This window comes from Lentzea miocenica, assembly GCF_033949945.1.
Taxonomy (GTDB): Bacteria; Actinomycetota; Actinomycetes; order Mycobacteriales; family Pseudonocardiaceae; genus Lentzea; species Lentzea miocenica.
In genome coordinates this window covers 1-184,741 of the sequence record NZ_JAXAVW010000021.1, presented here as the reverse complement: position 1 = coordinate 184,741, position 184,741 = coordinate 1, and the positions used below count along the sequence as shown (strand labels likewise).

192 protein-coding genes are annotated in these 184,741 nt (G+C 67.7%); 93 read left to right on the top strand and 99 right to left on the bottom strand.

The features are described from left to right. The 3 genes from SK803_RS25755 to SK803_RS25745 form a co-directional block, all read right to left on the bottom strand. Positions 1–795 (bottom strand): HAD-IA family hydrolase (locus tag SK803_RS25755; protein ID WP_319968660.1); only part of this gene is annotated, 795 nt, incomplete at its 3' end. After that, positions 774–1,160 carry a DUF1707 SHOCT-like domain-containing protein gene (locus SK803_RS25750; protein ID WP_319968659.1) on the bottom strand — a complete coding sequence of 129 codons (387 nt, stop codon included), beginning with the start codon at positions 1,158–1,160 and terminating at the stop codon, positions 774–776. The genes SK803_RS25750 and SK803_RS25755, both read right to left, overlap by 22 nt. A 154-nt stretch (positions 1,161–1,314) precedes the next feature. Continuing rightward, positions 1,315–3,087, bottom strand: coding sequence for an acetyl/propionyl/methylcrotonyl-CoA carboxylase subunit alpha (locus tag SK803_RS25745; protein WP_319968658.1), 1,773 nt, complete (start codon positions 3,085–3,087; stop codon positions 1,315–1,317). Positions 3,088–3,220: 133 nt separating this feature from the next. Here SK803_RS25745 and SK803_RS25740 point away from each other — a divergent pair, with 133 nt between their 5' ends. Continuing rightward, on the top strand, positions 3,221–3,877 hold the full coding sequence (locus SK803_RS25740) for a hypothetical protein (protein WP_319968657.1): 657 nt from the start codon (positions 3,221–3,223) through the stop codon (positions 3,875–3,877). 10 nt (positions 3,878–3,887) lie between these two features. Here the strand turns inward: SK803_RS25740 and SK803_RS25735 are convergent, their stop codons facing one another. The 3 genes from SK803_RS25735 to SK803_RS25725 all read right to left on the bottom strand — a co-directional run bounded on the left by SK803_RS25735 (position 3,888) and on the right by SK803_RS25725 (position 7,371). Then, positions 3,888–5,174: a dicarboxylate/amino acid:cation symporter gene (locus SK803_RS25735; protein WP_319968656.1), complete on the bottom strand. Its 1,287-nt coding sequence runs from the start codon at positions 5,172–5,174 to the stop codon at positions 3,888–3,890. 180 nt (positions 5,175–5,354) lie between these two features. Continuing rightward, on the bottom strand, positions 5,355–5,954 hold the full coding sequence (locus tag SK803_RS25730; protein WP_319968655.1) for a Maf family protein: 600 nt from the start codon (positions 5,952–5,954) through the stop codon (positions 5,355–5,357). Beyond that, positions 5,914–7,371 (bottom strand): MFS transporter, encoded by a 1,458-nt coding sequence (locus SK803_RS25725; RefSeq protein ID WP_319968654.1) that lies wholly within the window; start codon positions 7,369–7,371, stop codon positions 5,914–5,916. Before SK803_RS25725 ends, SK803_RS25730 begins: the two co-directional genes overlap by 41 nt. A gap of 29 nt (positions 7,372–7,400) precedes the next feature. On the opposite strand from SK803_RS25725, the gene SK803_RS25720 reads away from it, so the two are divergent. After that, a complete protein-coding gene (locus SK803_RS25720) occupies positions 7,401–7,787 on the top strand; it encodes a hypothetical protein (protein ID WP_319968653.1) in 387 nt (128 codons plus the stop codon). A gap of 56 nt (positions 7,788–7,843) precedes the next feature. On the opposite strand, the gene SK803_RS25715 is transcribed toward SK803_RS25720, so the two are convergent. Together SK803_RS25715 and SK803_RS25710 are read right to left on the bottom strand one after the other, a co-directional pair. Further along, entirely contained in the window at positions 7,844–8,041 is a 198-nt protein-coding gene (locus tag SK803_RS25715) for an acyl-CoA carboxylase subunit epsilon (protein ID WP_319968669.1), read from the bottom strand. Positions 8,042–8,073: 32 nt separating this feature from the next. Further along, the gene (locus SK803_RS25710; protein WP_319968652.1) at positions 8,074–9,720 is read right to left on the bottom strand and encodes an acyl-CoA carboxylase subunit beta; all 1,647 of its coding nucleotides are present in this window, start codon (positions 9,718–9,720) and stop codon (positions 8,074–8,076) included. Positions 9,721–9,837: 117 nt separating this feature from the next. Between SK803_RS25710 and SK803_RS25705 the strand changes: the two genes are divergently transcribed. The 3 genes from SK803_RS25705 to SK803_RS25695 are packed head-to-tail and all read left to right on the top strand — an operon-like array spanning position 9,838 to position 12,110. After that, positions 9,838–10,656, top strand: coding sequence for a biotin--[acetyl-CoA-carboxylase] ligase (locus tag SK803_RS25705; RefSeq protein ID WP_319968651.1), 819 nt, complete (start codon positions 9,838–9,840; stop codon positions 10,654–10,656). Positions 10,657–10,669: 13 nt separating this feature from the next. Next, the gene (locus SK803_RS25700) at positions 10,670–11,194 is read left to right on the top strand and encodes a PH domain-containing protein (RefSeq protein ID WP_319968650.1); all 525 of its coding nucleotides are present in this window, start codon (positions 10,670–10,672) and stop codon (positions 11,192–11,194) included. Next, positions 11,181–12,110 carry a hydroxymethylglutaryl-CoA lyase gene (locus SK803_RS25695; protein WP_319968649.1) on the top strand — a complete coding sequence of 310 codons (930 nt, stop codon included), beginning with the start codon at positions 11,181–11,183 and terminating at the stop codon, positions 12,108–12,110. The genes SK803_RS25700 and SK803_RS25695 overlap by 14 nt, the downstream gene beginning before the upstream one ends. Positions 12,111–12,408: 298 nt before the next feature. Here the strand turns inward: SK803_RS25695 and SK803_RS25690 are convergent, their stop codons facing one another. Next, the gene (locus SK803_RS25690) at positions 12,409–12,846 is read right to left on the bottom strand and encodes a MaoC family dehydratase (RefSeq protein WP_319968648.1); all 438 of its coding nucleotides are present in this window, start codon (positions 12,844–12,846) and stop codon (positions 12,409–12,411) included. A 95-nt stretch (positions 12,847–12,941) separates the two neighbouring features. On the opposite strand from SK803_RS25690, the gene SK803_RS25685 reads away from it, so the two are divergent. The 4 genes from SK803_RS25685 to SK803_RS25670 are packed head-to-tail and all read left to right on the top strand — an operon-like array spanning position 12,942 to position 16,570. Continuing rightward, entirely contained in the window at positions 12,942–13,406 is a 465-nt protein-coding gene (locus SK803_RS25685; protein ID WP_319968647.1) for a YbaB/EbfC family nucleoid-associated protein, read from the top strand. Then, on the top strand, positions 13,406–13,720 hold the full coding sequence (locus SK803_RS25680) for a hypothetical protein (protein WP_319968646.1): 315 nt from the start codon (positions 13,406–13,408) through the stop codon (positions 13,718–13,720). The genes SK803_RS25685 and SK803_RS25680 overlap by 1 nt, the downstream gene beginning before the upstream one ends. A gap of 1 nt (position 13,721) precedes the next feature. Next, entirely contained in the window at positions 13,722–16,304 is a 2,583-nt protein-coding gene (locus SK803_RS25675; protein ID WP_319968645.1) for a TNT domain-containing protein, read from the top strand. Continuing rightward, positions 16,301–16,570: an HAD family hydrolase gene (locus SK803_RS25670; RefSeq protein WP_319968644.1), complete on the top strand. Its 270-nt coding sequence runs from the start codon at positions 16,301–16,303 to the stop codon at positions 16,568–16,570. The genes SK803_RS25675 and SK803_RS25670 overlap by 4 nt, the downstream gene beginning before the upstream one ends. Here the strand turns inward: SK803_RS25670 and hisN are convergent. Further along, positions 16,551–17,330: a histidinol-phosphatase gene (gene hisN / locus SK803_RS25665; protein WP_319968643.1), complete on the bottom strand. Its 780-nt coding sequence runs from the start codon at positions 17,328–17,330 to the stop codon at positions 16,551–16,553. The two genes, SK803_RS25670 and hisN, sit on opposite strands and share 20 nt — an antisense overlap. Before the next feature lie 31 nt (positions 17,331–17,361). On the opposite strand from hisN, the gene SK803_RS25660 reads away from it, so the two are divergent. Then, a complete protein-coding gene (locus SK803_RS25660) occupies positions 17,362–18,036 on the top strand; it encodes a response regulator transcription factor (RefSeq protein WP_319968641.1) in 675 nt (224 codons plus the stop codon). Further along, the gene (locus SK803_RS25655; RefSeq protein ID WP_319968640.1) at positions 18,036–19,310 is read left to right on the top strand and encodes an ATP-binding protein; all 1,275 of its coding nucleotides are present in this window, start codon (positions 18,036–18,038) and stop codon (positions 19,308–19,310) included. The genes SK803_RS25660 and SK803_RS25655 overlap by 1 nt, the downstream gene beginning before the upstream one ends. Position 19,311: 1 nt before the next feature. Here the strand turns inward: SK803_RS25655 and SK803_RS25650 are convergent, their stop codons facing one another. The 3 genes from SK803_RS25650 to SK803_RS25640 all read right to left on the bottom strand — a co-directional run bounded on the left by SK803_RS25650 (position 19,312) and on the right by SK803_RS25640 (position 22,709). Then, positions 19,312–19,845: a GtrA family protein gene (locus SK803_RS25650; RefSeq protein WP_406601577.1), complete on the bottom strand. Its 534-nt coding sequence runs from the start codon at positions 19,843–19,845 to the stop codon at positions 19,312–19,314. Continuing rightward, positions 19,775–20,374, bottom strand: a complete 600-nt coding sequence (locus tag SK803_RS25645; RefSeq protein WP_406601580.1) for a GtrA family protein — start codon at positions 20,372–20,374, stop codon at positions 19,775–19,777. Before SK803_RS25645 ends, SK803_RS25650 begins: the two co-directional genes overlap by 71 nt. A gap of 112 nt (positions 20,375–20,486) precedes the next feature. Continuing rightward, complete coding sequence (locus SK803_RS25640) at positions 20,487–22,709, bottom strand: sigma-70 family RNA polymerase sigma factor (protein WP_319968639.1); 2,223 nt, start codon at positions 22,707–22,709, stop codon at positions 20,487–20,489. Positions 22,710–22,850: 141 nt separating this feature from the next. Between SK803_RS25640 and SK803_RS25635 the strand changes: the two genes are divergently transcribed. The 4 genes from SK803_RS25635 (at position 22,851) to SK803_RS25620 (ending at position 25,904) form a co-directional block, all read left to right on the top strand. Further along, positions 22,851–23,618, top strand: a complete 768-nt coding sequence (locus SK803_RS25635; RefSeq protein ID WP_319968638.1) for a GGDEF domain-containing protein — start codon at positions 22,851–22,853, stop codon at positions 23,616–23,618. Positions 23,619–23,773: 155 nt separating this feature from the next. Further along, the gene (locus SK803_RS25630; protein WP_319968637.1) at positions 23,774–24,154 is read left to right on the top strand and encodes a GntR family transcriptional regulator; all 381 of its coding nucleotides are present in this window, start codon (positions 23,774–23,776) and stop codon (positions 24,152–24,154) included. Further along, the gene (locus SK803_RS25625) at positions 24,151–24,945 is read left to right on the top strand and encodes an ABC transporter ATP-binding protein (protein ID WP_319968636.1); all 795 of its coding nucleotides are present in this window, start codon (positions 24,151–24,153) and stop codon (positions 24,943–24,945) included. Before SK803_RS25630 ends, SK803_RS25625 begins: the two co-directional genes overlap by 4 nt. Continuing rightward, on the top strand, positions 24,942–25,904 hold the full coding sequence (locus SK803_RS25620; RefSeq protein WP_319968635.1) for a hypothetical protein: 963 nt from the start codon (positions 24,942–24,944) through the stop codon (positions 25,902–25,904). The genes SK803_RS25625 and SK803_RS25620 overlap by 4 nt, the downstream gene beginning before the upstream one ends. Here SK803_RS25620 and SK803_RS25615 read toward each other — a convergent pair. Then, positions 25,862–26,623 carry an NAD-dependent epimerase/dehydratase family protein gene (locus SK803_RS25615; RefSeq protein ID WP_319968634.1) on the bottom strand — a complete coding sequence of 254 codons (762 nt, stop codon included), beginning with the start codon at positions 26,621–26,623 and terminating at the stop codon, positions 25,862–25,864. The genes SK803_RS25620 and SK803_RS25615 overlap by 43 nt on opposite strands. 67 nt (positions 26,624–26,690) lie before the next feature. Here SK803_RS25615 and SK803_RS25610 point away from each other — a divergent pair, with 67 nt between their 5' ends. The 4 genes from SK803_RS25610 to SK803_RS25595 all read left to right on the top strand — a co-directional run bounded on the left by SK803_RS25610 (position 26,691) and on the right by SK803_RS25595 (position 30,408). Continuing rightward, positions 26,691–27,518 (top strand): helix-turn-helix domain-containing protein, encoded by an 828-nt coding sequence (locus SK803_RS25610; protein ID WP_319968633.1) that lies wholly within the window; start codon positions 26,691–26,693, stop codon positions 27,516–27,518. Then, positions 27,482–28,669, top strand: coding sequence for a 5-(carboxyamino)imidazole ribonucleotide synthase (locus tag SK803_RS25605; protein WP_319968632.1), 1,188 nt, complete (start codon positions 27,482–27,484; stop codon positions 28,667–28,669). Before SK803_RS25610 ends, SK803_RS25605 begins: the two co-directional genes overlap by 37 nt. A gap of 8 nt (positions 28,670–28,677) precedes the next feature. Next, a complete protein-coding gene (gene purE, locus SK803_RS25600) occupies positions 28,678–29,166 on the top strand; it encodes a 5-(carboxyamino)imidazole ribonucleotide mutase (RefSeq protein WP_319968666.1) in 489 nt (162 codons plus the stop codon). Positions 29,167–29,244: 78 nt separating this feature from the next. Next, positions 29,245–30,408, top strand: a complete 1,164-nt coding sequence (locus tag SK803_RS25595; protein WP_319968631.1) for an acyl-CoA dehydrogenase — start codon at positions 29,245–29,247, stop codon at positions 30,406–30,408. Here the strand turns inward: SK803_RS25595 and SK803_RS25590 are convergent. The 8 genes from SK803_RS25590 to SK803_RS25555 form a co-directional block, all read right to left on the bottom strand. Continuing rightward, entirely contained in the window at positions 30,398–31,459 is a 1,062-nt protein-coding gene (locus tag SK803_RS25590; RefSeq protein WP_319968630.1) for a GTP pyrophosphokinase, read from the bottom strand. The genes SK803_RS25595 and SK803_RS25590 overlap by 11 nt on opposite strands. Positions 31,460–31,517: 58 nt before the next feature. Then, positions 31,518–32,123 carry a hypothetical protein gene (locus tag SK803_RS25585; protein ID WP_319968629.1) on the bottom strand — a complete coding sequence of 202 codons (606 nt, stop codon included), beginning with the start codon at positions 32,121–32,123 and terminating at the stop codon, positions 31,518–31,520. Between the two features lie 59 nt (positions 32,124–32,182). Continuing rightward, the gene (locus SK803_RS25580; protein ID WP_319968628.1) at positions 32,183–32,944 is read right to left on the bottom strand and encodes a GntR family transcriptional regulator; all 762 of its coding nucleotides are present in this window, start codon (positions 32,942–32,944) and stop codon (positions 32,183–32,185) included. An 82-nt stretch (positions 32,945–33,026) separates the two neighbouring features. Then, on the bottom strand, positions 33,027–33,383 hold the full coding sequence (locus tag SK803_RS25575; protein ID WP_319968627.1) for a hypothetical protein: 357 nt from the start codon (positions 33,381–33,383) through the stop codon (positions 33,027–33,029). A gap of 89 nt (positions 33,384–33,472) precedes the next feature. Next, positions 33,473–38,119 (bottom strand): WD40 domain-containing protein, encoded by a 4,647-nt coding sequence (locus tag SK803_RS25570; protein ID WP_319968626.1) that lies wholly within the window; start codon positions 38,117–38,119, stop codon positions 33,473–33,475. Next, the gene (locus tag SK803_RS25565) at positions 38,116–38,604 is read right to left on the bottom strand and encodes a toll/interleukin-1 receptor domain-containing protein (protein ID WP_319968625.1); all 489 of its coding nucleotides are present in this window, start codon (positions 38,602–38,604) and stop codon (positions 38,116–38,118) included. Before SK803_RS25565 ends, SK803_RS25570 begins: the two co-directional genes overlap by 4 nt. A gap of 128 nt (positions 38,605–38,732) precedes the next feature. Then, positions 38,733–39,215, bottom strand: a complete 483-nt coding sequence (locus tag SK803_RS25560) for an SRPBCC family protein (protein WP_319968624.1) — start codon at positions 39,213–39,215, stop codon at positions 38,733–38,735. Beyond that, positions 39,212–39,538, bottom strand: a complete 327-nt coding sequence (locus tag SK803_RS25555; protein WP_319968623.1) for an ArsR/SmtB family transcription factor — start codon at positions 39,536–39,538, stop codon at positions 39,212–39,214. The genes SK803_RS25560 and SK803_RS25555 overlap by 4 nt, the downstream gene beginning before the upstream one ends. A gap of 314 nt (positions 39,539–39,852) precedes the next feature. Between SK803_RS25555 and SK803_RS25550 the strand changes: the two genes are divergently transcribed. The 4 genes from SK803_RS25550 to SK803_RS25535 all read left to right on the top strand — a co-directional run bounded on the left by SK803_RS25550 (position 39,853) and on the right by SK803_RS25535 (position 42,977). Next, positions 39,853–40,785, top strand: coding sequence for a trypsin-like serine peptidase (locus tag SK803_RS25550; protein WP_319968622.1), 933 nt, complete (start codon positions 39,853–39,855; stop codon positions 40,783–40,785). An 83-nt stretch (positions 40,786–40,868) separates the two neighbouring features. Beyond that, the gene (locus tag SK803_RS25545; protein WP_319968621.1) at positions 40,869–41,639 is read left to right on the top strand and encodes an META domain-containing protein; all 771 of its coding nucleotides are present in this window, start codon (positions 40,869–40,871) and stop codon (positions 41,637–41,639) included. Positions 41,640–41,647: 8 nt separating this feature from the next. Beyond that, positions 41,648–42,409, top strand: coding sequence for an META domain-containing protein (locus tag SK803_RS25540; protein WP_319968620.1), 762 nt, complete (start codon positions 41,648–41,650; stop codon positions 42,407–42,409). A 151-nt stretch (positions 42,410–42,560) separates the two neighbouring features. Beyond that, positions 42,561–42,977, top strand: coding sequence for a DoxX family protein (locus tag SK803_RS25535; protein ID WP_319968619.1), 417 nt, complete (start codon positions 42,561–42,563; stop codon positions 42,975–42,977). Here the strand turns inward: SK803_RS25535 and SK803_RS25530 are convergent. The 3 genes from SK803_RS25530 to SK803_RS25520 all read right to left on the bottom strand — a co-directional run bounded on the left by SK803_RS25530 (position 42,958) and on the right by SK803_RS25520 (position 46,498). Then, positions 42,958–43,653 carry a TIGR03089 family protein gene (locus SK803_RS25530; RefSeq protein WP_319968618.1) on the bottom strand — a complete coding sequence of 232 codons (696 nt, stop codon included), beginning with the start codon at positions 43,651–43,653 and terminating at the stop codon, positions 42,958–42,960. The two genes, SK803_RS25535 and SK803_RS25530, sit on opposite strands and share 20 nt — an antisense overlap. A 9-nt stretch (positions 43,654–43,662) precedes the next feature. Continuing rightward, complete coding sequence (locus SK803_RS25525) at positions 43,663–44,865, bottom strand: LCP family protein (RefSeq protein WP_319968617.1); 1,203 nt, start codon at positions 44,863–44,865, stop codon at positions 43,663–43,665. A 67-nt stretch (positions 44,866–44,932) separates the two neighbouring features. After that, complete coding sequence (locus tag SK803_RS25520; RefSeq protein WP_319968616.1) at positions 44,933–46,498, bottom strand: LCP family protein; 1,566 nt, start codon at positions 46,496–46,498, stop codon at positions 44,933–44,935. Positions 46,499–46,606: 108 nt separating this feature from the next. On the opposite strand from SK803_RS25520, the gene rfbB reads away from it, so the two are divergent. Both rfbB and rfbD read left to right on the top strand, forming a co-directional pair. After that, the gene (gene rfbB / locus SK803_RS25515) at positions 46,607–47,593 is read left to right on the top strand and encodes a dTDP-glucose 4,6-dehydratase (protein ID WP_319968615.1); all 987 of its coding nucleotides are present in this window, start codon (positions 46,607–46,609) and stop codon (positions 47,591–47,593) included. Positions 47,594–47,596: 3 nt separating this feature from the next. Then, a complete protein-coding gene (gene rfbD / locus SK803_RS25510; RefSeq protein ID WP_319968614.1) occupies positions 47,597–48,445 on the top strand; it encodes a dTDP-4-dehydrorhamnose reductase in 849 nt (282 codons plus the stop codon). A 240-nt stretch (positions 48,446–48,685) separates the two neighbouring features. Here the strand turns inward: rfbD and SK803_RS25505 are convergent, their stop codons facing one another. From SK803_RS25505 to SK803_RS25480, 6 genes are all read right to left on the bottom strand, one after another. Continuing rightward, positions 48,686–49,795, bottom strand: coding sequence for a glycosyltransferase family 4 protein (locus SK803_RS25505; RefSeq protein WP_319968613.1), 1,110 nt, complete (start codon positions 49,793–49,795; stop codon positions 48,686–48,688). Continuing rightward, positions 49,788–52,289, bottom strand: a complete 2,502-nt coding sequence (locus SK803_RS25500; RefSeq protein WP_319968612.1) for a glycosyltransferase — start codon at positions 52,287–52,289, stop codon at positions 49,788–49,790. Before SK803_RS25500 ends, SK803_RS25505 begins: the two co-directional genes overlap by 8 nt. 3 nt (positions 52,290–52,292) lie before the next feature. After that, on the bottom strand, positions 52,293–52,820 hold the full coding sequence (locus tag SK803_RS25495) for a hypothetical protein (RefSeq protein ID WP_319968611.1): 528 nt from the start codon (positions 52,818–52,820) through the stop codon (positions 52,293–52,295). 66 nt (positions 52,821–52,886) lie between these two features. After that, on the bottom strand, positions 52,887–53,735 hold the full coding sequence (locus tag SK803_RS25490) for a glycosyltransferase family 2 protein (protein ID WP_406601576.1): 849 nt from the start codon (positions 53,733–53,735) through the stop codon (positions 52,887–52,889). Between the two features lie 14 nt (positions 53,736–53,749). Further along, complete coding sequence (locus SK803_RS25485; protein ID WP_319968664.1) at positions 53,750–54,877, bottom strand: glycosyltransferase family 4 protein; 1,128 nt, start codon at positions 54,875–54,877, stop codon at positions 53,750–53,752. An 80-nt stretch (positions 54,878–54,957) separates the two neighbouring features. Beyond that, entirely contained in the window at positions 54,958–55,929 is a 972-nt protein-coding gene (locus SK803_RS25480; protein WP_319968610.1) for a glycosyltransferase family 4 protein, read from the bottom strand. A gap of 20 nt (positions 55,930–55,949) precedes the next feature. On the opposite strand from SK803_RS25480, the gene SK803_RS25475 reads away from it, so the two are divergent. After that, positions 55,950–56,870 (top strand): glycosyltransferase family 2 protein, encoded by a 921-nt coding sequence (locus SK803_RS25475; RefSeq protein WP_319968609.1) that lies wholly within the window; start codon positions 55,950–55,952, stop codon positions 56,868–56,870. A 5-nt stretch (positions 56,871–56,875) separates the two neighbouring features. On the opposite strand, the gene SK803_RS25470 is transcribed toward SK803_RS25475, so the two are convergent. Then, positions 56,876–57,262, bottom strand: coding sequence for a hypothetical protein (locus SK803_RS25470; protein ID WP_319968608.1), 387 nt, complete (start codon positions 57,260–57,262; stop codon positions 56,876–56,878). A gap of 101 nt (positions 57,263–57,363) precedes the next feature. Between SK803_RS25470 and SK803_RS25465 the strand changes: the two genes are divergently transcribed. Further along, the gene (locus SK803_RS25465) at positions 57,364–58,431 is read left to right on the top strand and encodes a mannose-1-phosphate guanylyltransferase (protein ID WP_319968607.1); all 1,068 of its coding nucleotides are present in this window, start codon (positions 57,364–57,366) and stop codon (positions 58,429–58,431) included. Continuing rightward, on the top strand, positions 58,424–59,302 hold the full coding sequence (locus SK803_RS25460) for a DNA-3-methyladenine glycosylase family protein (protein ID WP_319968606.1): 879 nt from the start codon (positions 58,424–58,426) through the stop codon (positions 59,300–59,302). The genes SK803_RS25465 and SK803_RS25460 overlap by 8 nt, the downstream gene beginning before the upstream one ends. Before the next feature lie 155 nt (positions 59,303–59,457). Here the strand turns inward: SK803_RS25460 and SK803_RS25455 are convergent, their stop codons facing one another. From SK803_RS25455 to SK803_RS25440, 4 genes are read right to left on the bottom strand one after another with little or no spacing between them, the layout of a single operon-like run. Beyond that, entirely contained in the window at positions 59,458–59,985 is a 528-nt protein-coding gene (locus SK803_RS25455) for an NUDIX hydrolase (RefSeq protein ID WP_030473320.1), read from the bottom strand. Next, a complete protein-coding gene (locus SK803_RS25450; RefSeq protein ID WP_319968605.1) occupies positions 59,982–61,304 on the bottom strand; it encodes a coenzyme F420-0:L-glutamate ligase in 1,323 nt (440 codons plus the stop codon). Before SK803_RS25450 ends, SK803_RS25455 begins: the two co-directional genes overlap by 4 nt. Beyond that, the gene (cofD, locus tag SK803_RS25445; RefSeq protein ID WP_319968604.1) at positions 61,297–62,250 is read right to left on the bottom strand and encodes a 2-phospho-L-lactate transferase; all 954 of its coding nucleotides are present in this window, start codon (positions 62,248–62,250) and stop codon (positions 61,297–61,299) included. Before cofD ends, SK803_RS25450 begins: the two co-directional genes overlap by 8 nt. A gap of 33 nt (positions 62,251–62,283) precedes the next feature. After that, positions 62,284–63,039, bottom strand: coding sequence for a site-2 protease family protein (locus tag SK803_RS25440; protein WP_319968603.1), 756 nt, complete (start codon positions 63,037–63,039; stop codon positions 62,284–62,286). Positions 63,040–63,284: 245 nt separating this feature from the next. Between SK803_RS25440 and SK803_RS25435 the strand changes: the two genes are divergently transcribed. Beyond that, entirely contained in the window at positions 63,285–63,590 is a 306-nt protein-coding gene (locus tag SK803_RS25435) for a WhiB family transcriptional regulator (RefSeq protein WP_051784712.1), read from the top strand. Between the two features lie 39 nt (positions 63,591–63,629). Then, complete coding sequence (locus SK803_RS25430; protein WP_319968602.1) at positions 63,630–66,800, top strand: glycosyltransferase family 2 protein; 3,171 nt, start codon at positions 63,630–63,632, stop codon at positions 66,798–66,800. Positions 66,801–67,189: 389 nt separating this feature from the next. On the opposite strand, the gene SK803_RS25425 is transcribed toward SK803_RS25430, so the two are convergent. Beyond that, positions 67,190–67,633 carry a metallopeptidase family protein gene (locus SK803_RS25425; protein ID WP_319968663.1) on the bottom strand — a complete coding sequence of 148 codons (444 nt, stop codon included), beginning with the start codon at positions 67,631–67,633 and terminating at the stop codon, positions 67,190–67,192. Between the two features lie 93 nt (positions 67,634–67,726). On the opposite strand from SK803_RS25425, the gene SK803_RS25420 reads away from it, so the two are divergent. The 10 genes from SK803_RS25420 (at position 67,727) to SK803_RS25380 (ending at position 77,375) form a co-directional block, all read left to right on the top strand. Next, on the top strand, positions 67,727–68,086 hold the full coding sequence (locus SK803_RS25420; protein WP_319968601.1) for a DUF3499 domain-containing protein: 360 nt from the start codon (positions 67,727–67,729) through the stop codon (positions 68,084–68,086). A gap of 84 nt (positions 68,087–68,170) precedes the next feature. Next, entirely contained in the window at positions 68,171–69,523 is a 1,353-nt protein-coding gene (locus SK803_RS25415) for a phosphomannomutase/phosphoglucomutase (RefSeq protein ID WP_319968600.1), read from the top strand. A gap of 12 nt (positions 69,524–69,535) precedes the next feature. Next, positions 69,536–69,736, top strand: a complete 201-nt coding sequence (locus tag SK803_RS25410) for a Trm112 family protein (RefSeq protein WP_319968599.1) — start codon at positions 69,536–69,538, stop codon at positions 69,734–69,736. A 4-nt stretch (positions 69,737–69,740) separates the two neighbouring features. Continuing rightward, complete coding sequence (locus SK803_RS25405) at positions 69,741–70,805, top strand: SIS domain-containing protein (protein ID WP_319968598.1); 1,065 nt, start codon at positions 69,741–69,743, stop codon at positions 70,803–70,805. Between the two features lie 19 nt (positions 70,806–70,824). Further along, positions 70,825–72,039 carry a mannose-6-phosphate isomerase, class I gene (manA, locus tag SK803_RS25400; protein ID WP_319968597.1) on the top strand — a complete coding sequence of 405 codons (1,215 nt, stop codon included), beginning with the start codon at positions 70,825–70,827 and terminating at the stop codon, positions 72,037–72,039. Positions 72,040–72,084: 45 nt separating this feature from the next. Further along, a complete protein-coding gene (locus SK803_RS25395; RefSeq protein ID WP_319968596.1) occupies positions 72,085–73,008 on the top strand; it encodes a cation diffusion facilitator family transporter in 924 nt (307 codons plus the stop codon). 300 nt (positions 73,009–73,308) lie between these two features. Further along, positions 73,309–73,452, top strand: a complete 144-nt coding sequence (locus SK803_RS46575; RefSeq protein ID WP_406601579.1) for an Imm1 family immunity protein — start codon at positions 73,309–73,311, stop codon at positions 73,450–73,452. A 125-nt stretch (positions 73,453–73,577) separates the two neighbouring features. Then, positions 73,578–75,110 (top strand): amino acid permease, encoded by a 1,533-nt coding sequence (locus SK803_RS25390; RefSeq protein WP_319968595.1) that lies wholly within the window; start codon positions 73,578–73,580, stop codon positions 75,108–75,110. Positions 75,111–75,170: 60 nt separating this feature from the next. Then, entirely contained in the window at positions 75,171–76,910 is a 1,740-nt protein-coding gene (locus SK803_RS25385; protein ID WP_319968594.1) for an alpha-L-fucosidase, read from the top strand. A gap of 9 nt (positions 76,911–76,919) precedes the next feature. Further along, complete coding sequence (locus SK803_RS25380; RefSeq protein WP_319968593.1) at positions 76,920–77,375, top strand: MarR family winged helix-turn-helix transcriptional regulator; 456 nt, start codon at positions 76,920–76,922, stop codon at positions 77,373–77,375. Here SK803_RS25380 and SK803_RS25375 read toward each other — a convergent pair. After that, entirely contained in the window at positions 77,372–77,977 is a 606-nt protein-coding gene (locus SK803_RS25375) for a hypothetical protein (protein WP_319968592.1), read from the bottom strand. The two genes, SK803_RS25380 and SK803_RS25375, sit on opposite strands and share 4 nt — an antisense overlap. Before the next feature lie 18 nt (positions 77,978–77,995). Between SK803_RS25375 and SK803_RS25370 the strand changes: the two genes are divergently transcribed. Then, a complete protein-coding gene (locus SK803_RS25370; protein ID WP_319968591.1) occupies positions 77,996–79,231 on the top strand; it encodes a glutamate mutase L in 1,236 nt (411 codons plus the stop codon). Here the strand turns inward: SK803_RS25370 and SK803_RS25365 are convergent. Beyond that, entirely contained in the window at positions 79,228–79,446 is a 219-nt protein-coding gene (locus SK803_RS25365; protein WP_045318418.1) for a helix-turn-helix domain-containing protein, read from the bottom strand. The two genes, SK803_RS25370 and SK803_RS25365, sit on opposite strands and share 4 nt — an antisense overlap. After that, the gene (locus SK803_RS25360) at positions 79,446–79,925 is read right to left on the bottom strand and encodes a DUF2975 domain-containing protein (protein WP_319968590.1); all 480 of its coding nucleotides are present in this window, start codon (positions 79,923–79,925) and stop codon (positions 79,446–79,448) included. Before SK803_RS25360 ends, SK803_RS25365 begins: the two co-directional genes overlap by 1 nt. Before the next feature lie 77 nt (positions 79,926–80,002). On the opposite strand from SK803_RS25360, the gene SK803_RS25355 reads away from it, so the two are divergent. Beyond that, the gene (locus tag SK803_RS25355; protein ID WP_319968589.1) at positions 80,003–80,578 is read left to right on the top strand and encodes a TetR/AcrR family transcriptional regulator; all 576 of its coding nucleotides are present in this window, start codon (positions 80,003–80,005) and stop codon (positions 80,576–80,578) included. Here SK803_RS25355 and SK803_RS25350 read toward each other — a convergent pair. Genes SK803_RS25350 through SK803_RS25340 form a run of 3 tightly spaced genes read right to left on the bottom strand, consistent with a single transcriptional unit; the run spans position 80,571 to position 84,029 of the window. Next, positions 80,571–81,095: a GNAT family N-acetyltransferase gene (locus tag SK803_RS25350; RefSeq protein WP_319968588.1), complete on the bottom strand. Its 525-nt coding sequence runs from the start codon at positions 81,093–81,095 to the stop codon at positions 80,571–80,573. The genes SK803_RS25355 and SK803_RS25350 overlap by 8 nt on opposite strands. After that, complete coding sequence (locus SK803_RS25345) at positions 81,089–81,613, bottom strand: GNAT family N-acetyltransferase (protein ID WP_319968587.1); 525 nt, start codon at positions 81,611–81,613, stop codon at positions 81,089–81,091. The genes SK803_RS25350 and SK803_RS25345 overlap by 7 nt, the downstream gene beginning before the upstream one ends. Positions 81,614–81,623: 10 nt before the next feature. Further along, complete coding sequence (locus SK803_RS25340; protein WP_319968586.1) at positions 81,624–84,029, bottom strand: hypothetical protein; 2,406 nt, start codon at positions 84,027–84,029, stop codon at positions 81,624–81,626. A gap of 98 nt (positions 84,030–84,127) precedes the next feature. On the opposite strand from SK803_RS25340, the gene ahcY reads away from it, so the two are divergent. From ahcY to SK803_RS25325, 3 genes are read left to right on the top strand one after another with little or no spacing between them, the layout of a single operon-like run. After that, a complete protein-coding gene (gene ahcY, locus SK803_RS25335) occupies positions 84,128–85,591 on the top strand; it encodes an adenosylhomocysteinase (RefSeq protein WP_319968585.1) in 1,464 nt (487 codons plus the stop codon). 58 nt (positions 85,592–85,649) lie between these two features. Further along, positions 85,650–86,102, top strand: coding sequence for a hypothetical protein (locus tag SK803_RS25330; protein WP_319968584.1), 453 nt, complete (start codon positions 85,650–85,652; stop codon positions 86,100–86,102). A gap of 6 nt (positions 86,103–86,108) precedes the next feature. Then, positions 86,109–86,363, top strand: coding sequence for a hypothetical protein (locus SK803_RS25325; RefSeq protein WP_319968583.1), 255 nt, complete (start codon positions 86,109–86,111; stop codon positions 86,361–86,363). Here the strand turns inward: SK803_RS25325 and SK803_RS25320 are convergent. Together SK803_RS25320 and SK803_RS25315 are read right to left on the bottom strand one after the other, a co-directional pair. Further along, positions 86,353–86,523: a DUF397 domain-containing protein gene (locus SK803_RS25320; RefSeq protein WP_319968582.1), complete on the bottom strand. Its 171-nt coding sequence runs from the start codon at positions 86,521–86,523 to the stop codon at positions 86,353–86,355. The genes SK803_RS25325 and SK803_RS25320 overlap by 11 nt on opposite strands. Beyond that, positions 86,498–87,352, bottom strand: a complete 855-nt coding sequence (locus tag SK803_RS25315; protein ID WP_319968581.1) for a DUF5753 domain-containing protein — start codon at positions 87,350–87,352, stop codon at positions 86,498–86,500. The genes SK803_RS25320 and SK803_RS25315 overlap by 26 nt, the downstream gene beginning before the upstream one ends. A gap of 230 nt (positions 87,353–87,582) precedes the next feature. Between SK803_RS25315 and SK803_RS25310 the strand changes: the two genes are divergently transcribed. Continuing rightward, complete coding sequence (locus SK803_RS25310) at positions 87,583–89,643, top strand: TerD family protein (RefSeq protein ID WP_319968580.1); 2,061 nt, start codon at positions 87,583–87,585, stop codon at positions 89,641–89,643. Positions 89,644–89,838: 195 nt separating this feature from the next. Here the strand turns inward: SK803_RS25310 and SK803_RS25305 are convergent, their stop codons facing one another. Then, positions 89,839–90,807 carry a helix-turn-helix domain-containing protein gene (locus SK803_RS25305; protein ID WP_319968579.1) on the bottom strand — a complete coding sequence of 323 codons (969 nt, stop codon included), beginning with the start codon at positions 90,805–90,807 and terminating at the stop codon, positions 89,839–89,841. Positions 90,808–90,951: 144 nt separating this feature from the next. On the opposite strand from SK803_RS25305, the gene SK803_RS25300 reads away from it, so the two are divergent. From SK803_RS25300 to SK803_RS25280, 5 genes are all read left to right on the top strand, one after another. After that, a complete protein-coding gene (locus tag SK803_RS25300) occupies positions 90,952–91,596 on the top strand; it encodes a dTMP kinase (protein ID WP_319968578.1) in 645 nt (214 codons plus the stop codon). 76 nt (positions 91,597–91,672) lie between these two features. Then, positions 91,673–92,503 (top strand): SAM-dependent methyltransferase, encoded by an 831-nt coding sequence (locus SK803_RS25295; protein ID WP_319968577.1) that lies wholly within the window; start codon positions 91,673–91,675, stop codon positions 92,501–92,503. A gap of 216 nt (positions 92,504–92,719) precedes the next feature. After that, positions 92,720–93,397 (top strand): MtrAB system response regulator MtrA, encoded by a 678-nt coding sequence (gene mtrA / locus SK803_RS25290; protein ID WP_030471262.1) that lies wholly within the window; start codon positions 92,720–92,722, stop codon positions 93,395–93,397. A 10-nt stretch (positions 93,398–93,407) separates the two neighbouring features. Then, positions 93,408–95,159, top strand: a complete 1,752-nt coding sequence (mtrB, locus tag SK803_RS25285; protein WP_319968576.1) for an MtrAB system histidine kinase MtrB — start codon at positions 93,408–93,410, stop codon at positions 95,157–95,159. Beyond that, complete coding sequence (locus SK803_RS25280; protein ID WP_319968575.1) at positions 95,156–96,895, top strand: LpqB family beta-propeller domain-containing protein; 1,740 nt, start codon at positions 95,156–95,158, stop codon at positions 96,893–96,895. Before mtrB ends, SK803_RS25280 begins: the two co-directional genes overlap by 4 nt. 387 nt (positions 96,896–97,282) lie before the next feature. Here SK803_RS25280 and SK803_RS25275 read toward each other — a convergent pair whose 3' ends face one another. Further along, positions 97,283–97,900, bottom strand: coding sequence for a ComF family protein (locus tag SK803_RS25275; protein ID WP_319968574.1), 618 nt, complete (start codon positions 97,898–97,900; stop codon positions 97,283–97,285). A gap of 990 nt (positions 97,901–98,890) precedes the next feature. Between SK803_RS25275 and hpf the strand changes: the two genes are divergently transcribed. Together hpf and secA are read left to right on the top strand one after the other, a co-directional pair. Next, positions 98,891–99,559 (top strand): ribosome hibernation-promoting factor, HPF/YfiA family, encoded by a 669-nt coding sequence (gene hpf / locus SK803_RS25270; RefSeq protein WP_319968573.1) that lies wholly within the window; start codon positions 98,891–98,893, stop codon positions 99,557–99,559. Positions 99,560–99,909: 350 nt separating this feature from the next. Further along, a complete protein-coding gene (gene secA, locus SK803_RS25265; protein ID WP_319968572.1) occupies positions 99,910–102,861 on the top strand; it encodes a preprotein translocase subunit SecA in 2,952 nt (983 codons plus the stop codon). A gap of 77 nt (positions 102,862–102,938) precedes the next feature. On the opposite strand, the gene SK803_RS25260 is transcribed toward secA, so the two are convergent. Further along, positions 102,939–103,355, bottom strand: a complete 417-nt coding sequence (locus SK803_RS25260) for an Rv3235 family protein (RefSeq protein WP_319968571.1) — start codon at positions 103,353–103,355, stop codon at positions 102,939–102,941. A gap of 66 nt (positions 103,356–103,421) precedes the next feature. On the opposite strand from SK803_RS25260, the gene SK803_RS25255 reads away from it, so the two are divergent. Then, positions 103,422–103,832 carry an HAD-IA family hydrolase gene (locus SK803_RS25255; protein WP_319968570.1) on the top strand — a complete coding sequence of 137 codons (411 nt, stop codon included), beginning with the start codon at positions 103,422–103,424 and terminating at the stop codon, positions 103,830–103,832. Positions 103,833–103,916: 84 nt separating this feature from the next. Then, positions 103,917–104,222 (top strand): hypothetical protein, encoded by a 306-nt coding sequence (locus SK803_RS25250; RefSeq protein WP_319968569.1) that lies wholly within the window; start codon positions 103,917–103,919, stop codon positions 104,220–104,222. Here SK803_RS25250 and SK803_RS25245 read toward each other — a convergent pair. Further along, complete coding sequence (locus SK803_RS25245; protein WP_319968568.1) at positions 104,204–104,962, bottom strand: TrmH family RNA methyltransferase; 759 nt, start codon at positions 104,960–104,962, stop codon at positions 104,204–104,206. The genes SK803_RS25250 and SK803_RS25245 overlap by 19 nt on opposite strands. 105 nt (positions 104,963–105,067) lie before the next feature. Here SK803_RS25245 and SK803_RS25240 point away from each other — a divergent pair, with 105 nt between their 5' ends. The 3 genes from SK803_RS25240 to SK803_RS25230 are packed head-to-tail and all read left to right on the top strand — an operon-like array spanning position 105,068 to position 107,626. Then, a complete protein-coding gene (locus SK803_RS25240; protein WP_319968567.1) occupies positions 105,068–105,733 on the top strand; it encodes a phosphotransferase in 666 nt (221 codons plus the stop codon). A 10-nt stretch (positions 105,734–105,743) separates the two neighbouring features. Then, positions 105,744–107,135 carry a WS/DGAT/MGAT family O-acyltransferase gene (locus SK803_RS25235; RefSeq protein ID WP_319968566.1) on the top strand — a complete coding sequence of 464 codons (1,392 nt, stop codon included), beginning with the start codon at positions 105,744–105,746 and terminating at the stop codon, positions 107,133–107,135. Further along, positions 107,135–107,626, top strand: a complete 492-nt coding sequence (locus SK803_RS25230) for a DUF6912 family protein (protein WP_319968565.1) — start codon at positions 107,135–107,137, stop codon at positions 107,624–107,626. Before SK803_RS25235 ends, SK803_RS25230 begins: the two co-directional genes overlap by 1 nt. Before the next feature lie 404 nt (positions 107,627–108,030). On the opposite strand, the gene SK803_RS25225 is transcribed toward SK803_RS25230, so the two are convergent. Beyond that, the gene (locus SK803_RS25225) at positions 108,031–108,417 is read right to left on the bottom strand and encodes a VOC family protein (RefSeq protein ID WP_319968564.1); all 387 of its coding nucleotides are present in this window, start codon (positions 108,415–108,417) and stop codon (positions 108,031–108,033) included. A 36-nt stretch (positions 108,418–108,453) separates the two neighbouring features. On the opposite strand from SK803_RS25225, the gene pruA reads away from it, so the two are divergent. Next, positions 108,454–110,082, top strand: a complete 1,629-nt coding sequence (pruA, locus tag SK803_RS25220) for an L-glutamate gamma-semialdehyde dehydrogenase (protein ID WP_319968563.1) — start codon at positions 108,454–108,456, stop codon at positions 110,080–110,082. Here pruA and SK803_RS25215 read toward each other — a convergent pair. Genes SK803_RS25215 through aroA form a run of 7 tightly spaced genes read right to left on the bottom strand, consistent with a single transcriptional unit; the run spans position 110,079 to position 115,465 of the window. Further along, positions 110,079–110,795 carry a hypothetical protein gene (locus SK803_RS25215; protein ID WP_319968562.1) on the bottom strand — a complete coding sequence of 239 codons (717 nt, stop codon included), beginning with the start codon at positions 110,793–110,795 and terminating at the stop codon, positions 110,079–110,081. The genes pruA and SK803_RS25215 overlap by 4 nt on opposite strands. 20 nt (positions 110,796–110,815) lie before the next feature. Further along, complete coding sequence (locus SK803_RS25210; protein WP_319968561.1) at positions 110,816–111,541, bottom strand: NAD-dependent epimerase/dehydratase family protein; 726 nt, start codon at positions 111,539–111,541, stop codon at positions 110,816–110,818. Between the two features lie 34 nt (positions 111,542–111,575). Beyond that, positions 111,576–112,109 carry a hypothetical protein gene (locus tag SK803_RS25205; protein ID WP_319968560.1) on the bottom strand — a complete coding sequence of 178 codons (534 nt, stop codon included), beginning with the start codon at positions 112,107–112,109 and terminating at the stop codon, positions 111,576–111,578. Further along, a complete protein-coding gene (locus SK803_RS25200) occupies positions 112,106–112,576 on the bottom strand; it encodes a hypothetical protein (RefSeq protein WP_319968559.1) in 471 nt (156 codons plus the stop codon). The genes SK803_RS25205 and SK803_RS25200 overlap by 4 nt, the downstream gene beginning before the upstream one ends. Further along, a complete protein-coding gene (locus SK803_RS25195) occupies positions 112,573–113,169 on the bottom strand; it encodes a hypothetical protein (protein ID WP_319968558.1) in 597 nt (198 codons plus the stop codon). Before SK803_RS25195 ends, SK803_RS25200 begins: the two co-directional genes overlap by 4 nt. Positions 113,170–113,197: 28 nt before the next feature. Further along, the gene (gene rsgA, locus SK803_RS25190) at positions 113,198–114,196 is read right to left on the bottom strand and encodes a ribosome small subunit-dependent GTPase A (RefSeq protein WP_319968557.1); all 999 of its coding nucleotides are present in this window, start codon (positions 114,194–114,196) and stop codon (positions 113,198–113,200) included. A 3-nt stretch (positions 114,197–114,199) separates the two neighbouring features. Further along, positions 114,200–115,465 carry a 3-phosphoshikimate 1-carboxyvinyltransferase gene (gene aroA, locus SK803_RS25185; protein ID WP_319968556.1) on the bottom strand — a complete coding sequence of 422 codons (1,266 nt, stop codon included), beginning with the start codon at positions 115,463–115,465 and terminating at the stop codon, positions 114,200–114,202. Between the two features lie 182 nt (positions 115,466–115,647). Here aroA and SK803_RS25180 point away from each other — a divergent pair, with 182 nt between their 5' ends. The 4 genes from SK803_RS25180 to SK803_RS25165 all read left to right on the top strand — a co-directional run bounded on the left by SK803_RS25180 (position 115,648) and on the right by SK803_RS25165 (position 118,131). Next, entirely contained in the window at positions 115,648–116,376 is a 729-nt protein-coding gene (locus tag SK803_RS25180; protein WP_319968555.1) for an SOS response-associated peptidase, read from the top strand. Further along, positions 116,373–116,984: an alpha/beta hydrolase family protein gene (locus SK803_RS25175; protein ID WP_319968554.1), complete on the top strand. Its 612-nt coding sequence runs from the start codon at positions 116,373–116,375 to the stop codon at positions 116,982–116,984. The genes SK803_RS25180 and SK803_RS25175 overlap by 4 nt, the downstream gene beginning before the upstream one ends. A gap of 11 nt (positions 116,985–116,995) precedes the next feature. Next, positions 116,996–117,538 carry a DinB family protein gene (locus SK803_RS25170; protein ID WP_319968553.1) on the top strand — a complete coding sequence of 181 codons (543 nt, stop codon included), beginning with the start codon at positions 116,996–116,998 and terminating at the stop codon, positions 117,536–117,538. A gap of 98 nt (positions 117,539–117,636) precedes the next feature. After that, complete coding sequence (locus SK803_RS25165; RefSeq protein ID WP_319968552.1) at positions 117,637–118,131, top strand: hypothetical protein; 495 nt, start codon at positions 117,637–117,639, stop codon at positions 118,129–118,131. On the opposite strand, the gene ybaK is transcribed toward SK803_RS25165, so the two are convergent. Next, positions 118,128–118,604, bottom strand: coding sequence for a Cys-tRNA(Pro) deacylase (ybaK, locus tag SK803_RS25160; RefSeq protein WP_319968551.1), 477 nt, complete (start codon positions 118,602–118,604; stop codon positions 118,128–118,130). The genes SK803_RS25165 and ybaK overlap by 4 nt on opposite strands. A 50-nt stretch (positions 118,605–118,654) precedes the next feature. Here ybaK and SK803_RS25155 point away from each other — a divergent pair, with 50 nt between their 5' ends. Together SK803_RS25155 and rsrA are read left to right on the top strand one after the other, a co-directional pair. After that, complete coding sequence (locus SK803_RS25155) at positions 118,655–119,329, top strand: sigma-70 family RNA polymerase sigma factor (protein ID WP_319968550.1); 675 nt, start codon at positions 118,655–118,657, stop codon at positions 119,327–119,329. Further along, positions 119,326–119,586, top strand: coding sequence for a mycothiol system anti-sigma-R factor (rsrA, locus tag SK803_RS25150; protein ID WP_189154252.1), 261 nt, complete (start codon positions 119,326–119,328; stop codon positions 119,584–119,586). The genes SK803_RS25155 and rsrA overlap by 4 nt, the downstream gene beginning before the upstream one ends. A gap of 66 nt (positions 119,587–119,652) precedes the next feature. Here rsrA and SK803_RS46570 read toward each other — a convergent pair whose 3' ends face one another. Then, positions 119,653–119,727: a 50S ribosomal protein bL37 gene (locus SK803_RS46570; RefSeq protein WP_406601578.1), complete on the bottom strand. Its 75-nt coding sequence runs from the start codon at positions 119,725–119,727 to the stop codon at positions 119,653–119,655. 55 nt (positions 119,728–119,782) lie between these two features. Between SK803_RS46570 and SK803_RS25145 the strand changes: the two genes are divergently transcribed. Then, positions 119,783–121,261 (top strand): sensor histidine kinase, encoded by a 1,479-nt coding sequence (locus tag SK803_RS25145; RefSeq protein WP_319968662.1) that lies wholly within the window; start codon positions 119,783–119,785, stop codon positions 121,259–121,261. 139 nt (positions 121,262–121,400) lie between these two features. Here the strand turns inward: SK803_RS25145 and SK803_RS25140 are convergent, their stop codons facing one another. Next, positions 121,401–121,655 (bottom strand): WhiB family transcriptional regulator, encoded by a 255-nt coding sequence (locus tag SK803_RS25140; protein WP_015104912.1) that lies wholly within the window; start codon positions 121,653–121,655, stop codon positions 121,401–121,403. Between the two features lie 244 nt (positions 121,656–121,899). Then, positions 121,900–122,841, bottom strand: a complete 942-nt coding sequence (locus SK803_RS25135) for a diacylglycerol/lipid kinase family protein (protein ID WP_319968549.1) — start codon at positions 122,839–122,841, stop codon at positions 121,900–121,902. A gap of 250 nt (positions 122,842–123,091) precedes the next feature. On the opposite strand from SK803_RS25135, the gene SK803_RS25130 reads away from it, so the two are divergent. The 3 genes from SK803_RS25130 (at position 123,092) to SK803_RS25120 (ending at position 125,292) form a co-directional block, all read left to right on the top strand. Further along, entirely contained in the window at positions 123,092–123,526 is a 435-nt protein-coding gene (locus tag SK803_RS25130) for a hypothetical protein (RefSeq protein ID WP_319968548.1), read from the top strand. 82 nt (positions 123,527–123,608) lie between these two features. Continuing rightward, positions 123,609–124,319 (top strand): S1 family peptidase, encoded by a 711-nt coding sequence (locus SK803_RS25125; protein WP_319968547.1) that lies wholly within the window; start codon positions 123,609–123,611, stop codon positions 124,317–124,319. Positions 124,320–124,443: 124 nt separating this feature from the next. Next, the gene (locus tag SK803_RS25120) at positions 124,444–125,292 is read left to right on the top strand and encodes an SAM-dependent methyltransferase (protein ID WP_319968546.1); all 849 of its coding nucleotides are present in this window, start codon (positions 124,444–124,446) and stop codon (positions 125,290–125,292) included. On the opposite strand, the gene SK803_RS25115 is transcribed toward SK803_RS25120, so the two are convergent. Next, positions 125,289–126,761 (bottom strand): glycoside hydrolase family 28 protein, encoded by a 1,473-nt coding sequence (locus tag SK803_RS25115; RefSeq protein WP_319968545.1) that lies wholly within the window; start codon positions 126,759–126,761, stop codon positions 125,289–125,291. The genes SK803_RS25120 and SK803_RS25115 overlap by 4 nt on opposite strands. 161 nt (positions 126,762–126,922) lie before the next feature. On the opposite strand from SK803_RS25115, the gene SK803_RS25110 reads away from it, so the two are divergent. Continuing rightward, positions 126,923–127,471, top strand: a complete 549-nt coding sequence (locus SK803_RS25110; protein WP_319968544.1) for a hypothetical protein — start codon at positions 126,923–126,925, stop codon at positions 127,469–127,471. 66 nt (positions 127,472–127,537) lie between these two features. Here the strand turns inward: SK803_RS25110 and SK803_RS25105 are convergent, their stop codons facing one another. The 3 genes from SK803_RS25105 to SK803_RS25095 form a co-directional block, all read right to left on the bottom strand. Next, positions 127,538–127,954 carry a DUF5684 domain-containing protein gene (locus tag SK803_RS25105; protein ID WP_319968543.1) on the bottom strand — a complete coding sequence of 139 codons (417 nt, stop codon included), beginning with the start codon at positions 127,952–127,954 and terminating at the stop codon, positions 127,538–127,540. Between the two features lie 126 nt (positions 127,955–128,080). Further along, the gene (locus SK803_RS25100) at positions 128,081–128,554 is read right to left on the bottom strand and encodes a GNAT family N-acetyltransferase (RefSeq protein WP_319968542.1); all 474 of its coding nucleotides are present in this window, start codon (positions 128,552–128,554) and stop codon (positions 128,081–128,083) included. Next, positions 128,554–129,150 (bottom strand): histidine phosphatase family protein, encoded by a 597-nt coding sequence (locus tag SK803_RS25095; protein ID WP_319968541.1) that lies wholly within the window; start codon positions 129,148–129,150, stop codon positions 128,554–128,556. Before SK803_RS25095 ends, SK803_RS25100 begins: the two co-directional genes overlap by 1 nt. A gap of 68 nt (positions 129,151–129,218) precedes the next feature. Here SK803_RS25095 and SK803_RS25090 point away from each other — a divergent pair, with 68 nt between their 5' ends. Next, the gene (locus tag SK803_RS25090) at positions 129,219–129,380 is read left to right on the top strand and encodes a hypothetical protein (protein ID WP_319968540.1); all 162 of its coding nucleotides are present in this window, start codon (positions 129,219–129,221) and stop codon (positions 129,378–129,380) included. A gap of 1 nt (position 129,381) precedes the next feature. Here SK803_RS25090 and SK803_RS25085 read toward each other — a convergent pair whose 3' ends face one another. Next, positions 129,382–129,837, bottom strand: coding sequence for a hypothetical protein (locus SK803_RS25085; protein ID WP_319968539.1), 456 nt, complete (start codon positions 129,835–129,837; stop codon positions 129,382–129,384). A gap of 220 nt (positions 129,838–130,057) precedes the next feature. Between SK803_RS25085 and SK803_RS25080 the strand changes: the two genes are divergently transcribed. Beyond that, positions 130,058–132,706 carry an alpha/beta hydrolase family protein gene (locus tag SK803_RS25080; RefSeq protein WP_319968538.1) on the top strand — a complete coding sequence of 883 codons (2,649 nt, stop codon included), beginning with the start codon at positions 130,058–130,060 and terminating at the stop codon, positions 132,704–132,706. 37 nt (positions 132,707–132,743) lie between these two features. Here SK803_RS25080 and fxsT read toward each other — a convergent pair whose 3' ends face one another. From fxsT to SK803_RS25020, 12 genes are all read right to left on the bottom strand, one after another. After that, positions 132,744–135,080: an FxSxx-COOH system tetratricopeptide repeat protein gene (gene fxsT / locus SK803_RS25075; protein WP_319968537.1), complete on the bottom strand. Its 2,337-nt coding sequence runs from the start codon at positions 135,078–135,080 to the stop codon at positions 132,744–132,746. Between the two features lie 195 nt (positions 135,081–135,275). After that, a complete protein-coding gene (locus SK803_RS25070; protein ID WP_319968536.1) occupies positions 135,276–136,424 on the bottom strand; it encodes a tyrosine-type recombinase/integrase in 1,149 nt (382 codons plus the stop codon). Between the two features lie 113 nt (positions 136,425–136,537). Beyond that, entirely contained in the window at positions 136,538–136,720 is a 183-nt protein-coding gene (locus SK803_RS25065; RefSeq protein ID WP_319968535.1) for a helix-turn-helix transcriptional regulator, read from the bottom strand. After that, positions 136,717–138,048 (bottom strand): replication initiator, encoded by a 1,332-nt coding sequence (locus SK803_RS25060; protein ID WP_319968534.1) that lies wholly within the window; start codon positions 138,046–138,048, stop codon positions 136,717–136,719. Before SK803_RS25060 ends, SK803_RS25065 begins: the two co-directional genes overlap by 4 nt. Before the next feature lie 81 nt (positions 138,049–138,129). Then, entirely contained in the window at positions 138,130–138,921 is a 792-nt protein-coding gene (locus SK803_RS25055) for a hypothetical protein (protein WP_319968533.1), read from the bottom strand. Between the two features lie 8 nt (positions 138,922–138,929). Continuing rightward, on the bottom strand, positions 138,930–139,115 hold the full coding sequence (locus tag SK803_RS25050; protein WP_319968532.1) for a hypothetical protein: 186 nt from the start codon (positions 139,113–139,115) through the stop codon (positions 138,930–138,932). Continuing rightward, positions 139,115–139,441, bottom strand: coding sequence for a WhiB family transcriptional regulator (locus SK803_RS25045; protein WP_319968531.1), 327 nt, complete (start codon positions 139,439–139,441; stop codon positions 139,115–139,117). Before SK803_RS25045 ends, SK803_RS25050 begins: the two co-directional genes overlap by 1 nt. Then, a complete protein-coding gene (locus SK803_RS25040) occupies positions 139,438–139,899 on the bottom strand; it encodes a hypothetical protein (RefSeq protein ID WP_319968530.1) in 462 nt (153 codons plus the stop codon). The genes SK803_RS25045 and SK803_RS25040 overlap by 4 nt, the downstream gene beginning before the upstream one ends. A gap of 48 nt (positions 139,900–139,947) precedes the next feature. After that, the gene (locus tag SK803_RS25035) at positions 139,948–141,318 is read right to left on the bottom strand and encodes an FtsK/SpoIIIE domain-containing protein (protein WP_319968529.1); all 1,371 of its coding nucleotides are present in this window, start codon (positions 141,316–141,318) and stop codon (positions 139,948–139,950) included. Between the two features lie 78 nt (positions 141,319–141,396). Then, positions 141,397–141,582 (bottom strand): hypothetical protein, encoded by a 186-nt coding sequence (locus SK803_RS25030; protein WP_319968528.1) that lies wholly within the window; start codon positions 141,580–141,582, stop codon positions 141,397–141,399. A 3-nt stretch (positions 141,583–141,585) separates the two neighbouring features. Beyond that, positions 141,586–141,852, bottom strand: a complete 267-nt coding sequence (locus SK803_RS25025; protein ID WP_319968527.1) for a hypothetical protein — start codon at positions 141,850–141,852, stop codon at positions 141,586–141,588. A 195-nt stretch (positions 141,853–142,047) separates the two neighbouring features. Then, complete coding sequence (locus tag SK803_RS25020; RefSeq protein ID WP_319968526.1) at positions 142,048–142,437, bottom strand: hypothetical protein; 390 nt, start codon at positions 142,435–142,437, stop codon at positions 142,048–142,050. 117 nt (positions 142,438–142,554) lie between these two features. Here SK803_RS25020 and SK803_RS25015 point away from each other — a divergent pair, with 117 nt between their 5' ends. Then, complete coding sequence (locus SK803_RS25015; protein ID WP_319968525.1) at positions 142,555–142,923, top strand: winged helix-turn-helix domain-containing protein; 369 nt, start codon at positions 142,555–142,557, stop codon at positions 142,921–142,923. A 183-nt stretch (positions 142,924–143,106) separates the two neighbouring features. Next, positions 143,107–144,525, top strand: a complete 1,419-nt coding sequence (locus SK803_RS25010; RefSeq protein ID WP_319968524.1) for a hypothetical protein — start codon at positions 143,107–143,109, stop codon at positions 144,523–144,525. Here the strand turns inward: SK803_RS25010 and SK803_RS25005 are convergent. From SK803_RS25005 to SK803_RS24985, 5 genes are all read right to left on the bottom strand, one after another. After that, a complete protein-coding gene (locus SK803_RS25005) occupies positions 144,522–145,439 on the bottom strand; it encodes an aminoglycoside phosphotransferase family protein (RefSeq protein ID WP_319968523.1) in 918 nt (305 codons plus the stop codon). The two genes, SK803_RS25010 and SK803_RS25005, sit on opposite strands and share 4 nt — an antisense overlap. Before the next feature lie 100 nt (positions 145,440–145,539). Continuing rightward, positions 145,540–146,391, bottom strand: a complete 852-nt coding sequence (locus SK803_RS25000; RefSeq protein ID WP_319968522.1) for a helix-turn-helix domain-containing protein — start codon at positions 146,389–146,391, stop codon at positions 145,540–145,542. Positions 146,392–146,395: 4 nt separating this feature from the next. After that, a complete protein-coding gene (locus SK803_RS24995) occupies positions 146,396–147,268 on the bottom strand; it encodes a Scr1 family TA system antitoxin-like transcriptional regulator (RefSeq protein ID WP_319968521.1) in 873 nt (290 codons plus the stop codon). Next, on the bottom strand, positions 147,265–147,507 hold the full coding sequence (locus tag SK803_RS24990) for a hypothetical protein (protein ID WP_319968520.1): 243 nt from the start codon (positions 147,505–147,507) through the stop codon (positions 147,265–147,267). The genes SK803_RS24995 and SK803_RS24990 overlap by 4 nt, the downstream gene beginning before the upstream one ends. 103 nt (positions 147,508–147,610) lie before the next feature. Continuing rightward, the gene (locus SK803_RS24985) at positions 147,611–148,816 is read right to left on the bottom strand and encodes a helix-turn-helix domain-containing protein (protein WP_319968519.1); all 1,206 of its coding nucleotides are present in this window, start codon (positions 148,814–148,816) and stop codon (positions 147,611–147,613) included. 79 nt (positions 148,817–148,895) lie between these two features. On the opposite strand from SK803_RS24985, the gene SK803_RS24980 reads away from it, so the two are divergent. Further along, positions 148,896–149,603 (top strand): HAD family hydrolase, encoded by a 708-nt coding sequence (locus SK803_RS24980; protein ID WP_319968518.1) that lies wholly within the window; start codon positions 148,896–148,898, stop codon positions 149,601–149,603. A 283-nt stretch (positions 149,604–149,886) separates the two neighbouring features. Here SK803_RS24980 and SK803_RS24975 read toward each other — a convergent pair whose 3' ends face one another. From SK803_RS24975 to SK803_RS24955, 5 genes are all read right to left on the bottom strand, one after another. After that, entirely contained in the window at positions 149,887–150,267 is a 381-nt protein-coding gene (locus tag SK803_RS24975) for a hypothetical protein (RefSeq protein ID WP_319968516.1), read from the bottom strand. Further along, the gene (locus tag SK803_RS24970; RefSeq protein ID WP_319968515.1) at positions 150,264–150,626 is read right to left on the bottom strand and encodes a hypothetical protein; all 363 of its coding nucleotides are present in this window, start codon (positions 150,624–150,626) and stop codon (positions 150,264–150,266) included. Before SK803_RS24970 ends, SK803_RS24975 begins: the two co-directional genes overlap by 4 nt. 544 nt (positions 150,627–151,170) lie before the next feature. Further along, entirely contained in the window at positions 151,171–152,196 is a 1,026-nt protein-coding gene (locus SK803_RS24965) for a DNA cytosine methyltransferase (protein ID WP_319968514.1), read from the bottom strand. 15 nt (positions 152,197–152,211) lie between these two features. Continuing rightward, the gene (locus tag SK803_RS24960; protein WP_319968513.1) at positions 152,212–153,978 is read right to left on the bottom strand and encodes an ATP-dependent nuclease; all 1,767 of its coding nucleotides are present in this window, start codon (positions 153,976–153,978) and stop codon (positions 152,212–152,214) included. A 444-nt stretch (positions 153,979–154,422) separates the two neighbouring features. Further along, positions 154,423–155,145, bottom strand: a complete 723-nt coding sequence (locus SK803_RS24955) for a DUF4145 domain-containing protein (protein WP_319968512.1) — start codon at positions 155,143–155,145, stop codon at positions 154,423–154,425. Positions 155,146–155,684: 539 nt separating this feature from the next. Between SK803_RS24955 and SK803_RS24950 the strand changes: the two genes are divergently transcribed. Then, positions 155,685–156,014 carry a hypothetical protein gene (locus SK803_RS24950; protein ID WP_319968511.1) on the top strand — a complete coding sequence of 110 codons (330 nt, stop codon included), beginning with the start codon at positions 155,685–155,687 and terminating at the stop codon, positions 156,012–156,014. A 58-nt stretch (positions 156,015–156,072) separates the two neighbouring features. On the opposite strand, the gene SK803_RS24945 is transcribed toward SK803_RS24950, so the two are convergent. Further along, a complete protein-coding gene (locus SK803_RS24945) occupies positions 156,073–156,408 on the bottom strand; it encodes a hypothetical protein (protein ID WP_319968510.1) in 336 nt (111 codons plus the stop codon). 198 nt (positions 156,409–156,606) lie between these two features. Next, a complete protein-coding gene (gene sodN, locus SK803_RS24940; RefSeq protein ID WP_030476597.1) occupies positions 156,607–157,014 on the bottom strand; it encodes a superoxide dismutase, Ni in 408 nt (135 codons plus the stop codon). A 97-nt stretch (positions 157,015–157,111) separates the two neighbouring features. Here sodN and SK803_RS24935 point away from each other — a divergent pair, with 97 nt between their 5' ends. Next, positions 157,112–157,393, top strand: coding sequence for a S24 family peptidase (locus SK803_RS24935; protein ID WP_319968661.1), 282 nt, complete (start codon positions 157,112–157,114; stop codon positions 157,391–157,393). On the opposite strand, the gene SK803_RS24930 is transcribed toward SK803_RS24935, so the two are convergent. Next, positions 157,383–157,982, bottom strand: coding sequence for a dTDP-4-dehydrorhamnose 3,5-epimerase family protein (locus tag SK803_RS24930; protein WP_319968509.1), 600 nt, complete (start codon positions 157,980–157,982; stop codon positions 157,383–157,385). The genes SK803_RS24935 and SK803_RS24930 overlap by 11 nt on opposite strands. Before the next feature lie 335 nt (positions 157,983–158,317). Here SK803_RS24930 and SK803_RS24925 point away from each other — a divergent pair, with 335 nt between their 5' ends. The 3 genes from SK803_RS24925 to SK803_RS24915 all read left to right on the top strand — a co-directional run bounded on the left by SK803_RS24925 (position 158,318) and on the right by SK803_RS24915 (position 163,205). Next, positions 158,318–159,514: an NAD(P)-dependent malic enzyme gene (locus SK803_RS24925; protein ID WP_319968508.1), complete on the top strand. Its 1,197-nt coding sequence runs from the start codon at positions 158,318–158,320 to the stop codon at positions 159,512–159,514. Between the two features lie 249 nt (positions 159,515–159,763). Continuing rightward, positions 159,764–162,952, top strand: a complete 3,189-nt coding sequence (locus SK803_RS24920) for a bifunctional diguanylate cyclase/phosphodiesterase (RefSeq protein ID WP_319968507.1) — start codon at positions 159,764–159,766, stop codon at positions 162,950–162,952. Positions 162,953–163,058: 106 nt separating this feature from the next. Beyond that, positions 163,059–163,205, top strand: a complete 147-nt coding sequence (locus SK803_RS24915; protein ID WP_319968506.1) for a hypothetical protein — start codon at positions 163,059–163,061, stop codon at positions 163,203–163,205. Between the two features lie 333 nt (positions 163,206–163,538). Here the strand turns inward: SK803_RS24915 and SK803_RS24910 are convergent, their stop codons facing one another. Continuing rightward, on the bottom strand, positions 163,539–163,805 hold the full coding sequence (locus SK803_RS24910; protein WP_319968505.1) for a hypothetical protein: 267 nt from the start codon (positions 163,803–163,805) through the stop codon (positions 163,539–163,541). Positions 163,806–163,814: 9 nt separating this feature from the next. Continuing rightward, complete coding sequence (locus tag SK803_RS24905; RefSeq protein ID WP_319968504.1) at positions 163,815–165,371, bottom strand: bis-aminopropyl spermidine synthase family protein; 1,557 nt, start codon at positions 165,369–165,371, stop codon at positions 163,815–163,817. Positions 165,372–165,502: 131 nt separating this feature from the next. On the opposite strand from SK803_RS24905, the gene SK803_RS24900 reads away from it, so the two are divergent. From SK803_RS24900 to SK803_RS24885, 4 genes are read left to right on the top strand one after another with little or no spacing between them, the layout of a single operon-like run. Further along, a complete protein-coding gene (locus SK803_RS24900) occupies positions 165,503–166,585 on the top strand; it encodes an ABC transporter ATP-binding protein (protein WP_319968503.1) in 1,083 nt (360 codons plus the stop codon). After that, positions 166,582–167,220, top strand: coding sequence for an ABC transporter permease (locus SK803_RS24895; RefSeq protein ID WP_319968502.1), 639 nt, complete (start codon positions 166,582–166,584; stop codon positions 167,218–167,220). Before SK803_RS24900 ends, SK803_RS24895 begins: the two co-directional genes overlap by 4 nt. A gap of 4 nt (positions 167,221–167,224) precedes the next feature. After that, entirely contained in the window at positions 167,225–167,890 is a 666-nt protein-coding gene (locus tag SK803_RS24890) for an ABC transporter permease (protein ID WP_319968501.1), read from the top strand. Beyond that, positions 167,887–168,783, top strand: a complete 897-nt coding sequence (locus SK803_RS24885; protein WP_319968500.1) for an ABC transporter substrate-binding protein — start codon at positions 167,887–167,889, stop codon at positions 168,781–168,783. Before SK803_RS24890 ends, SK803_RS24885 begins: the two co-directional genes overlap by 4 nt. Positions 168,784–168,813: 30 nt before the next feature. Here SK803_RS24885 and SK803_RS24880 read toward each other — a convergent pair whose 3' ends face one another. Genes SK803_RS24880 through SK803_RS24860 form a run of 5 tightly spaced genes read right to left on the bottom strand, consistent with a single transcriptional unit; the run spans position 168,814 to position 172,865 of the window. Further along, positions 168,814–169,764 carry a GNAT family N-acetyltransferase gene (locus SK803_RS24880; protein WP_319968499.1) on the bottom strand — a complete coding sequence of 317 codons (951 nt, stop codon included), beginning with the start codon at positions 169,762–169,764 and terminating at the stop codon, positions 168,814–168,816. Beyond that, on the bottom strand, positions 169,761–170,756 hold the full coding sequence (locus SK803_RS24875) for a GNAT family N-acetyltransferase (RefSeq protein ID WP_319968498.1): 996 nt from the start codon (positions 170,754–170,756) through the stop codon (positions 169,761–169,763). The genes SK803_RS24880 and SK803_RS24875 overlap by 4 nt, the downstream gene beginning before the upstream one ends. Positions 170,757–170,765: 9 nt before the next feature. Continuing rightward, on the bottom strand, positions 170,766–171,608 hold the full coding sequence (locus SK803_RS24870; protein WP_319968497.1) for a haloalkane dehalogenase: 843 nt from the start codon (positions 171,606–171,608) through the stop codon (positions 170,766–170,768). A 12-nt stretch (positions 171,609–171,620) separates the two neighbouring features. Next, positions 171,621–172,043 (bottom strand): MarR family winged helix-turn-helix transcriptional regulator, encoded by a 423-nt coding sequence (locus tag SK803_RS24865; RefSeq protein WP_319968496.1) that lies wholly within the window; start codon positions 172,041–172,043, stop codon positions 171,621–171,623. Between the two features lie 36 nt (positions 172,044–172,079). Further along, positions 172,080–172,865, bottom strand: coding sequence for an IclR family transcriptional regulator (locus SK803_RS24860; RefSeq protein WP_319968495.1), 786 nt, complete (start codon positions 172,863–172,865; stop codon positions 172,080–172,082). 113 nt (positions 172,866–172,978) lie between these two features. On the opposite strand from SK803_RS24860, the gene SK803_RS24855 reads away from it, so the two are divergent. The 8 genes from SK803_RS24855 (at position 172,979) to SK803_RS24820 (ending at position 182,321) form a co-directional block, all read left to right on the top strand. Beyond that, positions 172,979–173,506, top strand: a complete 528-nt coding sequence (locus SK803_RS24855) for a SigE family RNA polymerase sigma factor (protein ID WP_319968494.1) — start codon at positions 172,979–172,981, stop codon at positions 173,504–173,506. Beyond that, positions 173,503–174,462, top strand: a complete 960-nt coding sequence (locus SK803_RS24850; RefSeq protein WP_319968493.1) for a hypothetical protein — start codon at positions 173,503–173,505, stop codon at positions 174,460–174,462. Before SK803_RS24855 ends, SK803_RS24850 begins: the two co-directional genes overlap by 4 nt. Before the next feature lie 78 nt (positions 174,463–174,540). Continuing rightward, positions 174,541–176,049: a histidine ammonia-lyase gene (gene hutH, locus SK803_RS24845; protein ID WP_319968492.1), complete on the top strand. Its 1,509-nt coding sequence runs from the start codon at positions 174,541–174,543 to the stop codon at positions 176,047–176,049. After that, a complete protein-coding gene (gene hutU, locus SK803_RS24840) occupies positions 176,046–177,716 on the top strand; it encodes a urocanate hydratase (protein ID WP_319968491.1) in 1,671 nt (556 codons plus the stop codon). Before hutH ends, hutU begins: the two co-directional genes overlap by 4 nt. An 83-nt stretch (positions 177,717–177,799) precedes the next feature. After that, on the top strand, positions 177,800–178,969 hold the full coding sequence (locus SK803_RS24835; RefSeq protein WP_319968490.1) for an allantoate amidohydrolase: 1,170 nt from the start codon (positions 177,800–177,802) through the stop codon (positions 178,967–178,969). Next, positions 178,966–180,243: a formimidoylglutamate deiminase gene (locus tag SK803_RS24830; RefSeq protein ID WP_319968489.1), complete on the top strand. Its 1,278-nt coding sequence runs from the start codon at positions 178,966–178,968 to the stop codon at positions 180,241–180,243. Before SK803_RS24835 ends, SK803_RS24830 begins: the two co-directional genes overlap by 4 nt. Continuing rightward, positions 180,240–181,373 carry an imidazolonepropionase gene (gene hutI / locus SK803_RS24825; RefSeq protein WP_319968488.1) on the top strand — a complete coding sequence of 378 codons (1,134 nt, stop codon included), beginning with the start codon at positions 180,240–180,242 and terminating at the stop codon, positions 181,371–181,373. Before SK803_RS24830 ends, hutI begins: the two co-directional genes overlap by 4 nt. A gap of 66 nt (positions 181,374–181,439) precedes the next feature. Next, a complete protein-coding gene (locus SK803_RS24820) occupies positions 181,440–182,321 on the top strand; it encodes a hypothetical protein (RefSeq protein ID WP_319968487.1) in 882 nt (293 codons plus the stop codon). Positions 182,322–182,496: 175 nt separating this feature from the next. Here SK803_RS24820 and SK803_RS24815 read toward each other — a convergent pair whose 3' ends face one another. Beyond that, positions 182,497–183,630, bottom strand: a complete 1,134-nt coding sequence (locus SK803_RS24815; protein WP_319968486.1) for a S8 family peptidase — start codon at positions 183,628–183,630, stop codon at positions 182,497–182,499. Between the two features lie 177 nt (positions 183,631–183,807). Between SK803_RS24815 and SK803_RS24810 the strand changes: the two genes are divergently transcribed. Next, entirely contained in the window at positions 183,808–184,692 is an 885-nt protein-coding gene (locus tag SK803_RS24810; RefSeq protein ID WP_319968485.1) for a hypothetical protein, read from the top strand. Positions 184,693–184,741: the final 49 nt, after the last annotated feature.

Sequence of the window (184,741 nt, the reverse complement as noted above, 5' to 3'; positions counted from 1 at the left end):
GCTCTCGCCCGTGAACCCGTCGTGCCGTTCCGCCAGTTCGTCGAGCTCGGCGCGGTGCGCGGACGCCGGGGTGCCGTCCGGGGCGGTGGTGAGTTCGATCACCCAGTCCACGTCCTCGGCGTCGTCCTCACCCGCCAGCATGTCCCGGTGCACCGCGCACGGCCCCCAACCTGCCTCGGACAGCTCGGCCGCCAGCTCCTCGGCCTCGTCGCGGTCCGGAAGGATCAGCAACACCGTCGGCGGGATCAGCCCGCGCACGGCCAGCGCGGTCCTGAGCGCCGCCGTGTCCGGCACGTGCACGCCGTCCAGCCCCGCCTCGCACGCGGCGGCCACGTTCTCCGCCGTGTCGTCGCAGAACACCGCCGTGGGGTGGCCGAGCTCGTCCAGCACCCGCCGGTAGACTGCGGGGTCGGGCTTCGCAACGCCGAGCCGCGCCGAGTTGAAGATCGCGTCGAACTCGACGTCCAGGCCGAGCAGCGCCAGGTCCGCCTCCAGCCGTGTGGTCGCGTTCGACAGCAACGCCACAAAACACTGCCGTCGCGCTGTCCGCACCAACGCCAACGCCTCGGCGATCACCTCACCCGTGACCGCCCACGCCTCGACCTCCGAGCGCGGCACGACTCTCGCGATCTCGTCGTGCCACTGCGCGTCGGTGATCTGCCCGGTGACAGCGCGGCGCAGAAGAGTCGGCTCGAAGGCGACCTCGGCGATCTCCGGTGGCGTCGGCGCGTACGACCGCAGCACGCCGTCGAGATCGAGCAACAGCAACGGTTTCAGCGCCGGCGTCCGTTCCACTGCCCCCACAGCAACGCCACGGCGGGGATGGCCAGGAAGATCAACGGATTCCGCAGCGCCACGAAGAACACGATCACCACGATCACCCCGACCGCGGGAATGACCATGCCCTCCCACGTGCGCGCCGGCGCCTTGGACGCCTCGGGGAACATCGCCATCGGCGCGGCGAACTGCGGCCGCGGATCCGGCAGGTCGTAGAACAACGCCATCAACTCACCCCGCGTCTTCGCGGTGGTGATCTTCGCGGACCGCGCGCCGTACTCCTCGAGATCGATGCGCCCGGCGCTCATGTGCTCGCCGAGCACCTGCAACGCCTGATGCCGCTCGGTGTCACCGATGCGGATGTCCCGTGAAGGGTCGCTCACCCTGCAATCGTAGGTGAGCGACCCGCCGGGTCGGTCCGTCAGCGCCCAGATCACAGGCCGGCAGCCTCGATCCGCCGTGACTGTCAGACCCCGCGAGTACGTTCGGTCGCGGGGGATCCACCAGCCAGGGGGACCTCTGCGTGAGCCTGCGCGCTCAGTCCTTCAGCTCGCAGATCACAGTCCCCTGCGTGATCGGGTCACCAGGAGCAGCCGCCAGCCCCGTCACGGTGCCCGCCTTGTGCGCCGTCACCGGGTTCTCCATCTTCATCGCCTCGAGCACCACGATCAGCTCGCCCGCCTCGACGGTCTGCCCGTCCTCGACGGCCACCTTCACGATCGTGCCCTGCATCGGCGCCGCCACCGCGTCACCCGAAACCGCGGCCGAACCCCCACCCGCACGCTTCGACTTCGGCTTCTTCGCACCAGCACCGGCAGCCGCCGGCCGCGAACCCACCGCGAGATCCCCCGGCAGCGACACCTCGAGCCGGCGCCCGCCGACCTCGACCACCACGGTCTGCCGCGGCGTCTCCTCGTCGGCCGCGCCGGCACCGCCCGCGAACGGCGCGATCTGGTTGTCGAACTCGGTCTCGATCCAGCGCGTGTGCACGGTGAAACCCTCGGGCTTCTCGGCGGTGAACGCCGCGTCCCGCACGATCACGCGGTGGAACGGCAGCACGGTCGCCATGCCCTCCACGACCATCTCGTCCAGCGCGCGGCGGGCACGGGCCAGTGCCTCTTCCCGGTTCTCACCGGTCACGATCAGCTTGGCCAGCAACGAGTCGAACTGCCCACCGATCACCGAACCGCTCTCGACACCGGCGTCCACGCGCACGCCAGGACCGGACGGCGCCACGAAAGAAGTCACCGTGCCCGGCGCGGGCAGGAAGCCGCGACCGGCGTCCTCGCCGTTGATCCGGAACTCGATGGAGTGCGCACGCGGCGTCGGGTCCTCCGTGTAACGCAGCTTCTCGCCTGCCGCGATCCGGAACTGCTCGCGCACCAGGTCGAGGCCCGTCGTCTCCTCCGACACCGGGTGTTCGACCTGCAGGCGCGTGTTGACCTCGAGGAACGAGATCGAGCCGTCCAGCCCGACGAGGTACTCGACGGTGCCTGCGCCGTGGTAGCCGGCCTCCAGGCAGATCGCGCGGGCCGAGGAGTGGATCGTGGCGCGCTGTTCGTCGGTCAGGAACGGCGCGGGCGCCTCCTCGACCAGCTTCTGGTGGCGGCGTTGCAACGAGCAGTCGCGGGTGCCGACGACGATCACGTTGCCGTGGGTGTCGGCGAGGACCTGCGCCTCGACGTGGCGCGGCTTGTCCAGGTAGCGCTCGACGAAGCACTCGCCGCGGCCGAACGCCGTGACGGCCTCGCGGACCGCGGAGTCGAACAGCTCGGGGATCTCTTCGAGAGTGCGCGCGACCTTCAGGCCACGGCCGCCGCCGCCGAACGCCGCCTTGATCGCGACCGGCAGGCCGTGCTCGGAGGCGAACGCGATGATCTCGTCCGGTCCGTTGACCGGGTCCTTGGTGCCGGGCACCAGCGGCGCGCCGGCGCGCATCGCGATGTGCCGCGCGGTCACCTTGTCGCCGAGGTCGCGGATGGCCTGCGGGGTCGGGCCGATCCAGATCAGGCCCGCGTCGATCACGGCCTGCGCGAAGTCCGCGTTCTCGGACAGGAAGCCGTAACCGGGGTGCACGGAGTCGGCGCCGGACTGCGCGGCGGCGGCCAGCACCTTCTCGAACGACAGGTAGCTCTCGCCCGGCGTGTTGCCGCCGAGCGCGAACGCCTCGTCGGCGAGCCGGACGAACGGCGCGTCCCTGTCGGGATCGGCGTAGACGGCGACGCTCGTCAGACCGGCGTCACGGCAGGCGCGGATGACCCGGACGGCGATCTCACCGCGGTTCGCGATGAGGACCTTGCGCAGCGACACGGCGTCGTACCTCCTGCTGGACCGGTAATTACGGCTCTGGCTGGTGCCGCAGTCTACGGAAATCAGTGAACTCCGAGAGGGAGAGACGGCTCACTTCACAACCATCCTGGGCCCATCGGCCACAATCTGCGATGTGGGTGGAACCAGGTCCGTGCAGGTGATCGCCGTCGTGGCCGCCGTGGTCGTCATCGCGGGGCTGGTGTTCGCCTATTTCCAGCGTCCGAACAACACCGATTCAGGTCAATCCGGCACCGACGGGGGAATGCGCTGCGGTACGACCGTTTGCCAGGTCATCATCGGCAAGTCGGTCGGCAAGGACCTCGTGGAACTGCTCGGTGGCACCGGCGGCGGGCGGATCAGGGTGACCGGCGCGTCCGGCCCGTTCATCTTCGAGATGACCATCGCCGAGTCCGGTGCGGTGGTCGACGACAAGTCCCTGCGGTGCGTGGAGGCGGCGGTCAGCGTGTGCCTGGTGCACGGGGTGCAGGGCGGCAAGGCCCTGGGTGAGGTGCTGGTGCGCAAGGACGGAACGTGGTCGCGCGCACAGACCGCCTACCAGTCCAGCGCCGGGTATCTCGGGCTGCACGACGTCAACGAGGACGGCACGGCGGACGTCGTCGCCGCCCAGTTCGCCTGCGACGGCCAGTGCAAGGACACGTTCGTGCAGGTGTTCTCCGTGCTGGGGCCGAATCTCGGCTGTACGACGGCGGCACCGGCGCGGGAGCAGCTCGCTGGCTGGCCCACACCGGTGCCGAAGATGTCGCAGCTCCGTCCCTGCGCGGACAGTTAGGCCTCGACGATCAGGCGTTGACGAGGTCCTTCTCGGCCGGGGCGGCCGGCTCCTCGATCAGGTTCTCGCTGCGCGCCACCAGCACCGGCACGGTGATCTGCCCGGCCACGTTGGTCGCGGTGCGGATCATGTCGAGGATCGGGTCGATCGCGTAGACCACGGCCACACCGGTCGCGATGACCTGCGGCGGCAGGCCGACGACGCTCAGCGTCAGCGTGAGCATCGTGTACCAGCCGGTCGTTCCGGCGGTGGCCAAAGCGCCGAACACCGCGACCAGCACGATGCCGACGTACTGCCACACCGAGAGCTGGATGCCGAAGAGGTTCGCGATGAAGATCGTCGCGACGGCCGGGTAGACCGCGGCGCAGCCGTCCATCTTGGTCGTGGTGCCCAGCGGCACGGCGAAGTTCGCGTACTCGTTCGGGACGCCGAGATCGGTGGCCGCCTTGCGGGACAACGGAAGCGTGGCGCCCGAGGAGCGCGACACGAACGCGAACTGGATCGCCGTGCCCGCCTTGCGGAAGAACTCGACCGGCGACGTCTTGCCGACGAACTTCAGCAGGATCGGGTAGACGACGAACAGCACCAGCAACGTGCCGACGTACACGGCCAGGATCAACGAGAACAGCGGCTTCACGAACGAGTTGCCGTACGAGGCGACCGCGTTGCCGATGAGGCCGAAGATGCCGATCGGCGCCAGCAGGATGATCCAGCCGACGACCTTCTGCACGATCTCGAAGAACGACTTCACCAGGTTCGTGAACGGCGCGGCCTTCTCACCGAGCGCGTAGGCGGCGAAGCCGACCAGCACCGCGATGAACACGACCTGGAGCACGTCGCCCTCGGTGAACGAGGTGAAGATGTTGGTGGGCACCAGGTTGTCGAGCAGCGCCTGCCACGAGCCGGACGCGCGCTTGGCCAGCTTGTCGACCGCGCCGGCGGCGGGTTCGATCTGCAGGCCCGCGCCGGGCTTGATGATCGAGGCGACCGCGATGCCGATCAGCACCGCGATGAACGACGTGATGGCGAACCACAGGAACGTCTTGCCGCCGAGGCGGGCGGCGGTGCGGCCGCCGCCGAGGTTCCGCAGCGACGCGATGCCGACGACGATCGCGGTGAACACCAGCGGGATCACGGTCAGCTGCAGCAGCGCCGTGAAGGTGGAACCGATCTTGGCGAGCACGGGCGCGAGCCACGTGCCGTTGCCGAGCCAGCCGGCCAGCGCGCCGAGGACGAGCGCGCCGAGCACTGTCAGGCCGAAGACTTTGGGCTTGCGGTAGGTCTGAACGAGCGACACTGGAACATCTCCTGTGCAGGGATGAGCGAAAGGGGGCCGGGAGCAGTTAGCTCCGACAGCCCGTGCTCGTCCTGCGTGCCAGGTCGATGTTCCTGCGACGCGTCAAGTACTCGTTCACCGCTAGCCCCCAACGCCGGCGTTGAGGGCAGTCTTCCCTGATCGGGTGAACTGTGACCAGGACTACCAGAGTGTGGACACGGAAACACCCACCTGGCTGAGCAGCCTTCGGGTGAGCGGCAGGCTGATGCCGATGACGGACGTGTGGCAGCCGTCGATGCTGTCGATGAACCAGCCGCCGAGCCCGTCGATGGTGAAGCCGCCCGCGACGTGCAACGGCTCACCGGTCGCGATGTACGCCTCCAGCTCCTCGTCCGACGGCGTGCCGAACCGCACGGTCGTCGACTCGGCGGCCGAGGCGCGGTCCGTGACGACACCCCCGGCCACGCGCAGCACGGTGTGGCCGGTGATCAGCACGCCGCTCTTGCCCGCGACCCGGCGCCACCGCTCGCGCGCCACCTCGGCCGTGCCGGGCTTGCCCACGAGCTCGCCCTCGAACAGCAGCATCGAGTCGCAACCGATCACGACGCACTCGTCGTCGTGCTCGATCGCCTCCGCCTTCGCCGCGGACAGCGCGACGACGGTGTCCTCCGGCGCCGGGTCGTCGAGCGACTCGATGAGCGCGTCCTCGTCGACACCGGAGACCCGGACCACGGGCTCGATGCCCGCGGACCGCAGGACGTTAAGACGGGCGGGTGACTGGGAGGCCAGGATCAGACGCACGCCGGGAGTCTTTCACGCTGTCCGGTACTCCCTGGCGAAAGGCGAACGCGACGACGAGCCCGACCGCGAGCGCGGCCAGCAGCAGGTAGAACGCCGCCCGCACGGCGCTGGTGAAGTCACCCGTCGCCGACAGCACGATCTGCAGCACGGCACCGGTCGCCGCGCTGCCCAGCACGTTCCCGAACTGCCGCGAGGTGTTGTAGATCCCGGACCCAGCGCCCAGCAGCGACCTGTCGAGCGTCCGCGTGGAGATGTTCGTCAGCGGCGAGTACACCAGCCCCATGCCGGTGCCGGCGGCGATCATCGACGGCAGCAGCACCCACTGCGACCCGTCGGTGAGCAGGAACGTCATCGCGCCGATGCTCACCGCGAGCAGCACGAACCCGGTGATCGGCAGGTACTTGGCGTTCGCCCGGTTCGACAGCCGCCCGGCGAAGATCGCGACCACCCCGGACATCAGCGACGCAGGTGCCGTGACCAGGCCCGCCATCAGCGGCGACAGCTTCGGCACGGTCTGCAGGAACAGTGTGAGCGGCACGAACAGGCCGGTCACGGTGATCCCGATCATGACGTTCGCGACGTTGCCGAGCGAGAAGTTGCGGTTGCGGAAGATCCTCAGCGGCAGCAGCGGCTCGGGGTTGCGCGCCGACGCCTGCCACAGCACGAACGCCACGAGCAGCAGCACCCCGGCAGCGATGATCTCGGTGATCGTGATCGGTCCCGCGACCTGGCCCCAGCCGTAGTGCTCGCCGTTCTGGATGCCGAACACCAGCAGCCCGAGCCCCAGGCAGCACAGCACGACACCGAGCACGTCGAACCTCGGCGCGCGGCCGGGCTGGTAGTCCGGCACCCACATGACCAGCAACACCAGCGCGAGAACGCCGATCGGCAGGTTCACGAAGAAGATCCACTGCCAGCCCAGGTGCGTGACCAGCACCCCGCCGAGCAACGGCCCGGAGATCGTCGCGAGCCCGGCCACCGAGCCCCACATGCCGAGCGCGGCACCCCGCTTGGCCGCCGGGAACAGGTGCGTGATGAACGCCATCGTCTGCGGTGTCATGGCCGCGGCGCCGAGCCCCTGGAAGACGCGGGCCGTGATCAACGCCTCCGCGCTGGTGGCGAGCCCGCAGGCCAGCGAGGCCAGCACGAACAGCACGAGTCCGATGCCGTACAGCCGCTTCGGCCCGAACCGGTCGCCGAGCCGCCCGGTCAGCAGCAACGGCACGGCGAAGGCCAGCAGGTAGGCGCTGGCGACCCAGATGACGTCGTTCAGGGTCGCGTTGAGGCCCGTCATCATCGAGGGCATCGCGACGTTCACGATGGTCGTGTCCAGCAGCGTCATGAAGAAGCCGATGCACAGCGCGTACACGGTCCGCCAGTTCTCGCGGTCCGTTCGAGTAGTACTACTGATGCGCACTCACCTCTTCCATCGGCACCCTCGACCAAGTGAAGCGCTGGGTGCTTGTCCTCACCGAACGCGGTTCCGATCGCGAAGGCAAGCGCAGACGGATCGCGGCCCTGCTCGTCGTGCTCGGCGGCCTCATTGGATCGTGGGCCGTTGGAAGCGTGCTCGCGAGCGACCCCATTGGCTATGGAGTCCCGGTGTGGCCGTTCGCCGACACCGCGGACCGCGCGGAGAACGCGCTGCTCAGCCAGGTCGTGTCCGCCGTGCGCGACCACCAGCCGGTCGACCACGACAACGTGCGGGTGCTGAGGAAGACCGATGCGTACGGCAGCGAGTTCTGGACGCTGAAGCTCGAGGTGGACGGCGAGGTCCGCTGTCGCGAAGTCGCCGTCGGCCTCAACGTCACCAGTCGCCGGGTCGACTGCTGAACGGCGTCTGCAAGTACCACCAACAAGGGCTGTTGGTGGTACTTGCAGACGCCAAATCAGCCGGGGAAGCCGGATGCGCGCCAGGCACCCGGTCCGTGCTGCAACGGCCGGCGAACCCGGCGTGCCGGGTTCGCCCACTCCGAACGTCGCGCGGGCTTGTCCTCGGCGGGGGCGGCCGAAGCCAGCCCCGCGATGACAGCCGTCAGCGCCGCCAGCTGGTAGTCGTCCGGCGTGCCCTTGACGACCTTGAGCATCGGCTTTTCCCGCGGCTTCTCGTCCGGCGCGGTCACAGCGGGATGTTCCCGTGCTTCTTGGGCGGCAGCGTCTCCCGCTTGTCCCGCAGCATCGACAGCGCCCGCGCCACGTAACCGCGGGTGTACGACGGCGGGATCACCGAGTCGACGTACCCGCGCTCAGCGGCCACGTACGGGTTGCACAGCGTGTCCTCGTACTCCTGCTGGAGCTGCGCGCGCAGGGCGTCGACGTCCTCACCGTTGGCAGCGGCCGCCGCGAGAGTCTTGCGGTGCACGATGTTCGCGGCACCCGAGGCGCCCATCACGGCGATCTGCGCGGTCGGCCACGCGAGGTTGATGTCCGCGCCGAGGTGCTTGGAGCCCATGACGTCGTACGCGCCGCCGTACGCCTTGCGCGTGATCACGGTGACCAGTGGGACGGTGGCCTCGGCGTAGGCGTAGATCAGCTTGGCGCCGCGGCGGATGATGCCGTTCCACTCCTGGTCGGTGCCGGGCAGGAAGCCGGGCACGTCGACGAACGTCAGCACCGGGATGTTGAACGCGTCGCAGGTGCGCACGAACCGCGCGGCCTTCTCGGAGGCGTCGATGTCGAGGCAGCCGGCGAACTGCGTGGGCTGGTTCGCGACGACACCGACGCTCTGGCCGTCCACGCGGCCGAAGCCGACCAGGATGTTCGGCGCGAACAGCGGCTGGACTTCCAGGAAGTCGCCGTCGTCGAGCACGCGGTTGATGACCTCGTGCATGTCGTACGGCTGGTTCGCGGAGTCCGGGATGAGCGTGTCGAGCTCGCGGTCCTCGTCCGTGATGGCGTCGGTGAGTGAACCCTCGGCCAGCGTGCCCTCGAACGCGGGCGTGTCCGAGAGGTTGTTCGACGGCAGGTAGGACAGCAGTTCCTTGACGTACGCGATCGCGTCTTCCTCGTCGTTGCCGAGGTAGTGCGCGTTGCCGGACTTGGTGTTGTGCGTGCGACCGCCGCCCAGCTCCTCCATCGTCACGTCCTCGCCGGTGACCGTCTTGATGACGTCCGGGCCGGTGATGAACATGTGCGAGGTCTGGTCGACCATCACCACGAAGTCGGTCAGCGCTGGGGAGTAGACGTGCCCGCCCGCGTTGGAGCCCATGATCAGCGAGATCTGCGGGATCACGCCGGACGCGCGGACGTTGCGGGTGAAGATCTCGCCGTAGAGGCCGAGCGAGACGACGCCCTCCTGGATGCGCGCGCCGCCGCCCTCGTTGATGCCGACGATCGGGCGGCCGGTCTTGATCGCCAGATCCATGATCTTGACGATCTTCTCGCCGTACACCTCGCCGAGCGAGCCGCCGAAGACCGTGACGTCCTGGGAGAACACGCACACCGGACGGCCGTCGACGGTGCCGTAGCCCGTCACCACGCCGTCGCCGTACGGGCGGTTCTTCTCCTGGCCGAAGTTCGTGGACCGGTGCCGGGCGAGTTCGTCCAGCTCGACGAACGATCCGGGGTCGAGCAGGAGGTCGATGCGCTCGCGGGCTGTCTTCTTGCCCTTCGCGTGCTGCTTTTCGACCGCGCGTGCCGAGCCGGCGTGAACCGCCTCGTCGTTGCGCCGGTAGAGGTCAACGAGCTTGCCCGCGGTGGTGTGGACGTCCGGGACGCCTGAAGCGTCGGTGGGGACGTGCCCGATCGGCTCGGTCGCACTGCTCATGGGCCCGCAGCCTAACGAGAGCATTGCTGAACTGCCCCGTGCAGTTGTCCAGGTCACGGCAATCTGTTGGTCATCTCTGATCGCACGTACCCTCTCTCGTTCCAATAGCCTGGCGCGATGGACACCGCACTCGACGCCGAGGCGCTGCGCGCACGGCTGGTAGCACCCAACGGCCCGTACGCCGCTCTTGACGTCGTGGACACCACTCAGTCCACGAACGCGGACCTGGCCGCAGCCGCCGCGGCCGGCGCGGCGGATCGCACCGTGCTGATCGCGCTGGAGCAGACCGCCGGGCAGGGCCGTCGTGGCCGCACCTGGTCGTCGCCGCAGGGCGGGCTGTACGTCAGCGTGCTGTTCCGGCCGACCGACGTGCCGCCGCGACAGTTGCCGTGGCTCAACCTGATCGCCGGTCTGGCGTTGGTGCGCGTCGCCCAATCGGTTGGTGTCGAAGCCTCGCTGAAGTGGCCGAACGACCTGTTGCTCGGCCCGAAGGCGGAGAAGGGCGCCGGGATCCTGTCCGAGATCACCGCCGGCGTCGCGCAGGCCGTCGTCGTCGGCATCGGACTGAACGTGGCGAAGCTGCCGGACGACGTGCAGCCCGCGCCGGGCGGCCTCGCGCCGACGTCGCTGGAGGACGTGGGCGCCGCCGAACTGGATCGAGGCGAGCTGGCGTTCCGGCTGCTGGTCGAGCTGGCCCAGCTGGAAGGCGTGTGGCGCAAGAACGGCGGCGACGCGCTCGAGTCCGGCGTGCTGGAGGAGTACCAGGAGCACTCGGCAACGGTCGGCGAGCGCGTGCGCGTGGAACTGGCCGGCGGCGTGCAGCTTCTGGGTGTGGCGCAGCGCATCGAGCCCGACGGCACGCTGGTCGTGCGTGGCACCGACGGGGTGGACCACGGCGTGTCCGCAGGTGACGTGGTGCATTTGCGTCCGGCGTGATTAGGGTTGGCTCATGGCCTATCCCGACGACCTGCTGAGCTCAGGCGAGCACGTCGTGATCCACAAGCACCCCCACTGGAAGATGCTGATCTTCCCGGTGTTCTGGCTGCTGGTGGTGGTGGCGATCGGCACCTACCTGGCCGGACTCGTCGTGGACCAGTCGTGGGCCACCATCGCGTGGGTGGCGCTGGCCGTGGCCGGTGTCGTGCTGATCATGTGGCTGACCATCACCCCGGTGGTGCGCTGGCGGACGACGCACTTCATCGTCACGTCGGACCGCGTGATGGCGCGCGAGGGCGTGTTCAAGCGCACCGGCCTGGACATCCCCCTGTCGCGCGTCAACAGCGTCCGGTTCGAGCACAGCCTGCTCGACCGGGTGCTGGGCTGCGGCACGCTGATCATCGAGTCGGCGTCGGACGAGCCCTTGGAGTTCGACGACATCCCGGCCGTGGAGCGGGTGCACTCCCTGTTGTACCGCGAGGTCAACGACAACCCCGATGACGACTTCCACCCGAGGACTGTTGATGGGCGCGCGTGAGGTTGGTTTGCCGGATGTCGTTCCGTCCGGGTCGTTGCCCTCGCGGGTGACGATCTGGGAGGTCGGGGCTCGGGACGGGCTGCAGAACGAGTCGGTGGTGGTGCCGGTCTCGGTGAAGCTGGAGTTCCTGGCTCGCCTGGCGGACGCGGGACTGTCCGTTTTGGAGGCGACTTCGTTCGTGCATCCCAAGTGGGTGCCTCAGTTGGCTGATGCTGCCGAGTTGTTGGCCGGGTTGGATCGGCGGCCTGGGGTGGTTTACCCGGTGCTGGTGCCGAACGAGCGTGGGTTGGACCGGGCGTTGGAGGCCGGGGTCTCGCACATCGCGATCTTCGCGTCGGCCACGGAGACGTTTGCTTCTCGGAACCTGAATCGGACGTTGGACTCGCAGTTCGAGATGTTCGAGCCGACGGTTTCGCGGGCGTTGGCCGCTGGGCTGGATGTTCGCGGGTACGTGTCGATGTGTTTCGGGGATCCTTGGGAGGGGCCGGTTTCGCGGGGCCAGGTGGTGGCGGTCGGGGAGCGGCTGCTGGAGATGGGCTGTTCGCAGTTGTCTCTTGGGGACACGATCGGTGTGGCCACGCCTGGGCAGGTGGAGTCCCTTTTGGAGGGGTTCCGGGATGTTTCGTCGTTGGCTGTTCATTTTCACGACACGTATGGGCAGGCGTTGTCGAACACGTTGGCCGCATTGCGTTGTGGGGTCACGACTGTGGACTCGTCGGCTGGTGGGCTGGGTGGGTGCCCGTATGCGGAGTCGGCTACCGGGAACCTGGCTACTGAGGATCTTGTGTGGATGTTGGACGGGCTTGGGGTTGAGACCGGGGTCGATCTGGATCGGCTGGTTGAGACGTCGGTTTGGATGGCTGAGCAGTTGGGGCGGCCCAGTCCTTCTCGGGTGGTTCGGGCGCTTTCTAAGTGACTGCGGTGACTGCGGTGGGTGCGGTGGTCCGGTTGGCACCGAGGGTTCCTGTTTAGGGATTTCGGGGCTCCGCCCCGGACCCCGCCAATCTGATCAAGGACCTGTCCCATGCCGTCAGCGGGTTGATGGCACGCCTGTTGCTTTGGGCGGCGTTGCGTTGCGTAGGTGGTGCGGTTCGGGTGTGGCAAGAGCTGAGGCACGACTCGTGACGGGACCACCCACCGGAACCTCCCGTTTCAAGCGTTAAAGACGCCTCGGCTTCGCCATCGGGTCGCCTCGCCTGCGGCATCGGGCTTGATCAGCCGCGTGTGGTGAACATGCCTGTTGCGATGAAGCGGTAGACCAGTTCGTCGCCTCGGTGGGCGGTGCCTGCGAACTCCACCAGGCCGAGGGTTGGGCGGGATTTTGAGAGGCGGGCGCTGAGCACCTCGGCGGCGAAGGTCAGGGTGTCGCCTGGGTAGACCGGGGCCAGCCAGGAGAGTTCGCGGCCGCCTGGGGAGCCTTGCGAGGTGGAGTCGGACAGGATTACGTCGACCCAGCTGCGCATCCAGAGGGAGGCTGTGTACCAGCCTGAGGCGGACAAACCGCCGAAAATGGAGTTGCGGCCCGCTTCGTCGTCCAGGTGGAACGGCTGGGGGTCGAACTTCTTGGCGAAGTCGACCATGTCGTCCCGGTCGACGATTACCTCGCCGAGCGGGATGATTCGGCCTGCAGGCAGATCCTCGAAGGCGATCACGCGTTGATCGTAGTAACTGAAATCGCTGGGAACCGATCTAAGGGCGACGGCGTCCTAGAGCCCGAGCCCAGGGCTATGCGTGTGAGGGGGACTCGGTGGACGACCACCGTGCGCAGGTCGAGGAGCTGCTGGCCGACTATCGGCGCAGCCGCGAGCAGCTTGCGACTGTTCAGCGGGAGCTGGCTGCTGTGTCCGGGGAGGCTTCCAGTCCGGACGGGACGGTCAGGGCTGTTGTCGGGCCTGGCGGGAAGCTCGCGGGGTTGGAGTTGTCCGAGCTGGCCTATCGGCGGCATCGGCCTGAGCAGTTGGCCGAGTTGATCGTGCGGACTGTGGCTGCGGCTGCTGCTTCCGCTGCCGAGGACACCTACAAGGCGTTGAGCACGGTGTTGCCTGCTGCTGCCGACCCTGCCGCGCTGGTGGCCGGGACTGCCGATCTGGCTCCTGCCGAGTACGAACCTCAGGTGGCTCAGCAACCTGCTCGTCGTCGGGTCGATGACGACGAGGACAACGAGCAGCGGGAGAGCTGGCTCGACTCCGAGCTCATCAACAGGAGGGTCTGATGACCGGGTACGGGGCCGATCTCGATCGACTGGATGCCGGGGCGCGTGAGTTGCGCGGGTTTGCCGGGCAGGCAGGCGAGATCGCGGGGACGTTGGACAAGGCGCTGGCCGCGTTCGGCGTTTGCTGGGGTGATGACGCGGTGGGGCGCAGTTTTGCCGCTTCGCACGAGAAGCCGTCCGGGGACGCGGCAGGGGCGTTGTCCGGGCTTGCGACGACGTTGGGGGACGTGGGCGACAAGCTCGCTGCGACGGCTGAGACGTACCGGCACGTCGAGCAGAGCAACTCGTCCGCGATGAGAAGGTTGGACGGCTGACATGGGCATCGAGCTTCCCGCCGAACTCGCCGCGGTCGCGGCCAAGGCCGGCGTTTCGTGGCCCAAGGCCGACGAGGACGCCATGCGGTCCAGCGCCACTGCCTGGCGTGAGGCCGGCGACAAGATCAAAGGATTGGGCACCTCGTCCGACGGGGCCGCCACGCATGCTCTGAACGGGCTGACGGGCTCCACCGGGGACGCGGCGCGTGGGCGTTGGGCGAAGGTCGTGGCTCCGGACGGCGACCTGCAGCGGGCTGCTCGTGGGTGTCACGCCGCCGCTGATCGGCTCGACCACGCCGCGAAGCAGGTCGGGGCCGCCAAGGTCGAGATCGTGCGCGAGCTCGTGACGCTGGCCAAGAACAACGACGCCGCGAACGCTTCTGCCAGTGCGGGCAACCCCAACGCGTTGCTCGGCCTCGACACGCTGACCCGAGGTGCCGCGGCCAACGTCGCGAACCTCCACAACACGTTGTCCTCCGCCATCCGTCTGGACAGCGGCGTGGACATGACCCAGGGCTCGCAGCCCGTCAACACCGCGCCCGGTGCCCACGGGCCCGGCGGTGGTGGCGGTGGGTTGTTGTCCCCGGTCACGAACATCGTCGGCGGTGTGGTGGCTCCGGTCGCCGGTGTGGTCGCGCCGATCGTTGAGCCCGTTGCCGCCGTGGTCGCTCCGGTGACCGAGACGGTCGCTCCTGTCGTTGGCGCCGTGACTGCTCCGGTGGCTCCTGTTGTTGGTGCTGTGACAGCACCTGTCGCGCCCGTTGTCGGTGCGGTGACCGATGCCGCCGCGCCGATTCTGGACGCCGCCGCGCCCGTGACCGCGCCCGCTGCGGCTGTGGTCCAGCCGGTCGTCGACGCGGTGCCCGGTGGTCGTGACGCTGTCGGACCGGTGTTCGAGACGGCCGATGGACATGGTCGTGGCGACGGCAACGGCCAGGGTGATGGTCCCGGTCGTGGCGACGGTCCTGGTCAGGGCGAGGGCAGGCCTCAGGGGCTGCCGGGTGTCGTGGCCGATGTGGGTCAGGTGGTCGGTCCGGTCGCCCCGCCCGCCGCGCACGTGGTGGCGGACGTGATCCCGAGCGTCCACGGCTCGCTCGGCCCGATCGCCGAGGGCACGACGCAGGCTTCGGCGGCCGTTCTGGAACAGCCGCTGATCCGCGGCGACGTGCCGTCCCAGACCGCTGCCGCACCTCAGGCTTCCGCTCCCGCGGCACCGACCGCTCCCACCGGTCCGCCGATGGGCGGCGCGCCGATGGGTGGCGCGCCGGTGAGCGGGCCGATGGGTGGACCCGTCGGTGCCGTGGGCGGTGCTGTGGGCGGTGTGCCGTCGGCGGCTCCGGTCGCCGGTTCGCAGGTCGGTGCGGTCGCCGGACAGCAGGGTGCCGCCCAGGCCGCCGGTCAGCAGGCGCAGCAGGGACAGGCCGGTCAGCAGGCCGCCAAGGCCGCCGACGCCAAGGCTGCGGCGGAGGCGAAGGCGGTCGAGGCCAAGGTCGGCGAGGCGAAGGCCGGAGAGGCCAAGTCGGGCTCGCAGGTGGTGTCCGGCAAGACGGGCGCGCCGGGCGCGGTGCCGGCCACCGGCCAGGCGAGCCAGTTCGGTGGTCAGGCGAGCAGCCAGGCCGGTCAGGTGCAAGGAACTGGCCAACCGGGTCAGGCTTCGCCCGGCACGCAGGCTTCCGGTTCGGCACAGGGCCCGCAGACGGCCGTCAAGGATGCCGGTGCCAAGGATCTGACGAAGGACGCGCTGGACGCCCTGCAGGACGGTTCTTCCGACGGTTCGGCCGTGGAGGAGCGCGGCGCGCGCCAGGTCGGCGACACCATCACCGCGCCGGCGGCTCCGTTGGCGGGCGTGGACCTCGGCGGTGCCCTCACCGATCGCCTCGAGAACCGCGAGCAGTCCCAGGCCCTGGTCAACCCCGGCCTCGTCGGCGACATCGTCCGCCACAGCTACACCGCGGTCGCGGCCGGCAGCTGGTTCATGGCGATCTTCCTGTCCGCCGGGCAGGCTCCGCGGCTCGCTCCGAAGCCGGCCAGGCAGCTCCCGGCCCTGGCTCAGCGGGACGACGAGCGGCAGGTGCCGCGGTTCGCCCCGCAGGACCACCCGCAGGCCGAACTCGTCGCCACCACGGCATCGCACCCGATGGCGACCACCGACGGCCTCGGCAAGGATCACCCGGTCGTGCAGGAACTCACGGCCGGCTACGACGCGCTGGCCGGCATGCACGAACGCGACTGGGAAAGCCTGTTCCAGCACGAGGACGGCACCCCGCGCTGGCCGGTCGAACGCGAGGGCGGCTACGAGGACAGCCAGCCGGAGGTTCTCAAGGAGGGCGTGGAGCTCGACCGGTTCGGCACGCCGGAAGGCCGCGTGCTGTCCCAGGCGGCCACGCCGTTCGCGCAACGTTCGCTGCCGCCGGCCGCGCTCGACGAGGGCTACCGCCGGTACCGCGTCGTGAAGGAACTGCCCGTCCACCGCACGATCAGCGCGCCGTGGTTCGGCCAGCCCGGCGGCGGAAGTCGTTACCGCACAACCTATCCCGTCGCTGACCTCGTCGCGCTCGGCTACCTCACGGAGATCACCGCATGAACGTCGAGAGCCTGCCGGAGTGGCTGACGAAGATCGGCGTGCCGGACGACGTCGTCAGCATCGGCGAGGAGGCGGACCAGCGCTGGTGCCTCCTCACCGAGACCGACGACGACGTGGTCAAGGGCTACGAGGTGTTCTGGCAGGAGCAGGGCAACCGCTACGACTGGGCCCGGTTCGACGACGAGAGCGTGGCGTGCCACTACCTCTTCGGCCGGCTGGCCTGGGCCCAGGTCGCGCGCGGAAGTCTTACCGCGCCAACAGCTTGAGCGCGGCCTCGTGCAGGTGGCCGTTCGACGTCAGCACGCTGCCGCCGTCGTAGCGCTCCTCACCGTCCAGTGAGGTGAAACGGCCACCCGCCTCGGTCACCAGCACCTGGAACGGGGCGATGTCCCACGGGTTCGCCACGCACTCGGGCGCCAGGTCGATCGCACCCTCTGCGACCAGGCAGTGCTGGTAGAAGTCGCCGAACGCGCGACTCTCCCAGGTCGCGTCGACCAACCGCAGCCACGCCTCGCGTGAGTGGTACTCCACCCACGACTTGATGTCCGTGGTCGACACGTAAGCGTCCTCGAGAGAGCGCACCCCGGACACGGAGATCGCGCGGTCGCCGGAAGCGTCCGACGCGAACGCGCCACCGCCCGCGGCAGCCCACCAGCGACGGCCCAGCGCGGGCGCGGACACGACGCCCACGACCGGTACCCCGTCGACGACCAGGGCGATCAGCGTCGCCCAGATCGGCACACCGCGCAGGAAGTTCTTGGTGCCGTCGATCGGGTCGAGCACCCAGACGCGTGACGCGTCCAGCGTGCCGCCGCGCTCTTCGCCCATGACGACGTCGTCCGGGCGTTCCGCGGCCAGCACCGCGCGCACGGCGTCCTCGACGGCGACGTCGGCGTCGGTCACGGGCGTGCGGTCCGGCTTGCGCTCCACGGCGAGGTCGTGAGCGCGGAATCGGGCGGAGGTGATCGCGTCGGCGGCGTCGGCGAGGCGGAGGGCAAGTTCGAGATCAGCATCGTGGCGTGACACGCGGCGATCGTTCCACGAATACGCTGGGCCCGTGAGCGTGGTGTTGCTGGCCGAGGACGATCCGGCCATTGCGGAACCTCTTTCCCGCGCGTTGACGCGGGAGGGCTACTCAGTGCAGGTCGTGGGCGACGGGCCGAGTGCCTTCGACGCCGCGATCGCGGGGGGCATCGATCTGCTGGTGCTCGACCTCGGCCTGCCCGGCATGGATGGACTGGAGGTGTGCCGCAGGCTGCGCCAGAACGGCAGAGGCATACCCGTGCTGATGCTCACCGCACGAGCCGACGAGGTCGACTTCGTGGTCGGGCTGGACGCGGGCGCCGACGACTACGTCGCCAAGCCGTTCCGCCTCGCCGAGCTGATGGCCCGCATCCGGGCCCTGCTGCGCCGGCGGGCACCTGGCACGTTGGAGGTCAACGGCGTGCGCGTCGACCTGGCCGCTCGCCGCGTCACGGTCGACGGCGGGGAGATCCAGCTCGCGAACAAGGAGTTCGAACTGCTCAAGGTGCTGATCCAGCGCGCGGGGCAGGTCGTGAGCCGCGACGAGATCCTCTCCGAGGTGTGGAACGACCCGGACCTCAAGGGCAGCAAGACGCTCGACATGCACATGTCGTGGCTGCGCCGGAAGCTCAGTGACGGCACCCCGAACTCGGCCGAGCGCCGCATCGCGACCGTGCGCGGCCGCGGTTTCCGCTTCAACGCCGACTGATGCGCCGCCGGATCCTGCGGGCGATCCTGCTCGCCGTCGCCGTCACGGGTTTCGTGCTCGGCATTCCGCTCGGCTACACGGCCCTGCAGCTCGTCGAGGACACCGCCCGCGGCGACCTGACCGAACGCGCCCAGCAGATCGCGACCACGCTCGACGACCAGCTCGCCAACCGGCGGGGCATCGACGTCGAGGCCGTGAAGATCGTCGTGCCCACCGACGGCCGGCTGACCGTCGTGTCCAGCGGTGTCACCAGCACCACCGGCCCGTCGCCCGGCACCGACCCGCTGACCGTCGAACTGCCGATCGCGCAACAGGGCACCGTCCGGCTGGAGATCCCCTCCGGCCCGATGCACACCACCCAGGCCCAGGTGACCGGCCTGGTGCTGCTCCTGCTCGCACTGTCCGTCGGCACCGGCACCATCGTGGCCCTGGTGACGGCGCAAACGCTTGCCCGCCCGCTCGGCTACGTGGCCGCCCGCGCGTCCCGCCTGGGCGCCGGTGACTTCCGCGCCGACGAGCAGCGCTACAACATCCCCGAACTGGACGCGGTCTCCGAGGCGCTCGACACCTCGGCCACAGCGCTGGCCCGTCTCGTCCAACGCGAACGCGAACTGGTCGGCGACGTCTCCCACCAGCTGCGCAGCCGCCTGACCGCTCTCCAGCTGCGCCTCGAAGCCCTGGCCGAACACCCGGAACCCGACACCGCTCTGGAAGCCCGCGCGGCTCTCGAACAGGCCGAACGCCTGGCCGCCGTTCTCGACGAGCTGCTGGCCGCCGCCCGTGCGGCCAGGGCCGTGGGCGCCGAACCGCTGGAACTGCGGCCCGCGCTGAACGCCATCGCCGAGGAGTGGCGCGAACAGGTCAAGAGCCACGGCAGGACCCTGCGCGTCCGCGTCCCCGACGGCCTGCTGGCCCGCGCCACGCCCGCCCGCCTGCGCGAGGCCATCGGCGTGCTGCTGGACAACGCGCTGCGCCACGGGGAGGGCTCCGTCGTCGTCTCCGCACGCAGCGAAGAGGGCACGGTCGTGGTCGAGGTGAGCGACGGTGGTTCCGGCGTGCCCGACGACCTCGCGGCCCACATCTTCGAACGCGGCGTCTCAGGCGGCGGCTCGACCGGTGTGGGGCTGGCGCTCGCACGGGCGTTGGTCGACGCGGACGGTGGCCGGTTGGAGCTCTCGACGGCGCGGCCGGCGACGTTCGCGGTGTTCCTGCCGGTCCCGAAGGCCCACGACGTGGTCGGCATACCGTGGAAGGCGCCGAGCACACCCCGATGACTCAGGAGTGGCCGAGCGCTTCTTCTTCGTCGACCGGACGGCCCGAGCGCGCGTTCTCATCGGGGAACACCCACTTCTTGTACCCGTACCAGCGGAAGGCCATCGCGACGAGCGTGCCGACGATCTGCGCGCTCAGGAAGTCCGAGATCTCCTCGGTGAGCCGCGACACGTGCGGCTCCTGCAGGTGGAACGCGTACCGCGCGATGTACAGCGGTGCCGAGTTCAGCACGATGCCGATGCCGTTGACCAGGAAGAACAACAGCGCCTCGTGGTGCCGTTCGCGGCCACCGCGGGTCTTGAAGGACCACTCCCGGTTCAGGATGTACGAGACGATCGTGGCGACCAGGGTCGCGATGATCTTCGCGGTCACCGGGTTGTTCGGCAGGACGACGGTCTTGATCCCGAAGAACAGGACCGTGTCGATCACGAAGCACGTGCCCCCGACCAGGGCGAACTTGACTAGTTCACGATGCTTCAGCGCGATCGACCGGATCGGTTCCGGGAACCGGGAGACCACTGTTTCGGCTAGGGACACGGGACGAGTCTACGGAGATCGGGTGAACGCGCCGGTCCGGCCGAGCGCCGGCGTCGGGGAACACCCAGCGTCGCATCGCCCAGAACTTGAAGCCGGTTGCGAGCAGCATGCCGATGATCGAGCCGGAGGCGAAGTCCGCGATCTCCTCGGTCATCACCGAGACGAAGGGGGCCTGCAGGCCGAACAGGTGCCGCGACAGCCACAGCGGTGCGATGTTGATCGCCACACCCAAGCCGCTGACCAGGAAGAACAGCGCTGCCTCGTGGTGACGCTCGCGGCCGCCGCGGGTGTGGAACGACCACTCGCGCGACAGCACGTACGAGGCGATGATCGCCACCAGCACGCCGATGACCTTCGCCGTGACGACCTTGTCGGTCAGCACGGTGAGCTTCAGCGCGTACCAGACGCCGTTGTCGATGATGAACGTTGTGCCGCCGACCAGCGCGAACCGGATCAACTCGCGGTGCTTGTGCAACAGGAACTGGAGCGGTTCCGGCAGCCGGCTCATGGCTCGGCGAACGACTGGCAGCACCGCGCCAGCTTACGGATCAAGGTAACGGCGGCCGCCTCCGGGTGTTACCTTTCGCGACCGTTAGCCACCTGACCTGCACGTTCAGTGACGAACGAAGATCAACTTTCGATCAACTTCGCGGCGGCTCGCAGGTCGGCAGGCCCAGCAGGTCCGGGATCAGCGGCGGCAGCAGCCTCGGCCACGGCTCGCACGGTTCCGACCTCGGTGGTGGCGTGGTCGTCGGAGGAGTCGACGGTGGCACGGTCGGCGTCGGCACGGTCGTCGACGGCGGGAGCACCGGCGGCAGGATCGGCTCGGTCGGCACGATCGGGATGCCCGGCTTGGTCGGGTCCGAGGGCTCGGTCGGCTTCACCGGCGGAGTGGTCGTGGTGGTCGGGGGCACCGTGGTCGGCGTCGGCGTCGGCGTGGACGTCGGCGGGTTCGGCTCCACCTCGCCCGGCGGCTGTTCCGGCCGCGTCCTGAACGGGACGGTCACGGACTTGGTCGCGTTGCCCAGGGTGGCCGTGACGGAGATCGTCCCGCCCCGGTGCGGCAACCCGAACGCCCAGATGGACATGCGGAACTTGGCGTCCTTGTCCAGGTCGGTGACGCAGTGGATGGTGTTCTTGTCCGTCCGCCGACAGTCCCGGTACGGCGTGAAGATCACGATGTTCTCCGACGCCGACACGTCCAGCTTCAACGTGCCCGCCCGCGGGCCCTTGTTGCGCACCTGCACGTCCACGCGCGGGTCCCAGTAGACCTCGTGCCACGTCGACACGCTGAGCTCGATGTCGTCGTTCACCGGCGGCACGTTGACCTCGACGCTGACGTTGACCGAGATCGACGTTCCCGCGCTGATCGTGCCGGTGATCGTGCCGGGCACGGCGTCGTTCGTCGCGCGCAGCCGGAACAGGAACGTCGCCTGGCCACCGGGCGCGATGCCCGTCGGCGTCGCGCACGTGATCGTGCCGCTGCCGGCCGGGCAGTTCACCGTCTGGTCGGCCGAGCCGTCCGGTTGCAACAGGCGTGCGGCGGCGAACGACGACAGTCCGCCGGTCGACAGCACGCCGGGCGGCAGGTTCAGCACCATCGCCGCGGGCGGTGCCGCGGTGCCGCCGGTGTTCCGGACGGTGATCGGGAAGTCCTTCGGCTCCTCGCCGGGGGTGAGCGTGAATCCGCTCGGCGTCGTCGGCGTCAGCGACGGCGGCGTGGGCTGCGGTGCCGGAGTCGGCGCGGGAGGCTCTGGAGCCGGTGCCGGCGTCGGCGCGGGTGCGGGCGGCGGGGTCGGCGTCTGGACCGGCTGCTCCGTGGTGGGGGCCGGCGGGACCGGTGGCACCGGCTGCGGTGCCGGAGGCTGCTGGACCTGCGTTTGCGCTGGTGGTGGCTCGATGGCCTGGACCGCGGGCGCCTGCTGGTTGCTGCCGCCCGCGGTCAGCGCGATCACGACGGCCGCGGCCACGGCGGCAGCGGAGCCACCGACGGTCACGAGCTGGCGGGGGAGCGAGGCACCGACCGCACCCGCGCCACCCGCGGCCGCACCGGCGCCGACGACAGCCGTCGTCGAGCCCGCGGCCACCAGGTAGGTCGTGGCGCCGATGCCCAGGACCAGCGGGGCGACGAAGATCCGCAGCGCGCCGTTGACGTCCGCGAGTTCGGCGGCCAGCGCCCGGCACCGGCCGCACTCGTCGAGGTGCGCCTCGACCTGGGTCGCCTCGCGCTTGGACAGGCCGGCGCGCGTCCAGGCGCCGAGCCGGTCGACGGTCGCCTTGCAGCGTTCCGCGTCCGTCTGGGCCAGGTGCATCTGCAGGTACTGCTGCTTGAGGCCCTCACGGGCGCGGTAGGCGAGCGCGGACACGCCGTTGGCCGTCAGCCCGAGCAGCGGGGCGACCTCGGCGGGCGACTGGCCCTCGATCTCGGTGTGCCAGAGCACCATCTGCCAGCGCTCCGGCAGCGCGGCGAACGCGCGGGCGGCCATCGACTTCTCCAGCCCGGCCACCGCGGTGTCGCTGAACTGCACCGCCGGCGCGACGTCGGTCATGTCCTCGGTGAGGTCGACCTTCTTGTCGCGGCGGGTCTTGTCGTACGCGGTGTGCCGCAGCGCCGTGAGCAGGTACGCGCGGAACGCCGAGTCGGGGCCGCGACCGGCACGGAGCGTGTCCAGCACCTTCGCGAACGCCTCGGAGACCAGGTCGTCGGCCTCGGCCTGCGATCGGGCCAACTGGCGGGCGAGGTTGTAGGCCGCCGAGACGTGGCGTTCGTACAACTGGCCGTAGGCGTCGATGGTCCCGCCGCGCACGGACTCGATGAGTTCCGCGTCGCTGGGCCCCTGGACGTCTGCAGGAACGATCGCCACAGTCTTCGTTTCCCTCCTCGCGGCGCTCAGTGTGACTTACGGCGCCTGGCGGAGTCATCTCAATCCCCCGCGCGGGTTGCGTCACGATCCAGCGACGGGCGCGTCTCCCACCTGGAATCGCGAGAGCTGAAGGGAGACCGGGTGGGTGTCGCACAAGCGGAACGCCTGCTGAAGTCGAGGTGGCGGACGGCCACCATGGCTGCCGGCTGGGCGTTCCCCGCAGACTGGCCGCTCGCCGAGGTCGACGAGGTGTGCGCGGCGATGCTGGAGAACACCGACCCCGGCGACGCGCTGGTCCGGCTGGGCCGCGCTCGCGCCGAGGCGGGGGCCGGCCTCACGGAGACGTTGATGGATCTGGCCGCGCTGCACGCCGTGCTGACCGACGCGTCGCAGGTCGTGTCGCCGGACGTCGACGCGCTCCCTTCACGGATGCTGCGCATGACAGCGCTGGGATGGGCGGACGTGGTGACGAAGCAGGCCGGCGACTGCACGGCCGAGGATCCTCTGACCGGGCTGGCGACAGCCGCGTACCTGCGCACACGGCTGGGCGAGGTGTACCGGGAGACTCCCGTCGCACCCCTCGACTACGCACTCGTGATGCTGCGCCTCGACGTGCACCGTGCGTCGGGATGGTCCCGCGTGGTCGCCATGACACTCGCGTCCGACGCGTTGCGCACGGTCTTTGACGGCGGCGAGACGTTGGCGAGTCTCGGGCCGTGCGTGGCCGCGGTGCTGGTGCGCCGTGACGAACTGCTCGCGCGCAGAGTGTCGAACCTGCGCGTTCTCGCCGCCGATCGGCTCGCCGACGACCCCAACGTGCGGCCGGTCGGGCCCGCGAAGGTCTGGATCGAGCGGTTGCCGGACACGCACGCCGAGGCGTGCGAGCTCCTCACCTCGCTTGGGCGCTGACTCCCCCTGTCCCGCGCCCACTCTCTCCCCGCTCCCCACCGCACGCGGGGCCCTTTCGTGCACTCGTGGTGAACGAAAGGTCCCCGCGTGCGCTTTCGGATGCGCCCAGAAGTGTTCTATTGTCTTAGTTCACTAGAACAATCTGGGGAGTGTGTGTGGTCGAGTTCCACGTCGACCGAGGCAGCGGTCTTCCCGCGTACCTGCAGCTAGGGCGGCAGGTCAGGGAGGCCATGAGGCTCGGCTGGTTGCAGCCGGGCGATCGCCTGCCGACGGTCCGCGACGTCGTCGCGACCAGCGGCGTGAACGCGAACACCGTGCTCAAGGCCTACCGCGAGCTGGAGCTCGCCGGCCTCGTCGAAGCCCGTCAGGGCTCTGGCACCTTCGTGAAGACGTCCCTGGGGACCGCCGCCCCCGAGGACCTCGGCCCGCTGCGCGAGAAGCTCGTGGACTGGGTGACGGAGGCACGCTCCGCCGGGTTGGAGGACGAGGACATCGACGCGCTGGTGCGCGAGGTGCTGAGTGGGGGAGCGCGATGAGCGTGGTTGCGGCCGAAGTGTCGAAGTGGGCGGTGCGGAACGTCTCCTTCGAGCTGCCACCTGGCAGCGTCACGGCTTTGGTGGGGGCCAACGGCTCCGGCAAGTCGACGCTGCTGAACGTGCTGGCCGGGCACCTGCCGCCGGATTCGGGGCACGCGTCCATCGCGGGCCGCGTCGCGTACGTGCCGCAGCACAAGCCGATGTACAAGGGTTTCAAGGTCGCGGACGTGCTGGAGTTCGGCCGCCGCATGAACGACGTCTGGGACCACGAGCGCGCCGACGAGTGGCTCACCAGGTTCAAGGTGCCGCGCAGGCTCCAGATCGGCGACCTGTCCGGCGGCCAGCGCACGCACGTGACTTTGGCGCTGGCACTGGGATCCCGGCCCGACGTGCTGTTGCTGGACGAGCCACTGTCCGAATTGGACCCGTTGGCGCGCAGGAAAGTAGTGCGTGAGTTGCTGACCGAGGTGAGCGACAACGGCATGACACTGGTCTTCTCCACGCACGTCGTCGCGGAGATCGGTGGTGTGGCGGACAGGTTGCTGCTGCTTGCCGACGGACGGTTGCTCGTGGACGGCGACACCGATGAGTTGCTGGAAGAGCACGTTCTCTACACAGGCCCGCACGCCGAGACAGCACCCGTGGAGGGACGTGTGGTGCTCGCGAAGCACAGCACTTCGCAGTCTTCATACCTCGTGCGTTCCGGCGGTACGCAGATCGCCGAACCGTGGACCGCGCGGTACGTGACGCTGGAGGAACTCGTTGTGGCGCACCTGGAGCGTGCCGCATGAGCGCATTCGTCTGGCTGACCTGGCGGCAGCACCGGTGGAGCATCCTCGGTACCTCCACCCTCGCACTGGTCGCCGCGTACACCCTCATCTCGACCGAGGGCGGGAAGGTGGGCTCGATGCTGGTGGCCGGTTTCTACGGCCTCATCGTTCAGCTCGCCTTCGGCGCTGTGATCGGCATGTTCTGGGGTGCGCCACTGATCGCCCGCGAGTTGGAGGAACGCACCTACTTCGTCGCCTGGGGCCAGGACGTGACACCCGCGAAGTGGTTGCGCGGCAAGGCACTTGTGCTCGGCTCGCTGGCCGTCGTGCTGGGTGCGCTGGTGGGGCTCGGTGACGGCTTCGGCGGCGACCGGATGGTGTGGGGAGCGTTCGAGGCCACTCCGCTCGTGCAGGCCGGCTACGCGATCTTCGGGTTCGCGCTCGGCGTGCTCATCGGCCTGTTGTGCCGGCACGTGGTGATGGCGATGGCGGCGACGCTGGTGTTCTACACGCTGGTCCGTGCCCTGATAGCCGTGGTGGTGCGGGACCACTACCTGCCGGCGCAGCGCGTTGTCGCCCGTTGGGACAGCAGGCCCGACCTTCCGCAGAACGCGCTGGAACTCGGCAAAGGGTTCGTGGGCGCCGACCTCCGTCCCGTGCCGGTGGTCGAACAGTGCGAGAACCTGGTCAACCCGAACAGCTGCATGCGCGCCGCGAAAGCCGCGGTCGGCACGTACGTCGAGTACCAGCCAGCCGGCCGGTACTGGATCTTCCAGGTCATGGAGTTCGGCTTGTTCGCGCTGCTCGCCGCCGTGCTGTTCGCCTTGACGTTCCGGGTGCTGCGCCGGGGCGGTGGGTGGAAGCCGTCCCGCCGCCACCGCCGCATCGACGCCGAACCCGCGGCCGAACCCGCTGCGGAACCCGCTGCGGAACCCGCTCAGAGCACGCCCGCGGCCGCCGAGGCCCACGCGGAGGGATAGCGCGGGCGGAAGCCGATCTCCCGTTGCGCGCGGTTGGTCGACACGATCCCGTGCCACGGGTCGAAATCCTGCTGAACGGCCTCCTCGCTGGGGGTGAGGCCGTTCAGCAGGTGCAACTCGACGGCCGTCGCCGGGCTGTCGTCGGCGATGTTGAAGATCCCGCTGGCGCCGGCTTCGAGCACCTTCCCGACCGCCTGCGCCACGTCGGCGTGATGCACCATGTGCAGCCGCTGGTGACCGGGCCAGGTCGAGGCCCAGCGCAGCGACTCCTCCAGGTGCGGATCGCCGTCGCCGTAGACGAAGGCCAGGCGGAGGATCGTGGCTTCCCTGGTGCCGAGCACGGCCTGTTCGCCCAGCGCCTTCGTGCGGGGGTAGTCGCCGAACGCGGGAGCGGGGTCGGTCGGGTCGTCCTCGGTGGCGGGCCTGCCGAGTCCGGCCGGGTAGACGAGGTTCGTGCTGAAGTGGACGAACAGCGGTACTTTCCCGGCCGCCTCGGCGAGGGCCTTGGTGCCGTGGACGTTCACGCCTTCGAAGTCGGTGCTCGTGCGGAGGGCGGCGGCGACGTGCACGACGGCGTCCACACCGGACACCAGCTCCTCGACGGCCCTGGTGTCCGCCAGCCGGTGGGTCAGCGTGCGCACGTCGTGGCCCTGCTCGCGCAGCCGCGGCAGCAGCCTGCTGCCGACTCGTCCGGTCGCACCTGTCATCGCGATCTTCATGGCGTCCAGCGTCGTTCCGCTCGCCGGACGCAGCCAGGGTCGATGAATCCCTGGCTACCGTGGAGACATGCTGGACATGGCGGGTTTCCTGCGCAGCTGCCGCGAACGGATGGAGCCTCGTGGCGGTGGGCGCCGCCGCACGCCGGGGCTGCGCCGGGAAGAGGTGGCCGAAGCCGCGGGCATGTCGGTCGACTACTACTCCCGGCTGGAACAGGGCCGTGGTCCGCGCCCCTCGGTCTCCGTTCTGCACGGCATCGCACGAGCGTTGGAGCTGTCCTCCGACGAGCGCGCGCATCTGTTCCGCCTGGCAGGTGAGGCCGTGCCGGAGGAGCCCACGTCCGGGCACGAGGTGCGGCCCGGCATCCGGCTGCTGCTCGACCGGCTCGGTGACGACCTCGCGGTGGTGATCACCGACGTCGGCGACGTGCTCGCCTGGACGGCCCGCGCCGAGCTGGTGTTCGGCGACTTCACCGGCCGGAACCTGCTCAGGGCGTTCTTCCTCGGCGATGAGAGCTGGGTTCCGGAGGAGGACCGCGAAGGAGTTGCCCGCGCTCACGTCGCCGACCTGCGCGCGACTCTGGCACGTCGGCCGTCTGCGCAGCCGTTGGTCGACGAGTTGATGACGAGCCCGCTGTTCGCACGGCTGTGGGCGGAACACGGCGTGAAGGTGCGTCGGTCGGCTCGCAAGCGGCTGCGGCATCCGGTCGCAGGCCTGCTGGAGTTCGACTGCGAGGTGCTCGGTGCCCCGGAGCACGACCAGCGGCTTGTGATTCACACCGCACCCGAGGGCAGCGTCACCGCGCAGAGGCTGGCTCTGCTCGCGAGCCGATCAGAAGTTGCAGGTAGGCTGCCTCAACCGTGGACTCCCGTACCCGTCTCCCAGTCGTCGGCATGATCGGCGGCGGGCAGCTCGCCCGCATGACGCACCAGGCCGCCATTCCGCTCGGCCAGTCACTGCGCGTGCTCGCCGTGTCCGAGAACGACCCCGCCGCGCTGGTCGCGCGGGACGTGGTGCTCGGCACGCACACAGACCTCGACGCGTTGCGCGCGTTCGCGAAGGGCTGCGAGGTCGTCACGTTCGACCACGAGCACGTGCCTGAGGAGCACCTGCGCGCGCTGGTCGCAGAGGGCGTCAAGGTGCACCCCGGTCCGGACGCCCTGCAGTACGCGCAGGACAAGCTGAAGATGCGCGTGCGGCTGGCCGAGCTGGGCCTGCCGGTGCCGCCGTTCGCCGAGGTCCACGACGTGCGTGACGTTCTCCGGTTCGGCGGGGCTCACGGGTGGCCGTGCGTGCTGAAGGCGATCCGCGGCGGCTACGACGGGCGCGGCGTGTGGATGCTGAACCAGCCGCACAGCGCGGAGCTGGTCGTGCCCGAGCTGCTGGAGGCCGGGACACCGTTGATGGTCGAGCAGTGCGTGCCGATGCGTCGCGAGCTGGCGGCCGTGGTGGCGCGCTCGCCGTTCGGGCAGGGCGCGGCGTGGCCGGTCGTCGAGACCGTGCAGTCCGAAGGCATCTGTGTCGAGGTCCTCGCGCCGGCGCCCGCTCTGGACGGTGCCGCGGCCCAGGAGCTGGCGCTGAAGGTCGCCGACGCGCTGGGCGTGGTGGGCGTGCTGGCCGTGGAGCTGTTCGAGACCGCCGACGGTGTGGTCGTCAACGAGCTCGCGATGCGCCCGCACAACTCGGGCCACTGGTCCATCGAAGGCGCGCGCACGTCCCAGTTCGAGCAGCACCTGCGTGCCGTCCTCGACTACCCGCTGGGCCGCACCGACCTGATGGCGCCGGCCGTGGTGATGGCGAACGTGCTGGGCGCCGAGGACGTGCCCGCGATGGGCCCGGACGAGCGCGTGCACCACCTGTTCGCCCGGTTCCCGGACGCGCACGTGCACCTGTACGGCAAGGAGGAACGGCCGGGCCGCAAGATCGGGCACGTGACGTTCCTCGGCAACGACATGACAGAGGTCCGCCACCGCGCGCGGCTGGCCGCGGACTGGCTGTCCACCGGTGTGTGGAACGACGGCTACGACATTCACGGGAGTTCGGAGTGACTGAGGCTGTGACTCAGGTCGGCGTGATCATGGGCAGCGACTCGGACTGGCCGGTGATGAAAGCCGCCACCGAGGCGCTCGCCGAGTTCGACGTCCCGTTCGAGGTGAGCGTCGTCTCCGCGCACCGCACCCCGCAGCGCATGCTCGACTACGCGACGTCGGCTGCTGCGCGGGGCCTGAAGGTGATCATCGCGGGTGCCGGCGGCGCCGCCCACCTCCCGGGCATGGTCGCCTCCGCCACCGTGCTCCCGGTCATCGGCGTCCCGGTACCGCTCAAGTACCTCGACGGCATGGACTCGCTGCTCTCCATCGTGCAGATGCCCGCAGGCGTCCCGGTGGCCACCGTCTCAGTAGGCGGCGCACGCAACGCGGGCCTGCTGGCCGTCCGCGTGCTGGCCGCGTCTGACCCCTCGCTGCAGGAACGCATGGCCCGCTTCCAGGCGGAACTCGAGCAGCTCGTACTAGACAAGGACGCGGCGCTGCAGAAGTCCCTCTGAGTGCTCAACAGCACAGCAGCGCCTGTGGTGAACGGGCGCTAACATCGTGCCGAGTACTCGCTACTGGGAGGTAACAAGGTGAACCCGAGCTTCGGCACCTATCAGCTCGCCGAGGAGCACGAGGCGCTGCGAGAGGCCGTCCGCTCGCTCGCCGAGAAGGAGATCAAGCCGTTCGCGGCCGAGGTCGACGAGAACGAGCGCTTCCCGGTAGAGGCCCACAACGCCCTGGTGAAGTCGGGCTTCGCCGCCGTCCACGTCCCCGAGTCCTACGACGGCCAGGGTGCGGACAGCGTCGCCACCTGCATCGTCATCGAGGAAATCGCCCGCGTCTGCGCGTCCTCCTCGCTGATCCCGGCGGTGAACAAGCTCGGCACCATGCCGATCCTCCTGTCCGCCTCCGAAGAGCTCAAGCAACTCGTCATGCCGTCCATCGCCTCAGGCGAGGCCATGGCCTCCTACGCCCTGTCCGAGCGCGAGGCGGGCTCCGACACCGCCTCCATGCGCACGCGCGCGGTGCTGGACGGCTCGGACTGGGTGCTCAACGGCACCAAGTGCTGGATCACCAACGCCGGCGAGTCGACCTGGTACACCGTCATGGCCGTGACGGACCCCAACGCCGCCAAGAAGTCCGCCGGCATCTCGGCGTTCGTCGTGCACAAGGACGACCCCGGCTTCTCGGTGGGCCCGAAGGAGCGCAAGCTCGGCATCAAGGGCTCGCCGACCCGCGAGATCTACTTCGAGAACTGCACGATCCCCGCTTCCCGAATCATCGGCGAGCCCGGCACCGGCCTGAAGACCGCCCTGAAGACGCTGGACCACACGCGTCCGACGATCGGTGCGCAGGCCGTGGGCATCGCGCAGGGCGCTCTTGAAGCTGCCGTCGCGTACGTCAAGGACCGCAAGCAGTTCGGAAAGTCCATTTCAGACTTCCAGGGCGTTCAGTTCATGCTCGCCGACATGGCCATGAAGATCGAGGCCGCCCGGCACATGGTCTACGTCGCCGCCGCCAAGGCCGAGCGCGGCGAGGCGAACATCGGCTTCATCACCGCCGCTGCCAAGTGCTTCGCGTCCGACGTGGCCATGGAGGTCACCACGGACGCGGTGCAGCTCTTCGGTGGCGCCGGGTACACGCGTGACTTCCCGGTCGAGCGGATGATGCGGGACGCGAAGATCACGCAGATCTACGAGGGCACGAACCAGGTGCAGCGCGTCGTGATGTCACGCGCCGTGCTCAACGGCTGAGCCGGTCGGGGGAACCGGGTCGCTCCTGTTCCCCCAGTTTGGCCTTGATCTCCATGACGATTGGCCAGCTGGACTTGGCGTAGAGGGACGTGTAAAACTCCTCTTCGATCGGATGTAGCGCTACGCACAAGACCGCCAAGGCTGCGTACACAGACTGGTAGGAGCGACCGCTCGCGGTCAGCACCGAGCGAATCGTTTCGCCGTCGCCTGGCAGTAGGCGGTCGAATTCCTCGATCGTTTTCGCGCCAAGGTGTACCGCGAGTTGAATGAGCTCGCTACGAAGTGAATCGCCCGCGCGGATCTGACTGCTGACGTCCTCGCCCGCGATGCCGCGAATGAGGGCCACCTTCGGGCTGTTGTAAAGGTAGGCGTCGAGCGAGTCCGCGTCGATCTCGATGTCGAGGTTGCCCTGCTTCACGTTGTCCGAGTACTCGTCGGACAACTCCGATGTTGCCGTCCTGATCGCGGAGAACTGCTCGTCCGCCATCTCGAACAACGCGCTCAGCCGAAACAGCTTGCGTTGCAACGAAGTTGGTGCTTCTTCAGCGCGCTTGTAGCTGAGCTTGTGGTGCACTGCTGCCCAGGCGTGTTGGAGCGTCGTGCGTACCTGCAGTTCGACTGTGATGCCCGCGTACTGACTCCACTCCGGCAGTGCACACCTGTTGTCGCCCATGCGAATGACAAGGTGGATGGACGTGTACCCGAACTGGTCGGCTGCGAGTGCGTCCTGCTTGTTCGCCGAGTGCTCTTCGAGAACGGTGAACTGGGAGCGCAGCAGGCCGACGATCTTCTCGACGTCCTCGAGGTAATAGGCGATGATCCGCAACCCGACCAGGTCCGTCATGTCGTTCAGCGGGTCGGCGTACTTGCCTGCCTTGCGGTCGATCTTCTCGGCGAAGCTGTCAAGGGTCTTGACCCGGCCCTCGACCTGGACGATGTCGATCTCCGCGTGCGCCAGGACCGTCTCGATCAGTTCCTTCAGCTTCTTCTCGTATACCTCGTACGTCGGACGAACCTTGTCGTACGCGGCCTTCCAGTCTGGTGACGTCACTGCGGCTCCCGGTCTCGGCGGCGGTGCACGCTCTTGATCGGGAACAACCCGACGAGCATTACAAGCCAAGTCGCGTGGCAATTTCGACCAACGGAACGACGGTGCAGCCGCGCAGTTCGCGGATCAGGGCAGACGCGAGAACCCGTCGCACTGCAGGATCGTCATAGGCGAAGTTCCCCGCAGTGACCGCTGCCGGCGCCAGCACGCTTCGCCCATAGAGCGCACCGCGCACACCCGCAATCGGATACTCCCTGAAGCGAACAGCCACCGCTCCGCGCCGCAACGCCGGGCACAGCCGTAGCGCGACCGGGATGCACGCCAGGCACACCGGCGGCTCCACCGACGCCATTCCCTCTGGCCACTGTGGCCAGTCATCGCTGTGATCCCGTTGCAGCCACAGGACACCGTCGTCGTTCCGATCTGCCGGTCCGCCGCAGACCTGGCACAGCAACAGTTCCATCGCCCGTCGCTGCCGCAACGGATGAACCCTGGCGAACTCCGGTTTGCCGACCCGATGTCGCAACGCGGTCTGGCGCCACAGCACGCCGTGCCGATCTCGATCGCTCAGCAACTCGTTGGCGTATCCGATGCTGCGGTCAGGTCGCTCCACCAGCGCGCACGGCAAGTCCTGCTCGGCACTCCAAGCGGTGATGTAGGCTATCATATCTGTACAGAACCTCACGGGAAAGTGAAGCGTAGTTCTGTACAGATATGCAATAGGTGTCAGTCGTGCGAGGTGAACTTGTACTCGAGCACGTACGCCGCTGAGTCGAGAACCATCTCGCTGACCTCGACTGGCTGATCATCTGCGGTGTACGCGGTCCGCACGATCAAGATGACCGGCGTGCCCTGGGCGAGGTCGAGCGCCTGACGCTCGGCGTCCCGTGGCATGCGGGTGCGCAGCTCTTCGCGGAACCTGGTGGGCTCGTGGCCCAACTCCTTGAGGCGGGCGTACGCGCCGCCTTTGCCGGTGTTGATTTCGGTGATCGCGGAGCCGGCGACCAGTGCCTCGGGGTAGTAAGACGTCGCCAGCTGCACTGGCTTGTCATCAACCACATACCTGCGTCGCCGGATCACGACGCGGGCGCTGTCATCGAGCTTCAGAACCTCGGCGATCGGCGCGGGCGGGAGTTCGACGTCGACCGTCACGTCTTCCGTCCTCGGCCGCGTGCCGACGTCGGTGGACCAGATCGGTTGACCAGATCCCCGGGACGTGGCCTTCAGCCGGTCTGGCGACACGCGCCTGATCGGCTTGAACTCGCGGACGAACGTCCCCGATCCGCGCTTGGCGACGATCAGACCCTCGTTCTTCAGCACGTCCAACGCGCGGCGAGCGGTCGGCTGCTCCACGCCGTACTGGCTCGTGAGGTCGTTCTCGCCAGGAACTTTGCTGCCGGGCGGAAGCTCGCCGGAGTCGATCTGCTGCCGGAGGTCGTTCGCGATGTCCCGATAGCCAACGCGCCCTGGCTGGGCGTTGCCGGTCATGAGCCATCCCCTCTGCGAGGCCGCAGTTCTGTACAGCGACCAAGCTACCCCGCAGAAGTGAGACGGCCGAGTTGCCCCGGACCTAAGCCGCCACGCACGTGCCCAACGCCTCGCCGATCGCGCCCTTGGCGCCCAGCACGCAAGTCGACTCGGCAGTCAGCGACTTGTCGGAGATCTGCTGCGCGAAGGCGATCGCCACGTTCATCATCCGCGTCGGACTCCCGCTGTCCACGGCGGCTTTCACCGCCGCGGCACGGGCTTCGTCGGTCGTGCAGCTGATGTCGGTGCCGAACTTGTCCACGCGCGGCAGCCACAACGCCTTCGAGCCGGCCGCGCATGGTGTTACCTGCCAGCGCGTGGCCTCCGCCGCGTGAGCCAACGGCGGGGACAGCACGGCGAAACCGAGCATGAGGGCCAGTGCCACGAGGAAACGTCCCATGCGCCCGAACGTAACCGCGTCGACTGGCCCCGACCGGGGGAACCGTTGCCACCAAAGGTGACTACGCTCCGTCCCGGCTGACCTGCTGCCTAATCAGGCCGCACCGGAAGCGGGCCGAACGTCTCCGCAGGCAGGCGATCGATCCCTTGATCGCCGATGACGTTCCACCCGATCCACCGCCACGCACCCTTGCTGCACTCGATCACCTTGGTCATCTGTCCGTCGAACACGGCGAACTCCTTGTCCGGGAGCAAAACGACATAGGGGCTCAACAGTTCGCCGGTCGTGGCGTCCCAGATGCGGGCGGTGTTGTCGTCGCTGCTGGTGACGATGCGGGTGTTGTCGGGTGACCACGCGACCGACTTCACCCAGTCGGTGTGGCCGGTGAGTTTGTGGATTTCCAGGCCTGTGGTGGCGTCCCATATGCGGACACTCCGGTCGTCGCTGCCGGTGAGGATGCGGGTGTTGTCGGGTGACCACGCGACTGATCGCACCCAGTCGGTGTGGCCGGTGAGTTTGTGGATTTCCAGGCCTGTGGTGGCGTCCCAGATGCGGGCGGTGCTGTCGTCGCTGCCGGTGAGGACGCGTGTGTTGTCGGGTGAGCAGGTGATTGCGTTGACGGGGCTGTTGTGGCCGGTGAGTTTGTGGATTTCCAGGCCTGTGGTGGCGTCCCATATGCGGACACTCCGGTCGGCGCCACCGGTGAGGATGCGGGTGTTGTCGGGTGAGCAGGTGATTGCGTTGACGGGACCGGTATGGCCGGTGAGTGTGTGGATTTGCTGGCCGGTGGTGGTGTCCCAGATGCGGGCGGTGCCGTCGCTGCCGCCTGTGAGGATCCGGGTGTTGTCGGGCGAGTAGGCGACAGCGTGCACCAGTCCATTGTGGCCGGTGAGGTGGTTGATTTGCTGGCCGGTGGTGGTGTCCCAGATGCGGACACTCCGGTCGTCGCTGCCGGTGAGAACGCAGGCGTTGTCTGGTGACCACGCGACCGCGTTGATGGCGTTGCCATGGCTGGTGAGTTTGTGGACTTGTTGGCCGGTGGTGGTGTCCCAGATGCGGGCGGTGCCGTCTTCGCTGCCGGTGACGATGCGAGTGTTGTCGGATGACCACGCAACTGCGTTTATCCAGTCGTCCTGGACAACCAGCGTGTGGAACCGATGGCCGGTGGTGTCCCAAGTGTGGGCGGTGCCGTCCTCGCTGCCGGTGTACACGCGAGTGTTGTCGGGTGAGCAGGTGATTGCGTTGACGGGCCTGTCGTGGCCGGTGAATTGGTGGATTAGCTGGCCGGTGGCGGCGTCCCAGATGCGGGCGGTGCCGTCGCTGCCGCCTGTGAGGATCCGGGTGTTGTCGGGCGAGTAGGCGACCGATTTCACCCAGTCGGTGTGGCCGGTGAATTGGCGGATTTGCTGGCCTGTGGTGGCGTCCCAGATGCGGACACTCCGGTCGGCACCGCCGGTGATGATGCGGGTGTTGTCGGATGAGCAGGCGATTGCGAAGACGGCGCCCTTGTGGCCGGTGAGTTTGTGGATTTGCCGGGCGGTGGTGGTGTCCCAGATGCGGATGCTGCCGTCGTTGCTGCCGGTGAGAGCGCGGGTGTTGTCGGGTGACCAAGCGACCGTGTTCAGCCAGGTTTCATGGCCGATGAGTTGGTGGATTTGCCGGCCGGTGGTGGTGTCCCAGATGCGGACGTCGCCGCCGTCGTCACCGGTGAGGACGCGTGTGTTGTCGGGTGAGCAGGCGATTGCCCCGACGGCGTCGGTGTGGCCGGTGAGTTGGTGGATTTGCCGGCCGGTGGTGGTGTCCCAGATGCGTGCGGTCCGGTCTTCGCCGCCGGTGTAAATGCGGGTGTTGTCCGGTGAGCAGGCGATTGCGTTGACGACGTCGGTGTGGCCGGCGAGTTGGTGGATTTGTTGGCCGGTGGTGGTGTCCCAGACGCGGGCGATGCCGTCGTTGCTTCCGGTGAGAATGTGGGTGTTGTCGGGTGACCACGTGATGGCGTTAATCGCTCCTATGGGTCCGACGAAGCAGTTGAGCTGTGCCGCTGCTGACGACTGGCTACCTGCGCGCGCTGAAGAAGGTGCGATCTGGAAGTGCGGACTCGGGGCGGGCGGCGGTGTGCAGAGGAGCAGTTGGGTTCGGTATGCGTTTGACTGACTCAAATCGACGCCGGTGATGTCACAGCGGCGGAAGATCGCGCCGGCGATGTAGGCGTCCTGCCAACTCGAACTTGCCAGGGTTGATTCGTGGAACTCGGCGTTGCCGGCATAGGAATTGGTGAGATCAGCACCCGTCAGATCCGAGTTGAAGAAGGACGTCCGTGAGAGATCTGCACCGGACAGGTTCGCGTTGTTCAGTGCGAGCCTGCCGCGTCCTGTGAAGGTCCACCCAGCCAACGCCGCGCCCGACAGGTCCACCTCGACCAGTGACTGGTGCGGGTACCCACGCCGAGCCGCGTGAAGGGCGTACGCGACCGCCAACTCCGAGATTTGGGCACGGTATTGGCGCCCGATCAGTTCGAGCGTGGCGCGCGCCGCGCCAGGCGAAGCCGCGATGGACTGGCCGAGGAAGTCGAGGGTCTCCTGGCTCGGCACCGGCATCGCGAGCGCGTCGATCGCGCGAGGGTCGCTCAGCTGCCGGTAGAGGTAGCACGCCAGGAAGTACTCGAAGAGCGAGCGGTGGGCGAACTCGAACGTGTCGCCTTCCCGCTTGAGAAACGTCGCCGTGCGGAAGTCCGCGGTCCACAGGTCGGGTACGTGCTCGCGGTAGTGGCGCCGGAGGTCTGGGCGCTGGTCGAGCAGCCCGAGCAGCCAGTCGTCGACTTCGGCCGGGCTCCAGGCGTTCTTGCCCGAACGCCAGAGCGCTGCGGCGATCTCCTCCATCAGCAGGCGTTTGTGGTCCGGGGTCAGCGTGTGCTTGCCCTCGTCACGGGTGATCCAGCGGTCGACCACCTCGGCGTAGATGTCGACGGAACGGAGTTCGCGGCCTTCGAGCTTCGCCTTCTCGATGAACTCGACCTGGTCGGAGATCAGCCGCAACGTGATCGGGCGCTGGGCCAGCTCGGTCAGGTTGTGGACGGCGCCGATGGTCTCCAGGAACCGGTCGACCCACTCGGCGTCGCGGTCGAGGTTGCCCTCGAGGTACTCGCGGATCTGGTTCTCGGTGAACGGCAGCATCAGCAGGGCGAGGTAGTCGCTGCTGCGCAGGCCTTGCCGGGTCTGGCCGGTGAAGAAGTCGGCCTCGTCACGGATCGTGCGGAAGTACTGGGTGCGGCAGGACAACAACATTCGCGCGTTCGACTCGGCGGGGAGCGCGCGCCACAGTTGGCGGGTGAACAGCTGACGTTTGTGCGGGCTGAGGTGCACGAGCACCTCGTCCAGTCCGTCGAAGATGACCACGGTGCGGTTGAGGTCGTGTTCGAGACGCTCGCGCACGACGTCCGCGTTCAGTCGCTTGGATGACACACCCTGTGGTCGGGTCGCGTCGAGCAGGTGGGTCAGGATTCGGTCCAACGACATCGAACCCGACAGTTCGCCGGGTTCGATGTCCCTGAGGTCGAACAGGATCGGCAATGGTGACGCCTGGTCGTCGTCGTGCAGCTTGAGCAGTTGAGTGGCGAACAGCTTCGTCGTGGTCGTCTTGCCCATGCCGACGTCACCGAGCAGCGCACATAACCTTGGTGCGGAGGAGTCGTCTGCGGTTGCCCAGGCCACCAGGCGCTCGACGGCGGGCAATGAGATACCGCTCGCGCGTTGGTCGCCGCTGTCCAGCAACGACTCCTGCAGGGAGGCTTCCCTGAGCTGCGACGGGACAAGGTACCGGCTGTCATCACGGCGGAGGCGCACCTGCTTGGCCGCCAGCGCCTTGAGGATGGTCGTCTGATCGTCGTCGCGCGACAACGGCTTGTCCATCATCAGCCGGATCTGCCGGACGACCTCGTTGATGAACACCTTGCGCTGCGCAGGTCCTCGCAACTCCTCCCACGGCGAGTCCTGCAGCGCGATTTCGTGTCTTTGCAACGGTTTCAGGCCACCAGCGAGATTGGGCAAGCCCGCGAACGCAACAGCGACGAGCTTGCGGCTGCTGAGCACCATTTGGCGTTCCGGCGAGTCGACGTACGCCGGGCTGATCAGGCAGACGCAGACATCCGCCTGGGCGAGAAGCTGTGCGCGGGTCGCCGCGATGTCGTCACCGACGAGGACCGAGCTGGAGTCCTTGATCTCCCACTCTGCTCCGTCGAGCACTCGAAGCGCGGTGGTCAGCTGCTCGATGAGCGCGGCGGCGTTGCGCGCGGTCGTCGGGTGGAAGCTGACGTAGATCCGCAGCCGGCGGGGCTCGCCCAGCTCCCGCACCGCCGGCGCGATCGGCTTGGTGATGCCGATGTTCTCGGCGTTGACTTCGGTGAAGGCGACCAGGCTCTTCTCCACCGGGTTGCCCGCGAACCAGCCGTGGCGGTGGTCTGGTGTGGTCTTCCGGGACTCGAGCTCCAGGACCAGGTCTACCCCTGCCTTCGCGGCTAAGTAGTTGATCTTGTTCCGGAAGTCGCGGAAAGCGTCCTGGGCGCGCTCATCGCCCTCCGGGAAGTCGCCGGCGGCCAATGCCTGACGCAGCAGGAACTGGCCGCTTTCGCCGACGACCTCGCCGATCGCCGTGAGGCGGGCCGCCTGCATCGTTGTCAACGAAGGGCGGAGCGCGTTGATCCGGTCGGTGATCTCGTTGGGCCGCAACGGAGTTGTCACGACGTGTACCCGTTCTGGCCGAGCGCGCGGAGGCGGACGGCTTCGGCGAGCCGGTTGGAGAAGTCGGTGCGGCGGTGGCGGCTGATCTCGGTGAAAGCCTTGCCGTCCAACGAGAACATGTTCAGCTTTTCCAGTCCGCCGAAGTCGTAGGCGGGGCCGAACTGCGGCAGTTGCGACAGCTTGACGGGGAGCGGGGGCCTGTCGGCGGCGGACCCCGAGAACCGCGGAAGCTCGTGCTCGCGGATGAATGTGCTCGCCAGGTAGTGCGGGGTGACGAGCAGCAGGCCGAAGTCGGCCTCGTCGATGCGGTCGCGGATAGCGGGCTCGAAGTCCTCGCCACACATCAGGTGCGAGTCCTGCCACCACTCGATCTTCAGGTCGGTGAAGAGCCGCAGGGTCGGCCGCAGGTCGTGCAGGAGTGCATCGACGGAGGCCTTGTCGCGGTGGCACCAGCTGAGGAAGATCCGGACCGTTTGGGTCGCCATGAACGCGGGACCGTACACCCCGGAAGACCCCGGATCGAATCCCGGAAGCCGGAAAGCATCAGGTCAGCGGATAATGACTGGTGAGACCAGTTGAGGCCGCGTGCGCGCCGAGGCGGCCTCAACTGGAATCACGACAGGGTGGAAAGCACCTCGCCCAGCCGCTCGTAGCTGCGTCCAGCGCCATCGGCCATGCCCGTGGCCAGCACCGCGTCCCGGGCCTCCTGCGACACCAGACGCATCGTGGTGGTCATGGTCGTCCGCCCGTCCACCTCGACGAACTCCACGGTCGTGATGGCCGGCGGGTTGTCCTCGAAGTGCTCGGTGTTGACGAGCCGCGTGTGAGGCGTGACCTCGGTGTATTCGCCGTACATCTCGAACGCCTGGGAGCCGTCCGGCTGCGCCCAGCCGTAGCGCCACTTGCCGCCGACGCGGAGGTCAACCTCGCAGATCGGCATCTCCCAGCCGTCGGGGCCGAGCAGCCAGCGCCGGAGGAGTTCGGGGTTGGTGAACGCCTTCCAGACCAGGGAGGCCGGGGCGTCGAACGAGCGGGACATCGCGATCTCGGTGTCCGACGGGAGGGTGACGAGAGTGCCGAACTTGGTGGTGGTCATTTGTCTGTCTCCTTCATCTCGGTCAAGAGTGCGTCCAGGCGCGCGTAGCTCGCATCCCAGAAGCGGCGGTAGTTCTCGGCCCACACAGCGACCTCCTTCAGCGGTGTCGCGTCTAGCTGGCAGGGGCGCCATTGGGCCTCCCTGCCGCGGGTGATCAGGCCTGCCTTCTCCAGCACCCGCAGGTGTTTGGAGATCGCCGGGCCGCTGATGTCGAACGGCTCGGAGAGCTCCTTCACCGTGGCCGGACCTTCCGTGAGCCGCGCGAGGATCGCCCGGCGGGTCGGGTCCGCCAGTGCGGCGAACGTGGCGCTCAGCTGGTCCATCTCGTACCTAACCACTTGGTTATCTAACCTCTGGGTTAAGTAGAGCCTCGGCGTCGTCGGCTGTCAAGCCCCTAGTTCAAGATCGACTGGCTGGATAGCGCTTTCCGATCCTGCACATATCACAAGGAAATGGCCCGGACGGACCTTTTTCTAGCAGACATGGAATGGAAGTTCTGCTGAATAGAGCAACTTCAAACAGGGTGCTGGACAGCAGGTCAGGGGGCTCGCTACGTTCGAAAAGCCGCAAGTTAACCTCGTTTAGTGAGGTATTTCGAATGGGAACGAAAAGAACTGTTTCGTTAGCGTTTGGATTTGTGCTGGCAGCTTCCGTGCTCGTGCCGACCGCGCAGGCGGCACCGCAGGGCAGCTCTGCCAGCCTGGCCAGAACCTCCGACAACAAGATCCAGTCGGCTGCAGCAGCCGAGGCTTACTGGACTCCGGAGCGCATGGCCAACGCGATCCCGGCGCAGGCTCCTGCCACGGTCCAGGCCGTTTCCCCACGCCAGCCCTCGGGTCGTGCGGGCAGCATCGAAGGGGTCGCACCCTCGGTGAAGGTCAAGACCGAGCAGGCCCAGGGGATCGGGATCATGCTCAACGAGTCGCAGACGGTCGGGAAGGTGTTCTTCACCAACCCGGTCAACGGGCTGAACTACGTCTGCTCGGGTGCGACTGTCAGCAGTGCCAAGCGGAAACTGGTCCAGACGGCGGGGCACTGCGTGCACGGCGGTGCCGGTCGCCAGTGGATGTCCAACTGGGTGTTCGTTCCGCGTTATCGCAACGGCGCGCGGCCGTTCGGCACGTGGAGCGCCTACCAGCTCACTGCTCGCACTGCCTGGATCAACTCCAGCAACAGTGACGAGGACATGGGCATCGTCATCATGCAGACCCTCGGCGGCAGCTCGATCGCGAACGTCGTCGGTGGCAACGGGTTGCGCTGGAACTGGGGCTACTCGGTCGCGGTCACGATCCTCGGTTACCCCGCGGGTGCGCCGTTCACCGGTGAGCTGCAGTACTTCTGCCAGGGCACTACCTGGAACGGCCACGGCCAGCAGGTGCGGGCCTGGTGCAACATGACCGGCGGCTCGAGCGGCGGTCCGTGGTTGCAGGAGTACAACGACCAGAACGGGCTGGGCTACATCAACAGTGTGGTCAGCCACCGGCACGCCGACGCGAGCCAGATGGACGGGCCGTACTTCGACAACGACATCAAGAGCCTTTACGACTTCGCGGAGTCGCTGTCCCCGTGACGTCGAATTCCGTTGGCCGGACGCGGAGATCCCGTGTCCGGCCTTCGGGCAACCTGAGGGGCGACATGTTCCGTCCTAGGCACATGAGCCACCGAATCGCCCTCGCCGTACTGCTGCTCGCAGCCACCTCCGCATGCGCCGGCGGCCAGGCCGGCCAGGGGAGCGCGAACCTGCGGGGCAAGGTGTACGTCTCGTCGTCCGTGACGGAGCAGGGCAAGCCGCGTGCTCTGGTCGAGGGCACGAAGGTGGATCTGAGATTCACCGACGACGACAGGCTGATCGCCAACGTCGGCTGCAACATGATGCAGGGCCAGGTCTCGCTCGACGGCGGCAAGCTCTCGGTCGCCGACCTCAGCTCTACCGCGATGGGATGTCCGAAACCCGAGTTGCACCAGCAGGACGAGTGGTTCGCGAAGCTGCTCGACGCCAAGCCGTCGTGGAAGCTCGACGGCGCGAACCTGGTGCTCACCGGATCGGACACCGAGATCGTGCTCGGCACGGAGGCCCCAGCGACGCTGGAGGGCGGGACCTGGACCGTCGACGGCATCATCGCCGGCGACGCCGTCTCGTCGTTCCCCGGCGGCGCCAAGGCCACGTTCGTCTTCCAGGACGGCAACATGAAGGTCGACACCGGCTGCAACTACAAGGACGCTGCCTATCCGTACGAAGTGGACGGTCAGCGGCTGGTCGCGCAGATGGCTGTCACCACCTTGATCAGGTGCGGTGACGACATGAACTCCGTCGAGACGGCCATCCACAAGACCCTCGACAGCGGCGAGGTCACCTACAAGATCGACCGCAACTCGCTGACGCTCACGAACGCGTCCGGCGCCGGCCTGACGCTCAAGAAGTAGGGCCGGACATGGGCTACCGAGTTCTCGTCGCCGTGATCGCACTGCTGGTCACCGGGTGCGGCACCACGTCCACCGGAACAGGAGGAGGTGACGTGAAGGGAAAAGTGTTCAGCTCCACGTCCGTCACGGAGCAGGGCAAGCCACGCGCCCTGGTCGAGGGCACGAAGGTGGAGCTGAGGTTCACCGACGACGACAGGCTGATCGCCAACGCCGGGTGCAACACGATGCAGGGCCCGGTCTCGCTGGCGGGCGGCAAGCTCACGGTCACCGACCTGAGCACGACCGACATGGCATGTCCCACTCCGGGCCTGCACGAGCAGGACGAGTGGCTGGGCACGCTGCTCAGCGCGACACCCTCGTGGCGGATGGACGGCGCGAACCTGGTGATCACCGGCTCGAACGCGGAGATCGTGCTTGTCGCCGAAGCCCCGGCCACGCTGGAAGGTGGCATCTGGATCGTCGACGGACTCATCACCCAAAGTGCCACCTCGTCCGTTCCCGCCGGTGTGCGGGCCACGATCTCCTTCAAGGAAGGCAAAACGGAAGTGGAAGCCGGCTGCAACTCTGCCGGTGGTACGTACGAAGTGGACGGTGAGACCATCAGATTCGGACAGCTGGCCAGCGAGTTGAAGCTGTGCGGCCCGGACGAGATGGCCGTGGAGAAGGCCGTTCTCGACGCACTCGGCCAGGGCCCGGTCACGTACAAGATCGACCGCAACACGCTGACCCTGACGAACGCGAAGGGTGAGGGTCTGCAGCTCAGGAAGTAGGAGACCGGGCCGGTCGCTCAACGCTGACCTGCGAACCTAAGGACTCGCTGTTGGGTTCCTGTCGAAATCATGAGGTCGTTCAAACCTGCACTAGTTTTGGTTCGAAGTTGAACGACCGACAGGTCATCGACAGGATCGGGGAGCAGAAACCATGGTCAAGGACGTCGCCGCACTCATCGGCCGGATCGGCATCGGCATCGTCTTCATCGCGCACGGCTGGCAGAAGTGGACCGAGTTCGGGCTCGCCGGTACCAGCGCGTCGTTCGAGAAGATGGGTGTGCCGCTGCCCTCGGTGTCCGCCGCGTTCGCCGCGACGGTCGAGCTCGCCGGTGGTCTCGCGCTGATCGCCGGTGTCCTTCTGCCGATCGCCGGCCTGCTGCTCGCGGTCAACATGGCCGGAGCGTTCTTCCTCGTGCACGCGTCGGGCCCGTTGATCGGCCAGGGGGGCTCCGAGCTGGTCATCGTGCTCGGTGCGGCCGCGCTCGCCCTGGGCTTCAACGGTGGCGCCTACGCGCTGGACCGCGTGCTGTTCAAGAACAACAAGGTGCTCAACCCAGCAGCTGCGTGATCTCCTGGGTGACCTTCTCGCTGTCCCGGCGCGCGGCCATCCGGCCCGCGTCGGGATTGCTCACCTGGACCAGCGAGCCACCGGCCGCGAGCACGGCCAGGAACCCTTCCAGCACCGCGGCGGGGGAGTCCCACTCCACAGTGGACAGCACCCGCGGTTCGTCACCCAGCTTCGCGCCGAGCTCGCGTGCCCGCGCCACCACTTCATCCACAGTGGACTCACCGAGGGCGAGCGTCGAGCCGGGAGTCGGCTGCCACGGCATGAAGTCGTCGCCGTGCACGCGCACGTCGTCCAGGTAGTCGACCGGAGCGCCGGACCCGAGGCCCATGGGGTGCAAGGAAGCCACGGCCACAACTTCAGCCTCGGCGGTTCCGCCCGGCGGTACGACAGCGACCTTCGCGTCCACGCCCGCGCCCACGACGTGCGCCCCGCACCACCAGGCGCCGAGCAGCAGGCCCGCCGTCTGCCAATGCGCGGGCAGCAGCACCGCGACCTCGTCACCCGGCTCGACGTCGTGCTCGTCGCGCAGCCAGTTCGCGGTCTTCGCGGCCCAGTTCGCCGCCGTCGCGCGGGACAGTTCGATCCGGGAACCCGTCGCGTCGTCGTAGTGCGTGATCAGCGGACGACCGGAATCGGCCTTCAGCAACGGCGTGAAGAGGATCTCGGTCACGCTCACGCGGCACTCCTAGTCGACGCAGGGCACATCTTGCTGGGCGGCTGCCACGGCGTGCGCGCCGTCCAGCGACAGCAGCTTCCCAGGACCGAACTTGGATGGCGCAGCGGGGGTGCCAGGAGTGGTCACCGACGAGGGCTCCGGCTTCGGGGTCTCACCGATCAGCTGCGCCACCCACGCCTTGACCGCCTCGCGGTCGACCGTGACCACGCTCTGGCCGCGTTCATTGCGCGCGTCGATGCTCGTCACCGGGATCGTGGCGAACTCCACGTTGCCCGACGCGAGGCCCTGCGCCTGCGTGGCCAGCGTGGCGAGATCGAGCTTCTCGTCCACGACAACGGACTTCGACACCGCGTCCAGCAGTCCGTTCATCTTCCCCGGATCGGTGAACGTGCCGGCGGACAGCAGCTGCTTCATCGCCTGCGACATGAACACCTGCTGCCGCGCGATGCGACCGAGGTCACCGCCGGGCATGTTCCGCTGCCGCACGAACGACAACGCGTCACCGCCCGAGATCACCTGCTGGCCCGCGCGGAAGTTCGCGCCGGAGTTCGGGTCCGACGTACCGGCCTTGAGGCACACCTGCACGCCGCCGATCACCTCGGTCAGCAGGTAGAACCCGTAGAGGTTGATCTCCGCGTAGTGGTCGACGCGCATCCCGGTGAGGTCCTGGACCGCCTGGACCAACGCCTTGCGCCCGGCCTCGTCGGACTTGCGCTCGCGCTCCTGCTGGTCGCTCACACCCTCGGCCTGCAGCCGTTCGGCGGTCAGGAACTTCACCGCGCCGTACGCCGAGTTGATCTTGTCCTCGCGATAGCCCGCGATCGGCACGTAGGTGTCGCGCGGGATCGAGATCGCGCTCGCCTTGCCTCCGTTGCGCGGCACGCGCATCACGATGATCGTGTCGGTGTTCACCGTGTCCGTGCCCTCGGTGCGCAACTTGCGCAGCACGTCCGCGGGAAGTGGCCGGCCCTGCGCGTCCGTCCGGCTGTCGCTGCCCACCAGCAGGATGTCGATCGCGCCGTCCTCGACGGGCGGCGAGTTCGGGATGTCCTCCAGCACTTCGAGGATCTGCGTGGTGTTGGTGTTCTGCTTGACGAGCCGTAACGCCGTCCAGAAGTAGCCGGAGAAGGCCAACGTTGTCACGGCGACGAGGGCGACGACCGTGCGGCCGGCGACCAGGGCCGTCTTCTTAGCGCGTGTGGCAGCGCTCAACGTGGATCCTCCGTGTGCTGGATTTGCGTGCTCAGCGTAACTATCGGAAGCCCGTTACGCCGGGGTTTCAGTTCACGCAGACCACGCCACCCGCCGTGATCGGCGGAGTGCTGCTCGACACGGGGATCGACGACGTGCCGGGCGCGCCCTGGGGATCCACGTCCTCGTCGTTGCTGTCCGGTGACTGGTAGTCGCTGCCGACGAAGACCTGCACCTGTCCCTTTCGGACGGACGCGCTCTCCTCGACCGTGACGTTCGGCCCGAGCTCGGTCGCGACCTTGCGCGCGGAGCCCTCCTCGCCGGCCGCGTACCGCACGACCGTGGTCTCGCTGTTCTCCGGCGCCGAAGCCACCGGGCCGCGCTGGAAACCCTTGGCGGCCAACAGGTTCAGCACCTGGCTCGCCAGACCCTGGATCCCGGCCGCGTTGTAGACCTGCACGGTGATCGAGGAGTTCGGCGGCGCGGGCAGCGTCGTGGTCGTGACCGGCGCCGAGTTGCTCGTCGACGGCTTGTCGGCGGCCAGGCTGGTGAGGAACTTCTTCACCTCGCCGGCGTTCACCGGCAGCACGTTGCCGTCGCTGTAGGTGTCCGTCGGGTCGCCCACTGGAATGGTGCGGAACTGGAAGTTGCCGCCCACCAGGCCCTGCATCTGCTCGGCGAACGTGGTGATGTCCCAGCCCGAGCTGAGGATCACCGACTTCTGCACGGCCTCGACGAGTCCGTTCAGCTTGTCCGAGTCCGTCAGCGTGCCGCTCGACAGCACCTTCTTGGCCAGTGCCCCGATGAACACCTGCTGCCGCACGATCCGGTCGAGGTCGCCGTTCGGCAGGTTCTTGCGCTGCCGGACGAACGACAGCGCCGCCGCGCCCTCGATGGTCTGCTGGCCCGCCTGGAAGTTCGCGCCGGAGTCGCTGTCGGAGGTGGCTTCCTTCACACACACCTCGACGCCGCCGATGGCCTTGGTGACCTCGTAGAAGCTCGCCAGGTTGACCTCGGCGTACCGGTCGACGCGCACTGCCCCGCCGGACATGTTCTCGATGGTCTTGATCAGCGTCTTGCGCCCGGCCGCCATCGACTCGGTGCGGATCCGCTGCTCGTCCGTCACGCCCTGCGACCGCAGCTGCTGGTCGACGGTGTTGCGCTGGCGGGCGAACGCGGAGTTGAGCTTGTGCTTGCCGAACCCGTCGGCGAGCTCCACGTAGGAGTCGCGCGGGAAGGAGATCGCGACCGCGCGGGTGCCGTCCACCGGGATGTGCACGAGGATCATCGTGTCGGTGTTCTGCTCGCCGTCGGCGATGCCGCCGTTGAGCAGTGCCAGCGCTTCCTTCGACAGCGGGTTGCCCTGCGCGTCCGTGCGGCTGTCCACACCGACCAGGAGGATGTCGACCGCGCCGTCGAGCGGCTTCGGGCCCTGCTTGGCGAGCTCCTCGGAGATGACCTCTGTCTTGACGATGCCGTCGTTGGCGGCTCGCAGCTTGCCCCAGCCGTAGGACGTGACCAGAAGCACAGCGGCCGAGACGAGCGTGACGAAGATCTTTCCCGTCATCAGGAACGCGCGGAAAGCCGCCGTCGGCCGGGCGCCCCGCACCCTGACCGGCAGACTCCTGCCTTCCACCGTCGTTTCCTCCCCCACTACCGCGAGTTTAGTCGTTTATAAGTGACACGACGTGACATTGCTGTGGGTTGCAACGATTAGGTACGTGACAGACTGCGAGCGGGGAACACCACGGGAGGAAATGGCATGCGCGTACTGGTGACAGGTGGGGCCGGGTTCATCGGCTCGCACTACGTGCGGGAGTTGGTGAGCGGGTCGTACCCGGCCTTCGCGGGTGCCGAGGTGGTGGTGCTCGACAAGCTCACGTACGCGGGCAGCGAGACCAACCTGGCGGCGGTCGCCGGCAAGTTCGAGTTCGTGCGGGGAGACATCTGCGACCCCGGCGTGGTGGCAGAGCAGATGCGCGGCATCGACGTGGTCGTGCACTTCGCCGCCGAGTCGCACGTCGACCGGTCCATCACGGGTTCGGCCGACTTCGTGCTGACCAACGTGCTGGGTACCCAGACGTTGTTGCAGGGCGCGCTGAACGCGGGCGTCGGCCGGTTCGTGCACGTCTCGACGGACGAGGTCTACGGCTCGATCGAGGAAGGGTCCTGGACCGAGACGCAGATCCTCGAGCCGAACTCGCCCTACTCGGCATCGAAGGCCTCTTCGGATCTGCTGGCGCGTGCGTTCCACCGCACCCACGGACTGCCGGTGAGCATCACTCGGTGTTCGAACAATTACGGGCCGTACCAGTTCCCCGAAAAGGTGATTCCGCTCTTCGTCACCAATTTGATCGACGGCAAGAACGTGCCGCTCTACGGCGATGGCCTGAACGTGCGCGACTGGCTGCACGTCGACGACCACTGCCGCGGCATCCAGCTCGTCGCGGAGGGCGGCCGGCCGGGGGAGATCTACAACATCGGCGGCGGCACCGAGCTCACCAACCGCGAGCTGACCGAGAAGCTGCTGGCCGCGACCGGCCGCGACTGGTCGGCCGTCGAGCCCGTGCAGGACCGCAAGGGCCACGATCGCCGCTACTCGGTCGACATCTCCAAGATCTCGTCCGAACTGGGCTACGCGCCGCGCGTCGACTTCACGGTCGGTCTCGCCGACACGGTCGAGTGGTACCGCGAGAACCGCGCCTGGTGGGAGCCGCTCAAGGAGCGCGCCCAGTTGGCGAAGGGCTGAGCGTTGATCCTCGTTCCCGGTGGTCGTGGCCAGCTCGGCCACGACCTCGCTGCCCTGTCCCCGTCCGTTCGCCCGATGTCCTCGGCGGAGTTGGACGTGACGTCGGTCACGGCCGCCGATCTGGCCGGTGCCACCGCGGTGATCAACTGTGCCGCGTACACGGCCGTCGACGCCGCGGAGACCGATGAAGCGCGCGCTTTCGAGGTGAACGCGGTCGGTCCAGGTCTGCTGGCTGAGGCGTGCGCATCCCTTGGCATCCCGTTGATCCACGTGTCGACGGACTACGTGTTCTCCGGTGACGGCACGCAGCCGTACGAGCCGTCCGATCCCGTTGGCCCGAAGTCCGCGTACGGCCGCACGAAGCTCGAAGGCGAACGCCGCGTGCTGGAGGCGGGCGGCTGGGTCGTGCGCACCGCGTGGGTTTATGGCGTACATGGTTCGAACTTCGTGAAAACCATGGCAGCGCTGGAGTCCTCGCGTCCGTCGCTGTCCGTTGTGGACGATCAGCTCGGCTCGCCGACGTGGTCGAAGCACCTGGCCGCCGGACTTCTCGAGCTCGCCTCGGTTCTGCCCGACGAGCGGTTGCTGCACGCGACCAACGGCGGTGAGACGACGTGGTTCCGTTTCGCACAGGCGATTTTCGAGGAACTCGGCGCCGATCCGGCGCGCGTGCAGCCCTGCACCACGGCGGACTTCCCGCGACCGGCCCCGCGGCCCGCCTACTCGGTGCTGTCGGGTGCGGCATGGGCAGCAGCGGGACTACGTCCGTTGCCGCACTGGCGAAGCGCCCTTTCGGACGCATTCCAGGCGGGCGTGGTAGCTCCCCGTACCGGTGCTGCGCCATTGGAGTGACCGGTCTGGCACGGCCGTTCCAAGTGCGGGAACCTGTTCGGCATGTTCGATTCCGGGCGCAATCCCCAGCGTCCCGCGACAGCGGATTCCGATCGGCAGCGCTTCCTCAGGTGCGTTGCCGCCGTCACGGGCTCGCGACAGGTGTCGTTGAGCCAGCTGGACAAGCATTCGCCGAGGCCGCACTCTCGGTGAAGCCGTTGGGGCGTCAGGGTTTCCTGACGCCCTACAACGAGAAAGCGGTCAGCGTTCCCTGCTGCGCCGGTACGCCTCGACCGTCTTCTCCGCGCACCGCCGCCAGGTGAACCCGGACGCGTAGGCCCGCCGTTCGGACTGCGCCTCGGGAGTGGTCGGCGCCGCGGCGGCCTGAGCCAACCCCTCGGCCAGCGCCTCGACGTCCCCGACCGGCACGTGCAACGCGTGCCCACCGGCGACCTCGCGCAACGCGGGTACGTCCGAACACACCACGGGCACGTTGCAGGCCAACGCCTCCAGCACCGGCAGCCCGAAGCCTTCGTCCCGCGACGGCAGCACCAGCGCGGTCGCCCCGGCCACCACGGACCTCAGGTGCACGTCCGCCAGGTACCCGGTCCGCAGCACTCGACCGTCCACACCGGACCGGCCGGGCCCGACGATCACCAACGGCGGCAGCGACGGGTCGGACGCATGTGCCTTGACCAGGTACTCGAGGCCCTTGCGCGGCCCGTCCGCCCCCACGAACAGCAGGTACTCCGACGGCAGCCCCAACCGGCCGCGCAAGGTCGCGGAAGGCGCCCGCGAGGCGAACCACGCCGGGTCGACCCCCAGCGGCGTCACGACGATCTTCTCCAGCGGCACCGAGAACCGGTCCGCCACCACGGAGGCCACCGCCGCGGTGGGCGTGCAGATCACGTCCGCCCGCTGAGCGGACAGCCGGACCAGCTCCGGCAACCGGCGGTCGGACGGCGGCAGGTCACCGGGCGCGTCCAGGAAGGCCAGGTCGTGGATCGTGACGACCTTGCCCGCCCGGATGGTCGGCGGCAGCACGAAGTTCGTGGCGTGCATGACGTTCGAGAACCCGGCCAGCATCTCGACCGGCGGGAACGGGGCGCGCAGCCACATCTGGCGCAACGCCCGTGCCGCGACGGGCAGGCCGCGGGCGGTGACGTCGTGCGGCAACACCGTCCGCAACGCGCGCCAGCCGCGCAGGGTGAAGGCCACCGCCCGCACGTCGACCGCGTCCGGCATCGATGCCAGTTCTTCGGCGAGTGCCGCGGTGTAGCGGCCGATCCCGGTGCGGTTTCCGAGCAGGGGCGTGCCGTCCAGCAGCACGGACAATGGTTTGTTCTTCGGGGTTTTCGGGGCTCTAACCATTACGTCCACCACGCGCGATTTTGCGCAGACGCCCCGTCGCCCGCTTGGCCAACTCGGTCGGGCCGCCCGCGTCCAGGTACTCGCGCACCAGCCGGAGGTCCCGCTTCATCTTGTCCGCCGTGCTCAGCCCCGGTGTGCGCACCATGGGAGCGGAGCCGGACAGACGGTCCGCGGCCGGCCTCGGGTTGCGGCAGAACTCCGCCAGCGGCGCGAGCGCCGTCTCCCAGGTGAACCGTTCGCGTACAACGGCGATGTGCTCACGGCACGCGGCCGCGAACTCCTCGTCGTAGAGCACCTTCTCCAACGCATCGGCCAATGCCTCCGGGTCCTCCGGCGGCACGACGACGCCCAAACGCTCCCGCTCCACCAGGTCCGCGAACGAGTCGCCGGACGTGGTGACGATCGGCAGGCCCGCCCACAGGTAGTCGAGCACCCGCGTGCGGAACGCGAACGTGGTCTCCACGTGCTCGTAGTGCGTGGTGACACCGCAGTTCGCGTCGAGCAGCCAGTTCTGCCGCTCGGTGTAGGGCACCCATCCGTCGTTGAAGAACACGTTCTCGCCGGTCAGCCCCAACGACGCCGCGAGTGACCGCGTCTGGCCGGCGATGTCCATGTCCGGGACCTCGGGGTTCGGGTGCTTCATCCCGAGGAAGTACAGCTTCGCGGACGGCTGCCGCTGCCGCAGGTGGTCCATCGCCCTGATCAGCGACAGCGGGTCGAACCACGAGTACACGCCACCGGCCCAGATCACGACCTTGTCGGCGTCCGTGACGCCCGGCACCACACCCTTGATCGCCGGGCCGGTGCGCTGCGGCGGCTTGCCCGACAGTCCGAAGGGGACGATCCCGAGCAACGACTGCGTGGTCGGGTCGTTGTCGTACAACGTGGGCGTCAACCGGCCCAGCGCGGCCAGATGGCCGAGCCAGAAGTGCCGCTGCCGTTCCGACGCGCAGAGGAAGAAGTCGCCGCGCTCCAGCTGGTTCGTCAGCACCCGCGTGACGCTCTTCAGGTCGGCGGCGCGCTTCTCGTCGCTGTCGTCCTTGCCCTGCTCCAGCAACTCGAGGTGCATCGGGTCGTAGATGTCGCAGACCACGATCTTGGTGGAACCGGGCTGCTTGAGCTCGCTCGCCATCTCCAGCGCGTGGCCCTGCAGCACGATCACGTCGGCCCACCTGACGTTCTCCGGCAGCTGCTTGAGCTTGACGCCCTCGATGGTGAACGGCGCGTCCGGCGGGTCGCACAACGGGTTCGTCGTGATCAGCCGGACCTCGTGCTCGCCGGACAGCACGTCCGCCATGTGCCACGCGCGGATCGCCGGGCCGGCCATCCGTTCGGAGATCGCGTCACCGGTGATCACCAGGATCTTGCGCGGCTTGCCGAACACCTCGTCGATGCCGAGCGCCTCGACCAGGATGTCGTGCGCCACCAGGTAGCGCGGGATGTCGTACGCGGGCTCCAAGGCCTTGCGCATCAACGGAACCAGGTCGACGTCCGACATCCGGCGCGAAGCCTGCTCGACCCGCCGCGACTCGGCCAGCAACGGCATCATCTCGACGAACTGGTCGATCGCGAGGAACCCGGCCAGCGACTGACGGGGGATCTCGGCGGGCCGCCGGTCGTCAGCCGGATCGGCCGGTCGGCGGGTGATCTCCAGCTGCTTCGCGTCGATGTCGCCGCGCGCGGTCGCCCTGCGCACCACCAGGGCCAGGGCGGCGGGCAGCACGCGGGCGAGGGTCTCGTCGGAGAAGTTCTTGTAGAGCGTCGCGAGGGCGTTGCGCTCCAACAGGTACAGCTCGCGGCTGTGGTCGATCGAACTCATCGACGCGTGGTGGCGGTGGAACGTGAGCGACGAGGGCTCGTAGCGCACCCGCCAGCCGCGCAGGTTCAGCCGCCAGCCGAGGTCGACGTCCTCGTAGAACATGAAGAACCGCTCGTCGAACCCGCCGAGCTCGCGGTACAGCTCCGCACGCACGAACAGTGCCGACCCGGTGCCGAACAGCACGTCGCGCGGGGCGTCGTGGCTGCCGTCGTCGATCTCGCCGACGTGCCGCTTGTACCCCATGCCGAACCAGGTCAGGCCGGCGTCGACGAAGTCGATCTTCTTGCCGTCCCAGTCGAGCACCTTGCTCGAGACAGCGCCGACCGTGGGCTCCGCGTGGAACACCTTGATCGCGGTCTTGATCCAGTTCCGGTCCGCGCGCGCGTCGTTGTTGAGGAAAGCGAGCACGTCGCCCGTGGCGTACTCGACACCGAGGTTGCAGCCGCCCGCGAACCCGAGGTTCCGGTCGTCCTTGACGACCTTGACCCAGGGCAGCCCGGACAGTTCCGACTTCAGCCGTGCGGTGTCGTGCGCCTCGTTGTCGACGACGATCACCTGGAGCAGCTCGGCGGGGTAGTCCACCTCGGCCAGGCCGCGCACACAGGTGATGGTGTCCTCAGCGCCGCGGTAGTTGACGACGACGACGGAGACGACGGGCAGAGATGCTCGATCCACGCGCTAAGCCTGCCTCATCACTCTGCGCGCCCGCAGTGTGGTTGCACAGATCAGCAGCATCAAGACAGCAACCGGTACCCCGAACACCCATTCGCCGGACCAGTCGTTGCGCTCGGCGAGCAACGGCCGCATCACCGGATGGCGCAGCACGGTGGCCGGACCAGGCTGCATGCGCTTGTCCTGCTCGCCCAGCACCACGATCCGCGGCTCCGCACCGTCCGGGCAGGTGATGTGGTGCGCGAACGCGGGGTTGTCCGGCCCCGGCAGCTCATCGACGCTCCTGATCACGCACGTCTCGGGCGTGCCGAGCACGTCCATCAACGCGCGGTGACCGTCGCTGACCAGCACCGCCGTTCCGGGAATCACCACCATGAACGCGGGCAGCACCAGCCACGGCACGAGCTTGCCGACACCCCACGCGAACGCGAGCGACGCCAGGCAGCACGGGATCAGCACCACCAGCTGGTAGCGCTCCGGCACGACCGCGCCCAGCACGACCGCGGCGGCGATCGCGGTGAGCCCGATCACCATGAGTGGTATAGGTCGCCTCATCGCTGTGAGGACGCCCACGACCCAGGGGAGGTTGGTCTGGACACCTCAGCCTCGCGTGAGGAGCTTCACCCGCAACGTGAGACCGGCCTTCAACACCAACCGGAACGGCGCCCACAACACACCCTGATGCCGATCGGCGAGGTACCGGTAGGCGCTGCGGTGGTGCTCACGCAGCATCCGGTCGCTCGACCGCGCCGTCGAGTGGCCACCGATGTGCGTGACCTCCGCGTCCGGCACGTAGACGTTCTGCCAGCCGGCCTTGCCGACCCGCTCGCCGAGGTCCACGTCCTCGAAGTACATGAAGTAGCGCTCGTCGAAGCCCTTGACGGAGTCGAACGCCTCGCGCCGCATCAGGAAACAGCTGCCGGACAGCCACCCCGCGGTCCGCTCGACCGGCGCCTTCTCCTGCCGATACGCACGCGTCCACGGGTTCGACTTCCACACCGCGCCGAACACCGCATGCCCGACCCCGCGCCCGAACGACGGCAACAACCGAGCCGACGGGTAGACCTCACCGTTGGGCTCCCGGATCAGCGGCCCGAACATCCCGCCACGCGGCCAGCGCGCGGCGGCCTCGATCATCGTGTCGATGCTGCCGGGCGCGAACTCGATGTCGGGGTTGGAGATCAGCACCCAGCCGACGTCCTGCCCCAGCGCCGCCACCCCGCGGTTCGCCCCGCCGCCGTAGCCGAGGTTGCCCCCGGTCGGCAGGAACGTGACGTGCGGGCGCTCCGCGGCGACCTTCTCCGGCACACCGTCCGTGGAACCGTTGTCGGCGAGGATCACCTGCACCGAGCGGGTGGTCGCCTTCGCAAGGGTGTCAACGAACGGTTCCAGCGTCTCGCCCGGCGAGTACGTGACCGTCACGACACCAAGTCCGTCGCCGTAGTTCACGCGCGTCAGGGTAGTCAGCGGCGGCGGCGCACCAGCGCCGCCCTCTCGTACGCCAGCCGGTGCCGCTCCGCGCTGACCGCCCACGAGAAGTCCTTCGCCCGCTGCTGCCCCGACGCCGCGAGCGACGCCCGCCGCGCCGGGTCGTCCAAAAGATCGGCGATCGCGGCTGCGATGTCACCCGCTCCGACACCGCAGTACGCGACCGCCTCACCACCGACTTCCGGCAGCGACAGTCTTCGGGTGGTCAGCACGCAGGCGCCGCACGCCATGGCTTCGAGCACCGGCAGGCCGAAGCCCTCGCCGAGCGACGGGTAGGCGACCAGCTCGGCGCCGCCGAGGAAGCCCGCGAGCTGCTCGAACGGCAGGTAACCCGCGCGGATCACGCGGATGCGGTGCGGCACGGAGTCGAGCGCTCGTTCTACCTGGCCGTCCCAGCCGGGCTGGCCGGCGAGCACCAGTGCGGGCGGGTTGGCGCGGCCGACCATGGCCTGGGCGAAGCCGCGGATCAGGGCCGGGACGTTCTTGCGCGGCTCCAGCGCGCCGAGGAATGCCACGTAAGGCGTGTCCCCCAACGACATCGTCCGCCGGACCGCCATCACCTCGTCGGGCGACGGCGGGTGGAAGCGTTCGGTGTCGACGCCGTGTTGCGCGATGTGCAGCACGCGGCGTTCGGCCCCGGCGACGCGCACCAGTTCGTCCGCGGTCGCCTGGGACGGCACCACGCACAGTTCGGCGCGCTTCAGCGAGGCGCGCGTCCACGTGCGGAAGAAGCGCGCCTTCACCGACGAGTGCAGCACCGGGTCGGTGAAGAACGTGGCGTCGTGCAGCGTCACGACAGAAGCGGCCTTGCTGGCCAACGGAAGCGTGTAGTGCGGCGAGTGCACGACGTCGATGCCCATCGTGCGGATCAGCCGCGGCAACGTCGTCTGCTCCCAGGCCAGCCGCGCTGTCCTGGTGGCCACGGCGTCGGCGGCTCGCACTACGCGGGCGTTCGGCGCGATCTTGGTGAACAGCTCTTCATCGCGCGGCTGGCACACGACGGACAGCTTGGCGCCGTCGGCATCCAGCGCCGCGACGAGCGAATCCACGTAACGGCCGACGCCACCTCGGTCTGCTGGGACCGCGGTGGCGTCGATCAGCACGCTGGGTTCGACAGTCGACACGATCAGCTAGCGTAATGTCATTTGCTAATGCGTTAAGCGGGAATGCGCCAATCCGGTCGTTACATGTGTGTGTCCCAGACACCCAGCGCTGTCTTTTCCCAGGTGAACTCACTCGCGCGGGTGATCCCGGCCACGACGGTGTGATCAGGATCCGCCCAGACGGCCCGCAATCCTTCCGTCAAAGACGCCAGATCGCCCCGCCGCACGACGGTGCCCGCGCCGCCCGCGACCTCCACCAGAGCCGGGTCGTCGGAGTGCACGACGGGCACGCCCGCGGCCATCGCCTCGAGCACCGGCAGCCCGAACCCCTCGGCCAGGCTCGGTGCGGCGAGCACCGTCGCGCCGGCCAGCACCGAGGCGAGCCGCTGGTCAGAGACCTTGCCGAGCAACGTCACGTGTTCAGAGCGCAGATCAACACCGCCCCAGCCCTGCGGACCGACCACGACCAGCGGGATCTTCAACCGCTCGGTGGCGCGCACCAGCAGCGAGAAACCCTTGCGCGGCTCGATCGTGCCGATGGCGAGCACGTACCGTTCGGGAAGATCGGCCGGCTTCTCGCCGACGAGCCTCGTGACACCGTTGGGCACGACGTGGACAGGAACTTCCACCCGCACTTGCTCGCTCAGTTGATCGGCCACGGCTCGCGTCGGCACCACCAGCGCCCGTGCCTGCCTGGCGGCCTTCGAGATGACCTTGCGATGCCACGCGACCCCGCGCGGCGTCAGCGTTTCCGGATGCGTCCACGGCACCACGTCGTGCACGGTGACGACCGCGCCCGGCAGCGGGGCCAGCGGCGTCGGGGCGTGCACGTGCGGGCCGAGCCTCGGCGGCAGTCCGCGTTCCCACAACGCCACCAGTGCCCGTCGCGGCACCCTGATCACGCGATCCGCGTTGGCGGTCGCCGCGCTGGTCACGGACCAGCCGTCCGGCGCGTTCTGGGCCAACGCCCGGAGCAGTTCCGCCGTGTAGCGGCCGGTGCCGCCGGGGACGGGTGCGTTGAGTTGCTCGGTCAGGACTACTAGCTCGGGCACGTCGCGTACCGTCTCACGCCGTGTCGGCACTCAGCACCGTGGTGGTCGTGACGTGGCGGGGCCGTGACCACATCACGGCGTGCCTGGACGCCCTCGCGGCCCAGAAGAGTCCACATAGGACGATCGTGGTCGACAACGCGTCCGACGACGGCACAGCCGCGCTGATCAGCGGACACGGCAGCGAACCCGAGGTCGTCCGGCTGCCGCGCAACCGCGGCTACGCGGGTGGGCTCGCCGCCGTGCTCGACCGGATCGACACCCCGTACGTCGCGTGGCTCAACGACGACGCGGTACCGGACCCGTCCTGGCTGGCCGAGCTGGAGAGCGCTCTCGAAGCCGACTCCGGCGCGGCCGCCGCCACCTCGTCGATCCTGCTGACGGACGGCTCGACGCAGTCCGTCGGCGTGGCGCTGACGGCGGACGGCTACGGCAAGGACGTCGTGCTCGCCGGACGTGAGGTGTTCGGGTTCTGCGGTGGTGCCGCGCTGCTGCGAACGTCCGAACTGCGGGCCGCGGGTGGCGTCCCGGACGGCTTCTTCTGTTACTACGAGGACACCGACACGGCCTGGCGGTTGCGGCTGGCGGGGCACCGGGTGATCTCCGTCGGACCGGCGCGGGTGCGGCACCGGCACGGCGCCAGCACGCGGCCGGGTTCGGCGCTCTTCCACCGCTGGAACGAGCGCAACCGGTTGCTGATGCTGTTGCGCTGCGCCCCGTTCTCGGTGGCCGTGCGCGAACTCGCACGGTTCCTGGTGATCACGGCGCTGCTGCCGGTCCGCAAGGACGTGCCGGACGCGGCCAACTTCAAGCTCGGGCTGCGGCTGAGGGTGCTCGGCGAGGTGCTGATCAGGATGCCGGCGACGCTCGTCCAACGGCTCGTGATCGGCACGCGGTCGAAGGTCGCCCGCCGCGTCGTGTGGAGCGACTGGTCAGGCCGCTAGGCCCCTCACATGTCTCCGCTGAGCCGCTGTGAAAGTGAATTCCGCGTTTGCCGGTGGTTCGAGACGGTCGGGATCACACCCGGCTGCACGACTTGAGTGATCTCCGCGTCATCTGCGGGGCCTGACTGCACGGGCATCGGCTGGGTCGGCATGTGCTGACCCGGCACGTGCTGGGGCGGTCGCGGCGCGGACTGCTGCCCCATCTGGTGGGGGTTGAGGATCATGGTCGAGTCCGGGTCCCGGCGCGGGTCCATGGCGTTGACCAGCGTGCGAGGGATCTGTTGCGTGTCGGACGAGTCCATTGGCGACGTCATGTTGTCCGGCGTCACGATGTTCCGCCCACGTGCGCGGGCGCGGGCGAGCATGGCGTCGGCCCGGTCGCGGGGGTCCATGTCGGATTTAGCTCCTTGCCGGGACCAGATCCCGTATGACGATCTGCTTCGTGTCAGAGTATTCCGTCGAACGGCTTGCCGTAACGCGGAGGAGGAAAAAGGTGCACGGCGTCGAAGCTGTGGTGCTGGTCGGGGGCAAGGGCACCCGTCTTCGCCCGCTGACCCTGTCCGCTCCCAAACCCATGCTCCCGACCGCGGGGGTGCCATTTTTGACGCACCTGCTGTCGCGGATCAAGGAGGTCGGCATCACTCACGTGGTGCTCGGCACGTCCTACAAGGCCGAAGTCTTCGAGGAGTACTTCGGTGACGGATCGAGGCTCGGGCTCGAACTCGAGTACGTGGTCGAGGAGGTCCCGCTCGACACGGCGGGGGCCATCCGCAACGTGGCCGACAAGCTGCGCGAACCCGACGTGATGGTCTTCAACGGCGACATCCTGTCGGGCGTCGACCTGACGGGGATCGTCGACACGCACCGCAAGCACGAGGCGGACGTGACGCTGCACCTGGTGAAGGTCGCGGACCCGCGGGCGTTCGGCTGCGTGCCGACGGACGACGAGGGGCGCGTGCAGGCGTTCCTGGAGAAGACCGAGAACCCGCCGACCGACCAGATCAACGCCGGTTGCTACGTGTTCCGGCGCGAGGTGATCGACGCGATTCCGGCCGGTCGCCCGGTGTCGGTGGAACGCGAGACGTTCCCCGGCCTGCTGGAGGCGGGAAAGCGGCTCCAGGGCCACGTCGACGCCACCTACTGGCTGGACCTGGGCAAGCCGGAGGCGTTCGTGCAGGGCTCGGCGGACCTCGTCCGTGGTGTCGCGCCTTCCGCGGCCGTTGCGCAGCCCGGTGACTTCCTGGTGCTCGAAGGCTCCGCGGTGCACGAAGGTGCGACGGTGCGCGGCGGTTCGGCGGTCGGTGCGAACTGCACGGTCGCCGAGGGCGCGGTGCTCGACGGCGCGATCCTGTTCGACGGCGCGGTCGTCGGCGAGAACGCGATCGTGGAACGCTCGATCGTCGGTGCCGGTGCCCTGGTGCAGGCCGGCGCGGTGTTGCGCGATGCCGTGGTCGGCGACTCGGCCGTGATCGGTGCGCGCTGCGAGCTGATCGGTGGAGCGCGGGTCTGGCCGGGTGTGGTGCTGCCCGAGGCCGGCGTGCGCTTCTCGACGGATGCCTAACAGATCCTGGACACCACCGTTCCCGCTCGACTTGGGCGCGGTGCTCGGATCGTTGCGCCGCGGGCCAGGTGACCCGTCCTTCAGCACGGAGGGCGGCATCTGGTTCGCGGCGAACACCCCGTGCGGCCCCGGCACGTTGCACGTCAGACGGACCGACACGGTCGAAGCCGAAGCATGGGGCGACGGCGGGCAGTGGCTGCTGGACGGCCTGCCCGCCCTGCTCGGCGCGGACGACCCGGTGGACGAGTTCGTCGCCCACCACCCGGTCATCGCCGAGTCCCGCCGCCAACGACCAGGCCTGCGGCTCGGTTCGACCGGCCGCGTCTGGGACCTGCTGTTCGCCTCGATCCTGGAGCAGAAGGTCACTGGCACCGAAGCGTTCCGGACGTGGCGCGAACTGGGCCGCCGCTTCGGTGAGCCCGCTCCCGGACCGTTGCCGCTCAAGGTCCCGCCGACGCCGCACAAGCTGCTCAGCCTGCAGGACTGGGAATGGCACCAGTGCGGCCTCGACGGCGCCCGCCGCCGCACGTTGATCAACGCCGCTCAGGTCGCGCACCGGCTGGAGAAAGCCGCCGAGATGCGCAGCCGGGAGCTGCTCGAGAAGGTGCCCGGCATCGGTGTGTGGACGTCCGCCGAGGTGGCGCAACGGTCGTGGGGCGACCCGGATGCCGTCAGCGTCGGCGACTACCACGTCGCCAAGAACGTCACGTGGGCGTTGACCGGCACGCCCGGCGATGACGACGGCATGATGGAGCTGCTGGAGCCCTACAAGCCCCAGCGCCACCGCGCGGTCATGTACCTGGAGGCCGCGGGCATGCGGCGCCCACGCCGAGCCCCAAGATTCTCGCCCCGCGACTACCGCAAGTTCTAACGCCCCTGGCGGGTTCGGGCGTCTGCAAGTACCACCAACCCATGATCAAACCGCCTGTAACCACACCCAACCTGTTCGGCGCTCGCCGAACAGGTTGGGTGTGGTTACAGGCCTGTTGATGTTGAGTTGGTGGTACTTGCAGACGCCATCAGCAGTTAGCGGAGGCGGGCCAGCGCCGACTCGATCAACGGGTGCAGGTCGTCCACGTTGTCCGGCAACGAGTCCAGCGGCCACCACTGCAGGTCCACCGACTCAGCTGACCGAACCGGCTGCGCCCCGACCGGCGCCCGCACCAGGAACCGCACGTCGAAGTGCCGCGTCGGCTTCCCGAGCGAGCACGTGATCGGGTGCACGTCGAGGTGGATCGGCGTCGGCTCGATGCGCAGCCCGCGCATGCCGGACTCCTCGGTCGCCTCGCGCAACGCGGCGGCGGCCAGCGAGACGTCCTCGGGCTCGCAGTGGCCGCCCAGCTGGAGCCACCGGCCCACGCGCGGGTGCAGCGTCAGCAACGCGTGCTCCGCGGTGGCGTCCAGAACGAGCGCAGAGGCTGTCAGGTGCCCCGGCTCGCAGGAACGCCGGCAGGCGTCCTCACGGGCCGCCAGGAAGCCCAGGTAGGCCTCCTTCAGCGCGTCCTGTCCGGTGAAGCGGCTCAGCGTCGAGACCGCGTCGGCGTGCAGTGTCACAGCTCGATCAGCCCTTCCAGCGGCTCGCGCGGCGTCAGCGGCTCGGTCGGGTGCCCGACCGCCACGGCGCCCAGCGGCTCCCAGTCCTGCGGAACACCCAGCACGGAACGCACGAGGTCCGCGCAGAAGATCGTCGACGACACCCAGCACGAGCCGAGGCCCTCGGCGGCCAGCGCCACCAGCAGGCCCTGCACGGCGGCGCCACCGGCGACCGTGAACATCGTCTTCTCGGCATCGGCGCGGCGGTCGTCGGGATAAGTGTGCGCACCCTCGCGGACCAGGAACGGCACCACGATCTCCGGCGCCTCCACCAGCAGGTCACCCCGCCGCAGCCGGCGCGCGATCTGCTCCTCGGTGAACCCGTCGCCGCGCAGGTCGGACGTCCACTGCTCGCGCATCGCCCGCAGCAGTTCCTCGCGCTTCTCCCGCACCAGCACGAACCGCAGCGGCTTCGTGTGGTGCGGCGCGGGCGCGGTCAACGCCGCACCGACGGCCCTGCGCAGCACCGCGAGATCGACGGGCTCGGAAGAGTAGAACCGCACGGACTTCCGCATCAGCACGGCCTCGGCGCGGCCCTGGGCCAGCGCCTCCTCGGTGCCGAGCCGGAACAGGTCCTCCTCGGTCGGCCGGACCAGGTCGCGGGCCGTGGAGCCGTCGTCGACCACCTCGAACCCGCGCAGCACCGCCACCGGCACCGCGCCGAGCTTGCCCTTCACGAGGTCGGCGGCCGACGCGATCTCGTCGGCGACCGCGACCATCGTCACCGCGAGCTCGTTGCCGTGCTCGTCGACAGCGCCCGCGTAGTCGTGCAGCACGCGGATGCCGGACGAGCCGATCGCGGCGTCGGTCTGCCCGATCCGCCACGCGCGGCCCATCGTGTCCGTGACGACCACGGCGACCTCGACGCCGAGCAGCCCCTTCAACGCGCCGCGCAACGCCGCCGCAGACCCGTCCGGATCCACAGGGAGCAGCGCGATCTCGTCGCCGGCCACGTTCGAGGCGTCGACACCGGACGCGGCCTGCACGATGCCGAGCTTGTTCTCGGTGATCAGCGTGCGCATCTTGCGGGCGATCACCCGCACCGACTCCGCGTCGACGTGCTCGCGCCGGATCCGGTCCCGTTCCTCCGGGTCGGAGGGCACGCGGACCAGCCGGCCCTCCACTTTGGACAGGATCTTGGACGTGACGATCAGCACGTCGCCGTCGCGCAGCCAGGGCGCGGCCGTCGCGATCGCGCCGGCCAGATCGTCGCCGGGGCGAAATTCCGGCAGGCCGGAAACCGGCAGCAGCTCCAGCGCCGCCGCGGCGTGATCAGTCAACTTCGACTCCGGCCAGTTCCAGCGCGGCACGGGCCATCTGCGCCGTGGCGTCCACATCGGACATCAGCAGCGGAACCGCGCGCACCGCGACACCGGGCACATCGGCGCGGTCGCCGGTGTGCACCAGCCACGCGTCCAGGATGCCGTCCTCCGAGCACTTGCGAGAGCCGTAGAGCCGTCCGACGGCCTCGGCGGAGGTCTCCACGCCGATCGCGTCCAGACAGGCGTCGGCCATGCCCCGCAACGGTTTCCCGCCGATGATGGGGGACAGGCCCACGACGCCGGCCTCGGTCTTGCGCAACGCGTCGCGCACGCCGGGGATGTTCAGGATCGTGCCGACGCTCACCACGGGGTTGGACGGCGCCAGGATCACCGCGTCCGCCTCGGCGATCGCGTCCAGCACGCCGGGCCCCGCGGTGGCGGTCTCGGCTCCCACGAACGCGAACGACAGCGCGGGCAGCGCGGCCCGGTGCTTGACCCACCACTCCTGGAAGTGGATCGCCTTCGTCTCGCCGTCCAGCTCGACGACGACGTGCGTCTCCACGCGGTCGTCGGACATCGGCAGCAGTCGCACGCCCGGCTTCCACCGGTCGCACAGCGCCTCGGTCACGGCCGACAGCGGGTAACCGGCGCGCAGCATTCTGGTGCGGACCAGGTGCGTGGCCATGTCGCGGTCGCCGAGCCCGAACCACGACGGCTCGGCGCCGTACGCGGCCAGCTCCTCCTTGACGGTCCACGACTCACCCGCGCGGCCCCAGCCGCGTTCGGTGTCGATGCCGCCACCCAGCGTGTACATGCAGGTGTCGAGGTCGGGCGTGATGCGCAGTCCGTGCATCCACACGTCATCGCCGGTGTTGACCACCGCGGTGACGTCCGACCCGAGTGCTTTGAGTCCCTGGAGGAACTTCGCCCCGCCGACCCCGCCGACCAGTGCTACGACCTTCACGCCGTCCCATGCTTCCACAGCGGCCCGGCAGGCCTACAGGTAGCGCCAGAACATGAAGGCGATGGCACCGCCACCGGCCGAGCTCGGGTCGCCTCCGATGAGCTCGAACACCCAGGTCGCCGCCTGGAAGAACAACCTGTTGACCTCGGAGAAGCCGATCAGCACGGCGAACAGGATCAGCGGCGCCCACGGCCGGGCCTTCGCGCCGAACTGCTGCGCCTGGTACGACATGAACGGCTCCAAAACACCCCAGCCGTCCAAACCGGGAATCGGCAGGATGTTCAGCACGAACGCGATCACCTGCAACAAAGCAAGGTACGAAATTGCGGCGGCGAGCGCGGCCGGCGGCGAGAAGAGCGTGACGACCAACGCGAGCAGCACACCGATGACGAGGTTCGCGACCGGTCCCGCGAGTGAGACCAACGACTCGATCTTCTTCGACCGCAGCGCGTGGTGGTTGATCCACACTGCGCCGCCCGGCAGCGGGATTCCGCCGAACGCGAGCAGCACCAGCGGCAGCACGATGCTCAGCACAGGGTCGGTGTAACGGCGGATGTCGAGGGTCAGATAACCCTTGTCACGTACCGAAAAATCGCCGCCCTTGTACGCGACGGCGGCGTGCCCGAACTCGTGCAGGCACAGCGTCACCGCCCACCCGGCGAGTACGAAGAGGATGGTGCCCGAGATGATGGCGACGTCACCTTCGAGCAGGGTGAGTGCCCCTCCCGCGGCTGTTGCCGCGAGCAGGCCGAGGAACAGTGGACTGGGGCGCACCGCTGATCGCTTCACCCCACCAGTGTGGCGTGTCGGCTGGCGTCGTGGGCCGTTCGGGGACCCGTTGCGACACCTGAATCACTGTCTGTGCTGCCAGTCAAGGTTTTTGCGGCCATCCGCGCGAATATCCCCCGACGTGTGGACTCCGCTTGACCGCCCGCTGTGACGCAGGTGTAATCACATCGGTGTCATTCGTCGTTGTGGGAACGGCGACTGGCGTCCGCCAACCGGGGAGAGCGGAAGGCGAGGAGGCGGACGAAATGCAGGAATTCGAAGAGCTCGAAGAAGATCACGTCACGCAGCCGGTCGTACAGGGCGAGCTGTCGTACCTGTTCGACCCTGCCGACGAGCAGGACTGGCAGGAGCGCGCGCTTTGCGCACAGACCGATCCCGAGGCGTTCTTCCCCGAAAAGGGTGGTTCGACGCGGGAGGCCAAGCGCATCTGCCTGGGCTGCGAGGTGCGTTCGGAGTGCCTTGAGTACGCACTCCAGCACGACGAACGCTTCGGCATCTGGGGCGGTCTCTCGGAGAGAGAGCGTCGCAAACTGAAGAAGCGAGCCGTCTAGTCGGACAGAAGCGTGATCTTTCTGCCTTAACTTGAGGACGTGACAAGTCCTCACCCGAGGCTCCGGACCGCGCCGGTGCTGTGCGTCCTGGTCTGCCACGACGGTGACCAGTGGCTCAGCACGGCGCTGTCCGCCTTGCGGCGTCAGCGAATTCGTCCTCGGCACGTGATCGCGGTCGACACCGGATCAACCGACCGAACGGCAAAGGTGCTGGCAGAGGCCGGAGATCTGCTGGACGGCGTGCTGACCGTGCCCCGCGGCACCGGTTTCGGCACCGCCGTGCGGCTCGGCGTCGAGCACGCTGTCGAACGGTGGGGCGACCCCGGCAAGTGGCTGTGGTTGCTGCACGACGACAGCGCGCCCGAACCCGACTGCCTGGCCGCCCTGCTGACCGCGGCCGAGGTGTCGCCGTCGGCTGCCGTGCTGGGTCCGCTGTGCCTCGATTGGGTGGATTCTCGTCTGGTCGTCGAGGCAGGTTTGTCGACCGATTCTTCAGGACATCGACAGACTGGCTTGTCGTCCGCGGAGCATTCCGCGTCGTTCCAGCAGAGCACCGAGGTCCTCGCCGTCTCGTCGGCGGGATCGTTGATCCGGCGTGAGGTCTGGCACGCGCTCGGCGGTTACGACGAGGCGATGCCGCTGCTGCGCGACGACGTCGACTTCGGCTGGCGCGCTAATCGCGCGGGTCATTTGGTCCTGTGCGTACCGGTCGCACGCATGCGTCATGCGCGCGCCGCGACTAAAAGCATGCGTCGTTTGGATGCGGCCATGGCGCGCCCAGGCCCGTCATTTCGTGGCGTCGACCGCGCGCACGGCATGCGTACATTCTTGGTCAATTGTTCAAGTACCTCGTTCCTCATCGGACTACCGCGACTGCTCTTTCTGTCGCTGCTGCGCGCCCTTGGCTTCTTGTTCCTCCGGCGTTTCGCGGACGCACACGCCGAAGTGGGAGCCGCCCGCTACCTCCTGACCAGAGGCCGCCTGCTCGAAGGCCGCCGCGCGCGCCGCGGTTCCGCCGTCGTGCGCGGCCTCTTCACCAGCAGACTCACCAGATTCCGCAACGCACTGCGCGCCGGCGCGACGTTCCTGATCCGCCGCCGCCTGGAAGCCGACGCCGCGCTGGGTCGTTTGCCCGCAACCGATGCCAGTTCGACGTGGCTCGAACCGTCCGAAGTGGACTCCCGCGCGTTCGGTCCCGCCGCCCTGCCCGCCGGTGCCTCCCGCGGCCGCCCGCGCGTCGCGGGTCTGCGCCGTCCCGCTGTCGTCGTTCCCGTCGACGCCGCCCTGCCCGGCGCTCTTCGTCCGGCGCCGAAGCCGCGTCCTTCGCCTGGACCTCGCGGCGCCTCGCCCGGCATGGTCTTCGTCGAGGTCGACCAGTCGCGGGTGCTTCGGTCCTTGTTGCTGGCGCCGCCGGTGCTGCTGTTGTTGTCGCTGTCCGCTGTCGCGGTGGTGGCGAACTGGTCCCGTCTGGGCCTCTCGCTCGCGGGTGGGCGGCTGCTCCCCGTCGGCTCGGCCGGGTCGGTCTGGTCGACGTATCTGGCGTCCTGGCACCCGGTGGCCGGCGGCACCGCGGCTCCCGCTCCTGCCGCGTTGGCTGTTCTCGGGCTGATACCCGGCGGTCCGTCGTTCGCCGTCGCCTTGCTGTTGCTCGGCGATATCCCCCTCGCGGCGTTGTCCGCCTACATCGCGTCACGCGGCATGCGCGTGCGGCGTTCCGTGCGCGCGGTGGTGGCGGCGTTCTACGGGTTGCTGCCCGTTGCCACTACGGCCGTGGCCGAGGGACGTTTGGACGTCGTCGTCGTCCACGTCGTGACACCCGTGGTGTTCGCAGGCGTGTACGCGGTGTTGCGCGCTTCTTCCACCCACGCGTGGCTGCCGATGGCTTCGGGTACCGCGATCGGCGTCGCGGTGTTGGGCGCCTTCTCGCCGTTGACCCACGTCGTGACGATCGTGGGCGCGCTGGCCGGGTTCGTCGCGGTGTCCGGCGGGGCTCGGCGGATCGCCGCCCTGTTCGCCATCGTGTTGCTGCCGATGGCCTTGTTGTTGCCCTGGCCTGCGGTTTTGTTGCAGCACCCGGAGATGGTGCTGAACGGCCTCGGCGCCGCGTTCGAGTCGCCGCCGCCGAACCTGATCGTGTGCTCGGTGTTCGTGGCCGCCGCGTTCGCCGCTGCTGTGCTGCGGCCCAGCGCTGCGATGTTGCCGGGGCTGTTGGTGATCGTGCTGGCCATTGGCTCGTTGGCCGCGGTGGTTGCCGTCAAGGCTTGGCCCGGGACGCCGTTGGTTCTCTTGGCGTGGGGGCTGGTGTACGTGGTGCTGGCCGGGTGTCAGCGCGGGGTGGCGCCCGGGGTGGCTGGGCAGGTTCGGGTTCGCCGGGCTGTGTACGTCGTTGGTGTTGTGACGTTGGTCAGTCTCGGGGTGGCCGGGTTCCTGGATCTTCGGGCTGGGCCGTTGAAGGCTGACGGCGGGGTTCAGTTGTCGGAGTCGTTGACGGCCGAGTTGGACCGGACCGGGCGGTCCGTGTTGATCCTTGGCGGTCCGGTTCGGCAGGTGGCTGGGCGGATGCCCGCGTTCGGCGACGACGACCTGGTGCCGACTGTCTCGTCGCCTGCTCGGCTTCGGCGGTGGAACACGTCGTTGCTCGAAGGGGCGCCCGCGGTGGTGAAGACGACGCTGGCTCAGGCGGCTTCGTCCGGGGTGTCGTTCGTGGTGTTGCCGTCTGAGGAGGTGGCGTCGCGGATTCGTTCTGCCGCGGGGGAGTTGGTGTCCGTGGCGCCGGCGGCTTCTGATGGGCGGCCGGTTTTGCGGTTGCGGTTGGCTGCGGACACCGGGGTTTTGCTGGGGCCCGACCTGGCTCGGCGGGCTCGTACTGGTGGGGAGCCTCCTGCCGAGTTGGCTGCTGCCGGGGTTTCGCCGGTGAATCTTTCGTTGCCGGATGTGGCGGTGAAGGTTTCTGCTGGTGGGGAGGGGCGGGTTCTCGTTCTTGCCGCTGAGGACGAGCCTGGGTGGACGGTTTCGGTGGATGGGGTTCGGGTTCCGGTCGTGCGGGCTTGGGGGCATTTGGTCGGGGTGCCGTTGCCGTCGGGTGGGGCTGAGGTCCGGGTTGAGATGGCTTCTACGTTGAGGGACTTTTTGTTGTTGGCTCAGGCGGCTGCGGCGTTGTTCACGTTGTTGACCGCTGTGCCTAGTCGGCGGCGTTCGCCTGGTGCGTAGGTGGTTGGGTTGCGGGCGGCGAGTCCTGTTGCGTGCTTTCCCTGGGGGACTCCGTCCCCCAGACCCCCTGCCAATCTGATCAGGGGGTACCACGCCACGTGCGGGTTGATGGCACGCCTGTTGCTTTGGGCGGCTGCCGGTTGCGTAGGCGTGCGGATCTGGTGACGGGGACCCCCACCGGAACCACACGAGAAAGCCAAATCCAAGCGCCTCGGCTTCGCCATTGGCGGCGTGACCCCCAAGCCGCGGCCGTTGCCCGGCAGTCCTGTCCGGCCTCAGCCCGGCCCGGCGGCCCAGCCCGGCCGCTTCCTCGGTTCTGGCCAGCCTTCAGCCGTTGTGTTGCCCAGCCGGTGTGAGAGCCGCCACGCTCGTGAAGGTGGCGGAGGGTGTTAGCCCTCGTCGACGACGTCCGGGTCCAGGCCCAGGTAGTTGGCGATCTGTTCCACGAGGACGTCGTGGACGAGGTCGGCCAGGTCGGCGCCGTCCTTGGCGCGGGCTTCCAGGGGGCGGCGGTACAGGACGATGCGGGCTCGGTTGTCCGAGCCTGGGGGGAGTAGGCGGGCCAGAGGGACGTTGCCGTCTTCCACTACGCCGTCTTCGCCTTCGACCTGCACGTCCGGGACGTCGTCCACGGCCACGTCTAGTTGGGTGAGCTCGGTTCGCCAGCGGGCTTCGATGGGTTCCAGGGCCTCGATGACCAGGGCGTCGAAGCGTTCGGCGCGGGATCGGGCCGCTGGGAGGGTGGCTGGGTAGAGCGGGCCGCGGAGGCCGCGGCCGTGTCGGTCGCGGTTGCGCCTGCGCGGCGAGTCCTGCCGCCGTGAACCCCGTGCCATCACCACAACAGCGCAGCCTAGTTGCTGCTGCCTGGGAGCAAACACAGCGTGCCTCACACACAGCCTCCCGTGGACGCGCTATCGTCCCCGATCGTGCGGAGCGTGAGACGGTGCTCGCGAACCGGGTGTGCTAACCCGGCTGTCGCCACGCTCACCTACGCCTATGCGGACTCCACCGCGGTCGTCGGGCCGCTTGCCACGTACTCCGAACCGCACAGTTACGACCTGTGCGAGGAGCACGCGTTGCGGCTCACGGCGCCGCGCGGGTGGGAGGTCGTGAGGCATCAGGGTGAGTTCGCGGCGCCCGAGCCGACGGTGGATGATCTGACGGCCCTGGCTGAGGCCGTTCGTGAGGCTGGGCGGGCTGATGTCGCGCCCAAGATGCCCGATGTGCCCATCGGCTCTCAGAGGCGTGGCCACCTGCGCGTATTGCCTGATCCGCACGAGGACTGAACGACCACACGCATCACTAATCCTCTCGCCGGTAGGCTGCCCGGGCAGTGGCCGTCAAGAGCGAGTTTCATGGGAGTGTGCGGCGTGCGTGACCTGTCCGGCATCGTCAAGGCGTACGACATCCGCGGGGTGGTCGGCGAACAGCTGGACGCCGGCTTGGTTCGCGACTTCGGCGCCGCCTTCGCGCGGTTGGTCGGTGGACCCACGATCGTGATCGGCCACGACATGCGCGACTCCTCGCCGGGGCTCTCCAGGGCTTTCGCCGAGGGTGCTCAGGCGCAGGGCGTGAACGTCATCAGCATCGGCCTGGCCAGCACGGACATGCTCTACTTCGCGTCCGGCAAGCTGGACCTCCCCGGTGCCATGTTCACCGCGAGCCACAACCCGGCGCAGTACAACGGCATCAAGCTGTGCCGCGCGGGTGCCTCGCCGGTTGGCCAGGACACCGGTCTCGCGCAGATCCGCCAGGACGCCGAGAACCAGGTTCCGGACGCGGAAGGCGTCGAGCCCGGCACGTTCGAAGAGCGCAACATGCTCGTGGACTACGCGGCGTACCTGAACCAGCTGGTCGACCTGAAGAACATCCGCCCGCTCAAGATCGTGGTGGACGCGGGCAACGGCATGGGTGGCTACACGGTGCCGCAGGTCTTCGAGGGCCTGCCCATCGAGGTCATCCCCATGTACTTCGAGCTCGACGGCAGCTTCCCGAACCACGAGGCGAACCCGCTCGACCCCAAGAACATCGTGGACCTCCAGGCCCGCACCAAGGCAGAAGGTGCCGACGCCGGTGTCGCGTTCGACGGCGACGCGGACCGCTGCTTCGTCGTGGACGAGAACGGCGACCCGGTCAGCCCGTCCGCGATCACGGCGCTGGTCGCGGTGCGCGAGCTGGCCAAGGACCCCGGCGGCACGATCATCCACAACCTGATCACCTCGCACGCCGTGCCGGAGATCGTCACCGAGCACGGTGGCAAGCCCGTGCGCACGCGCGTCGGCCACTCGTTCATCAAGGAGGAGATGGCCAAGACCGGCGCCATCTTCGGTGGCGAGCACTCCGCGCACTACTACTTCCGCGACTTCTGGCGCGCGGACACCGGCATGCTGGCCGCGCTGCACGTGCTGGCCGCGCTGGGCGAGCAGGACGGTCCTTTGTCGACGCTGACCGAGGTCTACAACCGCTACGCCGCCTCCGGTGAGATCAACTCCACGGTTGCCGACCAGCAGGGCCGCATCGCCGCGATCAAGGAGGCGTACGGTTCGAAGGACGGCGTCACGATCGACGAGCTGGACGGTCTCACCGTGCAGCTGGCAGACGGGTCGTGGTTCAACCTGCGGGCCTCGAACACCGAGCCGCTGCTGCGCCTGAACGTCGAAGCCGCCACCCCCGAGGCCGTCGTCGCGCTGAGCGACGAGGTCCTCGCGATCGTGCGGGCCTGAGGAGAGAACACCGTGGCCGTCAAGCTCGAAGAGCAGTTGCTGGAGATCCTCGCCTGCCCGTGCCCCGAGCACGCGCCGCTGCAGCTCGGGACGCCTGCCGACCCGGAAGCGGACTTCCTCACGTGCACCGCGTGCGGCCGTTCGTTCCCGGTTCGCGACGGCATCCCGGTACTGCTGCTGGACGAGGCGGTCGAGCCGCCCGCGGCTGGGTGACCTGGTGCTCGACGACACGCTGCTCGACGACCCGAGCCGCCTCGCCGACGCCGACACCGGCGGGTGGTTGCGCGCTGCCGCACGGGCGGGAGCACAGGTCCGTTCCACCGCTGAGGCCGCGGCCGAGGCGGGCGTGGAACGGATCTTCTCCGAACGCCCGCGCGCGGTCGTGCTGATCACCCGTCCCGGCCACTCGGTCGCGGTCGCGGGCGTGGTCATGGCGCTGCTCGGCCCCGGCTGTTCGGTGCCGGTGGTCGTGGCCGACGAGGTGCCGCCGTGGGTGGGCGCCCTCGACGTGGTGCTCGCCCACACCGAGGACTCTGGCGACAGGGTGCTCGCCGAATCGATCGACCGGGCCGTCCGCAGGGGCGCCCGGACGTTGCTGACGGCGCCGGACTCCGGTCCGATCGCCGCGGCCGCCGCCGGCCGGGCCGTGCTGCTGCCGCCCCGCATCGACGTGCCGCCGGGCTTCAGCTTCCACCGCGCGCTCGGCGCGTGGCTCGTGGTGCTGAACTCGCTGGGCCTGCTCAAGGTCGACGTCGAACTGGTCGCGGACGAGCTCGACCGCGAGGCCGAGCGCGACCACCCGATGCACGAGTCGTTCGTGAACCCGGCGAAGTCGCTCGCGTTGCGCGTCGCCGACCGCACGCCGTTGCTGTGGGGCCTCGACGAGGTCGCCACGTCCATCGGTGTGCACGGCGCGGGCGTGCTGGGCGCGTTCGCCGGTGTCGCGTCGGATGTCGCCGGGTATCCGCAGGCGCTCACCCGCACGGTCCTGCACCGCCGCGCGGTGCAGGGAACTTCCGGTGCGGACCTGTTCGCCGACCCGGACGACGAGGTCGCCGGCGGACTTGTGCGCGTGTTGTTGCTGGCTGTGCGCCAGGGCCCGGTGGCCGATGCTGTCCGGCACGCCGCCGAGGACGCCCTGCCGGGCGCAGACGTGCTGGAGCCGGCCGTCGAGGTGGCGGGAGGCGACGCGGTCAGCGCCGCGCTCCTCGCGCTCCGCTTCGAACTGGCCGCGCTGTACCTCGGGCTCGCCGCCGGAGCGCTCGGCGGCAACCCGTACTGAATTGGGAGCTGACTTAGAAGTGGACCTGCTGCACAACGCGGTAAGGCCGTACGCGTGGGGCTCGCGCACGGCCATCGCAGAGCTGCTCGGGAAGGAGGTGCCCGCACCTCATCCCGAGGCCGAACTGTGGATGGGCGCCCACCCCGGCGACCCGTCCCGCGTGTTCGGCGAGGACGGCGTCGAGCGCTCGCTGCTCGACCTGCTGACGTCCGACCCGGAGGGCCAGCTCGGCCCGCGCGTGGCCGAGCGGTGGGGCAGCAGGCTCCCGTTCCTGCTCAAGGTGCTCGCCGCCGAGGAGGCGCTGAGCCTGCAAGCACATCCGTCCGCTTCTCAGGCGGCAGAAGGCTTCGCCGTGGAAGAAGCCCGCGGTGTGCCGCTCGACGCCGCGGTGCGCAACTACAAGGACCCGGCCGCGAAGCCGGAACTGATCTGCGCGCTGACCGAGTTCCACGCCCTCGCTGGTTTTCGGTCGCCCGAGCGCACGGTCTCGTTGCTGCGCACGCTGGACGCGCCCGCGCTGTCGCCCTACACCGAGATGCTGGTCGCACAGCCGGACTCGTCGGGCCTGCGCGCGTTGTTCACGATGCTGATCACGCTGCCGCAGACGTCGTTGAGCGTCCTGCTGCCCCAGGTGCTCGACGCGTGCGTGCTGCACGTGAAGGAGCACGGCGAGTTCGACATGGAGTGCCGCACGATCCTGGAGCTGGGCGAGTCCTACCCCGGCGACGCGGGCGTGCTCGCGGCGCTGCTGCTCAACCGCATCGTGCTGCAACCCGGCGAGGCGATCCACCTGCCCGCCGGCAACCTGCACGCGTACCTGCGCGGCACCGGCATCGAGATCCTCGCCAACTCGGACAACGTCCTGCGCTGCGGCCTCACGCCCAAGCACGTCGACGTGCCCGAGTTGTTGCGCGTGCTCGACTTCACGTGCGGCGACATGCCGGTGTCGACGGGCGAGGAGATCTCGCGCGGCGTCCGCGTGTACCGCACGCCCGCCCCGGAGTTCGAACTGTCGCGGTTGGACCTCACGGGTGAGACGCGGATCAACCACGACGGCCCGCAGATCATGATTTGCACCGAGGGCGCCGCGGTACTCACCAATGCGCGCGGAGACGAGCTGCGCCTGGTTCGCGGACAGTCGGTGTGGCTGCCCGCGTCGGATCCGGCGGTGCTCGTCCGACCGGATGGTGTTGAATCCGCACAACTTTTCCGCGCGACCGCCGGGAACGACTAAGGTTCCCGACCGGACAAACCGGACGGGTTCAGCGAGGAGACAGGCGTGTCAGCAGGGGGCGGAACCAAGGCCATCGTCGCGGCGTTGGTGGCGAATGCCGGTATCGCGACGGCCAAGTTCGTCGGATTCTTGATCACCGGCTCGTCGTCGATGCTGGCCGAGTCGGTGCACTCGGTCGCCGACACGTCGAACCAGGGCTTGTTGCTGCTCGGCCAGAAGACGGCCCAGCGCAGGGCGACCAAGCTGCACCCGTTCGGCTACGGCCGCGACCGCTACTTCTGGTCGTTCGTGGTGGCACTGCTGCTGTTCAGCCTCGGTTCGGTGTTCGCGCTGTACGAGGGCATCCACAAGCTGCAGCACCCAGAGGGCCTGACCAGTCCGCTCGTCGCGGTCGGCATCCTCGTGGTCGCGATCGGCCTGGAGACCTACAGCTTCATCACCGCGATCAACGAGTCGAAGAAGATCAAGGGCGACGCCAGCTGGTGGGGCTTCATCCGCAACTCCCGCACGCCGGAACTGCCGGTCGTGCTGCTGGAGGACCTGGGCGCGCTCATCGGTCTCGTGCTCGCACTGTTCGGCGTCGGCCTCACGATGATCACCGGCAACCCGATCTTCGACGCACTCGGCACGGTCTCCATCGGCGTGCTGCTGGGCATCATCGCGATCATCCTGATCATCGAGATGAAGTCGCTGCTGATCGGTGAGGGCGCGTCCGACGCCGACCTCGACGTGATCGTGGACGAACTGGCCGCGGGCAAGGTGCAGCGCGTCATCCACATCAAGACGCAGTACATCGGCCCGGACGAGCTGCTCGTGGCGGCGAAGATCGCGCTGGAGCCGAGGCTGCCGCTCGAAGAGGTGGCGCAGGCGATCAACGATGCGGAGCAGCGGGTGCGGGGCAAGGTGCCGCACGCCCGGTTGATCTACCTGGAGCCGGACCTGGACCGGTCGACGGTCACCAGCTCCTGATCTTTCGTTTCTTCGAGGCCGCCCCGGTGTGTTCGCCGGGGCGGCCTTGTCGTGTCGAGATGACGATCGTCTACTCACGTACCTCGGTACCGTCCGGAGTGAGCGCGGCTGACGCCTCAAAGGGAGGTGGCCGGAGTTGGGAACCCTCGGCGAGGTCTCCGAGCAGATCGATCGCGCGTGTGATCAGGCAGGCCACACGCGTGAACGGATCGAACAGGCGGCGGAGTCCCTTGAGGTTGCGATCTCTTTGTTCGTCTCAGCCATGGACGGGTCGGTGGATCCAGAAGCGGTCCTGTCCCGATCTACTACTACCTGGGATCTGACACCGAGTTCCCAGCCACAGCCGAGATTCCGTTGCCCGACGTTCGTCGAGCTGCCCATGAATACATGAGCACCGGGGGAAGCCGTCCTACAGGCGTCACGTGGCAGCCGTGGTCTGACTAGCGCGGGGGACAGGCCGGCCGTGTCGAGACAGAACACCGGACAACCCGCGAACATCGGCTATAGGGGTTCCACATGCTGGATACCTCTAGGGTGGGCCAATCAGGTCCATCAAGGAGGTATGCACCTTGCCTGGGAACGGGTTGTGGCGCACGAAGTCGATCGAGCAGTCGATCGCGGACACGGACGAGCCGGACACGAAGCTCCGCAAGGACCTGACAGCCTGGGACCTCACGGTCTTCGGCGTCGCGGTCGTCATCGGCGCCGGCATCTTCACGCTCACCGCGAGCACCGCCGGCAACCTCGCGGGGCCGTCGGTGTCGCTGAGCTTCGTGCTGGCCGCGATCGCCTGCGCGCTGGCCGCGTTGTGCTACGCCGAGTTCGCCTCGACGGTGCCGGTCGCGGGTAGTGCCTACACGTTCTCCTACGCGACGTTCGGCGAGTTCGCCGCGTGGATCATCGGCTGGGACCTCGTGCTGGAGTTCGCCGTCGGGTCGGCCGCGGTGGCGAAGGGCTGGTCGGCTTATCTGCAGACCACGTTGGGGCTCTTCGGTCTCGACGTGAAGACCGAGGTCGGTGACGGGTTCAAGTTCGACTGGGGCGCCGTGTTGCTGGTCGCGGTCCTCACGGTCCTGCTCGTGATCGGCACGAAGCTGAGCTCACGGGTCAGCGCGGTGATCACGGCGGTCAAGGTCGCGGTGGTGCTGCTGGTGATCGTGCTCGGCATCAGCTACATCAAGGCCGAGAACTACAGCCCCTTCATCCCGCCGGCCGCCGAGGGCACGGCGACGCACTCGGGGATCGAGCAGTCGCTGTTCTCGCTGATCACCGGCTACTCGGGCAGCACTTACGGCGTGCTCGGCATGCTGGCGGCCGCGAGCATCGTGTTCTTCGCGTTCATCGGTTTCGACGTCGTGGCGACCACGGCCGAGGAGACCAAGAACCCGCAGAAGGCCGTGCCGCGCGGCATTCTCGGTTCGCTCGCGATCGTCACGGTCCTGTACGTCGCGGTCACGCTGGTGATCACCGGCATGGTGCCGTACGAGAAGCTCAAGACGCAGCCGGACGGCACGCGCGCCACGCTCGCCAGTGCGTTCTCGGACAACGGAGTGGACTGGGCCGCCACGGTCATTTCGGTCGGCGCGCTCGCCGGTCTGACCACCGTCGTCATGGTGCTGATGCTCGGCCAGAGTCGCGTGCTGTTCGCGATGTCGCGCGATGGCCTGCTGCCGCGCAAGCTCGCCAAGACCGGCAGCCACGGCACGCCGACGCGCATCACGATCATCATCGGCGGACTCGTCGCGGTCGCCGCGGGCTTCTTCCCGGCCGGCAAGCTCGAAGAGATGGTGAACGTCGGCACGCTGTTCGCGTTCATCCTCGTGTCCGCGGGTGTGCTGGTGCTGCGCAAGACGCGGCCGGACCTGGACCGCGGGTTCAAGGTGCCGCTCGTGCCGCTGGTGCCGATCCTCGCGATCCTCGCCTGCCTGTGGCTGATGCTGAACCTGACCGCGCTCACCTGGGTCCGGTTCCTCATCTGGATGGCGCTCGGCGTCGTCGTCTACTTCGTTTACAGCCGACGGAACTCGGTGCTCGGCAAGACCGGTCACGCCAAGGTCGAGCCCGAACCGGTCGTCAAGCACGGCGAAGAGCCAGGCATCTAGACATCGGACCTCTTCTCCTCCAAGCTCATGGTGCCGCCATGAGCTTGGAGGAGGGGATCGATGCTCAACGCGCTGGTCGCAGCGCTGCTGGCGGTGCTGCCCTTGGCGGGTCCCGGCACGATTTACGCCACAGACGACCCATTCACCTCGGAGCGCACGCAGTGGTTCCGGGACGCTCGCTTCGGCATGTTCATCCACTTCGGCGGTTACTCGCAGCTCGAGGGCGAGTACCAGAGGTCCGACGGCTCCACGTGTCAGGACGCCGAGTGGATCATGAACAAGTGCAGGATCCCGACTGCCGAGTACGAGCGGCTGGTCAAGTCGTTCAACCCCGCCCAGTTCTCGGCCAAGGCCGTCGTCGACACGGCGAGAGCGGCGGGGCAGAAGTACATCGTCATCACGTCGAAGCACCACGACGGCTACGCGATGTGGCCCACGAAGGTCAACAAGTGGAGCCTGCGCGACCACTCCGCGTTCGACCGGAACCGCGACGTGCTGGCCGAGCTCAAAGCCGAAGCGGACCGGCAGGGCATCAAGTTCGGCCTCTACTACTCGACCTGGGACTGGCACGACCCGGACGCTCGGTCGGCTCAGAACTTCGCGCGGTACAAGGCCCGCATGCGCGCCCAGCTCGTCGAGCTGATCGACGGCTACGACCCGGCGCTGCTGTGGTTCGACGGCGACTGGGACACCGACAACCCGCCGAACCCGTGGACCAAGCAGGACGGCGCCGAGCTGGAGTCGTTCCTCAGGGCCAAGGACCCGGACCTGCTCATCAACAACCGGATCTCCAAGCGCGCGCCGGGCGTGAAGGAGCGCCGGGTCGTCGACGGCGACTTCGGCACGCCTGAGCAGACCTTCCCGTCCGCGCCGATCGACGGCCAGCTCTGGGAGTCCTGCATGACGATCCCGAGCAAGTGGGGATACGCCAAGTGGGACAAGAACTTCAAGAGCGCCACGACGCTGACCCGCAACCTCGTCGACATAGCCTCGCGCAGCGGCAACTACCTGCTCAACGTCGGGCCGGACAAGTTCGGCCGCATCCCGGCACCCGAGTCGGATCGCCTGCGCGCCATGGGGTCCTGGCTCGCGCGACACGGTGACGCCGTCCACGGTTCTTCGGTGGCCTCGTGGGTCGCTGATCCGGCCTGGGGTGCCGTCACGCGCAAGGACGACAAGCTCTACCTGTCCGTCTACGACTGGTCGAACTCCTTGCACCTCAAAGTGCTCGAACCGTTCGACGTCACCTCAGCCCGCGTGCTCGGCAGCTCGCAGCACGTGGCCGTGGTGAAGGCCGGTGACGGCTACGACGTGAAACCCGTTGGCGCCAAGACGAACGACGTCGCCACAGTGATCGAGCTGACCGTGCGCGGCGAGCAGGCCGCACCGCCCGGAACCGGAGAGGGCCTGCGAGCGCAGTACTTCCCGACGAACAACTGGACCGGAACGCCCACCACTCGCACGGATCCGTCGCTGAACTTCGCGTGGCGCTTCGACGGCGACAACTTCTCCGTGCGCTGGACCGGGTTCGTGCAGCCGAGGTTCAGCGACACCTACACGTTCCTCACGGTCTCCGACGACATCGCGAAAGTGTGGGTGGACGGCAAGCTGGTGGTCGACGCCTCGCAAGCGCACCAAGTCCGCGTCGACAAGGGCACGATCGCCCTGCAGGCCGGGAAGAAGCACGCCATCAGGGTCGACTACGCGGAACGGACCGGCGAGGCACACCTCAAGCTGCTGTGGTCCTCGGCGAACCAAAACCAGCAGGTTGTTCCCGAGGAACAGCTCTACACCAACTAACCTGCGGACATGGGTAACGCGCGGTGGCTCTCCGAGGAGGAGGGGCACGCCTGGCATCACTTCGTCCAGGCGTACCACCTCCTCGAGAGGCAGATCGAACAGCAGTTGCAGCGCGACGCGGGCCTCTCGCACGCGCAGTACAACGTGCTGGTCGTCCTGTCCGAACAGCCCGGCAACCGCATGCGGATGACCGAGCTGGCGCGCCGCGTCGTGGTGTCCAAGAGCTCGCTGACCTACCAGATCGGCAAGCTGGAGAAGGCGGGACTCGTGCGGCGCGAACCGCACGAGTCCGACGAACGCGGCATCCTCGCCGTGCTCACCGACGCCGGCAAGGACCTGCTCCAGACCACCGCGCCCGGTCACGTCACCACGGTTCGCGAGTACCTGATCGACCTCTTCACGCCGGAGCAGCTCGCGCAGCTGGGGTCGTTCATGCGGATCGTGCACGAGCGGGCGGACGACTAGAGCGTCAGCAGACCGCGTTCGTCGAGCCAGTCGGCCACGTCGTCCGGCCCGTGCCGGGTCACGTCGAACTCGAACACCGGCAGGATCGACTTCTCCGCGAGCGCACGAAGTTGCTGCTGCTCCTCGATGAACGGCTCCAGCGAGACGTACTGCTTCGGGTTCGCGCTGATCTTCAGCCGTTCCTCCCGCGCCTCCTCGAACGTGTCGTCGGGCCGTGTGCACAGCACGATCGCGAAGTTCAACGGCTTCAACCGTTCCTCCAGCCACCCGAAGTCGAACTCGCGCCCCTGCCGTGCCTGATAGGCCATCGTGGACAGGTGGAACCGGTCGACGATCCACGAGTAGTAGCGCTGCAGCTCGAACATCCGCACCCACGTCTCGTAGGTCTCGATCGCCTGCGCGGTCTCCTCAGGCGCGAAGTCGATCAGCCCGCGTCCCCACGGCTCGTTGGAGAACCCGCTCCACTCGGCTGAGATCAGCGGCGAGTGATAGCGGTACTTGCGGTGACCGACCAGACGAGGGTGCTCGTTGAGCGCGTAGGCCAGGTCCGTTTTGCCGGTCAACCGCGTGCCTTCGAGGATCACCTTGGGCGTGAGCTTCATAGTGGGTTAGCTTGCCTCGTGATCCTCTGTCTCGACGTCGGTTCCACCTGGACCAAGGCCGCGCTCATCACCCCCGAGGGCGACCTGGTCCGCACCGGACAGCACCCGACCACGCCTCCCGAGGTGCTGCACGGCATCGACGCACTCCGCGCTGAGGTGGGCGACGGCGAGATCCTGGCCTGCTCGTCGGCGGGCGGTGGCCTCAGGCTTGCGGTCGTGGGTCAGGAACGCGTGGTGAGCGCCGAAGCCGGCTACCGGGTGGCGCTGTCCGCGGGCGCCAAGATCGTGCACGTCAGCGCGGGCCCGGTCGACGTGAAGGCGCTCCGAGCCTCGGCACCGGACCTGATCCTGCTGGTCGGCGGCACGGACGGCGGCGACCGGTCAGTCCTGCTGCACAACGCGAAGAAGCTCGCTCGTGTGGCTGTGCCGATCGTGCTCGCTGGCAACGTCGAGGCCCAGCCGGAAGCTCTCGAACTCCTCAGCCGCCGAACGGTGGTGGCGTGCCCGAACGTGCTGCCGGACGTCGGTCAGCTCGCCCTGGAACCCGCGCGCAAGGCGATCCGCGAGGCGTTCCTCCAGCACGTGATCGGCGGCAAGGGGCTATCACGAGGTCAGCGGTTCCGGCAGCTGGTTCGTGCCGTGACCCCGGACGCCGTGCTGGCGGGCGTGTCCAGGCTGGCCGCGCAGGAGCGGGAAGGCGCTGTGCTGGTGGTAGACGTCGGCGGCGCCACCACGGACGTCTACTCGGCGGTGTCCAACGTGGACAGCGAAGGTCTGGAAAGGACGGTCGCGCTGCCGCCGGACCGCCGCACCGTCGAAGGCGACCTCGGCATGCGCTGGTCGGCACCCGGTGTGGTCAAGGAGGCTCTGACGGAACGCCTGACCACCGAAGATCTGACAGAGGAGGCGCAGCAGCGAGCCGAGAACGTCGGCTGGCTCCCAGAAGACCCGGCGGTGGACGTGAAACTGGCGTCGTTCGCCGCGATCTTGGCTGTGCGCAGGCATCTCCGGCAGGTCGACGGCCAGCTCGGGCCGCACGGCGCGGGGTTGCTGGTGCTCTCCGGCGGCGTTTTCCGACACACGCCGGACATCACGCCGATCGTCGAGGCACTGCGGAGCGACCCGGTGTTGCGGCCCGTGCTGCGGACCGCCGAGATCACCGTCGACCGCGACTACGTGCTGGCGCCGGTGGGTCTGCTCGCCGAGTCGGGGCGGCTCGAGGCCGCCGACCGACTGGCGAAGCAACTGGGTTAGGCGGACTCTTCCTCGTCCACGAACTCGAGCAGGTCGCCTGGCTGGCACTCCAGCACCCGGCACATGGCCTCCAAGGTGCTGAACCGCACGGCTTTCGCACGCCCGTTCTTCAGCACCGCGACGTTGGCAGGCGTCAGCCCGACCTTCTCCGCGAACTCGCCGACGCTCATCTTGCGCTTGGCCAGTTCGACGTCGATGCGCACGATGATCGCCATCAGATCACCGATTCCATGTCGGCACGCAGCGTCGTGGCGCGCTGCAGCAGCGCCCGCATCACGACCAGCACCAGCCCGATCACGCTGACCCCCGTGGTGAACAAGAAGAACAACACCAGCACGCCGGGGTCGTCGGCGTTGAAGCCGACCCAGAGGAACACGCCCACCAGCACGACCCATCCGGCCGCGATCGCCCAGACCATCACGTTGACCCACTTGATCGCGGCCTCGGTGAAGATCAGATCTTTGCGCACCAGCGTGAGCAGCTTCCACGTGGCCACGATCACCACCTGCACGCACACCACCCAGAACACCGAAACGATCGTCGAGGGCCACCTCAGGTACGCCTCGTCCGGGTTCTGCTGGGCCATGTACGCGTAGGAGCCGGGGATCGACAACGTCTCCAGCACGACGAGGATCCCGAACAGCGCCACGAGGAAGACCCGCAGGGCGACCACTGCCCAACGCTCAGAAATCATGCATCGAGTATCGGTAGTGATCTATCGAAAGTCAATCGGTAGTGATCGTGTCGCAACAGGTCTCTACAGTGATCGCCGTGGGACTGCGTGAGCGCAAGAAGACAGAGACCCGAGCGGCCCTCTCGACCGCCGCACTGCGCCTCGCCCTGGAGAAGGGCGTCGACAACGTGCGGGTCGACGAGATCGCCGAGGCGGCGAACGTCTCGCCGCGCACCTACAACAACTACTTCCCCAGCCGCGAGCACGCGATCGTCGCCGGCATCACCGCCTCACGCGCCCTCCAGGTGGCCGAAGCACTGCGCGGCAGCCCGCCCGGCGAGCCCCTGGTCGACTCGCTCGTCGCCGCGTTCGCCGAGCAGTACCGCGAACCCCCGACCGAGGCCCTCGCACTGATCAACTCGACCCCGTCGTTGCGCGAGGCCTACCTGGACACGGTGTCGTCGATGGAACCGCCGATCGCCGAGGTGATCGCCGAACGCCTCGGCAAGGACCCGACCGGCGCCGAGGTGCTGGCCGCAGCCGTGTCCGCCGCCGCGCGGATCGCCGTGCAGCGCTGGGTGAACGTGCGCCCGTCAGGCCTCGTCGTGCCCGCCGGCTCCGTCGAGGACCACCTGCGCGAGGCGATCGGCCACCTGGAACCGGCGCTCAGGTGAGTTCGTCGGCCAGCACGCACATCAGCAACGCGTCGTGCCACTCGCCATCGCGGAAGAACGACTGCCTGAGCCGCGCGTCGACCTGGAACCCGACCTTCTCGTAGCACCGGATGGCACGCGCGTTCGCCTCCACGACCCCGAGTTCGATCGAGTGCAGCCTCAGGGTGTCGAACCCGTACCGGCACACCCGGCGCAGCGCGTCCGTGCCGTAGCCGCCGCCCCAGTACTCCTTCTCGCCGATGTAGATGTCGACCTCGGCCCGCGCGTTGACCGGATTCGCGTCCCGCAACCTGACGAGGCCGATGTGCTTGCGCTCGTCCAACGTCTCGATGCAGAAGGTGACTCGCTCGTACGAGTTGTCCGGCCGGTCAGCGAACGTCTTGCGCAACGACGCCAGCGACACGTGGTAGTAGGCGTACAGCCAGCGCATCACTTCTTCGTCGTTGAACCAGCGGTGAAAGGCCTCGGCGTCCTCGGGCTCGACGGGCCGCAGCCGAACCAGATCCCCGGTCAGCACAGCTCGTCCTCCAGTACGCACATCAGCAGCTCGTCGTGCCACTGCCCGTCGCGGAAGAACGCCTGCCGCAACCGCCCGTCCAGCTGGAACCCGATCTTCTTGTACGACCGGATCGCCCGCTCGTTCACCTCGACGACGGTGAGCTCGATCGAGTGCAGCCGCAGCGTGTCGAACCCGTACCTGCACACCCGGCGCAGCGCGTCGGTCCCGTACCCGCCGCCCCAGTACTCCTTCTCACCGATGTAGATGTCGACCTGCGCACGCCGGTTGATCGGATCCGCGTCCCGCAGCGCCACGACGCCGATGAGCTTGCCGTCCTCCAGCGTCTCGATGCAGAAGGTGGCCTTCTCGAACGAGTTCTCCGCGCGGTCGGCGAACCGCTTGCGCAGCGCTGCGAGCGACTCGTGCGTGTAGCTCTGCAGCCAGCGCATCACGTCTTCGTCGTTGTGCCAGCGGTAGAACGCGTCGGCGTCCTCCGGCTCGATGGGCCGCAGACGAACAAGATCCCCGGTCAGCATGGTTCGCAGACTAGGAGCCACCCAGTGCGTCGCGCGACCGCGTTTCCGGCCGGCGCGCGAACGGCAGCGGAGGCGACTCCGGCGCGTCCACGTCCAGCAGCCCCGCCGCGATCGCCACTGCCCGATCCCACTCCGGATCCGACGTGTAGTCCGAGTGCGCCGACACCCCGGACCGCCACCGCCGGCCGGGGAACGGCCCCCGCTGCGGATCCGGCAACCAGTGATCGCCGCCCAGCACCAAAGCCCCGGTAGGCCCGCGCAACGCAGGCGCCAACGCGCCCTCCGACCCGTCCGGCCGGTACCCGACGCCGAGCAACATCCCGTCGAACACCTGCCGCCGCCACGTCATCACCGCGCCGCCCAACGGATCCGTGCCGCGGCACAACGAGCGCCACCTGCCGTCCAACCCGCCGGCCAGCCGAGCCAGCGACGCGTGCGGCACCACAGCGGGAAATGCCCGCGGATAAGCCCACTGCAGCTGCGAACCAGCGGTCAGCAACCCGATCCGTTCGCGGTCGTGCGGCGGCAACTCCTCCAGCAACCGAGCGGCAGCAACAGCAACCAGCAGCGACCCCTGTGAATGTCCACACAGGACGACGCGGGTGCCGGGATCGCGCAGGTGGTCCTGCACGCGGGAAACCAGCTCCGGCACGACCTTCAACGCGTAGCAAGGCGGCACGATCGGGTGCGCCTCACGCGGCCAGAACTGCGCGATGTCCGCGATGATGCCCAGCCGCCGCCCGGACTCCGGCTGCCGCGCCGCCAGGTAGACGGCCCGCAGCAACGACACCGCCAGCAGACCGAGCACGCCCACGCCGAACGCGGAGAACGGCACCGTCCACGTAGCGAGCGGAACGTTGCGCACCCGCAGCACAGTGGCCAGCACGGCGCCGACGACCAGCACGGACGCGATGATCAGGATCATGTGATGGCCGTGGTTGCGTTCCCAGCGTGCCCACCACCACGCCCGCGTCGCGGTGCGTAGGTCACGCATCCGGCCCGAGTGCAGCAACGAAGCCTCACGCGCCCACACTTTGCCCTTGCGGAACGCGCGCCACCGCACGGCGCCGGTGAACGACACCACCGCGAGCGTGCTGAGCAGCCCCAACGCTCCGGCCACGCCCCACAGAAGGGTGATGTAGTCGTACCCAACGGGTAGTTGCAGCCCTTCGCCCAACGCCTTGCGCACCGGCAATGCGACCCCGGCGCCGAACCCGCCGCCCAGCAGCCCCGCGATCGCCAGCACCGGCGCGGAGAACCAGCCGCCCGCCCAGGGCCGCAGCTCACGCGGCAGCGAGGCCCACGTCTTGCGCGCCAGCAGAGCCGCGGGCACCAGCAGGACCCCGAACAGCACCAGCACGAACGCCATCAGCAACGCCACGACCTGCACGGCCACGTCCGAGCCGGGCACCCGCAGAGGCAGTTGCTCCTGCAGCCCCAGCGTCGTCAGCACCAACAACCCCGACAAGACCAGCAGCACCCGGCGAGGCGTGCGGCCCAGGGCCACCCGCAGCCACCGTCCGCCGCGATGGGGAGCGCCGCCCGTCGGGTCGTCGAGCAGCAACACACCGAGCACCGACACACCGATGAGGACCAGCGCGGCGATCCACGCCACCGTGATCGCTACGCCCATGCCACCGGAAGCCGTGAGCTGCTTCAACGGCCCGCCCAACGCGATCAGCGCCGCCACCGCGAGTGCCGCCACGACGTGCAGGGTCCGCAACGCGGGAGTGTCCGGATCGGTCGCGACGTGGGCGCCGGGCAGGCCGGACGAGGGCTGCTGGTCCTTGTCCTCCGCGTCGGCGATCTCCTTGCGTTCGATTCGCCAGTCCACGTGCGACACGCGCCGCATCACCGCGATGACCACCAGGATCGGCAGAAGTCCCAGAAACGTGCGGAACCACGGGAACGCTCTCATGTCGTCCGGAATGCTGGTCAAACACGCAGTCCCCGGCCGGAGACACTGGGCGGCGAGCAGATCGAGACTGACCACGGAGATCTGCGCGATCAGCAACGCCGTCAGCAGCAGGGCGAACACCCGCAGCAACGACCGCAGACCGATGCCGAGCAGGTGGGCAGGCAGGTTCCGCTCCGGAACGGGAGGCAGCATCCAGTGCGCGACGTTCGCGATGCTGAACGGGAACAGCAGCGCCCAGGTGGCCTTGGCCACACCTCCCGACGTCATACCGCCCCACAGGTACCCCTCGACGACCCGGGGTATCGGCCGTCCCTCGGTCTGCAGCACGGGGCCTGGCGCGGGCCTGCGAAGTCTGTCGGCGGGGCGCACGATGCGCCCCAGCCCGTCTCCCGCGACGTCCACGGCCGCAACGGCGTCGACCAGCGTTTGTGGCGTCGTGCCCTGCACGCCGTGCACTCGCAATTCGACGACACGTGTGTCCGGGCCGGCAATCAACACCCGAGACCTCCCTCACCCAACGTGGGGGTCATAGTGGTGCATGAACGGGCTGTATGGTCGGACGACACCCTCTCTGAAGTGCCCTGGAGGACTTCGCAATGACCGCGGACCGGTTGCAGACCCGCAACGGCATCGACTTCGCAGTGGCCGACATGTCGCTCCACGAGTTCGGTCGCAAGGAGATCCGTCTCGCCGAGCACGAGATGCCCGGCCTGATGGCATTCCGCCGCGAGTACTCCGGGGTGTACCCGCTCAAGGGCGCGCGCATCTCCGGCTCGCTGCACATGACCGTCCAGACCGCCGTTCTCATCGAGACGCTGGTCGACCTGGGCGCCGAGGTCCGCTGGGCCTCGTGCAACATCTTCTCGACGCAGGACCACGCGGCCGCGGCTGTCGTCGTCGGCCGCCACGGCACGGAGGAGGAGCCCAAGGGCGTCCCCGTGTTCGCCTGGAAGGGCGAGACGCTGCCGGAGTACTGGTGGACGTGCGAGCAGATGCTCACCTGGCCCGGCGGCAAGGGCCCGAACATGATCCTGGACGACGGCGGCGACGCGACGCTGCTCGTTCACAAGGGCGTCCAGTACGAGGCGGCCGGCGTCGTTCCCGCCGCTGAGGACAACGACTCGGACGAGTACAAGATCGTCCTCGACACGCTGCGCAACTCGCTGGCGGCCGACGGCAAGAAGTGGACGACCATCGCCGAGGGCATCCGCGGCGTCACCGAGGAGACCACGACGGGCGTCATGCGCCTGTACCAGCTGGCCGCCGCCGGTGAGCTGCTCTTCCCGGCCATCAACGTCAACGACGCCGTGACGAAGTCGAAGTTCGACAACCGCTACGGCATCCGCCACTCGCTGATCGACGGCATCAACCGCGGCACCGACGTCCTCATCGGCGGCAAGGTCGCGGTCGTCTGCGGCTACGGCGACGTCGGCAAGGGCTCGGCCGAGTCGCTGCGCGGCCAGGGCGCCCGCGTGATCGTCACCGAGATCGACCCGATCTGCGCACTCCAGGCGGCCATGGACGGCTACCAGGTCGCGAAGCTCGAGACCGTCCTCCCCATCGCCGACATCGTGATCACCACGACCGGCAACAAGGACGTCGTCACCGTCGAGCACATGTCGCAGATGAAGCACCAGGCGATCCTGGGCAACGTCGGCCACTTCGACAACGAGCTCGACATGGCCGGCCTCCAGCGCTACCCCGGCATCCGCCGCAACAACATCAAGCCCCAGGTCGACGAGTGGATCTTCCCGACGGGCCGCACGATCATCGTGCTGTCCGAGGGCCGCCTGATGAACCTGGGCAACGCGACCGGCCACCCGTCGTTCGTGATGTCGAACTCCTTCTCCAACCAGGTGATCGCCCAGATCGAGCTGTTCACCAAGCACGAGGAGTACGACAACGAGGTCTTCCGCCTCCCGAAGGTGCTGGACGAGAAGGTCGCCCGCATCCACCTCGAGGCGCTCGGCGGCGAGCTGACCAAGCTCACCAAGGAGCAGGCCGAGTACATCGACGTGGACGTCGAGGGCCCGTTCAAGGCGGACCACTACCGCTACTGAGTCTCGTTCGACAGGGGTCTCCCGCGCGCGTCGCGGGGGACCCCTGTTTCATGTCCGCGTGGGATTCTTCGGCACATATGCCTACGAGCACGGCGAGTGGAAGACGTTGGCCGAGGGCGAGCTGCCGCCACTCGCCGAGCCGTCGTTGTGGATCGACATCCACGACAGCGACATCACCTCGGTGGTCTACGCGCCGGTCGGCCCAGGTAGCGGCGTCGCCTACCTCGGCCTGACCCCGCGCACCTACTTCGAGAACCCCAACGCCTCCGACCCCACGGACGTCCTGCGCGAGGCCGCGGGACTGGCCGCGTGGTGGGCGCTGCACAACGCCGGTGACGTCACCGCCAAACAGGCCGAGATCCTCGGCTACCTGGCTTCGGACGAGAACCCGGACGACTTCTCGCTGGACGAGGTACAAGACGTCGAGGACGTCGACGTGTTCGTCGAGATCAAGACGGCGCAGTTCCTGACGGCGCTCGACCTCCCGCTGCCCACCGAACTCAGCCGGTGACGTGGGGTGGGGTTCTTCGGCACGTACGCGTTCGAGAACGACCAGTGGATCACGCTGCCGGAGGCTGAGCGGCCGCCGCTGGTGGAGCCGTTCCTGTGGATCAACATCCTCAACAGCGACCTCACCGAGGTCGTCTACGCACCTCCCGGGCCTGGGACCGGTGTGGCATACCTCGGCCAGACGCCCTGGTTGGTCGAGATCAAGACGGCACAGTTCCTGATGGCGCTGGGTCTGCCGCTGCCCGCCGAACTCAGTCGATGAACGCCCGCCAGGCCTCAACGCTGAACTTCACCTCGGGGCCTGCGGTGTTCTTGGAGTCACGCACGCGCACGACCTGGGCGAACGCCACCTCGACGCAATTGTCGTCGACGGCATCGCCACCGCTGTAGCTGCTCTTACGCCAGGTGCAGTCTCCGGCCATTGAGGTCCTCCCGCGATCGACTGGCGAGATCCGCCACCATCGTTCGCGATTGTTCCTCACTCAGAGCAAGCGCATCCAGTCGCGCGAAGATCGACTTGCAGCGTTTGACTCCCACGTCGTCCTGCACGAACACCTTGGCGATGTCGGAGTGCGTATAAGCCACGCTGCCGCGCTTCTCGTACTCCCACAGCACGTAGTTGGCCATGTGAACGCCCGCCGGACCACTCACCGCAGGCACGATGCGGATGACATGAGTGTGGAAGAGCAGCCTCATCAACTGGTCCTCCATGAGTTCGTCGCTGCCGACCTTGAGCCGGAGGGCGTTCTCATGCACGTAGAAGACGCAGTCCGGGCGATCGTGTCGCCGCATGATCGCCTGTCGTTCCATCCGGAACCGAACAGCGGCCTCGATCAGGTCCGAGGTGAGCACGCCACGAGCCTCGTACAGCGTTCGTGCGTACTCCTCGGACTGCAACAGACCAGGAATGGTCACCATGTCGTAGCTGGTGATCTTGTCTGCGGTCGACTCGGCCAGCGCCATGGTGCGCAGGTTCGTCGGGACCTGCACGAAGTAGTGGTCGAAGGCTGAGCGATACCGCTTCAGGAAGTCCTCGACGAAAGCCTGGTTGCGGCCGCACCGGCCCAGGTAGTGGACGATGTCGATCTCGGTGGCGCGCACCTTGCCGTGCTCGATGTTGGAGACCTTCCCCGGATCCCACCCGAGCATCCGGGCGATCTTCCTGGAGCGGAAGGTCGTGTAGCGCTCCCGCACCTGTCGCAACTCATCACCCAGGTCGCGGCTGTACGGAGTGGACGGATCGCCGTTCATGGAACTCGACGTTAGGCGATGGAGGAAAAACAACAGCGTGCCCAAACGGGTGGAATCAACCTCGCTCATCGAGTGGCGCGCGGTCTTCGACGTTCTGGAGGGCCTGGAACACGACGACGAGGACCTGGCGTTCAGCAAGCTGCGGGCCGTGCACCTTCGGCCTCTGGCAGTACGAGAAGGCGTTGGAGAAACTCGCGGAACTCGGTTGACGTGCGGGTTTTACTGACCAGGTGCGGACGACCATCATCAAGAAGACCCTGCGCGTGCCCCTGTCGGACGGCGCGGCGGGCGATGGCGGCGCGACCGCCAGACAGCTCGACGCGGCGCTGGTCAAAGCCGGCTTCAAGGCCTCGAAGGAGCTGATCGAACACGTCTCCTGCCTGGACGACGCCGAGGAGTACGCCGTCACGGTCGTCCGTGCGGTCAAGGAACTGATCGGCGCGCAGGCCCAGCACAACCCGTACTTCAAGGACTTCCCGCACAACGTGCCGGACACCGTCGAGTTCTGGCTGGAGTGCGTCGACGACGCGTTCGGCAAGGGCATCGGCTTCAGCGGGAACCTGCTCGACCTGCCGAAGTACGGCCGCGTCCAGCACAGCTACGAGGCGATGCTCGCCGCGCACGACGAGCTGATCCCGTCGTTGAAGGACCGCGTCACCGTCCTGCACCTCGGCGGCACTCTCGACGACGAGATCGTCCGTCTCTACCTGGAACTCGCCACGAGTGCGATCCCGCTCGGTGAGGACGACCGGGCGTTGCTCGGCGAGCTGGCCACCCGGTGCCTCGACGCCGAGCAGCCGGAAACCGTTCCCACCAGGGAGAACCGCGCGATCCTCAACGCCGCGCGGCTCGTCGCCCAGCGGCCGCTCGCCGGCGTCGACACCGTCACCGACGTCCTGCGCCTGGCCGCGGAGGCGTCCGGAGGCGACGTCACGCTGCGGGAACCCACTCGCTTCCGGTCGTTCCGCAGGCCTGAGCGCCGGGCACTGCTGACCGCGCTCGACGAGGTCGCGCGGCAGCCGGGCAAGCTCGGGGACGTGGCGCAGAACCGCGAGGCGTGGAAGCGGCTCGGGGAACGCCTGCACCCGCACGAGCACCCGTTCGAGCACGCCCTGGACGTGTTCGCGGTGGCACGCCAGGAAAAGACCGCCAGGTCGTTCGCCGGTCAGGTGGAGATGGCGTTCGCGGACAACGACGCCGACCTCGCGCTGCGCGTTCTCTCGAAGGCGCCAGGCATGTTGTTGCGCCAGGTGGACCGGCTGATCCGCAACGGTGCCTCGGGGGTCGCCGAAGCCGTGCGAACGGCCGCGCCCGATGTGTCCGGCCGCGTGTTGGTGTCGGTGCTGGAGCACCTGTCGAACCGCGAACAGCCCGACGCCGCGCGCGTGTTCGCGAACCGAGGCCGCAAGGTGTGGATCGCGGACGACACCCGTGCGCCGCTCGACGCCGGAGCCGTTGCCGAGATCACCTCGGTCGTCGAGGACGAGCTGGTGCGCAGGCTGCCGGACTTCTCCGAGCTGACCATCGATCCGGAGGTGCTCGACGTCGTCGTGCCGATGTCCGGCACCGCCACCGAGGACGGTTTCGGCGTGCTGCCGCGCGGGTCGAAGCTGTGGCTCGACGGCGACGTGCTGCGGTTCTTCGTGCACTGGCGGCAGAAGGCCAAGCGCACCGACTACGACCTGTCCGCCGTGCTGCTCAACGAGAAGTTCGAGTACAAGGGGCAACTGTCGTGGACGCGGCTCAAGGCCGAGGGCGCTTTCCACTCCGGTGACATCACCGAAGCCGCGGCCGGGGCGACGGAGTTCATCGATCTGCATCGGGACGCGATCGACGCGAAGTACGTCGTGCCGCAGGTGAACGTCTACTCGGGGGAGGGGTTCGACGACGTCGCCGAGTCGATGTTCGGGTTCATGAGCCGCGACCTGGCGCAGATGGGGAAGCCGTTCGAACCGAGCACGGTTCGCGCGCGTTCGTCCATGCGCGGCAAGGGAAAGGTCGCGTTGCCGGTGATGTTCGAGCGGGAGGGCGACACCTGGTACGGCACCTGGCTGCACCTCTACCTGCGTGGTACGTCGTGGGGCAACCGGGTCGAGGAAAACCGCGACATCGTCAAGCTGATCGCCTCGGCTGCGTTGCACCGCAGGTACTTCACCGTGCGCAAGCTCGCGGAACTGTTCGAGCACAAGGGTTCCACTTCGGACGGTACGAAAATCCACATTGGACTCACGCACTCGGAGGCCGGCGGCGTGACCACCGTGGCCGAACTGGGAAACATGCTGTCGGACTGAGGAGTTCGCTGCTACCGTTGCTGATGCGAGGCCATGAGAGGGCTTCCTTCTAAACTCCGGAACCGGTCTGGTCTTCGGACCGCCGGTCTTCTTAGCCCTCTCGCTCTCCTCGCCGACTCGCTCGGGGGACGTGTGTCCGCAGAACGCGCGGACCGCGTCGCTCGTGTGTCTTCTGGGGACGCCCCAGACCCCGGGCTAACTCCATTCGACGGCGATGCCCGCGATACCGGGCCCCACGTCGCCGAAGTACGCGCTGACGACGCCGCCGAGCCCGCACACCAGCTCCTCGACGTCGACCGGCGTGGCGTCGGCGGAGGCCCGGAACTGCTTCATGCAGCGCGCGGGCATCGCGCGTCGGTGGAACGAGAGCTGCACCAGGTAGGAGCCGCACACGTCGCGGAACGTCCGGTGGTGGCCGGGCGCCGCGCTGCCGGTGTCGTCGACGATCGTGAAGCTGAAGACGTGCTCCTCGCCGGCGGCGAGCCGGCGGTCGAACAGCATTTCCACGGCGAGGTTGCGGGAAGCGCTTTCCCGGCGCAGACGCCCCTGCCGGCAGCCTTCGCCGGATCTGACCATCGCGTTCTCGATCAACGAGCCTTCGTCGCCGTGGTGCGTCGCCAGGTACCGGTCGGGGCCCTGACGGACGGCCCGCACGACCAGCCGGGTGGTGATCGAGCGCTGTTCGCGGTGCATGCCCAGTTGGACGGTGTCGTGCACGGACAGCACTTCGAGGTCGGCGTTGCCGCGCGCCGCCTCGGGTACGGAGTCGAACGACGCGAGCAGCGGCGCGGGCTCGGGCCAGGTGGCGACCGGGCGTGGCGCGTAGGTGTTGGCGTTGCGCGGGCCGATCAGGTCCAACAAGGACGATGGCGGCAGGCGGAGCACGGTCTCCAGCGCGCGCACCGTGCTGATGGCACGCGGTACCTCCGGGTGGCGCAGGCCGCGTTGCCAGTACGAGAGCGTCGACTGGCCGACTTGGACGCCGAGTTGTTCGAGGTGAGCGCGCAGGCGAGCGAGCGAGAGGCCCCTGTGGGCGATCGCCTCGCGCAATGCGCGGTGGAACGGCCCGTAGCGCAGCGTCTCGGCGAGCGGGGTCGGTAGACCCCCGGTCGGGTTACCGATCGGTTCGTTGACCGACTCGGCGTGCCCGGATTCCGCGGCCACCGCGGCACCTACCCTTCACACACGCGCCGTGTGACTGTTCACCGTAGTCACTCGTTCTAGTGATCGAAAGATCGGATTTCGCCCGTGTGGGGGACCCGGTGCGGCCGTGTGAGTGGCGGGCCTCGATCCGGTTAGGGTTCCCGCGTGGGAAAGCTCGTAGTGATCGAAGGCCTGGACGGGGCCGGCAAGCGCACTCTCGCCAACGGGTTGACCGAGGCGCTGCACGCCGAGGGCAGGACCGTGACCAGCCACGCGTTCCCGCGCTACGGCGTCAGCGTGCACGCCGATCTGGTCCGTGACGCCCTCTACGGGAACATCGGCGACCTCAGCGACTCCGTGTACGGGATGGCCGTGCTCTACGCGCTGGACCGGCGCGGCGCGGCCGACGAGATCCGCAAGGACCTCGAAGAACACGACGTCGTGCTGCTCGATCGTTACGTGGCGTCCAGTGCCGCCTACAGCGCCGCGCGCCTGCATCAGGACGAGCACGGCGAGTTCGTCCGCTGGGTCCGCGAGCTGGAGATCGATCGTTTCGGGTTGCCCGTTCCGGACCTGCACCTGTTGCTCCGCGTGCCCGTCGAGGTCGCGGCCGAACGCGCCGCCAAGCGCGAGCAGGACGACAACACCCGCGCCAGGGACATTTACGAATCCGATGGCTCGCTGCAGGCCAGGTGCGGGGTCGTTTACGACGGATTGGCGAACATCAACTGGCTGGCCCCGTGGCAAGTGGTCGACGGGCGGTCAAACGTGAACTTTCATTCGCTTCTGGAACCGCTCTTCACTCCTTGAGTGGTCGCTCACGTGCGTACCGGTTGACACGATCGTGTTACCGCCGCGTCACTGTGAGTGCATAGGAGATCACAATTTGAAGCGTGTTCTGCAGCGCCCCCCGGTCGGTGTCGCCCGTACGGCGGTGCTGATCGCTGCCGCCCGCGCAAACGAGCAAGGTCATCTCCGTCGGCTCTTCGACGACCCACTGGCCGCAGGACTCGTGGAGGCCGCCGGCTCCGCGAGCGACCTGAACGGCGTGCGCAATCTCGCGGGAGAGCACTTCGTCCTGCGGACGCGGTATTTCGACGACCAGCTCATCGGCTCGGCCCAGCCCCAGGTAGTGATCATGGCGGCGGGCCTCGACACCAGAGCGTTCCGGCTGCACTGGCCGCCGGGCACAACAGTGTTCGAACTCGACTTACCCGAGTTGATCGAGTTCAAGGAAGACGCTCTGCACGATCTGCACGCCCAGCCCACCTGCGAACGGGTCGTCGTTCCCGGCGACTTACGTGAGGACTGGGCGACAGCGCTGATCCGCGCTGGATACGACCCGAAGAGGCCCACAGCATGGTTGCTGGAGGGCCTCTTCATGTTTCTGCCGCCGGACGCGGGCGAGCAGATCATGTACTGGGTGAGCGCGCTGTCCGCCCGTGGCAGCACGCTCGCGCTCGAACACGTCAACCGCGCCTTTCGCGAGTTGCCGCAGATGAGAGCCGTGCACGAGCGGTTCGACACGCTGGACGCCCGCTGGCAGTCCGACGTGGAGGATCCGGTCGGGTGGCTGGGCGGTTACGGCTGGCACGCCACGGTGACGCACCAGGTCGACCTGGCCGCGCGGCACGAACGCGCGGTTCCGGCGATCACCGACCCGCGGAAGGTGGGTGATGCGCGCATCTGGCTGGCCTCGGCCATCCGCACGGCCTGACCGGTCTGACCGGACCGAGTGAACGCAGCGGCGCCAAAAGGTAACGAAAGGTGAGCGTTCTGCGGATACTCACGCGAGGATCAGGCCAAATGGGGCGAGGTGGGACACGTGGAACGACAGTTCCGTCCGGTTACCGAACGAGCGCACACCGCCACCAGCGGCAACGGAACGTGGGTGGTGCGCGAACGCGCGACCGGGAGTGCAACGATGTTGAGCATGAAGGCACGCGTGCTCGTCGTCGATGACGACCCCGCCCTGGCGGAGATGCTGACGATCGTGTTGCGCGGGGAGGGCTTCGACACCGCGGTGGTCGCCGACGGTGCTCGTGCCCTGCCCGCGCTGCGCGAGCTCAAGCCCGACCTCGTGCTGCTCGACCTGATGTTGCCGGGAATGAACGGCATCGACGTCTGCAAGGCGATCAGGTCCGAGTCGGGCGTGCCGATCGTGATGCTCACCGCGAAGAGCGACACGGTCGACGTGGTGCTGGGCCTCGAGTCCGGCGCGGACGACTACGTGGTGAAGCCGTTCAAGCCCAAGGAACTGGTGGCCAGGATCCGCGCGCGCCTGCGCCGGACCGAGGCGGAGCCGTCCGAGGTGCTGCAGATCGGCGATCTCACGATCGACGTTCCCGGCCACGAGGTGCTGCGCGAGGGCAGGCCGATCCAGCTCACGCCGCTGGAGTTCGACCTCCTCGTCGCGCTGGCGCGCAAGCCGCGCCAGGTGTTCACCCGCGAGGTGCTGCTCGAGCAGGTGTGGGGCTACCGCCACGCCGCCGACACGCGCCTGGTGAACGTGCACGTGCAGCGGCTGCGCTCCAAGGTCGAACGGGACCCGGAGCACCCCGAGGTGGTGTTGACTGTTCGCGGCGTCGGGTACAAGGCCGGCCCTCCGTGACAGGTGGCACATGAAGTTCGTTCGGCCGGTGATCGTCAAAGCGCAGGTCCTCGTCGAGGAGGCGCGCAGGCGGTGGGCGGCGTTTGGTGATCTGTGGCGTCGTTCGCTGCAGTTGCGCGTCGTGGTGTCCACGCTCGCGTTGTCGTCCGCCGTGGTGTTCGTGCTGGGCATGGTGCTGCAGATGCAGATCACCAACCAGCTGCTGAACACCAAGGACGAGGCAGCGGTGCGCCAGGCGATGGCGTCGCGCAACCTCATCCAGTCCGATCTGGTCGGTCTCAACCCCGGCCCGGACAGCGTGCAGACGAGGTTCACCAGCGCCATCAACAAACTCGCTGTCGGTGGTGTCGGGACGGACGCCACGACGGCGGGCGCCGGTGCGTTCGAACCGGTGCTGGCCGACGGCCTGGGGTCGAGCGGCGGCGGGCGGGTGCCGTCCGTGGGGCCGCTGGAGGACGTTCCTCGCGGCCTGCGCGAGATGGTCGAGAACGGCGACGAGGGCACCCAGATCTACACGGTGCAGCGCGGCGGCACGGCCACCACGTTGTTCGTCGTGGGCCTGCCGATGAGCACCTCGGCGCGCTCGATGCAGCTGTACCTGATCTTCCCGCTGACCGCCGAGCAGCGCACCGCGGAGGTCGTGCAGTCGACGCTGGTGGTCGGCGGCATCGTGCTGCTGGTCCTGCTCGCGCTGATCGCGAACCTCGTGACGCGCCAGGTCGTGCGGCCGGTGCGACAGGCCGCCGAGGTCGCGGAACGGTTCGCGGACGGCACTTTGCACGAACGCATGCACGTCGTCGGTGAGGACGACGTGGCGCGCCTGGCCGAGTCGTTCAACGAGATGGCCGAGTCGATCCAGGCCCAGTTCAAGCAGCTGGAGGAGTTCGGTCAGCTGCAACGCCGGTTCACCTCCGACGTCTCGCACGAGCTGCGCACGCCTCTCACGACCGTGCGCATGGCCGCGGACGTTCTGCACGCCTCACGTGAGCAGTTCCCCGCCGGACTCGCCCGCTCCACCGAACTGCTGGTCGACGAGCTCGACCGGTTCGAGTCGCTGCTGGGCGACCTGCTGGAGATCTCGCGCCTCGACGCCGGTGTCGAGGAACTGACCGCGGACCAGGTCGACCTCCGCGTGCTGGCGCGCCGGGCGCACGACTCGGTGCGCGCGATCTCGACGAGCGCCAACTCGCCCGTCGTGCTGGACCTGCCGGACTCCGAACTCACCGCGGAGCTCGATTCCCGCCGCGTGGAACGGATTCTGCGCAACCTGCTCGCGAACGCGATCGACCACGGCGAGGGCCAGCCGGTCGAGCTGACGATGCGCGGCAACGCCGACGCCGTCGCGATCACCGTGCGGGACCACGGTGTCGGTCTGCGCCAGGGCGAGGCCGATCTGGTGTTCAGCCGCTTCTGGCGGGCCGACCCGTCGCGCAACCGCCGCACCGGCGGCACGGGCCTCGGCCTGTCGATCTCGCTGGAGGACGCGCGACTGCACGGCGGCTGGCTGGAGGCGTGGGGCGAACCGGGCCACGGCGCCGTGTTCCGGTTGACGCTGCCGCGCACGCACGGCGAGGAACTGCGCGAGAGCCCGTTGCCGCTGGCGCCCGCGATCGAGCTGGAACCCGTTGCGGTGGTGGAAGAACCACTCGCGGAGGAGCCGGGGGAGATCGAGCTGACCGAGGCGGAGATCACCTGGCAGCCCGCGGAGCCGGTGGACGGATCGCCGGCGGAGAAGTCTGACGTTTCGGAGGAAGTGCGGTGAAGCGGCTGGCGTTGCTGGTGCTCGTCCTCGTGACCCTGACGGGGTGCGCGGCGATCCCGACGAACACCCAGCCGAAGCCGATCGGCTCGAAGGACAGCAAGGCCACCAACACCTTCAGCGCACCGGAACCACGGCAGAACATCGACTCGTTCACGCTCGTGCGCGACTTCATCGAAGCGACCTCGAACCCGGACAGCGACTACGCGGCGGCGCGCGCGTTCCTGACGCCCGAAGCCGGCAAGAAGTGGGACACCAAGAACCCCACGATCATCGAGACGTCGTTCGCGACCGTGCCGACCTCGCAGGCGCCGCAGGACAAGACGCAGATCGTGATGCTGCAGGGCAAGTACGTCGGCCGCCTGGGCAACGACAACGCCTTCACGCCGCAGCTCGGCGACTTCCAGCGGCAGGTGAAGCTGGAGCGCAACAGCGAGAACCAGTGGCGCATCTCCGAGCCGCCACCCGGCGTCTTCATCCCGCTGAGCCTGTTCAACAGCAACTACCGCCGCGTGACGCTCTACTTCTACAACCCCGAGTTCACCGTGCTGGTGCCGGACCCGCGCTACGTCGTCATCCCGCCGGCCACCAGCATCCCCACCCGCGTCACCGAGCTGATGATCAAGGGCCCCGGTGACGCCGTGCGCGACACGCTGGTGAGCTCGCTCGGCCCGGAAACCGACTCGTTCTCCGAGACGAAGGAATCCGACGACGGCGCCCTGGAGGTCAACCTCACCAAGGTGGGCAAAGACCTGACGCCGGAAAAGCGCAAACAGATCGTGGCCCAGGTGGTGAAGTCCTACTCGGGTGTCACGTCCTCGCGGGTGCGCGTGCTCGTCGACGGCCAGCAGATCCTGCCGGACCAGCGCGACTACCGGCCGTCCGACGTGTCGGCGACCGCGGGCGAAGCGTTGCTGGCACTGAACGCGAACCTCCAGGGCATGCTCGTGGTGGACGGGTCGATCCGCTCGCTCACCGACGGCAACCCGATCAAGGGCCCCGCCGGCGCCGGCGCGTACGGCGCGGTCTCCGCGGCGCAGTCCCTGGACGGCTCACGCCTGGCCGTGGTCTCCCGCTCCGGCGGCGGCATGCGCCTGCGAGTGGGTGAGCTGGAACAGGACCTGTCCGAAGTGGTGGACCTGCGCGCCACCTCGCTGACCAGACCGACCTGGCAACTCTCCACCGACCCCAAGGAACCGGGCAACGAGGTGTGGACGGTCATGGACAGCGCCTCCGTGGCCCGCGTGACCCGCTCCGACAACGGCACCTGGTCCGCCAAGGGCGTCAACGTCACCGACATCGCCCCCTTCGGCGCCATCAGCGAGCTGCGCCTGTCCCGCGACGGCACTCGCGCCGCCCTGGTCATCGCCGGCAAGCTCTACGTCGCGTCCGTGGTGCGCAACAACCAGGACGTGGCCCTCCGCTCACCCCGCCAACTCCAGCCCTCAACGCTGGGCTCCTCCGTGCAGTCCATCGACTGGCTCTCGCAGGACGTGCTGGTGGTCTCCTCCTCCATGCCCTCGCTGCCGGTCACGAGGGTCTACACGGACGGCTACAAGCTGGACCGCTACAGCCAGTCGAACCTCACCGTGCCGGTGAGCTCGGTGGCGGCGGCCGCCGCTCGTCAGGTGCAGGTGATCGACCCCTCCGGGTTGTGGTCCGCTTCGGACATCACCGACGTGTGGAAGGCGAGCGCGATCCGCGTCTCGCCAGGAGCCCTGGTCTTCTACCCGGGCTGACCGCGTCGGGGTTGGTGCGGCGGAGCTGACCGCGTTGTGGTGCTGAGCCGTGGTGCCGGGCCGGGTTCGTGGTGGTGTTGGGGCGCGAGCAGCGCGGGCAGCGCGGGCGCGTTGTCGAGCCGGGTGGCCTGATTCCTGCTCGGGTTCGATGCGGGCTGGCTGACGTCGGTACGAGCCGACCCGACCAGCACGAGCACGGCACGCTTGCGCAGCCCAGCCTGCAACGCCCGGACACAAGCCGCGCCGTGGCCGCTGCGATGTCCAGGTCGTCGGGCAGCGCCGTGGTGCCCGGCGGCGGTCTGCTGTCGACCTCACCCCCGTCTCCGCGCAGGGGCCACGGTCGCCCGCCGAGCCGCGGCTCCTGCGCGGCCTCACCGGGTGCCCTGGTCACTGCCCCGGCTGGTGCGGCCGCGCCGACGTCAGCACGAGCACCGCGTGAGTGCGCACCCCGGCCGCGCGCAACGCCCGCACACAGGCCGCCGCCGTGGCCCCCGTGGTGACCACGTCGTCGAGCAGCACCGTGGTGCCCGGCGGCGGTCTGCCGTGGACCTCGACCCGACCCGCGAGGTTCTGCCGCCGAGCGGTCGCGCTCAACCCCACCGAGTCGACCACCCCGGCCGCGAGCCTCAACACCGGCGCCACGGACGCGATCTCGACGTCCCGCGCGATCCGCAGCATGTGGTCACCGCCGCGGCTGCGGGCCGCGCTTCGCCGTGACGGCGCCGGGATGAGCGTCCACGGCCCCGGTCCCACCGAGACCAGTGCCGCGGCGACCAGGGCGCCGAACCACGCCACGAGCGCCCGTGCGCCGCGTTCCTTGAAGCCGAGCACCAGTTCCCGTGCGGCGCCGTTGTAGGCGGCCAGCGTCCACACAGGAGGCCCCACACCGGGCACCTGGAGTCGTAGTGGCGGCCCGAAGTCGTCGAGGCACGTGGCGCAGCAGGCGGTGCCGTGGAGGCCGCAGCCGGCGCAGGAGGGTGGTAGGAGCAGGTCGAGGGCTGTCATGGGATCAGGATGGCGGCGGGGTCTGACAGAAAATCGCGGTCAGGGCCCGGAAAGCGCGGCCGGGGACCTGGACGGGGTCTTTCGGCACCGCCCACAAGGGTGAAGTTCCGGTGGCGTTGTCGATCACCACGGGCGCCGGACCGGACCGGTAACCCCTGCTGGGGATGAGTTCTGTGACCAAGGACCAAGATCCTGTAACTCGTTTCGCCCCGTTTGTCCCAACGTCTGTTGACGGGACGTTTCAGAACTGAGGCGTCCGCACTTCGGGTGTCCCCAACACCCCTGCGCGCGGGCGCGGCGACACGCCCGCGGCGGGCCAGGCCAGTGCCCGCTGCGGCCGGTACTGGTTAACGATTATTCACATCCTGATCTGACCAGCGGTTATTCCTGGGAATACCGGGTATGACCGCCTCGGGCGTGATCAACGCTCTTGTCCCGCATTGGGCGAAATCCCCCGTTCAGCCGGGCGTGACTGGGTCGTGATCGGTCATCGACGCCGATCAGTTCGGTTGCAAGAAGTGCGATGAGGTCTCACTTGGTGGTTCGGAATCGATCTCTTCCAGGTTTCGGGAACATGACGCGGGGGTCGCCCGTTGGCTGGGTATGAGGCTGCGACTGGACCCGTTCGACGCAGCGAGACTGCCGTCGAGTGCAGGTCTGGTGCTGCGCCGTTCGGGTGAGCGAGGTGCTGGCCGGTTTGGTTCGGAGCACGCTCGGGAAGTGATTGGCAACGCGCTGTCGTCGCGCTGCGTAGTCACCAAAAAAACTCGTCGTTCCCCCGGCAAGGGGGCTTACGCGACGGTGAATCCCAAGCTAACGTGCACCGCTATCAGCGTTCCCGGCCCGCGGGGAGGAGGCGAACAGCCCATGATCCTGGCGCCGTGAGAGCTGAGGGAGACGACCCTCTGCGACACATCTGCGATCCATGATCGCCACGGCGTTCTGAATGCAGTCCAGCCATAGCTCGCAGCAAAGCGAGGGAGGTCGTGTATGGACATCGTCGTTAAGGGCCGCAACGTCGAGGTGCCCGATCACTACAGGGTGCACGTCGCCGAAAAGCTGGCCCGGCTTGAGCGCTACGACCGCAAGGTCATCCGCTTCGACGTGGAACTTTTCCACGAGCCGAACCGCCGGCAGTCGAAGAACTGCCAGCGAGTCGAAATCACCGGCAAGGGACGTGGACCAGTGGTCCGTTCCGAAGCCTGCGCGGGTGACTTCTACGCCGCGCTCGATGCTGCGGTCGCAAAGCTCGAGAACCGCCTGCGTCGGTCGCACGACCGCAGGCGCGTCCACCACGGGGCACGGGCCCCGATCTCGGTGGCGGAAGCGACAAGCGGACTGGGAGAGATCCCCTCCGCAGGCGAGAGCATGACGTCACGCCGCGCGAAGACCGCGGTGCTCGACGCACCCGAGGCCGACTACGAGGGCATGGCGGAAGTGCCCGCGCAGCGTTGGGACGACGGCCTCGATGACAAGTTGCCCGGACGCGTCGTACGCGAAAAGGAGCACGCCGCCAAACCGATGACCGTCGACCAGGCCCTCTACGAGATGGAACTGGTCGGACACGACTTCTACCTGTTCGCCGACACCGAATGCGGGCGCCCGAGCGTCGTCTATCGCCGGAAGGGATTCGACTACGGCGTGATCAGGCTGGCCTGATCCGGTTCCAGACACACACCCACCTTCGACCGCCGCCGCCCCGCACCCCTCGTGTGCGGGGCGGCGGCGTGCGTCGTTCACCCGCCGCGTGTTCACCGTGAAGGTGAACTTGGCCGAGCCAGGAACCTTTACGCGGGCCTCATGCGTTCTCCACACCAGTAGCCGAGCTCGGGGGCACGGCGACAGGCGACCTGCGGAAGATCGCAGAAGGGCACCTGACCTGCACATACCAGGTCGGGCGACTCAATCCGCCTGTGTCTGTGCACACACCTTGGCGACTTGCCTACGATGGGCAGGGGAAAGGCGTCCGACGTGGGCGCGCCGCGATACAGGTGATGAGGTCTATCCAGATGGTGCTGTCCCGACTGCTCCGCTCCGGCGAGGGCAAGATGCTCAAGCGCCTCCGCAACATCGCACAGCACATCAACCACCTGGAAGACGAGGTGGTCGACCTCTCCGACGCCGAGTTGCGCGGCAAGACCGACGAGTTCAGGAAGCGCCACGCCGAGGGCGAGTCGCTCGACGAACTGCTGCCGGAGGCGTTCGCCGTCGCCCGCGAGGCCGCGAAGCGCACGCTGGGTCAGCGCCCGTACGACGTCCAGATGATGGGTGGCGCGGCGCTGCACCTCGGCCAGATCGCTGAGATGCGCACCGGTGAGGGAAAGACGCTGACCTCGGTCATGCCCGTCTACCTCAACGCGATCGCCGGCAAGGGCGTCCACGTCATCACCACGAACGACTACCTGGCCAAGCGCGACGCGGACTGGATGGGCCGCGTCCACCGCTTCCTGGGCATGACCGTCGGCGCGATCCTCTCCGAGATGACGCCCGACCAGCGTCGCGTGGCGTACAACTCGGACATCACCTACGGCACGAACAACGAGTTCGGCTTCGACTACCTGCGCGACAACATGGCGTGGAGCCTGGACGAGTGCGTGCAGCGCGGCCACTACTACGCGATCGTCGACGAGGTCGACTCGATCCTCATCGACGAGGCCCGCACCCCGCTGATCATCTCCGGCCCGGCTGAGCAGTCCGCTCGCTGGTACACGGAGTTCGCCCGGCTCGCCCCGCGCATGCGCGGCATCGACGTCACCCAGCTCTCCCAGAAGGACCGCATCGAGGTCATCGAGGAGAAGTCGAAGTCGTACCACTACCAGTACGACGAGAAGAAGCGCACGGTCGCCGTCACCGAGCTCGGTGTGGAGTTCATCGAGGACCAGCTCGGCATCGACAACCTGTACGAGGCCGCGAACACGCCGTTGGTGGGCTACCTGAACAACGCCCTGAAGGCGAAGGAGCTCTACAACCGCGACAAGGACTACATCCTCCGCAACGGTGAAGTCATGATCGTCGACGAGTTCACCGGTCGTGTGCTCTCCGGTCGCCGTTACAACGAGGGCATGCACCAGGCCATCGAGGCCAAGGAGAACGTCGAGATCAAGGCGGAGAACCAGACTCTCGCCACGATCACCCTGCAGAACTACTTCCGCCTGTACGAGAAGCTCGGCGGCATGACCGGTACCGCCGAGACCGAGGCGGCCGAGTTCCACCAGACCTACAAGCTGGGCGTCGTCCCGATCCCGACGAACCGCCCGCCGCAGCGCAAGGACCAGCCCGACCTCGTCTACAAGAGCGAGGAGGCGAAGTTCGACGCCGTCGCCGACGACATCGCCGAGAAGCACGAGAAGGGCCAGCCGGTCCTGATCGGCACGACGAGCGTCGAGCGCTCCGAGTACCTGTCGAAGCTGTTGGTGCGCAAGGGCATCCCGCACGAGGTGCTGAACGCGAAGCACCACGACCGCGAGGCGCTGATCATCGCGAAGGCCGGCCGCAAGGGCGCCGTCACGGTCGCCACGAACATGGCCGGTCGCGGTACGGACATCGTGCTGGGCGGCAACCCGGACATCATCGCCGACCACGAGCTGCGCGACCGCGGCCTCGACCCGGTGGAGACGCCGGAGGAGTACGAGGCCGAGTGGGCCAAGGTCGTCGAGGAACTGACGACCCAGGGCAAGGCGGAGGCCGACGAGGTCCGCGAGGCCGGCGGTCTCTACGTGCTCGGCACCGAGCGCCACGAGTCGCGCCGCATCGACAACCAGCTCCGCGGCCGCACCGGCCGTCAGGGCGACCCCGGTGAGTCGCGCTTCTACCTGTCCCTGCAGGACGAGCTGATGCGCCGCTTCAACGCGTCCATGGTCGAGATGGTCATGACGCGCCTGAACGTGCCGGACGACGTGCCGATCGAGCACAAGATGGTCACCCGCGCCATCCGCAGCGCGCAGACCCAGGTCGAGCAGCAGAACTTCGAGATCCGCAAGAACGTCCTCAAGTACGACGAGGTCATGAACCGCCAGCGCACGGTGATCTACGCCGAGCGCCACCGCGTTCTCGCGGGCGAAGACCTGAAGGACCAGGTCGAGCACATGATCGTCAGCGTCGTGGAGGAGTACGTCAACGGCGCCACGGCTGATGGTTACGCCGAGGACTGGGACTTCGAGAAGCTCTGGACCGCCCTCAAGACGCTGTACCCGGTGAAGCTGGACGCGAAGGAACTCCTCGAGTCCGACGAGGACATCACCCGCGAGTACCTGCGCGAGCTCCTCGTCGAGGACGCGCTGCAGGCCTACCGCGACCGCGAGGCCGACATCGACAGCCGGGTCGGCGAAGGCGCGACCCGCGAACTGGAGCGCCGCGTCCTGCTGTCCGTCCTGGACCGCAAGTGGCGCGAGCACCTGTACGAAATGGACTACTTGAAGGAGGGCATCGGCCTGCGCGCCATGGCGCAGCGCGACCCCCTCATCGAGTACCAGCGCGAGGGCTTCGAGATGTTCAACGCGATGCTCGACGCGTTGAGGGAGGAAACCGTCGGCTTCCTCTTCAACCTCCAGGTCGAAGCAGCCGAGCCGGAGCCCCCCGCCGAGCCCGAGATCCCGGTCTCGCTCAGCGCGGCCCCGCAGGCCCTCCCGCAGGTCCAGGGCAACGGCGGCGGTGGCGGAGCCCGTGCCCGCGCCCGCGCCGCCGCGGCGGCCCAGCAGCAGGCGCAGCAGCAGGCCCAGGCCCCGGCCGGTCCCGCGATGGCCCAGCTGTCCAGCGGCAACGCCATCCCGCCCGCCCTGCGCGGCAAGGGCCTCGGCGGCCCCGGCCAGCAGAACCTGAGCTACAGCGGCCCGGCGGAAGACGGCGGCGTGGACCAGCACGGCGAGGCCAGCGGCGCCGGTCAGCAGGGCGGCGGCGCCACCCGCAAGGAGCGTCGTGAGGCGGCCCGCCAGGAGGCGAAGAACCAGCGCAAGAAGCGCTGACCGCGAGCTAGATCCGCAAGCGAGGCCCTTTCGCACTCCCGGTGAGTGCGAAAGGGCTTTCTTGCGTTCTCGGGCACTCACTCGAGGATCGCGAACGTCGTGAAGCGCCAGCGGCCGCTGTGGTGCTCGGCCCTGGCGGCGACAGCCACCACCCGCTCGTCTCTCCGCACGGTCACCGAGATCTCGGCCACCAGCCGCGCCGGATGGCAAACCCGAGGCGCCCGAACCATCCGGGTCGTCCGAACCCGGACCAGCGCGCCCAGCCGGGCAGCCAGCCCAGGGACGGCGAGCTCCCGCAACACCCGCCCTGGCCGCCGCCCGTCCAGCACCTCCAGCACCATCCCGACCAGTCGGGCGGCGTCGAGCGCGGGTGACGGCGGCTCGGGCACCGGCACCCACACCGGACGAGGCCGAGGGCGTGGCCGTGGGATGAAGCCCGCGCCAAGACCGGTCGGGGGCTCGTAGGCGGGCAGACGACGAACAACTGGGGGCATGCCGAACCTGGCGACCGGCGCGCGTCATCAGGACACACGACACCCGAAAGTGGGTACCGTCCACAGGTGCTGAAAGCCCTGGTGCTCGACTACGGCGGCGTCCTGACCGACCCCGGCGAGGACAACCCGTCCGAACCGCCGCTGCTCACCGCGCTGCGCAAAGCCAGGCAACACGGCCTGAAAACCGCCCTGCTGTCCAACGCGGACGGCTGGTGGCAACCACCGTCGAGCTGGCAGGGTCTGTTCGACGCCACGATCATCTCCGGCGAGGTCGGCCTGGCGAAGCCGCAGCAGGAGATCTACCTGCTCACCGCCGCCAAGCTGAACCTCGAACCGCAGGAGTGCGTCTTCGTCGACGACCTCCCCGTCAACGTCCGGGGCGCCGCGGCCGCGGGCATGGTCGGCGTCCACCATCGGTCGACACGGTCCACCCTCGAGGAGCTGGAAATCCTGCTAGCGATCGCACTCCGCGATTGAGGGTTCACCCCGAGGCGTAATTGCCCGGTATTCGGCTGCGCACTACTGTCCATTAAGCAACCAGTCGAATGCTTAGGGGAGAAAATGCGAAGAATTGTCGCTTGTGTTGCAGTCGCCATTGCAGCCACGGCAATTGCATCACCCGCGCAGGCACAGGGGCCGCGCGATTGCTACGACGAATACCAGCGCGACGGGCGCAGCGTCGAGGTCTTCTGCGACCGTGGCGGGCCCGGCCGGTTCCAGGCCGTCGCGCACTGCTCCAACGGCCTGGGGTTCTACTGGGAGCAGTTCGGCTCGGTCGGCAGGGTCAGGGGCTCGTCGTCGTTCGCCGAGTGCACGTCACTGCTGGGGCGTCCCCAGATCAACGACTATCACGTCCGCTGGCTCTGAGCCCGGCGCACGAGCTCGAAGCAGAGCACGGCAGCCGCTGATGCCACGTTCAGGGATTCCACGCCTGCCGCCATCGGAATCGACAGCCATGACGTGATGTGTGGCCGCACGTCGTCGGTGATTCCCGACGTTTCGCTGCCCAGCACAAAAGCGGCGCGTGCGGCGAATTTCGCGGAATAGATCGTGTCCGAAGCGTGGGAATCCAACGCGTAAAGCGGGTAGCCGGACGCTCGCAACAATGCCGAGGCCTCCGCCGCGGTGCCGCAGCGCAGCACAGGCGCTCGGAAAGCCACCCCGGCGGAGGCCTTGACCACCAGCGGGTCGATTGAGGCGACACCTCGGCGCGGCACCACGATGCCGTCGATGCCCGCGGCGGTCGCGGTGCGCAGGATCATGCCGACGTTCGCGGGCGTCGTGATGCCGTCCAGCACGAGCACGGACCGCAGCGAGTCCTCTTCCAACGCCAGCGCGAGGGGCTTCATGCGCGGTGCCACCACGTCGGCGAGCACGCCCTGGTCCTGCTTTCCGTTGCCGGCCAGCACCTTCACGCGCTGCGCGGTCGCCCGCTGCACCTCGACGCCACGGGAGCGGGCCGCGTCGATGATCTCGCGCGCCGCCGGTCCGCGGGCCGTGTCGGCGAGCACCACCTTGTCCACCGAGAGCGCCGGGTCGTCCAGCGCCTCCAGCACTGGCTTGCGGCCGTAGACGGTGACGAAGCGGTCCTTGGGCGAGATCTCCACGGGAAGAGGGTGACAGAGCCCGGCACAGCCGTCTCAAACGGGTGAAGAGCCCGACTAGAGCCGTTCGGCCCTTGTGCTTTGCATCATATGAATGATGATCGTCACATGACGGCAGGTATGCGCAGCGTCGCGCAACGTCAGCATCTCGCGAGCGGCCAGGACTCGGACGTGTTCATCCGGTCCGACGGCCTGCTCGTCAAACGCACGCGCACCGGCCGTGACCTGCGGCGCGAGGCCGAGATGATGTCGTATCTGAGCGGTCACGGCATCCCCGTGCCGCGCGTGCACGACGTCACCGCCGACGAGCTCGTCATGCAGTACGTGCCCGGCCCGCGGATGTCCGAGGAGATCGGCCGCAAACCGTGGCTCGCCGGTCAGCTCGGCCGGGATCTCGCCGAACTGCACCACCGGCTCGACGTCATCCCCGCGCCCGACTTCCTTTCCGGCGAGGGCGACCTCCTGCACCTCGACCTGCACCCCGGCAACGTCGTGCTCGGCCCGGAAGGCCCCGTGGTGCTGGACTGGGCGTGTGCCACGAAGGGCGACCGCAGGCTCGACGTCGCGCTGAGCTGGGTGTCGCTCGCAGTCGCCCGCCTCGCGCCGGTCAAGAAGCTCACGCGGTGGCGGTTCCTCAGGTCGTTCATGGCCAACGTGGACCCGAAGGCGATCGAGGCGATTCCGGAGGCCGCGCGCATCCGGCTGGAGCGCCACGACCGTGACCCGGTCGAACGCGCCGCACTTGAGAAGTTGATGGACGGCAAACGCCACTAGGCTGGGCCCCATGCCGGACCGCCTGTCAGCGCTGGACGCCTCGTTCCTGTACCTGGAGGACTCCACGACGCCGATGCACGTCGGCGGCGTCGCCGTGTTCCGACGGCCGAAGGCGGGCTTCGACTACGACAAGCTCGTCGATCTCATCGAGCAACGCCTCAGCCTCGTGCCGCGCTACCGGCAGAAGGTCGTGCAAGTCCCGGGACGCATCGCGCGGCCCGTCTGGGTCGACGACCCGGACTTCGACGTCACCTATCACGTGCGCCGCAGCGCCCTGCCCAAGCCGGGCAACGACACCCAGCTGCACGACCTGGTCGCGCGCCTGATGTCGCGGCCGCTGGACCACTCGCGCCCGCTGTGGGAGATCTACCTGGTCGAGGGCCTCGACAAGAACCAGGCCGCCGTCATCACCAAGACCCACCAGGCCATGATCGACGGCATCGCGTCGCTGGAGATCGGCCAGGTCATGCTGGACGTGTCGCCGACGCCGCGCACCAACGTCGAGAACCTCTGGATGCCGCAGCCGGAGCCCGGCTCGCTGCAACTCGTGGCCGACGCCGTCACCGACATCGTGCAACGCCCCGGCGAACTCGTGGAGAACGTCCGCAGCGCCGCGCTCGACACCGTCAACACGGTCGAGAAGATCTTCAACGCGTTCGGCGTGCTCGCGTCCGCCGTGCGCACGGCCGCCACGCCCGCACCCGGCTCGCCGCTGAACGTCCGCATCACCTCGCCGCAGCGCCGGTTCGCCGTCGCCCGCGCCCAGCTCGACGACCTGCGCGCCATCCGCAAGCAGCACGGCGGCACCGTCAACGACGTGGTGCTCGCCGCTCTCTCGGGCGCCCTGCGCAACTGGCTGCTCAGCCGCGGCGAGAACGTCACCGGCAGCACCACGATCCGTGCGATGGCCCCTCTCTCGGTGCGCGAGGCAGACCCGGACTCGGGCAACAACGTCTCGGCGTACCTGGTGGACCTGCCGGTCGGCGAACCGAACCCGGTCGTGCGCCTGCACCACGTGAGCCACGCGATGCGCGCGCACAAGGAATCCGGCCAGTCCGTCGCCGCCGACGCCCTGGTCAAGGTCTCCGGCTTCGCGCCGCCAACGCTGCACGCACTGGGCGCGCGCGCCGCGTCGTCGTTCTCGCGCCGGTTGTTCAACGTGATTGTCACGAACGTTCCCGGCCCGCAGGTGCCGCTGTACGCGGCGGGAGCGAGAATGACCGAGATCTTCCCGGTTGTCCCGCTCGCGAAGAACCAGGCGCTGGCCATCGGGGTCACGTCGTACGACGGCGGTGTTTACTTCGGCTTGAACGGCGACCGCGACGCCATGTCCGATGTGGACGTTCTCGCGACCATGGTCGAGGAGTCGGTGGAGGAATTGATGGGAACGGCGAGCGCCTGATGAGGGTTTACATCCCGGCCACGGTGCCGATGCTGCGCACGTTGGTCGACAGCGGCGAACTGACCCCGATCGGCGGCACGGCCTTCGCGCTGACGCCGGCGCTGCGCGAGTCCTACGCGGCGGGCGACACGGAGGAGCTGGAGTACGCGGCGATGCTGGACGCCGCCCGTGCCTCCCTGCGCCTGCTGGCGGGCGACGAGAAGGCAGAGGCGCGTCGTGCGGTGATCGCGGTCGACATGGAGGACGTGACGCTGCGCCCCGACCTCGACTTCTCGGTGGTGAAGGTCGTCGGCTCGTTCACCATCAAGGACGTCGCGTCCGTGCACCTCGACACGGCCGAGGCGGAGGAGGACGTGCGCGCGGCCGCGGACGTCGTGGACGCGGCGGACCTGGGCGATCCCGATGCGGAGTTCGCGCTGGGCAGCGCCGAGGACCACGAGCTGGCCTGGTACGCGGCACAGGAGCTCGCGTTCGTGCTGGAACTGATGTAGCCGGGGCCGATGCAGCGCCGTTGGTGCGCACGCCGCGCAGGGTTGTCGGCCGGGTCGGCCGGGGCGTCTGCAAGTACCGCCAACCCATGATCGAATCGCTGCCAGCCACTACCAACTCAGCGTTCACCCCGGCTCGTGCCTGCCGAACGTCGGGGCGCGTGCCTCGGTCTCGCCGTGGGCCGATGCCGGACGGGAGCCGTCAGTCCCACGGTCCCGGGCTGCCGCATCACCTGACGGCGCCGACTGCGGCCATGGCGGTTGCACGCGGTCGGCAACCACGCGTCCTGCCGGGTGGCGGTCAAGTGCGGCTACACCCTGCACGACCTGCTCCCCGCCGCACCGCCCGCATTCCGGCGAATGGACACCGACACGCGCGATCCTGCTGATCAGCCAGGTTTCGGCGCTCACATGCCTTCCGCGGGCTCCCAGAGCTCGATCCGGTTCCCCTCCGGATCGACGCACCACCCGAACCGCCCGAACTCCGAGTCCTCGGTGTCCGGCAGCACCTCGACCCCGCGCGCCTTCAGCTTCGCCATCAACGACGGCAGGTCGTCCACGCGCAGGTTCAGCATGGTGCGCTGGTGGGGTTCGCCGATGTAGTCGGTGTCCTGGGCGAACAGCGCCATCGTCGTCGTGCCCGGACGGTCGGTGGTCGCCGTGTCGAGCCAGTGGAAGGTGACGGCGCCCTTTTCGCTCATCGGCACGCCCAGGTTGTCGCGGTACCAGGCGGCCAGGCGCGCGGGATCCCGGGAACGCAGGAAAACCCCGCCGATGCCAGTCACCCGCGCCACCCGACGGACCCTACTACCGCGTGCCACGATGGGGGAATGGACGCCGTCACGTCTGCACCCGAACCGGTCAACGAGCCCGTGCGCACCTACGTTCCCGGCAGCCAGGAACGCGCCGGCCTCCAGCGACGCATCGCGGAACTCGAGGGCACCACCCACGAGCTGACCATGACCATCGGCGGTCAGCAGCGCATGGGTGGTGGCGACCGGATCGACGTGGTTCAGCCGCACGACCATCGGCACGTGCTCGGCGTGACGGCGCAGGCCACCAGTTCGGACGTCGCGGACGCCATGCGGGCCGCCCAGCACGCCGCGCCCGGCTGGCAGGAGTTGCCGTTCGACGAGCGGGCCGCGGTGCTGCTCAGGGCGGCCGACCTGCTCGCGGGGCCGTGGCGCGACACCCTCAACGCGGCCACGATTCTCGGGCAGTCGAAGTCGGTGCAGCAGGCCGAGATCGACTCGGCGTGCGAGCTGATCGACTTCCTGAGGTACAACGTCCACTTCGGCCGGCGGATCCTCGAGGAGCAGCCGAGAAGCAGTCCCGGCGTGTGGAACCGGATGGATCACCGGCCGCTCGACGGGTTCGTCGTGGCGATCACGCCGTTCAACTTCACCGCGATCGCGGGCAACCTGCCGCTGGCGCCCGCGTTGATGGGCAACACCGTGGTGTGGAAGCCGTCGCCGACGCAGCAGCTGGCCGCGCACTTCACCATGCGGATGCTCGAAGAGGCCGGGTTGCCGCCGGGCGTGATCAACCTCGTCACCGGCGACGGCCACGCGGTGAGCCAGGTGGCGTTGCGGGACAGGTTCTTCGCCGGGCTGCACTTCACCGGTTCCACGCGCACGTTCAAGGCGCTGTGGCAGACCATGGCGAGCAACCTCGACAACTACCGCGCCTACCCGCGCGTCGTCGGCGAGACCGGCGGTAAGGACTTCGTGCTGGCTCACGCTTCCGCTGATCCCAAGACGCTCGTCACCGGTCTCGTCAGGGGCGCTTTCGAGTACCAGGGCCAGAAGTGCAGTGCCGCCTCACGGGCGTACGTCGCGCGTTCGTTGTGGGAGAGCGATGTACGCGAACGGCTGCTCGACGTCACGAAGTCGTTGTCCTACGGCGATGTCACGGACCTGTCGGTGTTCGGCGGCGCCGTGATCGACCACCGCGCGTTCGCCAAGCACAAGGACGCGCTGCTGATGGCTTCGGCGTCCACTTCGGTCGAGGTGCTGGCCGGCGGCACGTGTGACGACTCGGTCGGCTACTTCGTCGACCCGACGGTGCTGCTCGGCACCGACCCGCACCACGACATCTTCACGAGCGAGTACTTCGGGCCGATCCTCGCGGTGCACGTCTACGAGGACGCGGACTTCCCGGACATCATGGAGACCATCGACAACTCCACGCCGTACGCGCTGACCGGCGCCGTCTTCGCGCGCGACCGCGTTGCCGTTCAGCAGGCGCAGAAGGCGTTGCGGTTCGCCGCGGGCAACTTCTACGTCAACGACAAACCGACCGGCGCCGTCGTCGGGCAACAGCCGTTCGGCGGTTCACGCGGTTCCGGCACCAACGACAAGGCGGGCTCGATCTACAACCTGCAGCGTTGGACGAGCCCGCGCGTCATCAAGGAAACACTGGTGCCACCGGCGGATCACAAGTACCCGCACATGGGTTAGAGGGTCCATCGGGCGCGGACGACGCCGTCCGCGTCCGGCAGCACCGCTTCGAAGTCACACCGGACGCCCGCGTCGAACAGCGTCATCGGTCGCTCGAACTGGTCGGCCGTCAGCCCGGCGAACACCTCGATCCACGCGCGCGGGGCCATGGCCGGCCGCTGTCCGACGTTCACCAGGTGCCACCGCCACCGCCCGCGGAACACCTGCTCCAGCACGGCGATCGGCCTGCCCGCCTGCACCGCGAGCAGGTCGACCCTCGCCCAGAACGCGTCGTCGGCGGGTGGGTACGGCGGCTCGTCATCGTCGAAGTACGGCGTGTGGAACGGAGTCTCCACCGTCAGCCCGGACTCGCGGGCCTTCCTCATCGCGTTGTCGCACGGCACGCGAGTGGTGACGTAGAAGTACTCCCAGCTGTTGTGCAGCACGAACCGGTCGTCGTCCGCGGCGATCTGGCACCCGAACGCCTCGCCGTGCAGCATCGCCCGCACGACCGTCAACGCGTCCGCGAGCGACACCTCGTAGCCGTCGTGCAACACGTCCAGCAACCCTGGCGGGAACATCGCCGGGTCTGGGTCGTAGGCGCCGGGTGTCCACAGCGCGAGCACGTCCACACCGGACTCGGCCGCGAACGCCGCCACCACGTCGAGCTGTGCCTGCTCGACCTCAGGACGCAGCTCGGGGTCGTACTTCGTGAGGCGATAACCGTGGTTCACCAGACGGTGTCTACACGCCACTAGCGCGGATCGGCCCGCGGTTTCCAGCCCGTCGCCCCGGTCAGCTTCGTGCTCACCACGCGCTGGGACCGCCCGAACACCTCGAACAACGCGTTGAACCCGCCGAGGAACCTGGGCAGCCGCGTGATCCCCATGTCCCGCTTCAACACCGGCGACCCGACGTTGTAAACACCAGCAGGCGCGTCCAGCACCGCAACGGCCGCAGCGGCAGCGTCACCGGGATGCACGACCGACATCCAGCCGTCACCGACGAGCACCGGCGGCGACTGCGCCGCGCCGCCGATCAGCATGCCGATGCGCAGGAACACACCGCCGGGGTGCGCGAGAACGTTCTGCTGCGCCTGCACCGAACTCGCGATGTGCTCGACCGGCTTGAGCGGCGCGTCCTCGTCGAGCTCCCGATCGCCGCCGTCCGCGTACACGAACGAGATGCCCTCCTGCACGATCCGCCCGACGCCGGCCATCCGCGCCGCCTCGACCAGCGCGGCGCTGCCCTCGGTGCGGATGCGGTTGTTCTCCGCCCAGGCGCTGGCCAGGACGGCCTTGGCGCTCAGCGGGATGCGGGTGGCGAGGTTGATCACGGCGTCGTAGCCGGTCAGCGCGGTGGCGAGCTGCTCGGCGTCGAACAACGAGGTCTTGTGCCGGTCCAGCACCCCGACCTCGTGCCCGGCCGCCCGCAGCAGCGGCAGCGCTTCCCGTCCGAGCACACCCGTCGCACCTGTCACGAATACCTTCATGACGAGTGGACGAGACAGCCCGTCAGGACGTGACAAGCACTCGCTTGAACGCCGATTTCGCGTAGCCCTGGGAGAGCGAGGCGACCTGGTCGGGGTTGCCGTTCCGCAGGTGGGCGATGACCTTGAACGACTCGGTCGCGTTGACCGCCACGAGCGTCGTGCACTCCACGACGCCGGATCCGGTGACGCACGAGGACGCCGCGGAATGGCCGTCGCCGACGAGCATCTCCATGGTGTCGGCCGGCCGCACGTAGGCGTCCGCGAACACCACCAGGACGATCAGGTCCGTCTCGGCACCGGACCCCTCCCGGAACACGCAGGACCGAGGCATGTTCGGATACGGCTGCGGCGTGTCGCTCAGCGGCGTGTCGAAGTCCGCGGCGGTGAGCAGCAGGCACGGGTCGGCGGGGAGCTTGCGCGGCGTGTCGATGCGCGGCGACGTCGTGGCGACCGTCGTCGTTGTCGTCGGCGTCCTGCTCACCGTGTCGGGAGGCGTGGCCACGGGCGTGGCCGTGCAGCCGGCCACGAGCAGCAGGAGCAGCAGGTGGCGCTTCACTTCGGCAACCTTTCCAGGGCCTTCAGCGCCAGCTCCTGGGTGAGCTGGCCGATGAAGTTGAGATCGTGGTGCCGCCGGACGACCTTGATCGTGATCAGCTGCCCTTCCCGCACCTCGACGACGCCCTCGCAGGTCACCAGCCCCGACGCGTCCGCGCACCTGCGCGTCATCGGGCGGTCGCCGATCACGGCGCCGTAGCCGCCGTTCGTCATGAGCCGGTCCGACTCCTCGGCGAACGGCTTGAGGAGCAGGTTCACGTCGACCTGCGTGGCGCTGGAGGTCCACGCGCAGTCGCGCTTGGTCTTCCCGATGGTGGTTTGCGTGGACCGGTCCTCCGCCTCGAACACCTCATCCCCGCGCAGCAGCGTGCACGCGTCGGTGTTCTCGAACTTCGGCGGCTCGGGGGCAGGTGGTGTGGTCGCGCAGGCCGTCAGGGCGAGGAGCAGCACAGGGACAAGTCGGATCACGAGAACAACCTTTGCACCACGGCGACGGATCGTGTGCGGGCGACCATCCCGATGTCGTAGTTGGGCGGGGTCCGCGACGCGTGCATCACCAGCACGCGATCGGGCGCCAGCTCGGTCACGACGACGCCCGTGCTGGTCGGCGGGTCGTCAGAGCTTTCGAACTGAACACCCCACCACGCCTGGTGGCCCTCGACCTTCAGCTCGGACCCCTCTCGTCCCACGCGCGCTTTCGCCTCCTCCAGCGACTCGTTCTCGATGCTCATCCAGACGGTCTGGGCCTCGATCGCCCACCGGCAGGACAACGGGCTTGAGAGCGGTTCCGGTGCCTTGGTGAGCGGCTTCGCGAAGTCCGACGCGACGAGCAGCGTGCAGGCGTCGACCGCCGCGAGGTCGCGCAACTTCGGCGCGGCCGAGGTCGGTGCGGGCGCGGCAGACGGCGTCGGGGTGCACGCCGCCACCGTCATGAGCGTGAGAGCGATCCAGAGGTGTTTCACGAGGCCTTCTCCGTGCTGGCCGACTTCAGGAACCACTGGCTGCCGTCGGTCCGCGGCGCTTCGCAGGCGCAGCACGACGATCCCCAGAAGTCTGTTCACGCGGAGAGTGTGACTGATCGGCGCGAACTCATTCCGGGTGTTCGTCCAAACCGGCCTTGGACGCCAGCAGCCGCCGCAACGACGTGAGCCGGCCCGGCGCGTCCGGCACCAGTTCGCCCAGAATGCAGCCGGGGTCCTCGGGCGCGCCGAGGTGGCCGCAGCCGGGCGGGCACTCCTCGGCGGCCTCGGCGAAGTCCGGGAACGCCTTCACGATGTCGTCCGGCGTGATGTGCGCGAGGCCGAACGAGCGGATGCCCGGCGTGTCCACGACCCAGCCGCCCTCCGGCAGGCGCAGCGCCACGGCCTGGGTCGAGGTGTGGCGGCCCTTGCCGACGCCGGACACCACGCCCACCGCGCGGTTCGCGTCCGGCACCAGTTTGTTGACGAGAGTGGACTTGCCGACGCCGGAGTGGCCGATGAGGCACGACACCGTGTCCGTCAGCCGGGCGCGCAGGGCGGCGGGTTCCTCGTCGAAACGCGTCACGATCACCGGCACGTCGAGTTCGGTGTAGAGCGCCAGCAGCGAGTCCGCGGACGCGAGGTCCGACTTCGTGAGGCACAGCACCGGTTCCAGGCCGCCGGCGTACGCGGCGACCAGGCAGCGGTCGATGAAACCCGTGCGTGGTGGTGGATCCAGCAGTGCCACCACCATGATGAGCTGGGAGGCGTTCGCGACGACGACGCGTTCGAACGGGTCGGTGTCGTCCGCGGTCCGGCGCAGCACCGAGGTCCGTTCCTCGACGCGCACGATGCGGGCCAGCGTGTCCGGCTGGCCCGACGTGTCACCCACGATCCCGACCTGGTCGCCCACCACCACGGGCGTGCGGCCCAGTTCGCGCGCGCGCATCGCCGTGACGACGGCACCGGACTCCATCGCGCACGTCCAGCGGCCCCGGTCCACGCCGATCACCATCGCGGTCTCGGCGTCGGCGTGTTCCGGCCGCCTCTTGCTGCGCGGCCGCGTCCCCTTGCCGGGGCGCACGCGCACGTCGGATTCGTCGAGCTTGCGCCAGTCCTGCTTGCTCACTGTCTACGCGCCCCCGCCGAGCATGGTGTTCCACATCCCGGGGAAGTCGGGGATCGTCTTCGTCGTCGACCCGATGTCGTCCACCGACACGCCCGGCACCACCAGCCCGATGATCGCGCCCGCGGTCGCCATCCGGTGGTCGGCGTAGGCCTTCCAGACACCGCCGGTGAGCGGCCGCGGCTCGATGATCAGGCCGTCCTCGGTCTCGGAGGCGTTGCCGCCCAACCCGTTGATCTCGTTGACCAGAGCGGCGATGCGGTCGGTTTCGTGGCCGCGGATGTGCGCGACGCCGCGGATGACGGTGCGTCCCTCGGCCAGTGAGGCCAACGCGGCCACCGTCGGCGTCAGCTCGCTCTCGTCGCGCAGGTCGATGTCCAGACCGGACAGCTTCGCCGGGCCGCGCACGGTCAGACCGCGCTCCGACACCTCGACCGTGCATCCCATGCGCTCCAGGATGCCGCGCACCGCGTCACCGGGCTGGGTGGTCGTGGCGGGCCAGTGCGGAATCGTCACCTCGCCACCGGTCACCGCGGCCGCCGCCAGGAACACCGTGGCGTTCGACAGGTCCGGCTCCACGTGCCAGGTGCGGCCGGTGATCTGGCCCGGCTCGACGTGCCACACGTTCGCGTCGGTCTCCACCCGGACACCGACCGACCGCAGCGTCTGGACCGTCATGTCGATGTGCGGCAACGAAGGCACGGGCTTGCCGTCATGCCGCACCGTCACGCCCTTGTCGTACCGCGCGGCGGACAGCAGCAGCCCCGACACGAACTGCGACGAGCCCGACGCGTCGATCGTCACCTCTCCACCGGGCAGCGATCCCGTGCCGCGCAACGTGAACGGCAGCGAGTCGCCCTCGATGTCCGCGCCCAGCGAACGCAACGCACCCAGCACGGTGCTCATCGGTCGCGTGCGGGCGTGCGGGTCGCCGTCGAACCGGATCTCGCCTTCGGCCAGCGCGGCGGCGGGCGGCAGGAACCGCATGACCGTGCCCGCGAGACCGCAATCGACGTCGGCCGGCCCGCGCAGCAGACCGGGCAGGACGTCCCAGCCGCCGTCCTCGCGATCGGTGAAACCGACGCCGAGGGAGGACAGCGCGGCGGCCATCAGCACCGTGTCGCGGCTGCGCAACGGCGCGTGCACCGTGGAGGGTCCGTCGGCCAGTGCCGCGAGGACCAGAACGCGGTTCGTGATCGACTTCGAGCCGGGCACCGGCACGGTCGACTGGACTGGACCGGGTGCGCTGGGGGCTGACCAGTGCTGAGTCATGCCTGAATGATCCCGCATGGCCGGTGGTGTGGTGACCACCAGCCTTCACCGCGGCTTGCGGCGCCCAGCAGGCAACCGTCTGGACGACGCAAGCCGGGGCAAAGGCTGGCGGTCACCACACCAGGGTGGCTCGCACAGGTGTTCCCGACGTGCGACGATGACGACTTCGGAGGTGATCGGTTTTGTGTGGTAGGTACGCCTCCACCAAGGACCCGGCGCTGCTGGCGGCCGAGTTCGACGCGGTGGACGGGACCGGCGACGAGGCGCCGGGTGCGGACTACAACATCGCTCCCACCAAGCACGTCATGGCGGTGGTCGAGCGCAAACCTGAGGACGAGGACCTGGAGCGCAGCATCCGGGTCATGCGCTGGGGCCTGGTCCCGCACTGGGCCAAGGACCTCTCCGGAGCGGCCAAGATGATCAACGCCCGCGCCGAGAGCGTGCTGACCAAGCCCGCCTACAAGCAGTCCGCGATCAAACGGCGCTGCATCCTGCCCGCCGAGGGCTGGTACGAATGGCAGCCCGGCGAAGGGCGCAAACAGCCGTACTTCATCACCCTCGGCGATGGCGCTTCGCTGGCGATGGCCGGCATCTGGTCCGTGTGGTGGAAGGACGACGTCCCCACCGTCACGTGCGCGGTGCTCACCACGGACGCCATCGGCGCGATGACCGAGGTGCACCACCGCATGCCGTTGCTGCTGCCTCAGGACCGCTGGTCGGCGTGGCTCGACCCGACGTCGCTGGACCCGTCCGAACTCCTGGCGCCGGACCCCTCGATCGTCGACGCGCTCGAACTGCGCCCGGTGTCGACGGACGTGAACAGCGTGAAGAACAACAAGGCCTCCCTGATGGACCGCGTCTCGCTCGCCGAAGACGAGAAGCCCTCACCCACCTTGTTCGAGCTGTCGTGACAACGCTGTTGGTGGACACGCCGCACGGCCCCGCGCGGGCCTCGCTGCACTGTGCCCACGAACCGCGTGCAGCTCTGCTTCTGGGCCACGGCGCCGGTGGCGGCGTGGAGGCCCCGGATCTGGTCGCCGCGTGCCACGCCGCCAACAAGGTGGGCGTGCACGTGGCCCTGATCGAACAGCCCTACCGCGTCGCCGGCCGCCGTGCCCCCGCGCCCGCCAACCAGCTCGACACCGCCTGGCTGTCGGTGGTCGGCGACCTGGGCGAGCGCTGGTTCGACGGCCTGCCCCTGGTGTTCGGGGGCCGGTCGTCCGGTGCCCGCGTGGCCTGCCGCACCTCGGTCGAGGGCCAGGCCGTCGCGGTGCTGTGCCTGGCGTTCCCCGTGCACCCGCCGGGCAGGCCGGAGAAGTCGCGCATGGCCGAGCTGGACGGCGTCGAGGTCGCGACCCTGGTCGTGCAGGGCGAGAACGACCCGTTCGGCCAGCCCGAACTGGCCCCGCACCGCGAGGTCGTGCTGCTCAAGGGCGACCACTCGCTGAAGGCGTCCGTGGACGACGTGGGCAGGTTCGTCGGAGAATGGCTGGACCGGGTTCTGCGTCCGCTCGACTAACGTTCTGGCGCATGACGGTCTTCGATGAGCAGGGCAGGCCAGAGCCACCGATGGGCGGCGACGAGCTCGCCACCCTGAAGGGCTTCCTGGAGTTCCACCGAGCCACCCTCGCGTGGAAGATCGACGGCCTGACCGAGGAGCAGTTCAACGCGACTACCGCGAAGTCCACGATGACCCTCGGCGGCATGCTCAAGCACCTCTCCTACGTGGAGGAGCAGTGGTTCCGCGTCGTCCTGCACGACCGTGAGCCGCTGGAACCGTGGGCGAGCGTCGACTGGAAGGCCGACAACGACTGGGACTGGAACTCGGCCGCCCGCGACACCCCGGAGCAGCTGCTTGCGCTGTGGCGGCGTGCTGTCGACGGCGCGCGGAAAGACCTCGGCGAGGCGCTCAGGCGCGGCGACCTGAGTCAACCGGCGAAGCGCGCGCCGTGGCGGGACGGCCGCGTCCCGAACCTGCGCTGGATCCTGACCCACATGATCGAGGAGTACGCGCGGCACAACGGCCACGCCGACCTGATCCGCGAGGCGATCGACGGCGCAGTCGGCGAGTAGTCGAAACGTTTCACCGTTTCGGTGCAACCGAGTTCGGATCACGGGCGTCACCCGGATACAGGGGATGTACCGATCGAGACGCATTCGGGGAGACACACGTGAACACGTTCGGCAGGACCGCAGTCGCGCTGACCGGTGCAGCTCTTGTGGCCGTCGCGGGAAGCGGCGCGGCCAACGCCCAGTCCGAGACGCAGTGGTGCACCGGCGGTGACCTGGTGATCAGCGCCCACCGCATGAACAAACCGTCGGCGAACGCAACGGCGCACTGGATGAGGTTCGCTCCCGCCGAGGGTGCCTCCTGCAAGATCGGCGGCAGCCTCAGCAACGTGCGCTTCCTCGACGCCGGGGGCCGGGACATGAACATCCCGCTGGCAGGCGGCCAGACCGGGCACTACGTCGAGGTACCGGTCGGCGGGATCCACGAGGCCGCCGTCTACGTGGGTTCGCAGATCCAAGGTCCGACCGTGACGCCGGCCTACATGCTGTTCAACCTGCCCGGCCAGGGCAGCCTGGGCGATCTGGTGCTTGTCGCGTGGCCGTCCAGCATCGGCACGATCGTCCGGGTGGGAGACGTGATGGAACCGGTCGGCTAAGCGCTGATCGGCGCGACCACCGCGTTGGTGAGTCGCACCAGGTCGGCAGGCGTGATCTCGACTTCGAGCCCACGCCTGCCGGCACTGCAGAACACCGTCTCGAACTCCGAAGCCGACGAGTCGATGACGACTGGCAGCCGCTTCTTCTGCCCCAACGGGGAAATACCCCCGGCGACATAACCCGTCGCGCGCTCGGCGTCGGCGACGACGGCCATCTTGGCCTTCTTGCCCTTCAGCGCGGCCGCCAGAGCCTTGAGATCGAGCTGGACGGTCACCGGCACGACGCCGACCGCGAGTTTGCCGTCCACCTCGGCCACGAGCGTCTTGAAGACACGGCCCGGCACCAGCCCGAGCGCCTCGGCCGCCTCCAGGCCGTAGGACTCGTGGCGGGGGTCGTGCTCGTACGAGTGCAAGGTGTGCGCCACCCGCTGCTTGTCCAGCAGCGCTGTGGCGGGCGTCCCACGTCCGGCCATGCGGAATTACTACCAGCACGTCCGTTGTTACTCAGGACGTGGTGACGAACATGCTCGAGCGGCCCCGCGTATTGTCGGTCCCGACCCAGAACCAGTGGGAAGGGAGCGCGGTGCCCGCCACCGGCACGACGGAGACGACGGCGGAGCGAGCCGCGCGTTTCGAGCGCGACGCTATGCCCATGCTCGACCAGCTGTACTCGGCTGCCCTGCGCATGACGCGCAATCCGGCGGACGCCGAGGACCTGGTGCAGGAAACGTTCCTCAAGGCCTACTCGGCGTTCGCGTCCTTCTCGGAGGGCACGAACCTCAAGGCGTGGCTGTACCGGATCCTGACGAACACCTACATCAACGGCTACCGCAAGAAGCAGCGCCAGCCGATTCAGCAGCCGACCGACGAGATCACGGACTGGCAGCTGGCGCAGGCGGAGAGCCACACCTCGTCCGGGCTGCGCAGCGCCGAGGTCGAGGCACTCGACAACCTGCCCGACAGCGACGTCAAGGAAGCATTGCAGCGGTTGCCGGAGGAGTTCCGGATCGCGGTCTACCTCGCCGATGTCGAAGGCTTCGCGTACAAGGAGATCGCTGACATCATGGGCACCCCGATCGGCACGGTGATGTCCCGGTTGCACCGGGGCCGTCGCCAGCTCCGCGACATGCTGGCGGACGTCGCCCGCGACCGCGGTTTCCTCCGTAGCGGCAACGGCAGCAACGGAGACGCGTCATGAACTGCGGCGAACCCCACGACACCGACTGCTCAGAGGTGCTGTCCGAGGTCTGGCTGTTCCTGGACCAGGAATGTGACCAGGGTCGCCGTGCGGCGCTGCAGACGCACCTCGACGAGTGCCATCCGTGCCTGGAGCAGTTCGGGCTGGAGGAGCACCTCAAGGCGCTGCTCGCCCGCAAGTGTGGCGGAGACTACGCACCCGCCGACCTGAAGGCGCGCATCCGGGCCACGATCGTGGAGATTCGCACCGAGGACTGAGATCCTCACCCCTGAACGACAAAAAGGCCTGGTCACCGTGATGGTGTCCAGGCCTTTTCGCAGCACTTAGGCGTTGGGGCGGTTGCCTCGGTTGGCGCCGCCCTTTTTGCGGTCGCGGCGCTTGCGAGCACGCTTCGACATCTGTGTCTCCTAGGATCAGAACTTGCTTCACCCACCAGTTTGACATGGAGGAGTTCTGAGCACGCTCACGGACCTGCTGGCCGAGCACACCAAGCTCTCCGGCGCCGCCGCCGACCACCTCCAACTGGTCGTCGCGGAGTGGCAACTCCTCTCCGACCTCTCGTTCGCGGACTTCAACATGTGGGTGCCGCTGGACGACAACAAGTTCCTCTGCGTCGCACAGGCCCGGCCCACCACGGCACCGACGGCTCACCCGGAGGACGTGGTCGGCAGCGAGGTGGACACCGAGGAACATCCGCAGCTGCGCCGGGCCATCGACGAGTCGCGGATCTGCCGCGAGGAGGACCCGCGCTGGCACCTGGGCGTGCCGGTGCGGCGGGAGACCATCCCGGTCAAGCTGGGCACCCAGGTCATCGCGGTGCTGAGCCGCAGCACGAACCTGGCCGTGCCGCGGGTGCCCTCGCCGTTGGAGATCTCGTACCTCGGCAGTGCGGCCGACCTGTGCCAGATGATCGCGGACGGCACGTTCCCCGCGCCCGAACCGTCCCCGGACGTGCACACCAGCCCGCGCGTCGGCGACGGCCTGATCAGGCTCGATCCGTCCGGTGCGGTGGTGTTCGCGTCGCCGAACGCCCTGTCCGCCTACCACCGCATGGGGCACGCGTCCGATCTCGTCGGCGTGCACCTCGCACCGCTCACGCGCAGCCTCATCGGAGACCCGTTCGACGCCACCGAGGTCGCGCAGCGCATCCGGCAGGCCCTGGACGGGCAGCCGTCGATGCGCATGGAGGCGGAATCACGGCGCGGCGCCGCGGTGCTGTTCCGCGCGTTGCCCCTTCGGCCACGTGGCCAGGCGGCTGGCGCGATCGTGTTGTGCCGCGACGTCACCGAAGTGCGCCGGCGTGACCGTGCGTTGATGTCCAAGGACGCCACGATCCGCGAGATCCACCACCGGGTGAAGAACAACCTGCAGACCGTCGCGGCGCTGCTGAGGTTGCAAAGCCGCAGGTTGAGCAACCCGGAGGCGAAGGAGGCACTCGCCGAGTCGGTCCGCCGTGTGACGTCCATCGCACTGGTTCACGAGACGCTGTCGATGTCCGTCGACGAGCGGGTCGACCTCGACGACGTGGTCGACAAGGTGATCCCGATGATGGGCGACGTGGCGGTCACCGAGACCCAGGTCAGCGTGCGTCGCGAGGGTGGTTTCGGGATCGTGCCCGCCGAGATCGCCACCCCGCTGGTGATGGTGCTGACCGAGCTCGTGCAGAACGCCTTCGAGCACGCTTATGCCCCTGGCCAGCGCGGAGAGGTCGTCGTGCATTCGGAGCGATCCGCCAAATGGCTCGACGTGACGATCACCGACGACGGAAAGGGGCTTCCGCCCGGTTTCTCCCTGGAGCGCACGGATCGTCTCGGTCTGCAGATCGTTCGGACCCTTGTTGATTCCGAATTGAGAGGCTCGTTGAGCTTGCGGCGACGGCCCCGAGGCGGTACAGAGGCGGTCCTGCGCGTGCCGCTCAGAGGGCGGCGCTAAACTAACGCCGTGCACACGTGACGGCCAGCCTCAGCGGCTCTCACGTGGTCATGCGGGAGGGTGTGCAAACAAAGAAGCCCGACACCTGGCACGGTGTCGGGCTTCTTCTTTATTGCTTGGTTCGCGGCTAACTGCCTGGTCAGGCGTTGCTGCGGGCCCGCGTGCGGGCGTTGCGGCGCTTGAGAGCGCGGCGCTCGTCTTCGCTCATCCCGCCCCAGACGCCGGCGTCCTGGCCGCTCTCGAGAGCCCACGCGAGGCAGTCGGAGACGACGGGACAACGACGGCAGACGGTCTTCGCCTCGGCGATCTGAAGCAGCGCGGGACCACTGTTCCCAACGGGGAAGAACAGCTCGGGGTCCTCGTCGCGGCAGATCGCGCGGTGGCGCCAGTCCATTGGAACTACTCCTCAGCTAGGCGCGCACAAGGGCACGCCGGTTGTCAGCGGTCGTTTTGGGGTGCTTGTGAATGCTTTCACGAACGGCTGGGATGTCAAGGGGTTAGCACTGACCCGGTGAGTGAACTCACCCAAAAGATCGACAGCGTTCACCTGGGGTTTAACGCTCTGCTGTCACTCGACTGCAGTACATCCCGGGTGGGTACCGAGACGGTCACGAACCGATCACGGACTGTCAAGTTGCTTATACGGCAACAGTCAACGCGTCGGGGACTGCCCGGAACTCCACCGCAGTCGTCATGCCGAGGAAATCTCCGTCGACCTGGAGGTTGGCGGGCTCCTCGCACTTCACTCTGACATAACCCACGTCATCACGCCGAACGAGATTCCCGCCCTTCGGATTCCCCGTCGAGAGGACCTGGGCGATGTAGCGCCCGACGGTGGGTACCCGCAGGGTCTTCAGCGCACTCATGCCCAGGCCGCCGTCGAACGACGTGCTGGGGTTGAGCTGGATCGCCCTGTCACCGAAGTACGTCCACGGGTCGGTGTTCGACACGAACACCATGCCGACGTCGTTGAACGGCGCCTCTCCCGGAATCTCGACCGTGAAGTGCTGCGGCTTGCGCACGTTCTGCGCATAGGCCTTCAGTGCCACCGACAGGTAGAGGGCGGGACTCGCGTTGCGGCCCTTGGCGCGTTTCTTCTCCACACCCGCGACGACGTCGGCGTCCAGGCCCATGCCCGCGTTGAAGGTGAACCAGCGGCCGGAGCCGCCCTCGACGACGTCCGCGAAGACCTGGCCGAGCCCGATCCGGCGCCTGGTGCTGTGCTCGATGGCCTGAAGCAGGACGTGCGTGGCCTCGACCGGGTCTCGGGGGATGCCGAGCGCGCCCGCGAAGACGTTCGCCGAACCGCCCGGCACGACGCCGAGCATCGGCTTGTTGGGACGGGGGCCGCCACGCAGGATGCCGTTCACGACCTCGTTGACCGTGCCGTCGCCGCCGTGGGCGATGACCAGGTCGAACCCGTCCTCGGCCGCCTTGCTCGCAGCGTCCGCCGCGTGGCCGCGGTAGGAGGTCTCGATGACCTCGAGCTTCACGTCGCTGGCGAGCGCGTGCGCCAACACGTCACGGCCCGCCGGCGTCGTTGTAGTCGCCTGCGGGTTCACCACGAGAAGAGCGCGCACTACTTGAGAGTAAGACAGTGCGTGACCGTCAGCCGCGCGCATGTCCTCCCTCAGGGTGGCTCCAGCCTCACGAAAGTGGCGCAAATCTCCCTTCCGTCACTACGGCGTTCCACCTCGCAGCCGAGTGCACCCCGGACGACCGCCGGCTCGCTGAAGGCCCCTTGATCTTCCCGCGTCAGGCGTGCCGAGTGAGCCCTCCAACCGGGTGGCCTACGATCCGTGACCAGTACAGAACGTGAGGAACGGTCCCGTGATCAGTAAAAACCCGGCGCCGCCGCGCTCGGTGCGCATCGCCGCGGTGCTCACCTTTCTGCAGGGTCTGGGCGGCATCGCGCTGGCCGTCGCCCTCGCCGTCCGCGTGATCGGGGGAGCGACCCCTGCCGGTCCGATCCTCGGCGCCGCCGGCGTGCTGGTGATCTGGTTCGGCGGGGCGATCATCGCGTCGGTCCTGTTGTTCCGCGGCGAGCACGGCGCCCGCACGCCCGTGATCGTCACGCAGCTGCTGCTGCTCGGTTGTGCCTGGTACGCGTACGGGCCGTCGGAACAGCAGCTGCTGGGTTCGCTGGGCGGCATCTACTGCGTCGTCGTGCTCGTGTTCCTGTTCACCAACGACGGCCGCCGCTGGGCGTTGGGCTACGACACCCCGGACTCGGCTGATGTGAACGAAGGTGACAAAGCCGACTAACGGAGGGTGGTCACGGTCACACGACCGGGTGAAGCTGTGCGTGGTTGCTTAACCACTCCCTGCACTCACGAGGTGACCAACCATGCGTGTTCTGACCGCGATCGCGGGCGCCTTCCTGGCGGCGCTCTCCGTCGCTCCCGTGACGGCTTCGGCAGCGCCCGAGGACCCGAACATGTCGCCGATGATCATCGGCGGCAGCTATGCGTCGAACTTCCCCTACGCGGCACGCCTGTTCTTCAACGGGCGGCAGAACTGCTCCGCCACGAAGATCGCACCTCAGTGGATCCTGACCGCTGAGCACTGCGTCTCGGGCAACGGCACGTACACGTTCCGCGCGGGCAGCTTGGATCAGACCTCCGGTGGCCAGCTGGTCACCGCGAACCAGATCATCAAGCACCCGTCGGCCGACCTCGCGCTCGCGCGGGTCAGCACGTCGATGTCCGCGCCGTTCGCCCCGCTCGGCTCGACGGTCTCGGTCGGCGAGACCGTGAAGATCTACGGCTGGGGCGCCACCTGCACCAACCAGCCGGAGATCAACTGCCAGTCCCGCTACCTGAAGGTCGCGGACACCCGCGTCACGACCACCAACGGTCGTGACTACCGCGGTGGCCAGGCCATCAGCGTGCGTCGGATCGACGGCATCGCCGCTGGCGGGGACTCCGGTGGCCCGATGTTCGCGGACGGCCGCCAGGTCGGCGTCGCGTCCACCTCGGACCGTTCGAGCGTCTCGAACTACACCAACATCAACAACACCAGCTACCGCAGCTGGATCCGCCAGTACACGGGCGTCTGATCTGACCGCACGCGGGGACCTTTCGTACCGTCTGAGGGTACGAAAGGTCCCCGCGTGCCATCTGCGAGTGTCACCCTGCGTGTTCACGAATGGTGGATGGACACGAACGGAGTAGCCAGTTACCGTGCTGCCAGCGTTCGCGCCGCTCGGGAGCAGCAGGGTGAGGTGCGCAGTGCAGGACGGCCCGAAGCGGGTGACCACGAATGGCGATTCCGAACGCCCAAATATGGCTCGCCTGTTCGACTACTACCTCGGCGGAGCGCACAACTTCGCGGTTGACCGCGCGTTGGCCGAGGAAAGCATCAAACGCTTCCCGGTAGCCGAAGTGGCTCGCACGATCAGGTCCTTCTCCCGTCGCGTGGTGCGGCTGTGCGTGGAGGAAATGGGCATTCGCCAGTTCCTCGACCTCGGCAGCGGCATTCCGACCGCGGGCAACGTGCACGAGGTCGCGCAGTCCATCGACCCGTCCTGCAACGTCGTCTACGTCGACCACGACCTGGTGGCCGTCGCCCACGCCCGCACGATGCTGCGCGACAACCTCAACGCCGCCATCGTGCAGTCCGACATCTGCGACGTCGGCGCCGTGCTGCGGCACCCGGAGACGCGCCGCCTCATCGACTTCACCCAGCCGACCGCCGTGCTGATGGTCGGCATCCTCCCGTACGTCATCGACGAGCCCGCGGGTGTGGTCGCGCGGTACAGCGCCGCGTTGTGCGAGGGCAGCGTATTGGCGTTGACACACCTGACGAAGGACGTCGAGCCCGGCCTGGTGGAGCAGCTGGTCGACCTCGCGGACGAGATGGAGTCCAAGCTCGTGCCGCGGTCCAAGCAGGACGTCGAGGAGTTCGTCTGCGGGCTCAAGCTGCTGGAGCCCGGCCTGGTGCTCGCCGCCCATTGGAGGGCGGACGGCGAGCTCCCGGGTGCTTCGGCCCTGGCCGACGCGTCGACCTACGGTGCGGTCGGCGTCATCTAGTTCGTCTTGGCCCGCAGAGCCTGACCGGTCGTCGTCGTGCTGTCCGTGACCGACGTTCCGCTGCTCTTGCGCCACTGCAGGTCGTTGGCACCTGTGCTGCGTTCCACCTTCACGCCGTTGAGCGAGATGTTCTGCACGCTGTCGGTGGTGAACGCCGGGCGGCCGTCGCTCTTGTCGAACTCGATGGTGCTGTTGAGGAACTTCACGTCGGTCGCGTTGCGGATCCAGAACCCGAACGCCGGCCGCACGCCGAAGATGCGCGGCGGGTACTCCCCGGAGACCTCCGGCGGGCTCTTCGAGGCGTCCGACTCCTTGTGGTTGCCCGGAACCGTGAGCTTGACGTTGTCGAACGTCAGGCCGGTGATCTTCGAGTCCGGCCGGCCGGAGATGGTCGACGCGTACTCCGGGTCGCCGGGGATGTCGCGCGGCGCGGTCAGGTTCGTGCCGGTGATGTTCCGGTAGGTGATGTTGCGGATCTTGCCGGTGGGCGGGCTGTTCGGGCAGCGGCCGCGCTTGCCGATGTGGATGAAGATCGGCGAGGCGGTCTTGGTCAGCTGGATGTTGTCGTAGACGACGTCCTCGATGACCGCGCCGTCCATCGACACCATGCCGAGGCCCGCCTTGGAGGCGCCGGTGACCTTGAGGTTGCGGAACTGGATGTTCTTGAAGCTGCCACAGGTCTCCGAGCCGAACTGGATGGCGTTGTTCTCCGTCGACTGGATGGTGGAGTCGCGAACCACGTTGTTCTCGCTCAGGAACGTCTTGCCCGTGGCGTAGTCGCTCTTGAAGGCCACCGCGTCGTCGCTCGCCACGATCGTGGAGTTCGACAGCTCGATGTTGGAGCTGTTGATGAAGTTGATGCCGTCGCGGTCGTCGGGGCTGTCGACGGTGATGCGGTCGAGCTTCATCCCGTTGCAGCCGTTGACGATGATGGCGAAGTGGCCGGCCTCCTTGAACGTCACGTCGGTGACGTTGACGTTCTTGCAGAACTTGAGCGACAGCATCTTGTCGCCCTTGCCTGCGGGGATGTTCTCGCCGGTCTCCAGCTTGTTGGCGCCGTCGATCACGCCCTTGCCGGTGAAGCTGATGTTCTCGACGTTCTCGCCCCACAGCAGCGCGTTGCGGAAGTGGCTGTGCCCGAAGTCCTGGTACTTGGAGTTCGGGTTGGACTCCGGTGCGTCGATGCCGCTGCCGGACGCCACGATCCGCGCGCCCTGCTGGATGTTGATGGTGACGTTGCTCTTGAGGTGGATCGAGCGGGACAGGTACGTGCCCGGCGGGATTTCGACGACGCCGTTCCCCGCCGCGGAAGCCGCGGTGATGGCCTTGTCGATGGCGACCGAGTCGATCGCCTTGCCGTCGCCCTTCGCGCCGTAGTCCTTGACGTTGAAGCTGGCCGCCTTCGCCACGCCCACCGGTGCCACGACCACCGCTAGTGCGACGAACGCGCCGGTAAGTCGACGCCTCATCGTTGAGAGGTCCTTCCTCGTCCTGCGTCGAGGGCGGCGGCAGCCCGGCGTCTGAAACGTTCTGAAAACGATTTCATTCCTGACCATAGTGAAGGCCGGGCTCGAAGTACAGGGGTTGTTCGTCCGGCTCGCGTGCTTGCGAACGCCGGTAGCTTGGGTTGGTGGAGTACGCGGCGCCTGGCGAGAGCTTCCGCCTTCCCGGCCTGCCGGACGTGTTCACCGAGTTCGGTCGTCCCGTTCTCGTGCTGGCACGACCTGAGGTGGGCTCGGTCTGCATGTTCGGCACCGGTGGCATCGACGGGTCGCCTTGGACGGTGGACGCCGACTACGTGGACCAGGCTGGATCCGGCGTGACTCATCTGGCGCTCGTGCGCACTCATCGCCCGGTGGAGTCGCGGGTTGTTGATCGTGATCCGCTCGGGTTGTTGCGCAGTGCGGTTTCTTCGTTCCTCACGAACGGCGTCGAGGCTGGTTCGCCCGAAGAACAGTGCCGAATTCTGGACGACGCTCATGCCGCGGCGGAGGCTGCTGTGGCGCGTCCGGCTGTAGTGCGGATCGACGGCGGGCCTGTCGGCTGTGTGGCGCTGGAGATCGGCAGCCGCCGAGGGTTCGTGGTCGAGCACGGGGACGTCGTCGTGACGGTGGTCCTGGCAGTGGCGCCGGCCGGTGACGTCGAGCTGGTCACGGTGCCTGTCACCGCTTCACGCTGAAGGCCGGGCTCGAAGTACAGGGGTGACTTCGTTGCCCGGCCTTCACGCGGTTCAGTTCAGGCTTGCTCAGCCCTGGTACGCGCCCTGCTGGCCCACCAGCGCGGCCGGGCCGCGGTACTGCGCGCCACCGAACGCGAGGATCGCGTAACCGATGATGCTGAACAGCCACAGGCCGACGACGCCGAAGACGGCGTCCTTCGCGAACGACTTGGCGACGTCGATCGAGACGATGAGCGCCATGACGATGTTCACGATCGGGATCAGGAACAGGATCAGCCACCAGCCCGGGCGACCCGCGACCTTGAGCCACACGTAGATGTTGTAGATCGGGATGATCGCCGCCCAGCCCGGCTGCCCGGCCTTGGTGAAGACCTTCCACATCACGACGATCGCGAAGACCAGGAAGGCCAGGTAGATGATCGTGCCGACGACGCCGATGCCGGTGGCGGCGGCGGGGTCAACGGTAGTCGGGTCAGTGCCCACGGTCTTTCCTTCTTTCCACGCTTGCTTTTTGCCGGGGGATCGGCGAGCGGGGACGCTGCCAGGACGGCGCACCCGTCCTGAGTGGAATTCCCGTTTCGTGAGCCTTTCGAGACCTTCCGTCAACCTTCAGAGTGAAGAGCCCAGCTTCTGCAGCGCCTCATCGGCCACTCGCATCACTGTCCACTCGTCCATAGGGACGGCACCGAGCTTCTTGTAGAAGCCGATGCTCGGCTCGTTCCAGTTGAGGACCCACCACTGGAACCTCGAGTAGCCCTTGGCGACGCACTCCTGTGCAAGTGTTTCGAGAAGCTGCCTGCCCAGGCCGTTGCCGCGCTGTTCCGGCGTGACGTAGAGGTCCTCGAGGTAGATGCCGTGCACGCCGTCCCACGTCGAGAAGTTGAGGAACCACAACGCGATCCCGACGACCTGACCGTCTACTTCGGCCACGTGCCCGAACAGCGCGGGACTCTCGTTGAACAGCGCGGTGTGCAACTGTTCCGCGGTGAGATGGCACTGCTCCGGCGCCCGTTCGTACAGAGCCAGCTCGTGCACCAGCTGCACGACCGCGTCGACGTCACGCGGTTCCACCCGCCGGATCATCACACCTCCCAGGCAGGCACGTTGAGCCTGCGCACCTGCGGGTCGCCCCGCTCGTCGCCCAGCTGGCAGATGCCGGCCGGGTCCAGTCCGAAGTGGACGCCCTGGTCAGGCGCCAGCCCCAGCCACGCCGCGATCAGCACGCGGCTGAAGTGCCCGTGCCCCACGAGCACCACGTCGCCGCCGGGCAGGATCTTGCGCACCTCGTCGAGCACCTTGCGCGCCCGCTCCTGCACCTCCCCGTGCGTCTCCCCGTTGGGCATCGGGTGCGACCACACCGTCCAGCCCGGCACGCGCTCGCGAATCTGCGGCGTGGTGATGCCCTCGTAGTCGCCGTAGTCCCACTCGCCGAGGTCCTCGGTGGTCGCGCTGACCTCCAGCCCGGCCAGCGCGGCCGTTCTGGTGGCGCGCTGCCGTGGACTGGTCAGCACAAGTGCCGGCGCCTGGTCCGTGCCTCGCAGCCGCGCGAGCGTGGCGCCCGCCCGGCGTGCCTGCTGCTCGCCCTCAGGCGTCAGCTCGATGTCAGTGCGTCCCGTGTGCCTGCCGCTCTCGGACCACTCGGTCTGGCCGTGACGCAGCAGGTAGAGGTGGGTGCTCACCTGTTCGATCCTAGGGAGTGACCGGCACCACGTTTGGGGGAGTCCACCTACGAGGTACCCCGCTCGCCATGACCGCCGAGCACCCCGACCACGGCGCCCCCGACGAAGTCGACGCCCAGGAGATCCGCGAGGCCTTCGGGGTCCGCGTAGCGCGCATCCGGGCGGAGCTGACCTCGACGTGGAACAAACTGCGCCAGAACGAACGCGGCACCGACACCAGAGGCCAGTGACTCAACGGTCGAACGGCTGCTCCGACGTCCGGTATCGCTCGCCCGCGCTGCCGGGCTTGATCAGCACCACGAAGTCCAGCCGCTCGCCCAACGCGTCCGCGTCGACCAGGTGCGTGGTCACGCTCCACCGGCCCGGCGGCAACGGCACCGCGAAACCTTCGTCGTCCTCGGCGTTTCCGGTGATGTGCTCGATTCCGCTCACCCGCACGTCGGTCTCGCTCACCAGCAGGTACGGCTCGGACCTGACGACGACGTGCTGCTGTTCGGCCTCGGTGAGCGCCGCCTCGTCGCCCCAACGCACGACGAACTCCCAGGCACCGTCCATGCCGGTGCTGAGCGGAACCATCGAGCCGATCTCGATGTGGCGCATGATGCCCGCGTTTTCGAGCAGTTCCTCGTCCCAGCTGTCGTAGTCGACGACGTGACTGAACGGCTTGCGGTGCCACAGCACCTGCATGCCAGCATCCGTCGCCACAAGACCCTGCGCCTGTCCCATGCACGTCCCCCGAGTTCGTCGTGCGCAGGTGAGGGAAATCCCCTTCCGTTGGACCGAATGGCCCAATACGCACGTCGGATTGTCGTTTTAATTGGCAGATTAACGGCGAGATGACGTGCCGCGTGCTGTGCGACGTGGATAGAACGGAGTGGCTCCATCCTTTTATGAGGGGGACCCACATATGCGCCGCACAGTTGCGCTTTTGCTACCACTTTTGCTGGCCGCGGTCATACCCGCGCTGCCGGCGTCGGCCGCGCCGGAACCGCCGTCGACACCGGGCTGGACCGTCGCCGGCGGTGAGATCCGGTGGACCGCTCCCACGCCGATGCCGGCTTCGGACGCGGGCGTGGAGTTCTGGGAGGGCGACAAGTTCCTCGGGATGGCCAGAGAGTCGGCCAACCTGCGCACGTTCACGTTGAACGCCCAGCTCAAGGACCGCGCCGCACTCCAGGTGCGTTCGGCCGGGCGGCGGTTGGACGTCACGGAGCCTTCCGCAGCCAGCTTCGGCGTGCCCGAACTGCCGGCGTTGCAGCCCGAGGCGGCGGTGGATCCCGGCAAGCCGGGGCCGTACGCCACGAGCACCGGGGCGTACACGCTCGACTCGATCAAGCTGCCGGAGTACGCGGCGCCGATCGAGATGGACGCCGTCGTCGTCGCGCCCAAGGGTGCGTCCGGCAAGCGGCCGCTGGTGTTGTTCCTGCACGGCAGGCACGCCACCTGCTACAGCAAGACGAACCCGAACCAGGTCACGCTGCAGTGGCCGTGCCCGGCCGGTCTGACCTCGATCCCGAGCCACCGCGGTTACCTGAAGGCGCAGCAGCTGCTGGCCTCGCAGGGATACCTGACGGTGTCGATCTCCGCGAACGGCATCAACGCCCAGGACGCGATGACCGCCGACGCGGGAGCGCAGGGACGTTCGTCGTTGGTGCGCCACCACCTGGCGAAGTGGGCCGACTGGTCGTCCGGCCGCGGCACGGCACCGGTCGAAGTGCGGGCCGACATGTCGAAGGTGTTGCTGGTAGGCCACTCCCGCGGCGGTGAGGGCGTCAACCGCGCCGCGACCGACAGCCTCACCCCGCCGCCCGGCGACACCGGCTTCTCCGGCCCGGTGCGCTGGAACATCCGCGGTGACGTGCTGATCGGCCCCACGATCTTCGGCCACAACCCGGCACCGGACGTCCCGTCGGTGACGTTCCTGCCCGGCTGCGACGGCGACGTCTCCGACCTGCAGGGCCAGATGTTCCTGGACCAGACGCGCGGCCTCAGCCGTGGCGCCGCACTGCACAGCGCCCTGTACGTGGTCGGCGCGAACCACAACTTCTTCAACAGCGAGTGGACCCCCGGCCAGGCCGAGGCGCCGGCGCAGGACGACTTCTGGCCGGGCCAGACGCCCGACCCGGTGTGCTCACCGGGCACGCCCACCCGCCTGACCGGCGACCAGCAGCAGACCATGGGCGCCACCTACATCGCGGCGTCCGCCCGCCTGTTCCTGGCCCGCGACTCCTCGGTGCTGCCACTGCTCGACGGCTCTGGCGTGCGCGCCCCGTCCGCCGACCCGGCCCGCGTCCTCTCGCACGCCATCGGTGGCGACCGCAAACCGTTCGTCGTGCCGGACGGTTCGACCACTGTTTCGGGTGCGGCCCGCGTTTGCCAGCAGACCTCGCGCGACCCGGCGATCGCGTGCGGCGGCTTCCGCTCGCCGCACTTCGTCGGTTTCCGCTTCGCCTCCTCACAGCCCGAACGCCTGTCGGTGGCGTTGAACTGGACCGCCGCGGGCCAGCCGGCCGAGGTGCGCCCCGCGGAACCGGTGTCGCTGCACGGATCTCGCGAACTCGCGCTGCGCCTGGCCGTTCCGGCGAACACGCCAGCCACTAGGTTCGGCGTCTCCGTGACCGACCAAAGTGGACAGAAGCACTCACTGGGTTCGGTGTCGGTCGCCGGCCTGCCCGGCACCGACCGCACGAGTTCGGCGTGGGCACAGGAAGTCCGCGTCCCGCTGCCCGCAGGCCTGGGTCGCGTGTCAGCTCTGGAACTCCTCCCCGAATCCGCATCGGGCCAGGCGTGGCTCATCGACGCCTACGGCTGGAACAAGGGCCTCGTCCCGGTCGTGCCGGCCCGCCTCGGTCGCGTCGACGCCACCACGACGGCCGTCGACGAGGGCAACGAGGGCACCCAGACCCACAACGTCGTCGTCACGGCGTCCGGCAACGGCACCCGCGTCTTCCGGCTCTTCTACAACACGCCGGACAACAGGCCGGCGACCAAGCTGGTCACGCTGAAGCCGGGCGAGCACCGGACCGAGGTTCCGGTGTCCTTCACCGGCAACACGAGGTGGAGCGCCGACACCCGTTATCCCGTTGCCGTGCAAGCACTCTCCAACGCCGTGGTCGGTGCCGCGTCCGGCGGCCTGCTGGTGCGCAACGACGACCCGGCACCCAAGGTGACCGTCACGCCTGTGGCCGACAGTGTGGCGGAAGGCGGTGTTTTGAAGTGGAAGCTGACGCTGTCCGAGGCCGCTGATGCCGGGGTCATCTTCGCGGCTCTGCCGATCGCTCCTGCTGCTGGGACGGAACTGTCCACAACGGACGTCGATGCCGAGTGGTTCTGGCAGAACTCCGGCGAGGAGGTGCTGCCGTCGCGGCCGCTGTCTTCGACGCAGATGTACCTGTGGGTTTACATCCCGCCTGGTCAGACTTCGCTGGAGGTGACTGTGCCCACCCTCGCTGATTCTGTTGCGGAGGGGGAGGAGCAGGTGCGGTTCCGGTTCGAGGGGCAGCAGCCGAGCGGGGTGGAGTTCGAGGTGACCGGCAAGGTGGCTGACGCCGCGTAGTTCTTCGGTCGCAAGTGAAACGGTGCCGCTTCCTGGTTCAGGGGGCGGCACCGTTCTTGATCCGCTGGGCTCGTTCGGCCAGGCTGCGAGCTTCGTCGTCCCTGCCCAGCTTCTGGAGAACGAGGCTGAGGAGAACGAGGCTTTCCGCCACCTCGGGGTGATCAGGTCCGTAGAGGTTCTCGCGGATGGTGAGGGCCCGTTCGAACAGACCCAGCGCGTCTTCGTCGCGGTCGATCGAAATGAGGTCGAGGCCGCGATTGTTGAGGGCGATGGCGACGAAAGGATGGTCGGTTCCGTAGACGGTTTCGTAGATGGTGAGGACTCGACCGAGCAAGCGTGTGCCCTCCTCCCGCCGACCCAGCCTGCTGAGGACGTTGCTGAGGTTGTTGAGGGACGTGGCGGTTTCCGGTGCGTCGGGCCCGTACACGGTCTCCAGGATGGAGAGGGCTCGTTTGTGCAGGCTCAAGGCCTCTTCGTGGTCGCCTTGATGGCTGAGCACGCGACCGATGTTGCTCAAGTTGAAGGCGAGATTCGGGTGGTCGTGCCCGTAGATCACCTCGTAGATGCCGAGAGCTCGCTTGAACAGCGGGAGGGCGTCGTCATAACAGCCGCGTTCAATGAGGAAGGCGCCGTAGTTGTACGCGGCGACGGCCACCTCTTCATGATCCGGTCCGAAGTTGGCTTCGAAGTGGGCCAAAGCGCGCTCGTGCATCACTTTGGCTTCGGAGTACCGGCCGGTGACCATCATGTACACCGCGGCGCGACTGATCAGCTGTGAGCTCTGGTGAGTGGGGTTGTTCTCCGCTTCGTCGGAAACCGCGAGGACATGAGGAAGCAGTTTCCGCCATCGTGGCCAGGTTTCCGGCGCGTCGACGACACTCGTCGGCAGGTCCGCCAACAGAAGTTGTTGCACACTTTCGCTCGAAGCCGGCTTGCTCGCTCCGTTGTCGCGTGCGCGCAGTGATTGCTGCAGGAGACGGTGGGCGATCGTCACCTCGGCCCCGGTGCGTCGCACGAAGAACCAGTCGGCCAGGGCGCCAACGGTTTCGGCCCAGCTCAGCCGGTCTCGAGCAGCGTCGGCCAGGGGCTGCGGAAGTTCATCGGGATGAGCGGCGAACAGATCGAGGGGCACGGGTTCAGGCGCCAGCCAGGCCAGCAGGTCCAGCAGCTGAAGTGCGGCCGGACTCTGCTCGCCGAGCCTCGCCCGGGACAGGTCCCACAGCGTGGTCAGCGTTGTCTCCTGCCGGTCCACCAACCGCCCGCGGTCGAGCACACGCGCGAACAACGCCACGTACTCGTCAACGGGCATCTCCGTGGTTTCCAGGAACGCTGATGCTTGTTCGATGGCCAGTGGCAGATCCCCCAGCAGTTCGGCCAGCCTTTCCACCTCGTCGGCCGAAATGGCCGGAAGCCGACGCCTCAACAGCTCGATGCTCTCCGGACGATCCAGGACGTCGATGTTCAGCACCTCGCCCAGCGCGGCGAACCCGTTGCGACGCGTGGTGATCACCACGCTTCCCGCCCCTGACGGCAGGTACGGCCGCAGTGCCGAAGGATCTTCCGCGTTGTCGAACACGAGCAGCCACCGTTGCCTGCTCCGCAGCGCGGCCAGGACCTGGGCGATCTTGGAGGGATCGATGTTCATGCCGAGGGCGGAACCCAGCATGCAGAGATGCTCGGGGATCAGTGCCACCTGCTCGGCCGGGATCCACCACACGACGTCGTAGTCGCTCGCGAATCGATGGGCGTACTCGATCGCCAGCTGCGTCTTGCCGACGCCGCCCATGCCGCGCAACGAATGCACCGCGACCGTCGTGTTCGATCTGATGGCCTTGCGCAGCAGGTCCAGCGACTCGACCCGGCCGGTGAAGTTCGGGTTGCGCTGCGGCGCGTTCCACACCGAAGGCAGCGCGCCGGGAAAGCTGGGCGCAGATCGGCCGGGAAAGCTCGGCTGGGCCGCAGGCTTCAACCGGCCGGCCCGCACGCCCTGAACCGCGCGAAGCAGGCGAGCGCGAGCGTCGCCCTCGCCGATCCCGAACAGGTCCTCTGAGACGATCGAGCCCAGCAGGCCGGGGCGGCCGCAGTCCTCGACACGCAGCACCAGCAGCTTCCGGTTGTCACCGGCCGGGTCGTCGCGCCAAGCAGCCTGCCACTCCACGGTCCCGTACACCGAGGAGAGATAGGCCGAGGACAGCACAGCGATCGTGCGCTCGGAGTCCTGCACGCCCTTGTGCATCACGTCGACCCAGTTGGTGCCAGGCACCATGTCCCACGCTTGTACGAGCGTCTCGTGGCCCTGTGCCTCCAACTCCCAGGCGATCCACTCGGCCCAGGCCTTGTCGGCGCCCGTGTAGGACACGAAGAAGTCAGCCACCCGGAATCCACCCCTCAAAGCGTGTGCATCAGGTCACATCGCACCGCGTCGACGAGGGGTTACGTCCCAAACGACGAACGGCGCCGCTCCCTGCCCAGAGAAGCGGCGCCGTTCAGAAGTCCGAAGAAGGGCTCAGTCCTACTTGGTCTCCCAGAAAATCTTGTTGATTTGTCCGGGAACATGCCCTGATCTGCGCTAACGGGTCTCGGCGGGGACTTGGGCCGTCTCCGGGCCGTCACTGTGGAGCTGGGCCAGGAACCCGTCGATCACGCCCTTGGTCCGCGGGATGTTCTCGGGGATGAGGTGCGTGTACGTCGCAAGGGTGAACGCGGGGTCCGCATGCCCGAGTAGTTCCGACACGGTTTTGATCGACTCGCCGCCGTCGAGCAGGACCGAGGCGTACAGGTGGCGCAGGTTGTGCATGCCGTTCTCGTATCGACCTGCGGGCACCTCAGCCACGACGAGCGCGGGCTTCCAGTAGTTCCGGTCGAAGTCGTTCGCCCGGATCGGGAGGCCCCTCATCGACGTCATGATCAGCTCGACTGTCACCAGGGGACCGTCTGGCGTCTCCCACGGCAGCGTGATCCGGACTGGCGGGAACTGCTCCATGTGCGCGTCGATCGACCGCTCGACGTGATCCGGCAGTGGAACAGTGCGAGTCTTCTTGTTCTTGGGCAACGCAAAGACGAGCGTGTTCCTCACGGTCTTGAGCTGCCGGACGATGCGCACCTCTCGCCCCTTGCGGTCGATGTCTTCCACCGCGACGCCGAAGCACTCACCCTGGCGCATGCCGAGCCCCGCACCGAGGTTCGTCCCGATTCGAAAGCGCTCGGGCAAGCCCCGTTGAACGGCCGAGACTCGCGAAGCCGGCCACGGCACGACCTTCTTCTTGGCCGGCTTGGGCTTCTTGACCGACTTGCCCTCACACGGGTTCTTGTCGATCACCTCGTCATCGACCGCAGCGTTCATGACCGCTGACAGGTTCATGAACAGTGTGTGCCGGTAACGGTCTGACAGCTTGTCCTTGCGGAGCTTGCTGTCCCAAGACCTCAGTGACGATGCGTTGATCTCATCGAGCGGCGTCTCACCGAGGTGCGGGAAGATGTGCTTCCCGAAACGCATCTCCAGGATCTCCCGCGAGGCTTCATCCATGTCGTGATCGGCGATGTAGTCCGACGCGAACGGCTTCAGGAGAGGCATCCCCTTGGACTTCTTGGAAGCTTGCGGAGACTCGTAGATCCCAAGCGTGATCTTCGCTTCGGTTGTGTTGATCCACTCCTGAGCGGCCTTGTCCTGACCGTCCGCGAAGCTCTCGGAGATCTCGCCGCCGTCAGGCCCGATCACCCGAGCCCGGTAGCGCTTCCCAACGCCGCATCGCGAAGTTGGTTGCTGAACAGTCTTCTTAGGGTTGCTCGGGTCCTTGACGGTGGTGAACCAGCGGTCCTGTACGTGGCCCATCACGCCACCTCCGCTGGTTGCGCCTGAAACCAGGCTCGAACCTCATCTGGGTCCCACCGGATGTGCTTACCGACTCGTCTTCCCTTGGGGCCGTACTTCTTGGTGCGCCATCCGTAGACAGTGGCAACCGTGACCTGGAGGTAGTTGGCTACTTCTGCGATGTCCCAAAGTTGTTGGCTCATGCTGCTGTTTCCCTTTCGTACTTGCGTAGGCGTTGAGCTCGGACCCGTTCGGCGATGCCGGCTGCGAGTTCGCGTTCCGCGTCGTTGTCGTAGCCGGACCCGGCGTACTGCCAGTCGTTGACGACGACCACGGCCGCGGGATCGAGTTCGAGGCGCTCGAACATTTCGAGCTTCCGGAACGTGCGGCGTTCCTCGCGGATGGCGCGGAACGTCGTCGAGTAGTGCTTGGACTTGGTGAGGAAGTGGCCGCGGAACCCGAGCATGTGTGCCCATTTGCGGAGGTTCAGTTCCTCGAAGTCGGCCAGGCCGCCGAGGTCCCACGCGGTCTGCACCATCCGCCGGTGGTGCTCGGAGATCTGGAGAATGTCGATGTCCAGCTGGGAGCGGATCGGCCGGTCCGCCGTGTCCTTCGCGCCCGTGCCCTTGGTGGCGTACTTGGCGACGTAGCCCGCCAACCGGGCCTCACTGATCTCGCCGGACTCGTTTTCTACTTGGGAGCCGCGGATTCCCTTGGTGTCGACCTGTTCGCCCCACAGCAGGCGCAGCGCCGAGCCGTCCGGCCGCGTGGTGTCGATCCGCACCGCCCGTGCAGCCGCCTTGATGCAGTCGCCGAGCAGTTCGGCCGTGGCCCACGTCGGGGTGGGGTCGTGAGGCCCGTCCGGTCCGTCGACACGAACGACGGCGTGGAAGTGGACGAGGCCGCGCCGCTGGTACTCGGCGACCTTCGCGTAGGAGAGCCGGGCGTGATCCTTGAACTCGGAGACCTTCAGGCCGGCCGCGCCAGCGAGCTTGCGGCGCAGGGCGATGGTGAACCGGTGCCACAGCTTGCCCGCGTGTGCCTGCCAGAGCACCGACCCCGTGTAGTCGTAGGTGCCGGGGTCGACGGCACCGCCGATGCGGGGATCGTCGCCGTGGTGCCATTCGCCGCAGCCCGTACAGGGCCGGACTTTGCCCGTCGTGGCAATCGGTCGGTTGTGGACCGGCCCGAACGACGGAGCGGTGAGCGTGGCGAACACTCGCGGCTTCTCGGAGACGTCCGCGGGAACGCCCTTGCTGCCACCAGCCAGCCCCGCGTGCATCAGGTGGTAGGCGTCGGCCGCGTACCGGTCGGAGCAGGCCGGGCAGACCGACTCGCGGCGGTTGCCGCACGGGACCATGACGTCCCCGCCGATGTGCTCGATCAGTCCGCCGTGGAGGTCTTGGAGCTGGAATGCGCCGGACAACCGGATGGGCGCGGCGCACCCGCCAATCGCGGTCACCCGGTCTCGCCATGCCCGGAAGTCGACCGCCTTGACTCGCGCGGTGATGCGGTCTTCCAGAGTGAGCACGGTGGCCCTCCTTTCGTTGCGGAAAAACAAAAGGCGGGGCATGACCGGTGTTCTGGTCATGCCCCGCGTGGTTGAGATGGGTCAGGCTGCGAGTTGCGCAGCGAGCCGCGCGGCGTACTCCTCGGGCACGTTGAGTGCTTCTTGGATGTCTTGCGCGGTAAGCGCTCGACCCTCCGCGTGAACCTCGTTCGCCTTGGCGTCCAGCGCACCTTGCAGGTGTCCAGGAAGCCTCAGGGCGGTTCGAGCGGGTGCTGCTTGGGTGACAGCGCTGGGAGGGGTGGATGTCGGCGCAGGAACGATCTCAGCGGCCTTGTCGCGGGCGGCGTTGCAGCGTGCCTGGATCACCGGCATGACTTCGGCGAGTAGGAAGACCACGAGCGGAATCACGAGGTGCAGGAACACCATTCCGGCGTTGATCTGCCCGTCTGGAGGCCGCAGTGACGACCACACGTTGGTGATCAGTGTTGCGCCGAGAAGGACCCGCTTGAGCCACTTGACCGGCCGGTCGTCAACGGCCAGGCCGTGAGCGAGCATCTGCGCTTCCCACCGCAGGAGCGTGATCAGGATTCCGGCGAAGGCCGGTTCCACGAGCCACGCACCCCACCACATCGGGTCTGACGGCCCGAGGTGCCCGGCGAGGAACGCTTGCACGCCGGTTGCGGTGAAGCCGAGGCCGCAGGTCAGGAAGCACCACATGGAGCGCGTAACCGAGACCCGGAACCGGTCCGCCCGCACGGCCGCCAGCAACGGGTTCGCGGTGAGCTGGTGGATGTCCTGCGCCTCATCGAGTTGCGCCCGTAGCCGTCGAACGGTGCGAGTCTCGCGCGGGTCCTCGGGCTCGGTTTCGTTGCTGTGATTGGACTTCTCGGACACCAGGTCACCTACTCCCCGTGTGCTGCCTTGAGGAGCAGACACCCCAGCCGCAGCAGTTCGACGGCGAGCACCAGGAGCCCGATGAAGCCGAACAGCAGGTACATGCAGATCAGGCAGGTCACCACAGCGGTTGCCATGTGCGCGATCCGGACGAAGCCGCGGAGATTGATCGGGACAGCGAGCACGAGCTTCATCAGGCCACGTCCTTTGCGTTCCTGGCGGGGTAGTGGATGCGACGCCGATCAGCACCGGTGAGGCCGCCGACGACGCCGGAGGCGTTGGCACGGAATCGGGGACTGGTGGCTTCCCAGTCGAGTTGGTCTTGGCGGCACTCATCGATGACCGGGCAGGACGCGCACACCTTTTTCGCGGCGGCGATTCGGCCGGCGGTGTCGAACAGGCTCGGATCGGAGTCCGCACAGGCGGCCCGTTCACGCCAGACGGGCGGGCCGTCAGTCGGGCCGAACAGGACCCGCATCAACACCCGGTAGCCGAAGGCCTCAGCGTCGTTGTTCCTCATGCCGCCACCGCCAGCCGGGGAGCGGACTTTCGCGCGGCCTGGACGACCTGGGCGACTTCATCGAAGGTGACCTGTTCCGGCGTGCACACGGCCAGCCGGAAGGCCTTGGCGAGCACCGCCCCAGAGCCGGACTTGACCTTCCCGCCCAGTTCGACCACCGAGGCCGAGGCAGCAAGGCCGAGCGTCACTCCGGAGGCAGTGCGTCCGGTCGCCGCGACCGAGAGGATTCCGGCGGACTGCAGGGTCCAGGTCAGTTCGACCCCGTGCAGCGATGCCGCCCAGACCAGCAGACAGGCCAACCGATCGGGTGCCGTGCCGGAGGTGAATTCGGCGTGCACCGAGCCGGACGGCGTGGAGATGACCAGGCGGTCCGGCCGGGGCAGGCCGAGCGTGCGGATGTGGCCGCGAATCGAGCGGAGCAAGCCGTCAAGGCGGCGAGGTGCGTTGTTTTCGGGCATGGCGAGGCCTCCACGATTAGTGGCGAAAAGTGTTGGGGTGAAAGAAAGTCAGGCGATCGACCGGATCGAGCCGGTCTGTCCGTTGCGGACGAACTCCACGAGTTCGCGGATGTTCTCGTCCGTCGTGTACGCCGCGCGGACCCGACGCGGAGTGCGCGACCGTTCGTCAGTGCGGTAGCCGATGCCGGCGGTTTCAGGCACGGCCGGGATCTGGTCGGCGATCGCGCCCCGCTCCCGAGCACCATCACCCAGCACCATGTCCGGGTGCGTCGGTGACGTGGTGCGCAGGCAGATCCGGTTGGGGAACAGGTCCCGGATGGACAGCGTTTCCTTGTCGGGCTCCTGGATATAGGCGTCGGCGGTGTGCAGGGTCGCGCGGCCCATCGAGGTGCCGCGAGCCAGCAGGCCGGTGATCTGCCGGGCGTACTCGGGCCGGTAGGCGACCAACGAGCCGATCTCGTCCACGATCAGCAGGTTCAGCGGGTACTCACGCGATGGCTGGACTGACCTGAGCCCCGCCCGCTGCATCCGCTTCTGGGTGCGCTCCATGTCGTCCACCCACGCCTCGATCAGCTCCAGGCATTCGCCGGCGTCATCGGCGTAGCGGTTCTCCGTAATCGGCTTGATGGCCTGGAACTCCAGGTACTTCGGGTCGCAGACCCACAGGCGGACGATGCCGTCCCGGATCAGCGGAGCCATCGAGCGCAGCTTGGCGAACGCCAGCGAGTTCTTGCCCGACCCGGTGCCGCCCGCCGTCAGGGTGTGCGTGCCCTGGACAGGTTCGGTCCAGTCACCGCCGTACTCGTCCTCACCCAGCAGCACCGCCCGCAGGTCCACGTCCTCGGAGTGCTCCGGCATGTCCGGCGCCGGGATGATCTCCGTGAACGGTTCGTCACGCTGTACCACGAGCGCCACGTAACCGGGCTTCACCAGCTCGATCGCAACGCGTTCGGCCTCGATCGAGTGCGCCAGCTCTTCGGCCTGGCGGGCGAAGTGCATCGGTGACTGGCCCTTGACGAGCTTCACCAACACGGTGTCGATCGACGGCGAGTAAGACCGGACACGCACCACACGCGGGTAGTTGGTCACTTTCTTCCGGCGGTGCTCGGTTGTCAGCTTGTGCACGTCCATCAGATCCCGCCAGCGCCCACCGACGTAGGCCCCGAACCACCGCCGCTGCCAGGCTCGCAGTGCCGGAGCGGCCAAGGTGTCGAACGAGTCCGGGTGACCCCGGTACCAAAGCCCGGTCGCACCAGCTGCGCCGCCGAGGACGTAGCCCGTGACGGTCGGGCCAAGCGTGCAGGCGCCGGCCGCGACGGCGGACGGGGCGAGCATCCATTCCGGGTTCCTGGCCAGCCATCGCGCCGCGCGGAACTCGGCGGCCACGACGCGCTTGCTTGCGTTCCATTTCCAACCCATTGCTTTGCTCCTAAGGGATGCGCGACGGCCGACCCTCGAACGTGTCGAAGGTCGGCCGCCGCGTTGATCAGTGCGGATTCAGTTGTTGAGCAGTTGCCCGCGGGCGTAGGACGCCTCCGTGGTCAGCACGCTGACCGAGCGGACGAACCGGCGTCGCAGGTCCGTGAAGCCCTCACGGCGGACCGGGATGCCGTCCATTGCCGTGCGGAGCTGCTTCATCGCCTGGTCCAGGTTGGACACGGCGTTGTCGAGCTGGTGAGACATCGATCAGGCTCCCCACTCTTTGGCCTTCAAATTGATTTCATGTCGCTTGGCCTGCTCCCGGAGCGCACTGAGGTCGTTCCGCACGGTCCGCAAGTAGCCCTTGAGCTCGTCGGGTGTCGCGACCCGCCAGCCACCGGCCTTGCCGGGCTTCTCGCTCATCCGGTTGATGAGCTTTTCCAGCGGTACCAACAACTCCTCTACGAAGTCCATCGCTCCGACGAACGAGCCGTACCGCTGCTGGGCGCGGTCGTTCAACATCTCTTGGATCAACTACCAGACTCCTTTCGGGAGACACGGCAAACCCAGGAACAAAGGTCGCACCTGGATTCACCGAATCTCCCGGAGCACGTGAAATGCTCCGAATTTAGGCATGGTTCGACTCACTGTGTAATTCTCAAAGAACAAATTGAGTGCCCTGGCCCGACTCGAAGCGGGCTACCGGCCTACCGGGCAGGGCTTGCGGGGCTAGGCCGCAGAGGTGGAGATGAGGCGTGCCGCGGGAGTGAGACCGTCCGCCTTGAACCACAGGCCGGAGGCGGTGATCTTCCCGTCGTCCCCGCGCATCTCGTAGGTGTTGATCACGGGGTTGATCAGCTCGACGTAGTCGCCTTCCTCGAACCCCTCACCGGGGTCGCGGGGCAGGTTGACCTTGATCTCTTCGCCCTTGGACTTGCGCCGTCCCTCCGAGGGGCGAGCCTTGGCGAACAGCACCACGACGAACTGCTCTTCGTTCGTGTTGCGGTCGACCACCGGGACCAGCTGTCCGCCGTCGAGTTCGCGCATCTTCACGCAGGGCGCTTCGGTGATCAGGAGCTTGTAGTGGGACAGGATCACGGGGATGTCGTTCAGAGCCATGTCGTACCTCCGGTGATGAGCAACTGATACATACCAATATAGAGCAGTATGGATCGGATGGCATAGTCCAATCGGATGATCTGTAGCAGTGTGGGTCAGTGAAGTTAGGCTGATGCCGTGAGCGACCAGCCAGGACTTGCCGCGTACCAGCGGGTTGTCGAAGCGGTGAAGAAGGACATCCGGTCCGGAGCCCTGGAAGTGGGCGCCCGTCTACCCGGTCACCGCAAACTCGCCGAGCAACACGGCGTCGCACTCGGGACCGCACAGAAGGCTGTGCAGGTCCTTGAGACCGAGGGCTGGGTCGTCTCCCAACCCGCCGTAGGCGTCTTCGTTCAGGAGCCGCCGGCCGAGGATCGAAGCCCAGTCACGATCGAGACGGTCATTCGCCAGCTCGATCAGTTGCAGGCGGCGGTCTTGCATCTGACTGAGCGTGTCGAGCAGCTCGAAGCCGCCGACGACGCTCGATCTGTTCCACCTTCTCAGTGACCCTCGTTATGGCGATCTGCAACTGACGCAGCCTGAGGCTGATGAATTCCAGGTCATCCGGCGTTCTGTTCATGTACACATAGAACGCCAGGTGAGGGGGTGCATTGCAGTGTGCTCAAGGGGGTGCATTGGTGCACGGAGGGGGTGCACGGGAGGTGCACAGCGTGCCAGCACGGTGATCAGTTGACCGGAACCAACGAGCCGAACAAGCTCCTAGCTGCGGTGATGTCGGAAGCCGACATGAGCAACAAGGGGCTTGCCGCACGAGTACGAGAACTCGCCCAACGCGATGGTCAGACCGTCTCGGCTGATCACGTGTCGGTTCGTCGCTGGCTCGACGGGACGCGGCCGAAAGCAGCGACACAGAACTACATCGCGCTTGCTCTCGGCGCCAAGCTAGGCCGGCGCGTCGACCTGGCGGAGATCGGCTTCAACGGCGGACTTCAGACCGTTGGCCCCGATGCGACAGAGCACGGCGCCGAGTACCCCCCGAGTGCAGACGCAGCCGTTGACCTGATGAGCCAGCTCACCGCGGCCGACCTCGAAGACCAGCCTGCCCTTGTGCGTTCCCAGTGGGCGCAGGAGGCGACGCCGAGCATCATCACCGGCTACATGTTCGGCGACTCGCTGCACGTGGCTGATGCGGAAGAGCTGCGTCGAGGTGGGGGAGCGGCGGCATCGGCAATTCGCGCGACAGCGGCGAACCTGATGGACCTCGACTTCCGGTACGGGGGCGGACACGTCCGGAAGATGCTGCTCTTCTACTTCAAGACCGAGATCACGCCGCTTCTGCAAGGCACTCACAGCGAGCCGGAGCGGCGCGACCTGTTCAGCGCAGCCGCGGAGGTGGCGCAGCTGCTCGGGTGGAGTGCCTACGACGCGGGCCGCCGTCACGGAGCAGCGCAGCGGTACTTCGTGCAGGGACTTCGGCTTGCCCGCGAAGCTCAGGACCACGTCCTAGGTGGACGATTGTTGGCGAACCTCAGCCATCAAGCGAACTACCTCGGGCGCTTCAACGACGCCGTCCAGTTCGCGCGTGCGGCGCAGGGGCCGACCATCGGCAAGGCCACGCCGGCGGTTACCGCGATGTTCCTCGCGATGGAGGCCAGGGCGTTGGCGAGCAACGGCCAAGCCCGCGAGTTTGCCCGCGTGATGCACGAGGCTGAGCGCTTCTTCAGCCAGCACGTCCCCGACGACGAGCCGCCGTGGATCAGCTACTTCAACGCCGAGGAGCTCGCGGGGGAGGCCGCCCACGGCTTCAGGGACCTCAAACAGCCGGAGAAGGCCAGGCTCTACGCCGCGCAAGCCATCGCGCCCGACGACACCCCGCCGCGGACGCGAGCCTTCATCGGCATGGTCTCGGCCGCCGGGGCGCTCACGAACGGTGACCTGGAGGAAGCCGTTGATCTCGCGATCGACGCGGTAGATCTTGCTGGTCCGCTGCAATCCAGCAGGTATGTGCGCTACCTGACCGACTTCCACGCACAGCTTGCGGCGCTACACGCGAACGATCACCGCACGCGCCTGTTCGTCGAGCGGGTGATCCGGCAATATCCGGGCCTCGACCTGGGAACCGCCGCACTGCTGACACGGATCGCTTAGAAGGGCCGCCACGGCTCCGTTGCGTGCCCGGTCCGCATGGTTGCGATCCGCGTGGCGTACTCGGCAGCGATCTCTTCGGACTCATCAATGTTCTGCATGATCCACGTAGTCATCTTGATCTCGTGCGCGGCTTGCAGGATCTTGAAGCCGTCCCACTGCGTCACATCGTTGCCGTAGGCCTCGCAGAACTCGCGGTACTCCTCGGCCGTCCACCAACCGGCGGACAGGTACTCGGTCGCCGTCATGGCCAAGTCCCACTCCGGCTGACCCCACGAGAAGCGCTCGAAGTCGATCAGGATTGCTGCGCCGTCGCTGATCATCAGGTTCTGGACGTGTGCGTCCCCATGAGTCGCCGTCGGTTCAAGCGGGAACTTGAGCGCGTTGATCTCGTCCCGAAGCTCAACGACCCTGTTCAGCAGGAAGCGCTTGTCAGCATTTGGCACGCTGGCGGATTCGATCCGAGGCTGGACGCGCGCGAGGATGTCTTGCTCCGGCAGCTCGAACGTCGTCGGACGAGGTGTTTCGTGCAGCTTCAGCAGCAGGCGGCCCAAGGCGCCGACATCACCGCGACCGCCGTTGCGACCGTCGATGTAGCGCCAGAACGTCACCGGGTACCCGGAGACCGAGATCGGCTGATCGAGGTCATACAGCCGCGCGGCGGGCAAGCCGCTCTCGTGGAGCCAGCTTGCAACCGCCACTTCCTTGACTGCGTCGTCCCAGTGATCGCGACTCCGGGCGATGCGCACAACGGCGGACGAATCCGGGAGATGAAACAGCGCGTTCTCGCCGAGTCGCATCAAGCGCGCATCAGTCGAGTCGATCCCCGTGTGGGCGGAAGCCGCCTTCAACACAGCAGACACAAGATCAGAGCTGAAAGGCCCGTCTGGGATGTCCGCTTCAAGCACGTTGTGCACCTTGCCCACGCTAGAGGTTCGGTATTTGGCCTGCCAGCTCTCCTAGGTGCCCGAAGAGGTCGAGGCTGAACCTCGGGCACCCCCAAAGCCCAGCTCAGCGTCACGACACGTCTGGGCGCTCACCCGACGCGGTCGCGATAGCAGCCACGTACTCCTCCGTGAGCAACTGACTGAAGAGGTCTCTCGACTCGGAGTGACTCAAGGCCATGTGGTCCAGGCGCGCTAGGACCCTCCGGCATCGAGACGTGGCCGCATCGTCCTGCGCGAAGACTCTCGCAACATCGCAATCGACGACGGCCGTGGCAGGCATCTTTTCGTATTCGTAGAGCGTGAAGCCGGATGAGGAAGGCAGCTCCTTGCCCGCAGGAACGACGCGAAGTGCCCACGCCATGCGCTTGAGCAGCTCCAGTTGATCCATCCGCGTGCGGTCGTCATCGAGCTGCGCTCTGACTGCCGTTTCGTTCACGTAGAACATGTACGCCGGCCGCCTGGACGCTCGCAGAATGCAACAGCGCTCCTGTTGGGACTGGACGGCAGACCGGATCTGCTCCGGGGTCGCCCCGCACTGCTGGAGCGTGTGCTCCGTGTAGGCGTCAGTCCGAACCAGGTCCGGGATCATCGTCCCGCCATAGCCGGTGATGGTGGTTGCCGTGCGTTCTGCGAACAGGATCGTCGTGGAGTTCGTTGGCTGCTGGGCGAAGTACGGTTCGAAGGCCTGCCGGTAGTGGCCGATGAACTCGGTGATCCAGCGTCGATCTTTGCCGCACGCGGTCAGGAATTGAGCGAGGTCGATGTCGGTCGGGTGTACCTTCCCGCGTTCGATATTGGACACCTTGCTCGGGTCCCAGTCGAGTGACTTGGCGAACTCGGACCCTCTGGCGAACCGCTCCCGCAAGGTTCGAAGTTCGTCGCCGAGCTCGCGGCTCCGTGGCGTGAGTGGTGCCCGATCCATGCGCTCAGTTGCCTCCGTCTGTCATGGTGCTGGCCGTCTCGGCTATCACCTCTATGGACTGAATCGGACTGAGGGCGACCTGTTGTAGTGCTCGGAAGCTCTGGCTGACCAGTTCGCACACGGCCGAGTCTTCGATGTACCGCGCATCGCCGTTGCCTTCCACATACACCGCGTCGCCGTGTTGTCGGTGCGGGAAGGAGAGATGGAAGTACGAGTTTTCTGGCAGAGGCTCGCCTTCGGTGACCTGGACCGTGAAGGTCTCAATCTCTGAGAGCCGTATCAGCTGGAGGAGAGCTGCGTTCGTGATCGTCGGGTTGCCGACTACTCGGCGAATCGCATCCCTGCTGATCAGAGCCTTCACGGTAGGGCCGCGTCCTGCCCTAGCAGTCAGGCTGTCTGTCCAGCGAGCCTGCTGCGCTGCCGTACGTTCCGGGCAGTCAGCCGGATAGGTAGGACATCCCAGAGCAGCGGCAGAGATCCTGTATTCAGGGGTCTGGAGGAAGCGCGGGATCACGTCCACACCGAAAGCGCAGATCGTCACAGCTTCTAGATAAGCGTCATCGACGTCTCTGGCTGCGTCCAGCGCAACCGAACTGTGCGGCACGTTCGCGTTCTGGGTACGTTCACTCGCGGCAATCTCGGCCCGCTTGACCGTCTGCTTCCAGACATGGTTCGGAAGCTCGTAGATGCGCCCGAGAAGCATGATGTCCAGCGGGTCGAACGGCTTCAGGGCGTTCTCGGTCAGGCTGAGCGTCGCAGCCGAAAACCCCGCCCGCTTGCAGGCGACAGAGAGACTCAAACCAGCGTCGTTCCGCCACCTTCGCAGCTCGCGGCCGATCGCCCTCTCAGCCATCGACGGATGGAAGATCGTCGTCACTGCGGCCCCAAGCTGTCAGTGGTCCCGTGGCCGCCTATCGCTTGCTCAGGCGGACATCGTCTTTCAGCACGGTCGGACAGAGTCTCGCCGAGCGCGATGAGGATTCGGCCGAACTCACGCTCGCTTTTGGGCGGCAGGGTCTCCATGACGATGTCGAACGCGATGCCGGGCATCAGCTCCGAGACCTTGCGAAGTCCCGCGACCAGATCGACATCCTCGGGCGACAACACGGTGAGCACTCCTCGACACGACAGCTGTAGGACGCCTGACAGCAGCGACGCTAGGTCGACTACTGATCAGTAACCCGAGCTGTCGGCTAGGCCTGGCTGGGAGCGCTGCTGCTCAGAGAGGTGCGCCAACACGCGTGGCTAGCCGCGCGGCTTCCGTCGCGACCGAACGCCGAGCCCGCTGCACGAGCGTTCCCAGCAGCTTGTGTGCGGCCGGCCGATGCCTCAGGTCCTCGGGTGCTTCGCGTTCAGTGGCGGACAGCATGACCAATGCGCTGCCGTAGTCGCGGCGCTGCACCTGCCCCTTGGCCTGGTCAAGGAGGAACGCCACGCGACGTTCGATCGAGGAGGAGCGGTCGTGGTCAATCCGTTCGGCCAGCCGCAGCCCGTCCGCAGCTGAGCCCGCTTCGACCTCCACGCTGACTGCGTGCATCGCGACGTTCGTTGGACCGAAGACCGTCCACAACGTGTTGCGTTCGCCGGTCTGCTTCGCCAGCGGCACGACTGTCTGCACGCGCTCCCGTGCCCGCCAGACATCTCCTCGACGTGCGGCCGCAATGGAGCCGACGAGCAGGAGCGCACCGCGGAGCGCGACGGCGTCGAGGTCGTTGTTCGGCCGGGTGGACAGGGCCTCAGCCGCCTGCATCGCGACATCTTCGGCGCCCTCAACTTCGCCATCGGCAAGCAAGACCTGAGCCAGGTTCCATTGGGCCATTGCCAGCCGCAGCGGATCGTCCGCGTTCTCGCCGGCACGGATTGCACGATCCGCCGCGAGTAGTGAGACGTCTACCCTGCCCAACCTCTTGGCCACGCTGCGCAGCAACGCATACAGATCAGCAGCGCAGCACTGAACTTCTCGCTGATCAGCCGCTGAACCGTGCACGCGGTCACGCAAGGCTTGCTCGGCCTGGATCACGAGCGCCGGAAGTTCCGGAGCGACCTGGCTGTATCGCGTGGCCGACGTCTGCCAGGTCTGCCAGGCGTTCAAAACGTTGCGGCGCAATGCTTTCACATCGATGGCTACTGCACCGGACACCGCTGGCCTGGTGAACGCTCGATACAACGCATCTCCCGCTGGCTCCGGTCTAGTCGACGTCTTCCGCGTCGAAGTGGAGCTCAACAACTCGTCGGCCGACACGTTCAGCACTTCGGCCAGTTGCTTCAGCACTGTGACTGTGGGGAGCTTGAGACCGCGCTCGATCTGATAGAGGTAGTCGGGCGTGATGCCCGCCAGCCCGGCAATCACGGTCTTCGGCAGACGCGACGCGAGACAGCGCAGACGCACTCGTTCGCCGATCATGGCCGCGAGCTGTTCGTCCATTCCCACCCCTGCGAAGCGTTGACCTGCACTGATGCTACGCCCCAGCGCGACACCCCAAACCGAGTGACAAACTCGAAGCATGATCGCGCCGAACGAGCTGCGACGGCTCGTGCTCTGGGACATCGACCACACGTTGCTTCAGTCTCGCGGCATGGGCCGGGAGATGTACGAGCGGGCGGTCCCGAGGGCGTTCGGCCAGCCTTTCCAGCAGCTTGCCGACGTGAGCGGCAGGACCGAGCTGGACATCATCGCTGAGACCTTGAAGCTGCACGGGATCGAGCCAACCGACGCGGCAGTAGGCAAGCTGGTGAACGCACTCATCGACAGCTACGAGGCCGGCCGTGATGAGTTCGCGTCACGAGCCCGGGCACTGCCGGGAGCACGCGAAGCCCTGGTAGCGCTGGAGTCTGAACCGACTGTTCACCAAGGGGTGCTGACCGGAAACCTACGGGCCGTTGCGCGTATTAAGCTGGTCGCGCTCGGACTGGAACAGTTCCTCGACCTGGAGACGAGTTCGTACGGCGACGACCATGCCGACCGCGCGGAGCTGGTGGCGATCGCCAGGCAGCGCGCGGCTCAGCAACTCGATACGCAGTTCGGCCCGGACGACACGGTGCTCATCGGCGACACTCCGCGGGACGTGGCCGCCGCCCTGACCGCAGGAGTACAGGTCATCGCCGTGGCAAGCGGAAAAAGCACCGTCGAGGAACTACAGGCCGCCGGGGCTCGAAAGGTGCTGGCAGACCTGACGAACACCGCCCATTTGATGCAGTTGATCAAGTCTTAGAGCAGCAGCGTTCAGAGTTTCTCTTCTTCATCAAGGCGGCCCCTGCGGGGCCGCTGGTCGTTCGTGTCCGAGCCCGTCGCGGAGTTCAGCCCCGGAAGGTGTTGTTCGGCGCCTCCAAGCGGGCCTGGCGGCCCGCGTCGGCGCCGACGAGGCAACCGGGGCTGTCCGCGACGGACGAGGCACGACCAGCAGCTCCCGCAGGGAAGCTCGAAAGCCTGACGTCGCGAAGCATCATCCCGACACGCCATGATCAATCACGGCCAGCGGCGCCGCGTGACAACCCTTAATAGCCAGTGTCGGATCTGCGCCTTGTCTCCTGAGATTCCGAGACTTCAGCGGCACGCTGTACCAGCATGTGCACTCTCTGTGCATCTTCATCCAGTCGACCCAACCGCCGTTCCAACTGCTCCATCAAATCTATGACCACGTCGCTAACAGCAGGTTCGCGCTCCCCTTCGGCAGAGTCCGTGGCCTCGCGCGTCTGAATGGATGCGGCCACTGCGCCTGAGGCAGGCCGGTCGATCCGGTTTTCCACTCGTCTCGTAAGGGACAGGGCTGCGATCTGTCGGATGACATCAGGCGTGTCCCGACCGAGTTTCTGGTCGAGCACGAGTCGGAGTTGCGCGGCGGCGATCTCTTCGTCGGTGACGTTGGGAGTGCTCATGTGTCGGTCGTCCCTCCGTCGCTGCGCTGGGTGAGGTCGTCGAGCAGCGCATCCAGTACACGCCCCTGAAAGACATCGAGCAATAGGCACTCGTCACGCTCAGCAAGTTCGGACTGTGCGAGCTTCCCCAGCAGCTTCAGACCGGTCACGCGCTTCGCTGGCAGCTCGTCCAAGGCAAGCCCAGCGGCCCATGTGAAGCGGCGCCACCACTCCTCGCGGCGCGCGGCGACTTCGCGTTGTTTGGTGGCGCGGTCGTTGCCGCGGGCCGCGTGGCGGACGCCGAGGAACGCCCCGCCTGCGCTGAGAAGTCCAGTAGCCAGAGGGAGAACAGCCTGCAACCAGGTAGGCAACGTCACCATCCTCATCTAGGTAGTTGCCGCGCGCCGATGCTAGCGGAACATCAGGGCATCTTTTCGGATGGCGATGGGCGTGTTCGGGACTACCAGTCGTGCGCCTGTTCTGGCGAAGGTCAGATTCGGCGGAGGAGTCCGCTAGATTAGCGTGGATACTCAACTACCGTAATGCGCAGGATCGCGTGGCACGTACCACGTTCTAACCCTGCCGGTTGCCCTGGTAAAGACAACCCTGCGCGGTAAGCAGCGGTGTTTCCTCAACGACTAGATCGAAGTCGCTGGAGAGCAGTGCGCGTACTCGACCGTCAGCTGCGACTTGCCACCCCGCCCAGACCGAGCAAAGATTGCACCGCCATGGTGCCTGATCAGCAAGGCCAGGCAATGCACCCATCACACGACAAAGGGCGAAGCAGCAAGTGTGATCCGTGGCCAACGAATTGTCGCTCTCCTCGAAGGCCAGAATAAGCTATCGAGGACGCGCACTCGCTCAGATGCGGAGCCAACGAACAAGCTTCGAGATTGTAACGATAGTCAGTTTTAACGGTGATGACTACCTTGGAAGCGTAGAAAGTATCGTTTCCGCTATGCGCTGAGCCAGAAGTGGGGGGACAGCGTTGCCAACTTGACGTCCCTTGGAAAGCAGGGATCCGGAAAAGCGAAAATCGCGTGGAAAGGTCTGTAGGCATGCCGCCTCGCGCAGACTAATGGCGCGAGGCTGTTCGGGATGCCCGTAGCGGCCATTCGAGTAGCTCAGGCATCTAGTGGTCATGGCGGAAGCGGGCTTATCCCATGACAGACGGCCATAGACGTCAGAATGACCTTTGTGACTGCGGTGGCAGTTCAGCAAAAGATCATCCTCCCAGCTTTCGCGACCCCTGCCCTCGGCTGTGGCGAGGATTCGCTTCAAATTGAGTGGCGACAACTTCATTGCCGCATGATCAGGGTCGTCTTTGTCGATTCCGCCAGCTGAGATCTCAGGAATACCTGAGGCCCAATCTCGAAATGTCGCGTAGCGCTCGCCGCCAGGTCCATGTGTTGGTTGAGGCATCACCGCAACCGTCTTTCTGGCGGCGACCAAGACGAGGCGCCGACGCACTTGAGGGACCCCATAGTCGATTGCGGCAAGAATCCTATAGTTCACGTCATACTTGTGCTTTTGGAGGGCTGCAATAAAGGCCTTCAGTGGTCCTGCATCCTCCACCTTTTGCATGCCGGGAACATTCTCGACTACAACATAATCGGGCTTCAGTGATACAACAAAACGCTGAAACTCGGTAAGCAAAAATCGCCTGGGGTCGTCGTCTTGTTCCGTTCGCCTCTGCTTGGAGAAAGGCTGGCACGGCGCGCATCCGGAAAAGAGAACAGGATTTCCCTTGGGGATTACTGCGGCAACATCTTTGATCTTTAGTTTTCTGATGTCTTCTTCAAAGAAGGTCGCCTCAGGAAAATTGGTGCGGTACGTGTTCGCGGCGTCTGGATCGTTATCGATTCCAGCGATAATCGACATTCCAGCGTTACGGAATCCGAGGCTCGTTCCCCCGCATCCTGAGAAGAAGTCAACCACTGTGACCGTCACGACCGCCTCGTCCCGTCAATCCTCCTGCAAGAAAGCCCTCATACGGGCCCGGATACACTCTAGCATGGGGTCGTTGTCATCAATAGAGCCGAGTGCGCGTTCTTGCTCGGCAAAAATCTCATCGGAGTTAACGGTTTCCCATACGGCGCGATCAAGTGCCTGGTACGTGCGAGACTTCCAGTAGTCCTTTGCATCCGCGTCGACCACAAGGTCTTTCATCTCGATAAGGAGTTCTTCGGGAGTCTGACCAGGCAAGTAGTCGACGTGTCGGCACAGCCATTCGAGAACTGTGCGCAACTGCTTAGTCTTGTCGCCCTCTGTCGCAACTCCGTTAGAGCCGTTGAGCGCAAGTTGAGGATCTGAACCCAGCTGCGCCCGCACAACACTTTCGAGGTCTGCATCAGCTACATTCGCAGGATCGCTAATCTTTTCGTTTGGCTGCTGATCGCCATCGAGTAGAACCAGGCTTCTCTCCGTACCTGACAACGCGAAGGCCGGAACAAATCTTGCTTGCATGCCGTTGGCGCCACCAGGAAGGGCCGCAATATGGAGTTGCAGGCTTGCTGACTCACCGAGCGGACGGATTGCCTTCTTGACGAGGGCGACGGCGAGTCTGTCTTCCACATAGACTGTTTTCTTATTGGTGAGGCGTACGCCAAGTCGAAAAAAAGCTTCTGAAGGATCAGACTCGTTGCTTAGTAGATCTACCTTGCCGTCCGCCTCTGAAACGTGAAATACCTTGATCGCGTTTGCGGGCAGGCCTTGCACGATCTCTGGCGAGTGGGTAGAGATCACAATCTGATGACCTTTTGTCTTTGACTGATTCGCCAAAAACTCCATCAACCTGCGCTGAGCACCTGGGTGGAGGGAAACTTCAGGCTCATCGAGCAGGATGAGCGAGTTGTTTGGCGCCTCTGTCACCTTTTTCACCATCATCGATACGGCAAATTCGCCGCTACCTGCGAAAGCTTCCGAGTATTTCATTCCGAATGCAGAAAGGATTACAGTTGAACCCTCTACGTTGAAGTATCGATGTGTGAGGAATCTGATCTGCTCGTACTTGCGACCCAAAATGTCGGAGATCCACGTACACTGTTCTTCGGTCACTGTTGTGGAGCTTTTAACGATACGCTCTGCGCCGTACCAATGGTGCGATCGTAGTCCGCTTGCAAAGGCGTGTGCGACGTGCGGACTTCTCCGCCTGATAAAAGCTTTCTTCTCGGTATTGACCGCACTTGTGCTTCCTGGCCGGTATGGCAAATGATAGAAGAACTTGTCGTAGGCGGACAATTCTGAGCGAAAGTCTAGGTATGTAACTTTCTTTGGTATGGCTTTCCATCTGGTCTGGGTTCGCTCGGGGGGTACGGGAGCGTCTGACTTCAGCCTAGTAAGTCGAGACATGCCGTCCCTGACGATCGGACGTGAAGGCTCGAAATAATCAGGATTATCCGGCTTCTTGATTCGCATTTTGATTGCCTCGACCATCTCGCCAGTGCTATTAGCGACATAGCCATGGATGAACCGATGGTTACTTGTTCCCTCGATCGGGTCCAAATCGGTTGAAAACCAGTAATTTCCGACGTTGTAAGTGTCGGGGCAGCCCTGAAGTGCTCGAAGCATTGCGGTCTTGTTCGTTCCGTTGGGGCCGACCAATACCGTGACGGGATGAGTAAAGTCTATCTGTGTTCCTTCGCGGATATTCCTGAAGTACGGAAAACGAATGTATCTGATGAACGGCTCGAACTTGTTTGCTTTCATCATTTTAGCAAGCTGCTCGTGCACGTTCGCCATATTTCACTTCCCGCAAAGTACAAGGCTTTCGCCCTACTGGTATACCCAACAAGGCGCTGAGTCTAGTGCTGATGCACCCCTGTGTGCCAGGAGTGTCCCCTGCGCGTGTCGAGTGAAATGGTTCCTCTGTAACGCGTGATGGGCGATGTTCGATGTAGATTCCGGATCACTATGGCGTGCATGTTCGGAAGATCATCAAACGTTGTGGCCAGGCTTTGCAGGCTGCCGTTTGTGCACGATCCGATGCGGCGGCATCTTCAGGTCCCTTTGAGCGAACTGCTACAACGAGTGTCGAGTGGGCTGAGGTGAACGAGCGCGCGGAGAGCGTCTTGATGGGCTGGTCGCGGCGCTCGGCTGCCGCGCCTGTGGACAGCTCAACGCCTTGGCGGCGTCGACCAGCCCACAGGCTTGCCTTCGATAGCTTTGAACGGGTCGTCAGTTGTCGGTCGGCTGGACCTGTGGTCCTTTGGCCTTGCTAGGCGGCAGCGCGCTCCAGTGCCGATCGACCGCAGCAGGGCGCGTGATCAGCTCATCAACCAGACGGTTGGCAGCGTCTAGGAGCATTTCGACCAGCTCTGGCCCGTGCTCCGCATCCAGGGCTGTAATCACAATGGCATCAGGGCTGTCATCGATGTGAACGGCGCCGTTGCCCGCAATCCGAACGATGTGCAGCAACTTCAGCAGCGACGAGCTCACTTGGCAGGAAACCCGGTCGATCCGTTGCTCAAGGGTGGCCCTTGACGGGGCATCAGGATCGACGGTCCTGAGCAAACGCTCGACAACAACTCTGGCGAACGCTGTGCCGGCGCGCAGAGATTTTGAGGCCACAGCGGCAGCCTCTTCGTAAAGAGCGCGCACTTCGACGGGCATGTCGGGATGGGCGCTCGATCCCATGGTGTCAACCGGAAAGATCATCCGATCCCTCCGCCAGATCGAGTGATCGCCACAGTGCTGGCAGGTGGCGATGCGGAGCGTGGCGCGTCCCAGCCACTTGCCCGGTACCCGTTCGACCTCTACTGGAACACCTGGGCCTAGACGTGTTTCCTTGAGCAAGGCTGCCCACGTCTGCTTAGCGAAGACACCGCACGACGGGCAGTGGAACGCCGGCTTGTCTACTTGCGCCGTGCGCTCCGGCGCAGTCGTGGATTCCATGGACATAGTACTGACGCTAGCCCTCTTGGAAGGTGCGAGCGAGTGAAAATGGTTCGGACGCTTGCCATCGCCGAGGTTCGTTTCCGTGCGCCGCCGGACGGTTTACGGCTGCGTCACGAGCGCGGGCATGTACATATGCCGCAGAACAAGATCAACCGACTCGACCCTCATCAAGACACCAGCTGACACTGACTGGCTGCCGTTGTCATGCTTCACGGGACGGAGAAGGCTATGTAGTGATCACCAGGGCTTTTGACCTGCATGAGCACTCCGCCTAGATCATCACGGATGGCCTGTCGATGATCATCTCGTCTGCGGAGACATGCTCTGCTGCGTGTCTGTGCCGGCCAATGCGTAACGGCAGCGTCGTCCAACGCGACCTCGGAGGCAGTCGTGAGAGGTGGCTGTAGGTGAGCGAGGAACGCATCCTGTGCAAGCACTGTCGAACTTGGAATCGTCTGACTCGTCCAGGGAACGTCGGATTTCGATGTGGTCGGTGCCGGGCAGACCTGCCTACTCCTCACATCATTCGGTATCTGGAGAAGGTGCGGGACGAGCTGGTCCGGATAGCCAACGAGTACAGGTGGTTCGACCGCCCGAGCAGGCATGAACAGCTAGCTCGTGAACTGCGGAAGCAGGAGGCGATCGTTGCGAACCTTGCAGCAGTCAACGGCTACAAGACCACTCGCTCCGCATCCCTCGACCTCGTTGTGGACATCGAGGTGCACATTTGGGACCTTCAGAGGAAGCTGAGCAGCAGTGTCTTTAAGGCCGCACAAGCTGTCCTGAGAACACTGCTGGAGACCCTGCTCAGGATGAAGATCGGGGGACAGCAGGCCCTGCCACCAGGCAGATCCAGCTCATCGATTCACTGATCCTCATCGGCGGCGCACGCTGTCCTTGTGTTGGTGATGTCCTCGGACAGTTGCAAGCTCAGCGATTCGGCGGCTGCTGCAACGGGTTCTGGTCAAGCTTCAGGCGCCTCAAGAGTTCAATCGACTCTGGCTGCGCTTTGGTGCCGCGGGCTGCTTCGAGGAGGCCGACCAGCGACAAGAGCGCGTAGTGGTTGAGGTGGAACAGATGCCGCATGAGGTCCGGTGCAGATGGGCCATCGATCCGTACGCATTCGCCTCTTTGCAACCGGTCATCAACGAGCGCGGGTTGTCCGTCCAGCTCGGCGACTGTGAACCGTGTAGAGGTGTTGGCGAGCTTGCGCAGTAGGTCCACCTGAGCGTCGAAATGCGCTGCCTGCTGCCATGTCATCCGCACCCGAACACCATCGCACATGCGTTCGAATGGACGTCAATGTTCGTTCAGGTATGAACGGTCGCAGCGGCCTGGCGGACTCGTCCAAAGTGGACTAGCTTGGGCCGTCCTGGGGCCGTGAAGCAACGCCAAGAGACGACAAACGACGCTGACCGACGAACAAAGTTTTCGCTGGTCAGCGTCGTTTGCGAGGCTCTGAGCTCAGCCCTGCTTGGTCTCCCAGAAGATCTTGTCAATCTGCGCGATCAGGTCCAGCAGGGCCTGACCCGACGCGGGGTCCATCGAACCCTTGGTGCCCGACGCACCCGCGGCCTTGGTGGCGCGGTTGAACAGGTCGTGCAGCTCGGGGTACTTCTCGAAGTGCGGCGGCTTGAAGTAGTCCGTCCACAGCACCCACAGGTGGTGCTTGACGAGCTCGCTGCGCTGTTCCTTGATCAGGACGGCGCGCTCCCGGAACTCCGGGTCCTCGTTGGCCTGGTACTTCTCCTGGACCGCCTTGACGGACTCGGCCTCGATGCGGGCCTGTGCGGGGTCGTAGACGCCGCAGGGCAGGTCGCAGTGCGCGGTGGCTTCGACGCGCGGGCGGAGAATGCGCGACACGAGTCGCATCGTTCCTCCCAGAATGAAAAGACAGTGGATGCTCCGACAGGTAAGAACCCTACTCCGGCTGACCGAAGGGTGATCGTTGAGACCGCGTCTTTCCACCGTGCTCGTGCGGGGGCCCTCGATGGCGCCTGCTCTTCGCGACGAGGACATCGTGCTGGTCAGGTGGGGTGTGCGGCCCAAAGTTGGTCAGGTGGTGCTCGTCAGGTGGGCCGGCAGGCCGGGTCAACTGTCGGTCAAGCGTGCCTCCCACGAAGTGGACGGAGGGTGGCACGTGGTGGGAGACAACCCGTACGCGAGCACGGACTCCGAACACCTCGGACCTGCGGAGGTGCTCGGAGTCGTCAAAGCTCGACTATGGCCGAGGCCGCGGTTCAGACTTTGAGGGACGCGTACAGCGCCACGCAGTCGTCGTAGCGCGGCAGCACGCCCGCTTCGTAGGCCTCGGCCAGGGTGGGGGCGGAGGTGTCCTTCTCCGACAGCAGGAATTCGAGCTCGCGCGGCCACGGGAGGTCCAACGCGGGGTCTAGCGGGGTCAGGCCGTGTTCGCCGGACGGGTTGTAGACGGTGGAGCAGAGGTAGTTCATGGTCGTGTCGTCTTCCAGCGCGATCATCGCGTGGCCCAGGCCTTCGGCCAGGTAGACGGCGTTGCACTTGGTGGAGGACACGTGCACGGCCTCCCACTGGCCGAACGTGGGGGAGCCGACGCGGATGTCGATGATCATGTCGATGAACGAGCCGCGCGGGCAGAACACGTACTTGGCCTGGGACGGCGGGACGTCCGCGTAGTGGATGCCGCGGATGGTGCCCGCCCGGGAGACGCTGTGGTTGGTCTGGGCTACTCGGAGCGGGTGTCCGACGGCCTCGATGAAGGCAGCCTCCTGGTACGGCGAGACGAACACGCCGCGGTCGTCGGGAAATGTCCGAGGAGTGAACTCGAACGCGCCGTCAATTTTCAGCGAACTCGCCTGCATGCCGTCACTCTAAGGCGTCAAAGTTTCTTGACCGATCGGGTGCTTCCTGCCTGCATAAACCGACCGGTCGGTGCAGAAAACCGGACGGACGTCTTGCTACATGCCCTCTGACCTGCGGAAAAAGTGTGATCCCCGCCGCAGACAGCGGACCGCGACCCTGCCACACTTCCGTCACCCGCAGCACTCGGGCGCTTCTCCGACGCAAAACTCGTCGGCGAAGTCGACCGAGTTTCAAGGCCCCGTGTACCCGGCGTGACAACGCTGGGCCGGTGCGCCGTTTGGTGATGAGCCCATGTCCGGGGCTACTACGCCGCCCGCACCGCAGGAGGGACGCCGTGACAGCAGTGAACGAAGCCCGTACCGAGAACTCCGATCCGACGCAGCTGACGGACGAGGAGATCTTCAACGCGCACCTGGGCGGGAAGCTCGAGGTCGGCGCGACCGCCTCGCTCGCTGACCCGAAAGCGCTGTCCATCGCGTACACCCCTGGTGTCGCACGAGTGAGCAAGGCCATCGCGGCGGACGCCAGCCTCGCCGCGAAGTACACCTGGGCGCACCGCCTGGTCGTCGTCGTCAGCGACGGCACCGCGGTGCTCGGCCTCGGTGACATCGGCCCCAGCGCGTCGCTGCCCGTCATGGAAGGCAAGTCCGCGCTGTTCAAGACGTTCGGCGGCCTCGACTCCATCCCGCTCGTGCTCAACACGACGGACGTGGACGAGATCGTCGAGACGCTCGTCCGGCTGCGCCCGTCGTTCGGCGCGGTGAACCTCGAGGACGTCTCCGCGCCGCGCTGCTTCGAGCTGGAGCAGAAGCTGATCGAGGCGCTCGACTGCCCGGTCATGCACGACGACCAGCACGGCACTGCGGTCGTGTCGCTCGCCGCCCTCAACGGCGCGAACACGGTGCTCAGCAAGAACATCGGCGACCAGCGGGTGGTCATCTCCGGTGCGGGCGCCGCGGGCATCGCGATCGCCAAGATCCTGATCGCCGCCGGTGCCGGTGACATCACGCTGCTCGACTCGCGCGGCATCGTCCGCACCGGTCGCGCCGGCCTGAACCCGGTCAAGGAACAGATCGCGGCGGTCACCAACAAGAGCAACCTCGACGGCGGCATCGACGTGGCTCTGCGCGGCGCGGACGTCTTCATCGGCGTGTCGTCGTCGCAGGTGTCCGAGGACCTGATCGCGAGCATGGCGAACGACTCGATCGTGTTCGCGCTGTCCAACCCGGACCCCGAGGTGCACCCGGAGGTCGCCGCCCGGCACGCCGCGATCGTGGCCACCGGCCGCAGCGACTTCCCGAACCAGATCAACAACGTGCTCGCGTTCCCCGGCATTTTCCGCGGGGCGCTGGATGCGGGTGCGCGACGGATCACCGAGGGCATGAAGCTCGCCGCCGCGGACGCAATTCTGGCGGTCGCGAAAGATGATTTGGGTCCAGACCGAATTGTTCCGTCCGCGTTGGACCCGCGCGTCGGTCCCGAGGTTGCCGCAGCTGTGGCGGTTGCCGCCAAGGCCGACGGTGTCGCCTGATCAACGCACCTGATCACACGCCTGATCCCGCCGTTCATTTGCCACCCTTTTGCAAGTTCACGGAGACCGGAACCACGAACGTGGCTTTTCGTTAACCCGTGCAGGGGTGGGCGATGACGCTCTGAAGCGCTACCGTCCCTCTCCTCGGGTGTTCACCCGAGGAGAGGGTTCGTGTTTGCCGCCGTTCGGGTGCCGTTGTCGTGCCCACCCGAATTGCCGCGGGCGGCGGATACGGGAGAGGGTGGGCCGGTGCCCAAGTGGGTGGGACGCGCGACGGTGGTGAACGGCCGTGCACGGACGGCTGTGCCGAACACGTCACCGACGACTGGAAAGCCTTCGGTGACGCTGGACGGGCTGACCTTGCCCGACGCGCCGTCGTTGCTCGTGGACATCAAGGGCGTCGTCATGCAGGCGAACCCGGCCGCCGTGGAGCTCGCCGGCGCGCAGGGAGCCGACGACCTCGTCGGGCGCCCGCTCGGCGAACTGCTCCTCGGCAACCAGTCCGACCTGCGCCTGTCGCGCTGTGACGGCAGCGAACTGCCGGTCCGCGTGGCGCGGCACGCCGTTCCCGGAACTGGCCTGCAGGCCGTCCTCCTGATCGACGTCTCCGATCTCTCCACCGCCGCGGACGCGTTGCGCGACGAACAGCGCCGGCTGCGCAAGGTCCAGCGGGTCGCCGAGCTGGGCTCGTGGGAGTTCGACCCGGAGACCGGCCTGACCGTCTGGTCGGACACGCACTACGAACTCCTCGGCGTCGAACGCGGCGCCGTCGTGCCTGGTGCGCAGGCCGTTCTCGACGTCGTGCACCCGGACGACTACAACATGGTCGCGACGTACTGGCAGGGCCGGGAGATCACCGGCGACCCGATCGACATCGAGTACCGGATCGTGCGCCCGGACGGCCAGCTGCGGTGGATCCGCGGTGTCGCCGAGGCGAGGCTGACCGACGCGGGTCAGCTGGACAAGATCACCGGCTACATCCGCGACATCACCGAGGCCAAGCGCGCGGCCACGGAGCTCGCGCAGGAACGGGCGCGGCTGCTGGAGGCGCAGCGCATCGCGCGCATCGGCAGCTGGGCGTACGAGACCGGCACACGGGCGGTCCACCGCAGCGAAGTGCTGATGGAGATGTTCGCCGAGCTCGGCATGACGCCGGACGAGGACCTGCTCAGCGGCGTGCACCCGGACGACCGCGAGGCCGTGACGGCGTTGCGGCACCAGCTGCTGCACACCTCCGACGACGCACCGGTCGAGGTGGAGGTCCGCAGCGAGGTCGGCGAGCGGGTCTACATGTGCCGGGCCCGCGCGGAGATCGCGCCGTCCGGCCGCATCGAGCGCTACCACGGCACCATCCAGGACGTCACCGAAGCCCGTGCCCTGGAACGTCAGATGCGGGAGGACCGCAGACGGCTGGCGGACGCGCAGCAGGCCGCGCGCCTCGGCATGTGGGAGTGGAACCCCGGCACCGGCGAGGTCGTGTGGTCGGACATGCTGCGCGAGCTCTACGGCATCCCCGCGGACATCGCCGGCAACTACCAGTACTACCTCGGCCTGGTGCACCCGGAAGACCGGTCGTGGGTGGACGACCTGTGGCGCCAGCTGGCCGTCGACGAGATCGCCGTGCAGTGTGAGCACCGCGTGGTGCGTCCGGACGGCTCGCTGCGCATCTTCCGCTGCCACGGCATGATCGTGCACGGCCCGCACGGCAAGCAGCTCGCCGTCGGCACCGCCCAGGACGTCACCGAACAACGCGCCGCCGAGGCACGCATGAAGCGTTCCTCGCAGCGCTTCACCGACCTGGTGTCGGTCACGCCCGTCGGCATCGGTCTGTTCGACGAGGCCGAACGCCTAGTGGACGCCAACGACGCGTTGTGCGACCTGCTCGGCATGGAACTGGAGCAGCTCCGCGGCATGACCGCCGAGCAGCTCACCCACCCCGAGGACACCTCGCCCGGCCTGCAGTGGGCCGCCGAACGCACGCAGAAGATCCCGCAGCGCATCCTCGTGCGCCCCGACGGCGAAAAGGTCTACTGCGAGCTGCACATCGCGCTGTCCGTGCAGGACGACGGCCGCCGCTTCTGGCTGATCGTGTTCCTGGACATCACCGAACGCCGCCGCGCCGCCGAGGCCCTGCGCCACCAGGCCACTCACGACGAGCTGACCGGCCTCCCGAACCGCGCGCTGGTGAAGGAGATCCTCAGCAAGGTGCTGGACGGTCCCGGCCGGTCCAAGGTCGCGGTCCTCTTCTGCGACATCGACAACTTCAAGCGCGTCAACGACTCCCTCGGCCACGACGCCGGCGACGAGCTGCTCGTGGCGCTGGCCAGACGGCTGGAGGGCGGCCTGCCGGAGGGCTGCACCGCGGCCCGGCTGTCCGGCGACGAGTACGTGATCATCTCCGAGGACATCGACTCGGTCGGCGGCGTCGACGCGTTGGCGACTCGGGTCGCGTCGTTGCTGAGGACCGCCGTGCCGGTGCACGGCCAGCTGGTCCGGGTCTCCGCATCGATCGGCGCCGCCGTGCCGAACGGCTCGCGTGCGAACGGCGCCGACCTGCTGCGGTTCGCCGACGCCGCGATGTTCGAGGCCAAGCGCAACGGTGCCGGACGCGTGTCGCTGGCGTCGGCCGCGTTGATCGCCTCCGCGGACCGCCAGGTGCACCTCGAAGGCCAGTTGCGCGACGCCATTCAGCACGACGGCCTGGCGTTGCACTACCAGCCGGTGGTGGGCGTCGACGGCGCTGTCCTGACCGCGGAGGCCCTGGTGCGCTGGCCGCACCCCGACCGCGGCCTGCTGCCGCCGGACGTGTTCCTGCCGGTCGCCGAGCAGGGCGACCTGATGCGCGAACTCGACCGCTGGGTGCTGCGAACCGCGTTGCGCGAGGCCGCGACCTGGCCGGCGCCCGACGGCCGGCCGGTGTCGGTGGCGGTGAACCTGGCCGGGTTGGTGCCGGGCGATCCGGAGTTCGTCGACATCGTGTCGACCGCGATCATGGAGTCCGGCGTCCCGTGGGAACGGGTGGTGCTGGAACTGGTCGAGACCGCGTTCGTCGACCTGCCCTCGCGCGTGCGGCAGTCGATGGACGAACTGGTGAAGCGCGGCGTGCAGTTCGCCGTCGACGACTTCGGCACCGGCTACTCGTCGCTGGCCCGCCTGAAGGACCTGCCGGCGCAGATCATCAAGGTGGACCGGCGCTTCGTTTCCGGCGTGGGCAACGACTCCTCGGACTTCGCCGTCGCACGGGCCGTGGTGGACATGGCCCGCGCGATGGGGCGCAAGTGCGTGGCCGAGGGTGTGGAGACGGCCACGCAGTTCCACGTTCTGCGCGGGGTCGGCGTGGACGCGTACCAGGGCTGGTTGTTCTCGCGTCCGGTGCCGCCCAAGGAGTTCCGCGCGGTGCTGGCCCTCGGTCCCCTGCACATCCCGAGGGCGGGTTAGGTCCTCGTGGGCCGCCAGGATTTCGCGATAGGTCATCTCGCGGTGGGTGACCTTGATCTCCAGGCTGGTGCGCATGGTGAACGGCGCCGAGTTCGGTGAGTAGGCCGTGCAGTCGAGCGTGATCATCGACGGCTTGGCGACGTTCACCCAGAACTCGTTCTTGGAGAAGACGGTTCTGGTGGCGTGGACGACCGGGACCTCGAGCTCCATTCGCCAGCTGCTCGGACCTTCCTGCTGCTGGATGCGGCTGTGAGTCGCTATGTCCTGTCCGACGAAATAGGTCGTGACTTGGCTGAAGTAGCCGCCCGTCTCGGTGGTGGGCGAAGCCAGCTTCGGTTCCTCGGCGACGAGCTGGGCATCGCCCGTGGTCGAGGTGACGATGAGTTCGAGGAACAGGTTCTGCAGTCCTTGGACCGCGGGGTTCACCGATGCCAGGCGGAACGCGCAGTGAGCGTTGCGTTCCAGGTAGTTCCGCACGACTTCGCGGTAGTAGTCCGGATTTGGCCTACTGGAACTGACGATGCTGATCCCGTTGCCCGCCTCGCCGACGCGCTGGACCTCCTCGGCTGTCCCGCTCGCCGCGACGTCAGTCGGTGTGCCCATCCGCGTCCAGAAGACGCCGACCGCCATGTCGCACTGGTCGACGACCTGGCGGTTTGATGACGACCTGCGGACGTTCGTTCAGCTCCGGCGCGGAGTGCGTCTCCCAGCGCAACGGCAGCAGCACGATGCTCTTCTCGCGGGAGTTGAGGTAGTTCCACTCGTGGATGACCTCGGTGATCGTGTCCCGCTCCGCCTGCACGTCACCAGGAGAGGCAATCAGGATCTGGAAGACACGCGCGTCGAAAGGCACCGAGCAAGGCTAGGCGTTCGGCGTCGGCGCTTCCAGGTACCTGGCGCTCTCGCCCGCCGCCTTCAGCACCGCGGCCACCCGATGCTTCGGCAGATCGATCAACCGCAGCTCCAGGTCGTCCTCGGCGATCCCAGCGGAGTCGACGATCTCCCGAGCCTGGTTCTTCGTCAGCAAACCCGAAGATCCGCTGATCAACGCCTCGCGCCACACGTTGCGCAACTTCCCGTGCGCCTTCATCAGGATCTCGCGCGCCACCCGCTCGCCGACCGACAGCGTCCCGGCCAGAACCTGATCGGCGACGACGATCGTGGTCTTGCCATCTGGGTTGTTGCGCAGGAATTTCAACTTGAACCGGGTCTTCACCAGTTCCTGGAGTTCCTTCTGCCCTGCCTCGGAGGACACGGCCGGGTGGTTGTTCGGCACCAGGCACGCCAGCCGCGCCGGGGAGGAAGCCAGCAACGTCCGCAGCAACCACGGTCCCGGATCCGCCGACAGGTCGACGGCCAGGGAAGCCGCACCCTTGCCGACGGGCTCGGCCCACCCCGCGGAACGGGGCTTCGGCGGCGGCGAGGACTCGGGCCGGGGAGCCAGGTCGGAGAGAGCGGCCAGCGCTTCCTGCGACGGACCAGAAGACTCCACGGACTGCGCGCCGTGCGTGTAGATCCGGGTGCCGCCGGACACCGCGCGCCGCCCGGTCGGCCGGCAGACGTACAGATCGGCGGCGGAACCGATGGCCTGGGCGCCGTCGAACCGGTGGAACGCGGGCAGGATGGCCTCGAACACCAGGCCGAGCTTCTGCAGTTCCTGCTGCACCTTCAAGCCCAGGGCGGGCGTCCGGTCGGAGAACCCGTAGGCGAGCAACAACCGGCCCGCGGAGATGTCCTCCAACGCCTCGATCGCGCGGCCGGCGAAGAGGCCCATGCCCTCCGGCGTGTACGGCGGGTCGCTGAAAACGAGATCGAAGGATTCGAGGACCGACGTGGGCAGGCCGAAACGCATGTCGCAGTGCAACGTCCGGATGTCGAGTCCACGCGCGGCGGCACGTGAGTCGATGAACTCCAGCAGGCGCTCGTCGAGATCCACGACCGTGATCGACACGTGCGGGTTGACCGCGGCGACGGCCAGCGAGGTCAGGTCGTGGTCGCCGAGGCACAGCAAACGCCTGCCCGCGAGGTCGTAGCCGGAATCCAGCCACACCGCGCGATTCAGGGCTGTCTCCGCGGTCGCCTGCACGTGGTCCAACGAGGACAACGGCGGCGGGACGTCCGCGATGTCCACGAGGATCTGGCGCAGCACGTCCGTGTGATCGCGGACGCCCGACACGCCAAAAGCGCTGCGGTACGAGGCGACCAGACCGGGCGCGATGCGGTAACGATCGTTTGAAGATTCGATGTCGTCGCCAAGGGCTTTCAGCAGGTCCTGGACGGTGCGGCGGGGCACAGCGGGCAGGCGCACGAGTTCGGCCAGCGGGTGCCAGTCGTCGCTGAGCAGGGACAACACTTCGCGGAGCTTGCGGGCGTGTACTCCGCGCTCCGTCACCAACTGGCGAACCTGGTCGATCGTCACAAGCGGTAAACCATACGGCCCGTCACATAGTGGAATGCTGTGCCGGGGTACGCCGAACGAGTTAAGGTCACAGGGATCTGCATCCAGGGCGGCCCAATCGGGGTGGCCGTCACGACCGGAGGGATCTTCGGGTGATCGAGTTCCGGGCCGTCACCAAGCGGTTCGAGGACGGGACCATCGCTGTCGACGAACTCGACCTCACGGTCGAGGCGGGCACCATCACGGTGTTCGTGGGTCCTTCCGGCTGCGGCAAGACGACGTCGCTGCGCATGGTCAACCGCATGATCGACCCGACGTCGGGCACGATCCTCGTTGACGGCAAGGACGTCCTGACCGTTGATCCGCCGACGCTGCGGCGCGGCATCGGCTACGTGATCCAGCAGGCGGGGCTCTTCCCGCACAGGACGGTGCTGGACAACGTCGCGACGGTGCCACTGCTGTCCGGTTGGGACAGACGAAAGGCCCGCACTCGTGCCGCGGAGCTGCTGGAGATCGTCGGGCTCGACCCGGCGTTCGGCAAGCGCTACCCGGCTCAGCTCTCCGGCGGTCAGCAGCAGCGCGTGGGCGTAGCCCGTGCGCTCGCGGCCGACCCGCCGGTGTTGTTGATGGACGAACCGTTCAGCGCGGTCGACCCGGTCGTGCGCGAGGACCTGCAGAACGAACTCCTTCGCCTGCAAGCGGAACTCGACAAGACGATCGTGTTCGTTACGCACGACATCGACGAGGCTTTGAAACTCGGCGAGCGCGTCGCGGTGTTCCAGACGGGCGGCCACCTCGCCCAGTACGCGCGGCCGACCGAATTGCTGGCCGCGCCCGCCAACGACTTCGTGGCCTCGTTCGTCGGCAGGGACCGCGGCTACCGCACGCTGACGTTCCTGCACGCAGATGTGCCCGTGCACCCCATCACCACGGCCAAGCTCGGCGAGCGCATCACCGTCGCGGACTGGACGCTCGTCGTCGACGACGAGAACCGGCCGAAGGGCTGGCTGTCCGGAGTGGACGGTGAGGTCGAGGTCAGCGACCAGCACCTGATCTCCGGTGGCTCGCTCTACGACGGCAGCACGTTGCGCGGCGCGCTCGACGCTGCGCTCAGCTCGCCTTCCGCGCTCGGCGTGGTCGTCGACGACGCCGGCGCGGTGACCGGCGTGGTGAAGGCCGACGACGTGATCAAGGCACTCGCGAAGGCCCGCGCGGCGGGTGAGGTCCCGAAGTGACCTGGATTTTCGAGAACTGGGAAAGGTTCTGGGAAGTCACCGAGGTGCACCTCCGGCTCTCCGTCGTGCCGGTGCTGATCGGGTTCGTGCTGTCCATCCCGCTGGGGTGGCTGGCCAGCCGGTCGCAGACAGCGCGCGCGATCCTCTTCCCGCTGGCCAACATCCTGTTCACGATCCCGTCCATCGCGCTGATCGTGATCACCCCGGTGCTGATCGGCGTGAAGATCCTCGACGAGATCAACGTCGTCGTGCCGCTGGTGATCTACACGGTCGCGCTGATGGTCCGCACGGTCGCCGACGCGCTGTCGGCGGTGCCCGGCCACGTGACCGCCGCCGCGAACGCGATGGGGTTCCGGCCGTGGCGCCGGTTCCTGACCGTCGACTTCCCGCTGGCGCTGCCGGTCACCATCGCGGGCCTGCGGGTCGCGACGGTGTCGAACATCAGCATGGTGAGCGTCGGCGCGCTCGTCGGACTCGGCGGCTACGGCCAGCTCTTCACCGAGGGCTACCAGACCGACCACACCGAGAAGGTCCTCGCGGGTCTCATCGGGACGGTCGTGCTGGCGGCGCTCGCGGACGGGTTGCTGTTGCTGATCGGACGTGTGCTCACGCCGTGGGCAAGGGCGGGGAGGTGAGCTGATGGGCGGCTGGCTCTTCGACCCCGCGCACTGGTCCGGCTCGACCGGGATTCCGGTGCGGCTGCTGGAACATCTCGGTTACACCTTGCTGACGCTGCTGATCGCCGCGCTGATCGCGATCCCGCTCGGCGCGTTCGTCGGCCACACCGGCAAGGGCGGGTTCCTGGTCGTCGGACTCTCGAACGTGCTGCGCGCCCTGCCGACCACGGCTGTGCTGATCCTCGTCGTGCTGTGGGCGGGTCTCGGTGACTTCCCGGTGTACGTCGCGCTGGTGCTGCTCGCGATCCCGCCGATCATGGCGGGCACCTACGCGGGCATCCGCGCGGTCGACCCGGTGACGGTCGACGCGGCACGGGGCGTCGGCATGCGCGAGTCGGGTGTGCTGCTCCAGGTGGAGATCCCGAACGCGCTTCCGTTGATCTTCGGCGGTTTCCGCGGCGCCGCGCTGCAGGTCGTCGCGACCGCCACCATCGCCGCCTACACCGGCGCCGGTGGTCTCGGCAGGTTCGTCTTCGACGGCCTCGCCCTGCAGGATTTCGGACAGATGCTCGCCGGCGCGGTGCTCGTGGCACTGCTCGCCGTTCTCGTCGACCTGGGGTTCGCCGGCCTGCAACGGCTGACGGTCTCGCCAGGGCTGCGTCCAGTGGGAACCGGAGGAAAGAGATGAAGCGCATCGCCACGGCTGTCGCTGCCGTGATGCTTCTGTCGGCGTGCGGTGGTGATCCGTTGACGGGCGGCGCCAACAACCCGGCCCCGACGGACACGATCGTTGTGGGGTCCGGGAACTTCCCGGAGTCGCGCCTGCTCGCGGAGATCTACGCGGAAGCCTTGGCGAGCAAGGGCATCAAGGTCTCCAAGAAGCTGAACATCGGCAACCGCGAGCTGTACTTCAAGGGCGTGCAGGACGGCTCGATCGACCTGATCCCCGAGTACAGCGGCGTGCTTCTCAAGCACGTCAACAAGGAGGCGCCCGAGGTCGGCTCCGACGAGGTGTACGAGGCGCTGAAGAAGGCGCTGCCGCAGGGCCTCATCGTGCTCGACAAGTCCTCCGCGGAGGACAAGGACGCGGTCGTCGTCACCAAGCAGATCGCCGCGCAGTACAGCCTCAAGTCGATCGAAGACCTCGTGCCGTACTGCAAGGACTTCGTTTTCGGTGGCCCGCCGGAGTTCCAGAACCGCCCGGACGGCCTGGCCGGTCTGAAGGCCAAGTACGCCTGCGAGTTCAAGGAGTTCAAGGCGCTCGACGTCGGCGGCCCGCTGACCGTCGCCGGCCTGAAGGACAACACGGTGCAGGCGGCCGACCTGTTCACGACGGACTCCGCTATCAAGGCCAACGAGTTCGTGGTGCTGGAAGACCCGAGGAACGTCTTCGCCGCGGAGAACGTGTTGCCGCTCATCAACGAGAAGAAGGCGTCGCAGCAGGTCCGCGACATCCTCAACGCCATCTCGAAGAAGCTCGACACGAAGACCTTGCTGGAGCTGAACCAGAAGCTGGCTTCGCCGGACAAGCCGGAGCCGGAGAAGGTCGCCAAGGAGTGGCTCGCTTCCGCGGGCATCTGACCTGCTTGTGAGAACCGCTGGCCCGCAGCTTCATGGCTGCAGGTCAGCGGTTTTCGCTTGTACGGCCTTGTAGATGTAGAGGTCCTGGTAGCCCAGCGAGTGGTTCACGCGGAGCATGTGCTCGTTCTCGCTGCTGGTGCGCGTGAAGATCCGTTCGACGCCGGTCAGGTTGTGCAGCATGCTCGCCTTGATCAACCGGCCCAGGCCCTTGCCGCGATGGGCGGGCAGCACGACGGTGTGCAGCTGCTCGGCCACGGTCGTGTCCACGGAATTCCGCTCCACGACCGTGACTCCTGCGACCTCGCCCTTGTGCAGCAGGAGAACGACCCACCGGTCCGCGACGGCTTCTGCCTCTGCCTGCCGGATGCTCTCGACCGTGTTGTGCGCGTCGTCGAGCGCTGTTTCGCCGAAGGGTGCGTCCGCCATCGCGTTGAGTCCCTCGACGAACGCCTCGACGAGCTCGTCCGGCGCCGCGCCGTTCCACGTGACCAGCTCGTAGCCGGGCGGCAGTGCGCCGACCTCGGGAAGTTCGCCGAGGACGAGCTTCTGCCTCGTCATGGAGGTGACGACGCGGAACCCGCGGGCGGCCGCGAACTGCTCGGCGGGAGTGCCCTCGACGACGCTCCAGGACTCGATGACGGTCTGGCCCGCCAGCAACGACCTCATGGAGCCGAGCAAGGCCGTACCGATGCCACGGCGACGGTGTTCCGGTAGCACCACGACCGTGGCGAGGGCGAGGTGCGCGTTGGCCTCGGCCTCGGAGACCTGCACCTGGACGTAGCCGATGATCGTCCCCGCCTCGCGCGCGACCATGAAGCGCGATGCCTCGAAGCCGAGCTCGTCGCGGTTCTCCCACCTGGCGACGCATGCCTCGTAGAGCGGCGGTTCTCTGCCGTCCTCCACCACCCAGGCCGCCACGACCTCGTACAGGCCGTGGCGGTCGTCCTGCGACGCCTGCGCGAAATCCAGTTCCTCGATCACGCGCTCAGCTCCTCGATCTTCGCGCTCACGGCGATCATGTCGCTGACCGTGACGTAGCCGAGCGCGTGGTTGACCCGTGCCATGTGGACGTTCTCGCCGCTGGTGCCGGTGGCGATCTCGGTGATCGCCGGCCGCTCGGACCGCGTCCAGCGGATCATGTGCGCCTTCATGCAACGGCCGAGGCCGCGACCGCGATGTGCCGGCACCACGCAGGTGTCCTGCTGGAACCCGCGCCCTGGGCGTTCGCTGTGCAGTTCGAGTTCGGTCATGCCGGCCACGGCGCCGCTGGCCTCGTGCACCGCGACGACGACTCGTTGCTCGGCGCCGCGGTCGAGGTAGTCCTGCTCGGCCTCGCGTATCCGCTCGGGCGTCCATTGCGGCAGCGGCACGTTCTGCTCGCCCATAGGCGCGTCGTGGATCGCGTTGCGTGCGGCGGCATAGGAGGAGAGCAATTCGTCGGGCGTTCGGCCCGTCCACTGCACGAGCCGGTAGCCGGGCGGGATCGGGACGTCCCAGAGCGTGCTGTCGGCCTCGGCGAGCGTCAGGGTCTGGAGGATGTTGGTGTTGACCGTCCGGAACCCGCGGTTCGAGGCCCACCGGGCGCCGTCGCTGTCCTTGGTGATCTGCCAGCCTTCGAGCTGGGTGCGGCCACGGGCCTCGACCTCGGGCAGCAGCGCCTGCAGGACGGCTGTGCCGACTCCCCGGCGCCGGGCTCGCGGGTGCACCACGATCTCCAGCAACGCCGCGTGTTCCCAGTCCGCGAAGAGCAGCTCGGCGAACCCCGCGGTCTCTCCGTCGAGGCGGGCTGACCAGCGGTGGGACGGACCGAGCCCCTGGAACGGCGTGCGCAGCCGGAAAAGGACTTCCTCGTAGGCCGGTGCGGTCCACCGCGGCCGGTCGTCCGCGTACCGGGCGGTCATCACCTCGTGGAACGCGCGGAGTTCGGCTTCGGGCGCGTGCGCTGGATCGAACTTCTCGACTGTTACCCCCATGCACCCGATCTAAGCAAGATGGTGCCGATCCGCCCAGGCGGCGATGGCGGCGGCGATCTCCTTCGGCCGGTCCTCCTGCGCGTGATGGCCGGCCTCACCCGCGGTCACCACGTCCAACGCGGCGATGTTGTCGACACACCAGGTGTGCAACTGCGGACCGATGAGCAACGTCGGTGAACCCTCGAAGGTCAACAACAGCTTCGGCATCTCCGAGGTGGCGAGCCACGCGCCGTAGGCCTCGATCCGCGGCACCAAAGCGGCCGGTTCGCCGTCGAACGGCATCTGCCGTGCCCATGCGAGCACCGGCCGCCGGCTCGCGGCATCGGGGAACGGCGCCAGATGCGCGGCCATGTCCTCCTCCGACACCGGACTCAGCACACCACCGGTGAACGCCTGCCGCACGAACCCGTCGCTCTCCAGCACGAGCTCCTCGCCGAGGCCGGGCGTGCGGAACTTCGAAACCCGTTCCTGCGCGGGCAAAGGAAGCTCGGAACCGGTCATCGGCTTCACGATCGTCTCGAAGAAGGCGATCCCGGCCACGCGCTCCGGATGCCGGGCCGCCCAGTCGAATGCCAGAGCGCCGCCCCAGTCGTGGCCGACCAGCACCACGCGGTCCAGGTCGAGCGCGTCGAACCACGCGTCGAGGTAGGAAGCGTGGTCGGCGAACGAGTAGGCGATGTCCGGCTTGCCCGAGCGGCCCATGCCGATCAGGTCCGGCGCCAGGCCACCTAACTCCGGCAGCACGTCGCGCCAGGAATGAGACGAGCCGGGGTTGCCGTGCAGGAACACGAACGGCGCGGAGCCGGACGACGAGTAGTGCATGGTCGAGTCGAGGACGGGGACAACAGGCATGACGGAACGTCCTTAGTCGAGGGGAACGGCGAGCAGGTCGACGAGCTCGCGGGAGAACGCGGCCGTGCGATCGCCCAGGGGCGCGAGCAGTCGATCGAGCAGCGAGCTGACCAGGGCGATGGCGGGCTCGACCGTCGAACGGCCGCGCGCGGTCAGTTCCAGCCGCACCGTTCGGGTGTCGACGGTGTCACGGGTGCGGGAGATCAGCCCGGACGCTTCGAGCGCGCGCGCCAGTTTCGAGACGTACAGCGGTTCGAGGCCTGCCCAGTCGGCCAGTTCGCGCTGGGAAGGGCGGTTCATGCCGTAGAGCGATGCCAGCACGACGTACTGCGCGTGCGTCAGCCCGAGGGGGTCCAACGCTCGGTCAACGGCGGTCCGCCATTTCATCGCCAAACGCCACACGAGGTGCCCAGGCGTCGCTTCCGCACTGCTCATGGCAGATACAGTACATGGATACTATGTACATGGCTACTAACCTGAGGCCGCGTGACCGCCGATCCGGGTCGTCAGCTCGTCGGCCGCCTTGCGGACCTCTTTGGCCAGCTCAGGCCACGTCTGGCCGCAGGGTGTGTCGCACACGTGCCGGAACGTCAGCGTGATGGCCGCGATCGGGCGCTCGCCGTGGTCGAACACCGGTGCCGCCACCGAGGCGAACCCCGCGGTCACGAACCCGTCCTCGACCGCCCAGCCCTGACGGCGCTCCGTTGTCAGCAGGCGGCGCAGGGCCGGCAGGTTGTGCGGTCCCCGTCCGGTCCGGTCGACGAACGACGCGACGGACGGGAACAGTGCCCTGACCTGAGCCGGAGACACGTGCGCCAGCATCGCGCGGCCCGACGCCGTCAGGTGCGCGGGCAGGCGCACGCCGACGTCGGACACGATCGTCTGCGGCTGCCGGGGTTGCTCGCGCACCAGGTAGAGGGCCTCGGCGCCGTTGAGCACACCCAGATGGGCGACCTTCTCCATCCGGTCGGCGAGCCGTCGCAGCAACGGGCGGGCCAGCCGTTCCAGCGGGTCGTGGCGCAGGTAGGCGGAGCCGAGTTCGAAGGCGGCGACGCCCAGGCCGTAGCGCTTCTCCTCGGGGAAGTGGGTCGCGAAGCCTGACTCGGTCAGCTCCGACAGCAGGTGGTAGGTCGTTGACCTGGGCAGATTAAGTTCGCGCGCCACCGACGCCGCGGAGACCGGGCCCGGCCGGCCCGCCAGCAGCCGAAGGACCGAGAGACCTCGTCGCAGCGCTGGAACGTCACTGCTGCTGCCCACACCAGTGATTTTCCCACGTGATCCAGCCCACGCCGTTCCGCCATCAGTGCACACTCAACAGAACGAGCCGTTCGTGCGTCATAGGGGTGTGACGGTTTTGAAGGGGGTCGGGATTGACACCGAGTTTCGATGACTTCGTGGCAGAACAGGTGACCCCGTTGCTGCGCTATGCCACCGTGCTCACGTGTGACCCGCACCTGGCCCAGGACGTGGTCCAGGAAGTGCTGCTGCGTGCGCAGCAGAAGTGGGATCGCATCGGTTCCGTCGACCTCCCTCACGCCTACGTCAAGCGCATGGTGACCAACGAGTACCTCTCGTGGCGCAGACGCCGGGCAGCCAAGGACGTCGCCCTCTGCATGTCGACGCTGGAGTCCGTCACCCCGCCCGTCGGAGACACGACGCACCACTACGACGAGCGGGAAGCAATGTTGCAGCGGATCGCCAAGCTGCCCCGCAAACAGCGGGCCGCGGTCGTGCTCCGCTACTACGAGAACTACGAGGACTCGGAGATCGCACAGATGCTCGGTTGTGCCGAGGGAACCGTGCGCAGCCACATCTCGCGTGCGCTGGCCACACTCCGCCTGGATCACACGCCGGAGCCCGCTGGTGTCGGGTTGCGGCTCGGGGAGGGCCTGTCGTGAACGACACCGAACAGCTCATCAAGGAGGCACTCGGCCAGTTGGCCGAACGCACTCCGCATCCGGGGCCGACGCTGAACGCCTTGCGGCGCAAGCGGAAAAGGCAACGGAACAACGTCTTCCTGATCGCCACCGCCTCCATGGCCGCCGTCGCCGTCCTGATCTTCGCGGGCGTCATCGCGAGCGACAGGTACACGCCGCCGAACACCAACGACGCGGCCGCCGCGCTCATGCCGACGAACTCGAACGGCCAGAGCGTCGCGATCAAGTACACGCCGCACTGGCTGCCCGACGGCTACGTCGAGACGTTCCGCAGCGTCGGCGACGAGACCACGCGCGTGTGGGTGCCGGCGAACATCAAGGAGAAGGACCCGACGCAGCAGACCGGCGACCCGCGCGTCAGTCTCCGCAACCTGAAGAACCTGCCTGACCTCAGCGGATGGCTGGAGACCAGCGTCCGCGGGCTGAAGGCGTGGGCGCGCACGGTCCAAGGCCAGTCGCCCACGCCCACGACCGAACTGGTGTGGCAGGCGCAGGACGTGCTGAGCGTGTCCGTTCGTGGGGAGACGAACGGAACAGACACCGCGATGCGCGTCGCCGACTCGGTGCGCGCGGACGCCAAGCTGAGCTACCTGGCGCCGTTCTCGCTGGACGGCAAACCGGCGAGCGACATCTGGGGCAGCACCCTCACCCGGTGGACGGCCCAGTGGCGCTCGGAGAAGTTCGTGGTGACCCTCGCGACCAGCGCGCCGGCCCAGACGTCCGGCACTCCGGCGAACGTGCGCGGCAAGCAGGGCGCGATCGTCCCCAGTGGTGCGCTCGTGGTGCAGGACAGCGGGCTGTGGCTCACCGTGTCGGGCGCTTCCCAGAGCACGGACAGCCTGCTCGACACGGCCAACCGGGTGTCGATGCAACACATGGACCACCCGGACACGAACTGGATCGGTCGCGGCTTGTAGCCCTGCCTGTCTGGGGTACCAGACACCATCGCGCGCTCCGGGGTCGCTGAGTTGGCCCCGGAGCGCTGTGATGTCTGCATGACACAACCGGTGGAGCTGGGTCCGAAGCCGCTGACCCTCGAGGACGTCCACGCCGTCGCCCGCGACGGTGCCCCGGTGACGATCACCGAGGCGGCCCGCGAGGCGGTCACCACCGCCCGTGGCCACATCGAAGAGCTGGCCACGGCCGAACGCCCCACCTACGGCGTCTCGACCGGGTTCGGCGCGCTCGCCGTCCGGCACATCCCGCCGGACCGCCGTGCCCAGCTGCAGCGGTCGCTGATCCGCTCGCACGCCGCCGGTTCGGGTCCCGAGGTCGAGCGCGAGGTCGTGCGCGCGCTGATGTTGCTGCGGCTGCGCACCCTCTCCACCGGGCACACCGGCGTCCGGCTGTCCACTGTGGACGCCATGGCCGGGATGCTGAACGCCGGCATCACCCCGATCGTGCACGAGTACGGCTCGCTGGGCTGCTCCGGCGACCTGGCGCCGCTCTCGGCCAGCGCGCTGGCGTTGATGGGCGAGGGCATGGTCCGCAACGCTCGGGGCGAGCTCGTCCCGGCGGCCGAGGCGCTCGCCGAGGCGGGCATCGAACCGGTGCGGCTGGCCGAGAAGGAAGGCCTCGCGCTGATCAACGGCACCGACGGCATGCTCGGCATGCTGGCGCTGGCGATCGCGGACTTCACCAGGCTGCTCGACATCGCCGACCTCACCGCCGCGATGAGCGTCGAGGCGTTGCTCGGCACCGACCGCGTCTTCGAGCCGGAGCTGCACGCGCTGCGCCCGCACCCCGGCCAGAACGTCAGTGCCGCCCGGATGCTCGCGTTCATGCGCGGTTCCGAGATCGTCGCCTCGCACCGCGGCCCCGACTGCACCCGCGTGCAGGACGCGTACTCGCTGCGTTGCTCCCCGCAGGTGCACGGCGCGGCGCGCGACACGGTGGCGTACGCGGCGACGGTGGCCGACCGCGAGCTGTCGTCGGTGATCGACAACCCGGTGGTGCTGGCGGACGGCAGGGTCGAGTCGAACGGCAACTTCCACGGCGCACCGGTCGCCTACGCGCTGGACTTCCTCGCCATCCCGCTCGCGGACGTGGCGTCCATCGCCGAGCGCCGCACCGACCGCATGCTCGACGTCTCGCGTTCGCACGGCCTCCCGCCGTTCCTCGCCGACGACCCCGGCGTCGACTCCGGCCACATGATCGCCCAGTACACCCAGGCGGCGATCGTGTCCGAGCTCAAGCGCCTGGCCGTGCCGGCGTCCGTCGACTCGATCCCGTCCTCCGCGATGCAGGAGGACCACGTGTCGATGGGCTGGTCCGCCGCCCGCAAGCTGCGCAAGGCCGTGGACGGACTCACGACCGTGCTGGCCATCGAACTGCTCACCGCCGCGCGGGCACTCGACCTGCGCGCGCCCCTCAAGCCCGCCCCCGCGACGGCCGCCGCCGTGGCGAAGTTGCGCGAGACGGTCGCCGGACCCGGTCCGGACCGCCACCTCGCCCCCGAGATCGCCGCCGCCGAGGCCCTGATTCGAAGTGGAGCTCTTCAGTGAAAGACGCCGCAAACGTTGTTCGAGCTGACCGTGGCACCGAACTGACCGCGAAGAACTGGTCGACTGAAGCCGCCCTGCGGATGTTCCACAACAACCTCGACCCGGACGTCGCCGAGCGCCCGGAGGACCTCGTCGTCTACGGCGGCACCGGCAAGGCCGCACGCGACTGGCCGTCGTTCGACGCGATCTCCCGCGAGCTCAAGAACCTGGAGGCCGACGAGACGCTGCTGGTGCAGTCGGGCCGTCCGGTCGGTGTCATGCGCACGAACGAGTGGGCGCCGCGCGTGCTCATCGCGAACTCGAACCTCGTGCCGGACTGGGCGAACTGGCCCGAGTTCCGCCGCCTGGAGGCCGAGGGCCTCACGATGTACGGGCAGATGACGGCCGGTTCGTGGATCTACATCGGCACCCAGGGCATCCTGCAGGGCACCTTCGAGACGTTCGCCGCCATTGCCACCAAGCGCTTCAACGGCACGCTGCGCGGAACGCTGACGGTGACCGCGGGCCTCGGTGGCATGGGTGGCGCGCAGCCGCTCGCCGTGACGATGAACGAGGGCGTCGCGCTCTGCGTCGAGGTCGACCCGCACCGCGCCCAGCGTCGCCTGGAGACCCGCTACCTCGACGAGATCGCGGACGACCTGGACTCGGCGATCGAGCGCGTGCTGGCCGCGAAGGCCGCCGGTGAGGCCGTTTCCGTCGGTGTCGTGGGCAACGCGGCAGAGATTCTGCCCGAGCTGCTGCGCCGCGAGGTCGCCGTCGACATCGTGACGGACCAGACCTCCGCGCACGACCCGTTGGCGTACCTGCCGGTCGGTGTGGCTTTGGAGGACTGGGCGTCCTACGCCGCCGCGAAGCCGGAGGAGTTCACCGACCGGGCGCGGGCGTCGATGGCCGCGCACGTCGAGGCGATGGTCGGCTTCATGGACCGCGGCGCCGAGGTGTTCGACTACGGCAACTCGATCCGCGGCGAGGCCCAGCTCGGCGGCTACGACCGCGCGTTCGCCTTCCCCGGCTTCGTGCCCGCGTACATCCGGCCGCTGTTCTGCGAGGGCAAGGGCCCGTTCCGCTGGGCGGCGCTGTCCGGCGACCCGGCCGACATCGCCAAGACCGACGCCGCGATCCTGGAGCTGTTCCCGGAGAACGAGCAGCTCCACCGGTGGATCAAGATGGCGGGTGAGCGCGTCGAGTTCCAGGGCCTGCCCGCTCGCATCTGCTGGCTCGGCTACGGCGAACGGCACCTCGCGGGCCTGAAGTTCAACGAGATGGTGGCGTCCGGCGAGCTGTCCGCGCCGATCGTCATCGGCCGCGACCACCTCGACTGCGGCTCGGTGGCCTCCCCGTACCGCGAGACCGAGGCGATGGCCGACGGCTCCGACGCGATCGCCGACTGGCCGCTGCTCAACGCGCTGGTCAACACGGCCTCGGGTGCGACGTGGGTCTCGATCCACCACGGTGGTGGGGTGGGCATCGGCCGCTCGATCCACGCCGGGCAGGTGACGGTGGCGGACGGCACCGAGCTCGCCGCGCAGAAGATCGAGCGCGTGCTGACCAACGACCCCGGGATGGGCGTCATCCGGCACGTGGACGCCGGGTACGACGAGGCCAAGACCGTGGCCGCCGAGAAGGGCGTACCCATCCCAATGCTGCACAGTCCGATGGAGGGCTGAAAATTGTCAGACCTCGCTGGGAGAATTGAATTCGGGGGTCCCCTGGGAGGGGACGCCTGCGTGAGCTTGCCGGTGGTGGCGTGATGCTGGAGCAGATCAGCGACGTCGGCCGCGACCTCAAGCGCGGCGGTTACTCCCGTCACGGCTACAACAAGCCGGAACTCGAGCTCCGCCACTGGTTCGTCGAGCAGGCCGTCAAGCGCGGCCTGAACGTCGAGACCGACCAGAACGGCAACCTCTGGGCCTGGTGGGGCGAGCGCGGCGAGAACGCGCTCATCACCGGCAGCCACCTCGACTCGGTGCCCGGCGGCGGCGCGTTCGACGGCCCGCTCGGGGTGACCAGTTCGCTGCAGGCCGTGGACCTCCTGCAGGCCAAGGGGTTCAAGCCCGCGCGGCCGTTCGCCATCACCGTCTTCGCGGAGGAGGAGGGTGGCCGGTTCGGTGTGGCCTGCCTGGGCTCCCGCCTGCTGACCGGCGCCATCTCCCCGGAGAAGGCGTTGAACCTCAAGGACCCGGACGGCATCACGCTGGCCGAGGCGATGAAGGCCGCCGGCTACAACCCGGACCTGGTCGGCAGGGACGAGCGCGCGCTCAGGCGGATCGGTCAGTTCGTCGAGCTGCACGTCGAACAGGGCCGCGGCCTGACGGTTCCGGTCGGCGTGGCGTCCAGCATCCTGGCGCACGGCCGGTGGCGCTTCACGTTCGCCGGCGAGGGCAACCACGCCGGTGCGACGCTGATCGAGGACCGCCGCGACCCGATGCTCCCGGCATCACAACTCGTCCTGGCAGCGCGAAAGGCTGCCAGGGACGGCGGGCGTGCCACCGTGGGAAGGCTCGTCCCCAACCCCGGCGGCACCAACGTCATCGCGTCCACCGTGGACGTCTGGCTCGACGCGCGGGACAGCGACGACGCGCGCACCCGTGCGATGGTCGCGGAGATCTCCGAGGCGGCTCACCAGGCAGCGAAGGAGGAAGGCTGCGAACTGCGGATCACCGAGGAGTCGTACGGCGACACGGTGCACTTCGACGCGCGGCTGCGTGACGACATCGCGGGCGCGCTCGGTGGCGTTCCGGCGTTGCCGACCGGTGCGGGCCACGACGCGGGCATCCTCGCCGAGCACGTGCCGACGGCGATGTTGTTCGTGCGCAACCCGACCGGCGTGAGCCACGCGCCGGAGGAGTTCGCCGAGCAGGCCGACGTCGACGAAGGCGTCAAAGCACTGGCCGCGACGATCGAACACCTCGGCTCATGAACTTCTGGTGCGAGCGGGCCTGGTTGCCCGGCGGGCTCGCCGAACGCGTGCTGATCCGGGTCGAGAACGGCGTGATCGCGAACGTGTCCACAGTGGACACTATTCCGCTGGGTGTGCGCAGGCTGTACGGCGTGGTCGTGCCGGGCTTCGCGAACGCCCACTCGCACGCGTTCCACCGCGCGCTCAGAGGGCGCACGCACGACGGCGGTGGGACGTTCTGGACGTGGCGCGAAGGCATGTACGCGCTGGCGTCCAAGCTGACGCCGCAGTCCTACTACCGCCTCGCCCGCGCGGTCTACGGCGAGATGGCGCTCGCCGGCGTCTCGAGCGTCGGAGAGTTCCACTACGTGCACGACAGGTCGAACGAGTTCGGGTACGCCCTGCGGGAAGCCGCGAAGGACGCGGGAATCCGTCTCACCCTGCTCGACACCTGCTACCTCGCGGGCGGCATCGACCAGCCGCTCAACGAGGTCCAGCAACGCTTCTCGGACGGCACCGCCGAGGCGTGGGCGAGCCGGGTGGCCGAACTCAAGTCCGACGACGTGATGCGCGTCGGCGCCGCGATCCACTCCGTCCGCGCGGTCCCGCGAGCTGAGCTCTCCGTGGTGGCGCAGGCGTTTCCGGACGCTCCGCTGCACATCCACCTCTCCGAGCAACCGGCGGAGAACGAGGCCTGCCTCGCGGCTCACGGCCTCACCCCGACCGGCCTGCTCCAGGAATCCGGTGCCCTCTCACCGCGCACCACGGCCGTGCACGCCACGCACCTGACGCCCGAGGACATCGCAACACTCGGCGGCACGGGCACGGGCGCGTGCTTCTGCCCGACCACCGAGGCCGATCTCGCCGACGGCATCGGGCCGGCGCGCGAACTGGCCGACGCGGGCAGCCCGTTGTCGCTGGGCAGCGACCAGCACGCGGTGATCGACCCGTTGCTGGAAACCCGCGCGCTGGAGCACAACGAACGCCTCCGCACCGGTCAGCGCGGCCGCTTCTCGCCGCAAGAACTGCTGCAGGCCGCCACTCGCCACGACGCACTGGGCTGGCCACAGGCGGGTCGCATCGAACCGGGCCAGGCCTGCGACCTCGTGGCGATCAGCTGCTCGACGCCGCGCACCGCGGGTTCGTTGCCGCAGCAGGTTTTCCTGTCGGCGACGGCGTCCGATGTGGACACCGTGGTGGTCGGCGGCCGGGTGGTCGCCAGTGGTGGTGTGCACGAGACTTTGGGAGACGTCGGCAGGCTGCTGGCGGACGCGATCGAGGAGCTGTGGGCATGAGCGTGCTGATCACCGGCATCGGCGAGCTGACGACGAACAGCGAGGCCACCGGCGACGCGCTGATCATCGACGGCGAGCAGATCGCGTGGGTGGGTCAGGCGTCAGATGCCCCGGCGGCGGACTCGAAGGTCGACGTCGAGGGACGCGCCGTGCTGCCCGGCTGGGTCGACAGCCACACGCACCTGGTGTTCGCGGGCGACCGCACCGCGGAGTTCGGCGCGCGCATGGCCGGCAAGCCCTACACCGCGGGTGGCATCGCGGTGACGGTCAACGCGACCCGGCAGGCCACCGACGCCGAGCTGTCCGAGGTCGTCCGCAGGCACGTCGCCGAGGCGCTGAAGCAGGGCACGACGTTCGTGGAGACCAAGACCGGCTACGGCCTGAACGTCCCGGACGAGGTCCGGAGTGCCCGCATCGCCGCCGAGCACGCCGACGAGGTGACGTTCCTCGGTGCCCACCTCGTCCCGCCCGGCGAGGACGCCGACACCTACGTCGACCTGGTCCGCGGCGAGATGCTCGACGCCGTCGCGCCCCTCGTGCGCTGGGCCGACGTGTTCTGCGAGAAGGGCGCCTTCGACTACGGCCAGTCGAAGGCCGTGCTCGTGGCGGCCCAGGAGAAGGGACTCGGCCTGCGCGTTCACGGCAACCAGCTCGGCGAGGGCCCCGGCGTGCGGCTGGCCGTGGAGCTCGGTGCCGCCTCGGTCGACCACTGCACCTACCTGTCGCAGGACGACGTCGACGCGCTGGCGTCGTCGGACACGGTCGCCACGCTGCTCCCCGCGTGCGACCTCTCGACCCGTCAGTCCCTGCCACCGGCCCGCGCGCTGCTGGACGCTGGTGCCACGGTCGCGCTGGCCAGCAACTGCAACCCCGGCTCGTCCTACACGTCGTCGATGGCGTTCTGCGTGACGACAGCGGTCCTGCAGATGCGGATGAGCGTGGAAGAAGCCGTGTGGTCGGCGACGGCGGGTGGCGCGCAAGCCTTGCGGAGGGATGACGTCGGGGTGATCCGGCCTGGTGCGCGCGCAGATCTGCACGTGCTGGACGCACCGTCGATCACGCACCTGGCGTATCGCCCAGGGGTCCCGTTGACCTACTCGGTGTGGCGTCGGGGCGAACGAACCAATTGAGACCGGCGTCTCATTACCCTTCGTGTGGGCCTACTGGCGGAGGGTTCGGCACCGTACGGTGGCACCGTGGTGGATTTCGCCGAGGCCCTGACGAAAGCCGTCGACAACAGCGGCCTCAGTCTCGAACGCATCCAGCACCACCTGGCCGCCCGCGGCATGCAGGTGAGCATCTCGACGCTCAGCTACTGGCGCCGCGGCCGCAGCCGTCCGGAACGCCCCGAGTCGCTGAAGGTCGTCGCGGCGCTGGAGGAACTGCTCGATCTCGGGGAAGGGTTTCTCACCGACCGGCTCGGCGACAAGCGGCCACGAGGACGCTGGGTCGGGCAGTCGATGTCCCTCGAGGACATGTGGGACTCCCGCGCCACCGATCTCGGCGAGGTCATGGCGCGGATCGACCGGCTGCAACCGACCGCGTCGACGTACCTCAGCGTGCAGGACCGGCAGGTGATCGGGCCGGACCGCCGTGAGGTCCTGAACCACTGCACCGGCGTCGTCCAGGCGCTGGAGGACGGGGTCGACAGGTTCCTGGCCATCCAGCTGGCCGATGCCACCGACCTCGGCGTGCCGACGATCGAGGCGGGGCCGCCGTGCCGGCTCGGCAGGGTCCGCAGTGAGGACTCCACCGGGTTCCTCGTCGCGGAGATCCTCTTCGACCGGATGCTCAGAGCGGGGGAGACGGCCCTCGTCGACTACACGGTCCGGATGAAACCCGGTGCGGACAGCGAGGTCTGCGACCGGCGGTTCCTGCGGCCGGTGGGCGAGTACACGCTGCAGATCGACTTCCACCCGGACGCGGTGCCGGCGCGGTGCTACGAGTTCGCCCGGCCGTCGCTGCACGAACCGGAGACCGCGCTGAACGACCTGTGGATCGGGACGACCGCGTCGACGCACATCCACGTGCGGAACTCGAAGCCCGGAATCTACGGAGTGCGGTGGGAGTGGGAGTAGCCGCTACTCCCACTCCCCACCGCAAGCGCCCCCAGTCGATCGATGCTTCCGGCCGAGCCGCATTCGGCCTGGGCATCGAGGGCGCCAGGATGGCCGTCGCCGCCGCAGGGGAGCGGCGACGGCAGGCTTTCCTAGACCTTCAGCAGCAGGTTCGGTGAACCCGTCTTGATGTCGGTCAGAGCTTGTTCGGCGTGGCCGCGCCGACGAGCGCACCGCGCACCTGGTCGGGTGTCGCGTTCGGGTTCGCGCTCAGGTAGAGCGCGGCCGCACCCGCGACGTGCGGTGAGGCCATCGACGTGCCGCCCATGGACCGCGTGCCGGTGTCGTTGCTGTGCGAGGCGGAGACGATGTCGCTACCGGGCGCCCAGATGTCCAGGCACTTGCCGTGGTTCGACGAGCCCGCCGACCAGATCGACCGCTTGTCGGCGCGGTCGGACGCACCGACCGTGATCGCCTCCGGCGTGCGGGCCGGGGTGAAGTTGCACGCGTCCTGGCCGCTGTTGCCGCCCGCCAGCACGTAGGTGAAGCCCGCGGTGATCGACCGCTTCACGGCGTTCTCCAGCGAGCTGTTCGTGCCGCTGCCACCCAGGCTCATGTTGACGACGGCCGGCTTCTTGCCGTTCGCCGTCACCCAGTCGATGCCGCGGATGATGCCGTCCCACGCGCCGCTGCCGTTGCAGTCGAGCACGCGGACGCCGACGACCCTGGCCTTCTTCGCGACGCCGTAAGTCTTGCCCGCGATCGTGCCGGCGACGTGCGAGCCGTGGCCCTGGCAGTCCTGCGCGACGGCGTCGTTGTCGATGAAGTCGTAACCGTCGGAAGCGCGGCCCTCGAATTCGGAATGCGTTTTCCTGATTCCGGTGTCAAGAACGTACGTCGTCACGTTCGACGCGGTGTTCGGGTAGGTGTAGGACTGGTTGAGCGGCAGGTTCGCCTGGTCGATCCGGTCGAGTCCCCAGGTCGGGTTCGACTGGGTCTCCTGGATGGTGGCGAAGGTGTTGCGCTCGACGAATTCGACATCGGGGTCGGCCGCGAGCCGCCGTGCCTGTCGTTCGGACATCCCGGTGACCGAGAAGCCGTGCAGTGCGGTGCTGTACGTGTGCTTGAGAAAGCCCTGGTAGCGGGACGCCAACGCGCTGGCAGGGGTGCGCGCTCCGTCCTTCAGCACCACGATGTAGCTGCCCTCGACCGCCTGCGCGCCCGCACCGGGCAGCACTGCTTCCTCAGCGATCGCGGTGGGCGTCAGCATCGCCGTGGAAGCAATGCTGAATGCCGCCGCAATGGCGACATGACGCCGTAGTGGTGCCATCGGTTCCTCCTGGCAGGGAATGAACTGGGGAACACCAATAAACTAACGTGAGTTGTGCTCCGGATAACAGGTTCGAAACTTCAGTTCTCAATACTGTCAAAACTGTGGCGAACCCCGGTTTTGTGCACTCGCCGTGCTGGGCGAGCCGGTTTCGATCACGGGCCGTAGCATTCCTCCATGCGGGAATTCGCCGAGGCACTGGCCAAGGCCGTGGAGGCGAGTGGCCTCAGTCTGGAGCGGATCCAGCACCACCTGGAACTGCGCGGCGTGCAGGTGAGCCTGTCGACGCTGAGCTACTGGCGCCGTGGCCGCAGCCGTCCGGAACGGCCGGAGTCGCTGCACGCCGTTGCTGTGCTCGAAGAGGTGCTGCGGCTGGCACCGGGGGAGCTGACCGGGCAGCTCGGTGACAAGCGGCCGCGCGGCCGCTGGATCGAACGGGCCGCCGCGTTGGAGGGGATCTGGCAGGAGGCCGCCATCGACCTCGGCCGCGCCATCGCCCGCGTGGACCGCCTCACCGCGGCTCCAGCGAAGTACCTCGTCGTACGGGACCTGACCGTGATCGGTCCCGATCGGAGGGAGGTCGAGATGCGGACCAGTTCGGTGATCGAGGCGTTCGAGGACGGCGTCGACCGGATCCTCGTGGCGAAGACCGCCGACGAGACCGACCGCTCTCCCGGCGAGATCGTCGCGCAGAAGTCGTGCCGCGTCGGCCGGGTGCGCAGGGACGACGACCACAAGCTGATCGTCGCCGAGGTCATCCTCGACCGGGTGCTGCGTGCGGGGGACACCGCGCTCGTGGACGTGCGGATGATCTCCGACCCCGGTGCGGACAGCGTCTCGGCGGACCGCACGTTCGTCCGCGCGCTGCGCGAGTACGTGCTGGAGGTCGAGTTCCACCCCGACGCGGTGCCCGTGCGGTGCCACAGCTTCAGCCGGTCCGAGCCGGGCGCACCCGATGTCGACACAGGTGAGCTGTGGATCGGCACCACGGCCTCCACTCACCTCGTCGTCCGCGAAGCCCAGGCGGGTTACGTCTACGGCATCAAGTGGGAGTGGGAGTAGCGGCCCTCGCTCGCTACTCCCACGGCTGCACTTCGAGGGTTCCGTTCCC

Bases quoted from the DNA above. Each gene is read 5' to 3' on its own strand.
- SK803_RS25000 (WP_319968522.1), bottom strand. From the start codon at position 146,391: ATGGATCGGGCACCACTCACGCCACGGAGCCGCGAGCTCGGCGACGAA.
- SK803_RS25505 (WP_319968613.1), bottom strand. From the start codon at position 49,795: ATGGTTAGAGCCCCGAAAACCCCGAAGAACAAACCATTGTCCGTGCTG.
- mtrA (WP_030471262.1), top strand. From the start codon at position 92,720: ATGAAGGCACGCGTGCTCGTCGTCGATGACGACCCCGCCCTGGCGGAG.
- SK803_RS24970 (WP_319968515.1), bottom strand. From the start codon at position 150,626: ATGGTGACGTTGCCTACCTGGTTGCAGGCTGTTCTCCCTCTGGCTACT.
- SK803_RS24810 (WP_319968485.1), top strand. From the start codon at position 183,808: ATGCGGGAATTCGCCGAGGCACTGGCCAAGGCCGTGGAGGCGAGTGGC.
- ybaK (WP_319968551.1), bottom strand. From the start codon at position 118,604: ATGGCCGGACGTGGGACGCCCGCCACAGCGCTGCTGGACAAGCAGCGG.
- SK803_RS25585 (WP_319968629.1), bottom strand. From the start codon at position 32,123: ATGATAGCCTACATCACCGCTTGGAGTGCCGAGCAGGACTTGCCGTGC.
- SK803_RS24975 (WP_319968516.1), bottom strand. From the start codon at position 150,267: ATGAGCACTCCCAACGTCACCGACGAAGAGATCGCCGCCGCGCAACTC.
- SK803_RS25375 (WP_319968592.1), bottom strand. From the start codon at position 77,977: ATGAAGCTCACGCCCAAGGTGATCCTCGAAGGCACGCGGTTGACCGGC.
- SK803_RS25155 (WP_319968550.1), top strand. From the start codon at position 118,655: ATGCTCGAGCGGCCCCGCGTATTGTCGGTCCCGACCCAGAACCAGTGG.
- SK803_RS24865 (WP_319968496.1), bottom strand. From the start codon at position 172,043: ATGAGCAGTGCGGAAGCGACGCCTGGGCACCTCGTGTGGCGTTTGGCG.
- SK803_RS25040 (WP_319968530.1), bottom strand. From the start codon at position 139,899: ATGCCCGAAAACAACGCACCTCGCCGCCTTGACGGCTTGCTCCGCTCG.
- SK803_RS24885 (WP_319968500.1), top strand. From the start codon at position 167,887: ATGAAGCGCATCGCCACGGCTGTCGCTGCCGTGATGCTTCTGTCGGCG.
- SK803_RS25560 (WP_319968624.1), bottom strand. From the start codon at position 39,215: ATGACCACCACCAAGTTCGGCACTCTCGTCACCCTCCCGTCGGACACC.
- SK803_RS25235 (WP_319968566.1), top strand. From the start codon at position 105,744: ATGCCGGACCGCCTGTCAGCGCTGGACGCCTCGTTCCTGTACCTGGAG.
- pruA (WP_319968563.1), top strand. From the start codon at position 108,454: ATGGACGCCGTCACGTCTGCACCCGAACCGGTCAACGAGCCCGTGCGC.
- SK803_RS25680 (WP_319968646.1), top strand. From the start codon at position 13,406: ATGACCGGGTACGGGGCCGATCTCGATCGACTGGATGCCGGGGCGCGT.
- SK803_RS25170 (WP_319968553.1), top strand. From the start codon at position 116,996: ATGACGGTCTTCGATGAGCAGGGCAGGCCAGAGCCACCGATGGGCGGC.
- SK803_RS24985 (WP_319968519.1), bottom strand. From the start codon at position 148,816: ATGGACGAACAGCTCGCGGCCATGATCGGCGAACGAGTGCGTCTGCGC.
- rfbB (WP_319968615.1), top strand. From the start codon at position 46,607: ATGCGCGTACTGGTGACAGGTGGGGCCGGGTTCATCGGCTCGCACTAC.
- SK803_RS24830 (WP_319968489.1), top strand. From the start codon at position 178,966: ATGAACTTCTGGTGCGAGCGGGCCTGGTTGCCCGGCGGGCTCGCCGAA.
- SK803_RS24870 (WP_319968497.1), bottom strand. From the start codon at position 171,608: ATGCCTGTTGTCCCCGTCCTCGACTCGACCATGCACTACTCGTCGTCC.
- SK803_RS25460 (WP_319968606.1), top strand. From the start codon at position 58,424: ATGCCTAACAGATCCTGGACACCACCGTTCCCGCTCGACTTGGGCGCG.
- SK803_RS25360 (WP_319968590.1), bottom strand. From the start codon at position 79,925: ATGATTTCTGAGCGTTGGGCAGTGGTCGCCCTGCGGGTCTTCCTCGTG.
- SK803_RS25230 (WP_319968565.1), top strand. From the start codon at position 107,135: ATGAGGGTTTACATCCCGGCCACGGTGCCGATGCTGCGCACGTTGGTC.
- hutH (WP_319968492.1), top strand. From the start codon at position 174,541: ATGACACAACCGGTGGAGCTGGGTCCGAAGCCGCTGACCCTCGAGGAC.
- SK803_RS25020 (WP_319968526.1), bottom strand. From the start codon at position 142,437: ATGGCTCTGAACGACATCCCCGTGATCCTGTCCCACTACAAGCTCCTG.
- SK803_RS25250 (WP_319968569.1), top strand. From the start codon at position 103,917: ATGCGAAGAATTGTCGCTTGTGTTGCAGTCGCCATTGCAGCCACGGCA.
- SK803_RS25615 (WP_319968634.1), bottom strand. From the start codon at position 26,623: ATGAAGATCGCGATGACAGGTGCGACCGGACGAGTCGGCAGCAGGCTG.
- SK803_RS25705 (WP_319968651.1), top strand. From the start codon at position 9,838: ATGGACACCGCACTCGACGCCGAGGCGCTGCGCGCACGGCTGGTAGCA.
- SK803_RS25140 (WP_015104912.1), bottom strand. From the start codon at position 121,655: ATGGACTGGCGCCACCGCGCGATCTGCCGCGACGAGGACCCCGAGCTG.
- SK803_RS25655 (WP_319968640.1), top strand. From the start codon at position 18,036: ATGCGCCGCCGGATCCTGCGGGCGATCCTGCTCGCCGTCGCCGTCACG.
- hpf (WP_319968573.1), top strand. From the start codon at position 98,891: ATGGACATCGTCGTTAAGGGCCGCAACGTCGAGGTGCCCGATCACTAC.
- SK803_RS25495 (WP_319968611.1), bottom strand. From the start codon at position 52,820: ATGGTGATCGGGCTCACCGCGATCGCCGCCGCGGTCGTGCTGGGCGCG.
- SK803_RS25625 (WP_319968636.1), top strand. From the start codon at position 24,151: ATGAGCGTGGTTGCGGCCGAAGTGTCGAAGTGGGCGGTGCGGAACGTC.
- SK803_RS25675 (WP_319968645.1), top strand. From the start codon at position 13,722: ATGGGCATCGAGCTTCCCGCCGAACTCGCCGCGGTCGCGGCCAAGGCC.
- aroA (WP_319968556.1), bottom strand. From the start codon at position 115,465: ATGACTCAGCACTGGTCAGCCCCCAGCGCACCCGGTCCAGTCCAGTCG.
- SK803_RS25365 (WP_045318418.1), bottom strand. From the start codon at position 79,446: ATGGCGATCATCGTGCGCATCGACGTCGAACTGGCCAAGCGCAAGATG.
- SK803_RS25035 (WP_319968529.1), bottom strand. From the start codon at position 141,318: ATGGGTTGGAAATGGAACGCAAGCAAGCGCGTCGTGGCCGCCGAGTTC.
- SK803_RS25580 (WP_319968628.1), bottom strand. From the start codon at position 32,944: ATGACCGGCAACGCCCAGCCAGGGCGCGTTGGCTATCGGGACATCGCG.
- SK803_RS25315 (WP_319968581.1), bottom strand. From the start codon at position 87,352: ATGAACGGCGATCCGTCCACTCCGTACAGCCGCGACCTGGGTGATGAG.
- SK803_RS25320 (WP_319968582.1), bottom strand. From the start codon at position 86,523: ATGGCCGGAGACTGCACCTGGCGTAAGAGCAGCTACAGCGGTGGCGAT.
- SK803_RS25565 (WP_319968625.1), bottom strand. From the start codon at position 38,604: ATGGCGACCCAAACGGTCCGGATCTTCCTCAGCTGGTGCCACCGCGAC.
- SK803_RS25610 (WP_319968633.1), top strand. From the start codon at position 26,691: ATGCTGGACATGGCGGGTTTCCTGCGCAGCTGCCGCGAACGGATGGAG.
- SK803_RS25275 (WP_319968574.1), bottom strand. From the start codon at position 97,900: ATGACAGCCCTCGACCTGCTCCTACCACCCTCCTGCGCCGGCTGCGGC.
- SK803_RS25435 (WP_051784712.1), top strand. From the start codon at position 63,285: ATGCAGGAATTCGAAGAGCTCGAAGAAGATCACGTCACGCAGCCGGTC.
- mtrB (WP_319968576.1), top strand. From the start codon at position 93,408: ATGAAGTTCGTTCGGCCGGTGATCGTCAAAGCGCAGGTCCTCGTCGAG.
- SK803_RS25240 (WP_319968567.1), top strand. From the start codon at position 105,068: ATGACGGCAGGTATGCGCAGCGTCGCGCAACGTCAGCATCTCGCGAGC.
- rsrA (WP_189154252.1), top strand. From the start codon at position 119,326: ATGAACTGCGGCGAACCCCACGACACCGACTGCTCAGAGGTGCTGTCC.
- SK803_RS24875 (WP_319968498.1), bottom strand. From the start codon at position 170,756: ATGGGGGTAACAGTCGAGAAGTTCGATCCAGCGCACGCGCCCGAAGCC.
- secA (WP_319968572.1), top strand. From the start codon at position 99,910: ATGGTGCTGTCCCGACTGCTCCGCTCCGGCGAGGGCAAGATGCTCAAG.
- SK803_RS25115 (WP_319968545.1), bottom strand. From the start codon at position 126,761: ATGAGGCGTCGACTTACCGGCGCGTTCGTCGCACTAGCGGTGGTCGTG.
- SK803_RS25345 (WP_319968587.1), bottom strand. From the start codon at position 81,613: ATGCTGACCGGGGATCTTGTTCGTCTGCGGCCCATCGAGCCGGAGGAC.
- SK803_RS25065 (WP_319968535.1), bottom strand. From the start codon at position 136,720: ATGAGCCAACAACTTTGGGACATCGCAGAAGTAGCCAACTACCTCCAG.
- SK803_RS25045 (WP_319968531.1), bottom strand. From the start codon at position 139,441: ATGAGGAACAACGACGCTGAGGCCTTCGGCTACCGGGTGTTGATGCGG.
- SK803_RS25545 (WP_319968621.1), top strand. From the start codon at position 40,869: ATGAGCCACCGAATCGCCCTCGCCGTACTGCTGCTCGCAGCCACCTCC.
- SK803_RS25695 (WP_319968649.1), top strand. From the start codon at position 11,181: ATGGGCGCGCGTGAGGTTGGTTTGCCGGATGTCGTTCCGTCCGGGTCG.
- SK803_RS24835 (WP_319968490.1), top strand. From the start codon at position 177,800: ATGCTGGAGCAGATCAGCGACGTCGGCCGCGACCTCAAGCGCGGCGGT.
- SK803_RS25700 (WP_319968650.1), top strand. From the start codon at position 10,670: ATGGCCTATCCCGACGACCTGCTGAGCTCAGGCGAGCACGTCGTGATC.
- SK803_RS25080 (WP_319968538.1), top strand. From the start codon at position 130,058: ATGCGCCGCACAGTTGCGCTTTTGCTACCACTTTTGCTGGCCGCGGTC.
- SK803_RS25470 (WP_319968608.1), bottom strand. From the start codon at position 57,262: ATGGACCCCCGCGACCGGGCCGACGCCATGCTCGCCCGCGCCCGCGCA.
- SK803_RS24980 (WP_319968518.1), top strand. From the start codon at position 148,896: ATGATCGCGCCGAACGAGCTGCGACGGCTCGTGCTCTGGGACATCGAC.
- ahcY (WP_319968585.1), top strand. From the start codon at position 84,128: ATGACCGCGGACCGGTTGCAGACCCGCAACGGCATCGACTTCGCAGTG.
- SK803_RS25380 (WP_319968593.1), top strand. From the start codon at position 76,920: ATGGGTAACGCGCGGTGGCTCTCCGAGGAGGAGGGGCACGCCTGGCAT.
- SK803_RS25540 (WP_319968620.1), top strand. From the start codon at position 41,648: ATGGGCTACCGAGTTCTCGTCGCCGTGATCGCACTGCTGGTCACCGGG.
- SK803_RS25085 (WP_319968539.1), bottom strand. From the start codon at position 129,837: ATGCAGGTGCTGTGGCACCGCAAGCCGTTCAGTCACGTCGTCGACTAC.
- SK803_RS24955 (WP_319968512.1), bottom strand. From the start codon at position 155,145: ATGTCCATGGAATCCACGACTGCGCCGGAGCGCACGGCGCAAGTAGAC.
- SK803_RS25575 (WP_319968627.1), bottom strand. From the start codon at position 33,383: ATGGGACGTTTCCTCGTGGCACTGGCCCTCATGCTCGGTTTCGCCGTG.
- SK803_RS25090 (WP_319968540.1), top strand. From the start codon at position 129,219: ATGACCGCCGAGCACCCCGACCACGGCGCCCCCGACGAAGTCGACGCC.
- SK803_RS25050 (WP_319968532.1), bottom strand. From the start codon at position 139,115: ATGAAGCTCGTGCTCGCTGTCCCGATCAATCTCCGCGGCTTCGTCCGG.
- SK803_RS25385 (WP_319968594.1), top strand. From the start codon at position 75,171: ATGCTCAACGCGCTGGTCGCAGCGCTGCTGGCGGTGCTGCCCTTGGCG.
- SK803_RS25670 (WP_319968644.1), top strand. From the start codon at position 16,301: ATGAACGTCGAGAGCCTGCCGGAGTGGCTGACGAAGATCGGCGTGCCG.
- SK803_RS25555 (WP_319968623.1), bottom strand. From the start codon at position 39,538: ATGGACCAGCTGAGCGCCACGTTCGCCGCACTGGCGGACCCGACCCGC.
- SK803_RS25425 (WP_319968663.1), bottom strand. From the start codon at position 67,633: ATGGCACGGGGTTCACGGCGGCAGGACTCGCCGCGCAGGCGCAACCGC.
- SK803_RS24930 (WP_319968509.1), bottom strand. From the start codon at position 157,982: ATGCAGGCGAGTTCGCTGAAAATTGACGGCGCGTTCGAGTTCACTCCT.
- SK803_RS25260 (WP_319968571.1), bottom strand. From the start codon at position 103,355: ATGCCCCCAGTTGTTCGTCGTCTGCCCGCCTACGAGCCCCCGACCGGT.
- SK803_RS25620 (WP_319968635.1), top strand. From the start codon at position 24,942: ATGAGCGCATTCGTCTGGCTGACCTGGCGGCAGCACCGGTGGAGCATC.
- SK803_RS25715 (WP_319968669.1), bottom strand. From the start codon at position 8,041: ATGCTCAAGGTCGTCAAGGGCACGCCGGACGACTACCAGCTGGCGGCG.
- SK803_RS25100 (WP_319968542.1), bottom strand. From the start codon at position 128,554: ATGATCCGGCGGGTGGAACCGCGTGACGTCGACGCGGTCGTGCAGCTG.
- SK803_RS25710 (WP_319968652.1), bottom strand. From the start codon at position 9,720: ATGAGCAGTGCGACCGAGCCGATCGGGCACGTCCCCACCGACGCTTCA.
- SK803_RS24815 (WP_319968486.1), bottom strand. From the start codon at position 183,630: ATGGCACCACTACGGCGTCATGTCGCCATTGCGGCGGCATTCAGCATT.
- SK803_RS25030 (WP_319968528.1), bottom strand. From the start codon at position 141,582: ATGTCTCACCAGCTCGACAACGCCGTGTCCAACCTGGACCAGGCGATG.
- SK803_RS25535 (WP_319968619.1), top strand. From the start codon at position 42,561: ATGGTCAAGGACGTCGCCGCACTCATCGGCCGGATCGGCATCGGCATC.
- SK803_RS25125 (WP_319968547.1), top strand. From the start codon at position 123,609: ATGCGTGTTCTGACCGCGATCGCGGGCGCCTTCCTGGCGGCGCTCTCC.
- hutI (WP_319968488.1), top strand. From the start codon at position 180,240: ATGAGCGTGCTGATCACCGGCATCGGCGAGCTGACGACGAACAGCGAG.
- sodN (WP_030476597.1), bottom strand. From the start codon at position 157,014: ATGCGACTCGTGTCGCGCATTCTCCGCCCGCGCGTCGAAGCCACCGCG.
- SK803_RS24890 (WP_319968501.1), top strand. From the start codon at position 167,225: ATGGGCGGCTGGCTCTTCGACCCCGCGCACTGGTCCGGCTCGACCGGG.